The sequence below is a fragment of the Ralstonia sp. PBBBR1 genome (assembly GCF_002256165.1).
Classification (GTDB): Bacteria; Pseudomonadota; Gammaproteobacteria; order Burkholderiales; family Burkholderiaceae; genus Ralstonia; species Ralstonia thomasii.
This window is the reverse complement of sequence record NZ_NKIL01000009.1, coordinates 1-195,650: the sequence shown is the minus strand read 5'-3', so window position 1 is coordinate 195,650 and position 195,650 is coordinate 1. Positions and strand designations below refer to the sequence as shown.

190 protein-coding genes and 5 tRNA genes are annotated in these 195,650 nt (G+C 63.4%); 139 read left to right on the top strand and 56 right to left on the bottom strand.

The window, feature by feature from the left end; genetic code table 11:
- Positions 1 to 568: 568 nt before the first annotated feature.
- From CFE42_RS18155 to recQ, 21 genes are all read left to right on the top strand, one after another.
- Positions 569 to 654, top strand: a tRNA-Tyr gene (locus CFE42_RS18155).
- A gap of 56 nt (positions 655 to 710) precedes the next feature.
- Positions 711 to 784: transfer RNA gene (locus CFE42_RS18150), tRNA-Gly, on the top strand.
- Positions 785 to 803: 19 nt separating this feature from the next.
- Positions 804 to 878: transfer RNA gene (locus tag CFE42_RS18145), tRNA-Thr, on the top strand.
- Positions 879 to 921: 43 nt separating this feature from the next.
- The gene (gene tuf, locus CFE42_RS18140; RefSeq protein ID WP_004634449.1) at positions 922 to 2,112 is read left to right on the top strand and encodes an elongation factor Tu; all 1,191 of its coding nucleotides are present in this window, start codon (positions 922 to 924) and stop codon (positions 2,110 to 2,112) included.
- An 88-nt stretch (positions 2,113 to 2,200) separates the two neighbouring features.
- Positions 2,201 to 2,276, top strand: a tRNA-Trp gene (locus CFE42_RS18135).
- A 59-nt stretch (positions 2,277 to 2,335) separates the two neighbouring features.
- A complete protein-coding gene (gene secE, locus CFE42_RS18130) occupies positions 2,336 to 2,716 on the top strand; it encodes a preprotein translocase subunit SecE (protein ID WP_004634450.1) in 381 nt (126 codons plus the stop codon).
- A gap of 12 nt (positions 2,717 to 2,728) precedes the next feature.
- Positions 2,729 to 3,313 (top strand): transcription termination/antitermination protein NusG, encoded by a 585-nt coding sequence (gene nusG, locus CFE42_RS18125; protein ID WP_004634452.1) that lies wholly within the window; start codon positions 2,729 to 2,731, stop codon positions 3,311 to 3,313.
- A 176-nt stretch (positions 3,314 to 3,489) separates the two neighbouring features.
- The gene (gene rplK / locus CFE42_RS18120) at positions 3,490 to 3,921 is read left to right on the top strand and encodes a 50S ribosomal protein L11 (RefSeq protein ID WP_004634453.1); all 432 of its coding nucleotides are present in this window, start codon (positions 3,490 to 3,492) and stop codon (positions 3,919 to 3,921) included.
- Between the two features lie 2 nt (positions 3,922 to 3,923).
- Positions 3,924 to 4,619 (top strand): 50S ribosomal protein L1, encoded by a 696-nt coding sequence (rplA, locus tag CFE42_RS18115; protein ID WP_004634454.1) that lies wholly within the window; start codon positions 3,924 to 3,926, stop codon positions 4,617 to 4,619.
- Between the two features lie 375 nt (positions 4,620 to 4,994).
- The gene (gene rplJ / locus CFE42_RS18110) at positions 4,995 to 5,501 is read left to right on the top strand and encodes a 50S ribosomal protein L10 (protein ID WP_004634455.1); all 507 of its coding nucleotides are present in this window, start codon (positions 4,995 to 4,997) and stop codon (positions 5,499 to 5,501) included.
- A gap of 63 nt (positions 5,502 to 5,564) precedes the next feature.
- Complete coding sequence (rplL, locus tag CFE42_RS18105) at positions 5,565 to 5,939, top strand: 50S ribosomal protein L7/L12 (RefSeq protein WP_004634456.1); 375 nt, start codon at positions 5,565 to 5,567, stop codon at positions 5,937 to 5,939.
- A 449-nt stretch (positions 5,940 to 6,388) separates the two neighbouring features.
- Positions 6,389 to 10,495 carry a DNA-directed RNA polymerase subunit beta gene (gene rpoB / locus CFE42_RS18100; RefSeq protein WP_004634457.1) on the top strand — a complete coding sequence of 1,369 codons (4,107 nt, stop codon included), beginning with the start codon at positions 6,389 to 6,391 and terminating at the stop codon, positions 10,493 to 10,495.
- 127 nt (positions 10,496 to 10,622) lie between these two features.
- Positions 10,623 to 14,852, top strand: a complete 4,230-nt coding sequence (gene rpoC, locus CFE42_RS18095; RefSeq protein ID WP_004634458.1) for a DNA-directed RNA polymerase subunit beta' — start codon at positions 10,623 to 10,625, stop codon at positions 14,850 to 14,852.
- 258 nt (positions 14,853 to 15,110) lie between these two features.
- The gene (locus CFE42_RS18090) at positions 15,111 to 16,961 is read left to right on the top strand and encodes a DUF2138 domain-containing protein (RefSeq protein WP_004634459.1); all 1,851 of its coding nucleotides are present in this window, start codon (positions 15,111 to 15,113) and stop codon (positions 16,959 to 16,961) included.
- Positions 16,958 to 17,662 carry a DUF1175 family protein gene (locus tag CFE42_RS18085; RefSeq protein WP_004634460.1) on the top strand — a complete coding sequence of 235 codons (705 nt, stop codon included), beginning with the start codon at positions 16,958 to 16,960 and terminating at the stop codon, positions 17,660 to 17,662. Before CFE42_RS18090 ends, CFE42_RS18085 begins: the two co-directional genes overlap by 4 nt.
- Positions 17,663 to 17,670: 8 nt before the next feature.
- Positions 17,671 to 22,455: an alpha-2-macroglobulin gene (locus tag CFE42_RS18080; protein WP_004634461.1), complete on the top strand. Its 4,785-nt coding sequence runs from the start codon at positions 17,671 to 17,673 to the stop codon at positions 22,453 to 22,455.
- Positions 22,456 to 22,462: 7 nt separating this feature from the next.
- Entirely contained in the window at positions 22,463 to 24,184 is a 1,722-nt protein-coding gene (locus CFE42_RS18075) for a DUF2300 domain-containing protein (protein ID WP_004634462.1), read from the top strand.
- Between the two features lie 8 nt (positions 24,185 to 24,192).
- Positions 24,193 to 24,984, top strand: coding sequence for a DUF2135 domain-containing protein (locus CFE42_RS18070; RefSeq protein WP_037044753.1), 792 nt, complete (start codon positions 24,193 to 24,195; stop codon positions 24,982 to 24,984).
- Positions 24,985 to 24,994: 10 nt separating this feature from the next.
- On the top strand, positions 24,995 to 25,837 hold the full coding sequence (locus CFE42_RS18065; protein WP_004634465.1) for a DUF2135 domain-containing protein: 843 nt from the start codon (positions 24,995 to 24,997) through the stop codon (positions 25,835 to 25,837).
- 7 nt (positions 25,838 to 25,844) lie between these two features.
- Positions 25,845 to 26,435, top strand: coding sequence for a class I SAM-dependent methyltransferase (locus tag CFE42_RS18060; RefSeq protein WP_004634466.1), 591 nt, complete (start codon positions 25,845 to 25,847; stop codon positions 26,433 to 26,435).
- Positions 26,436 to 26,547: 112 nt separating this feature from the next.
- Positions 26,548 to 28,461 carry a DNA helicase RecQ gene (recQ, locus tag CFE42_RS18055; RefSeq protein ID WP_004634467.1) on the top strand — a complete coding sequence of 638 codons (1,914 nt, stop codon included), beginning with the start codon at positions 26,548 to 26,550 and terminating at the stop codon, positions 28,459 to 28,461.
- On the opposite strand, the gene CFE42_RS18050 is transcribed toward recQ, so the two are convergent.
- A complete protein-coding gene (locus CFE42_RS18050) occupies positions 28,458 to 29,378 on the bottom strand; it encodes a LysR family transcriptional regulator (RefSeq protein ID WP_004634468.1) in 921 nt (306 codons plus the stop codon). The two genes, recQ and CFE42_RS18050, sit on opposite strands and share 4 nt — an antisense overlap.
- A 99-nt stretch (positions 29,379 to 29,477) precedes the next feature.
- On the opposite strand from CFE42_RS18050, the gene CFE42_RS18045 reads away from it, so the two are divergent.
- The 36 genes from CFE42_RS18045 to dsbD all read left to right on the top strand — a co-directional run bounded on the left by CFE42_RS18045 (position 29,478) and on the right by dsbD (position 52,994).
- Positions 29,478 to 30,737: an MFS transporter gene (locus CFE42_RS18045; RefSeq protein ID WP_004634469.1), complete on the top strand. Its 1,260-nt coding sequence runs from the start codon at positions 29,478 to 29,480 to the stop codon at positions 30,735 to 30,737.
- Positions 30,738 to 31,035: 298 nt separating this feature from the next.
- Complete coding sequence (gene rpsL / locus CFE42_RS18040) at positions 31,036 to 31,413, top strand: 30S ribosomal protein S12 (protein WP_003265519.1); 378 nt, start codon at positions 31,036 to 31,038, stop codon at positions 31,411 to 31,413.
- Positions 31,414 to 31,599: 186 nt separating this feature from the next.
- Entirely contained in the window at positions 31,600 to 32,070 is a 471-nt protein-coding gene (gene rpsG / locus CFE42_RS18035; protein WP_004634470.1) for a 30S ribosomal protein S7, read from the top strand.
- Between the two features lie 114 nt (positions 32,071 to 32,184).
- Positions 32,185 to 34,356, top strand: coding sequence for an elongation factor G (fusA, locus tag CFE42_RS18030; RefSeq protein ID WP_004634471.1), 2,172 nt, complete (start codon positions 32,185 to 32,187; stop codon positions 34,354 to 34,356).
- Between the two features lie 82 nt (positions 34,357 to 34,438).
- Positions 34,439 to 35,647: an elongation factor Tu gene (gene tuf / locus CFE42_RS18025; protein WP_004634472.1), complete on the top strand. Its 1,209-nt coding sequence runs from the start codon at positions 34,439 to 34,441 to the stop codon at positions 35,645 to 35,647.
- Between the two features lie 107 nt (positions 35,648 to 35,754).
- Positions 35,755 to 36,066, top strand: coding sequence for a 30S ribosomal protein S10 (gene rpsJ / locus CFE42_RS18020; RefSeq protein WP_004634473.1), 312 nt, complete (start codon positions 35,755 to 35,757; stop codon positions 36,064 to 36,066).
- Positions 36,067 to 36,350: 284 nt separating this feature from the next.
- Positions 36,351 to 37,004, top strand: a complete 654-nt coding sequence (rplC, locus tag CFE42_RS18015) for a 50S ribosomal protein L3 (protein WP_004634474.1) — start codon at positions 36,351 to 36,353, stop codon at positions 37,002 to 37,004.
- A gap of 11 nt (positions 37,005 to 37,015) precedes the next feature.
- The gene (gene rplD / locus CFE42_RS18010) at positions 37,016 to 37,636 is read left to right on the top strand and encodes a 50S ribosomal protein L4 (RefSeq protein ID WP_004634475.1); all 621 of its coding nucleotides are present in this window, start codon (positions 37,016 to 37,018) and stop codon (positions 37,634 to 37,636) included.
- Positions 37,633 to 37,947 (top strand): 50S ribosomal protein L23, encoded by a 315-nt coding sequence (gene rplW, locus CFE42_RS18005; protein ID WP_004634476.1) that lies wholly within the window; start codon positions 37,633 to 37,635, stop codon positions 37,945 to 37,947. The genes rplD and rplW overlap by 4 nt, the downstream gene beginning before the upstream one ends.
- Positions 37,948 to 37,949: 2 nt before the next feature.
- Entirely contained in the window at positions 37,950 to 38,780 is an 831-nt protein-coding gene (gene rplB, locus CFE42_RS18000; protein WP_004634477.1) for a 50S ribosomal protein L2, read from the top strand.
- A 21-nt stretch (positions 38,781 to 38,801) separates the two neighbouring features.
- Entirely contained in the window at positions 38,802 to 39,077 is a 276-nt protein-coding gene (gene rpsS / locus CFE42_RS17995) for a 30S ribosomal protein S19 (RefSeq protein WP_004634478.1), read from the top strand.
- Positions 39,078 to 39,086: 9 nt separating this feature from the next.
- Positions 39,087 to 39,416 carry a 50S ribosomal protein L22 gene (gene rplV / locus CFE42_RS17990; protein ID WP_004634479.1) on the top strand — a complete coding sequence of 110 codons (330 nt, stop codon included), beginning with the start codon at positions 39,087 to 39,089 and terminating at the stop codon, positions 39,414 to 39,416.
- 9 nt (positions 39,417 to 39,425) lie between these two features.
- Positions 39,426 to 40,214: a 30S ribosomal protein S3 gene (gene rpsC, locus CFE42_RS17985; protein ID WP_004634480.1), complete on the top strand. Its 789-nt coding sequence runs from the start codon at positions 39,426 to 39,428 to the stop codon at positions 40,212 to 40,214.
- 2 nt (positions 40,215 to 40,216) lie between these two features.
- Positions 40,217 to 40,633 (top strand): 50S ribosomal protein L16, encoded by a 417-nt coding sequence (rplP, locus tag CFE42_RS17980; protein ID WP_003264123.1) that lies wholly within the window; start codon positions 40,217 to 40,219, stop codon positions 40,631 to 40,633.
- A gap of 12 nt (positions 40,634 to 40,645) precedes the next feature.
- A complete protein-coding gene (rpmC, locus tag CFE42_RS17975; protein ID WP_004634481.1) occupies positions 40,646 to 40,840 on the top strand; it encodes a 50S ribosomal protein L29 in 195 nt (64 codons plus the stop codon).
- On the top strand, positions 40,837 to 41,106 hold the full coding sequence (gene rpsQ, locus CFE42_RS17970; protein WP_004634482.1) for a 30S ribosomal protein S17: 270 nt from the start codon (positions 40,837 to 40,839) through the stop codon (positions 41,104 to 41,106). The genes rpmC and rpsQ overlap by 4 nt, the downstream gene beginning before the upstream one ends.
- Before the next feature lie 268 nt (positions 41,107 to 41,374).
- Complete coding sequence (gene rplN / locus CFE42_RS17965; RefSeq protein WP_003264129.1) at positions 41,375 to 41,743, top strand: 50S ribosomal protein L14; 369 nt, start codon at positions 41,375 to 41,377, stop codon at positions 41,741 to 41,743.
- Positions 41,744 to 41,754: 11 nt separating this feature from the next.
- On the top strand, positions 41,755 to 42,063 hold the full coding sequence (gene rplX, locus CFE42_RS17960; protein WP_004634483.1) for a 50S ribosomal protein L24: 309 nt from the start codon (positions 41,755 to 41,757) through the stop codon (positions 42,061 to 42,063).
- Between the two features lie 26 nt (positions 42,064 to 42,089).
- Positions 42,090 to 42,632: a 50S ribosomal protein L5 gene (gene rplE, locus CFE42_RS17955; RefSeq protein WP_004634484.1), complete on the top strand. Its 543-nt coding sequence runs from the start codon at positions 42,090 to 42,092 to the stop codon at positions 42,630 to 42,632.
- Between the two features lie 9 nt (positions 42,633 to 42,641).
- Complete coding sequence (gene rpsN, locus CFE42_RS17950) at positions 42,642 to 42,947, top strand: 30S ribosomal protein S14 (protein ID WP_004634486.1); 306 nt, start codon at positions 42,642 to 42,644, stop codon at positions 42,945 to 42,947.
- 27 nt (positions 42,948 to 42,974) lie between these two features.
- Positions 42,975 to 43,370 carry a 30S ribosomal protein S8 gene (rpsH, locus tag CFE42_RS17945; RefSeq protein WP_004634489.1) on the top strand — a complete coding sequence of 132 codons (396 nt, stop codon included), beginning with the start codon at positions 42,975 to 42,977 and terminating at the stop codon, positions 43,368 to 43,370.
- Positions 43,371 to 43,382: 12 nt separating this feature from the next.
- On the top strand, positions 43,383 to 43,916 hold the full coding sequence (gene rplF, locus CFE42_RS17940) for a 50S ribosomal protein L6 (RefSeq protein ID WP_004634491.1): 534 nt from the start codon (positions 43,383 to 43,385) through the stop codon (positions 43,914 to 43,916).
- An 11-nt stretch (positions 43,917 to 43,927) separates the two neighbouring features.
- Positions 43,928 to 44,284 carry a 50S ribosomal protein L18 gene (rplR, locus tag CFE42_RS17935; RefSeq protein ID WP_004634492.1) on the top strand — a complete coding sequence of 119 codons (357 nt, stop codon included), beginning with the start codon at positions 43,928 to 43,930 and terminating at the stop codon, positions 44,282 to 44,284.
- 21 nt (positions 44,285 to 44,305) lie between these two features.
- Entirely contained in the window at positions 44,306 to 44,824 is a 519-nt protein-coding gene (rpsE, locus tag CFE42_RS17930; RefSeq protein WP_004634493.1) for a 30S ribosomal protein S5, read from the top strand.
- A gap of 22 nt (positions 44,825 to 44,846) precedes the next feature.
- Positions 44,847 to 45,029, top strand: coding sequence for a 50S ribosomal protein L30 (gene rpmD, locus CFE42_RS17925; RefSeq protein WP_003264137.1), 183 nt, complete (start codon positions 44,847 to 44,849; stop codon positions 45,027 to 45,029).
- Positions 45,030 to 45,047: 18 nt separating this feature from the next.
- On the top strand, positions 45,048 to 45,479 hold the full coding sequence (rplO, locus tag CFE42_RS17920; RefSeq protein WP_004634495.1) for a 50S ribosomal protein L15: 432 nt from the start codon (positions 45,048 to 45,050) through the stop codon (positions 45,477 to 45,479).
- Between the two features lie 57 nt (positions 45,480 to 45,536).
- The gene (gene secY / locus CFE42_RS17915) at positions 45,537 to 46,859 is read left to right on the top strand and encodes a preprotein translocase subunit SecY (RefSeq protein ID WP_012436582.1); all 1,323 of its coding nucleotides are present in this window, start codon (positions 45,537 to 45,539) and stop codon (positions 46,857 to 46,859) included.
- A 26-nt stretch (positions 46,860 to 46,885) separates the two neighbouring features.
- Positions 46,886 to 47,104: a translation initiation factor IF-1 gene (infA, locus tag CFE42_RS17910; RefSeq protein ID WP_003264140.1), complete on the top strand. Its 219-nt coding sequence runs from the start codon at positions 46,886 to 46,888 to the stop codon at positions 47,102 to 47,104.
- 30 nt (positions 47,105 to 47,134) lie between these two features.
- Complete coding sequence (gene rpmJ / locus CFE42_RS17905) at positions 47,135 to 47,251, top strand: 50S ribosomal protein L36 (RefSeq protein WP_003264141.1); 117 nt, start codon at positions 47,135 to 47,137, stop codon at positions 47,249 to 47,251.
- A gap of 21 nt (positions 47,252 to 47,272) precedes the next feature.
- Positions 47,273 to 47,638, top strand: a complete 366-nt coding sequence (gene rpsM / locus CFE42_RS17900; protein WP_004634501.1) for a 30S ribosomal protein S13 — start codon at positions 47,273 to 47,275, stop codon at positions 47,636 to 47,638.
- 24 nt (positions 47,639 to 47,662) lie between these two features.
- Positions 47,663 to 48,064 carry a 30S ribosomal protein S11 gene (rpsK, locus tag CFE42_RS17895; protein WP_003264143.1) on the top strand — a complete coding sequence of 134 codons (402 nt, stop codon included), beginning with the start codon at positions 47,663 to 47,665 and terminating at the stop codon, positions 48,062 to 48,064.
- 203 nt (positions 48,065 to 48,267) lie between these two features.
- Complete coding sequence (rpsD, locus tag CFE42_RS17890; protein ID WP_004634505.1) at positions 48,268 to 48,891, top strand: 30S ribosomal protein S4; 624 nt, start codon at positions 48,268 to 48,270, stop codon at positions 48,889 to 48,891.
- 239 nt (positions 48,892 to 49,130) lie between these two features.
- On the top strand, positions 49,131 to 50,111 hold the full coding sequence (rpoA, locus tag CFE42_RS17885) for a DNA-directed RNA polymerase subunit alpha (RefSeq protein ID WP_004634508.1): 981 nt from the start codon (positions 49,131 to 49,133) through the stop codon (positions 50,109 to 50,111).
- A gap of 154 nt (positions 50,112 to 50,265) precedes the next feature.
- Positions 50,266 to 50,664 (top strand): 50S ribosomal protein L17, encoded by a 399-nt coding sequence (gene rplQ / locus CFE42_RS17880; RefSeq protein ID WP_004634511.1) that lies wholly within the window; start codon positions 50,266 to 50,268, stop codon positions 50,662 to 50,664.
- Positions 50,665 to 50,819: 155 nt separating this feature from the next.
- The gene (gene cutA / locus CFE42_RS17875) at positions 50,820 to 51,158 is read left to right on the top strand and encodes a divalent-cation tolerance protein CutA (protein WP_004634513.1); all 339 of its coding nucleotides are present in this window, start codon (positions 50,820 to 50,822) and stop codon (positions 51,156 to 51,158) included.
- A gap of 18 nt (positions 51,159 to 51,176) precedes the next feature.
- A complete protein-coding gene (gene dsbD, locus CFE42_RS17870; protein ID WP_004634516.1) occupies positions 51,177 to 52,994 on the top strand; it encodes a protein-disulfide reductase DsbD in 1,818 nt (605 codons plus the stop codon).
- On the opposite strand, the gene hemB is transcribed toward dsbD, so the two are convergent.
- Entirely contained in the window at positions 52,995 to 53,990 is a 996-nt protein-coding gene (gene hemB / locus CFE42_RS17865) for a porphobilinogen synthase (protein WP_004634517.1), read from the bottom strand.
- 150 nt (positions 53,991 to 54,140) lie between these two features.
- On the bottom strand, positions 54,141 to 54,842 hold the full coding sequence (gene yihA, locus CFE42_RS17860) for a ribosome biogenesis GTP-binding protein YihA/YsxC (protein WP_004634519.1): 702 nt from the start codon (positions 54,840 to 54,842) through the stop codon (positions 54,141 to 54,143).
- A gap of 256 nt (positions 54,843 to 55,098) precedes the next feature.
- Here yihA and CFE42_RS17855 point away from each other — a divergent pair, with 256 nt between their 5' ends.
- From CFE42_RS17855 to msrQ, 8 genes are all read left to right on the top strand, one after another.
- Entirely contained in the window at positions 55,099 to 55,758 is a 660-nt protein-coding gene (locus CFE42_RS17855; protein WP_004634521.1) for a c-type cytochrome, read from the top strand.
- A gap of 112 nt (positions 55,759 to 55,870) precedes the next feature.
- On the top strand, positions 55,871 to 58,075 hold the full coding sequence (locus tag CFE42_RS17850; protein ID WP_004634523.1) for a cytochrome c biogenesis protein ResB: 2,205 nt from the start codon (positions 55,871 to 55,873) through the stop codon (positions 58,073 to 58,075).
- Between the two features lie 7 nt (positions 58,076 to 58,082).
- Complete coding sequence (gene ccsB, locus CFE42_RS17845; protein ID WP_004634525.1) at positions 58,083 to 59,270, top strand: c-type cytochrome biogenesis protein CcsB; 1,188 nt, start codon at positions 58,083 to 58,085, stop codon at positions 59,268 to 59,270.
- Positions 59,271 to 59,376: 106 nt separating this feature from the next.
- Positions 59,377 to 59,805: a hypothetical protein gene (locus tag CFE42_RS17840; protein WP_004634529.1), complete on the top strand. Its 429-nt coding sequence runs from the start codon at positions 59,377 to 59,379 to the stop codon at positions 59,803 to 59,805.
- Positions 59,806 to 59,830: 25 nt separating this feature from the next.
- Complete coding sequence (locus tag CFE42_RS17835) at positions 59,831 to 60,403, top strand: RNA polymerase sigma factor (RefSeq protein WP_004634531.1); 573 nt, start codon at positions 59,831 to 59,833, stop codon at positions 60,401 to 60,403.
- An 8-nt stretch (positions 60,404 to 60,411) separates the two neighbouring features.
- The gene (locus CFE42_RS17830; RefSeq protein WP_004634532.1) at positions 60,412 to 61,272 is read left to right on the top strand and encodes an anti-sigma factor; all 861 of its coding nucleotides are present in this window, start codon (positions 60,412 to 60,414) and stop codon (positions 61,270 to 61,272) included.
- A 96-nt stretch (positions 61,273 to 61,368) separates the two neighbouring features.
- A complete protein-coding gene (gene msrP, locus CFE42_RS17825) occupies positions 61,369 to 62,364 on the top strand; it encodes a protein-methionine-sulfoxide reductase catalytic subunit MsrP (RefSeq protein ID WP_004634534.1) in 996 nt (331 codons plus the stop codon).
- Between the two features lie 7 nt (positions 62,365 to 62,371).
- Positions 62,372 to 63,028: a protein-methionine-sulfoxide reductase heme-binding subunit MsrQ gene (msrQ, locus tag CFE42_RS17820; RefSeq protein ID WP_004634538.1), complete on the top strand. Its 657-nt coding sequence runs from the start codon at positions 62,372 to 62,374 to the stop codon at positions 63,026 to 63,028.
- 61 nt (positions 63,029 to 63,089) lie between these two features.
- Here msrQ and lysA read toward each other — a convergent pair whose 3' ends face one another.
- A complete protein-coding gene (gene lysA, locus CFE42_RS17815; protein ID WP_037044765.1) occupies positions 63,090 to 64,349 on the bottom strand; it encodes a diaminopimelate decarboxylase in 1,260 nt (419 codons plus the stop codon).
- A gap of 65 nt (positions 64,350 to 64,414) precedes the next feature.
- Positions 64,415 to 64,648 (bottom strand): lipoprotein, encoded by a 234-nt coding sequence (locus tag CFE42_RS17810; protein ID WP_004634541.1) that lies wholly within the window; start codon positions 64,646 to 64,648, stop codon positions 64,415 to 64,417.
- Positions 64,649 to 64,785: 137 nt separating this feature from the next.
- On the opposite strand from CFE42_RS17810, the gene cyaY reads away from it, so the two are divergent.
- On the top strand, positions 64,786 to 65,130 hold the full coding sequence (gene cyaY / locus CFE42_RS17805) for an iron donor protein CyaY (RefSeq protein WP_004634543.1): 345 nt from the start codon (positions 64,786 to 64,788) through the stop codon (positions 65,128 to 65,130).
- A gap of 69 nt (positions 65,131 to 65,199) precedes the next feature.
- On the opposite strand, the gene CFE42_RS17800 is transcribed toward cyaY, so the two are convergent.
- Positions 65,200 to 67,614, bottom strand: a complete 2,415-nt coding sequence (locus CFE42_RS17800; protein WP_004634545.1) for a penicillin-binding protein 1A — start codon at positions 67,612 to 67,614, stop codon at positions 65,200 to 65,202.
- A gap of 452 nt (positions 67,615 to 68,066) precedes the next feature.
- On the opposite strand from CFE42_RS17800, the gene CFE42_RS17795 reads away from it, so the two are divergent.
- From CFE42_RS17795 to CFE42_RS17760, 8 genes are all read left to right on the top strand, one after another.
- Positions 68,067 to 69,137 (top strand): type IV pilus biogenesis protein PilM, encoded by a 1,071-nt coding sequence (locus tag CFE42_RS17795; RefSeq protein WP_024542181.1) that lies wholly within the window; start codon positions 68,067 to 68,069, stop codon positions 69,135 to 69,137.
- A 10-nt stretch (positions 69,138 to 69,147) separates the two neighbouring features.
- On the top strand, positions 69,148 to 69,780 hold the full coding sequence (locus CFE42_RS17790) for a PilN domain-containing protein (RefSeq protein WP_004634550.1): 633 nt from the start codon (positions 69,148 to 69,150) through the stop codon (positions 69,778 to 69,780).
- A gap of 2 nt (positions 69,781 to 69,782) precedes the next feature.
- Positions 69,783 to 70,442 carry a type 4a pilus biogenesis protein PilO gene (locus CFE42_RS17785; RefSeq protein ID WP_004634552.1) on the top strand — a complete coding sequence of 220 codons (660 nt, stop codon included), beginning with the start codon at positions 69,783 to 69,785 and terminating at the stop codon, positions 70,440 to 70,442.
- The gene (locus tag CFE42_RS17780; protein WP_004634554.1) at positions 70,439 to 70,984 is read left to right on the top strand and encodes a pilus assembly protein PilP; all 546 of its coding nucleotides are present in this window, start codon (positions 70,439 to 70,441) and stop codon (positions 70,982 to 70,984) included. The genes CFE42_RS17785 and CFE42_RS17780 overlap by 4 nt, the downstream gene beginning before the upstream one ends.
- Positions 70,985 to 70,986: 2 nt before the next feature.
- Positions 70,987 to 73,146: a temperature dependent type IV pilus secretin PilQ gene (pilQ, locus tag CFE42_RS17775; protein ID WP_280818566.1), complete on the top strand. Its 2,160-nt coding sequence runs from the start codon at positions 70,987 to 70,989 to the stop codon at positions 73,144 to 73,146.
- 138 nt (positions 73,147 to 73,284) lie between these two features.
- A complete protein-coding gene (locus CFE42_RS17770; protein WP_027693053.1) occupies positions 73,285 to 73,857 on the top strand; it encodes a shikimate kinase in 573 nt (190 codons plus the stop codon).
- Positions 73,854 to 74,960 carry a 3-dehydroquinate synthase gene (gene aroB / locus CFE42_RS17765; protein ID WP_004634560.1) on the top strand — a complete coding sequence of 369 codons (1,107 nt, stop codon included), beginning with the start codon at positions 73,854 to 73,856 and terminating at the stop codon, positions 74,958 to 74,960. The genes CFE42_RS17770 and aroB overlap by 4 nt, the downstream gene beginning before the upstream one ends.
- Before the next feature lie 19 nt (positions 74,961 to 74,979).
- Positions 74,980 to 76,146 carry a deoxyguanosinetriphosphate triphosphohydrolase gene (locus CFE42_RS17760; RefSeq protein ID WP_004634562.1) on the top strand — a complete coding sequence of 389 codons (1,167 nt, stop codon included), beginning with the start codon at positions 74,980 to 74,982 and terminating at the stop codon, positions 76,144 to 76,146.
- A 218-nt stretch (positions 76,147 to 76,364) separates the two neighbouring features.
- On the opposite strand, the gene CFE42_RS17755 is transcribed toward CFE42_RS17760, so the two are convergent.
- Positions 76,365 to 77,039, bottom strand: a complete 675-nt coding sequence (locus CFE42_RS17755; protein ID WP_004634563.1) for an OmpW family protein — start codon at positions 77,037 to 77,039, stop codon at positions 76,365 to 76,367.
- Positions 77,040 to 77,288: 249 nt separating this feature from the next.
- Between CFE42_RS17755 and CFE42_RS17750 the strand changes: the two genes are divergently transcribed.
- The 28 genes from CFE42_RS17750 (at position 77,289) to tatC (ending at position 103,552) form a co-directional block, all read left to right on the top strand.
- A complete protein-coding gene (locus CFE42_RS17750; RefSeq protein ID WP_004634565.1) occupies positions 77,289 to 78,014 on the top strand; it encodes a transposase in 726 nt (241 codons plus the stop codon).
- Between the two features lie 260 nt (positions 78,015 to 78,274).
- Positions 78,275 to 82,996 (top strand): glutamate synthase-related protein, encoded by a 4,722-nt coding sequence (locus tag CFE42_RS17745; RefSeq protein WP_024542180.1) that lies wholly within the window; start codon positions 78,275 to 78,277, stop codon positions 82,994 to 82,996.
- Positions 82,997 to 83,136: 140 nt separating this feature from the next.
- On the top strand, positions 83,137 to 84,600 hold the full coding sequence (locus CFE42_RS17740) for a glutamate synthase subunit beta (RefSeq protein WP_004634569.1): 1,464 nt from the start codon (positions 83,137 to 83,139) through the stop codon (positions 84,598 to 84,600).
- A gap of 191 nt (positions 84,601 to 84,791) precedes the next feature.
- Positions 84,792 to 85,832 carry a tripartite tricarboxylate transporter substrate binding protein gene (locus tag CFE42_RS17735; RefSeq protein WP_004634571.1) on the top strand — a complete coding sequence of 347 codons (1,041 nt, stop codon included), beginning with the start codon at positions 84,792 to 84,794 and terminating at the stop codon, positions 85,830 to 85,832.
- 268 nt (positions 85,833 to 86,100) lie between these two features.
- Positions 86,101 to 86,934, top strand: coding sequence for an ABC transporter ATP-binding protein (locus CFE42_RS17730; RefSeq protein ID WP_004634573.1), 834 nt, complete (start codon positions 86,101 to 86,103; stop codon positions 86,932 to 86,934).
- Positions 86,931 to 87,698 (top strand): lipid asymmetry maintenance ABC transporter permease subunit MlaE, encoded by a 768-nt coding sequence (mlaE, locus tag CFE42_RS17725; protein ID WP_004634575.1) that lies wholly within the window; start codon positions 86,931 to 86,933, stop codon positions 87,696 to 87,698. Before CFE42_RS17730 ends, mlaE begins: the two co-directional genes overlap by 4 nt.
- Before the next feature lie 37 nt (positions 87,699 to 87,735).
- Positions 87,736 to 88,263, top strand: a complete 528-nt coding sequence (gene mlaD, locus CFE42_RS17720; protein WP_004634577.1) for an outer membrane lipid asymmetry maintenance protein MlaD — start codon at positions 87,736 to 87,738, stop codon at positions 88,261 to 88,263.
- Positions 88,260 to 89,063: a VacJ family lipoprotein gene (locus CFE42_RS17715; protein ID WP_004634580.1), complete on the top strand. Its 804-nt coding sequence runs from the start codon at positions 88,260 to 88,262 to the stop codon at positions 89,061 to 89,063. The genes mlaD and CFE42_RS17715 overlap by 4 nt, the downstream gene beginning before the upstream one ends.
- 152 nt (positions 89,064 to 89,215) lie before the next feature.
- On the top strand, positions 89,216 to 89,851 hold the full coding sequence (locus CFE42_RS17710; protein ID WP_004634582.1) for a phospholipid-binding protein MlaC: 636 nt from the start codon (positions 89,216 to 89,218) through the stop codon (positions 89,849 to 89,851).
- A gap of 74 nt (positions 89,852 to 89,925) precedes the next feature.
- The gene (locus CFE42_RS17705) at positions 89,926 to 90,237 is read left to right on the top strand and encodes an STAS domain-containing protein (RefSeq protein WP_004634584.1); all 312 of its coding nucleotides are present in this window, start codon (positions 89,926 to 89,928) and stop codon (positions 90,235 to 90,237) included.
- A gap of 249 nt (positions 90,238 to 90,486) precedes the next feature.
- The gene (locus CFE42_RS17700; protein ID WP_004634585.1) at positions 90,487 to 91,452 is read left to right on the top strand and encodes an ABC transporter ATP-binding protein; all 966 of its coding nucleotides are present in this window, start codon (positions 90,487 to 90,489) and stop codon (positions 91,450 to 91,452) included.
- Positions 91,449 to 92,237, top strand: a complete 789-nt coding sequence (locus CFE42_RS17695; protein WP_004634587.1) for an ABC transporter permease — start codon at positions 91,449 to 91,451, stop codon at positions 92,235 to 92,237. Before CFE42_RS17700 ends, CFE42_RS17695 begins: the two co-directional genes overlap by 4 nt.
- A gap of 59 nt (positions 92,238 to 92,296) precedes the next feature.
- Complete coding sequence (locus CFE42_RS17690) at positions 92,297 to 92,533, top strand: BolA family protein (protein WP_024542178.1); 237 nt, start codon at positions 92,297 to 92,299, stop codon at positions 92,531 to 92,533.
- 98 nt (positions 92,534 to 92,631) lie between these two features.
- On the top strand, positions 92,632 to 93,897 hold the full coding sequence (gene murA, locus CFE42_RS17685) for a UDP-N-acetylglucosamine 1-carboxyvinyltransferase (protein WP_037044759.1): 1,266 nt from the start codon (positions 92,632 to 92,634) through the stop codon (positions 93,895 to 93,897).
- A 19-nt stretch (positions 93,898 to 93,916) separates the two neighbouring features.
- Positions 93,917 to 94,606 carry an ATP phosphoribosyltransferase gene (gene hisG, locus CFE42_RS17680; protein WP_004634593.1) on the top strand — a complete coding sequence of 230 codons (690 nt, stop codon included), beginning with the start codon at positions 93,917 to 93,919 and terminating at the stop codon, positions 94,604 to 94,606.
- Entirely contained in the window at positions 94,603 to 95,931 is a 1,329-nt protein-coding gene (hisD, locus tag CFE42_RS17675; RefSeq protein ID WP_004634596.1) for a histidinol dehydrogenase, read from the top strand. Before hisG ends, hisD begins: the two co-directional genes overlap by 4 nt.
- Positions 95,932 to 95,947: 16 nt before the next feature.
- Positions 95,948 to 97,072, top strand: a complete 1,125-nt coding sequence (gene hisC / locus CFE42_RS17670; protein ID WP_004634599.1) for a histidinol-phosphate transaminase — start codon at positions 95,948 to 95,950, stop codon at positions 97,070 to 97,072.
- Positions 97,069 to 97,659, top strand: a complete 591-nt coding sequence (gene hisB / locus CFE42_RS17665) for an imidazoleglycerol-phosphate dehydratase HisB (RefSeq protein ID WP_004634601.1) — start codon at positions 97,069 to 97,071, stop codon at positions 97,657 to 97,659. Before hisC ends, hisB begins: the two co-directional genes overlap by 4 nt.
- Before the next feature lie 55 nt (positions 97,660 to 97,714).
- Positions 97,715 to 98,338, top strand: a complete 624-nt coding sequence (locus CFE42_RS17660) for a MarC family protein (protein ID WP_004634603.1) — start codon at positions 97,715 to 97,717, stop codon at positions 98,336 to 98,338.
- A gap of 8 nt (positions 98,339 to 98,346) precedes the next feature.
- Positions 98,347 to 99,000 carry an imidazole glycerol phosphate synthase subunit HisH gene (gene hisH / locus CFE42_RS17655; RefSeq protein WP_004634605.1) on the top strand — a complete coding sequence of 218 codons (654 nt, stop codon included), beginning with the start codon at positions 98,347 to 98,349 and terminating at the stop codon, positions 98,998 to 99,000.
- A 73-nt stretch (positions 99,001 to 99,073) separates the two neighbouring features.
- Positions 99,074 to 99,817 (top strand): 1-(5-phosphoribosyl)-5-[(5-phosphoribosylamino)methylideneamino]imidazole-4-carboxamide isomerase, encoded by a 744-nt coding sequence (gene hisA / locus CFE42_RS17650; RefSeq protein WP_004634607.1) that lies wholly within the window; start codon positions 99,074 to 99,076, stop codon positions 99,815 to 99,817.
- 47 nt (positions 99,818 to 99,864) lie between these two features.
- Positions 99,865 to 100,641: an imidazole glycerol phosphate synthase subunit HisF gene (gene hisF, locus CFE42_RS17645; RefSeq protein WP_004634609.1), complete on the top strand. Its 777-nt coding sequence runs from the start codon at positions 99,865 to 99,867 to the stop codon at positions 100,639 to 100,641.
- Complete coding sequence (gene hisI, locus CFE42_RS17640; RefSeq protein WP_004634611.1) at positions 100,638 to 101,060, top strand: phosphoribosyl-AMP cyclohydrolase; 423 nt, start codon at positions 100,638 to 100,640, stop codon at positions 101,058 to 101,060. Before hisF ends, hisI begins: the two co-directional genes overlap by 4 nt.
- Positions 101,053 to 101,427, top strand: a complete 375-nt coding sequence (locus CFE42_RS17635; RefSeq protein ID WP_004634613.1) for a phosphoribosyl-ATP diphosphatase — start codon at positions 101,053 to 101,055, stop codon at positions 101,425 to 101,427. Before hisI ends, CFE42_RS17635 begins: the two co-directional genes overlap by 8 nt.
- Positions 101,428 to 101,458: 31 nt before the next feature.
- Entirely contained in the window at positions 101,459 to 101,833 is a 375-nt protein-coding gene (locus tag CFE42_RS17630; RefSeq protein ID WP_004634615.1) for a membrane protein, read from the top strand.
- Positions 101,834 to 101,895: 62 nt separating this feature from the next.
- On the top strand, positions 101,896 to 102,153 hold the full coding sequence (gene tatA, locus CFE42_RS17625) for a Sec-independent protein translocase subunit TatA (RefSeq protein ID WP_004634617.1): 258 nt from the start codon (positions 101,896 to 101,898) through the stop codon (positions 102,151 to 102,153).
- A 21-nt stretch (positions 102,154 to 102,174) separates the two neighbouring features.
- On the top strand, positions 102,175 to 102,687 hold the full coding sequence (tatB, locus tag CFE42_RS17620; RefSeq protein ID WP_004634619.1) for a Sec-independent protein translocase protein TatB: 513 nt from the start codon (positions 102,175 to 102,177) through the stop codon (positions 102,685 to 102,687).
- Between the two features lie 61 nt (positions 102,688 to 102,748).
- A complete protein-coding gene (gene tatC, locus CFE42_RS17615; protein ID WP_004634621.1) occupies positions 102,749 to 103,552 on the top strand; it encodes a twin-arginine translocase subunit TatC in 804 nt (267 codons plus the stop codon).
- Positions 103,553 to 103,639: 87 nt separating this feature from the next.
- On the opposite strand, the gene CFE42_RS17610 is transcribed toward tatC, so the two are convergent.
- The 5 genes from CFE42_RS17610 to CFE42_RS17590 form a co-directional block, all read right to left on the bottom strand.
- Positions 103,640 to 104,725, bottom strand: a complete 1,086-nt coding sequence (locus CFE42_RS17610) for an ABC transporter ATP-binding protein (RefSeq protein ID WP_004634622.1) — start codon at positions 104,723 to 104,725, stop codon at positions 103,640 to 103,642.
- The gene (locus tag CFE42_RS17605) at positions 104,718 to 106,529 is read right to left on the bottom strand and encodes an iron ABC transporter permease (RefSeq protein ID WP_004634624.1); all 1,812 of its coding nucleotides are present in this window, start codon (positions 106,527 to 106,529) and stop codon (positions 104,718 to 104,720) included. The genes CFE42_RS17610 and CFE42_RS17605 overlap by 8 nt, the downstream gene beginning before the upstream one ends.
- 87 nt (positions 106,530 to 106,616) lie before the next feature.
- The gene (locus CFE42_RS17600) at positions 106,617 to 107,723 is read right to left on the bottom strand and encodes an ABC transporter substrate-binding protein (RefSeq protein ID WP_004634626.1); all 1,107 of its coding nucleotides are present in this window, start codon (positions 107,721 to 107,723) and stop codon (positions 106,617 to 106,619) included.
- A gap of 122 nt (positions 107,724 to 107,845) precedes the next feature.
- On the bottom strand, positions 107,846 to 109,375 hold the full coding sequence (locus CFE42_RS17595) for a sensor histidine kinase (RefSeq protein ID WP_004634629.1): 1,530 nt from the start codon (positions 109,373 to 109,375) through the stop codon (positions 107,846 to 107,848).
- Positions 109,372 to 110,073 (bottom strand): response regulator, encoded by a 702-nt coding sequence (locus CFE42_RS17590; RefSeq protein ID WP_004634631.1) that lies wholly within the window; start codon positions 110,071 to 110,073, stop codon positions 109,372 to 109,374. The genes CFE42_RS17595 and CFE42_RS17590 overlap by 4 nt, the downstream gene beginning before the upstream one ends.
- Before the next feature lie 120 nt (positions 110,074 to 110,193).
- Here CFE42_RS17590 and CFE42_RS17585 point away from each other — a divergent pair, with 120 nt between their 5' ends.
- Both CFE42_RS17585 and CFE42_RS17580 read left to right on the top strand, forming a co-directional pair.
- Positions 110,194 to 111,336 (top strand): ABC transporter substrate-binding protein, encoded by a 1,143-nt coding sequence (locus CFE42_RS17585; RefSeq protein ID WP_004634632.1) that lies wholly within the window; start codon positions 110,194 to 110,196, stop codon positions 111,334 to 111,336.
- A 334-nt stretch (positions 111,337 to 111,670) separates the two neighbouring features.
- Positions 111,671 to 112,804: a porin gene (locus tag CFE42_RS17580; RefSeq protein ID WP_004634634.1), complete on the top strand. Its 1,134-nt coding sequence runs from the start codon at positions 111,671 to 111,673 to the stop codon at positions 112,802 to 112,804.
- Positions 112,805 to 113,234: 430 nt separating this feature from the next.
- On the opposite strand, the gene CFE42_RS17575 is transcribed toward CFE42_RS17580, so the two are convergent.
- Positions 113,235 to 114,449 (bottom strand): Do family serine endopeptidase, encoded by a 1,215-nt coding sequence (locus CFE42_RS17575; RefSeq protein WP_004634635.1) that lies wholly within the window; start codon positions 114,447 to 114,449, stop codon positions 113,235 to 113,237.
- A gap of 19 nt (positions 114,450 to 114,468) precedes the next feature.
- On the opposite strand from CFE42_RS17575, the gene CFE42_RS17570 reads away from it, so the two are divergent.
- On the top strand, positions 114,469 to 115,215 hold the full coding sequence (locus CFE42_RS17570; protein WP_004634638.1) for a Nif3-like dinuclear metal center hexameric protein: 747 nt from the start codon (positions 114,469 to 114,471) through the stop codon (positions 115,213 to 115,215).
- A 12-nt stretch (positions 115,216 to 115,227) separates the two neighbouring features.
- Here the strand turns inward: CFE42_RS17570 and mscL are convergent, their stop codons facing one another.
- Positions 115,228 to 115,656 (bottom strand): large conductance mechanosensitive channel protein MscL, encoded by a 429-nt coding sequence (gene mscL, locus CFE42_RS17565; RefSeq protein WP_004634640.1) that lies wholly within the window; start codon positions 115,654 to 115,656, stop codon positions 115,228 to 115,230.
- Between the two features lie 245 nt (positions 115,657 to 115,901).
- Between mscL and petA the strand changes: the two genes are divergently transcribed.
- The 6 genes from petA (at position 115,902) to CFE42_RS17535 (ending at position 120,129) form a co-directional block, all read left to right on the top strand.
- The gene (gene petA / locus CFE42_RS17560; RefSeq protein WP_004634643.1) at positions 115,902 to 116,510 is read left to right on the top strand and encodes a ubiquinol-cytochrome c reductase iron-sulfur subunit; all 609 of its coding nucleotides are present in this window, start codon (positions 115,902 to 115,904) and stop codon (positions 116,508 to 116,510) included.
- Positions 116,510 to 117,913 carry a cytochrome bc complex cytochrome b subunit gene (locus tag CFE42_RS17555; RefSeq protein WP_024542174.1) on the top strand — a complete coding sequence of 468 codons (1,404 nt, stop codon included), beginning with the start codon at positions 116,510 to 116,512 and terminating at the stop codon, positions 117,911 to 117,913. Before petA ends, CFE42_RS17555 begins: the two co-directional genes overlap by 1 nt.
- A 37-nt stretch (positions 117,914 to 117,950) precedes the next feature.
- A complete protein-coding gene (locus CFE42_RS17550) occupies positions 117,951 to 118,694 on the top strand; it encodes a cytochrome c1 (protein WP_004634646.1) in 744 nt (247 codons plus the stop codon).
- Positions 118,695 to 118,844: 150 nt separating this feature from the next.
- Complete coding sequence (locus tag CFE42_RS17545) at positions 118,845 to 119,456, top strand: glutathione S-transferase N-terminal domain-containing protein (RefSeq protein ID WP_004634649.1); 612 nt, start codon at positions 118,845 to 118,847, stop codon at positions 119,454 to 119,456.
- Between the two features lie 70 nt (positions 119,457 to 119,526).
- A complete protein-coding gene (locus tag CFE42_RS17540; protein WP_004634651.1) occupies positions 119,527 to 120,024 on the top strand; it encodes a ClpXP protease specificity-enhancing factor in 498 nt (165 codons plus the stop codon).
- A gap of 29 nt (positions 120,025 to 120,053) precedes the next feature.
- Positions 120,054 to 120,129: transfer RNA gene (locus tag CFE42_RS17535), tRNA-Thr, on the top strand.
- A 218-nt stretch (positions 120,130 to 120,347) separates the two neighbouring features.
- On the opposite strand, the gene CFE42_RS17530 is transcribed toward CFE42_RS17535, so the two are convergent.
- Complete coding sequence (locus CFE42_RS17530; RefSeq protein ID WP_238563841.1) at positions 120,348 to 120,572, bottom strand: hypothetical protein; 225 nt, start codon at positions 120,570 to 120,572, stop codon at positions 120,348 to 120,350.
- A gap of 578 nt (positions 120,573 to 121,150) precedes the next feature.
- Here CFE42_RS17530 and CFE42_RS17525 point away from each other — a divergent pair.
- The 8 genes from CFE42_RS17525 (at position 121,151) to ettA (ending at position 131,148) form a co-directional block, all read left to right on the top strand.
- Positions 121,151 to 122,599 (top strand): carbohydrate porin, encoded by a 1,449-nt coding sequence (locus CFE42_RS17525; protein WP_004634656.1) that lies wholly within the window; start codon positions 121,151 to 121,153, stop codon positions 122,597 to 122,599.
- A 232-nt stretch (positions 122,600 to 122,831) separates the two neighbouring features.
- Entirely contained in the window at positions 122,832 to 123,038 is a 207-nt protein-coding gene (locus CFE42_RS17520) for a hypothetical protein (protein ID WP_004634658.1), read from the top strand.
- Between the two features lie 28 nt (positions 123,039 to 123,066).
- Positions 123,067 to 124,710, top strand: coding sequence for an Nramp family divalent metal transporter (locus CFE42_RS17515; RefSeq protein WP_004634661.1), 1,644 nt, complete (start codon positions 123,067 to 123,069; stop codon positions 124,708 to 124,710).
- 633 nt (positions 124,711 to 125,343) lie between these two features.
- The gene (gene cyoA / locus CFE42_RS17510) at positions 125,344 to 126,330 is read left to right on the top strand and encodes a ubiquinol oxidase subunit II (RefSeq protein ID WP_080633399.1); all 987 of its coding nucleotides are present in this window, start codon (positions 125,344 to 125,346) and stop codon (positions 126,328 to 126,330) included.
- Positions 126,331 to 126,339: 9 nt separating this feature from the next.
- The gene (gene cyoB, locus CFE42_RS17505) at positions 126,340 to 128,319 is read left to right on the top strand and encodes a cytochrome o ubiquinol oxidase subunit I (RefSeq protein ID WP_004634665.1); all 1,980 of its coding nucleotides are present in this window, start codon (positions 126,340 to 126,342) and stop codon (positions 128,317 to 128,319) included.
- A 3-nt stretch (positions 128,320 to 128,322) separates the two neighbouring features.
- Positions 128,323 to 128,964 carry a cytochrome o ubiquinol oxidase subunit III gene (gene cyoC / locus CFE42_RS17500; protein WP_004634666.1) on the top strand — a complete coding sequence of 214 codons (642 nt, stop codon included), beginning with the start codon at positions 128,323 to 128,325 and terminating at the stop codon, positions 128,962 to 128,964.
- Positions 128,964 to 129,332, top strand: coding sequence for a cytochrome o ubiquinol oxidase subunit IV (locus CFE42_RS17495; protein WP_004634669.1), 369 nt, complete (start codon positions 128,964 to 128,966; stop codon positions 129,330 to 129,332). The genes cyoC and CFE42_RS17495 overlap by 1 nt, the downstream gene beginning before the upstream one ends.
- 148 nt (positions 129,333 to 129,480) lie before the next feature.
- Positions 129,481 to 131,148: an energy-dependent translational throttle protein EttA gene (ettA, locus tag CFE42_RS17490; protein ID WP_004634670.1), complete on the top strand. Its 1,668-nt coding sequence runs from the start codon at positions 129,481 to 129,483 to the stop codon at positions 131,146 to 131,148.
- On the opposite strand, the gene CFE42_RS17485 is transcribed toward ettA, so the two are convergent.
- The 5 genes from CFE42_RS17485 to CFE42_RS17465 all read right to left on the bottom strand — a co-directional run bounded on the left by CFE42_RS17485 (position 131,145) and on the right by CFE42_RS17465 (position 136,666).
- A complete protein-coding gene (locus tag CFE42_RS17485) occupies positions 131,145 to 131,369 on the bottom strand; it encodes a CDGSH iron-sulfur domain-containing protein (protein WP_004634673.1) in 225 nt (74 codons plus the stop codon). The genes ettA and CFE42_RS17485 overlap by 4 nt on opposite strands.
- Before the next feature lie 9 nt (positions 131,370 to 131,378).
- Positions 131,379 to 131,867 (bottom strand): aminoacyl-tRNA deacylase, encoded by a 489-nt coding sequence (locus tag CFE42_RS17480; protein WP_004634675.1) that lies wholly within the window; start codon positions 131,865 to 131,867, stop codon positions 131,379 to 131,381.
- 161 nt (positions 131,868 to 132,028) lie between these two features.
- Positions 132,029 to 132,352: a hypothetical protein gene (locus CFE42_RS17475; RefSeq protein WP_004634677.1), complete on the bottom strand. Its 324-nt coding sequence runs from the start codon at positions 132,350 to 132,352 to the stop codon at positions 132,029 to 132,031.
- A 190-nt stretch (positions 132,353 to 132,542) separates the two neighbouring features.
- Positions 132,543 to 135,131, bottom strand: a complete 2,589-nt coding sequence (gene mdoH, locus CFE42_RS17470) for a glucans biosynthesis glucosyltransferase MdoH (RefSeq protein ID WP_004634680.1) — start codon at positions 135,129 to 135,131, stop codon at positions 132,543 to 132,545.
- A complete protein-coding gene (locus tag CFE42_RS17465; protein WP_004634683.1) occupies positions 135,104 to 136,666 on the bottom strand; it encodes a glucan biosynthesis protein G in 1,563 nt (520 codons plus the stop codon). Before CFE42_RS17465 ends, mdoH begins: the two co-directional genes overlap by 28 nt.
- 334 nt (positions 136,667 to 137,000) lie before the next feature.
- On the opposite strand from CFE42_RS17465, the gene CFE42_RS17460 reads away from it, so the two are divergent.
- Both CFE42_RS17460 and CFE42_RS17455 read left to right on the top strand, forming a co-directional pair.
- Entirely contained in the window at positions 137,001 to 137,744 is a 744-nt protein-coding gene (locus CFE42_RS17460) for a hypothetical protein (protein ID WP_004634684.1), read from the top strand.
- A gap of 121 nt (positions 137,745 to 137,865) precedes the next feature.
- Positions 137,866 to 138,036 carry a hypothetical protein gene (locus CFE42_RS17455; protein ID WP_004634685.1) on the top strand — a complete coding sequence of 57 codons (171 nt, stop codon included), beginning with the start codon at positions 137,866 to 137,868 and terminating at the stop codon, positions 138,034 to 138,036.
- 22 nt (positions 138,037 to 138,058) lie between these two features.
- On the opposite strand, the gene CFE42_RS17450 is transcribed toward CFE42_RS17455, so the two are convergent.
- The 6 genes from CFE42_RS17450 to hemA form a co-directional block, all read right to left on the bottom strand.
- Complete coding sequence (locus tag CFE42_RS17450; protein WP_004634689.1) at positions 138,059 to 138,682, bottom strand: UbiX family flavin prenyltransferase; 624 nt, start codon at positions 138,680 to 138,682, stop codon at positions 138,059 to 138,061.
- Positions 138,683 to 138,701: 19 nt separating this feature from the next.
- A complete protein-coding gene (gene grxD, locus CFE42_RS17445) occupies positions 138,702 to 139,013 on the bottom strand; it encodes a Grx4 family monothiol glutaredoxin (protein ID WP_004634690.1) in 312 nt (103 codons plus the stop codon).
- Positions 139,014 to 139,081: 68 nt separating this feature from the next.
- On the bottom strand, positions 139,082 to 139,984 hold the full coding sequence (prmC, locus tag CFE42_RS17440; RefSeq protein WP_004634693.1) for a peptide chain release factor N(5)-glutamine methyltransferase: 903 nt from the start codon (positions 139,982 to 139,984) through the stop codon (positions 139,082 to 139,084).
- A gap of 97 nt (positions 139,985 to 140,081) precedes the next feature.
- The gene (locus tag CFE42_RS17435) at positions 140,082 to 140,450 is read right to left on the bottom strand and encodes a hypothetical protein (RefSeq protein WP_004634695.1); all 369 of its coding nucleotides are present in this window, start codon (positions 140,448 to 140,450) and stop codon (positions 140,082 to 140,084) included.
- Between the two features lie 181 nt (positions 140,451 to 140,631).
- Positions 140,632 to 141,714: a peptide chain release factor 1 gene (prfA, locus tag CFE42_RS17430; RefSeq protein WP_004634696.1), complete on the bottom strand. Its 1,083-nt coding sequence runs from the start codon at positions 141,712 to 141,714 to the stop codon at positions 140,632 to 140,634.
- 109 nt (positions 141,715 to 141,823) lie between these two features.
- On the bottom strand, positions 141,824 to 143,131 hold the full coding sequence (gene hemA, locus CFE42_RS17425; protein WP_004634699.1) for a glutamyl-tRNA reductase: 1,308 nt from the start codon (positions 143,129 to 143,131) through the stop codon (positions 141,824 to 141,826).
- 220 nt (positions 143,132 to 143,351) lie between these two features.
- On the opposite strand from hemA, the gene CFE42_RS17420 reads away from it, so the two are divergent.
- Positions 143,352 to 143,594, top strand: a complete 243-nt coding sequence (locus CFE42_RS17420) for a GlsB/YeaQ/YmgE family stress response membrane protein (RefSeq protein WP_004634701.1) — start codon at positions 143,352 to 143,354, stop codon at positions 143,592 to 143,594.
- Positions 143,595 to 143,624: 30 nt separating this feature from the next.
- On the opposite strand, the gene CFE42_RS17415 is transcribed toward CFE42_RS17420, so the two are convergent.
- The 5 genes from CFE42_RS17415 to CFE42_RS17395 form a co-directional block, all read right to left on the bottom strand.
- Entirely contained in the window at positions 143,625 to 145,583 is a 1,959-nt protein-coding gene (locus CFE42_RS17415) for a response regulator (protein ID WP_004634704.1), read from the bottom strand.
- Between the two features lie 25 nt (positions 145,584 to 145,608).
- The gene (locus CFE42_RS17410; protein ID WP_024972795.1) at positions 145,609 to 146,076 is read right to left on the bottom strand and encodes a response regulator; all 468 of its coding nucleotides are present in this window, start codon (positions 146,074 to 146,076) and stop codon (positions 145,609 to 145,611) included.
- Positions 146,077 to 146,102: 26 nt separating this feature from the next.
- Positions 146,103 to 148,367, bottom strand: coding sequence for an ATP-binding protein (locus CFE42_RS17405; RefSeq protein WP_238563840.1), 2,265 nt, complete (start codon positions 148,365 to 148,367; stop codon positions 146,103 to 146,105).
- Between the two features lie 625 nt (positions 148,368 to 148,992).
- Complete coding sequence (locus CFE42_RS17400) at positions 148,993 to 150,750, bottom strand: UvrD-helicase domain-containing protein (RefSeq protein ID WP_004637242.1); 1,758 nt, start codon at positions 150,748 to 150,750, stop codon at positions 148,993 to 148,995.
- Positions 150,732 to 152,765, bottom strand: a complete 2,034-nt coding sequence (locus CFE42_RS17395) for an ATP-dependent endonuclease (protein WP_004637239.1) — start codon at positions 152,763 to 152,765, stop codon at positions 150,732 to 150,734. The genes CFE42_RS17400 and CFE42_RS17395 overlap by 19 nt, the downstream gene beginning before the upstream one ends.
- A 287-nt stretch (positions 152,766 to 153,052) precedes the next feature.
- Between CFE42_RS17395 and CFE42_RS17390 the strand changes: the two genes are divergently transcribed.
- Genes CFE42_RS17390 through CFE42_RS17380 form a run of 3 tightly spaced genes read left to right on the top strand, consistent with a single transcriptional unit; the run spans position 153,053 to position 154,252 of the window.
- Positions 153,053 to 153,202, top strand: coding sequence for a hypothetical protein (locus CFE42_RS17390; protein WP_004637232.1), 150 nt, complete (start codon positions 153,053 to 153,055; stop codon positions 153,200 to 153,202).
- Positions 153,203 to 153,222: 20 nt separating this feature from the next.
- Entirely contained in the window at positions 153,223 to 153,729 is a 507-nt protein-coding gene (locus tag CFE42_RS17385) for a superinfection exclusion B family protein (RefSeq protein ID WP_004637231.1), read from the top strand.
- Between the two features lie 10 nt (positions 153,730 to 153,739).
- Positions 153,740 to 154,252, top strand: a complete 513-nt coding sequence (locus CFE42_RS17380) for a hypothetical protein (protein WP_004637229.1) — start codon at positions 153,740 to 153,742, stop codon at positions 154,250 to 154,252.
- A gap of 407 nt (positions 154,253 to 154,659) precedes the next feature.
- On the opposite strand, the gene CFE42_RS17375 is transcribed toward CFE42_RS17380, so the two are convergent.
- Positions 154,660 to 155,157 carry a hemerythrin domain-containing protein gene (locus CFE42_RS17375; protein WP_004637226.1) on the bottom strand — a complete coding sequence of 166 codons (498 nt, stop codon included), beginning with the start codon at positions 155,155 to 155,157 and terminating at the stop codon, positions 154,660 to 154,662.
- A gap of 43 nt (positions 155,158 to 155,200) precedes the next feature.
- Positions 155,201 to 156,163 carry a PDR/VanB family oxidoreductase gene (locus tag CFE42_RS17370; protein WP_004637224.1) on the bottom strand — a complete coding sequence of 321 codons (963 nt, stop codon included), beginning with the start codon at positions 156,161 to 156,163 and terminating at the stop codon, positions 155,201 to 155,203.
- A gap of 265 nt (positions 156,164 to 156,428) precedes the next feature.
- On the opposite strand from CFE42_RS17370, the gene CFE42_RS17365 reads away from it, so the two are divergent.
- The 5 genes from CFE42_RS17365 to nadC all read left to right on the top strand — a co-directional run bounded on the left by CFE42_RS17365 (position 156,429) and on the right by nadC (position 161,626).
- Positions 156,429 to 157,775: an MFS transporter gene (locus CFE42_RS17365; protein ID WP_004637223.1), complete on the top strand. Its 1,347-nt coding sequence runs from the start codon at positions 156,429 to 156,431 to the stop codon at positions 157,773 to 157,775.
- Between the two features lie 45 nt (positions 157,776 to 157,820).
- On the top strand, positions 157,821 to 158,813 hold the full coding sequence (locus CFE42_RS17360) for an ABC transporter substrate-binding protein (RefSeq protein ID WP_004637222.1): 993 nt from the start codon (positions 157,821 to 157,823) through the stop codon (positions 158,811 to 158,813).
- Between the two features lie 105 nt (positions 158,814 to 158,918).
- On the top strand, positions 158,919 to 159,983 hold the full coding sequence (locus tag CFE42_RS17355; RefSeq protein ID WP_009241986.1) for a porin: 1,065 nt from the start codon (positions 158,919 to 158,921) through the stop codon (positions 159,981 to 159,983).
- Positions 159,984 to 160,078: 95 nt separating this feature from the next.
- Positions 160,079 to 160,657, top strand: a complete 579-nt coding sequence (locus CFE42_RS17350) for a MarR family transcriptional regulator (protein ID WP_004637197.1) — start codon at positions 160,079 to 160,081, stop codon at positions 160,655 to 160,657.
- Positions 160,658 to 160,780: 123 nt separating this feature from the next.
- Complete coding sequence (gene nadC / locus CFE42_RS17345; RefSeq protein WP_004637196.1) at positions 160,781 to 161,626, top strand: carboxylating nicotinate-nucleotide diphosphorylase; 846 nt, start codon at positions 160,781 to 160,783, stop codon at positions 161,624 to 161,626.
- 90 nt (positions 161,627 to 161,716) lie between these two features.
- Here the strand turns inward: nadC and CFE42_RS17340 are convergent, their stop codons facing one another.
- The 7 genes from CFE42_RS17340 to ychF all read right to left on the bottom strand — a co-directional run bounded on the left by CFE42_RS17340 (position 161,717) and on the right by ychF (position 171,880).
- A complete protein-coding gene (locus CFE42_RS17340; RefSeq protein ID WP_037031343.1) occupies positions 161,717 to 162,892 on the bottom strand; it encodes a Gfo/Idh/MocA family oxidoreductase in 1,176 nt (391 codons plus the stop codon).
- Between the two features lie 15 nt (positions 162,893 to 162,907).
- Positions 162,908 to 164,239 carry a Rieske 2Fe-2S domain-containing protein gene (locus CFE42_RS17335; protein WP_004637188.1) on the bottom strand — a complete coding sequence of 444 codons (1,332 nt, stop codon included), beginning with the start codon at positions 164,237 to 164,239 and terminating at the stop codon, positions 162,908 to 162,910.
- A gap of 733 nt (positions 164,240 to 164,972) precedes the next feature.
- A complete protein-coding gene (locus CFE42_RS17330; RefSeq protein WP_004637186.1) occupies positions 164,973 to 165,350 on the bottom strand; it encodes a hypothetical protein in 378 nt (125 codons plus the stop codon).
- Positions 165,347 to 167,230: a hypothetical protein gene (locus CFE42_RS17325; protein ID WP_009277672.1), complete on the bottom strand. Its 1,884-nt coding sequence runs from the start codon at positions 167,228 to 167,230 to the stop codon at positions 165,347 to 165,349. The genes CFE42_RS17330 and CFE42_RS17325 overlap by 4 nt, the downstream gene beginning before the upstream one ends.
- 192 nt (positions 167,231 to 167,422) lie before the next feature.
- Complete coding sequence (locus CFE42_RS17320; RefSeq protein ID WP_009277673.1) at positions 167,423 to 169,159, bottom strand: hypothetical protein; 1,737 nt, start codon at positions 169,157 to 169,159, stop codon at positions 167,423 to 167,425.
- A gap of 128 nt (positions 169,160 to 169,287) precedes the next feature.
- Positions 169,288 to 170,709, bottom strand: coding sequence for a hypothetical protein (locus CFE42_RS17315; RefSeq protein ID WP_004637182.1), 1,422 nt, complete (start codon positions 170,707 to 170,709; stop codon positions 169,288 to 169,290).
- 79 nt (positions 170,710 to 170,788) lie between these two features.
- Positions 170,789 to 171,880, bottom strand: a complete 1,092-nt coding sequence (gene ychF, locus CFE42_RS17310; RefSeq protein ID WP_065851754.1) for a redox-regulated ATPase YchF — start codon at positions 171,878 to 171,880, stop codon at positions 170,789 to 170,791.
- A 411-nt stretch (positions 171,881 to 172,291) separates the two neighbouring features.
- Here ychF and CFE42_RS17305 point away from each other — a divergent pair, with 411 nt between their 5' ends.
- Positions 172,292 to 172,669 carry a flagellar protein FliT gene (locus CFE42_RS17305; protein WP_004636652.1) on the top strand — a complete coding sequence of 126 codons (378 nt, stop codon included), beginning with the start codon at positions 172,292 to 172,294 and terminating at the stop codon, positions 172,667 to 172,669.
- A gap of 31 nt (positions 172,670 to 172,700) precedes the next feature.
- Here the strand turns inward: CFE42_RS17305 and CFE42_RS17300 are convergent, their stop codons facing one another.
- The 3 genes from CFE42_RS17300 to CFE42_RS17290 are packed head-to-tail and all read right to left on the bottom strand — an operon-like array spanning position 172,701 to position 173,937.
- Positions 172,701 to 173,174 (bottom strand): lytic transglycosylase domain-containing protein, encoded by a 474-nt coding sequence (locus CFE42_RS17300; protein WP_004636653.1) that lies wholly within the window; start codon positions 173,172 to 173,174, stop codon positions 172,701 to 172,703.
- Between the two features lie 24 nt (positions 173,175 to 173,198).
- On the bottom strand, positions 173,199 to 173,537 hold the full coding sequence (locus CFE42_RS17295; protein WP_004636654.1) for a hypothetical protein: 339 nt from the start codon (positions 173,535 to 173,537) through the stop codon (positions 173,199 to 173,201).
- 10 nt (positions 173,538 to 173,547) lie between these two features.
- Positions 173,548 to 173,937 carry a hypothetical protein gene (locus tag CFE42_RS17290; RefSeq protein ID WP_004636655.1) on the bottom strand — a complete coding sequence of 130 codons (390 nt, stop codon included), beginning with the start codon at positions 173,935 to 173,937 and terminating at the stop codon, positions 173,548 to 173,550.
- Between the two features lie 365 nt (positions 173,938 to 174,302).
- On the opposite strand from CFE42_RS17290, the gene CFE42_RS17285 reads away from it, so the two are divergent.
- The 5 genes from CFE42_RS17285 to CFE42_RS17265 all read left to right on the top strand — a co-directional run bounded on the left by CFE42_RS17285 (position 174,303) and on the right by CFE42_RS17265 (position 181,644).
- Positions 174,303 to 175,598 carry a UbiH/UbiF family hydroxylase gene (locus CFE42_RS17285; RefSeq protein WP_004636656.1) on the top strand — a complete coding sequence of 432 codons (1,296 nt, stop codon included), beginning with the start codon at positions 174,303 to 174,305 and terminating at the stop codon, positions 175,596 to 175,598.
- Positions 175,599 to 175,644: 46 nt separating this feature from the next.
- Positions 175,645 to 176,391, top strand: a complete 747-nt coding sequence (locus CFE42_RS17280; protein ID WP_004636657.1) for a DsbC family protein — start codon at positions 175,645 to 175,647, stop codon at positions 176,389 to 176,391.
- A gap of 78 nt (positions 176,392 to 176,469) precedes the next feature.
- Positions 176,470 to 177,486 carry an MDR family oxidoreductase gene (locus CFE42_RS17275; RefSeq protein WP_004636658.1) on the top strand — a complete coding sequence of 339 codons (1,017 nt, stop codon included), beginning with the start codon at positions 176,470 to 176,472 and terminating at the stop codon, positions 177,484 to 177,486.
- A 67-nt stretch (positions 177,487 to 177,553) separates the two neighbouring features.
- A complete protein-coding gene (locus CFE42_RS17270) occupies positions 177,554 to 179,416 on the top strand; it encodes a M61 family metallopeptidase (protein ID WP_004636659.1) in 1,863 nt (620 codons plus the stop codon).
- Between the two features lie 11 nt (positions 179,417 to 179,427).
- The gene (locus CFE42_RS17265; protein WP_004636660.1) at positions 179,428 to 181,644 is read left to right on the top strand and encodes an FUSC family protein; all 2,217 of its coding nucleotides are present in this window, start codon (positions 179,428 to 179,430) and stop codon (positions 181,642 to 181,644) included.
- Between the two features lie 354 nt (positions 181,645 to 181,998).
- Here CFE42_RS17265 and CFE42_RS17260 read toward each other — a convergent pair whose 3' ends face one another.
- From CFE42_RS17260 to rpe, 9 genes are all read right to left on the bottom strand, one after another.
- Positions 181,999 to 182,790 carry a uracil-DNA glycosylase gene (locus CFE42_RS17260; protein WP_004636661.1) on the bottom strand — a complete coding sequence of 264 codons (792 nt, stop codon included), beginning with the start codon at positions 182,788 to 182,790 and terminating at the stop codon, positions 181,999 to 182,001.
- The gene (locus CFE42_RS17255; protein ID WP_004636662.1) at positions 182,787 to 183,446 is read right to left on the bottom strand and encodes a CYTH domain-containing protein; all 660 of its coding nucleotides are present in this window, start codon (positions 183,444 to 183,446) and stop codon (positions 182,787 to 182,789) included. Before CFE42_RS17255 ends, CFE42_RS17260 begins: the two co-directional genes overlap by 4 nt.
- 12 nt (positions 183,447 to 183,458) lie before the next feature.
- Complete coding sequence (trpC, locus tag CFE42_RS17250; RefSeq protein WP_004636663.1) at positions 183,459 to 184,262, bottom strand: indole-3-glycerol phosphate synthase TrpC; 804 nt, start codon at positions 184,260 to 184,262, stop codon at positions 183,459 to 183,461.
- 1 nt (position 184,263) lies between these two features.
- The gene (gene trpD, locus CFE42_RS17245) at positions 184,264 to 185,301 is read right to left on the bottom strand and encodes an anthranilate phosphoribosyltransferase (RefSeq protein WP_004636664.1); all 1,038 of its coding nucleotides are present in this window, start codon (positions 185,299 to 185,301) and stop codon (positions 184,264 to 184,266) included.
- A 13-nt stretch (positions 185,302 to 185,314) separates the two neighbouring features.
- Positions 185,315 to 185,746 carry a lysozyme inhibitor LprI family protein gene (locus tag CFE42_RS17240; RefSeq protein ID WP_004636665.1) on the bottom strand — a complete coding sequence of 144 codons (432 nt, stop codon included), beginning with the start codon at positions 185,744 to 185,746 and terminating at the stop codon, positions 185,315 to 185,317.
- Positions 185,746 to 186,315, bottom strand: a complete 570-nt coding sequence (locus tag CFE42_RS17235) for an aminodeoxychorismate/anthranilate synthase component II (protein ID WP_004636666.1) — start codon at positions 186,313 to 186,315, stop codon at positions 185,746 to 185,748. Before CFE42_RS17235 ends, CFE42_RS17240 begins: the two co-directional genes overlap by 1 nt.
- A gap of 16 nt (positions 186,316 to 186,331) precedes the next feature.
- Positions 186,332 to 187,864 (bottom strand): anthranilate synthase component I, encoded by a 1,533-nt coding sequence (gene trpE, locus CFE42_RS17230; RefSeq protein WP_004636667.1) that lies wholly within the window; start codon positions 187,862 to 187,864, stop codon positions 186,332 to 186,334.
- A gap of 386 nt (positions 187,865 to 188,250) precedes the next feature.
- Positions 188,251 to 188,994 (bottom strand): phosphoglycolate phosphatase, encoded by a 744-nt coding sequence (locus tag CFE42_RS17225; RefSeq protein ID WP_193747950.1) that lies wholly within the window; start codon positions 188,992 to 188,994, stop codon positions 188,251 to 188,253.
- Positions 188,994 to 189,719, bottom strand: coding sequence for a ribulose-phosphate 3-epimerase (gene rpe / locus CFE42_RS17220; RefSeq protein WP_004636669.1), 726 nt, complete (start codon positions 189,717 to 189,719; stop codon positions 188,994 to 188,996). The genes CFE42_RS17225 and rpe overlap by 1 nt, the downstream gene beginning before the upstream one ends.
- Positions 189,720 to 189,861: 142 nt before the next feature.
- Here rpe and apaG point away from each other — a divergent pair, with 142 nt between their 5' ends.
- Positions 189,862 to 190,236: a Co2+/Mg2+ efflux protein ApaG gene (gene apaG, locus CFE42_RS17215; protein WP_004636670.1), complete on the top strand. Its 375-nt coding sequence runs from the start codon at positions 189,862 to 189,864 to the stop codon at positions 190,234 to 190,236.
- A 7-nt stretch (positions 190,237 to 190,243) separates the two neighbouring features.
- Here the strand turns inward: apaG and CFE42_RS17210 are convergent, their stop codons facing one another.
- On the bottom strand, positions 190,244 to 190,477 hold the full coding sequence (locus tag CFE42_RS17210) for a hypothetical protein (RefSeq protein WP_004636671.1): 234 nt from the start codon (positions 190,475 to 190,477) through the stop codon (positions 190,244 to 190,246).
- Positions 190,478 to 190,551: 74 nt separating this feature from the next.
- Between CFE42_RS17210 and CFE42_RS17205 the strand changes: the two genes are divergently transcribed.
- On the top strand, positions 190,552 to 191,694 hold the full coding sequence (locus CFE42_RS17205; protein ID WP_004636672.1) for a murein transglycosylase A: 1,143 nt from the start codon (positions 190,552 to 190,554) through the stop codon (positions 191,692 to 191,694).
- 14 nt (positions 191,695 to 191,708) lie between these two features.
- On the opposite strand, the gene paaK is transcribed toward CFE42_RS17205, so the two are convergent.
- The 3 genes from paaK to paaG all read right to left on the bottom strand — a co-directional run bounded on the left by paaK (position 191,709) and on the right by paaG (position 194,478).
- Positions 191,709 to 193,013 (bottom strand): phenylacetate--CoA ligase PaaK, encoded by a 1,305-nt coding sequence (gene paaK / locus CFE42_RS17200; RefSeq protein WP_004636673.1) that lies wholly within the window; start codon positions 193,011 to 193,013, stop codon positions 191,709 to 191,711.
- Positions 193,014 to 193,217: 204 nt separating this feature from the next.
- The gene (gene paaI / locus CFE42_RS17195) at positions 193,218 to 193,685 is read right to left on the bottom strand and encodes a hydroxyphenylacetyl-CoA thioesterase PaaI (RefSeq protein WP_037045029.1); all 468 of its coding nucleotides are present in this window, start codon (positions 193,683 to 193,685) and stop codon (positions 193,218 to 193,220) included.
- Between the two features lie 4 nt (positions 193,686 to 193,689).
- Positions 193,690 to 194,478 (bottom strand): 2-(1,2-epoxy-1,2-dihydrophenyl)acetyl-CoA isomerase PaaG, encoded by a 789-nt coding sequence (gene paaG, locus CFE42_RS17190; protein ID WP_004636675.1) that lies wholly within the window; start codon positions 194,476 to 194,478, stop codon positions 193,690 to 193,692.
- An 83-nt stretch (positions 194,479 to 194,561) separates the two neighbouring features.
- On the opposite strand from paaG, the gene CFE42_RS17185 reads away from it, so the two are divergent.
- Entirely contained in the window at positions 194,562 to 195,338 is a 777-nt protein-coding gene (locus tag CFE42_RS17185; RefSeq protein ID WP_004636676.1) for an enoyl-CoA hydratase, read from the top strand.
- Positions 195,339 to 195,650 lie beyond the last annotated feature (312 nt).

Genomic DNA, 195,650 nt, shown 5'->3' with positions numbered 1-195,650 from the left:
AAGTAGGTCATCGCCAGGCTCTCCCCTCAACACCCCAGCTCTTACACAGAGCTGGGGTGTTTGCTTTTATGCACTGCTGCAACACGCAGCGATCCGCCGGCCAGACCCGGCAACCCCCTCCTCTGCTCTCCCGCACAAAACAAAACGCCTCACAACGGAGGCGTCCGCAGGCTCCCATGCAAGACTGATTAGCTTCGTGAGCTAGTCGAGCCCGTCCGCTCGCTGCGGTGAGGCACGGGGAATCGGTGAGCCGGCAGTGCGCGGCTTTTGTGCGGATACGCGAGCATCGCTGCATCGCGCGCACATAGCAGCGAGGCAACGACATCGCAGTGATGTCCCTGATCCTCCATAGCTCTACCAGTCGACTGCGGTTGTGACTCCGAGGAAGATTTCGCCAACCTCTCTGTCGGCGCCCTGACGCGAGCATTGGAGTGGCATAGCGGCGCCGATCCCTCGCCGATCTGAATTGCCCTATAAGGGTAAGAGCATCAATGCTCAAAATCTCGCGATTTCATCAAGCAATGCTTGACAGGGTGGCCTGATGGTCCCATAATCGCAAGTTCTCTTCGGAGAGGTGCCCGAGTGGCTAAAGGGGGCAGACTGTAAATCTGTTGGCTTACGCCTACGTTGGTTCGAATCCAACCCTCTCCACCAGAATTAAGCAGTGAGTTCGGTCGCAAGGCCGGGCGGCAAGGGAAGAAGTAGCCCGGGCGGGTGTAGCTCAATGGTAGAGCAGAAGCCTTCCAAGCTTACGACGAGGGTTCGATTCCCTTCACCCGCTCCATTCACTGTTCGTAAGTTTTGCCCATGTGGCTCAGTGGTAGAGCACTCCCTTGGTAAGGGAGAGGTCGGCAGTTCGATCCTGCCCATGGGCACCACGCATCCACCAACGCAAATCGCTACCGAGACAGGAGTCGCGACATGGCAAAGGAAAAGTTCGAGCGGACTAAGCCGCACGTGAACGTTGGTACGATTGGTCACGTTGACCACGGCAAGACGACGCTGACGGCAGCGATCACGACCGTGCTGGCGACCAAGTTTGGTGGTGCCGCCAAGGCATACGACCAGATTGATGCGGCGCCGGAAGAAAAGGCACGCGGCATCACGATCAACACCGCACACGTTGAGTACGAAACGGCTAACCGTCACTACGCGCACGTTGACTGCCCGGGCCACGCCGACTACGTCAAGAACATGATTACCGGTGCCGCCCAGATGGACGGCGCAATCCTGGTGTGCTCGGCCGCTGACGGCCCGATGCCGCAAACGCGTGAGCACATCCTGCTGGCCCGCCAGGTTGGTGTGCCGTACATCGTCGTGTTCCTGAACAAGTGCGACATGGTGGACGACGCTGAGCTGCTGGAGCTGGTCGAGATGGAGGTGCGCGAACTTCTGTCGAAGTACGACTTCCCGGGCGACGACACCCCGATCATCAAGGGTTCGGCCAAGCTGGCGCTGGAAGGCGACAAGGGCGAGCTGGGCGAAGTGGCCATCATGAACCTGGCCGACGCACTGGACACCTACATCCCGACGCCGGAGCGCGCTGTTGACGGCACGTTCCTGATGCCGGTGGAAGACGTGTTCTCGATCTCGGGTCGCGGCACCGTGGTGACCGGCCGTATCGAGCGCGGCGTAGTCAAGGTCGGCGAAGAGCTGGAAATCGTCGGTATCAAGGCCACGCAGAAGACCACCTGCACGGGCGTGGAAATGTTCCGCAAGCTGCTGGACCAAGGTCAGGCAGGCGACAACGTCGGTATCCTGCTGCGCGGCACGAAGCGCGAAGACGTCGAGCGCGGCCAAGTGCTGTGCAAGCCGGGTTCGATCAAGCCGCACACGCACTTCACGGGCGAGGTCTACATCCTGTCGAAGGACGAGGGCGGTCGTCACACGCCGTTCTTCAACAACTACCGTCCGCAGTTCTACTTCCGTACGACGGACGTGACCGGCTCGATCGAGCTGCCGGCCGACAAGGAAATGGTCATGCCGGGCGACAACGTGTCGATCACCGTCAAGCTGATCGCCCCGATCGCCATGGAAGAAGGCCTGCGCTTCGCCATCCGTGAAGGCGGTCGTACCGTCGGCGCCGGCGTCGTCGCTAAGATCATCGAGTAAGTGCTGTAACTCTTCCGTGCGGCTGCCAACCGGCCGCACGTGAAGTGCCAGAGTGGGGTTGACCGAATGGCAACCCCAAAGCTGTTTTAGGGGTATAGCTCAACTGGCAGAGCGTCGGTCTCCAAAACCGAAGGTTGGGGGTTCGATTCCCTCTGCCCCTGCCAATTCATCAGCCGCGTCGCGCAGGAAAACGCGCCACGCGGCTTAGTCTCGTTTGGGAAACATGGCCAATCCGAACGTCGAAACCGTCAACACCGCCAGCGGCAAATGGTTGCTGGCCTTGGCGTTCCTGCTGCTGGTCGCTGGGGTGATCGGTTTTTACCTGCTGGCGCAACAGCCGAGCTATGTCCGTGCTGCCTCGCTGATCGGCGGGCTGGTGTTGGGCGCGGGCGTTGCGCTGGTGTCCGCACCGGGGCAGAGCTTCATCGAGTTCGCGCGCGAGTCGTACCGCGAAGTTCGCAAAGTGGTGTGGCCGACGCGCAAGGAAGCCGGGCAGATGACCGGTCTGGTGTTTGCGTTCGTCGTGATCATGGCCCTGTTCCTGTGGTCTGCGGACAAGCTCATTGAGTGGGTGATCTTCTCACTCGTGCTGGGCTGGAAATAATCGAGTGAAGCCATGACGGATAACGTAGCGAACGACACGTCCACGGATTCGTCCGCACCGGCCTCGAAGAAGCGCTGGTATGTCGTGCATGCCTATTCGGGCATGGAAAAAAGCGTGCAACGCGCGCTGCAGGAGCGCATCGAGCGCGAAGGCCTGCAACATCTGTTCGGTCAGATTCTGGTGCCGTCGGAAGAGGTGATGGAGAGCAAGAGCGGTCGCAAGACCGTGACTGAGCGCCGCCTGTTCCCCGGCTACGTCTTTGTCGAAATGGAGATGACCGACGAGACCTGGCACTTGGTGAAGAACACTTCCAAGGTCACTGGTTTCATTGGTGGTACGGGCAATCGCCCCTCGCCGATCTCCAAGAGCGAAGTCGACAAAATCATGGCCCAGATCCAGGAAGGGGTCGAGAAACCGCGTCCCAAGACGCTGTTCGAAGTGGGCGAAATGGTGCGTGTGAAGGAAGGCCCGTTTACCGACTTCAATGGCAACGTCGAGGAAGTGAACTACGAGAAATCGCGCCTGCGCGTTTCCGTGACGATCTTCGGACGTGCAACGCCCGTCGAACTCGAGTTCGGTCAGGTCGAGAAGGTTTAAGAAATTTGGTGCGGTGGCGCAAGCCACTGCGCCAATCGCCCGGTCCACTGGATTTGGCGGGCAACGGTGGCGAAGCCGCCCGCGCCAACAGAGGAGCGTCGGCCTTGCGCCGATGCGTTACCACTCAACAGGATTGCCATCGTTGTTTGAACTGGGCAATCCGGATTGGAGTCAAGATGGCCAAGAAAATTATTGGCTTTATCAAGCTGCAAATTCCGGCTGGTAAAGCAAATCCGTCCCCGCCCGTCGGCCCGGCCCTGGGTCAGCGCGGTCTGAACATCATGGAGTTCTGCAAGGCGTTCAACGCGCAGACTCAAGGTATGGAACCGGGCCTGCCGGTGCCGGTGGTGATCACCGCCTTCGCCGACAAGAGCTTCACCTTCGTGATGAAGTCGCCGCCGGCGACCGTGCTCATCAAGAAGGCTGCCGGTATCCAGAAGGGTTCCGCCAAGCCGCATACCGACAAGGTTGGCAAGATCACCCGCGCTCAGGCAGAGGAAATCGCCAAGGCGAAGAACGCTGACCTTACCGCAGCTGATCTGGACGCCGCCGTGCGTACGATCGCCGGTAGCGCCCGTTCGATGGGTATCACGGTGGAGGGCCTGTAATTATGGCAAAGATTTCGAAGCGTGCGGCCGCGAACAAGGCCAAGGTCGAACGTACCAAGTTCTACCCGATCGACGAAGCGCTGAGCCTCGTTAAGGAATGCGCCAGCGCCAAGTTCGATGAGTCCATCGACGTGGCCGTGCAACTGGGCATCGATGCGAAGAAGTCGGACCAGGTGGTTCGTGGTTCGGTGGTGCTGCCTGCCGGTACCGGCAAGTCGGTGCGCGTGGCCGTGTTCGCGCAAGGCGACAAGGCCGAGCAAGCCAAGGCTGCAGGCGCTGAGATCGTCGGCATGGAAGACCTCGCCGAGCAGATCAAGGCCGGCAAGATGGACTTCGACGTCGTGATCGCTTCGCCGGACACGATGCGCGTGGTCGGTACGCTGGGTCAGATCCTGGGCCCGCGTGGCCTGATGCCGAACCCGAAGGTCGGCACCGTGACGCCGGACGTTGCCACGGCTGTGAAGAACGCCAAGGCTGGTCAGGTGCAATTCCGTGTCGATAAGGCCGGTATTATCCACGCCACCATCGGCCGCCGCTCGTTCGAGCCGGCAGCGCTGAAGAGCAACCTGGCTGCACTGCTGGACGCACTGACCAAGGCCAAGCCGGCATCGAGCAAGGGCGTCTACCTGCGCAAGGTCGCCGTCTCGTCGACGATGGGCGTGGGCGTGCGTGTTGACCAGGCAACCCTGGCTGCCTGATCGCTCTCGATCATTCGCACCGGGCGGCCCGATAACCATCCTGGTGTCAGCAGTTTTCTCTTGCGTGGCTTCGGCCGCGCAGACCCTCGAAGCTTGAGGGACAAGACTTTGGGCAGTGGCAGACGTCTGCGCAAGTAGGCAGACGCCACTGGTTATCAAAGACCGTTGGCGGTGTGGGGCTCCTCGGAGCCAACACCTTAATCGCGGCCCACTCCGGAAGCGGAGGGGACTTCAGCCAACGCAGATGGCGCCCCCGAAGGGAATGAGTGACTTTGGTATTGCCGAAGTGATTTGTGCCAATCGGACGCCGTACTTTTGGACTGACCGAGGTGACCGCAGCGACTGCGGAAGCCGACGTCGTTTTGGAGCTTAACCGTGGCACTCAATCTCGAAGATAAGAAGGCCGTCGTGGCCGAGGTAACGGCGCAAGTCGCCAAGGCCTCGACCATCGTCGTCGCCGAATATCGCGGTATCACGGTTGGCGATCTGACCAAGCTGCGCGCGCAAGCGCGCCAGCAAGGCGTCTACCTGCGCGTTCTGAAGAACACGCTGGCACGCCGCGCTGTTGAAGGCACGCCGTTTGCCGAACTCGCCGAGCAACTGACCGGCCCGCTGATCTACGGTATTTCCGAAGACGCAGTGGCCCCGGCCAAGGTGCTGAACGATTTCGCCAAGGGCAATGACAAGCTGGTGCTGCGCGCTGGTTCGTACGATGGCAAGGTTCTCGACGTCGACGCCGTGAAGGCGCTGGCAACGATTCCGAGCCGCGAAGAACTGCTCAGCAAGCTGCTGTTCGTCATGCAGGCGCCGGTGTCGGGCTTTGCCCGCGCCCTGGGTGCCCTGGCTGCCAAGCAAGGCGAAGGCGAGGCTGCAGCGGCCTAATAGGCTGCGGCACCACGTACAGATCGCACGATCGATACCGAATCACATTCTGGAGTTATTCAAATGGCAATCACCAAAGACGACATCCTGGAAGCCGTTGGCGCGATGTCCGTGATGGAACTGAACGACCTGGTCAAGGCGTTCGAAGAGAAGTTTGGCGTGTCGGCTGCTGCCGTGGCCGTGGCCGGTCCGGCTGCTGCTGGTGGCGCTGCTGCCGCTGAAGAGCAAACCGAATTCACCGTGACGCTGAAGAGCGCCGGCGCGAACAAGGTTGGCGTCATCAAGGCCGTGCGTGAAATCACCGGCCTGGGCCTGAAGGAAGCCAAGGACCTGGTCGATGGCGCACCGAAGCCCGTGAAGGAAGGCGTCGACAAGAAGACCGCCGACGAGCTGGTGAAGAAGCTGGTGGAAGCCGGCGCGGAAGCCGAAGCCAAGTAAGTGCAGGTCTCGCGTGCCGTACCTGGTACGCGATGGAGGCTGGCAAAGGGAGATTTCCCGGCGCCAGCCTTTTTGCGCTTGTGGGGCCGATTGTTGAGCGATCCCGCAATCACGCTATAAGTATCGTTGAAGTCTCTTTGCCGGGTTTTCCGGCAGCCGGCCAGGACAAGGCCAGCAGAGGCCAAACATCAGTGGCACACTAGGCAGTTCGCAGTCCGCTGATGTTTGTCTTCTGAACCGACTGCAGAAGGCAAGTTTGGTCGGGTGCTCCCCCGTCCGTAGCATGGGCTCCATGGGCTCATGTGCGGGTGGCGCGCGCAGTACCGTCAGCCAGAGGTTGGTAGCGGCCAACCGCCAAATCCCGTCACCAGTCGCTGAACACCTCAAGTGTCAGGCGTGCCTTATCGCCTTAAGTCCGTCGCGCGCACTTGCGATGATTCGGAGATCCCATGGCGTACAGCTTTACCGAGAAGAAGCGTATTCGCAAGAGTTTCGCGAAACGCGCAACGGTTCATCAGGTTCCCTTCCTGCTTGCCACCCAGATTCAATCGTATGCCCAGTTCTTGCAGGAGAACGCTCCTGTTGCACAACGCAAGAGCGAAGGTCTGCAAGCGGCGTTCAACGCCATTTTCCCCATCGTGTCGCACAATGGTCTGGCACGCATGGAGTTCGTGTCGTACCACCTGTCCAACCCGCCGTTTGACGTCAAGGAATGTCAGCAGCGTGGTCTGACCTTCCACTCGGCGCTGCGCGCAAAAGTGCGCTTGATCATCAACGACCGCGAGAATCCCACCAAGGTCAAGGAGATCAAGGAGCAGGAAGTCTACATGGGCGAAATTCCGCTCATGACCTCCACCGGTTCGTTCGTGATCAACGGGACGGAACGTGTGATCGTGTCCCAGCTGCACCGTTCGCCGGGCGTGTTCTTCGAGCACGACAAGGGCAAGACGCACAGCTCGGGCAAGCTGCTGTTCTCGGCGCGGATCATCCCGTACCGCGGCTCGTGGCTCGATTTCGAATTCGACCCGAAGGACATCCTTTACTTCCGCGTTGACCGCCGCCGCAAGATGCCGGTGACGATCCTGCTGAAGTCCATTGGCCTGACGCCGGAACAGATCCTGGCGCACTTCTTCGTGTTCGATAACTTCACGCTCAAGACGGAAGGCGCACTGATGGAATTCGTGCCCGAGCGTCTGCGCGGTGAAGTCGCTCGCTTCGACATTTCCGACAAGAACGGCAAGGTCGTGGTCGAGAAGGACAAGCGCATCAACGCCAAGCACATCCGCGACCTGGATTCCGCGGGCACCAAGCTGATCAGCGTGCCGGAAGACTACCTGCTGGGCCGCGTGCTGGCGAAGAACATCGTCGACCCGGACACCGGTGAAGTCCTGGCCAACGCCAACGACGAACTGACCGAAGGCGTGCTCGAGAAGCTGCGTGACGCCGGCGTGAAGGAAATCCAGACGCTGTACACGAACGACCTGGATCAAGGTCCGTACATGTCGGCGACGCTGCGCACGGACGACACCGCCGACCAGACCGCCGCGCGTATCGCCATCTACCGCATGATGCGCCCCGGCGAGCCGCCGACCGAAGACGCCGTTGAAGCACTGTTCCAGCGTCTGTTCTATAGCGAAGACTCGTACGACCTGTCGCGTGTTGGCCGCATGAAGGTCAACAGCCGCCTGAACCGCTCGAGCGGTACCGGCCCGATGGTGCTGACCGACGAGGACATCCTCGACACGATCAAGCTGCTGGTGAACCTGCGTAACGGCAAGGGCGAAGTCGACGATATCGACCACCTCGGCAATCGCCGTGTGCGCTGCGTCGGCGAACTGGCAGAAAACCAGTTCCGTGCCGGGCTGTCGCGTGTTGAACGCGCCGTGAAGGAACGTCTGGGCCAGGCTGAGACGGAAAACCTGATGCCGCACGACCTGATCAACTCGAAGCCGATTTCGTCGGCGATTCGCGAGTTCTTCGGTTCGTCGCAGCTGTCGCAATTCATGGACCAGACCAACCCGCTGTCGGAAGTCACGCACAAGCGCCGTATTTCGGCCCTGGGCCCGGGCGGTCTGACGCGCGAGCGTGCGGGCTTTGAAGTCCGTGACGTGCACCCGACCCACTATGGCCGCGTGTGCCCGATCGAAACGCCGGAAGGTCCGAACATTGGTCTGATCAACTCGCTGGCGCTGTACGCACAACTGAACGACTACGGCTTCCTCGAAACGCCGTACCGCAAGGTTGAAAACGGCAAGCTGACCGATCAGGTGGATTACCTGTCGGCCATCGAGGAAGGCAAGTACGTGGTGGCGCAGGCCAACGCGACGCTGGACAAGGACGGTAACCTGATTGACGAACTGGTCTCCGCACGTGAAGGCAGCGAGCGTGAAACCCGTATGGTCACACCGGACCGCGTGCAGTACATCGACGTGGCACCGTCGCAGATCGTGTCGGCTGCAGCTTCGCTGGTGCCGTTCCTCGAGCACGATGATGCAAACCGTGCACTGATGGGCGCAAACATGCAGCGTCAGGCCGTGCCCTGCCTGCGTGCGGACAAGCCGCTGGTGGGTACCGGCGTCGAGCGCACCGTGGCAGTGGACTCGGGTACCGCCGTGCAGGCAACCCGTGGCGGCGTGGTCGACTACGTTGACGCGAACCGTGTGGTGATCCGCGTAAACGATGCCGAAGCCGTCGCCGGTGAAGTCGGCGTGGACATCTACAACCTGATCAAGTACACGCGTTCGAACCAGAACACGAACATCAACCAGCGTCCGATGGTCAAGGTGGGCGACGTTGTTGCCCGCGGCGACGTGATTGCTGACGGCGCCTCGACCGACATGGGCGAGCTGGCGCTCGGCCAGAACATGCTGGTCGCGTTCATGCCCTGGAACGGCTACAACTTCGAGGATTCGATCCTGATCTCGGAGCGCGTCGTGGCTGAAGACCGCTACACCTCGATCCACATCGAGGAGCTGTCGGTCGTTGCTCGCGACACCAAGCTCGGACCGGAAGAAATCACGCGCGACATCTCGAACCTGGCCGAAGCACAACTGGCTCGCCTGGACGAATCGGGCATCACGTACATCGGCGCAGAAGTGGAAGCCGGCGACGTGATGGTCGGCAAGGTCACGCCCAAGGGCGAGACCCAGCTGACGCCGGAAGAGAAGCTGCTGCGTGCGATCTTCGGTGAGAAGGCGTCCGACGTGAAGGACACCTCGCTGCGCGTGCCTTCGGGCATGAGCGGTACCGTGATCGACGTGCAGGTCTTCACGCGTGAAGGCGTGGTGCGTGACAAGCGCGCCCAGTCGATCATCGATGAGGAACTGAAGCGCTACCGCCTGGACCTGAACGACCAGCTGCGTATCGTGGAAGGCGATGCCTTCCAGCGTCTGGAGCGTCTGCTGGTGGGCAAGATTGCAAACGGCGGCCCGAAGAAGCTGGCCAAGGGCACCGCGCTCACGAAGGAATACCTGGCCGATCTGGACAAGTGGCACTGGTTCGACATCCGCCCGGCAGAAGACGAAGTCGCGCTGCAGCTGGAAGCCGTGAAGGTTGCCATCGAGCAGAAGCGCCACGACTTCGACCTCGCGTTCGAAGAGAAGCGCAAGAAGCTCACGCAAGGCGACGAACTGCCGCCGGGCGTGATCAAGATGGTCAAGGTGTACCTGGCCGTGAAGCGTCGCCTGCAGCCTGGCGACAAGATGGCCGGCCGTCACGGTAACAAGGGTGTTGTGTCGAAGATCACCCCGATCGAAGACATGCCGTACATGGCCGACGGCACACCTGCCGACATCGTGCTGAACCCGCTGGGCGTGCCTTCGCGGATGAACGTGGGTCAGATTCTCGAAACCCACCTGGGTTGGGCCGCACGCGGTCTGGGCGAGCGCATCGGCAACATGCTCAAGGCGCAAGCCAAGGCTGCCGAGATCCGCAAGCTGCTGGGTCAGATCTACAACGAGAGCGGCAAGGTTGAAGATCTGGACAGCCTGTCCGACGCGGAAATCCTCGAGCTGGCCGAGAACCTGAAGAAGGGCGTGCCGTTCGCGACGCCGGTGTTCGATGGTGCGCATGAGGACGAAATCCGCCGCATGCTGGACCTCGCCTATCCGGAAGACATTGCGAAGGAGAAGGGCCTGACCGCTTCCAAACAACAGGTCACGCTGTTCGACGGCCGCACCGGTGAAGCCTTCGAGCGTCCGGTCACGCTGGGCGTGATGCACATGCTCAAGCTGCACCACTTGGTCGACGACAAGATGCACGCGCGTTCGACCGGTCCGTACTCGCTGGTGACGCAGCAGCCGCTGGGCGGTAAGGCCCAGTTCGGTGGCCAGCGTTTCGGTGAAATGGAAGTGTGGGCACTCGAAGCGTACGGCGCATCCTACGTGCTGCAGGAAATGCTGACCGTGAAGTCGGATGACGTGAACGGCCGGACCAAGGTGTACGAGAACATCGTCAAGGGCGAGCACTCGATTGATGCCGGCATGCCGGAATCGTTCAACGTGCTGGTGAAGGAAATCCGCTCGCTGGGTATCGACATCGACCTCGAGCGCAACTAAGCGCCGATGCGGTGAGGGCATGGCGGCAACATCGCCATGCCCTGGTAACAGCAGCCATTGACGAAGATTTAGGGCCGGCGCCTTTGGGTCACACCAGGGCGCCAGCCTCAAACTCAAGGAGTTTGGAATGAAAGCATTGCTCGACCTATTCCGTCAGGTACAGCAAGAAGAGCAGTTTGACGCGATCAAGATCGGCCTCGCGTCGCCTGAGAAAATCCGTTCGTGGTCGTTCGGCGAAGTCAAGAAGCCCGAGACCATCAACTACCGTACGTTCAAGCCTGAGCGTGACGGTCTGTTCTGCGCCAAGATCTTCGGCCCGATCAAGGACTACGAGTGCCTGTGCGGCAAGTACAAGCGCCTGAAGCACCGTGGCGTGATCTGCGAGAAGTGCGGCGTTGAAGTGACGCTGGCCAAGGTGCGACGTGAGCGCATGGGCCACATTGAACTGGCTGCGCCGACCGCGCACATCTGGTTCCTGAAGTCGCTGCCGTCGCGTCTGGGCATGGTGCTCGACATGACGCTGCGCGACATCGAGCGCGTGCTGTACTTCGAAGCATTCGTCGTGGTTGAGCCGGGCATGACCGCGCTCAAGAAGAGCCAGATCATGTCGGAAGACGACTACCTGGCCAAGTGCGACGAATACGGCGAAGGCGAATTCGTCGCCATGATGGGCGCCGAAGGCATTCGCGAGCTGCTGCGCGGCATCGACATCGAGAAGCAGATCGAGACGATCCGCGCCGAGCTGCAGGCCACGGGCTCGGAAGCCAAGATCAAGAAGTTCGCCAAGCGCCTGAAGGTGCTCGAGGCATTCCAGCGTTCGGGCATCAAGCCGGACTGGATGATCCTCGAAGTGCTGCCGGTGCTGCCGCCCGAGCTGCGTCCTCTGGTGCCGCTGGACGGCGGCCGTTTCGCCACGTCGGACCTGAATGACCTGTATCGCCGCGTGATCAACCGGAATAACCGCCTGAAGCGTCTGCTCGAGCTGAAGGCGCCGGAGATCATCGTGCGCAACGAAAAGCGCATGCTGCAGGAAGCAGTGGACTCGCTGCTGGACAACGGCCGTCGCGGCAAGGCGATGACCGGTGCCAACAAGCGTCCGCTGAAGTCGCTGGCTGAAATGATCAAGGGTAAGGGCGGCCGTTTCCGTCAGAACCTGCTGGGCAAGCGCGTGGACTACTCGGGCCGTTCGGTTATCGTGGTGGGCCCGACGCTGAAGCTGCATCAGTGCGGCCTGCCCAAGCTGATGGCGCTCGAACTCTTCAAGCCGTTCATCTTCCACAAGCTGGAAACGATGGGCATCGCCACCACGATCAAGGCAGCGAAGAAGGAAGTGGAAAGCCAGACGCCGGTGGTGTGGGACATCCTCGAAGAGGTGATCCGCGAACACCCGGTGATGCTGAACCGCGCACCGACGCTGCACCGTCTGGGTATCCAGGCGTTCGAGCCGGTGCTGATCGAAGGCAAGGCCATCCAGCTGCACCCGCTGGTCTGCGCGGCGTTCAACGCCGACTTCGACGGTGACCAGATGGCTGTTCACGTTCCGCTGTCGCTCGAAGCGCAGATGGAAGCGCGCACGCTGATGCTGGCGTCGAACAACGTGCTGTTCCCGGCCAACGGCGATCCGTCGATCGTGCCGTCGCAAGACGTGGTGCTGGGTCTGTACTACACGACCCGGGACAAGATCAACGGCAAGGGCGAGGGCATGACCTTCGCCGACATCTCGGAAGTGATCCGCGCCTACGAGAACAAGGAAGTCGAACTGGCTTCGCGCGTGAACGTGCGGATCACCGAGTATGAGCTGGTGAACCCGGAAGCCGACGGCGACGCCCGCTTCGCACCGAAGATCACGCTGCAGGCCACGACGGTTGGCCGCGCGATCCTGTCGGAGATCCTGCCCAAGGGTCTGCCGTTCTCGGTGCTGAACAAGCCGCTGAAGAAGAAGGAAATTTCGCGCCTGATCAACACGGCATTCCGCAAGTGTGGTCTGCGCGAAACCGTGATCTTCGCTGACAAGCTGCTGCAGTCGGGCTTCCGCCTGGCAACGCGTGCCGGTATCTCCATCGCCATCGACGACATGCTGGTGCCGCCGGCCAAGGAGAAGATCATCTCCGAGGCAGCCGCCAAGGTGAAGGAATACGACAAGCAGTACATGTCGGGTCTGGTGACGGACCAGGAGCGTTACAACAACGTCGTGGACATCTGGGGCGCCGCTGGTGACCAGGTGGGCAAGGCGATGATGGAGCAGCTCCAGACCGAAGACGTGGTCGACCGCAACGGCAAGGCCGTCAAGCAAGAGTCGTTCAACTCCATCTACATGATGGCCGACTCGGGCGCACGGGGTTCCGCAGCGCAGATCCGTCAGCTCGCCGGTATGCGTGGCCTCATGGCCAAGCCGGACGGCTCGATTATCGAGACGCCGATTACCGCGAACTTCCGCGAAGGCCTGAACGTTCTGCAGTACTTCATCTCGACCCACGGCGCACGTAAGGGTCTGGCTGATACGGCACTGAAGACCGCGAACTCGGGTTACCTGACCCGTCGTCTGGTCGATGTGACGCAGGATCTGGTGGTGGTGGAAGACGATTGCGGCACCTCCAACGGCGTGGCCATGAAGGCCCTGGTCGAAGGCGGTGAAGTGATTGAAGCCCTGCGCGACCGTATCCTGGGCCGCGTGGTCGTCAACGACGTGGTGAACCCGGAAACGCAGGAAACCGCGATCGAGGCCGGCACGCTGCTCGACGAAGACATGGTGGACCTGATCGACGCGCTGGGCGTGGACGAGGTGAAGGTTCGCACGCCGCTGTCTTGCGATACGCGCTACGGCCTGTGCGCCAAGTGCTACGGTCGCGACCTCGGCCGCGGTGTGCTGGTGAACTCGGGCGAAGCAGTGGGTGTGATCGCTGCGCAGTCGATCGGTGAGCCGGGCACGCAGCTGACGATGCGTACGTTCCACATCGGTGGTGCGGCATCGCGTGCGGCAGTGGCATCGAGCGTGGAAGCGAAGGCAACCGGTACCGTGCGTTTCACGGCGACCATGCGTTACGTCACCAACGCGAAGGGCGAGCAGATCGTCATCTCGCGTTCGGGCGAAGCGCTGATCACCGACGACCACGGCCGCGAGCGTGAGCGCCACAAGATCGTGTACGGCGCGACGCTGCTGGTCAAGGATGGCCAGTCCATCAAGGCCGGCACGCAACTCGCCACGTGGGATCCGCTGACGCGTCCGATCATTTCGGAGTACTCGGGCACCATCAAGTTCGAGAACGTCGAAGAAGGCGTGACTGTCGCCAAGCAGATGGACGAAGTGACCGGTCTGTCGACGCTGGTGGTGATCGATGCGAAGCGTCGTACCGCTGCCACGAAGGGCATCCGTCCGCAGGTGAAGCTGCTCGACTCGTCGGGCGCTGAAGTGAAGATCCCGGGCACGGACCACTCCGTGACCATCGGCTTCCAGGTGGGCGCGCTGATCACCGTGAAGGACGGTCAGCAAGTGCACGTTGGTGAAGTGCTCGCACGTATCCCGACCGAATCGCAGAAGACGCGTGACATTACCGGTGGTCTGCCGCGTGTGGCCGAGCTGTTCGAAGCCCGTTCGCCGAAGGACGCCGCCGTGCTGGCGGAAGTCACCGGTACGACTTCGTTCGGTAAGGACACCAAGGGCAAGCAGCGCCTGGTGATTACGGATCTCGACGGCAACGCCCACGAGTTCCTGATCGCCAAGGAAAAGCAGGTGCTGGTGCACGACGGCCAGGTGGTCAACAAGGGCGAAATGATCGTCGAAGGCCCGGCCGACCCGCACGACATCCTGCGTCTGAAGGGCGTGGAAGAGCTGGCGACCTACATCGTCGACGAAGTGCAGGACGTGTACCGTCTGCAAGGCGTGAAGATCAACGACAAGCACATCGAAGTGATTGTTCGTCAGATGCTGCGCCGCGTGCAGATCGTTGACACCGGCGACACCCGCTTCATCCCGGGTGAGCAGGTGGAGCGTTCGGACCTGCTCGACGAGAACGACAAGGTGATCGCGCTGGGCAAGCGTCCGGCGACCTACGAGAACCTGCTGCTGGGTATTACGAAGGCATCTTTGTCGACCGACAGCTTCATCTCGGCGGCGTCGTTCCAGGAAACCACGCGCGTGCTGACCGAAGCCGCCATCATGGGCAAGGTCGACGACCTGCGTGGTCTGAAGGAAAACGTCATCGTTGGCCGTCTGATCCCGGCCGGTACCGGCCTGGCCTACCACCGCGCCCGCAAGGCGAAGGAAGTAGCCGACCGCGACCGCGCTGCAGCGATTGCCGAAGAAGAAGCCGCTTCGATCTTCGAAACGCCTGCCGTTCAGCAAGAAGGCGACGCGTAAGCGAACGCAAGCAACACCATCAAAGCCCGGCCATGTGCCGGGCTTTTTTTGTCCGCTTTTCGCCAAGGCGCCGTGTGCAGACGCCAAACAACACTGGTGCTGTCGGTTCCGTATTTTCTTGAGACGTTAACCCGCCTTAACATGCCAACCGCTATGATTTCCCGGTTATAGACCGGCACTTTTTACAATCTACGCGCCCTCCAGCGGAGCAGATTCCAGCAAGTCGCCGGCCCCTCCAGCCTTGCCGACGATTCCTCCATGAAGCTCACACGCAAGCAGATCGCCGTTGGTGCGGTCGCCCTGGTCGTTGCCGGCACGGCGGTGGTGCAGATGGTCTGGCACCCGTTTGGCCGTACACGCGCGCTGCACGCCCGCCAGGTCCAGCTCGATCTGACCTATCCCGACGCCCTGATCGACAGCCAAAGCCTGTCGCAACTGCCGCGCGACGTGCTGCGCGTGCCGCTGCTGCGCGATGTGTTGACCGAAGATTTCGTCGCCTATTACGAAGGCAACGACGACCGCCTCTCGGTGGCCGGTGCGCTGCGCCGCCTGGCGTACGAGCAGAAGCTCGATCTGGCCGAGACCGTGCTCAAGCACGTGTTTGACGAGCCCGCGCGCGTGATGCTGTGGCGGGGCCCGGACGACAAGCTGCGCTACTGGGTGCTCTCGATGCAGCGCAACGGCCTGGCCAAGGCGCTGGAAGCCGTCGCCACCGTGGCGACGAGCGATGCGCAGCTCAGCAAGGTCGCCGATGGGCTGGGCGATTCGGGCGCGCCGGTCTACGCGCTCAGGCTTTCGGCCACGCGTTCGATCCTGATTGCCAGCAAGGGCGACCGGCTGATCGCGCTGTCCGAGCCGGGCATGCTGCTGGACAAGGACGGCAAGCCGATTGCCAAGCAGGCGAACGCGCTGGCGGCGCTGTTCTCCGACGATGCCGGCAAGCGCAACGTGCAAGCCACGGCGTACGCGCTGCCCGCGCAGGAGCCGACGGGCCATCACGTTGTGGTGAGCGCCAACTATCTGTCATTCGGTTATCAGCAGTATTTCCCTGGCATTGAAGCGCTGCGTTTCGACTTCGGATCGGGTAAGGACGGCGCGGGCAACGGCTGGCAGAGCGCCGCGCTCATCGACCCGGCGCGGCTGTCGGCAAAGTGGGACAACGCCGCGCTTTGGCGCGCGTTGCCATCTGATCCTGCCGCGTGCGCGACACTGCCGGTCGACTGGAAGGCCGCCGGCACGCTGCTGAAGTCCGTGGCCGGCGACGCCAAGGAGATTAGCGAAGCCGCCGCGCACGTCGGCGATGCGTTTGCAGGGCCAGCCGCTGCGTGCTGGTACGGCAAGTCGTCGCTGGTGGCGCCGTTGTTCGTGGCGAAGCTGTCGTCGGCGTCGCAGGCCGAGGCGGTCAAGCCGGCGCTCGGCGCGCTGTTTGGCCAGATCGTTGGGTCATACGAAGCCAAGGCGCAGGCCGACGACAAGTCCGGTCCGTACAAGCGCCTGCCGGTGACGATGAAGCAAGGGCCCGCCAACGCCACGCTGTGGCAGCGCCCGGTGAGCGCGCGCTACGGTACCGCGCAATCGGCGGGCGCACCGTTTGCGGCGCAACTGTCGTCGGATCGCTACTTCCCCGTCACGCTGGCGATTGCGGGCGATGTGGTCGTGTTCTCGCCGGACGCGCGCCTCGTCGAAGACGCCTTGGCGGTGCTCGCCAAGCGCTTCCCGGCGGTGGCGGATAGCCTGCCGAAGGACAAGGCCGATCGCATCGTCCTGACGATGACGCCCGCGTCGCTCGCGCCGCTCGTCCGCCGCGAAGCCGGTGCCGCGCTGCCCGCCGATCAGGAAGCGGTGTTCCTCAACGCCGCGCAGACGCATCTGTTTCCCAAGCTCAAGGCGTTGTCGGGGTACGCGCCGGTGTCGCTGGCGCTGGATGGCGGTGTGCTGTCGTCGCGCGGCTGGGTGCCGGTGACGTGGCTGTCGAGCGGGCGCGGCCTGCCTGCCGGCGGAGATGGCACGCCGGCGGCGGTTGACGCAGCGGTATCGCCAGGGCCGTCGGCGGATGTGCCGGCCACGGCGGTGGCGCCCGCTTCCCAAGACAGCACCAGCTCGCAATGACGCTGCGCGCCCAGGCCGCTGCGTTGAACCGCCGCCGTTGGTTGACGGCGGTGGGAGCCAGCCTGCTCGCTCCGTCTGTGCATGGGCTGTCAGGCTGGGCCGATACGGCGCCCGCGGATGCCGATGCGCTCACGCCGGACCAATCCAGCATGTTCCGTGCGTGGTTCGTGCGCATCGTCAACGAGCAGCTCCGCCAGGGCCCGACGCCGCGCTGGACGCACCGCGACTGTGCCGGGCTGGTGCGCTTTGCCGCCGGCGAGGCGCTGCGCACGCACGACGCCCGCTGGCTGCGCGCCAACGGCATGCGCGATGCGGAATCCACACGGCAACTGCCGCCCGAGCTGAATCTCACGCCCGCCCAGCGCACGCTCACGCAGCGGTGGGCGCGCTTCGACGGCAGCACCGGCGCGTATGTGTCGGCGCTCGGGCTCATCCAGCAGAACAGCCGATTCATTGCGAAGGACGTCAACCAGGCGCTCCCTGGCGATCTGCTCTTCTTCGATCAAGGCGACGACCAGCATCTGATGATCTGGATGGATCGCTACATCGCCTACCACACCGGCACCGTTACCCGCACCGACAACGGCCTGCGCGCGGTCCCGGTCTCTGAACTGATGCAATGGAAAGACTCGCGCTGGCAGCCGCAGAGCGGCAACCCCAACTTCATCGGCGTGTTTCGTCTGGCCTTTTTGACACGGTAGAAAAACTCATGCGCAACCGTTGGCTGTCGTTCAATCTCGTTGCCGCCGTCTGCGTGACGGTGCTGGCGTTGGTCGCTTCGGTGTCGACAGCGCACGCGGCCGATGCGCAGGAAGCGCCGAACCCAACGCTGTTCGACGTGCCGGGCAGCGGCTACGAGCCGTTCAAGGGGCAGCCGTTCTTCCTGCTCTCGGATGCGAGCTACGGGACTGATCAGGAAGCGATGGTCCGCCTTGAAGCGCCGGGCCGCGAGTACAAGGACGAACTGTCCCGCTACGGCGGCGCGGACATCCTCGTCTACCGCGTGCCGCAGCCGCTGGAATTTCTGAAGGCGCAAAAGAACCTGCACCGCATCGACGTCAAGGCCAACTACACGGGTGAAGGCCTGGCCAACACGCTCGCCTATCTGTGGGACAACTGGACGCGCCAAGCCCGCCGCGCCTGGCAGCGTGTGCTGTCGTTCGCCACGCGCAGCAAGGCCGTGGAGACCGCGCCGCAGTTCAGCATGGGCGACCAGATGACCGCGCCCACGCGCTTCTCGAACAACCCGCAGTACGCGCCGCTCAAGGGCTACGAACTGCTGGGCCGCTTCCGCTACCCGATCTGGGACGCCAAGCCCATCGCACCGCCCAAGGACGTGAAGCTCGAGGGCAGCAGCAGCGAATGGATGCCGCAGAACGCCGGCAACGTGATGATCCCGGTTGGCAAGCTGCCCGCCGGTTTGTACATCGTTGAAGCCGTGATTGGCGCGTACCGTGCGCACACGCTGCTGTTTGTGTCGGACACCGTGGCCGTCACCAAGGGCACTTCGCAAGGGATGATGGTGTGGACGGCCGAGCGCAAGAGCGGCAAGCCGGTCAGCGGTGCATCGGTGAACTGGACCGACGGCGTAGGCGTGCTCGCTTCCGGCACCACCGAGGCCGACGGCACGGCCGACCTGCGCCACGTGTCGCCCGAACGCAGCTACGTGATCGGCAGCGACCGCGCGGGCGGCGTGTTCATCTCCGAGAATTTCTATTACGACAGCGAGATCTACAACACCAAGCTGTACGCCTTTACCGATCGCCCGCTGTATCGCCCCGGCGACGAAGTCAGCGTCAAGTTCATCGGCCGCAATTTCAAGAACGCGATCGAATCGACCGTGCCGGCGGCCGGCGACATCAAGCTGCAAGTGCTTGACCCGAATGGTGCGCCGGTGGCCACAACGACCACGCGCCTCGCAGGTGAGACGGGCGCCGATGCGCACTTTACGCTGCCGTCCAACGCACCGGCCGGCGGCTACTCACTGCGCTGCGACTACAACGGCAGCACATACGGCGGCGCCTTCCGCGTGGCCGAATACATCAAGCCGCACTTTGACGTGAACCTGTCGCTGGACAAGGCGAGCTACGGCACGGGTGAAGCGGTCAAGGGCAAGATCAGCCTGCGCTATCCGGACGGCAAGCCGGTCAAGAACGGCAAGGTGTCGGTCAACCTGCGCGCACAACAGGTGACGATGGTGGAGGGCGAACTGCGTTACGCGGGCCTGTTCCCCGTCAAGCTGGAGCAGCAGGAGCTGACCACCGATGGTGACGGCAACGCCAAGCTGGAGTTGCCCGCCGCCAAGGAGCCCAGCCGCTACGTGGTGACCGTGTTTGCCAACGACGGCGCGGCGTACCGCGTGAAGGTCACGCGCGAATTGCTGATCGCGCGCGGCGCCACGCCGTACAAGCTGTCGACCACGTCGAACTTCACCACGCCGGGGCAGAGCGTCTCGTTCACGCTCACGCCGATGCCGGTTGTCGGTGGCGCAAGCGGTGCCAGCGCGCCGCCCGCCAAGTGGGATCTGGTGCGCCTGGAAACGCGCACGCGCACCGAAGGCACGCTCGCGCCGGATGCCAAGGGCAACGCCACGTTCCCGGTCAAGTTCGACCAGCCGGGTTCGTACACGCTGTCGGTGCGCGATGCGGCCGGCAACCTGCTTGCCGCATCGAGCCACTGGGTGGCCGGCGATGGCGTGCAGACTGTGCCGGGCAACATCGAAATGGTGTTCGACCGCGATCGCTACCAGATTGGCGACACGGCCGAAGCGCTGATCACGTTCCCGCTGCCGGTGGACGATGCGCTGCTCACGCTCGAACGTGACAAGGTCGAGCACCACGCGCTGCTCACGCGCGGCGGCGAATGGCTGAGCCTGCAGAAGGTCACGCCGTCGCAGTACCGCGCCCGCATCAAGATCGGTGCGGAGTTCGCGCCGAACATGACGTTCTCGGTGCTATACGTGCGCGATGGCGACATGGTGTTCCAGAACGCCGGCATCGTCGTCACGCAACCGACGCTGGACCTGGGCGTGCATGCCGACAAGGCCGTCTACGCGCCGGGCGAGACCGTCACGCTGGACCTGACCAGCGCTCTGGCGGGCAAGCCCGTGCCGGCCAACCTGACCGTGTCGGTGGTCGACGAAATGATTTACGTGCTGCAGCCCGAAGTGGCGCCCAGCATCGTCGATTTCTTCTACCACCCCCGCCGCAACAGCGTGCGCACCACGTCGAGCCAGAGTTTCATCAGTTACGACCTGGCGCTCGCCTCGCTGCCGGGCAAGCCGGGCGGCACATATGGCCGCCACAACGAGCGCGGCGTGAAGGTGCTGGAGCGGCCCCGCCGCGACGAGCAGGACACCGCCGCTTGGGTCGCCAACCTGCAGACCGGCGCTGACGGCCGCGCCCGCATGACGTTCAAGATGCCGGATTCGCTGGCGCGTTGGCGCATCACGGTGCGCGCGGTGTCCACCACCGGCGCATCGGACGGCATCGTTGGCCAGCGCACGGCGAGCATCCGCTCCGACAAGCCGCTGTACCTGAAATGGACGGGCCCGCAACGCTTCCGCGAAAGCGATCAGCCGCGCCTGGACATGGTCGCCTTCAACCAGACCGACAAGGACATCACCGCCGACTGGATCGTCTCGGGCGCTGGCCTGAACATCAACCAGCGCGTGACGCTCAAGCGCGGCGCCAACTACCTGCGCGCGCCTGTCACGGCGCTGCAGGCGGGTGTCGTGAACGCCGAGCTGAAGCAGGACGACAAGGTTTCGGACCGTCTGCAGACCACGCTCAAGCTGGATGCAACGGGCTGGCTGGCCGACCGTGAAAACGTCGTCCCGCTCACGCAGTTGCAGGGCTCGCGCCTGCCGCTTGGCCTGCCGGCTGATGCGCGCGACGTGCGCCTGCGGGTGGTCGGCAACACCGCCAGCCAGTTTGCTCGCGTGGCCGATGACCTCATCGAATATCCGTACGGTTGCGCCGAGCAGACGGCCAGCCGCCTGATCCCACTGGCACTCGCCCAGCAGAGTCTGGCAGCCACCGGCACGCGCCTGGGCGATGGCGGTCCGGCCGGCACGCAGGGCGTCGACGCGCTGCTGCGCACGCAACGCCAGCGTCTCGCACTGCTGGCAGGCACCAACGGCACCTTCGGCTGGTGGGGCGAGCTGACCACCAGCAGCGCGCTGATCACGTCGTATGCGTATTACGCGGATTGGCTTGCCAGCCGTTCGGTCGGCATCAGCCTGCCGGCAGACAACTGGAAGCAGGTGCTCGAAGCCTACAAGCGCACCAGCCAGAACGAGCCGCTGCTGCACCGCGCGCTGGCGCTGTGGTTTGCCAATGAGATGGGCCTGCCGGTGGCGACGCCGCTCTCAGGCGTGGCTAACGAGCTTGCGCCCAGTGGCGGCAAGGCGGCCAAGGCCACGGCTGATGCCGACCCCGCAGCGGGCGACAGCCTGATCTTCGTGGCGCCGGATTCGCCGCGCGGGCGCCAGGTCGCGACGGTGCTGACGGCACAGCTGATGCGCCAGATTGGTCAGCCGGTGCCGGAAGCGCTGGTCTCTGCCGAGATTGCTGCACGCAGTGCGCTGGCTGCCAACACCTCGCCGCTGGTGCAGAGTCTGTTGCTGATGGGCGGCGGGCGCTCGGCTGCCGACCCGGCCCCGCTGCTGGCCCGCGCCAGCGCGGCCCTGCCGACGATGGATCGCGCTGTCGCGCTGGTCTGGCTGCAGAAGGGTCTGGGTGGCCTGCAAGGCGCCAGCGTTGCCACCATCCAGCCGGCCGTCTCTGCGGGCGGTTGGCAGGCGACGCGCTCTCCGGTTGGTGTGCCGACGTGGCGCTGGACCGGCGCACAAGCCCCCGCCGCGCTGGACCTGACGGCGGCTCCGACCGACGTGACCACACAATCGGCCATCGTGTCGTACCGCAGCCGCGCGGCTGAGGCCTCCAAGCTGCCGATCACGGTGGAGCGCAAGCTGTACCGATTGGAGCCACTCGATTCGGCACCGGCCAAGCCGGACCCCAAAGCGCCCAAGCAGCCGGCGGCCGGCGCCAGCAGCAGCGGCATCGCCTTTACCGCCAAGCCGGTCAAGCCGGGCGACACACTCGACAGCAACGCACTCTACGTCGATGAGGTCGTGCTGACGCCGCGCCAGGGCACGTACCGCTACGGCCTGGTCGAAGTGCCGCTGCCGCCGGGCGCCGAAGTGGAAGCCACCACCTGGGGCATCCAGATCGACGGCCTGAAGGGCGAGCCGAACGAAGGCAACGGCGCGCAGGCGTTCGAGCGCAAGGCCGCATATGAAATGGGCCAGCTCTCGTATAACCAGCCGGTGCCCGCACTGGAGCGCCCGACCGTGCTGCGCCAGCTGGTGCGCTTCTCGCTGCCCGGCCGCTTTGCACTGCCTCCGGTGCGTTACTTCCGCATGTACCAGCCGGAAGCCAAGGCGTTCCAGGGCGACGGCAAGACGGCTAGCTATCCGTTCAAGGTGGAGTGACCTGGCGATGTGTTCCCGCCCGCTCGCGCGCAGTGTGCTGACCGGCGTCCTCTGGGCCGCCGGCGCCTGCGCGCTTGCCGGGCACGCCATCGCTGCGCCGGTGGGCCAGTCACTTCCATCGTTGCGATATGCAGCGTTGCAAGGCGATGACGCCAAGCTATGGCAATTCAGCGTTGACCCCGCCGGCGGCGTGCCGCAAGCCACCGCGTTGCCGCGCGACACCGAAACACCGCTCGGCAGCGTCTGGAAGCTCTTCGTCTACAGCTACCTCGTCTCGCGTCGCATCAGCACGCCCGACTACACGTGCCACGGTAACGACCCCGAAGAGGTCTACTGCTGCACCGCCGGCAACAGCATCGACCGCGAGCGCGCGCTCATCCAGTCGTGCGGACGCTATTTCGAACCGGCGCGTCTCGGGCTGGACCGCGTGGATTGGCGGCGCTTCTGGCAGCAAGCCGGATCGCCCACGTGGCTGCGCGAGCTGCGTGCCATGCAGCCGACGCATCGCGTGCCGGTCGCCGATCTGCTCACCGCGCTGCGCAGCGTTCCGGCCGATGGGCGCGAAACTGCCGCGCAAACGCTCGTCTCTGTGCTGACCGTTGGGCGTGGCGAGGGCACGGTGTCGGACTTCGGCGGTCTGCTGCGCGCCAAGACGTGGACGATGCCCGACCCGCAGCGCCCGGGCGCGTCGATCGGCGGTGCCGCTGGCTGGCTGGCCGACGCCACGCCCGTCTGGCTCGGCGGTGCCGGGTCGAGCAACCAGGTGCTGGCCGCTGCCGCCCCGCGCCTTACGCCGCTGATCGAACAGACGCCCGTGCCCGACGACGATGCCTGTGTCGTGGTGGATTTCTTCGCGCGTTACCCGATTCGGGAGGTGCGCGATGCCAGCGGCAAACCGGTCGCTCCCGGCCGCCTGGAAGGCCGCTACGCCGTGCGCTTCGTCAACGGCAACACGCTGCCGATCGAGAGCAAGGGCGAGTTGACGCTCGCACGCCAGAACAACACGCCCGTCATCACCGGCCGCCTGGGCATGAACGACTACGTGGCGCGCGTGGTCGAGCGCGAAGGCGAACTCGCCGAGCCGCAAGCTGCGCGTGCGTTGGCCGTGGCGGCGCGCAGCTATCTCGTGCAGCACGCCTCGCGCGACAGGGGCTGCTACCGCATCGCCGACAGCTCGCGCACCCAGCGTGTGCTGCCGCGCCCGCCGATGGCCGCCGCACGCAACGCAGCCGAATTTACCGACACGCTGGTATTGGCGGGCCAGTCCGTGCAATACCACGGCACCATCAGCGCGCGCGGCCAGATGAGCTGGACCGCGGCGCGCGCCGCTGCTCAACGCGGCCAGGGGTTCGACGCGATCCTCGCGCAGTGGTGGCCGCAGGCGACGCTCACGTCGTTCCAGAGCCCGGTGGCGGGGGATTGTTCCCCCGTGGCGGGCGCGCAGCAGTGGCTGCAGGCGCGCGCGCCGGGTTGGTCTGCGCGCTTGGGTGCCGAGCCCGGTTACGAGACACCGCCGCTGCCCGCCGTGTGCGTCGTGCACGAAGGTCGTCCCTACGCAGACGCGCGCCGCAACCGGCTCTACGTGCACCGGCTTGCGACCGAGGAAGACCGCATCGCGCTGACGCACGAATATCTGCACCTCGCCTTTGCGCGCCACCCGCGCGGGCAGGACGAACAGTTTGTCGAGGCGATGGCGCGTCGCCTGATCCGAGGGGAGGGTTTGCTGTGAAGAGTGGGATGACGCGCTTGGCGCTGGGGGCTGCTGCGCTGCTGCTGGCCGCTTCGGCGCTGGCTGAGCCGGTGGCCGATCTGGAAGGGCCGATCGGCGGCTGGCGCAACAGCAAGCTGACCAACGAGCTGGAGCAGTACACCGCGGCATATCCGAAGCCGCCCGTGGACCGTGGCGCGCAAAAGTACCGCACGCTCATTGCTGGACGCATCCGCGCGGCCGGCAAGCAACGCCGCCCGCCAGTGCTCGTCGTCAACGGCAATGCCATGCCGCTGTATGGCGATAGCGAAGGCCGCTTCGCGCGCCCCTGGGCGTTCGGCCCGGGCTCGAACAGCGTTGAAATCGTCAGCGCCGACGGCCTGTCACGCCAACGCCTGCAGTTCTACGAGGCCGACACCACCAAGACGTCGGCCAAGCTGCGCGCCGTCCTCACATGGGACGATCCGCGCGCCGAGGTCGACATGCACGTCATTTCGCCGATTGGCGATCACGCGTTCTGGGCGCAGCCGCTGCTCTCCGACGGCGGCGGGCTCGACGTGGATAGCGTCGACGGTGCCGGCCCCGAGATTTTCTCGACCGCCGCGCCGCGCCCGGGCGTGTGGCTGTTCTACGTGAACTACTGGGGCAACTTCAACGCCGGCGGCTACAACTTCGATGAAAAGGCGCACGACCGCGATCTCATCACCGCGCAACTGACGCTGATCTATAACGAGAACACGCCCAACGAGCGGCGCGAGTTCGTCAGCGTCCCGCTGCGCAAGATCGGCGAGCTGGCGCTGATGAAATCGATCCGCTTCTGACGTGACGCACATGACGCCTTCCACTTTCCGTCTCGCCGTTGCCATCGCGCTTGCCACGTCCGTGGCTGCCGGTAGCGTTTTCGCGCAAGCCGATGCCGGCAATGTCGAGATCGCCGCGCCGCTCAACGGCTGGCGCAATTCGGCAGGCGACGATTCCCGCTACACGCAGGACGTGCATTACCCGGCGGTGTCGGTGTCGACGCCGCAAGGGCAGGGCGTCGCCTCGATGATCGCCGGGCGCATCCGCAACCAGCCGAAGGCTGCTGCGGCAATGGACGAAAGCAAGCCGCGCCGCCGCCGTGGCGCCGATGGCGCGTCGGTCGGTACGCTGATCGTCAACGGCGTGGCCATGCCGCAGCGCATCGAGGCCGACGGTACGTTTTCGCGTCCGTATGCGTTTGGCGCAGGCAGCAATAGCGTCGAGGTGCGCAGCGCGCGCGGCGATGCCAAGCGCGTGCAGTTCTACGACAGCTACACCGGCAAGCAGCGTCCGCGTTTGCGCGTGGTCCTGTCTTGGGACACCGACGGCACCGACCTCGACCTGCATGTCATCTCGCCCGACGGGCAGCACGCCTGGTACGGTAACCGCGTGGTCGAAAACGGCGGCGCGCTGGACGTGGATGTCACCACCGGCTATGGTCCCGAGATCTATTCGAACCCGGCGCCGGTGCCCGGCACGTATCTCGTCTACGTGAACTACTACGGCAGCGGTAATGACGGCAGTGCGATCACCACCGCCACCGTCAGCATCATCACCGACGAGAACACGCCGTCCGAGCGCCAGCAGACGTTTGTCGTGCCGATGCGCAAGGCCGGCGATCTGACGCTGTTACGCAGTTTCACGATGAAATAGGATCGCCATGGACTCCCAGACTGTTGCCGCCTACGACACCCTTGCCGAAACCTTCGCGCAGGAGTGGCGCGATCAGCCGGCGCCTGAAGACCTGTACGCGTTGCTGCGCCGTGAGTTCAAGGCAGGCGGCGCCACCGCCGACATCGGCTGCGGCGCGGGCCGCGAGGTGGCGTGGCTCAACACCAACGGTTATCCGGCGGTCGGCTACGACGCGTCTGCTGCGCTGCTGGAAGCGGCACGCGAGCAATATCCGGGGTTGTCGTTCCGGCAGGCGCTTTTGCCTGAATTGGTCGGCATTGCCGAAGGCGCGTTCGACAACGTCCTCTGCGAGACCGTCATCATGCATCTGCCGCCCGAGCAGATTGGCGCGGCGGTGCAGCGGCTGGTGTCGTTGTTGCGCGCGGGCGGCACGCTGTATCTGAGCTGGCGCGTCACGCCCGACGCCGACCAGCGCGATGGGCGCGGCCGGCTCTTCACGTCGTTCGATGCGGCGCCCGTGCGCGAGGCGCTGGCCGGCACTGAGGTGGTTTTCGACGAAGCGGCTGTCAGCCAGTCGTCGGGGCGGACGATCCATCGCATCGTTGCGCGCACGGTCTGATCGCTGCGTTGCCCACAATCCGACTGTCCTGATTGACCACCCCTCGGCGGGGTTTGTCACAATAGCGGTTTCGCCCAGCCCGCGCGTGACACCGCGCGCACCCGCCGTCCCGATGTACGACTCTCCCGCCATAGACCACGCGCTGCAGGCGCTGCCCGAAGACACCGCCGCCGCGACGCATGCGGTGCTGCACGATGTGTTCGGCTACAGCGCCTTCCGCGGCCCGCAGGCGGAAATCGTCGCGCACGTCGCCGACGGCGGCGATTGTCTCGTGCTGATGCCGACCGGCGGTGGCAAATCGCTCTGTTACCAGATACCGGCGCTCGTGCGGCACCGGCGCGGGCAGGGCGCCGGCATTGTGGTTTCGCCGCTGATCGCGTTGATGCAGGACCAGGTGGCCGCGCTGGAAGAAGCCGGCGTGCGCGCCGCGTACCTCAACTCCGCGCTGACGGGCGCCGAGGCCGCCCAGGTCGAGCGAGATTTGGCGGCGGGCCGGCTGGATCTCGTCTACGTGGCGCCCGAGCGGTTGATGACGCCGCGCTTCCTCGAGTTGCTTGAGCGATCGCGCATCGGCCTGTTCGCCATCGACGAAGCGCACTGCGTGTCGCAATGGGGGCACGATTTCCGGCCCGAGTACATCCAGCTTTCCGTGCTGCACGAGCGTTTCCCGCAGGTGCCGCGCATTGCGCTCACCGCCACGGCCGATGCGGTCACGCGGGACGAGATCATCGAACGGCTCGCGCTCACGGGTTCCCGCGTCTTCCTCTCCAGCTTCGACCGCCCGAACATCCGCTACACCATCGTCGAGAAGGACAGCGCGCGGCAGCAGCTGCTGCGCTTCATTCGCGCCGAGCACATGGACGGCGACACCTGCGACGCCGGCATCGTCTACTGCCTGTCGCGCAAGAAGGTGGAAGAGACCGCGCAGTGGCTGGCCGAGCAGGGCATCCGCGCGCTGCCGTATCACGCCGGGATGGATTCCGAAGTGCGCGCCCGCCATCAGGCGATCTTCCGCAAGGAGGAGGGCGTCGTGATGGTGGCGACCATCGCTTTCGGCATGGGGATCGACAAGCCGGACGTCCGCTTCGTTGCCCACCTCGATCTGCCCAAGAGCCTGGAGGGCTACTACCAGGAGACTGGCCGTGCGGGCCGTGACGGCATGCCCGCCAACGCCTGGATGGCTTACGGTCTGGCCGACTTGGTGCAGCAGCGCCGGATGATCGACGAGTCCGATGCGGACGATGTGCATAAGCGCGTCTCAACCGCCAAGCTCGAAGCGCTGCTCGGCCTGTGCGAAGCCGCAACCTGCCGCCGTGTGGCGCTGCTGGCGTACTTCGGTGAAAGCAGCCAGCCCTGCGGCAACTGCGATACGTGCCTCACGCCGCCGCAAACCTGGGATGCCACACGCGAGGCGCAGATGGCGCTGTCGTGCGCATACCGCGTCCAGCAAGCCAGCCGCGTGAGCTTCGGCGCCGGCCAGCTCATCGACATCCTGCGCGGCAACGCCACCGAACGCATCAAGCAGTGGCATCACGAAACGCTGTCCACCTTCGGCATCGGCAGCGATCTGTCCGAAGCCGCTTGGCGCAGCGTTTTCCGCCAGTTGGTCGCGCAGGGTTTGTTTGCGGTAGACCACGGCGGCCATGGTGCGCTGATCCTGACCGACGCGGCGCGCCCCGTGCTCAAGGGCGCGCAATCGGTGATCCTGCGCCGTCAGGCCGAGAAGGTGCGTGGCGCGTCGTCATCGTCGACGAAGAAGGAGCGTCGCGCCGATCCGGCCGCCGAGCTTTCCACCGACGCGCAGGTGCGCTGGCAGGCGTTGCGGGCCTGGCGGACGCAGGCCGCGCGCGAGCACAGCGTGCCGGCGTATGTGATCTTCCACGACGCGACGCTTGCGCGCATTGCCGAGACCGATCCGGATTCGCGCGAGGCGCTCGGCGAGCTGCCGGGTATCGGCATGGCCAAGCTGGACCGCTACGGCCAGGCGCTGCTCGACGTACTGGAGAAGTGCCGCGAGCAAGCCTAGGCGGACAGCGGCAATGGCCCCATCACGGCGGTGCTGCGCAGGTGGTCGCCCAGAAAATCGACAAACGCCCGCACCTTCGGCAGCAGGTGCACACGCTGCGTGAAGACGGCGTGCAGGGGCACCTCCCGCGCTGTGTAGTCCGTCAGCACCGCCTGCAGGCGGCCGGCCGCAATATCGTCGCGCACCAGATACGCCGGCCCCAGCGACACGCCCAGCCCTGAACGCGCCGCCTCTCGCAGGACGAGGCTGTTGTTGGCTAGCATCGAGCCCGTAACGTGCGCGACATGGCGCTGTCCGTCGGCATCGGTAAGCACCCAGTCATAGGGTCCGTCGTAGTTGGCGTAGACCAGGCAGTTGTGGTCGCGCAAATCCTCGGGCGACCGCGGAATGCCGTTCTTGCTGAAATACGATGGCGCTCCGTAGATGGCGTGCGCGCAATTCGCCAGCCGCCGCGCTACCAGCGACGAGTCCTCCAACATGCCAATGCGGATCGCCACGTCGATGCGTCCTGCGACAAGGTCGGCATAGCGGTCGTTCATATCCAGGTCGATCTGCACGGCCGGGTAGCGCGCCTGGAATGCGCCCAGGAGCGGCGCCAGCAATGTCACCGCAAACGAGGCCGGCGCCGACACCCGCAATGTGCCGCGCGCCTCATCGCGCAAGGCGCTCACGGCCTGCTCGGCTGCATCGACGAGCGCCAGGCCCTCGCGGCTTTTCTCGAAGAACGCCGCGCCCGCTTCGGTGAGTGACAGGCGCCGCGTTGTCCGCTGCAGCAGGCGCGTCTGTAACCGCGCCTCCAGCCGCACCAGCGCCTTGCTGATCACACCGCGCGATATGCCCATGGCATCGGCCGCCGCCGACAGGCTGCCGCGCTCCACCACCTGCACGAAGACCACCACGTCGGAGAGTCGATCCATATTTGCGCACTTATGGAAACAATATGGCGCCAGAGGCTACCTTAATCTGCGCGAATCGGCTGGCTAGGATGGGGTCTCCGATTCTTCGTCCCCTTCATCATGACCACCGAAGCCCCTGCCGTCGCCGTTTCCAACCCGTCGCCCGCCGACGCGCTCCCCCGCGGCGCCACGCCGTTGTTTGCAGCCGCCGTCGGGCTCATCGTCATCAACCTGTTCGGCATCCAGCCGCTTGTCGCCGAGATCGCCGCAAGTATCGGCTGGACCACCGCCGCCACCGGGCTGCTGGTGACTGCCACACTCGTCGGCTACGGCATCGGCCTGTTGCTGCTGATGCCGCTGACCGATTTGCAGGACAACCGCGCGCTGGCCTCGCGCACGCTGTGGGGCGCGGTGGCTTCGCTGGCGCTGACCACCGTAGCGCACAGCGGCCGGGTGCTGATGCTGGCCGCCTTCGCCATCGGCCTTACGTCGACGGTCATTCAGATGCTGATTGCGCTGGCAGGGCGCCTGGCCGCAGACCACCGGCGCGGGCGCGTGCTCGGCGACATCATGATCGGCCTGAACCTGGGCATCCTGCTGTCGCGCCCGGCGGCCAGCCTGATCGCGGCGCAATGGGGCTGGCGTGCGTTCTACGGCGCATCTGCGGTGGCGATTGCCGTGCTGGCCGTCCTTCTGCCGCGTGTGATGCCGACCTTCGTGCCGCCGCGTGCGCTGTCGTACGGTGTGCTGCTCAAGTCGTATGGCCATCTTCTGCGCAGCGAACCGGTATTGCGTCGCCGCGCCGCCACGCAAGCTTTGCTGATGGCGGCCTTCACGCTGTTCTGGACCGCTGTCGCACTGCGGCTGGCGGCCGCGCCGTTCCACCTTTCGCAGAACGGCATCGGCATCTTTGCGCTGTGCGGCGCGGCCGGCGTCGTGGCGGCGCCCATCGCCGGACGGCTGGCGGATCGCGGCTTGGTGCGCGTTGGTACGCTGCTCGCGCATGGCAGTGCGGCGGCGGGTCTGCTGTTGGCGCTGGCTTCGGCGCTGCTGCCAGACCTGAGCGTCCCTGTCATGTTGGTGATGCTGGCCGCCGCAGCGTTGTTGCTGGACTTTGGCGCCATCGGCGACCAGGCGCTCGGCCGCTACATGGTCAACACGCTGTCCCCGGAGATTCGCGGGCGCGTAAATGGTTTGTACACCGGAGCGTTCTTCTTTGGTGCAGCCGCAGGCGGTGGCTTGGCCGGCGTGGCATGGGCGGGTGGCGGATGGATCGGCGTATCCGTTCTCGCCCTCGCGTTTGTAGCGGCTGCTGCCCTCGTCTTTGTGTGGCCGGCGAGTGCGCCGCGTGCCATTGGCGCCACACCGCGCCGTTGCTGACCTTCCTCACGCGTCGCCAGACTGGTGGCGCGCTTGACGCTTGCAGGACAGCCCGCTATAGTGCCAGACTCGAGTTTTTGGCTTCTGGTTTCGCGCGTCCGTGCCCGGCAAAGCGCTGTGCAAGACATCTGAACCAGACGGGCTCGCGCTCTTTGGTCTTGATCTGTTCCCGCAGATCCTCCCTCTAGAGCGTTCTGCTCGCCACTTCCATAAAACCCGATTGCGCCGTCCGCCTCACAAATGAGGCGTTCACGTTATGTGAGCCGGCGATTTTTCAAAAACCAAGCTGGATTGAACAATGCCAACCATCAATCAACTGGTTCGCAAGCCCCGCGTCTCGGAAAAGCTGAAGAGCAAGAGCCCGGCACTTGAGAACTGCCCGCAGCGTCGCGGCGTGTGCACCCGCGTGTACACCACGACGCCGAAGAAGCCGAACTCGGCACTGCGTAAGGTCGCCAAGGTGCGCCTGACCAACGGTTTCGAAGTCATTTCGTACATCGGCGGTGAAGGCCACAACCTGCAAGAACACAGCGTCGTGCTGATCCGCGGCGGCCGTGTGAAGGACTTGCCGGGTGTGCGTTACCACATCGTGCGCGGCTCCCTTGACCTGCAAGGCGTCAAGGACCGTAAGCAAGCGCGTTCGAAGTACGGCGCGAAGCGTCCGAAGGCGGCCTAAGTCGTCAGTGAGATCGCGCCGCTTTTGCGGTCACGGTCTTGTCATGAGCAGGCGGTACAACGGTGCGTTTTTTGACCGCACTGGCACCGTCGAGTAAGTGGTCACCCGGCTCAGATTGTTGGAAGACAAGCTAGTTGGTGGCCGGAGAACCGAAGCGGTTCTCAACTGAACAGAGAAGGAAAGAAGATGCCACGTCGTCGTGAAGTCCCCAAGCGGGAAATTCTGCCGGACCCGAAGTTCGGCAATGTGGAAGTCGCCAAGTTCATGAACGTCCTCATGCTGGACGGCAAGAAGTCGGTGGCTGAGCGTATCGTCTACGGTGCGTTCGACCAGATCGAGAAGAAAGCAGGCAAGGCGCCGATCGAGGTGTTCACGCTGGCTATCGGCAACATCAAGCCGGTGGTCGAAGTGAAGAGCCGTCGTGTTGGTGGCGCCAACTATCAGGTGCCGGTCGAAGTCCGGCCGTCGCGTCGTCTGGCATTGGCGATGCGTTGGCTGCGGGAAGCTGCGAAGAAGCGCAGCGAGAAGTCGATGGCCCTGCGTCTGGCTGGTGAGCTGCTCGAAGCCTCGGAAGGCCGCGGCGGCGCCATGAAGAAGCGCGACGAAGTGCACCGCATGGCTGAAGCCAACAAGGCGTTCTCGCACTTCCGCTTCTAAGCGACGCGAGACGTTGTTGGTTGCTGGGCGGGCTGTGTGCGCACATCTCGCCCATTTGTATTAGGGGCGCTTGGCCGTGGGCCAGCGCCCCGTTGACGAATCTGAGGATTAACCGTGGCTCGTAAGACCCCCATTGAGCGCTACCGTAACATCGGTATTTCCGCTCACATCGACGCCGGCAAAACCACCACGACCGAGCGGATCCTGTTCTACACCGGTGTGAACCACAAGATCGGTGAAGTGCATGATGGCGCCGCCACCATGGACTGGATGGAGCAGGAGCAAGAGCGCGGCATCACCATCACGTCTGCTGCGACCACCGCCTTCTGGAAGGGCATGGGCGGCAACTACCCCGAGCACCGCTTCAACATCATCGACACCCCGGGCCACGTGGACTTCACCATCGAGGTGGAGCGTTCCATGCGTGTGCTGGACGGCGCGTGCATGGTGTACTGCGCAGTGGGTGGCGTGCAGCCGCAGTCGGAAACCGTCTGGCGCCAAGCCAACAAGTACAAGGTGCCGCGTCTGGCGTTCGTCAACAAGATGGACCGTACTGGCGCGAATTTCTTCAAGGTCTACGACCAACTGAAGACCCGTCTGAAGGCCAACCCGGTGCCCGTCGTGGTGCCCATCGGCGCTGAAGACGGCTTCCAGGGCGTCGTCGATCTGCTGGAAATGAAGGCGATCATTTGGGACGAAGCCAGCCAGGGCGTGAAGTTCGAATACCACGACATCCCGGCCAATCTGGTTGACGTCGCGAACGAGTGGCGCGAGAAGATGGTCGAGTCGGCAGCTGAAGCCAGCGAAGAGCTGATGGAAAAGTACCTGGGTGGCGAAGAGCTGACCCGTGCTGAGATCGTCAAGGCGCTGCGCGACCGTACCATCGCCTGCGAAATCCAGCCGATGCTGTGCGGCACCGCGTTCAAGAACAAGGGCGTGCAGCGCATGCTCGACGCCGTGATCGACTTCCTGCCGTCGCCGGTCGACATTCCGCCGGTTCAGGGCATCGACGAAAACGACGAAGAGAAGAAGCTCGAGCGCAAGGCAGACGACAACGAGAAGTTCTCGGCGCTGGCGTTCAAGATCATGACCGACCCGTTCGTTGGTCAGCTGATTTTCTTCCGCGTCTACTCGGGCAAGATCAACTCCGGGGACACCGTGTACAACCCGGTGAAGCAGAAGAAGGAGCGTCTGGGCCGTATTCTGCAGATGCACGCCAACCAGCGCGAAGAAATCAAGGAAGTGCTGGCAGGTGACATCGCCGCCGCGGTGGGCCTGAAGGACGCCACTACGGGCGACACGCTGTGCGACCCGAGCGCTCCGATCATTCTCGAGCGCATGGTGTTCCCGGAGCCGGTGATCTCGCAGGCTGTCGAGCCCAAGACCAAGGCTGACCAGGAAAAGATGGGCATCGCCCTGAACCGCCTGGCCGCTGAAGATCCGTCGTTCCGCGTGCGTACCGATGAAGAATCGGGCCAGACCATCATTTCGGGCATGGGCGAGCTCCACCTCGAAATTCTGGTCGACCGCATGAAGCGCGAATTCGGTGTGGAAGCCAACATCGGCGCGCCGCAGGTTGCCTACCGCGAAACCATTCGCAAGAAGGTTGAAGACGTCGAAGGCAAGTTCGTCAAGCAATCGGGCGGCCGCGGTCAGTACGGCCACGCTGTGATCACGCTGGAACCGCTGGAAGAAGCAGAGAAGGCGGCAGCGAAGGCGGCGGCAACGACGGCAGCAGCAGCTGCTGCTGCGGTCAATGGTTTCGTGTTCGTCGACGCCATCAAGGGCGGTGTGATTCCTCGCGAATACATCCCGGCGGTCGAAAAGGGCATCGTCGACACGCTGCCGGCCGGTATTCTGGCGGGCTTCCCGGTGGTGGACGTGAAGGTCACGCTGACGTTTGGTTCGTACCACGACGTGGACTCGAACGAAAACGCGTTCCGCATGGCCGGCTCGATGGCCTTCAAGGAAGCAATGCGCAAGGCCACTCCGGTTCTGCTTGAGCCGATGATGGCTGTGGAAGTGGAAACGCCGGAAGACTACATGGGTACCGTGATTGGCGATCTGTCGTCCCGTCGTGGCATCGTGGAAGGCACGGACGACATGGTCGGTGGCGGCAAGATCGTCAAGGCCCAAGTCCCGTTGTCGGAGATGTTCGGTTATTCGACGTCGCTGCGCTCGGCCACGCAAGGCCGCGCCACGTACACCATGGAATTCAAGCAATACGCTGAGGCACCGAAGAACGTCGCTGACGCAGTAATGAAGAAGTCCAGCGAAGGTAAGTAATCAATGTGTTTTGGGTGATCGCGTGTGCGATCGCCCTCAATCAATATCTAGCAATTAGCCCATTCCGAATTGAGGAGCTGACATGGCAAAGGAAAAGTTCGTACGGACCAAACCGCACGTGAACGTTGGTACGATCGGTCACGTTGACCACGGTAAGACCACGCTGACCGCAGCGATCGCAACCGTGCTGTCCGCCAAGTTTGGTGGCGAAGCGAAGAAGTACGACGAAATCGACGCAGCGCCGGAAGAAAAGGCACGCGGTATCACGATCAACACCGCGCACGTCGAGTACGAAACGGCCAACCGTCACTATGCGCACGTTGACTGCCCGGGCCACGCCGACTACGTCAAGAACATGATTACCGGTGCCGCCCAGATGGACGGCGCCATCCTGGTGTGCTCGGCCGCTGACGGCCCGATGCCGCAAACGCGTGAGCACATCCTGCTGGCCCGTCAGGTCGGCGTGCCGTACATCATCGTCTTCCTGAACAAGTGCGACATGGTGGACGACGCTGAATTGCTGGAACTGGTCGAGATGGAAGTGCGTGAACTTCTGTCGAAGTATGAGTTCCCGGGCGACGACACCCCGATCATCAAGGGTTCGGCCAAGCTGGCGCTGGAAGGCGACAAGGGCGAACTGGGCGAAGTGGCCATCATGAACCTGGCCGACGCACTGGACACCTACATCCCGACGCCGGAACGCGCAGTTGATGGTGCATTCCTGATGCCGGTGGAAGACGTGTTCTCGATCTCGGGTCGCGGCACCGTGGTGACCGGTCGTATCGAGCGCGGCATCATCAAGGTCGGCGAAGAAATCGAAATCGTCGGTATCGCCGTGGACGGCGACAAGCCGAAGATCGACAAGACCACCTGCACGGGCGTGGAAATGTTCCGCAAGCTGCTGGACCAAGGTCAGGCAGGCGACAACGTCGGCATTCTGCTGCGCGGCACGAAGCGCGAAGATGTTCAGCGCGGTCAAGTGCTGGCCAAGCCGGGCTCGATCAAGCCGCACACGGAATTCACGGGCGAGGTCTACATCCTGTCGAAGGACGAAGGCGGCCGTCACACGCCGTTCTTCAACAACTACCGTCCGCAGTTCTACTTCCGTACGACGGACGTGACCGGCTCGATCGCCCTGCCGGAAGGCAAGGAAATGGTCATGCCGGGCGACAACGTGTCGATCACCGTCAAGCTGATCGCCCCGATCGCCATGGAAGAAGGTCTGCGCTTCGCTATCCGTGAAGGCGGTCGTACCGTGGGTGCTGGCGTCGTTGCCAAGATCCTGAAGTAAAAGGCGGATCGATGCGCTGTTCCTCGTAAGGGGTGCGGCGCATCGCCTGTAGCATCGCTCTTTCAATCTACCGGCGGCCTGGCCGCCATGCTCTTTAAGGAAACATCATGCAGAACCAGAAGATCCGTATCCGCCTGAAGGCTTTCGACTATCGCCTGATCGACCAATCGGCCGCTGAAATCGTCGAGACCGCCAAGCGCACCGGCGCGATCGTCAAGGGCCCGGTGCCCCTGCCGACCCGCATCCAGCGTTTCGACGTTCTGCGTTCGCCGCACGTCAACAAGACCAGCCGCGACCAGTTCGAAATCCGCACGCACCAGCGCCTGATGGACATCGTCGATCCGACGGACAAGACCGTCGACGCGCTGATGAAGCTGGACCTGCCGGCTGGCGTGGACGTCGAGATCAAGCTGCAATAAGCAAGACAACGCTGCCGGGTCACTCCGGTAACGGGCAAACGGCGAGCCAAGTGCTCGCCGTTTTGCTTTTAGGCGGCAGATGTTGCGTTGCACACGACGTCCAGGCGCTATCCGGCAATCAGCCTTGCATATTGTTCGTAACCGGGATATATTGTAAGGCTACCCCTTTAGTCAGGGGAGTGGGCTGGCCATTTGGCCTCGCGCTGTCTCTTTAGGCGCAGTCCAGTTCAAGATTCGTAGTATCAATCAGCCCCGGCCAATCGCAGCTGGGAATGGAGCAAACCATGAGCCTTGGCCTTGTAGGTCGCAAGGTTGGCATGACCCGTATTTTCACGGACGACGGCGATTCGATTCCCGTCACCGTGCTCGAGGTCGGCGACAACCGCGTGACGCAAATCAAGACGGACGAGACCGACGGTTATACCGCGGTTCAAGTCACCTTCGGCACCCGACGCGCCAGCCGCGTCACCAAGCCGCTGGCGGGTCATCTCGCCAAAGCCGGCGTGGAAGCGGGCGAAGTCATCAAAGAATTCCGAGTGGATGCCGCTCGTGCCGCTGAATTCCAGCCGGGCGCGAACATCAGCGTCGACCTGTTCGAAGTCGGTCAGAAGATCGACGTCCAGGGTGTGACGATTGGTAAGGGCTACGCCGGTACCATCAAGCGTTACAACTTCTCGTCGGGCCGCGCCTCGCACGGTAACTCGCGCTCGCACAACGTGCCGGGCTCGATCGGTATGGCGCAGGATCCGGGGCGCGTGTTCCCGGGTAAGCGCATGACCGGTCACATGGGTGATGTCACCCGTACCGTTCAGAATCTGGAAATCGCCAAGATCGACGCAGAGCGCAAGCTGCTGCTGGTCAAGGGTGCGATTCCGGGCGCCAAGGGCGGTCAAGTCATCGTCACGCCGGCCGTGAAGGCCCGCGCCAAGAAGGCATAAGGAGCAAACGCATGGAACTGAAGCTGCTCCAGGACAACGGTCAACTCGGCGCTGGCGTTGCTGCCTCGCCGGAAGTGTTTGGCCGTGACTACAACGAAGCCCTCGTTCACCAAGTCGTCGTCGCTTATCAGGCCAACGCTCGCAGCGGTAACCGTAAGCAAAAGGACCGTGAAGAGGTCAAGCACACGACCAAAAAGCCGTGGCGTCAAAAGGGTACGGGCCGCGCCCGTGCAGGTATGAGCTCCTCCCCGCTGTGGCGCGGGGGTGGTCGTATCTTCCCGAACAGCCCGGAAGAAAACTTCTCGCAGAAGGTCAACAAGAAGATGTACCGCGCCGGCATGCGCTCGATTTATTCGCAGCTTGCCCGTGAAGGTCGCATCAACGTCGTTGACAGCCTGTCCGTCGACGCGCCCAAAACCAAGCTGTTGGCCGACAAGTTCCGCGCCATGGGCCTGGATTCGGTGCTCGTGATTACCGATAACCTGGACGAAAACCTCTTCCTGGCATCGCGCAACCTGGCGCACGTGCTCGTGGTTGAGCCGCGTCACGCCGACCCGCTGTCGCTCGTGCACTACAAGAAGGTGCTCGTAACCAAGGCAGCCGTCGCGCAGATCGAGGAGTTGCTGAAATGACGCAAGTTGCCAAGAACGACCATCGCCTGATGCAGGTGCTGCTGGCGCCTGTGGTGTCTGAAAAGGCAACCCTGGTGGCCGAGAAAAACGAGCAGGTCGTGTTCGAAGTGGCTCGCGACGCCAACAAGGGCGAAGTGAAGGCCGCTGTCGAGCTGCTGTTCAAGGTCGAAGTCGAGTCCGTCCAGATCCTGAATCAGAAGGGCAAGCAAAAGCGCTTCGGTCGCTTCATGGGTCGTCGTGACCACGTGAAGAAGGCCTATGTTTCGCTGAAGCCGGGCCAGGAAATCAATTTTGAAGCGGAGGCCAAGTAATCATGGCACTCGTCAAAACCAAGCCGACATCGCCGGGCCGCCGCTCGATGGTGAAGGTCGTTAACCCCGACCTTCACAAGGGCGCGCCGCACGCTCCGCTGCTGGAAAAGCAAATCCAGAAGTCGGGTCGTAACAACAACGGCCACATCACCACCCGTCATAAGGGTGGTGGTCACAAGCATCACTATCGCGTCGTCGACTTCAAGCGTAACGATAAGGACGGTATTCCGGCCAAGATCGAACGTCTGGAATACGATCCGAACCGTAGCGCCAACATCGCGCTCGTGCTGTTCGCTGACGGCGAGCGCCGCTACATCATCGCCCCGAAGGGCGCTGTGGTTGGCCAAGCCATCGCTAACGGCTCGGAAGCGCCGATCAAGGCCGGTAACAACCTGCCGATCCGCAACATCCCGGTCGGTACGACGATCCACTGCGTGGAAATCCTGCCGGGCAAGGGCGCTCAAGTTGCCCGTTCGGCCGGTACGTCCGCCGTGCTGCTGGCTCGCGAAGGCATCTACGCTCAAGTGCGTCTGCGCTCGGGTGAGGTGCGCCGCGTGCACATCGAGTGCCGCGCGACCATTGGTGAAGTCGGCAACGAAGAGCACAGCCTGCGCCAGATCGGCAAGGCCGGTGCAACCCGTTGGCGCGGTATTCGCCCGACCGTTCGCGGTGTGGTGATGAACCCGGTCGACCACCCGCATGGTGGTGGTGAAGGCAAGACTGCAGCAGGCCGTGATCCGGTGTCCCCGTGGGGCACGCCGACCAAGGGCTACCGCACCCGTCGTAACAAGCGCACTGACAGCATGATCGTTCAGCGCCGTCACAAGCGTTAATCGGTAGGTAGGAGCTTAGATATGACTCGTTCCGTAAAAAAGGGTCCTTTCATTGACGCCCACCTGCTGAAGAAGGTTGAGGCGGCAGTGCAGACGAAGGACAAGAAGCCCATCAAGACGTGGTCGCGTCGTTCGACCATTCTGCCGGACTTCATCGGCCTGACGATCGCCGTTCACAACGGCCGTCAGCACGTGCCCGTGTATGTCACGGAAAACATGGTTGGCCACAAGCTCGGCGAATTTGCGCTCACGCGTACGTTCAAGGGCCACGCTGCCGACAAGAAAGCGAAGCGATAAGGGGCAATCATGGAAGTTAAAGCGATTCATCGCGGCGCCCGTATCTCCGCACAGAAGACGCGCCTGGTCGCTGACCAGATTCGCGGCCTGTCGATCGAGCGCGCGCTCAACGTGCTGACGTTCAGCCCGAAGAAGGCGGCTGGCATCGTGAAGAAGGTGGTTGAGTCCGCCATCGCGAACGCCGAGCACAATGAAGGCGCCGACATCGACGAGCTGAAGGTCAAGTCGATCTACATCGACAAGGCCACGTCGCTCAAGCGCTTCACGGCGCGTGCGAAGGGCCGTGGCAACCGCATCGAGAAACAAACCTGTCACATCACTGTGACGCTGGGCAACTAAGGGGTCACGATGGGACAGAAGATTCATCCGACTGGCTTCCGTCTGGCTGTCAGCCGTAACTGGGCATCGCGTTGGTACGCGAGCAACACCCAGTTTGCCGGCATGCTCAAGGAAGACATCGAGGTTCGCGAGTTTCTGAAGAAGAAGCTGAAGAACGCGTCGGTGGGCCGCGTGGTCATCGAGCGTCCGGCCAAGAATGCCCGTATCACCATTTATAGCTCGCGTCCGGGCGTGGTGATCGGCAAGAAGGGCGAGGACATCGAACTGCTGAAGGCTGAACTGCAGCGTCGCATGGGCGTGCCCGTGCACGTGAACATCGAAGAAATCCGCAAGCCGGAAGTCGATGCGCAGCTGATCGCAGATTCGATCACGCAGCAGCTTGAGCGCCGCATCATGTTCCGTCGCGCTATGAAGCGCGCGATGCAGAACGCGATGCGTCTGGGTGCCCAAGGCATCAAGATCATGAGCTCGGGCCGTCTGAACGGCATCGAAATCGCTCGTACCGAGTGGTACCGCGAAGGCCGTGTGCCCCTGCACACGCTGCGCGCCGATATCGACTACGGCTTCTCCGAAGCGGAAACCACCTACGGCATCATCGGTGTCAAGGTGTGGGTGTACAAGGGTGACCACCTCGGTCGCAACGACGCACCCGTCGTGGAAGAGCCGCAAGAAGAGCGTCGCAAGCGTCCGGGTCGCCCGGAAGGTCGTCGCCGTGAGGGCGAAGGTCGCCCGGCCGGTCAGCGCCGCGGTGCTGGTGCGGGTGCCCGTCGTGGCACCGACGCCAAGACTGGAGAATAAACATGCTGCAACCTAAGCGCAGGAAGTACCGCAAGGAGCAGAAGGGCCGTAACACCGGTATCGCGACGCGCGGCAACGCCGTCTCGTTCGGCGAATTCGGTCTGAAGGCGATGGGCCGCGGCCGTCTGACCGCACGTCAGATTGAGTCGGCGCGTCGTGCGATGACCCGTCACATCAAGCGTGGCGGCCGCATTTGGATCCGGATTTTCCCGGACAAGCCGATCTCGAAGAAGCCTGCCGAAGTCCGTATGGGTAACGGTAAGGGCAACCCGGAATACTACGTGGCTGAAATTCAGCCGGGCAAGATGCTGTACGAAATGGACGGCGTTGGCGAAGAACTGGCACGCGAGGCATTCCGCCTGGCCGCTGCCAAGCTGCCGATCGCGACCAGCTTCGTGGTGCGTCAGGTCGGAACGTAAGGAGTACACACCATGAAAGCATCCGAACTGCGCGACAAAGATGTCGCTGGGCTGAACCAGGAGCTCTCCGAGCTGCTGAAGGCCCAATTTGGCCTGCGCATGCAAAAAGCGACGCAACAGCTGCAGAACACCAGCCAGCTGAAGAAGGTGCGTCGTGACATCGCGCGTGTCCGCACCGTGCTGGGCCAGAAGGGGAACCAGAAATGACTGAAGCCGCAACGTCCCTGAAGCGCACGCTCGTCGGTCGCGTTGTCAGCAACAAGATGGACAAGACCGTCACGGTCCTGATCGAAAACCGCGTCAAGCATCCGCTGTATGGCAAGTACGTGGTGCGCTCGAAGAAGTACCATGCGCACGACGAAGCCAACCAGTACAACGAAGGCGACAAGGTCGAGATCACGGAATCGCGTCCGCTCTCCCGCACCAAGTCGTGGGTGGTGTCGCGTCTGCTTGAAGCTGCACGCGTGATCTAAAACAACAGCGGAGCAGTTTGCTGTTGCACGGCCGAGATTATGTGATATAGTCTCGGTCTTTCCCTTTGTGAGGGTGGCTGGCAAATATGCTGGCGGCTCGGGTAAGGGGGAAAAGCGAATGGGCCAGGCGGCAATCGCCGTCGGGCAGCTACCGACTTCAAGTTGATCAACCCAATCGCAGTTGGCGCAATGCCAGCAGCCGGCGGGACCAAGACTGATCGCCTCTGCGCATTGTGCGTTTGGCGAATTAAGTTGGGACGAGAACACCATGATTCAGACAGAAAGCCGGCTCGAAGTGGCCGATAACACGGGTGCGCGTGAAGTCATGTGCATCAAGGTGCTGGGCGGTTCGAAGCGCCGCTACGCCAGCGTCGGCGACATCATCAAGGTCAGCGTCAAGGATGCTGCCCCGCGTGGTCGCGTGAAGAAGGGCGATATCTATAACGCCGTGGTGGTGCGTACCGCCAAGGGCGTGCGCCGTCCCGACGGCTCGCTCATCAAGTTCGACGGCAATGCCGCCGTGCTGCTGAACACCAAGCTTGAGCCGATCGGCACCCGTATCTTCGGGCCGGTCACTCGCGAACTCCGTACCGAGCGCTTCATGAAGATCGTGTCGCTCGCGCCGGAAGTGCTGTAATCGGAGGCCGCATGAACAAGATTCGCAAGGGCGATCGCGTCATCGTCCGTACCGGTAAAGACAAGGGCAAGCAAGGTACCGTGCTGGCCGTGCTCGCCGAGCATGTGACGGTTGAAGGCGTGAACGTTGCCAAAAAGCACGTGCGCCCGAACCCGATGCTGGGTACCACGGGTGGTGTGGTCGACAAGATCATGCCCATCCATATTTCGAACGTTGCGCTCGTGGATGCCAATGGCAAGCCGTCGCGCGTCGGCATCAAGGTTGAAGGCGGCGTGAAGACGCGCGTACTGAAGACCACCGGTGCTGCCGTCGGCGCTTGATTCTGGGCAATAGAGAGGAGTTGAGCATGACTGCACGTCTGCAAGAGTATTATAAAGAGAAGGTTGTGCCCGAGCTGATCAAGCAGTTCGGCTACAAGTCTGTGATGGAAGTGCCGCGCATCACCAAGATCACCCTGAACATGGGTCTTGGCGAAGCCATCAATGACAAGAAAGTCATTGAGCACGCCACGGGCGACCTGATCAAAATCGCTGGCCAGAAGCCCATCGTCACGAAGGCCCGTAAGGCTATCGCCGGCTTCAAGATCCGCCAGGGTTACCCGATCGGCACGATGGTCACGCTGCGTGGCCAACGCATGTACGAATTCCTGGACCGCTTCATCACCGTGTCGCTGCCCCGCGTGCGCGACTTCCGCGGTGTGTCTGGTAAGGCGTTCGACGGTCGTGGCAACTACAACATCGGTGTGAAAGAGCAGATCATTTTCCCCGAAATCGAATACGACAAGATCGACGCACTCCGTGGTCTGAATATCAGCATCACGACGACTGCGAAGAACGACGAGGAAGCGAAGGCGCTCCTCAACGCGTTCAAGTTCCCGTTCCGTAATTAAGGGGTTACCGTGGCTAAATTGTCTCTGATCGAACGCGAGAAGAAGCGTGCCAAGCTCGTGGCCAAGTACGCTGAGAAGCGCGCCGCTCTCGAAGCCATCGTGGCCGACCAAAGCAAGTCGGAAGAAGAGCGCTACGAAGCGCGTCTGAAGCTGCAAGCGCTGCCGCGCAATGCAAATCCGACTCGTCAGCGCAACCGCTGCTCGATCACCGGTCGTCCCCGCGGTACGTTCCGTAAGTTCGGCCTGGCGCGTAACAAGCTCCGCGAGATCGCCTTCAAGGGCGAGATCCCGGGTCTGACGAAAGCCAGCTGGTAATCACGCACAGGCTACAGGAGAAACAGTATGAGCATGAGCGATCCGATCGCCGATATGCTGACGCGTATCCGCAACGCGCAAGCGGTGGAAAAAGCGTCGGTGGTCATGCCGTCGTCGAAGCTGAAGGTGGCAATCGCCAAAGTCCTGAAGGACGAAGGCTACATCGACGAATTCGCCGTGACCGAGCAGGGTGGCAAGTCCACCCTGACGATTGGTCTGAAGTACTACGCTGGCCGCCCGGTCATCGAACGCCTGGAGCGCGTCTCGAAGCCTGGCCTGCGTGTGTACAAGGGCCGTAATGAAATCCCGCAAGTGATGAACGGCTTGGGTGTCGCCATCATCTCGACCCCTCAGGGTCTGATGACGGACCGCCGCGCCCGCGCAACCGGTGTCGGTGGCGAAGTCATTTGCTACGTCGCCTAAGGGAGGGGAACCATGTCTCGCGTAGGTAAGGCCCCCATCGCGCTGCCCAAGGGCGCAGAAGTCAATTTCGCTGGTGGTCTGCTGACCGTCAAGGGCCCGTTGGGCACGCTGACGCAGCCGATCCACTCGCTGGTCAAGGTCAACACCGACAACGGCACGATCACGTTCGCGCCGGCAGATGAGTCGCGTGAAGCCAATGCGTTGCAAGGCACGATGCGCGCCCTGACCGCCAACATGGTCAAGGGTGTGACGACGGGCTTCGAGCGCAAGCTGAACCTGGTCGGCGTGGGTTATCGTGCATCGGTTCAGGGCACCGCCCTGAAGCTGCAGCTCGGTTTCTCGCACGACGTGATCCATGAGATGCCGGAAGGCGTGAAGGCGGAAACGCCGACGCAGACCGAGATCATCATCAAGGGTTCGGACAAGCAAAAAGTTGGTCAGGTCGCCGCTGAAGTGCGTGGTTATCGTCCGCCTGAGCCCTACAAGGGCAAGGGTGTGCGCTACGCCGACGAGCGTGTGATCCTGAAGGAAACCAAGAAGAAGTAAGGGTGCACATCATGAACAAAAATGACTCGCGTCTGCGCCGTGCACGTCAGACCCGCCTGAAAATTGCGGAACTGAGCGTCGCCCGTCTGGCTGTGCACCGTACGAACCTGCACATTTATGCGCAGGTCTTCTCGGAAGACGGCACCAAGGTCCTGGCTTCGGCCTCGACGGCGGAAGCCGAAGTCCGCAAGGAACTGAACGGCAACGGTGGCAACACCGCTGCTGCCACCCTGGTGGGTAAGCGTATCGCTGAGAAGGCGAAGGCTGCCGGCATCGAAGCCGTGGCGTTCGATCGCTCGGGTTTCCGTTATCACGGTCGCGTAAAGGCTCTGGCTGACGCGGCACGCGAAGCTGGCCTGAAGTTCTAAGCCGGCATAGAGGATATCGTCATGGCAAAAATTCAACCTAAGGTCCAAGGGGACGAACGCGACGACGGTCTTCGCGAGAAGATGATCGCGGTCAACCGTGTGACCAAGGTGGTCAAGGGCGGCCGGATTCTCGGTTTCGCTGCTCTGACTGTGGTCGGCGACGGCGACGGCCGTATCGGCATGGGCAAGGGTAAGGCTAAGGAAGTCCCCGTAGCCGTGCAGAAGGCAATGGACGAGGCTCGTCGCAAGATGGTCAAGGTCCCGCTGAAGAACGGTACGCTGCAGCACGAAGTGGTTGGCAAGCATGGCGCCGCAAAGGTGCAGATGATGCCCGCGAAGGACGGTACCGGCGTGATCGCCGGCGGCCCGATGCGCGCTATCTTCGAAGTGATGGGCGTGACGAACATCGTGACCAAGTCGCACGGTTCGACCAATCCTTACAACATGGTGCGCGCAACGCTGGATGGCCTGCGCAAGATGAGCACCCCGGCCGAAGTTGCCGCCAAGCGTGGCAAGTCGGTCGAAGAGATCCTCGGCTAAGCCGAAGGGATAGGTGAACGATATGTCGCAGAAAACCGTGAAAGTCCAACTCGTGCGCAGCCTGATCGGTACGCGCGAAGACCACCGCGCCACGGTGCGCGGCCTGGGCCTGCGCCGCATGAACTCGGTGTCCGAATTGCAGGACACGCCCGCAGTGCGCGGCATGATCAACAAGGTGTCCTACCTGGTCAAGGTCATCGGCTAAGGCAAGACGGAGAAGAACATGCAACTGAATAACCTGAAGCCGGCAGCCGGCTCCAAGCACGCCAAGCGCCGCGTTGGTCGCGGCATTGGCTCGGGCCTGGGCAAGACGGCTGGTCGTGGTCACAAGGGGCAGAAGTCGCGTTCGGGTGGTTTCCACAAGGTCGGCTTTGAAGGCGGCCAGATGCCCCTGCATCGTCGTCTGCCCAAGCGTGGTTTCACCTCGCTGACCAAGGAATTCACCGCTGAAGTGCGTCTGGGCGACCTGGCAGGGCTGCCGATCGAAGAAGTCGATCTGCTGTCCCTCAAGCAAGCTGGGCTCGTTGGCGAGATGGTCAAGAGCGCCAAGGTGATCCTGTCGGGTGAGATCGACAAGAAGGTAACTCTGAAGGGTATCGGCGCGACGGCTGGGGCGAAAGCTGCAATCGAAGCAGCCGGTGGCTCGCTGGCCTAATAGCCTGCTGTTTCACACTGACGGAGCATCCGTTTGGCCACGGCGAAACCTAATGTGATGGCCCAGGCCAAGAACACGGCCAAGTACGGCGATCTTCGCCGTCGGCTGGTGTTCCTGGTGCTGGCATTGCTGGTGTACCGGATCGGCGCGCACATTCCTGTGCCGGGTATCGATCCGGATCAACTGGCGCAGCTTTTCCAACGGCAGTCGGGTGGCATCCTCGGGATGTTTAACCTGTTCTCCGGCGGCGCGCTGTCGCGTTTCACAGTGTTTGCGTTGGGGATCATGCCGTACATCTCGGCGTCGATCATCATGCAGCTGCTGACGATCGTGCTGCCGCAGCTGGAATCGTTGAAGAAGGAAGGCCAGGCCGGCCAGCGCAAGATTACGCAGTACACGCGCTACGGCACGGTCATCCTGGCGACGTTCCAGGCGCTAGGGATTGCAGTAGCCCTGGAAGCGCAGCCCGGTCTGGTGCTGGATCCGGGTCTGATGTTCCGGGCCACCGCGGTGATCACGCTGGTGACGGGCACGATGTTCCTGATGTGGCTGGGTGAGCAGATCACCGAGCGTGGTCTGGGCAACGGGATCTCGATCATCATTTTTGGCGGGATTGCTGCAGGCCTTCCCAACGCGATTGGCGGGCTGTTCGAGCTGGTGCGTACGGGTTCGATGGGAATTTTCTCGGCGATCCTGGTGGTGGCGATTATTGGTGCGGTGACGTTTGTGGTTGTGTTCATCGAACGCGGCCAGCGCAAGATCCTCGTCAATTACGCCAAGCGGCAGGTTGGTAACAAGATTTATGGCGGACAGTCGTCGCATCTGCCGCTGAAGTTGAATATGGCCGGGGTGATTCCGCCGATCTTTGCATCGTCGATCATTCTGTTCCCGGCCACGATCGCGGGCTGGTTTACAGCTGGCAACTCGACGAATCCGGTTGCACGGGTTGTCAAGGACTTGGCAGCAACGCTGTCGCCGGGTCAGCCGGTCTACATCCTGCTGTATGCGGCGGCGATCATCTTCTTCTGTTTCTTCTACACCGCACTGGTTTATAACAGCCGGGAAGTGGCAGATAACCTGAAGAAGAGTGGGGCGTTCATTCCGGGCATCCGTCCGGGCGAGCAAACCACGCGGTATATCGACAAGATTCTGGTGCGTCTGACCCTGGCGGGTGCGATCTACATCACGCTGGTGTGTCTGTTGCCGGAGTTCTTGGTGCTGCGCTGGAATGTGCCGTTCTACTTCGGTGGGACGTCCCTGTTGATCATCGTGGTTGTCACGATGGACTTCATGGCGCAAGTGCAGTCCTACGTGATGTCTCAGCAGTACGAGTCTTTGATGAAGAAGGCGAATTTCAAGGGAAACCTGACACTCCGCTAGGAGTGATCGCACGAACCTGAAAGGACATGGCTAAAGATGACGTGATCCAGATGCAAGGCGAGGTGCTGGAAAACCTCCCCAACGCAACGTTTCGCGTCAAGCTAGAGAACGGCCACGTAGTGTTAGGCCATATTTCCGGCAAGATGCGTATGCATTACATCCGCATCTTGCCCGGGGACAAGGTGACGGTCGAATTGACCCCGTATGATCTGTCCCGCGCGCGCATCGTATTCCGGGCGAAGTGAGCGGACTGGAATTGAAGGAAGAGGAAAATCATGAAAGTGCTGGCTTCTGTTAAGCGCATTTGCCGCAACTGCAAAATCATCAAGCGCAAGGGCGTGGTGCGTGTGATCTGCTCGTCGGACCCGCGTCATAAGCAGCGCCAAGGCTAATTTCGCAAAGAGGATTGACGAATGGCACGTATCGCAGGGGTCAACATCCCCAACCACAAACATACCGTGATTGGCCTGACGGCGATCTACGGTATTGGCCGCTCGCGCGCTCAGAAGATTTGCGAGGCTACTGGCATCCCGACCGACAAGAAGGTCAAGGACCTGACGGATCCGGACCAGGACGCGCTGCGTAAGGAAATCGAGAAGTTCCTCGTCGAAGGCGATCTGCGCCGTGAAACGACGATGAACATCAAGCGCCTGATGGATTTGGGCTGCTACCGTGGCGTGCGCCATCGCAAGGGCTTGCCGATGCGTGGTCAGCGTACCCGCACCAATGCCCGTACCCGTAAGGGTCCGCGTAAGGCCGGCGTCGCGCTCAAGAAGTAATCCGTCGGGTAAAGGATAGGAACTATGGCAAAAGCAGCGAATACCGCCGCCCAGCGCGCGCGCAAGAAGGTTCGCAAGAACGTCGCCGACGGCATCGCGCACGTTCACGCGTCGTTCAACAACACAATCATCACGATCACCGACCGTCAGGGCAATGCTCTGTCGTGGGCGACGTCGGGTGGCCAAGGCTTCAAGGGCTCGCGTAAGTCGACGCCGTTCGCGGCCCAGGTGGCCGCTGAGAGCGCTGGCCGCGTGGCGCAGGACCAAGGCATCAAGAACCTGGAAGTGCGCATCAAGGGCCCGGGCCCGGGTCGTGAATCGGCCGTACGCGCACTGAACAACCTGGGTATCAAGATCCAGTTGATCGAAGACGTGACGCCGGTGCCGCACAACGGCTGCCGTCCGCCGAAGCGTCGTCGTATCTAAGTGATTCGGCCGCCCTCGCCAGTTGCTGGCGGGGGCGGTCTGCGGGTGCTATACTTGCTCGCTTGCCTGTCTTCCGGGTTTTCCGGAAGGCGGGTTTCGTCTTTTCATAAGCCCACTGTTCGCTGCGGTCCTGTTGTTAGGGCTGAGCAGGCGGACCATCCGAGGCCGTGTGCCACGGATGACTGATAACGAAGGAACGCAACGTGGCACGCTATACCGGCCCCAAGGCGAAACTGTCTCGCCGCGAAGGTACTGACCTTTTCCTCAAGAGCGCACGCCGCTCGCTCGCCGACAAATGCAAGCTGGACAGCAAGCCTGGTCAGCACGGCCGCACTTCCGGCGCCCGAACGTCCGACTACGGCAACCAGCTGCGTGAAAAGCAGAAGGTCAAGCGCATCTACGGTGTGCTGGAGCGTCAATTCCGCCGCTACTTCGCTGAAGCCGATCGCCGTAAGGGCAACACGGGTGAAACCTTGCTGCAACTGCTGGAATCGCGCCTGGACAACGTCGTCTATCGTATGGGCTTCGGCTCGACCCGCGCGGAAGCGCGTCAGCTGGTGTCGCACAAGGCGATCCTGGTGAATGGTCAAGCGCTGAACGTGCCGTCGGCTCAGGTCAAGTCGGGCGACGTCATTGCCATCCGCGAAAAGTCGAAGAAGCAAGTGCGTATTGCCGAGTCGCTGACGCTGGCGGAGCAGTCCGGCTTCCCGATCTGGGTTGCCGTGGATGCCAAGAAGATGGAAGGCACCTTCAAGCAAGCCCCGGATCGCGCAGATATCGCCGGCGACATCAACGAAAGCCTGATCGTCGAACTGTATTCGCGTTAATGACGACGCCCGTACCGCAGGTGCGGGCTCGTGTGCCTTTTTGGGGACGCTCATCGTCGACGACATTGTGTTCGTGCGCCAGCAGCACTTCGGTGTCGATCCAATCCGAATTGTTACGTGCCGCAAATCGATTGCGGCACGTGCGTCTTCCGTCGCAACGTTCGCGATGGAACCTTTCCAGTCCAATCCGTCAGCCTTATCGGTGTAACGAGCCGAGGGTATTGAAATAGGACAACCTAATGCAAACAGCACTCCTGAAGCCCAAAATTATTGCGGTTGAGCCGCTTGGCGATCATCACGCGAAGGTCGTCATGGAACCGTTCGAGCGCGGCTACGGCCACACGCTCGGTAACGCGCTGCGCCGCGTGCTGCTGTCGTCGATGGTCGGCTATGCCCCGACCGAAGTCACGATCGCGGGGGTCGTCCACGAATATTCCACCATCGATGGTGTGCAGGAAGACGTTGTCAACCTGCTGCTGAACCTGAAGGGTGTGGTGTTCAAGCTGCACAACCGTGATGAAGTGACGGTGTCGCTGCGCAAGGAAGGCGAAGGTGTGGTCACCGCCGCTGATATCGAGCTTCCGCACGATGTCGAGATCATCAATCCGGGCCACGTGATCGCCAACCTGTCGGCTGGTGGCAAGCTGGATCTGCAGTTGAAGGTCGAGCAAGGCCGCGGCTATGTGCCGGGCAATGTGCGCAAGTTCGGCGATGAGTCGAGCAAGGTCATCGGCCGCATCGTGCTGGACGCCTCGTTCGCACCGGTGCGCCGTGTGTCGTACGCGGTTGAGTCTGCGCGTGTGGAGCAGCGTACCGATCTCGACAAGCTGGTGATGAACATCGAGACCAACGGCGTGATCTCGCCGGAAGAAGCGATCCGCCAGTCGGCTCGCATCCTGGTTGATCAGCTGTCGGTGTTCGCTGCCCTGGAGGGTACCGAAAGCGCCGCTGAGGCCGCCGCCGCCCGCGCGCCGCAGATCGATCCGATCCTGCTGCGCCCGGTCGACGACTTGGAACTGACGGTGCGTTCGGCCAACTGCCTGAAGGCCGAAAACATCTATTACATCGGCGACCTCATCCAGCGCACCGAGAACGAACTGCTCAAGACCCCGAACCTGGGGCGCAAGTCGCTCAACGAGATCAAGGAAGTCCTCGCATCGCGTGGCCTGACGCTCGGCATGAAGCTCGAGAACTGGCCGCCGGCAGGTCTCGAGAAGTAAGTTGCAATTGTCGGCCGGTGCGCGAGCATCGGCCGGTTTTCCCGCCATCGCCGTTTGGGTGGCTTATTGGTAAGACTACCGGCCCGCGCCACGCAGCGTTATACGAGCGGCGGCGATAGAAGAGCTGGTCAAACACTCTTAAGAAGGAATCATCATGCGTCACCGTCATGGTTTGCGGAAACTGAACCGCACTTCGTCGCACCGTCTCGCGATGCTGCGCAACATGTCCAACTCGCTGCTGCAGCACGAGCTGATCAAGACCACCGTGCCGAAGGCCAAGGAACTGCGCAAGGTTGTCGAGCCTCTGATCACGCTGGCCAAGAAGGACACCGTCGCCAACCGCCGTCTGGCATTCGCCCGTCTGCGCGACCGCGACATGGTTACCAAGCTGTTCAACGAACTGGGTCCGCGTTTCGCGACCCGTCCGGGCGGCTACACCCGCATCCTGAAGTTCGGCTTCCGCCAGGGCGACAATGCGCCGATGGCGCTGGTGGAGCTGCTCGACCGTCCGGAAGTTGCCGAGGCTGTGGAAGTCGACGGCGCTGCCGAGTAAGGTCAGCTCAGGTTTGCCGGTGCGACATGGCGTCGCGCTGGCCAAGCCCCAGAATGCGTGCAGCCGCGCGCATTACAATGAAGCCAGGATCGTATCCTGGCTTTTTTGTTGCTTGCTTCGGTGGTCTGCCATCGGCGTGCGCTTCTGGAGTATCTATGTCTGCAGGAACCGAAGTGCTGCTGGTGCTGACCAATCTACCCGACGCCGATAGCGCGGATCGCGTGACGACGGCCGTGCTGGAATCTCGCGCAGCGGCGTGCGTCAATCGCTTGCCGGCTTGCGCGTCGACGTATTGGTGGAACGGCGCGATCGAGCACGCCACCGAGATCCCGCTGCTGATCAAGACCACGGGTGCAGCCTACCCTGCGTTGGAAGTCGCGCTACGGAAGGCGCACCCGTACGAGGTTCCCGAGATCATCGCTGTGCCGGTGGCTGCGGGCTTGCCGGCGTATCTTGCGTGGGTGGCCGACGAAACGCGCATGTCTTCCAATTGATGTTTGTTTGGCGTTGATATGACCTTCTCTTCGTTCGTGTCCGTGCGGCGTGTGATGCAGTTGGCGATGCTGCTGGTCGCGGTGGCGACGCTGTGCATGCCTGCACATGCTGCTGACGATTTCCTGCCGCCCGAGCAGGCGTTCCGCTTCTCCGCCACGCAGGTCGACGGCCAGACCGTCGAAGTCAAGTTCGCGATTGCTGATGGCTACTACATGTACCGTGAGCGCTTCGCGGTGGCGGCGGATCCGGCAGCTGTCGAACTCGCACTCCTCGACATGCCGGCAGGCAAGGTCAAATTCGACGAGACGTTCAACAAGGATGTCGAAACCTATCGCCATGAAATCGCATTCCATGTGAAGGCGCGGAACGCGACGGCGCCATTCACGCTGATCGTCACGTCGCAGGGGTGCGCGGATCAAGGCCTGTGTTATCCGCCGATGAAGAGCCGGTTCCATGTGGAACCCGCAGCGGCTTCCCCGGCGGCGCCTTCCGCCGGCGGTGGCGACGCACTCGGCCGCATCGCCAGCACGCTGGGTAGCGGCAACCTTGGCGCGATTGCGGCGTTGTTCTTTGGGCTCGGTCTGTTGCTTACCTTCACGCCGTGTGTGCTCCCGATGCTGCCAATCCTGTCGGCGATCGTGGTCGGCGAGCACGCGACGCGTTCGCGCGCAGCGATCGTGTCGGTGGCCTACGTGCTCGGGATGGCCTTCGTCTATACCGCCGTAGGGGTGGCAGCCGGCTTAGCCGGGCAGGGCCTGCAAGCCGCGCTGCAGAACGCCTGGGTGCTGGGCGCGTTTGCCGTGTTGATGGTAGCGCTGTCGCTGTCGATGTTCGGGCTGTATGAACTGCAGTTGCCGGCAGCTTGGCGCGATCACCTGACAAAAGCCTCCAGCAAGCATGGCGGCGGCGAGATTGTTGGCGCGGTCGTGATGGGCGCACTTTCGGCGTTGATAGTGTCGCCGTGTGTGACGCCGGCGTTGGCGGGCGCGCTGGCCTATATCGCGCAGACCGGCAACGCCGCGATCGGCGGTATGGCGTTGTTTGCGATGTCGATCGGCATGGGGGTACCGCTCGTGCTCGTGGGTGTAGGCGCGGGCAACCTGCTGCCGCGCGCGGGCCATTGGTTGATCGTCACCAAGGCGGTGTTCGGTTTCATCCTGCTGGCTGTGGCGCTGTGGATCGTGCAGCCGGTGTTGCCGGCGTGGGCAGTGATGATTGCGTGGGGTGGCTTGCTGATCGGTGCGGCCGTGTTTCTGCGGACATTCGATTCGTTGCCCGACGGCGCCGGCAACGTGCAGCGCTTGGGCAAGGTCGCGGGTGTGGTGCTCGCGCTGGCTGGCGCAGCGCAACTGGTCGGAGTCGCCGCCGGCGGTCGCGATCCGCTACAGCCGCTGTCCGGACTGATTCGCGCATCGGCGGGCGCATCCCCGCAAGCTGAGGCACACGGGGTGACATTCAAGCGGGTGAAGAGCATCGCTGAACTCGATGCCGAAGTGCGCAACGCGAGCGCGTCGGGCCGTGCGGTGATGCTCGATTTCTACGCCGACTGGTGTGTGAGCTGCAAGGAAATGGAGCGCCTGACCTTTACCGATACGCGGGTGCGCAAGGCGCTTGCCGATGTGGTGCTGCTGCAGGCTGACGTGACTGCCAACAATGCGGATGACCAAGTACTGCTCAAGCGCTTCGGCTTGTTCGGCCCGCCCGGCACGATCTTCTTCGATGCGCAGGGTCGCGAACTGAAAGCTCGTGTGGTCGGCTATGAGCGCGCCGACACGTTTCTGGAAAGCCTGCGTCGCACGATCGGCACGACGCAGGCAGCCAAGCCGACGGCCTGACTACGCGCGCAGCAGGCGGGCGGCGTCCAATGCGAAGTACGTCAGGATGCCGTTCGCGCCGGCGCGCTTGAACGCCAGCAGCGACTCCAGCACGACCTTGTCGTGATCCAGCCAGCCGTTCTGCGCGGCGGCTTTCAGCATCGCGTATTCACCACTGACCTGATAGACGTAGGTCGGGAAGCGGAACTCATCCTTCACGCGTCGCACGATGTCGAGATACGGCATGCCGGGCTTGACCATCACCATGTCGGCGCCTTCGGCGATGTCGAGTGCCACTTCGCGCAGAGCCTCGTCCGAGTTGGCCGGGTCCATCTGGTAAGTCATCTTGTTGCTCTTGCCCAGGTTGGCGGCCGAGCCCACTGCATCACGGAACGGGCCGTAGAACGCCGAAGCGTACTTGGCCGCGTAAGCCATGATGCGGGTGTAGGTGTGGTCGTCGTTCTCCAGCGCCAAGCGGATCGCGCCGATGCGGCCATCCATCATGTCCGACGGCGCGACGATGTCCACGCCAGCCTCGGCCTGCACCAGTGCCTGGCGCATCAGGATGTCGACCGTCTCTTCGTTGAGCACGTAGCCGTTGGCGTCGAGCACGCCGTCCTGGCCATGACTCGTGTACGGATCGAGCGCCACATCGGTCAGGATGCCGAGTTCAGGGAAGCGCGCCTTGAGGGCCTTCACCGCACGCGGGATCAGGCCATCCGCATTGGTGGCCTCGATACCATCCGGCGTTTTGAGCGACGGCTCGATCACGGGGAAGAGCGCCAGCACCGGTACGCCCAGCTGCACGCACTGCTCGGCCACGCTCAGCAGCACGTCGACCGACACCCGCTCCACACCTGGCATCGACGGCACGGCCTGTCGCACGTTGGTGCCTTCGAGGATGAAGACCGGGTAGATCAGGTCGTCGGCGGTGAGGCGCGACTCGCGCATCATGCGGCGGGAGAAATCGTCGCGGCGCATGCGGCGCGGACGATGATCGGGGAAGCTTGCGATCATTTCAGCAGACCCTAAGAACACACTGTGAAGTTTGGAAACCTTTGACACGATTATCCATCTTATGCACGGACAATGCGCCAGCGACGCTGATGCGGCGTCCCCCGCGGCTCCTCCCTGACGCGGGTTCCCATCGATGGCTCGATGGGGTCGTTACCCCCGTTGCGCGTTTGGCGACGGGGTTTTTTTTGCCGGCTCGGCTCGCGGCTCCGCTTCCAGCGCCTCGGGCAGGCACAGCCAACCTGCGACAATTCGCTGCGCCTCTTCGATGCCGCGACGTTTCAGGCTGGAGAACAACTGCACCGTCAGCGATACATCGCCGTCGATCTGCGCGCGGTAGTCGGCCAGCACCTTGCGTGCCGCCATGAGCGCGCGCGAGGCGTCGTTGTTGGTCAGCTTGTCCGCCTTCGTGAGCAGCACGTGGATCGGCTTGCCCGTCGGCAGGAACCACTCGACCATCTGACAATCGAGGTCGGTGAATGGACGACGCGCATCCATCATGATGACCAGGCCGGCGAGTTGCTGGCGCGCCTTGACGTAGTCGCCCAGCAGATGGACCCAGTGCGACTTGGTCTCGCCAGGCGCTTCGGCATAGCCGTAACCGGGCAGGTCGACCAAGAAGCCGAGCGGGTCTTCCGCCTTGGCGGGCATCACCGAGAAATAGTTGATGTGCTGCGTCCGGCCGGGCGTCTTACTGGAGAAAGCCAGCCGCTTCTGATTGCACAGAATGTTGATCGCAGTGGACTTGCCTGCGTTGGAGCGGCCCGCAAACGCGACTTCCGGCACGGCGGTCGCCGGTAAATCACGCAGATGATTGACGGTGATGAAGAAACGGGCTTGATGCAGGAGCGACATGCGCGGCAGTACCTGTAAACTGCAGTTCAGAACTGCGTGGTTGCTGCGCCGCGAGGTCGCATTGCAGAGGTGTTATTGTACAATACGCCGGTTTACGGACGTCCCCACCAGATCCGTCGCAGGACCGCCCCGAGGCCCGGGCCAGTCCGTTTTCATGCGCTGGTCTGGCACGAGGAGAAGGGGATGCCCGGCGCCGCAGGGTCCCGCATTGGGCGGCGCACGCAGCATTCGAAAACAATCTAAACAAGGTGTGCGAATGAACCGCATCGCGAACGTTTTTGCTGTCGCAGCGCTGTCCCTGGCATCGGTCTTCTCCATGGCCCATGCCGAAGAGCAAAAAGTCGCCAAGGCCGACGCCGCGCGCGGCGAAACGATCTTCAACAACGGTATGCCGGCCAATGGCGTGCCCGCGTGTACCAGTTGTCACGGCGCAGGCGGCAACAGCGCCATGAACGTCAACCCGAAGCTGGCCGGCCAGCACGCCGAATACGTCGAAAAGCAGCTGAAGGATTTCAAGGCAAAGACTGATCGCAACAACCCGGTCATGTCGCTGTACGCCAGTGCGCTGTCGGATCAGGACATGAAGGACATCGGCGCCTACCTGGGCAAGCAGCCGGCTTGGAAGCCGGGTTCGGCCAAGAGCAAGGAAACGATCGAACTGGGCCAGAAGCTGTATCGTGGCGGGGACGCCAAGCGCGGTATCGCAGCGTGCGCGGGCTGTCACGGCCCGACGGGTGCTGGCATCCCGGCGCAGTATCCGCGTATCGCGGGTCAGTTCTCTGAATACACTGAAGCTCAACTGGTTGCCTTCCAGAGCGGCACCCGCAAGAACAGCGTACAGATGCACGACCTGGCCGGTCGCATGACGGCCCAGCAGATCAAGGCGGTGGCCGACTACATTGCCGGCCTGCGCTAATCTGCCGCACCCGACTGTCATGTGACGGTCGCACAATCAACAAGAAGAACAGGGTGGCAATGCGCCTGGCATCGCCACCCTGTTTTCGTTTTTGAACAGGTTTTTTCCCCGCATGTCTTCGGTCTCCACTTCCGGCGTCCAGATCCGCTCCCGTCGTCGCGCGTTGCGCGAAACGGTCGAGTTGCTGTCGTCGATGCGCTTTGCGATCAGCCTGCTGACGGTGATCGCCATTGCCAGCGTGATCGGCACGGTGCTCAAGCAGAACGATCCGTATCCGAACTACGTCAACCAATTCGGGCCGTTCTGGGCCGACGTATTCCGATCGCTGACGCTGCCGACCGTCTATAGCGCGTGGTGGTTTCTGCTGATCCTGGCGTTCCTGGTGGTGTCGACCTCGCTGTGCATCGTGCGCAATGCGCCCAAGATGCTGGCCGACATGCGCGCCTGGCGCGAGAACGTGCGCGAAGGCAGTCTGCGCGCGTTCCATCACCGGGACGAATTTGATTCCCGCGCCGATACCGCCACCGTGACGGCACGCCTGGCCGCGCTTGCGCAGAACCGAGGTTTTCGCATCAAGGCGTTCGCGCGCGAGGGTGGAGCGACGCTCATCGCGGCAAAGGCGGGAGCGGGCAACAAGATCGGCTACATCCTGGCGCACACGGCCATCGTCGTGATCTGCATCGGCGGCTTGCTGGATGGCGACATGATGATCCGCGCGCAGATGTGGTTTGGTGGCAAGTCGCCCATCAAGGGCAACGCGGTCATCAGCGACATCGGCCCGGAGCATCGGCTGTCGACATCGAACCCGGGGTTCCGCGGCAACGCCTTCGTGCCGGAAGGTTCGACGGTCAGCACGGCGATCCTGAACATTGCCGATGGCGCGCTGATCCAGGACCTGCCGTTCATGATCACGCTCAAGAAGTTCACCGTCGAGCATTACTCGACCGGCATGCCCAAGCTGTTCGCCAGCGACATCGTCGTGACTGACCGCCGCACCGGCAAGCAGACCGCTGCGCGCGTGGAGGTGAACAAGCCGTTCGTGTATGACGGCGTGGCGATCTACCAGTCGAGCTTTGAAGATGGCGGCTCGAAGCTCAAGCTGACCGGCTACCCGATGCACGATGACAACGCCAAGACGTTCGACATGTCGGGCGTCGTGGGCGAAAGCTCGAAGCTCATCGGCAAGGGCGGCGACTACACGGTCGAGTTCTCCGACTTCCGCCTGATGAATGTCGAAACGGTGACGGACGCCTCGGGCAAGCAGGACGCACGCGGTGTCGGCAAGAAGGGCGGTGCGGAAAATGGTCTGCGCGCGGAGCTTGGCAACGTCACCAAGATGACGCGCGACCGCGATCTGCGCAACGTCGGCCCCTCCGTGCAGTACAAGCTGCGCGACGCCAACGGCCAGGCACACGAGTTCAGCAACTACATGCTGCCCGTCACGCTGGACGGGCAATCGGTGTTCCTGGCCGGCATGCGCTCGCAGCCGGACGAGCCGTTTCGCTATCTGCGCATTCCCGCCGATGCGCAAGGCACCGTCGCCGACTGGATGCGCCTGCGCGCCGCGCTGCAGAATCCAGCGATGCGCGGCGAGGCAGCGCGCCGGTTTGCGCTGCTCTCCATGCCCGGCGAGCAGCGCGCGGAACTGCGCAACCAGTTGATGGAAAGCGCTCGTCGCGCGCTCGACCTCTTTGCCGGCGCTGCCGATGTCAAGGACGGTACCGCCGGTGCACAGGGCGGCTTTGCCGCAGTCGCCACGTTCTTGCAGAAATCGGTGCCTGAGGGTGAGCGTGAGAAGGCGGCCGATGTGCTGATGAAAATCATCAACAGCTCCATGTGGGAACTGTGGCAACTGGCCCGCGCACAGGATGGCCTGCCTGCACCCACGGTGGATGCGGCCAGCAGCCAGTGGTTGCAGAGCGCCATCAACGCGCTGTCGGACAACGTCTTCTACGGCGCACCCGTATATCTGCAGCTGACCGACTTCCAGCAGGTGCAGGCCAGCGTGTTCCAGCTCACACGTGCGCCGGGCAAAAACATCGTGTATCTTGGGTCGCTGCTGCTGGTGCTGGGCGTGTTTTCGATGTTCTACGTGCGAGAGCGCCGCTGGTGGCTGTGGATCCGACCGCAATCCGGTCCCGCCAACGAAAGCGCCTCCGGCGCACATGTGCTGACCGCCATGTCGACCATGCGCCGCACGCTCGACTTCGACCGCGAGTTCGAGCGCCTCAAGCACGATATCCGCGCCGCGGCAGGTGCCCAAGCCGCCCCCGATGCCGCCAGTGCAGCGAGCGTCGACCCCAAACCAACGAAGTGAGCAGGTGATGGAAGCGACCAATCCCCAAACGACCGTGGCGAGCGCTGATCTGGGTGCGCTGAAGCGTCCGTCGTATTTCCGCCGCCTGGGCTGGTTTGACTGGCTGTTTGCTGCAATGCTGGCCGCCGGCGCCGGTTACGCCTTCTCGCGCTACGGCGCCTACATGGACGGCTACGAGCGCGGCATTCTCGTTGCCGCCGTGCCCGCCTTCGCATGGCTTGGCTGGACTTGGAAGCCGGTGCGCGTACTGATGATCGGCATCGCCGTGTTGTCGCTGTTCGGTATCTCACAGTACGCCGGTGCCAACGGCCCGGATCTCGCCCGCGCTGAGCATGCCTTCTTCCTCAAGTATTTCCTTGCCAGCCAGTCGGCCATCCTCTGGATGAGCGCGCTGATCTTCCTGTCCACGCTGTTTTTCTGGACCGGGCTGGCGCTGCGCTGGGAAGCGGGCGGGGCCATCGGCAGCAAGCTGTGCTGGGCAGCGGTGGTGCTGGGCCTGACCGGCATGTTGGTGCGATGGTACGAGTCGTACCTGGTCGGCGCAGACATTGGTCACATCCCCATCTCGAATCTGTACGAGGTGTTCATCCTCTTTACGTTGATCACCTCGCTCTTCTATCTGTACTACGAGCAGCGTTACAAGACGCGCGCGCTGGGCCCCTTCGTGATGCTGGTGGTGTCGGCGGCGGTGGGCTTTCTGCTGTGGTACACGGTGTCGCGCGGCGCGCAGGAGATCCAGCCGCTGGTGCCGGCATTGCAGAGCTGGTGGATGAAGATCCACGTACCGGCCAATTTCATCGGCTACGGCACGTTCGCCCTGTCGGCCATGGTCGGTGCGGCTTATCTGCTGAAGGAGCGGGGCGTGCTGGCCGATCGCCTCCCGTCGCTCGAAGTGCTGGACGACGTGATGTACAAGGCCATCACCGTCGGCTTTGCATTCTTCACCATCGCCACGATTCTCGGGGCGCTGTGGGCGGCTGACGCATGGGGCGGCTACTGGAGCTGGGATCCGAAGGAAACCTGGGCGCTGATCGTTTGGCTGAACTACGCCGCGTGGCTGCACATGCGCCTGATGAAGGGGCTGCGTGGCCGCATGGCGGCCTGGTGGGCCCTGATTGGCCTCTTGGTGACGACGTTCGCCTTCCTTGGCGTGAACATGTTCCTCTCGGGCCTGCACAGTTACGGCGAGCTGTAAGCCGTCAGTCACAAAAAACTCAGCGGACTGGAATAAAGACGCGCCTAGCGTGTTTACTGCTCAGTGAGGGCGCGATCGGCGCGCCTCTCCATCCAAGGAGAACAAGATGAGCCAGTCCGCAGCTTCCCAGAAATGGTTCAATCCGCGCACCGCGCTGGCCAGCGCCGCGCTGCTCGCCGCATTCGGTGTGGCCGGCTGCAGCGGCATGGGCATGGGAGCCTCGTCCACGCCGTCGGCCGTCAAGGTGACCAACGGCACGCTGACGGATCAACACGGCATGGCGCTCTACATGTTTGACCGTGACGCCACGGCCGGCAAGAGCGCCTGCAACGGCAAGTGCGCCGAGAACTGGCCGCCGCTGGCCGCCAATGACGCCGACAAGCCGTCTGGCGACTACACGATCATCACGCGCGACGATGGCAAGAAGCAGTGGGCCTATCGTGGCAAGCCGCTCTACCTCTGGACCAAGGACAAGATGCCGGGCGACCAGACTGGCGACGGCTTCATGAACGTTTGGCACGTCGCCAAGCCGTAAGCACGCCGCCCTCGCTCGCGCCCCTATGTCCGATCTGGCCAGCCGGCTGATTGCGCTCACGCCACGCCTGCGCCGGCACGCGCGCGGGCTCGTGCGTGACGCCAGCCGCGCCGACGACCTCGTCCAGGACACGCTGGAACGTGCCTGGCGTTATCGCTGGCGCTTCCAGTTGCGACCCAGGCTGGGCCCGCTCGGCCAGATCGGCGCGAAAAGCGAGGGCGACGGATTGTTTGCCTGGCTGCTCACCATCATGCATCGGCTCCACCTCAACGCCGTGCGCAGGCCCGACCGAATCGAGCTGAGCGATGCGCCCCCCGAGATTCCCGTCGATGACGACCCCGGTTTGCGCCGCGATCTGCTGCGCGCGCTGGCGACGCTGCCAGAAGATCAGCGCGCGGTATTGCTACTCGTCGGCCTGGAGCAGTTCGCCTACAAGGAAGCCGCCGATGTGCTGGGCGTGCCGATCGGCACGGTGATGTCGCGGCTGTCGCGGGCGCGTGAGCGGATGCGCGCGGCGCTCGACGGGGCGCCAGCCGCATCGGCTGCATTTGCGGCATCCGGCGATGGCGGCAGCGCAACGCTGCACCGCGTGAAGTGAGGCTCGCCATGTCCTCCAATTCCATTCATATCGACGAACTCCATGCGTATGCCGACGGCCGCTTGCCCGCGGCGCGCCGTGCTGCCGTGGAGGCCTATCTTGCCGCGCACCCCGGCGCCGCGGCTGAAGTTGCGGCTTGGCGCGAGACGGATGCGCAATTGCACCGCGCGCTCGATCCGCTGCTGAACGAACCGGTGCCGCAGCGTCGCATTCCAGCAGCGATCCTTGCGGTAGCACGTCGCCCCACGGCCAGCGGCTTTGGCGCCATGCGCGGATGGAGCGTGGTGGCGCTGAGTGTGGCGTGCCTAGCCGTAGGGTCCGGGGCCGGCTGGCTGAGTCGAGGTGCCGTTGAGCGCACCATGCCCATGCAACGGTTCGCCAACGATGCACTCGTATCGCACGTCGTCTTTTCTCCGGAGTCGAAACACATCGTGGAAGTGCCGGCCGACGAGGAGGCGCATCTGGTCACATGGTTGTCGCGTCGGCTCGACGCACAGCTGCACGTGCCTGATCTGACATCGCTGGGCTACCGGCTCATCGGCGGGCGCCAGACGGTGGTGGCAGATGCGCCGACGGCCATGCTGATGTACGAGGGCCCCGGGGGCACGCGTATCTCCGTACAGTTGCGGCGCATGCCAAACAACCGCGATACCGGCTTCCGGCTGGAGACGCTCGCGCCCGACAACCGTGTGCTGCAAGCGATTCATCCGGCGGTCGATCATCCGCCGCCGATGGCGTTCTACTGGGCGGATCACGGCCTCGGGTTTGCGGTCGCCGGCCCGCTGGGGCGGACGCAGTTGCTGGAAGTGGCGCAAGCCGTCTATCGGCAGTACAGCGAATTCACCGGGCCAGCGCCCCGCAAGGAATAGCGCCACATCATTTTTTGCCGCGCGCTGTCAGGTCGACAGCGCGAGCACGACCAACGCACATGGGACAGCGTTCCCGCACAACGAGGACCACGAATCATGCTGATCAAGACCGACCGCTGGCTGCATGGCGATGACATTCCTGCCAGCGAGATCACACCGCAGCACATCTTCGAGCAGCGCCGCCGCATCTTGGCCGCTGCCGCCATGGGCGCCGCCGGCGCAACGCTGGCACCATGGGCGGCGCGCGAGGCCTTCGCTGCCAACCCGCCGCTGGCCAAATTGGCAGGCAAGCCCAATCCGGCGTACACAACCGTGGAGAAGGCTACCCCGTACGACCAAGTCACCACGTACAACAACTTCTACGAATTCGGCACCGACAAGGCCGACCCGGCGCGCTATGCCGGCACGCTGCGCCCGCACCCGTGGCAAGTCAGCGTGGAAGGTTTGGTGAAAACGCCCAAAACCTACGACCTGGACGACCTGATGAAGCTCGCGCCGATGGAAGAGCGCGTCTATCGCCTGCGTTGTGTCGAGGGCTGGTCGATGGTGATTCCGTGGGTGGGCTTCCCGTTGGCCGAGTTGATCAAGCGGGTGGAGCCCCAGGGCGGCGCCAAGTACATCCAGTTCATCTCGCTGGCCGACAAGCGCCAGATGCCCGGCATCAGCAGCCCCGTGCTGGAGTGGCCGTACAGCGAAGGCCTGCGTCTGGACGAGGCGATGCACCCGTTGGCGCTGCTCACCTTCGGCCTCTACGGCCAGGTGCTGCCAAACCAGAACGGTGCGCCCGTGCGGGTGATCGTGCCGTGGAAGTACGGCTTCAAGAGCGCAAAGTCCATCGTCAAGATCCGCTTTGTCGAGAAGCAGCCGCCGACGAGCTGGAACATAGCCGCGGCCAATGAATACGGCTTCTATTCCAACGTGAACCCGACCGTGGACCATCCGCGCTGGAGCCAGGCCACCGAACGCCGCATCGGCGAGGACAAAGGCGGTTTCGGCGGCCTGTTCGCGCCCAAGCGCAAGACGCTGATGTTCAACGGTTACGACCAGGTGGCCCCGCTGTATGCCGGCATGGACCTGCGCAAAAATTTCTGAGGCCGACATGACACTGCTGCCGCCGATGTTGCCGCCCAAGCCATTGCGTGTGGTGAAGGCGATCGTATGGATCGTGGCGCTGGTGCCCTTCCTGCGCATCGTCTTCCTGGGCGCGACAGACCAGTTCGGGGCCAATCCTCTGGAGTTCGTCACGCGCTCGACCGGTACGTGGACGCTGGTGCTGCTCTGCTGCACGCTAGCCATCACGCCGCTGCGCCGCATCACGGGCATGAACTGGTTGATCCGGCTTCGCCGCATGCTCGGGCTGTACACGTTCTTCTACGGCGCGATCCACTTCCTGATCTGGTTACTGGTGGACCGCGGGCTCGATCCGGCGTCGATGCTCAAGGACATCGTCAAGCGGCCCTTCATCACCGTTGGCTTTGCGGCGTTCGTGCTGATGATTCCGCTGGCCGCCACGTCGACCAACGCGATGGTGCGCCGCCTGGGTGGCAAGCGCTGGCAGTGGCTGCACCGGCTTGTCTACGTGACGGGCGTGCTGGGCATCCTGCATTACTGGTGGCACAAGGCCGGCAAGCATGACTTTGCCGAGGTGTCGATCTACGCCGCAGTGATGGCGGTGCTGCTGGGCCTGCGGGTGTGGTGGGCATGGCGCTCGCAGCGCAGTGCGATGACCGGGGCCGTGATGCCAGCCCGCGATTGATGCCGATCGCGCCCAAAAAAAGCCGACGTTGGCGCGTCGGCTTTTTCTTTGCGGTACGGACTTACGCCGGGAACAGATGCTCGCCGCGGATCAGGTCTTCGAAGCACTCGCGCTCGCGTGCCAAGTGGACTTTGTCGCCATCGACGATGACCTCGGCGGCGCGATTGCGCGTGTTGTAGTTCGAACTCATCGTGAAACCGTACGCGCCGGCCGACAGGATCGCCAGCACATCGCCTGGCTGCACGGCCAGCGAACGGTCGCGGCCCAGCCAGTCGCCGGATTCGCACACCGGGCCCACCACGTCGTAGACGACCGGCGCGCTTTGCCCCTCGCGCACCGGCACGATGTGGTGATACGCCTCGTACATCGCCGGGCGGGCCAGGTCATTCATGGCCGCATCGACGATGCAGAAGTTCTTGCTGGCGCCAGGCTTGAGGTACTCGACGCGCGTGAGCAGCAGGCCGGCGTTGCCCACCAGCGACCGGCCCGGCTCGAACAGCACGGTGCGATCGCCAAAACCGCGCTGCTCGACGCGGTCCAGCAGCGTGCGCGCGAAGGCGGTGATGTCCGGCGGCGTCTCGTCCGTGTACGTGATACCCAGACCACCGCCCACATCGATGTGCGACAGGTGAATGCCCTCGGCGTCCAGCTGCGTCACTACATCGAGCACCTTGTCCAGCGCATCCAGATACGGCGACACCTCGGTGATCTGCGAGCCGATATGGCAGTCGATGCCGACCACGCGCAGGTTCGGCATCGCGGCGGCCGCGCGGTAGGTCGGCAGCACTTCGTCAAACGCCACGCCAAACTTGTTGCCCTTCAGACCCGTCGAGATGTAGGGGTGCGTCTTAGCATCGACGTCCGGGTTGATGCGCAGCGACACGGGCGCGACCTTGCCCATCGAGGCCGCCACATCGTTCAGGCGGTGCAGTTCGGGAATCGACTCCACGTTGAAGCACGCCACGCCGACTTGCAGTGCGAAGCGCATTTCGTCCGCGCTTTTGCCAACGCCCGAGAACACCACCTTCGAGGCCGGCGCACCGGCGCGCAGCACGCGCTTGAGTTCGCCGGCGGACACGATGTCAAAGCCCGCGCCAAGCTGTGCGAACACCTGCAGCACGGCCAGGTTCGAGTTGGCTTTCATGGCGTACTGCACATGCGCGTTGCGGCCCTCGCAGGCGGCGGCATAGGCGCGATAGTTGGCCGTGAGCGCGGCGCGCGAGTACACGTAGGTGGGCGTGCCGAACTGCGCAGCAATCGCGTCGAGCGCGACGCCTTCGATCATCAGCGCGCCTTCCTGGCGGATCAGGGACTCGGACATGAGTGGGAACATTCTGGGCGTCGCACCGGATAAGGACGGCGCCGGTTGAGCGAAAAAGGACGGGATCAGCGGTTCGCGGGTACCGCGCTGGCCGCATCTGCGGCTGCGGGTTTGGCGCCCGGAACCGGGGGCTGCGGCACGGCGTTCGGGCCGGCGATGCCGGGGTCGGTGGTTTGCGGCGCGGTTGGCGCCGGCGGCACCTTGGGCATGTACAGCGGCCCGCGAATCCCGCAGCCGGATAGGCCTGCGACCGTCAGGGTCAGGCCGACAGTGGCTACAATGGCGGCGGTTCGTATCATCGGATGATGGTGCAGAAAGGATGCCCCAGGGTGTGACCCTTGCGGCGATCGGAGTCATATGGGACGAGGCGCCTGCTGGTCAGGACGGCCCGGAAACGGCCGCCACGCAACGTCCGCGCAAGATTTTGGAGTGTAGCATGCCCCCCCTGAGCGAATCGGAGTTCCTGGCGCTGGCCGAGGCGGAACTCAGCCGCATCGAAAGCATCGTTGAAACGGCGGCCGACGAGGCCGATGCCGACATCGAGGTCAACCGCACCGGTAACGTGCTGACCCTCGAATTCGACGATGGCTCCAAGATCATCATCAACAGCCAGGCGCCGATGCAGGAACTGTGGGTGGCAGCGCGTGCCGGCGGTTTCCATTTCCGCCGGGGCGACGACGGCCGCTGGGTCGACACGCGCAGCAAGGAAGAGTTGTATGTGGCGCTCTCGCGCTATGTCAGCCAGCAAAGCGATGTCGATGTGACATTGGCGGCCGACTGAGCCCAACGTTCTCGCCGGATACCAAAAGAAAAGCCGCCCCGAAGGGCGGCTTTTTCGTTGGCGCGACGTTCAGTTGCCGCGGAACATGTCGAGAATCTTCTGCTTCTCCTGCTCCTGCGTCGGCGCCAGGTTGATGCCCGGCTGTTGCGATTGATCGCCGGCCGGTGCGGAGCCTCCCGGCATCGCATCGCCCAGGCCAACCGAGGCCACGCCCTGGCCGTTGGCGTATTCCTCGTAAGCCCAGTCGCCGGCCATCTGCACGACGCCTTCGGGCGGCTGGCGCTCGGTCTGGGGTTCGCCCTTGAGCGCGTAGCTCATGTAGTTGATCCAGATCGGCAGGGCCAGGCCGCCACCGGTTTCGCGATCCCCCAGGCTGCGCGGGTTGTCGTAGCCCATCCAGGCCACGCCGACCAGCTTGGGCGTGTAGCCGCAAAACCAGGCGTCGAACGAGTCGTTGGTGGTGCCGGTCTTGCCTGCCATGTCGTTGCGGCCCAGCTTGACCTTGGCCTGGTAGCCCGTGCCGTTCGACACCACGCTGCGCAGCAGTGAATCCATGATGAAATCGTTGCGCGGATCGATCACGCGCACGGCGTCCTTGCCGGCGGTCATCGGATGGCTTTGCTGCACGACCGTGCCGCGCGCATCCACCACGCGATCGATGATGTACGGGTTCACGCGGTAGCCGCCGTTGGCGAACACCGAGTAGCCGCTCGCCATCTGCAGCATCGTCACCGAGCCTGCGCCCAGCGCCATCGGCAGATAGGCCGGGTGCCGATCGGCGTCGAAGCCGAAGCGGGTGATGTACTGCTGCGCGTACTGCGTACCAATCGCGCGCAGGATCCGCACCGACACCAGGTTCTTCGACTTTTGCAGCGCGCGGCGCATCGTCATCGGGCCGTCGTAGCCGCCGCCGTAGTTCTTAGGCTCCCACACCTGGCCGCCCGTGTCGCCGGTTGGGATCGAGAGCGGTGCGTCATTGATGACGGTAGACGGCGAGAAACCCTTGTCCACCGCCGCCGAGTAGATGAACGGCTTGAAGCTCGAACCCGGCTGGCGCCACGCCTGCGTGACGTGGTTGAACTTGCTGCGATTGAAATCAAAGCCGCCAACCATGGAGTAGATCGCGCCCGTCTGCGGGTCCAGCGAGATGAAGCCCGACGCCACTTCCGGTAACTGCGTGATGGACCACTTCTGCGTCTTCGTGTCCTCGATCACGCGGATCACCGCACCCGGGCGCAGCTTGATCTTGGGCTGTGCATTGTTCGACAGGGCCGCCTGTGCAAAGCGCAGGCCGTCGCCGGCCAGGTCGATCGTCTCACCGGTCAGCATCGTCGCGCGCACCAGCTTGGGTGACACGCTCACCACCACGGCCGATTGCAGATCGTCGCTGTTCGGGTGCTCGAGCAAGGCGTCGTCGATGGCCTGTTCGCGCTCTTCCGCATCGGAGGGCAGGTCGATGAACGCTTCAGGGCCGCGATAACCGTGACGGCGCTCGTAATCGAGAATGCCGCGACGCACGGATTGATAGGCGACGTCCTGGTCGGCCTTGCGCAGCGTCGTGTAGACGTTCAGGCCGCGCGTATAGGTTTCCTCGCGGTATTGCGCATACATGAGTTGGCGCACCATTTCGGCGACGTATTCGGCGTGCACGTCGAACTCATGACCTTCGCCGCGTACCGGCAATTGCTCGTTGACGGCCTGGGTGTACTGTTCCGGGGTGATGTAGTGCAGGTCGCGCATGCGCTGCAGGATGTACTCCTGACGCACCTTGGCGCGCTTCGGGTTCACCACGGGGTTGTACGCCGATGGCGCCTTGGGCAGGCCCGCCAGCATGGCTGCTTCGGCCAGGGTGATGTCCTTGATGTTCTTGCCGAAGTAGATCTGCTCGGCGCTGGCAAAGCCGTATGCACGCTGGCCCAGGTAGATCTGGTTCATGTACAGCTCAAGGATCTGATCCTTTGTGAGGCTCGCCTCGATCTTGTACGAAAGCAGTATCTCGTAGATCTTGCGCGTGTATGTCTTCTCGCTCGACAGGAAGAAGTTGCGTGCCACCTGCATCGTGATGGTCGACGCGCCTTGCGACAGGCCGCCGTGCAGATTTGCCAGCCCCGCGCGCAGCACGCCAATGAAGTCGACACCGCCGTGCTCGTAGAAGCGGTCATCCTCGATGGCCAGCACCGCGCGCTTCATCACGTCGGGCATCTGCGTAATCGGCACGAAGCTGCGGCGCTCTTCACCGAATTCGCCGATGAGGACGTTGTCGGCGGTGTACACGCGCAGCGGAATCTTCGGGCGGTAATCGGTGATGGCGTCGAGCGACGGCAGGTTGGGCGCGGCGACGAGCAGGGCATAGCCTAGCAGCAGCGCCCCGACGACCCCCATCGCAACGAACAGGCCGAGCATCCAGAGAAGCAGTCGCGCCCACAGCGGGCGGCGGGCTTTGGGCGGCTTGGGCGAAGCTGGGGTGGTTTGGGCAGTAGCCATTACGGGTGGGCACCGGGGGTGTCAGTCAGCGTGGCGGCGATTATATCGTTGGGGCTTCCGCAGTCCGGCCGCATCGGACGTAACAGCACGTAACGAGTGTCACGTCTGCTAACCAGACTGCACTTGTGCGCTGCGTCATGCTCGGTTGGCGCGCTGATTGTGCATCCGGAGTCCCGCGATTCAAGGCGGCTACGAATCCGCCGTTAGAAGTAGGCGGAGCGGAAATCAAGTCAGACGAAAGGGGTATCCCCCGACCGTGGGGTTTTGACAACGCTTTCGGAAGGGCATGGCGCGAAATGCGTCGCGGTCTGCTGGAGCGTTTGCCTGTTCTAAAGGATTTTGTGAGAATCCAGCAGCAAATCTAAGCAGGCTATGGCGCACGTTGGATTTGCGACGGGCGCCAGGGTTCAAAAAACTATAAACGGTGGGGTGTCTCTGTGCGACGGGGTTTGTTGTCCGGCCTGCTGCGCCGCAATATCGTCGGGATAGATATCGGGTCTTCCAGCGTCAAGGTGGTGGAGTTGTCCGCCAACGGCAAGCAGGGGGATTTCCGTCTCGAAAAGTGTGCCAGCGAGCTGATTGAACGCAGTGCCGTCGCTGACGGCAATCTGGTGAATATCGATGCGGTGGGCAATGCGCTCAAGCGCGCCATCGCCAAGGCTGGCATTCGCGGTAAGGAAGCCGTGCTTGCCATTCCTGCAAGCCTGACGGAATCGCAAACCGTCAGCCTGCCCGACAACCTGACCGAAGACGAGCTCTTCGTGCAGGTCGAGAGCGAAGCCAACCGGCTGTTTCCGCCCTCGCAGAACGTCAATTTCGACTATGTCGTGATCGGCCCGTCCGAAACCGAAGGCGGGATCGGCGTGCGCGTGACGGCAACGGTTTCCGAGCGCGTGACCGAGCGCGTGACCGCCGCCGAGATGGCCGGTCTGAAAGCGATCGTCATGGACGTGGAAGAGAACGCCATCCAGCGGGCCATGACGCACATGCTGGCGGTCAAGCCGGACGCCAGCGAAATTGAAACGCGCGACATGCCCGTCGTGGCGATGTTCCACTTGGGTGGTGCGCGCTCGCACGCACTGTTCTACCAAGGCTGGAAGGAGCTGTACGAGCAGCCGATGTCCGGCTCGGGCGACCAGCTCACGCAAAGCATCTCGCGCCTGTTTTCCCTCGACCTGCTCAAGGCCGAGGTAAAGAAGCGCAAGAACACGCTGCCCGACGAATACCGCAGCCAGCTGCTCAAGCCTTCGCTCGAGACGCTGGCCATGGAGGTCGGCCAGGCGATTCAGAATTTCCTGTCGACGTCGAGCGTCGGCCGCGTGGACGAGATCGTGCTCTCGGGCGGTCACGCATCGTTGCTGGGCGTGCAGACCGCCATCCAGCAGCAGACGCAGATCAATACGACGCTGGCGAATCCGTTCGCCAACATGGGCGCGGCCAAGAACGTCAACGCGCGCTATCTGCAGCGCGATCTGCCGGCTTACATCGTCAGCGCGGGCCTTGCCCTGCGCGGGCTGCAATAAGGAGCTGACGATGGCCAATGAAAGCGCGAATGCCGTGAATGCGCTCCCGAACGTCAACCTGCTGCCGTATCACGCAGAGCGACGCGCCGGCAAGCGCAAGAAAGTCTTCATGAGCCTGGGCGGCGCGGCCGTTGCGGGCGCGGTGGTGGTGTTCCTGGGCGGCATGGTGATCGATCACCAGACCGAAGAGGCGCAACGCATCAACGACATCCTCACGCAGAAGAACGCGGAGATGGACAAGCAGATCACCGAGGTCAACACCCTCAAGAAGGACATCGACGACCTGCTGCAGCGTCAGCAAGCGGTGGAAAGCCTGCAGAACCAGCGCAACCGCCCGGTGCAGTTGCTCGAAGAACTGGTGCGCCAGGTGCCGGACGGCATCTATCTCACCTCGCTCAAACAGGATGGCGACCGTTACACCGTCTCGGGGGTGGCGCAGTCCAACGAGCGCGTGTCGGACCTGCTGCGCAACCTGGGTGCGGTGCCCTGGCTCGATCATGCCGAGCTGGGTGAATCGGTGGCCACCACCATGACGAACAACCTGAAGGAACAGCGCCGCCTGTTCAACTTCACGATCCGCTTCCAATGGAAGGCCGAGCCGGCAGCGCCGGCCAAGCCGGGTGCGGCCACGGCGGGGAAATAACCATGGCGCTCTCGACCGAAATTTCGCTGGAAGACCTGGTCAGCCAGTTCCGTGGCCTGAACCTGAATGAGCCGGAAACGTGGCCGATCGCGCCGCGCATCCTGTTCATGACTCTCTCCGCCGTGCTGGTGATCGGCCTGGGTTGGCAGTTCTACTGGAGCGGCAAGTTTGACGAGCGCGACGCCAAGCGCACCGAGCAGGGCAACCTCAAGTCGGCATACCAGAGCAAGCTTGCGCAGGTCGTGAACCTCGAAGCGCTGCGCAAGCAGAAGGCTGAGGTGGAGCAGCGTGTCGCCAAGCTTGAACTGCAACTGCCCAACAAGACCGAGATGGATGCGCTGCTGGCCGACGTCAACCATGCCGGTATTGCGCGTGGCCTGACCTTCGACCTGTTCCGTCCGTCCGGCGCGGTGATCAAGCCTTACTACGCCGAGATCCCGGTGGCGGTGAAGGTGAATGGCCGCTATCACGACATGGCGCTGTTCGCTGCCGACGTGGCGGCGCTCTCACGCATCGTCACGCTGCAGAACATTTCGCTGACGGGCACCAAGGATGGCGGCATGGTGATGGAAACGCGTGCTGAAGCCTATCGGGCGCTCGACGCCGAGGAGCAGGCCGCGCAGCGCAAGGCGAACGCCGCCGCCAAGGGAGGCGCCAAATGAGGGGCCGCACCATGAGCCGTCGCCGCATGTCGCATGTTCTGCGTCTGTCGCCGCTGTGCCTGGCCGTCGTGCTGACGGCCTGCGGCGCGAGCGAAGACGATGAATTGCAGCAATGGATGCAGCAAGCGCGCCAGAGCGTCAGTACGACCGTGCCGCCGCTGCCCGAGCCCAAGCCTTATGCGCCGCGCGAGTACACGACCACCAAGCAGACTGATCCGTTCAGTGTGCAGAAGGTGGCAGAACTTTCGCGCGCGCAGAACGAATCGCCGGAACCGAATCGCCGTCGCGAGCCGCTGGAAGACTATCCGCTGGAAGCCTTCAAGCTGGTCGGGACGATGAAGCGCAATGGCGAGACGGAAGCCGTCGTGTCTGTCGGGGACAAGACGCAGCATGTGCATGTGGGGCAGTACATCGGACAAAACTATGGTCGCATCGTCCGCATCGGAGACCAGGAACTCACCCTGCGTGAGCTGGTGCGCGAAGGCACGACCGAATGGAAAGAAAAAATGACGACCCTGAAAGTTCAGGAGAGCGCGCAATGACGATGCGTCTTGTGAAGGGCGGCCTGTCGCAGGCAACCCGAGTGGCCCGGGGGGGCGCGGTGGCATGGCTTTCGCTGTGCCTGTTCATGGTGGCCGGTCAGGCGGTCGCTCAGCAGGCAGCGCCTGCGGCGGCCGTCTCCGGCAACACGATTGAAAAGGTAGAGCAGGCCACGGCCGGTGAATCCACCGTGGTGACGGTCACGCTCAAGAGCGCGCCGACCCAGAAGCCGGTGGAGTTCAGCACGCAGCAGCCTGCGCGTATCGCCATCGACTTCTTCGGGGCGACCTTCGCGCAAGGCCGCGCCAATTACCAGTACGGCGGCAAGCTGCTGCGTTCGGCGAACGTCGTGCAGATCGGCGACCGTACCCGCGTCGTGCTCGATCTATCGCGCCAGACGCAGTACAAGTCGGAGGTGCGTGGCAACCAGTACGTACTGACGCTGGAAGCTGCGCCAGTGGCGGCGGCTGTCGCGGCGCCGACATTCTCGGCCCCGGCCCCCGTCGCGGGCGCCGAGCGCCCTGCGGTGCGCAATGTTGATTTCCGCCGCGGCGAGGATCTCGCCGGCCGCGTGGTGGTCGACCTGTCGACTGCCAACTCGGCGATCAACATCGCCCAGCAAGGCCAGAACCTCGTCGTGGACTTCGTCGGTGCGACGCTGCCACAGTCGCTGCGCCGTCGCTATGACGTGAGCGATTTCGGCACGCCGGTGCAGGCCATGCGTGCCACCGACAACGGCACAGGCGCACGCCTGATCATCGAGCCGCGCGGTAACTGGCAATACAGCTCGTACCAGACCGACACGCAGTTCGTGGTGGAGGTGCGTCCGACCAAGGAAGACCCGAACAAGCTGATTTCCGGCCCCGGCTACCGCGGTGAGCGCCTGTCGCTGAACTTCCAGAACATCGATGTGCGTTCTTTGCTGCAAGTCTTCGCCGACTTCACGAACCTCAACATCGTGACCAGCGATAGCGTGACGGGCACCCTTTCGCTGCGCCTGAAAGATGTGCCCTGGGATCAGGCACTGCAGATCGTGCTCGATTCGAAGGGGCTGGCATCGCGTCGCAACGGCAACGTCCTGTGGGTTGCCCCGCGCGGTGAGCTGGCCACGAAGGAAAAGGCCGAGCTTGAGTCGCAGCAGCAAGTGACCGAGCTGGAGCCACTGCGCAGCCAGGTGTTCCGCCTGAACTACCAAAGCGCTGGGGATGTGCGCAACATGCTGCTGGGTGCCGGCGCCGCGGGTGGGGCAGGCGGTGTCGCTGGCGGTGCCGCGACTTCCCGGATCCTGTCCAAGCGCGGCTCGCTCACGGCGGATACGCGTACGAATCAACTGTTCGTCTCCGACATCCCGAGCAAGCTTGAAGAGGTGCAGGCCTTCCTCTTGAAGATCGACATCCCGGTTCGCCAGGTGATGATCGAAGCGCGCATCGTCGAGGCGGACGACACGTTCAGCCGCAACTTGGGTGCGAAGCTGGGCTTCGCGTCGAAGACGAATGGCGCTGGTTACGGCAATACCTACACCAACGTGGTGTCGCCGATTACGCAGGGCGCCACGTGGGACAACAGCCCGGCGATCAGCTTCCCCGCCAACGGCATCAATGGTGTGAACGCGGCCAGCGTGGCCGTGAGCCTGTTCAACGCCGGTGCCGGCCGCTTCCTGGCGCTCGAGTTGTCTGCGCTGGAAGCTGATGGCCGCGGCAAGATCGTCTCCAGCCCGCGCGTGGTCACTGCCGACAACATCAAGGCGCTGATCGAGCAAGGTACTGAGATTCCGTACCAGCAGGCGACGTCTTCCGGTGCGACTTCGGTGTCGTTCAAGAAGGCCAACCTGAAGCTGGAAGTGACGCCGAAGATCACGCCGGACGGCAACATCTTCCTGGATGTCGACGTCAACAAGGACAGCGTGGGTATCCAGACCACCAACGGCTTCGCCATCGACACCAAGCACGTGCAGACGCAGGTGCTGGTCGAGAACGGCGGCACGGTCGTGATCGGCGGTATCTACACGCAGAACGAGCGGACCGACATCAACAAGGTGCCGCTGCTAGGCGACATTCCTGTGCTCGGCAATCTGTTCAAGAGCACGAGCAAGATCAACAACCGCACCGAGCTGCTGGTCTTCCTGACGCCGCGTGTGCTGTCCGATCAACTGTCGCTGAAGTAATCGGCGGCGGTATCGCGATTGGAAAGCCCGGCCTCCTAAATGGAGCGCCGGGCTTTTTTGTGTCCTGCCGCCCGGTTTGTGCAGGATGGTGACCAAATGCCACTACAATCAAGCTCAAATTCCTGATTTCACGCGATTTTGTCTGTTTCGAACGTATTTTTCGTCGGCTTGATGGGCGCGGGCAAGACCACGGTCGGCCGGGCGGTGGCGCGTCGGCTCGATCTGCCGTTCTTTGACTCCGACCATGAGATCGAAGCCCGCTGCGGCGTGCGCGTGCCAATCATCTTCGAGCACGAGGGCGAAGTGGGCTTCCGCGACCGCGAAACCCACATGATCGACGAACTCACCTCGCGCGATGGCGTGGTCGTCGCCACCGGCGGCGGAGCCGTGCTGCGGGCGGAGAACCGCGCGTTCCTGCGTGAACGCGGCACTGTGATCTACCTGCGCGCCAATCCGCATGACCTGTATCTGCGCACGCGTCACGACAAGAACCGGCCGCTGCTGCAGACCGAAAACCCGCGTGCCAAGCTGGAAGAACTGCATGCGGTTCGTGACCCCCTATATCGTGACGTGGCGCACTTCGTCATCGAAACCGGAAAGCCCACCGTCGCCCAGCTTGTTAATATGGTGCTGATGCAACTCGAGGTGGCTGGCATTGTCGTACCGCCCGCAGGCGCCTCCACCTCCTCGCAAGTCTCTCCTCAGTCATGATTACCGTTGATGTTGACCTTGGCGATCGCGCCTATCCGATCCACATTGGCTCGGGGCTGCTGTCCAAGGCCGAGTTGTTCGCCCCCCACATTCGCGGCGCGCGTGCCGTGATCGTCACCAACGAGACTGTTGCGCCGCTGTATGCAGCCAAGGTCGAAGAAGCGATTCGTTCGCTCGGCAAGGCGGTCGACACGGTCGTGCTGCCCGATGGCGAATCGTTCAAGAAGTGGGACACGCTCAACCGCATCTTTGATGCGCTATTGACGGCAGGTGCGGACCGCAAGACCACGCTGATCGCCCTGGGCGGCGGCGTAATCGGCGACATGACCGGCTTTGCCGCTGCCTGCTATATGCGCGGCGTGCCGTTCATCCAGGTGCCGACGACGTTGCTGTCGCAGGTCGATTCTTCGGTGGGCGGCAAGACGGGCATCAACCACCCGCTGGGCAAGAACATGATCGGCGCGTTCCACCAGCCGCAAGCGGTCCTGGCCGATATCGACACGCTGCGCACCTTGCCCGCGCGTGAACTGGCTGCGGGCATGGCCGAGGTCATCAAGCACGGCGCAATTGCCGATGCCGATTACTTCGCCTGGATCGAACAGAACATCAGGGGTCTCAACGATTGCGATACCGACCTGATGACCGAAGCCGTGCGCGGCTCGGTGCGCATCAAGGCGGCTGTCGTGGCGCAGGACGAGCGGGAAACCGGTCTGCGTGCCACCCTCAATTTCGGTCACACCTTTGGCCACGCCATCGAGGCCGGCCTGGGCTACGGCGAATGGCTGCACGGCGAGGCCGTCGGCTGCGGCATGGTGATGGCGGCGGACCTCTCGCATCGCCTTGGTTTTATCGACATCGACACGCGCAACCGCATTACTGCGCTCACGCGTGCGGCTGACCTGCCGACGGTGGCGCCGGCCCTGGGCGTGGATCGGTTCATCGAGCTGATGCGCGTCGACAAGAAAGCTGAGGCTGGCGAGATCAAATTCGTGCTGCTGCGCAAGCTGGGCCAGGCGTTCGTGACCACGGTGCCCGATGCCGACCTGCGCGCCACCTTGCTGCACGCCGTGCTGCGACCACCGACCGAAGCACCCGTCGCCTGATGCGAGACGAGAGGGCCCGATGAACGACCGATTTGATTTGCCGTCCGCGCCGTTCGATCTCGAAGGCCCTCTCGCTCCCTACGCCGCGCATTCGGCGCAGACGCGCGGCCGCGTACACGCCGAGCCGCCATCCACATCGCGCACCGAGTTCCAGCGTGACCGCGATCGCATCATCCACAGCACCGCTTTCCGCCGGCTCGAATACAAGACGCAGGTCTTCGTGAATCACGAGGGCGACCTGTTCCGGACCCGGCTCACGCACAGCCTCGAGGTCGCGCAGATTGCCCGTTCGATTGCGCGCAGCCTGCGCCTGAACGAAGACTTGGTCGAAGCGGTTTCGCTGGCGCACGATCTGGGCCACACGCCGTTCGGTCATGCGGGGCAGGACGCACTCAACGATTGCATGAAGCCATACGGAGGCTTCGAACACAATCTCCAGAGCCTGCTGGTGGTCGATCGGCTGGAAGAGCGCTACGGCGGTTTCGATGGACTGAACCTGACGTTCGAAACGCGCGAGGGTATTCTCAAACATTGCTCGCGCAACAACGCGGCCACGCTCGGTGACTTGGGCCGCCGTTTTCTCGAAGGGCAACAGCCGTCGCTGGAAGCGCAGCTTGCCAATCTCGCCGATGAGGTCGCGTACAACAACCACGATATCGACGATGGCCTGCGTTCCGGCCTGATCACGTTGGAGCAACTCGAAGACGTGTCGCTGTGGGCCATCCATCGGCGCGAAGCCGAGGCGGCGTTCCCGGCCGTCAGTGGCCGGCGGCTCATCAACGAAACCATTCGTCGCATCATCAACGCGCTGATCGTCGATCTGATCGGCACCACGCGTGCCGGCATTGCTGAATTTGCGCCGCAATGTATCGACGATGTGCGTGCCGCGCCAGCGCTCGTCGCGTTCTCTGAGCCGATGCATGAAGAGGCGCGCGTGCTCAAGCGCTTCCTGTTCGATAACCTGTATCGGCACTATCTTGTGATGCGCATGTCCGCCAAAGCGCGCCGCATCATCGACGATCTGTTCCGCGTGTTCATGGACGACCCGCGCTTGCTGCCACCGCAGTACCAGGCGAAATCCAACCCCGACGAGCAGCCGCGCTGGATTGCGCATTACATCGCCGGCATGACGGATCGTTACGCCATCAAGGAGCATCGCCGCATCTTTGCGGTGGATGCGGTTTGAGCGACGGCGGCGCTGTTCGGGCCGCTACTCGCTCGCCTGGCTCCCAAACCATCTGGCAGCTGATCTAAACCAAGCGCCCAAAAAAATGCCCGGCCGCCCCAACGCATGCCGGGCCGAACGCGCCAACCACCGCCGACGAGCGCCCCCGCCGTCGACGGCCCCTGCGGCACGTCGGTAAAAGTCGATCAGGACAGTGTCAGTTCGCTGATCGTCCTCCCTTAAAAGCGATAGCCCAGGCCGACGCCCAGCAGCCACGGGTCAACCTTGACCTTGCTGATGGTCTGGCCGCCCATCTTCACGTCGGCGCTGATCCAGGTCTTCTTCAGGTCGACGTTGAAGTAGAGGCGTTCGGTCAGGCGATAGTCGAAGCCGACCTGCAGCGCGGGGCCGAAGCTGTTCTTGCTGAGGTCCAGCGAACCAACGCCGGGCACCTGGAGATCGACATTCGAGATACGCGTGTAGTTGATGCCTGCGCCCACGTACGGCTTGAAGCGCGACTCGGGCGTGAAGTGATACTGCATCGTCAGGATGGGCGGCAAGTGGCGGAAACTGCCGATCTTGGTCGGGCCGCCCAGCGCGCTTCGCATGACCGTGACGTCCTGTTGTTGCGGGTAAGTCAGGATCAGCTCGGCGGCCAGATGCGGCGTAAAGAAATACGAGATGTCCAGTTCGGGCAGGACCTTGTTGTTGATCTGAATGGCGTCAGCCGGAATGGCCAGTGCAGGCACCGGGTCGGATTTGTTGGCGGCTGTTAGGTTGACGGCGCGCAGACGCACCATCCAATTACCGGAGGCCGGCGGCAAATCCGTGCTCTGCGCAAAGGCGGCCTGGCTGAAACCGGCGGCAAGCATTCCGGCGGCTACAGCTACAACGGCTATGCGGTGAAAAGCCATCAATCGCTCCCTCTCGTGTCGTCTCGTGATGTGATGGGAGCCAGTCTCGCGGGGAAGTCGCTTGGCCGATTTGCTTGGGATCAAGTTCCCCCGTCGTCCATCACGCGTAGGGCCACCGATTTGACGGCACGCAAACTCTGCCGTCGCACCGCCACGGCAATGGGCATGCAAGCGTTTGCCTGTCAAAAATTGGGGACAGGTTCTCGGGCTTCAGGCTACGATGGCGCTTTTTGCCGCCCCGCCTTTTCCATGGCCCGCCTGCCCCGCCTCAGTCCCACCGATGTCTCTGTGCATGTGTTGCAGCGCGGCAACAATCGCCAGACCGTCTTTCGCGGCGACGACGACTACGCGTTCTACCTCGACACGTTGCGCATGGCTGCCCGTGAGCATGACTTCGCCATCCATGGTTTCTCGCTGATGCCGAATCACGTCCATCTGGTCGGAACGCCCAAGGTGGCGGAGAGCCTTTCGCGCACGCTGCAGGCCGTCGGGCGGCGCTATACGCGGTACTTCAACGCAGCGGCTGATCGCAGCGGAACGCTGTGGGAAGGGCGTTTCCGCTCGACCGTACTGGACCCGGCTGAATGGGTGCTGCCGATCCTGTTGTATGTGGAATCCAACGCCGTACGCGCTGGCCTCGTCAGCACGCCAGAAGACGACCGTTGGAGCACATATCGTCATCATGTGGGCATCCAATCCATCCCGTGGGTGAGTGATCACTATTGCTATTGGCGTCTTGGTAACACGCCTTTCGAGCGCCAGTCGCGCTACCGAACGTTGTGGCACGAAGGTTTGGGCTCCGATCAGCTCGCGCAGATTCGCCAGCATGTGCACAGCGGCTGGCCGCTCGGCAACGAGGCGTTTCTCGCGACACTTGCGCGCACCGGAGGCCGTCGCGTTGCGCCATTGCCCAAGGGGCGCCCCCCTCGCCAACCCGCTGAAGTGGGAACGGAGGACAGCGCGCGCTCCGAATAGCGGGATGGCGGCGCCGTGATGTGCGAGGCATCGATTCGGACGACTTTGATCTGTCCCTATTAATAAGCCCGCACTGAGACTGTGCATTTATTAATTTACTCCGACCCCATTTAAAAACTTTTGCCTGTTACGGGCCACTCTTTTATATTCGTTTCACCCCGCATTCATGGTGCGGCGCGCCATTGCCTGTCTGCCACCGCATCCGCACCATCGCGAGGGCCTTCTACGGCGCGCTGTACCCACAACATCGGAAGATCGCCGTGGAACAACATTCCTTCCCCATCACGCCGTCGGCGCCGTCGGCCCAGGGTCTGTACGACCCGACCAATGAACACGACGCTTGCGGCGTCGGCTTCGTCGCCCATATCAAGGGCAAGAAGAGCCACGAGATCGTCCAGCAAGGCTTGCGCATCCTGCACAACCTCGACCATCGCGGCGCCGTCGGCGCTGACCCGCTGATGGGTGATGGCGCGGGCATCCTGCTGCAGATTCCCGACCAGTTCTTCCGCGAAGAAATGGCCAAGCAGGGCATCAACCTGCCGCCGGCGGGCGAATACGGCGTCGGCATGATCTTCCTGCCGAAAGAACACGCGTCGCGCCTGGCCTGCGAACAGGAGTTGGAACGCACCGTGCGCCTGGAAGGCCAGGTCGTGCTGGGCTGGCGCGATGTGTCGGTCGACAAGACCATGCCGATGTCGCCCACGGTGCAGAAGACTGAGCCGGTGATCCGCCAGATCTTCATCGGGCGCGGCCGTGACATCATGACCACCGATGCGCTGGAGCGGAAGCTGTATGTGATTCGCAAGACCGCAAGCCACGCCATCCAGGCGCTCAAGCTCAAGCATGGCAAGGAATACTTTGTGCCGTCGATGTCGGCGCGCACGATCGTCTACAAGGGCCTGCTGCTGTGCGAACAGGTCGGCCGCTACTACCAGGATTTGGCAGACCCGCGTACGGTGTCGGCGCTGGCGCTGGTGCACCAGCGTTTCTCGACCAACACGTTCCCCGCATGGGAGCTGGCGCACCCGTACCGCATGGTTGCGCACAACGGCGAAATCAACACCGTCAAGGGCAACGTCAACTGGATCAACGCGCGTACGGGCGGCATCTCGTCGCCGGTGCTGGGCGATGACCTGCCCAAGCTGTGGCCGCTGATCTATCCGGGTCAATCGGATACCGCATCGTTCGACAACTGCCTCGAACTGCTGACGATGGCCGGCTACCCGCTGGCCCAGGCAATGATGATGATGATTCCGGAAGCGTGGGAACAGCACACGCTGATGGACGACAACCGCCGCGCGTTCTACGAATACCACGCCGCAATGATGGAGCCGTGGGACGGCCCCGCAGCCATCTGCTTTACGGATGGTCGCCAGATCGGCGCGACGCTCGACCGTAACGGCCTGCGCCCGGCGCGTTATTACGTCACCGACGACGACATGGTCGTGATGGCATCCGAGGCCGGCGTGCTGCCGATCCCCGAGTCGCGCATCGTCAAGAAGTGGCGTCTGCAGCCGGGCAAGATGTTCCTGATCGACATGGAGCAGGGCCGCATCATCGACGACAAGGAACTCAAGGACAACCTGGCCAACGCCAAGCCGTACAAGAGCTGGATCGATGCCGTGCGCATCAAGCTCGACGAGCTGGACGCGAAGCCCGAAGACGTGGCCGCCGAAACCAAGCCGGCCGCCAAGCTGCTGGATCGCCAGCAGGCCTTCGCCTACACGCAGGAAGACGTCAAGTTCCTGATGGCGCCGATGGCCGCCAACGGCGAAGAAGCCGCCGGATCTATGGGCAACGACAGCCCGCTGGCCGTGCTGTCCTCGAAGAACAAGACGCTCTACAACTACTTCAAGCAACTGTTCGCGCAGGTCACGAACCCGCCGATCGACCCGATCCGCGAAAACGTGGTGATGTCGCTCGTCTCGTTCATCGGGCCGAAGCCGAACCTGCTTGAGCTGAACAACATCAACCCGCCGATGCGCCTTGAAGTGAGCCAGCCCGTGCTGGACTTCAAGGACATGGCGAAGATCCGCAACATCGAGCACTACACCGGCGGCAAGTTCATGGCTTACGAGCTGGACATCTGCTATCCGGTGGCGTGGGGCAAGGAAGGCATCGAAGCGCGCCTGGCTTCGCTGTGCGCCGAGGCTGTCGATGCGGTCAAGTCGGGCTACAACATCCTGATCGTTTCGGACCGCGCGGTCGACGAGAAGCAGGCCGCGATTCCGGCGCTGCTGGCCACGTCCGCCATCCACCATCACCTGGTGGACAAGGGCTTGCGCACGAGCACGGGTCTGGTCGTCGAAACGGGCTCGGCCCGCGAAGTGCACCACTTCGCGCTGCTGGCCGGCTATGGCGCAGAAGCCGTGCACCCGTATCTGGCGATGGAGACGCTGGCCGAATTGGCGCCGGGCCTGGGCCTGACCGCCGAGAAGGCCATCTACAACTTCACCAAGGCGATCGGCAAGGGCCTGCACAAGGTGATGTCCAAGATGGGCATCTCGACGTACATGTCGTACACCGGCGCGCAGATCTTCGAAGCGATCGGCCTGTCGCGCGAACTGGTCGACAAGTACTTCCAGGGCACCGCATCCAACGTGGGCGGCATCGGCATCTTCGAGGTGGCTGAAGAGGCGCTGCGCCTGCACCGCGATGCCTTTGGCGATGCACCGGTGCTGGCCAACATGCTCGACGCGGGCGGCGAATACGCCTACCGCGTCCGCGGCGAAGAGCACATGTGGACGCCGGATTCGATCGCCAAGCTGCAGCACGCGACGCGCGCGAATTCGTACCAGACGTACAAGGAATACGCGAACCTGATCAACGACCAGAGCAAGCGCCACATGACGCTGCGCGGCCTGTTCGAGTTCAAGGTGGATCCGGCACGCGCGATTCCGCTGGAGGAAGTCGAACCGGCCAAGGAGATCGTCAAGCGCTTTGCTACCGGCGCCATGTCGCTGGGTTCGATCAGCACGGAAGCGCACACCACGCTGGCCGTGGCGATGAACCGCATCGGCGGCAAGTCGAACACGGGCGAAGGCGGTGAAGACGAGCGCCGTTACCGCAACGAACTGCGCGGCATTCCCATCAAGCAGGGCACCAAGCTGTCGGATGTGATCGGCCGCGAAGTGGTCGAGCGCGATCTGGAACTGCAAGAGGGCGATTCCCTGCGCTCGAAAATCAAGCAGGTAGCCTCGGGCCGCTTTGGCGTGACGGCCGAGTACCTGGCTTCAGCTGATCAGATCCAGATCAAGATGGCGCAGGGCGCCAAGCCCGGCGAGGGCGGTCAACTGCCCGGCCACAAGGTGACGGATTACATCGGCAAGCTACGTTATGCAGTGCCGGGCGTGGGCCTGATCTCGCCGCCGCCGCACCACGACATCTATTCGATTGAAGATCTGGCACAGCTCATCCATGACCTGAAGAATGTGAACCCGCGTTCGGACGTGTCGGTCAAGCTGGTGTCGGAAGTGGGCGTCGGCACGGTGGCGGCTGGTGTCGCCAAGGCCAAGGCAGACCACGTGGTGATCGCAGGCCATGACGGCGGTACGGGCGCTTCGCCATGGTCGTCGATCAAGCATGCCGGCACGCCGTGGGAGCTGGGCCTGGCCGAGACGCAGCAGACGCTGATGCTCAACGGCCTGCGCAACCGTATCCGCGTGCAGGCTGACGGCCAGATGAAGACCGGCCGTGACGTCGTGATCGGCGCGCTGCTGGGCGCCGACGAATTCGGCTTTGCGACCGCACCGCTGGTGGTCGAAGGCTGCATCATGATGCGCAAGTGCCATCTGAACACCTGCCCGGTGGGTGTGGCGACGCAGGATCCGGTGCTGCGCAAGAAGTTCTCGGGCAAGCCCGAGCACGTGGTGAACTACTTCTTCTTCGTGGCCGAGGAAGTGCGCGAAATCATGGCGCAACTGGGCATCCGCACGTTCAACGAACTGATCGGCCGCGCAGATCTGCTCGACACGAAGTCCGGCATCGAACACTGGAAGGCCCGCGGCCTGGACTTCGCGCGCATCTTCTACCAGCCGGCCAAGAAGGAAGGCGAGCCGTGCTACCAGGTCGATGTGCAAGACCACGGTCTGGATCGTGCACTGGATCACCAGCTCATCGAGAAGTCCAAGGCTGCGCTGGAGAAAGGCGAGCGTGTTTCGTTCATCCAGCCGGTGCGCAACGTCAACCGCACGGTCGGCGCGATGCTCTCGGGCGAAGTCGCCAAGCGTTATGGCCACGAAGGTCTGCCTGATGATTCGATCCACGTGCAGATGCAGGGCACGGCCGGCCAGTCGTTCGGCGCGTTCCTGGCGCATGGCATCACGCTGGACCTGGTGGGCGACGGCAACGACTACGTGGGCAAGGGCCTGTCGGGCGGCCGCGTGATCGTACGCCCGCCGCACGAATTCCGTGGCGAGCCGACCAACAACATCATCGTCGGCAACACCGTGCTGTACGGCGCGCTGGCTGGTGAGGCGTTCTTCAACGGCGTGGCCGGCGAGCGCTTCGCGGTGCGCAACTCCGGCGCCACCACGGTGGTGGAAGGCACGGGCGACCACGGCTGTGAATACATGACCGGCGGCACGGTTGTCGTGCTCGGTGCCACCGGCCGCAACTTCGCGGCAGGCATGTCGGGTGGCGTCGCCTACGTCTATGACGAAGACGGCCTGTTCGACAAGCGCTGCAACACGGCGCAGGTCGCCCTGGAATCCGTGCTGTCGGCGGCTGACCAGGAGAAGGCACATACCCCGTCGACCTGGCACAAGGTGAACGGCGAGCGCGTGCTCGACGAGCAACTGCTCAAGGCGCTGGTGGAAAAGCACTTCCGCTACACCGGCTCCGAGCGTGCCAAGGAACTGCTGGCCGACTGGAACAACGCCCGTCGCCGCTTCGTCAAGGTCTTCCCGACCGAGTACAAGCGGGCGCTGGCCGAGATGTACGAACGCGAACAGGAAGCCGGCCGCGAACAGATCGCTGCCTGATTCCAATCGACTTGGCGAATGGCTGATCCGCTGATCGGCCGTTCGCCACCACCGAATACAACGCAACCTCACAAGACAGGCCCGACTGCCTGGCTGGCATGACTGTGCCGCCAGAGCAGCACCGGGCCAGGAAGGACACCATGGGCAAGGCGACCGGTTTTCTCGAATTTCCCCGCCAGAACGAGGCATACGAAGCGCCCGAAGCGCGTGTGAAGCATTACAAGGAATTCGTGTTCGCACTGGCGGACAACGAAGCCAAGATCCAGGGCGCACGCTGCATGGACTGCGGCATTCCGTTCTGCAACAACGGCTGCCCCGTCAACAACATCATCCCGGACTTCAACGACCTGGTGTATCGCCAGGACTGGAAGACCGCGATTGAAGTGCTGCACTCGACCAACAACTTCCCCGAGTTCACGGGCCGCATCTGCCCGGCACCGTGCGAGGCGGCTTGCACGCTGGGCATTAATGAACTGCCGGTCGGTATCAAGTCGATCGAGCACGCGATCATCGACAAGGCCTGGAAAGAAGGCTGGGTCGCGCCGCAAGTGCCCAAGCACAAGACCGGCAAGACCGTGGCCGTGGTCGGTTCGGGCCCGGCTGGTATGGCCGCTGCGCAGCAGCTGGCACGCGCTGGCCACGACGTGACGCTGTTCGAAAAGAACGACCGCATCGGCGGCCTGCTGCGCTACGGCATTCCCGACTTCAAGCTGGAAAAGGCGCAGATCGACCGCCGCATGCAGCAGATGGAAGCCGAGGGCGTGACGTTCCGCACCGGCGTGATGGTGGGCGACAAGACGGTTCCGGCCGGCATCACCAACGACGCACGCGAGACCATCGCCGCGGAAGACATCCTCAAGCAATTCGACGCCGTCGTGCTGACGGGCGGATCGGAAGTGCCGCGCGATCTGCCAGTGCCGGGCCGTGACCTGGACGGCGTGCATTACGCGCTCGAATTTCTGATCCCGCAGAACAAGGAAGTGGCCGGCGACGCGCCCAACCCGATCCGCGCCGACGGCAAGCACGTCATCGTGATCGGCGGCGGCGACACGGGTTCGGACTGCGTGGGCACGTCCAACCGCCATGGCGCCGCATCGGTCACGCAGTTCGAACTGCTGCCGCGTCCGCCCGAAGAAGAGAACAAGCCGCTGGTGTGGCCGTACTGGCCGATCAAGCTGCGCACGTCGTCGTCGCATGATGAAGGCTGCGAGCGCGACTGGTCGGTCGCAACCAAGGCGCTCATCGGCGAGAACGGCCGCGTGACGGGCCTCACCGCCGTGCGCCTGGAGTGGAAGGACGGCAAGATGGTCGAGGTGGCAGGCAGCGAATTCACGCTCAAGGCCGATCTCGTGCTGCTGGCGATGGGCTTTACCAACCCGGTCGGCGGCTTGCTGGATGCCTTTGGCGTGACAAAGGACGCGCGCAACAACGCGCGTGCCGCCACCGAAGGCGACAACGCCTACGCCACCAACGTGCCGAAGGTTTTCGCTGCCGGCGATGTGCGCCGCGGCCAGTCGCTCGTCGTGTGGGCGATCCGGGAAGGCCGCCAGGCTGCCCGCTCGGTTGATGCGTTTCTCATGGGTCATTCGGAACTGCCGCGCTGACCACGCGGTTGACCGTTTGACTCAGGCCCGCCTGCCTCGGCGGGCCTTTTTGTTTGTGCCGCGTTTGCTGTGGCGCGTTTGCTGTGGCGCGAGCGTCATGCCTCATGGTTTACGTCGACATGGTTTACATGAGTGCAGTGCGGACAGGCGGATTTCTAGAATGAGATCTCCCCGTGATCCCCAACTGCCTCATGCGACCTCGCGCCCGCAATGTGCGTGCAGATGTGCCCCACGCGCCCGATGTGCTGGATCGGCAGCGGCGGCGAGCGCTTGCGTGGCTTGGCGTGCTGCCGGCGATGCTGGCGTCGCCCGCGCGTGCTTTGCTGCAAGGGTATCCGTCGCAACCGCTGCGTCTGGTCGTGCCGGCGGCGGAAGGCAGCGCATTCGATGCACTGGCGCGCGCACTCGCGACGCAACTGCAGCAGCAGGTCGGCCGCGAGGTGGGCGTCGAAGATCGCCCGGCAGCCAATGGCATGGCCGCCGGCGAGGCCGTCGCCCGCGCGCCCTCCGATGGCCACACGTTGCTGCTCCAGCAGACCACGTTCGTCGCCCAGCCCGCGCTCGAGCCGGCGTCATATGACCCGCTGCGCGATTTCCAGCCGGTCGCGATGGTGGCCACGCTGCCCCTGTTTCTCGCGGTCGATGCGCGCTTGCCGATCCATTCCGTGACCGATCTGCTCGCGCAGGCGCGCGGTGAGTCCGTCACGGTCAATTGCGGCTCGGATATCGTCGGCACGTGGTCGCACCTTGTCGCCGAGCAGTTTGTGCGCGACTACGCTTTCCATGCGCCGCATGTGGTCGTCCGCGGTGAAGCAGGGCTCGTGCAACAGATCCTGGCTGGGCGCATGACGGCGTGTTTCGCCTGCTATCCGAGTGTGGCGGCCGCCGCGGCCAACGGCCAGCTACGGTTGCTCGGGGTGACGGGCGGGGCTCGCTCGCGTTTCGCGCCCGCTGTGCCGACCCTGCGCGAAGGCGGTCTCGCCGGATTCGATCGCAGCGCCTGGATCGGCACCTTCATGCCGGCGCGCACACCCCGGCCTTTCTCGATGCGCGCGGCGGCCGAATTGCGGCGCGCCGTCGCTTCAGGTGATGTCCACGCTACGCTGCGTGCCGGCGGCTTTGAACCCGAATGGGATGCCCCCGACACGTTCGCCCAGACCGTGCGCAGTGACGCGACGCACTGGCAGGGGGTGATTCGCCAAGCCGATCTACGGCTGGATAGCGGCGAATAGGCTGCTCCCGCTGTCGCCGCAGGTGCCAACGCCAGCTTCACAGGTGCACCACTTTCAGCAGCCCGCAAGACCCGGAAACCCCCAGCGCGGCGAACAAGCCACACAAACTGTCGGTAAGCATGGCGTGACTGACGGGCTACGCGGGTTTCCACCTATAATGGCGGGCCGCGCGAAGCTGCGTCTGTTGGCGAGCCAGCGGTAGTCAAGACAACGAGATGCGGCAGCATGAAGCCGCCAACCTGCCGAGCCCTCTGCACCGATCTCCACCGTGTCCACCCAGCCTTCCAACGCCGTTGTCGAACTCGATCAGGTCGATTTCGCCTATCAGCCAGGCGCGCGGCGCATCCTGTCCGGCCTGTGCATGCGCGTGCCCAAGGGCAGCGTGGTGGCCGTCATGGGCGGCTCGGGCTGCGGCAAGACGACGATTCTCCGGTTGATTGGCGGCCAAGTGGCCGCTGCCGCCGGCACTGTACGCGTGCACGGCCAGGATATCGGCGCCATGGACAAGCGCGCGCTGTATGCTGCGCGCCGCCAGATGGGCATGCTGTTCCAGTTCGGGGCGCTGTTTACCGATCTGTCCGTGTTCGACAATGTGGCATTTCCACTGCGCGAACATACCGAACTACCCGAACTGCTCATCCGCGATCTGGTGCTGATGAAGCTGAACGCCGTCGGCCTGCGCGGTGCGCGCGACCTGATGCCTTCGGAAATTTCCGGCGGCATGGCCCGGCGCGTGGCGCTGGCGCGGGCGATTGCGCTGGATCCGTCGCTCATCCTCTATGACGAGCCGTTCGCCGGGCTGGACCCGATCTCGCTGGGCCTGACGGCGTCGCTCATCCGCAAGCTGAACGACGCGCTCGGCGCGACCAGCATCATCGTCTCGCACGACGTGCAGGAGACGTTCCACATTGCCGATTACGTCTACTTCATTGCCAACGGTGGCATTGCTGCCGCAGGCACGCCGGCTGAGCTGACCGCATCGACCGATCCGTTCGTCCGTCAGTTCGTGCACGGAGAGGCGGACGGTCCCGTGCCGTTCCACTATCCCGGGGCACCTTTGGCAGATGACTTCGGTCTGGGCAAGAGCGGAGGCGCACGATGATTTCCACCATCGGCCGCTTTGTTCTGGTGCTGATCAGCCGCTTCGGCTATGCCGCCCGCACGTTGATTTCGCTCATTGGCGCTTCGGGCGACGTGCTCCGTCGCCCGCGCCTGGTGATCGAGCAACTGCGCTTCATCGGCAATGATTCGTTCATCATCATTGCTGTGTCGGGTCTGTTTGTTGGCTTCGTGCTTGGTTTGCAGGGCTACAACACGCTTAACCGCTACGGCTCCGAGCAGGCGCTGGGTTTGCTGGTGGCGCTGTCGCTGGTGCGCGAGCTGGGGCCGGTGGTGACGGCCCTGCTGTTTGCCGGTCGCGCCGGTACGTCGCTCACGGCCGAGATTGGCCTGATGAAAGCCGGCGAGCAGCTGATCGCCATGGAAATGATGGCGGTCGATCCGCTGGCCCGCGTGCTGGCGCCGCGTTTCTGGGCGGGCTTCATCGCCATGCCGCTGCTGGCCGCGATTTTCAGTGCGGTGGGGATTCTGGGCGGATACTTCGTCGGGGTCGGACTGATTGGCGTGGACCCCGGAGCGTTCTGGTCGCAGATGCAGGCCGGCGTGGATGTCATGGACGACGTGCTCAACGGCGTCATCAAGAGTGTCGTGTTTGGTGTGGCGGTCACCTTCATTGCGCTGTATCAGGGTTATGAGGCGAAGGCCACGCCGGAAGGCGTCTCGCGCGCGACTACCCGGACGGTGGTGATCGCGTCGCTCACCGTGCTGGCGCTGGATTTCGTGCTGACGGCACTGATGTTCAGCTGAGCGGCCGGTTGTCGTTAGCGTTCAACGAGAAAAGATCATGCGTAAAAGCGTCCTCGATTTCTGGGTCGGCCTGTTCGTTCTGGTGGGCATCATTGCGCTGCTGTTCCTGGCGCTCAAAGCGGGCAATATGAGTTCGTTCTCGTTTGCCAAGACTTACCAGGTGAAGGCGGCCTTCGACAATATCGGCGGGTTGAAGGTGCGGGCGCCGGTCAAGAGTTCGGGTGTGGTGGTCGGCCGTGTGTCGCAGATCCTGTTCGATGACAAGAGCTACCAAGCCATCGCGGTGCTCGACATGGATCAGCGCTATCAGTTTCCAAAAGACAGTTCGGCCAAGGTCCTGACCTCGGGTCTGCTCGGTGAGCAATACATTGGCATTGAACCGGGTGGCGACTCGGTCATGCTTGCCAGCGGCAGCAAGATCACCATGACGCAGTCGGCGGTGGTGCTGGAAAACCTGATCAGCCAGTTCCTCTATAGCAAGGCCGCGGATGCCGGTGCCGGCAGCGCGAATGGCAGTGCCGGCGGAGCCAAGCCGGCCGAGGGCAGCGGGAGCAATAAGCCATGAAAATAACAACATCCATCCGTATGCTGCGCGGCATTGCGCTGGCTCTGGCTGCAGGCACCACCCTGCTGGCCGGCTGTGCGACGGGACCGAATGCTAATCCGGCTGACCCGATCGAACCGTTCAACCGCGAAGTCTTCCGCATCAACGAAGACCTCGACAAGGGCGTGCTGAAGCCAGTTGCGCAAACGTATGTCGATGTGGTGCCGTCGCCAGCGCGCACGGCGGTGTCGAATTTCTTCTCGAATGCGGGCGATGTCTATTCGGCCGTCAACAACCTGCTGCAATTGAAGGGCACCGCCGCGCTGGAAGACACCATGCGCGTGGCGATCAATACCGTGCTGGGTCTGGGTGGCCTGATCGACATTGCGTCGGACGCCGGCCTGCCCAAGCACAAGGAAGACTTCGGCCAGACGCTGGGCGTATGGGGTGTGCCGTCGGGTCCGTACGTCGTGTGGCCGCTGCTCGGCCCGAGCACTGCACGTGACACCGTGGGGTTCCTGGTCGACTGGCAGATGGACCCGCTCACGTACTGGCACGACAGCGCGGTCACCTACTCGCTGGCCGCGTTGCGCGTGGTTGACGTGCGCGCGAACCTGCTTGGAGCCAGCAATGTGTTCGAACAGGCTGCGGTCGACAAGTACACCTTCCTGCGCGATGCCTATCTGCAGCGCCGCCGCTACCTGATCTATGACGGCAACCTGCCGGATGACCAGGACAACACGAAGTCGCCGGATACCGGTGACGCGACGGTCTCGCCGTACCATCGCTTCACCCCCAACTGGCCGGTGTTCCGCCGCTGATCAGTACACGTAACAAGGTCGCCTCAAAGGTGACAAGGCGTAAAAGTGGCCGGCCCGCACGAACTTGGCTGCGGGCGGTCTGTTCTAATCGCCAACAAGATTGCCGCGAATGCGCTGCAAGCGACCCAAAAATCACACTATAAGGACGCGATATGTTGAAGAAGTTTCTCCGCTCCCTGCTCGCCGGTCTCACGCTGACGGCTGCCGTGGCAGCTGCGCCGGTCCACGCCCAGGACGCCGACGCACAAGCCACGGTCAAGACGGCTGTGGACGACGTGCTCAGCACCATCAAGAGCGATCCGGAACTGCGTGGCGGCAACATGACCAAGGTGTACCAGCTGGTCGACCAGAAGATCGTGCCGCGCGCCGATTTCAAGCGCACCACGCAGATCGCCATGGGCCGTTTCTGGAACCAGGCGTCGCCGGAGCAGCAGCAACAGATCCAGGAAGGCTTCAAAACGCTGCTCATCCGCACTTACGCCGGCGCGCTGTCGAATGTGAAGAACCAGACCGTTTCGTACAAGCCGTTCCGTGCGGCTGCCGATGACACCGACGTGGTGGTGCGTTCGACCGTGAACAACAACGGCGAACCGGTGGCCCTGGACTACCGTTTGGAAAAGACGGCCGGTGGCTGGAAGGTGTACGACATCAACATCAGCGGCCTCTGGCTGTCGGAGACGTACAAGAACCAGTTTGCCGAGGTCATCAGCAAGCGCGGCGGCGTCGCCGGCCTGGTGAGCTTCCTGAACGAGCGCAACATGCAGCTCGAGAAGGGCCCGGCGAAGTAAGCAGCCTTCCGGTAGAATCAATACGGCGGTCAGTTCTGGCCGCTGTTTCTTTTTCTGACGCATCCATTTCCACCATGTTGACCTTGTCCGGCCCGCTGACTCACCGCGAAGCGCCGCGCGTTCTGCGCGAGGGCGAGGCTCAACTCGGCCAAGCGCGCGAAGCTGGCCTTGCCGCGCTGCACGTCGATTGCGCGGGCTTGTCGCAGGTCGATTCGTCTGCGCTGGCGGTGCTGCTGTCCTGGCAGCGCACGGCCCAGGATGCCGGTGTCGCGCTCGACATCGGAGGCGCTCCGCAAGCGCTGTCCAATCTCGCCACGCTGTATGGCGTGGAGTCCCTGCTGGCCGTCGCGCCCGCCCCTGCTGCGCACCATCACGCTCGACATTGAGGCGGCGTCCGGTGCGGGCGCGGGGTGATTGCTCCGAACCCGTCATCGCGATGCCGCGCTCCGGCCCAGGGTCGTGCGCGCCCCTGGCATTCGCGGTTCGGCGTCGTCAGCTGTGGCGCCGTGAGTTGGTGCAGTTCCCCTATAATTCTGGGTTTGTCGCTCTGCTGCCGCCGTGTGCGGCGTCCGCGGCCGTCATGGTGTTGTCGATCGACGGTCACGAGATGCGCAGGGTAGTTCACTTTGTCGGCCATGAAAGCCATCGAAATCGCTGACGTCCGCAAGCGCTACAAGTCGTTGCAAGCGCTCAAGGGCGTAAGCCTGTCTGTCGAGCAGGGCGAGTTTTTCGGCCTGCTGGGCCCCAACGGCGCGGGCAAGACCACGCTGATCTCCATCCTCGCGGGCCTGAATCGCGCCGATTCTGGCAGCGTGCGCGTGCTCGGCCACGACGTCGTCTCCGATTACCGCACTGCACGCCGCAAGCTCGGCGTGGTGCCGCAGGAACTGGTGTTCGATCCGTTCTTCACGGTGCGCGAAACGCTGCGTCTGCAGTCGGGCTACTTCGGCCTGACGAAAAACGATGACTGGATCGACGAGGTCATGGCCAATCTGGACTTGACCAACAAGGCCGACGCCAACATGCGCGCGCTGTCGGGCGGCATGAAGCGCCGCGTGCTGGTGGCGCAGGCGCTGGTGCATCGCCCGCCCGTGATCGTGCTGGACGAGCCGACTGCCGGTGTGGACGTCGAGTTGCGCCAGACGCTGTGGAAATTCATCTCGCGCCTGAATCGCGAGGGCCACACCGTCGTGCTGACCACGCACTATCTGGAAGAGGCGGAATCCCTGTGCGACCGCATTGCCATGCTGAAGTTTGGCGAGGTGGTTGCGCTCGATCGCACGGCGAATCTGCTGTCGCAATTTGCGGGGCTGCAATTGGTGCTGAGCTTTGCGAAGGGCGCGCTGCCGGCATCGCTGGAAAGCCTGCGCCTGCCGGGCAACCACGGCGAGCGCGGCGTCCGTCTGCGCCTGTCGGGCTACGGTGAGGTCGAACAGATTCTCTCCATGTGCCGCCTTGCCGGATGCGAGATCGACGATATGGAAGTCGCCAAGGCCGATCTGGAAGACGTGTTCGTGCAGATCATGCGCCGCGAAGGCGGATTGCCCCTCGGGCCTCAGGCGCCTGCCATTCCTGATTCTGCGCTGGAGCCCGCCGCATGAACGCCATCCCCGAGAGCATGCCGGGCCGTTGGGTCGGTTTCCGTACGCTGCTGTACAAGGAAGTGCTGCGCTTCTGGAAGGTGAGCTTCCAGACCGTGGCCGCGCCGGTGCTGACCGCGCTGCTGTATCTGCTGATTTTCGGCCACGTGCTGGAGGACCGCGTCAAGGTGTTCGACCAGTTGAGCTACACCGCCTTTCTGGTGCCTGGTCTGGTAATGATGAGCGTGCTGCAGAACGCCTTCGCAAACAGCTCGTCGTCGCTCATCCAGTCGAAGATCACCGGCAACCTGGTGTTCATCATGCTGCCGCCGCTGTCGCATTGGGAGATGTTCGGTGCCTACGTGTGTGCGTCCGTCATTCGCGGTCTCGCTGTGGGTACGGGCGTGCTTGTCGTGACGACCTTGTTTGCGCACCTGCACTTCGCGCAGCCGCTCTGGATCATCGTGTTTGCCGTGCTGGGCGCGAGCGTGCTCGGCACGCTGGGGTTGATTGCTGGCATCTGGGCTGAAAAATTCGACCAGCTTGCGGCGTTCCAGAACTTTCTGATCGTGCCGGCCACCTTCCTGGCGGGCGTGTTCTATTCGATTCATTCACTGCCGCCGTTCTGGCAGGCGGTGTCCCACGCCAACCCGTTCTTCTACATGATCGACGGCTTCCGCTACGGCTTCTTCGGCGTGTCCGATGTGCCGGTGGCGACGAGCCTCGGCGTGATGCTGATCGCGCTGGTCGTAGTGGGGGGAGTGGCCCTGCAGATGCTGCGCACGGGCTACAAGCTGCGCCATTGATGCGTCGATAACAAAACGAACGACGCTCACCCTAACGTTTTGCAGGAGAAGGGATGGCTATGTTGCCCACACCCGAACAAGTCAAGCAGTACATCGAAACCGGCCTGCCGTGCGAGCACCTCGAAGTCGAGGGCGACGGCCAGCACTTTTTTGCCACCATCGTCAGCGCACAGTTTGAAGGCAAGCGGTTGATCCAGCGTCACCAGCTCGTCTATGCCGCGCTGGGTGAGCGGATGCGCGCCGAAATTCACGCGCTGTCCATGAAGACGCTCACCCCGGCGGAGTGGCAGTCCTGATGGCCGAGCTTGATCCCACACCGGTTACCGTTTCAACCGATTCCGACCTTGCGCTCGCCGAGCGCCCCTCCCAAAGTGATCGACGAGACGTCTCGCTCATGGACAAACTGCTGATCGAAGGCAATGGCCCGCTCTCGGGCGAAATCCGCGTGTCTGGCGCCAAGAACGCCGCGCTGCCCATCATGTGTGCCGCGCTGCTGACGGCCGAGCCGCTGGCGCTGAGCAACGTGCCGAACCTGCAGGACGTGCGCACGATGCTCAAGCTGCTGCGCCAGATGGGCGTGGAAGGCGTGCTCGACGGTCACAACCTCACGCTCGACGCTGCGGCGATCCACACGCCCGAAGCTTCGTACGACCTGGTGAAGACCATGCGTGCGTCGATCCTGGTGCTGGGCCCGCTGCTGGCGCGCTTCGGCCATGCGCGTGTGTCGCTGCCGGGCGGTTGCGGCATCGGCGCGCGTCCGGTGGATCAGCACATCAAGGGGCTGCAATTGATGGGCGCCGAGATCGTCATCGAGCACGGCTACATTGAAGCCAAGCTTGCCGATGGCGCAAAGCGTCTGCGCGGCGCGCGCATCGTCACCGACATGGTGACGGTCACGGGTACGGAAAACCTGCTGATGGCAGCCGCGCTTGCCGACGGCGAAACCGTGCTGGAAAACGCCGCGCGCGAGCCCGAGGTGACCGACCTCGCCAATCTGCTCGTGAAGATGGGTGCGCGCATCGAGGGCATCGGCACCGACCGCCTCGTCATCCAGGGCGTTCAAGCGCTGCACGGCGCTGCGCACACGGTGATTGCCGATCGGATCGAAGCCGGTACGTTCCTGTGCGCCGTGGCGGCGGCCGGTGGCGACGTGACGCTGCGCGCCGTGCCGCCCGGCATTCTCGATGCCGTGCTCGACAAGCTGCGCGAAGCCGGCGTGACGCTCACCACGGGCGATGACTGGATCCGCGTGCAGATGACGGGCCGCCCCAAGGCCGTGAGCTTCCGCACGTCGGAATACCCGGCGTTCCCGACCGACATGCAGGCGCAGTTCATGATGCTCAACGCCATCGCCGAGGGCTCTGCCACGGTGACGGAGACCATCTTCGAAAACCGCTTCATGCACGTGCAGGAACTGAACCGCCTGGGCGCCAATATCGTGATCGATGGCAAGACCGCCGTGGTGACGGGCGTCGAGCAGTTGTCGGGCGCGACCGTCATGGCGACCGACCTGCGTGCCTCGGCCAGCCTTGTCATCGCCGGGCTGATCGCGCAGGGCGAGACGCTGGTCGACCGCATTTATCACCTCGACCGCGGCTACGACCGCATCGAGGACAAGCTGTCCGCTGTCGGCGCCAAGATCCGCCGCATTCAAGCGTAAGGTAAGGAACCCGCTGGCCATGAACGCATTCCAGTCCGCCTCCAACCAGCTCACGCTGGCGCTGTCCAAAGGGCGCATCTTTGAAGAGACGCTGCCGTTGCTGAAGGCCGCCGGCATCGAGGTGACCGAAGATCCGGAAACCTCGCGCAAGCTGATCCTGCCGACGTCGGACCCGGCGCTGCGCGTGATCATCGTGCGCGCCTCCGACGTGCCGACCTACGTGCAATACGGGGCGGCGGACTTCGGCGTGGCCGGCCGAGATGTGCTGATGGAGCACGGCATGGCGGGCCTGTATGCGCCCATCGATCTGAACATCGCCCGCTGCCGCATGTCGGTGGCGGTGCCCAAGGGCTTCGATTACGCCAACGCGGTGCGCCAGGGTGCGCGCCTGTCGGTGGCGACGAAGTATCTGAATACCGCGCGCGAACACTTTGCCAAGAAGGGCGTGCACGTCGACCTGATCAAGCTGTATGGCTCGATGGAGCTGGGTCCGCTGGTGGGCCTGGCTGACGCCATCGTCGACCTGGTCAGCACAGGCGGCACGCTGCGTGCGAACAACCTTGTCGAGGTGGAAGAGATCGTGCAGATCTCGTCCCGACTCGTCGTCAACCAGGCTGCGCTGAAACTCAAGCGTGACAGGCTGGCGCCTATCCTCGACGCTTTCGAGCGCGCCTCCGCCCAGGACGAGCGTGCTGGGGAACCCGCATGAGCCTGACCATTCGTAAGCTGGATTCGGCCGAAGCCGGATTCGCGGCGCAACTGCGCCAGGTGCTCGCTTTCGAGGCGAGCGAAGACGAAGCCATTGACCGGGCGGCCGCGCAGATCCTGGCCGACGTGAAGGCGCGCGGCGACGCCGCTGTGCTGGAAGCCACGCAGCGCTTTGACCGCATTGAAGCCGATAGCGTGGCCGCGCTGGAACTGTCGCCGGCCACGCTGCAAGCTGCGCTGGACGGCCTGGAGCCCAAGCGCCGCGCGGCACTCGAAGCTGCTGCCGCCCGCGTGCGTGCGTATCACGAGAAGCAGAAGATCGAGTGCGGCACGCACAGCTGGGAATACGCCGAAGCTGACGGCACGGTGCTCGGCCAGAAAGTCACGCCGCTCGATCGCGTGGGCATCTACGTGCCGGGCGGCAAGGCTGCGTACCCGTCGTCGGTGCTGATGAACGCCATCCCGGCACGTGTGGCCGGCGTCAAGGAAATCATCATGGTCGTGCCCACGCCCGGTGGCGTGCGCAACGAGCTGGTGCTGGCTGCGGCCTGCATCGCCGGGGTGGACCGCGTGTTCACCATCGGCGGCGCACAGGCCGTGGGTGCGCTGGCTTATGGCACGGAGACCGTCCCCGCCGTCGACAAGATCGTCGGCCCCGGCAATGCCTATGTGGCGGCGGCCAAGCGCCGCGTGTTCGGTACGGTGGGCATCGACATGATTGCCGGCCCGTCGGAAATCCTCGTCATCTGCGATGGCACGACCGATCCCGACTGGGTGGCGATGGACCTGTTCTCGCAGGCCGAGCACGACGAGCTGGCTCAGTCGATTCTGCTGTGCCCGAACGCCGAGTTCATCGCGCAGGTGGAAGCCAGCATCAACCGTCAGCTTGAAGACATGCCCCGCCGAAGCGTGATTGCCGAGTCGCTGTCGGGCCGGGGTGCCCTCATCAAGGTGCGCGACATGGAAGAGGCGTGCGACATCGCCAACGACATCGCGCCGGAGCATCTGGAGATTTCGGCGGAGAACCCGCGCCAGTGGGCCGAGCGCATCCGCCACGCCGGTGCGATCTTCCTCGGCAAGTACACCAGCGAGTCGCTGGGCGATTACTGCGCGGGCCCGAACCATGTGCTGCCCACCTCGCGCACGGCGCGTTTCTCGTCGCCGCTGGGCGTGTACGACTTCATCAAGCGCTCGAGCCTGATTGAGGTGAGCGAAGCCGGCGCGCAGATGCTGGGCGAGATTGCTGCCGAACTGGCCTACGGCGAAGGCTTGCAGGCGCATGCCCGCAGCGCCGAATATCGCCTGCAACGCCCAACCTCCGAATAACGCCTGCAGCACGACGATGAACGCCACAGCTCCGGCCCAAGCCTCTCTCGATGACCTGCTCGCCCGCATCGTGCGCGACGACGTTCGCGCCATGGGCGCGTACCACGTGCCCGACGCGACCGGCATGGTCAAGCTGGACGCGATGGAAAACCCATATCTGCTGCCGGCGATGCTGCGCGACGCGCTGGGCAAGCGCCTGGCCGAAGTCGCGCTCAACCGCTACCCGGTGCCGACGGCCGACGCGTTAAAGGCGCAGCTCAAGCAGGTGATGCATGTGCCGGCCGGTGCCGAGGTGCTGCTGGGCAATGGTTCGGACGAGATCATCAGCCTGATCGCCATTGCGGCGGCCAAGCCGGGCGCGACCGTGCTGGCGCCGGTGCCGGGTTTCGTGATGTACGCGATGTCGGCGCAGCTGCTGGGCTTGAACTTTGTCGGCGTACCGCTCAAGGCGGACCTGACGCTTGACCGTGAAGCGATGCTGGCGGCCATGGCCGAACACCAGCCCGCCGTCATCTACCTGGCGTATCCGAACAACCCGACGGGCAATCTGTTCGACGCGGCGGACATGGACGCGATCATCCGTGCCGCACGTGGCCCGGTGTGCCAAAGCCTGGTGGTGGTCGACGAGGCCTACCAGCCATTCGCGCAACATAGCTGGATGCCGCGCCTGCGCGATTTCGATCATCTTCTGGTGATGCGCACCGTCTCCAAGCTGGGCCTGGCCGGCATCCGCCTCGGCTACGTGGCCGGCCACCCGAAGTGGATCGCCGAGCTGGACAAGGTGCGCCCGCCGTATAACGTGAATGTGCTGACCGAGGCGACCGCCCAGTTCATGCTCGAACACGTGGACGTGCTGGATGCCCAGGCAGCGACCCTGCGTGCCGAGCGCACCAAGCTGATCGATGTGCTGTCGGCTCAGCCGGGCGTGACGGTGTTCCCAAGCGCGGCGAATTTCATCCTGCTGCGCGTGCCGAATGCCGCCACCTTGTTCGAGCGCCTGCTCAATCGGCGGATTCTGATTAAAAACGTCAGTAAAATGCACCCGTTGCTGGCCAACTGTCTGCGCGTGACGGTCAGCAATCCCGAAGAAAACGCGCAATTTATCGATGCCTTTGTCGCATCGATGCAGGAAGCCCCATGAGCCGCCGTGCCGAGGTCACTCGTAACACCTCTGAAACGCAGATCCGCGTCGCCCTTGATTTGGACGGCACGGGCAAGCAGACGCTGAACACCGGCGTCCCCTTCCTGGACCACATGCTCGACCAGATCGCCCGACATGGCATGGTCGACCTGGACGTCTCGGCCACTGGCGACACCCATATCGACGATCACCACACCGTGGAAGATGTCGGCATCACGCTGGGCCAGGCCGTCGCCAAGGCCATTGGCGACAAGAAGGGCATCGTGCGCTACGGCCACAGCTACGTACCGCTGGACGAGGCCCTGTCGCGCGTGGTCATCGACTTCTCGGGCCGTCCGGGCCTGGAGTTCCACGTGCCGTTCACGCGCGCACGCGTGGGCAACTTTGACGTTGACCTGTCCATCGAATTCTTCCGCGGGTTCGTCAACCATGCCGGCGTGACGCTGCATATCGACAACCTGCGCGGCGTCAACGCGCACCACCAGATCGAAACCGTGTTCAAGGCCTTTGGCCGCGCGCTGCGCATGGCGGTAGAGATCGATCCGCGCGCTGCCGGCACGATTCCGTCGACCAAGGGCGCCCTGTAAATCACTGCGTCGGCCTGGCCGCGCCTACCCGACTCAGAAACCGGCCGCCGATCCGATGGATCTGACAAAAAGCTTCTTCTCGCTGCTCGCGCTGATCAACCCGATCGGGGCGATCCCGTTCTTCATCAGCCTGACCGAGAGCCAGACGGATGAGGAGAAGCGCCGCACCATCAAGGTTGCGTCGATTTCGGTGGCAATTGTGATTGGCCTGTCGGCGTTGCTGGGCGAGCAGATCATCAGCTTTTTCGGGTTCTCAGTTGGCTCGTTGCAGGTCGGCGGCGGGATCATCATGATCATGATCGCGCTGAACATGCTCAATGCGCAGACCAGCCGCACCAAGGCCACGCCCGAAGAAGAGGACGAAGCCGGTGCCAAGGCCAGCATTGCGGTCGTGCCGCTGGCGATTCCGCTGCTCACGGGCCCGGGCTCGATCAGCACGGTCATCGTCTATGCGGGCAAGACGAAGCACTGGTGGGACTTGTTTCTCCTCGCTGGCGTCGGTGTGGCGATCGCAGTCGTGGTCTGGATCGTGCTACGCGCGGCCGAGCCGATCGCCCGTGTGATCGGTCGCACCGGCATCAACGTCGGGACGCGGCTGATGGGCCTGATCCTGGCGGCGCTGGCCGTGGAATTCATCGTTGATGGGCTGAAAACCCTGTTGCCCGTACTTCGGGCCTAAGTTAAGTCATGACTAAGATCGCAATCGTCGATTACGGCATGGGCAATCTGCGCTCGGTGGCGCAAGCCCTGATGGCCGTTGCTCCGGAGGCCGATGTGCGCATCAGTGCGCAAGCGGATGAAATTCGTTCGGCCGACCGTGTGGTGCTGCCAGGGCAGGGCGCCATGCCCGACTGCATGGCCGCGTTCGACCAGTCCGGCCTGCGCGATGCTGTGCTGGAGGCATCGCGCAGCAAGCCGATGCTCGGCGTATGTGTGGGCGAGCAGATGCTGCTCGAGCGCAGCACCGAGGCGCGCCCCGGGCAGCCGTACACGGAAGGGTTGGGCCTCATCAAGGGCGATGTGGTCCGCTTTGAGCTGGACGGCCAGTTGCAGCCGGACGGTTCACGGTACAAAGTGCCTCAGATGGGCTGGAACCGCGTGCACCAGAGTCGTGCCCACGCCCTTTGGGAAGGTGTGCCGGACCAGAGCTACTTCTATTTCGTGCACAGTTACTACGCGCGGCCCGCCAATGCCGACGAATCGGTCGGAGAGACCGAATACGGCGTGCGGTTTACCTCCGCCATCGCCCGGGATAATATTTTTGCAACACAGTTTCACCCGGAAAAAAGTGCGCAAGCCGGGCTGCAGATCTACCGGAACTTCGTGCACTGGAACCCGTGAAATCGGGCTCACAGTCGCGACCGAATCCCTTTTGCCCGTTTAACCTCACCCCCTCAACTTTGTCGTTACGACTATGCTGCTCATCCCGGCCATCGACCTGAAGGACGGTCAGTGTGTGCGCCTCAAACAAGGCGATATGGATCAAGCCACCGTATTCTCGGAAGACCCCGCGGCCATGGCGCGGCATTGGGTCGAGCAGGGTGCGCGCCGCTTGCATCTTGTCGATCTGAATGGCGCTTTCGCGGGCAAGCCGCGTAACGAGGCGGCCGTCAAGGCCATCCTCGCCGAGGTGGGCGACGAGATCCCCGTGCAACTCGGCGGCGGCATCCGCGATCTGGGCACCATCGAGCGCTGGCTCGACGACGGCTTGTCGTACGTGATCATCGGCACGGCGGCGGTCAAGGACCCGGGCTTTCTGCGGGACGCATGCACGGCATTCGGCGGCCATATCATCGTCGGGCTCGATGCCAAGGACGGCAAGGTCGCGACCGACGGCTGGAGCAAGCTCTCCGGCCACGAAGTCGTGGACCTCGCCAAGAAGTACGAAGACTACGGCGTCGAAGGCATCATCTACACCGACATCGGCCGCGACGGCATGCTGCAGGGCATCAACATCGATGCCACCGTCAAGTTGGCACAGTCGGTGAAAATTCCGGTCATTGCCAGCGGCGGCTTGTCGAACCTCAAGGACATCGACCACCTGTGCGCGGTCGAAGAGCATGGCGTGGAAGGCGTGATCTGCGGTCGCGCCATCTATTCGGGCGACCTGAACTTCAAGGAAGCACAAGCCCTCGCGGACAAACTCGGCGCGGCCTGATCGTTGATCCAGCCGTGCACAACGGGCGCTCCGGCGCCCGACTCATCATGCTAGCCAAACGAATCATCCCCTGCCTGGACGTGACCAACGGCCGGGTGGTCAAGGGCGTCAACTTCGTCGAATTGCGCGACGCCGGCGACCCCGTCGAAATCGCACGCCGCTACGACGAGCAGGGCGCCGACGAAATCACCTTCCTCGACATCACCGCCACGTCGGACGGCCGCGACCTGATGCTGGGCATCATTGAAGCGGTGGCGTCGCAGGTGTTCATTCCGCTGACGGTGGGCGGCGGTGTGCGTGCGCTGGAAGATGTGCGACGGCTGCTCAATGCCGGTGCGGACAAGATCAGCATGAACTCCTCGGCGGTGGCGAATCCGCAGCTCGTGTCGGACGCCAGTGCCCGCCATGGCGCGCAGTGCATCGTCGTGGCTATCGACGCCAAGAAGGTGTCGGCCGAAGGCGAAGCGCCGCGCTGGGAAGTCTTCACGCACGGCGGCCGAAAAGGCACGGGCCTGGACGCCGTGGCATGGGCGCGCGAAATGGCGCAGCGCGGCGCCGGCGAAATCCTGCTCACCAGCATGGACCGCGACGGCACGAAAGCCGGCTTCGATCTGGAACTCACGCGCGCCGTGTCGGACGCAGTGCCGGTGCCGGTCATCGCCTCGGGCGGCGTGGGCAACCTGCAGCATCTGGCTGACGGCATTCAGCGAGGTCACGCCGATGCGGTGCTGGCCGCCAGCATCTTCCACTACGGCGAATACACCGTTGGCCAGGCCAAGCAATTCATGGCAGAGCAAGGCATTCCAGTACGGATCGGATCATGAGCAAGAAGTGGCTGAACAAGGTCCACTGGGACGACAACGGCCTGGTGCCGGTGATCGTGCAGGAGCAGGGCAGCAATGACGTCCTGATGTTCGCGTTCATGAACCGCGAGGCGCTGCAGAAGACGGTTGAAAGCGGCGAGGCCGTGTTCTGGTCGCGCTCGCGCAAGCGCCTGTGGCACAAGGGCGAGGAGTCCGGCCACATCCAGAAGGTGCACGAGATCCGCCTCGACTGCGATGAAGACGTGATCTTGCTCCGCGTCACACAAATCGGCGGCATCGCCTGCCATACTGGCCGCCACGCGTGCTTTTTCCAGAAGTTCGAAGGCAATGTGGAAGACGGCGATTGGCACACCGTCGAGCCGGTGCTCAAGAACCCCGACGACATTTACGCCGGCAAGCCCGGCCACAATCATGAGTGACACCCTGCGCCGCCTGGGCGAGGTGCTCGAATCCCGCAAGCTCGCCAACGGCGGTGACCCGGAAAAGAGCTACATCGCGCGCCTGTTCAACAAGGGCGACGATGCCATCCTCAAAAAGATCGGCGAAGAGGCCACCGAGACCGTCATGGCCGCCAAGGATGCCCGGGCCGCGGGCATGACCGACGAGGCGCGCAGCAAAGTCGTCTACGAAGTAGCCGACCTGTGGTTCCACACCATGGTGCTGCTGTCGCACTTCGACCTCACGCCGGATGACGTCGTGGGCGAACTGGCGCGCCGCGAGGGGCTTTCCGGTCTGGAAGAGAAGGCGCTGCGCAAGTTGCAGGCACGCGACGCAGCGGGGGACTGACTACGGTGACGGATCGTCGCAGGGAGGCAGTGTGGACAAATACGCAGCGGCAGTGGTGATGACGGACGACGCGGAGCGCCTAGCCGGGCTGCGTCGCCTCACGCATATTTTGTATGCGCTCTACGCCATTTTTTGGCTGACCGGCGGTATCACTGCATTGATTGCCATCATCGTTGGGTATGTTAAGCGCGACGATGTGCGCGGCACGCTGTATGAGTCGCACTTTCGTTGGCAAATCCGTTCGTTCTGGTGGTGCGTATTGTGGGGTGTGATCGGTGTGTTGCTCATTCCCGTAGCGTTCATCGGCTTTGCCGTCCTGTGGGCTCTGGGCATCTGGATGCTGTATCGTATTGTGAAAGGTTGGCTGTATCTGAATGACAGCAAGCCGATGTACGCAAATCCGTAAAATCAACCAATGGCGGCGCCACCGTTGCGACGCCACCAGCCGTATTTACGTGGGAGTAGGACATGGGTTCCTTTAGCATTTGGCACTGGCTGATCGTGCTGGTCATCATCATGATGGTCTTCGGCACGAAGAAGCTGCGCAACATCGGTTCGGATCTGGGCAGCGCCGTGAAGGGCTTCAAGGACGGCATGCGCGAAGGGCAGGAAGACAAGCCCGCCGGTTCGCAACAGCCTCAACAGACCGCCGGTCAGCCGCCGCGCGAGTTGCACGATGCGACGACGATCGACGTCGAAGCGCGCGACAAGTCCAAGCAAGGCTGAACACAGACGTCCCGCTGACCGATGATCGATCTCGGCATTTCCAAGCTGGCGCTGATTGGCATGGTGGCGCTCGTCGTCATCGGGCCCGAGCGTCTGCCCAAGGTGGCGCGTACCGCTGGCGCCTTGCTTGGCCGCGCACAGCGCTACATCGCCGATGTGAAGGCCGAGGTCAGCCGCGAAATCGAGCTCGAGGAACTGCGCAAGATGCGCACCGACTTCGAGCAGGCCGCGCGCAATGTCGAGCAGACCATCCACCAGGAGGTCAGCAAGCACACGACCGAGATCAACGAACGCCTGAACGAGGCGCTTGGTGATCCCGCGCACACGGCGACCTCCGCCCCCGACTGGCGCCCGGCACCGGGCAAGTCGCGCAATGGCCGCAACAGCTGGCGAAACAAGCAGCTTTCGATGCCCAAGTGGTACCGCCAGAAGCAGGGCGTGCGCATGTGGGCGCAATCGGGTGCGGCACGCGTCAAGCGTCATCGTCCGCCCATCGTTGCCGCACAGTCGCGTGCGCGCTCCTTCTTCGAATGATCTTCCGGGCGCGAGCCGTGTCTGCGGTGTCGCGTCCTGACGTCCCCCTTTCCAACCCGACATGAGTGCCGCTCCACTCGATCCGCAAGAGTCGCCCGAGGACGGCGCGCAGGAAACCTTCATTTCGCACCTGGTCGAGCTGCGCGAGCGCATCGTCAAGGCGGGTGCCGGCGTGCTGCTGATCTTTCTGGGCCTGGTCTACTGGGCGCCGGATATTTTCAACCTGTTCTCGCGGCCGCTGATCCAGGCGTTGCCCAAGAACGGTCACATGATCGTGACGGACGTCACCGGCTCGTTCTTCGTGCCGATGAAGGTGACGCTGCTGGCCGCCTTTCTGATCGCACTGCCGTGGGTGCTGTACCAGATCTGGCGCTTTGTAGCGCCGGGGCTGTACACGCACGAGAAGCGGATGATCATGCCGCTGGTGGTGAGCACCTATGTGCTGTTCCTGTGCGGTGTGGCATTTGCGTATTTCCTGGTCTTCCCGACGGTGTTCAAGGTGATGGCGCACTACAACGCGCCCCTGGGGGCCGAGATGTCGACCGACATCGACAAGTATCTGAGCTTTGCGATGACCACCTTCCTGGCTTTCGGCATCACCTTCGAGGTACCTGTGGTGGTGATGGTGCTGGTGCGCTTTGGCATCGTGAGCCTGGAGAAGCTCCGACAGGCGCGGCCATACGTGGTGGTGGGCGCCTTCGTGATTGCCGCGGTCGTGACGCCGCCGGACGTGATGTCGCAGTTGCTGCTGGCGGTGCCGCTGTGGTTGCTGTACGAGCTGGGGTTGATCTTGGCGGCAATCTTCATCCGTAACACCACGGCACCGGAGAACGATCCGGAGCACCTGCCGGTGGTGAAGGACTGACGGGCCGATCCAGTATCAGCCAAAGAAGAAAAGGCAGCCGAGGCTGCCTTTCTTGTTGCCGATGAATCCGCTGTTGCGTTTGTTGCTTCAAGCGGCGTACAGCCAGAACTGTTCGCGCGGGAAGGTCAGCGCGTACCTGCCGTCGCTCGGGGCGCTGGCGGAGTAGGCACGCAGGCCTGTGCCGGTCGCGCCGCTGTCGTCGGTGGCGCGGAACAGGCATTCCCAACGGTCACCCAGATACATGCGCGTTGCGAGCGGCAGGTGGATGGTGTTGTCGGCGTTGTCGACGCCCACGCGCACCTGTTCCAGGCGGATCACGCCGTGCGCCGATGCACCCGGCTTCAGATCACCGCGCGCCACACCCCACAGAGACCAGCCGCCCGTCTCGTCTACCAGGCGCGCCATGCCGTCACGCACTTCGGCGATCTTGCCATTGATGCGGTTGTTGCTGCCCATGAATTCGGCGGTGAAGAGAGTCTCGGGCGCGCCGTACATCTGCTCGGGCGTGCCCTGCTGTTCGATCACGCCGTTGTTCAGCAGCAGGATGCGATCGGACATGGCCATCGCTTCGCTCTGGTCGTGCGTGACCATCAGTGCAGAGAGGCCCAGGCGCACAATCAGCTCGCGCAGGAAGGCGCGGGCTTCTTCGCGCAGCTTGGCGTCGAGGTTCGAGAGTGGCTCGTCGAGCAGGATCACAGGCGGGTTGTAGACCAGCGCGCGGGCGATCGCCACACGCTGCTGCTGGCCGCCGGAGAGCTGGCTCGGGAAACGCTCGCCCAGGTGGCCGAGGCCCAGCTGCTGCAGCACGGCCTGCACGCGTTCCTTGATCTGCGCGGAGGGCGTCTTGCGCAGCTTGAGCGGGTAGGCGACGTTCTCCGCCACGGTCTTGTGCGGCCACAGCGCGTACGACTGGAACACCAGGCCCAGGTTGCGCCCTTCGGCCGGCACGTCGAGCTTCTTGGCGCCGTCGAACATGACCCGATCGCCGATCTGGACGGTGCCTTGACTGGCCTGTTCGAGGCCGGCGACAGCACGCAGCAGCGTGGTCTTGCCCGAACCGGACGGGCCCAGCAGCGAGACGACCTCGCCCTTCTGCAGCTGCATCGAGACACCCTTGAGAACCGGGTTGTTGCCGTATTGCAGGTGCAGGTCGTTGACAGTGAGTTCAATCATGGAGCTTCACTCCGAAACGCAGTGCGATGCCGAGGCCGACGGCCACCAGCACGATATTGACGAAGGACAGCGCGGCAACGATATCGATGGCGCCGCCCGCCCACAGGGAAACCAGCATCGAGCCAATCGTCTCGGTGCCCGGCGACAGCAGATACACACCGGTCGAGTACTCGCGCTCGAAAATCAGGAAGATCAGCAGCCACGCCCCGAGCAGGCCGTAGCGCGTGAGCGGTACGGTCACGTCGCGCGTGGTGCGGGCGCGGGTGGCGCCGACCGAGCGTGCCGCCTCTTCCAGTTCCGGACCGACTTGTAGCAGCGCGGCCGAGATCAGCCGCAGGCCATAAGCCAGCCACACGACCGTGTAGGCGATCCACACGCTGAAGATCGTGCTGCGCAGGTCGCGCAGGCTCGGCACGACGTTCTCGATGATCCAGTTGGCGAACGGCAGGCCGCTGTCGGTCAGGCCGGTCTCGATCCAGTTGGGTACGAACAGGAACACCCACAGGAACGCCAGGCCAGCCAGGAGACCCGGAATGGCGCGGGGCACCAGCACGCTGTAGTCGAGGAAACGCGTCCAGCCATCCGGCTTGCGGTGCATGGCCAGGCCGATGCAGGTGTAGCAAGCCACGGCGATGGCGCCACCGATCACGCCGATCAGTACCGTGTTGACCATCGCGCGCAGGAATTGCGGCTGCTCGAAGATCTGCTGGAACGCGGTGGTCGAGAACGCTTCCACCAGCGACATCCCTTCACCCCAGTTCGATACGAAGGCGCGCAGCGCGATGCCCGAGAGCGGCACCACCACCGTTACGAAGAACCACAGCACCACGACAGCCCAGGCCGGCCAGCGCCACGAGCCCAGCGGCAGCGGGCGGCTGCGCGTGACCTTACCCTTGACGGTGACGAAGCGGTTGGCCGAGCGCAGCATGTAGCGTTGCAGCAGCACCAGCGGGAACGTCACCATCACCAGGCAGACCGCCACGGCTGCCATCAGGTGATAGGCCGGCGTGCCGAGCTTGTTGGTCAGCTTGTACAGGTACGTGGCGAGCACCAGGTGGCCTTCCGGATCGCCCAACACGAGCACCAGGCCGAAGACCTCGAAGCCCAGGAAGATCACCAGCACGGCTGCGTACAGCAGCGCGGGGCGCACCATCGGCAGGCTCACGTTGAGCGCCACCGACAGCGGCGATGCCCCCGCGATACGCGCGGCTTCTTCCACATCCGAACCGAGGCTGCGCAGCGCTGACGAGACATACAGATACACGTGAGGCACATGCGTCAGGCCCGCAATGATGATGATGCTGGTGAACGAATACACGTTCCACGGCGCACCGCCAAGCAGGCTCTTGAACCACACGGTGTAGAAGCCCACCGGGCCGGCGGACACCACGTAACCGAACGCCAGCACCATCGGCGAGACGAACACCGGAATCATCAGCAGCGGTTCGAGAATGCGGCGGCCCGGCAGGTCCGAACGCACCATCAGGAACGCCAGGATGCCGCCCAGCGGTACCGAGATTACCGCCAGCCCGAAAGCGAGCGCGGCGGATTTCTCGAAGGCGTGCCAGAAGTCCGAATCCGTAAAGATGAAGCGATACGCATCCAGCCCCGCCAGCGCGTCGGGCATGAAGAACGGCGCAGACAGAAAGCTCTGGTAGAAGATCAGCGCCAGCGGCGTGAAAATCGCCAGCGCGGTAAGCAGAATGACCACGCCGCGCGGCAAAGCCTGTCCCACACGCGTCCAGGGCGAGCGCTTGAGGGTGGCTTGGCGAGCGGCGGCACGGTCTTGCGCTAGAGAACGCATGGTGCCTCCAGGAGGAACCGGCGCCAGATACGGATGGCGCCGGCAGGTCGGTCAGATGAGAGGTGTGCCGTTGATTAGCGGATCAGATCAACGGCCGGCGGCGGTACGCCATTGCTTGATGAAATCCAGGCGCTTCTTGGGTTCCAGGAACGCCAGGATCGATTCGTCGACTGGAATCGGCTTGATGCTGTTGCCGAGAATCTTCTTCAGGCCGGCGGCGGTGGCTTCGCCCGTCACGTCGTCCCGCAGCGAGTGCAGATCCGACTTGTTGGCGAGGATTTCCTGGCCGCGCTTGGACAGGATGTAGTCCAGCCACAGCTTGGCCGCGTTCGGGTTCTTCGCCTTCTTGGCGATCATCGCCACGCGCGACACCACCAGCGTGTAGTCCTTCGGATAGACGATGCCGATCGACGGATCCTTCTTGGCGCGTGCAATCGCGTAAGAACCGAGGATGTTGTACGCCACCAGGTTTTCGCCCGAGGCCACGCGCTCCATCATCGTGCCGGTAGAGGACTGCAGCACCAGGTTCGGGCCCACTGCCTTGACGAAGTCGAAGTACTGCGGCGAATCCAGATTGTCCTGCGCAGCCATCATGAAGCCCACGGCCGACTTCTCGATGTCGTACGTCGTGACCTTGTTCTTGAAGCGCTCGGGTTGGCTGGCGACCAACTTGGCGAAATCGGCGTGCGTTTGCGGCACTTCCGAATCCTTGATCAGGCGCTTGTTGTACAGGAACACGGCGGGCTCGTACGTCGTGCCGTAGGCCAGGCCCTTGTAGACAGCCCACTTCGGCACGTTCGGCACTTCCGGCGAGTCGTACTTCATCGCGTAGGTCTGCGCCAGCTTGAGCTGCGAGTCCATCGACGAGTTCCACATCATGTCAGCCGAGGCGCCGCCGGCAGCCTGCTCACTGATGAAGCGGTTGTACAACTCGCTGCTGTTCATGTCGTTGTACTCGACCTTCACGCCGGGGTAGAGCGACTCGAAATCCTTGATCAGCGGGTCGGCGGCCTTGGTGTCGGTCGTCGCATAGACCACCACCTTGCCTTCCTTCTTGGCGGCGGCAATGGTGTCGGCATAGCTGGCGGGGTAGCCGGCCGGAACTTGCGCGAAGGCGGCGGCGCTGAGGGTCAGTGCGGCAGCTGCGATTGAGGCGAGAGCGGCGTGCGCAGGCGTAAAGCGTCCACGAAGCATGGGTTTGTCTCCTGTTTGCTTGTGATGGTGTGGGGCCGGCTACTTATGGCGTGTTGCTTGTAGCTCGGACGGATGGCCCCAGGTGCGGCGGATTATAGAAATCGCGCGCTTTCGTCACGCTTTCATTGCGGCTGCTGCGTCGCAGCATGCTCGGTCGAGGCTGCCGCAGCCGCCAGCGGCACGCTGATCCGCGCCGACAAACCGACGCCGCCGTACTCGTTCGGCTCCCCGTCGGCCAGCTCGATTTGCCCGCCGCTACGCGCTGCATAGGCTCGCGCGATGGCCAGACCAAGGCCGGAGCCTTCGGCGGCGTAGCGGGCGTCTTTGGGCGCGACCTTGGGTTTACCCGAGCGACTTCCGCCCTCGTGCGCTCGGCGGAAGCGCTGGAACGCGTGTGCGCGCTCGTCGGCGTTCATGCCCGGCCCGGTGTCGTCCACGCAGACCAGTGCGGCATCGCCGTCAGCCGTGGCGCGTACGGTGATGCGTCCGCCGGCCGGCGTGTAGCGGATGGCGTTGTGCACGAGGTTGGAGAGCGCCTCGCGCAGGAAGGCTGGATAGCCGATGACGGGCAGCGCCATGACGAGGCCGCCGTCATCCCAGCCGAGGTCCTGCTGTTTTTCACGCGCCAACGGCAGCGCATCGACCACCACGTCGCGTGCCAAAACACCCAGGTCGAAGGTTTCGGCCGGCGCATCCTGCCCCGCATGCCGGGCGCGGGCGAGGGCGAGCAGCTGTGTGGTCAGCCGGTTCGTCGACTGCAGGCGCGCGATGATGGCGGACAGGCTTTCGCGTACGCGCACCGGGTCGGTTTCGCGCAGTGCGTATTCCGCTTGCGTGAGCAGCACGGCCAGCGGCGTGCGCAACTGGTGCGACGCATCGGCGAGGAACTGGCTTTGCGCCTCCGCAAGTTCGGCATAGCGATGAATGTGGTGGTTGATCGCGTCGACCAGCGGGCGGACTTCTGCAGGCACGTCGGTGGCGTCGAGCGGACGCAGGTCATCCGACGCGCGCACGCCGATGCTGCGTGCCAGGCGACTGAGCGGCCGCAGCGCGACGGTTACGCCGAGCCACAGCAGCGCGGCGCTGACCGCCACCAGCGCTGCATCGCGCAGCAGCGTGCCGCGCCACACCGCCTGCTGCAGCGCGCGCCGCGTCTCGATGGTTTCTGCCACCTGAATGACGATGCGCGCCGGCAGCCCCGGTTGATAGAGCGGCTTGGCCACGGCGGCCACGCGTACGGGCTCGTCGTGGTATGTCGCGTCGTAGAAGAGTGGGGTGTCGTTTTCCAGCCGGGTGACGGGCAGCGGCAGATCGTCGTAGCCGGTCAGCGCCGCTTCAGGCGCCTTGCCCGGCAAGGGCTCGAAAGCGACGCGGTAATAGACGTTGCTCTGCGCCGTCGATTCGAACATGGACAGCGCCACATACGGCACGTTGACCTGCACCTGGCCGCGCTCGATCGTCACGCCGTTTTCGATGGCGCGCACCGAGCCGAGCAACGCGCGATCGTACGCGCGATCGGTCGCGCCACGCAGCGCCTGGTACGCCGAGACGATGTCGATGGCCAGCACACCCACCAGCCCCGGCAGCAGCAACCAAAGCAACGTAAGTTTCAGGCTGCGCGGCAGCCGGAGCCAGGCGGGCCGCTGCATCATGCGCTGCTGTCGCCGGCGGCGGGCCCTTCACCATCGCCGGCCTCGAGCAGGTAACCCAGCCCCCGTACGGTGACGATCTGCACGCCCGTGCCCGCCAGCTTCTTGCGCAGGCGGTGCACGACCACCTCGACTGCGTCGGGGCTGGAATCGCTGTCCAGGTTGAAGACCTTGTCGAACAGATGCACCTTGCTGATCGGCTGGCCGGTCTTGTGCAGCAGTGCCGACAGTGCGGCGTGCTCCCGCGGCGTGAGCGATAGCGGCTCGCCCGACAGCAGGAATGCCTTGCGTCCGGTATCGAATTCCAGCGGCCCGCAACGCAGGCGCGGGAACGCCCGGCCGCGGCTGCGGCGGATAAGCGCCATCAACCGCGCTTCCAGCTCGGACAGCGCGAACGGCTTGGTGAGGAAATCGTCCGCGCCGGCATTGAGCCCGCGCACGCGCTCATCCAGTGCGCCCTGCGCCGTGAGGATCAACACCGGCGTGCGGTCGTCGCGCGCGCGCATGTCGGCCAGCACGGCAAAGCCATCCTTGCGCGGCAAGCGCAGGTCCAGCACCACCGCGTCAAATTCTCCGGAGCCCAGGAAGGCTTCCGCGATGACGCCGTCAGCGGCGCGCTCGATCACGAAGCCGCTTTGCGCCAGCGCGCGCGCCAGCCATGCGGCCAATTCTTCCTCATCCTCCACCAGCAAAATCCGCATCGGGTGTCTCTCAATATCGTTCTGGCCACTTTTTCATGATAATGCGTGGCGCCTTGATCTCGGCCACATCGCCGATCACTCCGTCCACCTGACGCGTCGCACAGATGCGCTCCAACCGGCATGTCGTCCATCCCCAATTCCCGTCGCCGCTGGCTTTGTCAGACCGCCGCATTGCTGGCTGCAAGCGGCGCCGTCGCGCGTGGAGCGCACGGGCAATGGCTGGCCCGCCAGGCCCCGGAGTTGCCGTCGTACTACCCGCGCGACTACGGTGCGATGATCGACGCCGCGCGCCACGAAGGCCGTGTCACTGTGTATTCCACGACGGATTTCTCCGCCGCGTACCCGCTGATCCGCGCCTTCGAAACGCGCTACCCCGGCATCACCGTCGACTACCGCGAGCAGAACAGTGACGATATCTACCGCCGCTTCCTCGCAGAATTCGCCGCCAAGTCGCCGGGCGCCGACGTGGTCTGGAGTTCGGCCATGCCCGAGCAGTTCAAGCTCGTGAACGACGGCCACGCACTTCCTTACGCATCGCCCGAGCGGCCTTACCTGCCATCGTGGGCGATCTGGAAGAACGAGGCGTACGGCACGAGCTACGAGCCGGTCGTCTTCGTCTACAACACGCGCCAGTTACCGGCGGAGTTGATTCCTTCCACCCATGCCGACTTCGCCCGCATTCTGAATAGCCATCGTGACTTGCTGCGCGGTCGCGTCGCCTCCTACGACATCGAACACTCCGGCTCCGCGTTCCTCTTCGCCGCCGAAGACGCCCGCACCACGCCAGTGTTCTGGGATGTTGCCAAGGCATTGGGCGGCGTCAACGTCAACCTGTACATCACCACGGCCGCGATGCTGGAGCGCGTCGCTTCCGGCGAAAGCCTGCTCGCCTACAACGTGATCGGCTCGTACGCCGCACGCTACGCCGATCGCAACCCGGCGCTCGCCATCAAGATGCCGACCGACTACACGCTGGTCGCTACGCGCGTCGCCTTCATTGCGCGGCGCGCTGCCCGCCCGAACGCCGCGCGCCTCTGGCTCGACTTCATGCTCTCGCGCGACGGCCAGAGCGTGATGGCGGACCGTGCGTTCCTGTTTTCGCTGCGCCAGGACGTTGAGACCGGGCTCACCGCCAAGCGCCTGCTCGCCGAACTGGGAAACACGCATCGGCCCATTCCCGTTGGCCCGGGTTTACTCGCCCATCAAGATCAGCTCCGCCGTGCCGATTTCCTAAAGCGATGGCACGCCGCACTCGGCCGATAAAAAAGAGGACAAGGAAGCACTTATTGCCGTAACGTGGTGCGAAGGCGACAATTCAGAACTGTCACCGACTGCCAAATTTGTTGCGCAGTAAGAGGGTGACAATCGCCCGCCAACCCCTGTGCCACCGCGCAACAAGCGGGTCGCGCCCCCCTCTCAATGGGGCTGGGCGCGTGTTGCCCATGAGCAACAACTTGGCCGCAAATCGCGGCCCAGAGCCAGAAAGGGTTTCCGGAATCAGTCAACGCTGGCACATAATGCGGTCAGACGTGAGGTATCTGCGTCGTCCATAAGGACAGTCAAGATTTCCCAATCAGTTGACAAGGAAAGTGTCGATATGAAGATGAAACTGTTTGCAGCTGCTGTTGCAGCTTTGGCCGCCGGTGGCGCCTATGCACAATCCTCCGTGACCCTGTACGGCGTGGTCGACGCTGGTCTGACCTACGCAAACAAAGTGCCGAACGGCAACGGCGGCGGTAGCTCGCGCGTTGGCCTGGATTCGGGCGGCCTGTCGGGTTCGCGTTGGGGCCTGCGTGGTGTTGAAGACCTGGGCGGTGGTCTGAAGGGTATCTTCAACCTGGAAAGCGGCTTTAACCTCGACGACGGCAAGTCGGGCCAAAACAGCCGTCTGTTCGGCCGTAACGCTTACGTCGGTCTGCAAGGTCAGTGGGGTCAACTGACCCTGGGTCGCCAGCAAAACCTGCTGTACGACTTCTCGCTGATCTATGACCCGATGGCAATCGCTTCGCGTTACTCGCTGGCTGGTCAAGACGCTTTCTTCGCTCAGCGTGCAGACAACGCTGTTAAGTACATCGGCACGTTCGGTGGCCTGAGCGTCTCGGCTCTGTACTCGTTCAACCGTGATGGTAACGAGCAACCTGGCCTGAGCAAGCTGGGCCGTGAGTGGAGCCTGGGGGCTAACTACGCTGGTGGCCCGTTCGCAGTTGGTGCAGTGTATGACCAGTCGAACCAAACGACTGCTCTGACCGGTGCTGCAGTTGACAACAAGGAACAACGCGCCACGATCGCTGGTACGTACGCGTTCGGCCCGGCTAAGCTGTACGCTGGCTACCGTTGGTACAAGGCTAACTTCGCAACTGTTGCTGGCAATGGCAACCTGCGTTCGAACCTGTACTGGGCTGGCCTGGGTTACCAAGCTACTCCGGCTCTGTCGCTGACGGGTACGGCTTACTACCAACAGTTCAAGAACAGCAACGCGGGTAACCCGTGGCTGTTCGTGGTCGGCACCGACTACGCCCTGTCGAAGCGCACCGACGCTTACTTCAACCTGGCTTATGCTAAGAACAGCAGCGGCTCGGGCCTGGGCGTGCTCAACCTGAACACGACCGATTCGTACGCTGGTACGACGCTGGGTAGCACCAACTTCGGCAACCAGAACGTGTACTCGAGCCCGGCTGCTGGCAACGCCAACCAGTTCGGCGCTACCGTTGGTATCCGCCACAAGTTCTAATTTGACGCGCTCGTAAGGGCGCATCGAATGAAACGGTTAAACGCCGATCCCGAAAGGGGTCGGCGTTTTTCTTTGTGCGAACGATTCGCAGCGTGCATGCATGGCTGAAACGTCGCTAGGGGTGGTCTTAGCTGGTGTGCAAGCTTCGGTTGATGGTGGGAGTGCAGGCGAGGCGTGAGCAGGGCGTCGCGCTTGCTGTTTTGCGATGGCATACGCCAGGGCCGCCCTGGACCGCCCAGCAGAGCGGGACGAAGGCAACTCGTATCGACGTTGCGCAGCCGTTGGTACGTCGGATCGCTCGTTGAGCGGGGGGGGGGGCTACGTCAAGGTGTCTCTCTCCTCGTCAACGTGCCGGCTTGATTCTCAAGCGTGCGCGCATAAAAAACGGCGGCACATCTGGCCGCCGTTTGTATATTCCGAAGCCTGCTGCTTACTGCTGTTCTTCGTCGTCCTGCGAGGGCATCGGTACGTTGCGGCGCGTTGGCGGCGGACGTTTGCCGACAACGATGGTCAGCTCTACCGCCTTGCCCTTGCGCGACACCGTCACCTTGGCTTCCGCACCGGGTTTCAGCTGCGCGATGCTGTTCAGCAGCGCCGTCGTATCCAGGATCGGTTGACCATTCACGCTGGTGAGAATGTCCCCCGGGCGCAGGCCCGCCCTGTCCGCCGGGCCACCTTGGACCACGGCGGCAATCAGCGCGCCATCCTTGCGCGACAGGCCAAACGACTCGGCAATTTCCGGCGTCACATCCTGCGGTTCAACACCGATCCAGCCGCGGACCACGCTACCGGTCGAGATAATCGACTCCATCACCTGCTTGGCCAGCGATACCGGAATCGCGAAGCCGATGCCCAGCGAGCCGCCCGAGCGCGAGTAGATCGCGGTGTTGATCCCGAGGAGGTTGCCGTCGGCATCAACCAGGGCGCCGCCCGAGTTGCCTGGGTTGATCGCGGCGTCGGTCTGGATGAAATTCTCGAAGGTGTTGATGCCCAAGTGGCTGCGTCCCAGTGCGGAGACAATGCCCATCGTCACCGTCTGGCCCACGCCGAACGGGTTGCCGATGGCGAGCACCACGTCGCCGACGCGCACATTCTCCAGCCGGCCCAGCGTAATGGCGGGCAAATTCGGTAGGTTGATCTTGAGGACGGCCAAGTCGGTTTCGGGATCCGAACCGACCACCTTCGCGTTGGCCTTGCGGCCGTCGGTCAGGGCGACTTCGATCTCGTCGGCCCCGTCTACTACGTGGTGGTTCGTTAGAATGTAGCCTTCCGAGCTGACGATCACGCCCGAGCCGAGACTGGCCGTGGGTTCTTGGCGTTGCTCAGGAGCGCGGTCTCCGAAGAAGAAGCGAAACCACGGATCTGCGCTGGCTTGTGGGCTGCTGCCACGCTTCGGCGCGTTCTTGCTGCTGAAGATGTTGACCACCGCCGGCATCGCCACCTTGGCCGCTTCCGCGTAGGAGTTGCTGGAGGTGCCGCCGTGGCCGATCGGCGCGACTTCCTTCAGCGCGACGATGGGCGAGCCGGATTGCACTGCGACCTTGCCGCGCTGCAGCCAATCAGGCTTGAGCGTGGCGATCACAAACCAGACGGCCAGGACGACCGTGACGGCTTGCGCAAAAAACAGCCAAAAGCGGCGCAACATAGAGCGAAGTTGAGTCCAAATGGATCGAAAAGAACTTGAATTGTACTTGAACGACCTGTTGCAGGCGGCCCGTTTTCGGGACTATTGCCCCAATGGTCTCCAGGTACAGGGGCGCGACACCATTGCGCATATCGTGACGGGGGTGACCGCTAGCTTGGCGCTGATCGAAGCCGCCATCGAAGCGCGTGCCGACGCCATCCTCGTGCATCACGGTTACTTCTGGAAGGGAGAGGATGGCCGTGTCGTAGGCCAGAAGCATGCGCGCTTGAAGCAACTTCTGGCGCACGATCTCAACCTGTTCGCGTATCACTTGCCGCTCGATGCGCATCCTGGGCTCGGCAACAACGCGCAGCTGGGTGCGTTGCTGGGCATCTCGCCTCAGGGCAGGTTCGGCGACGACGAACTTGGCTGGATTGGTACGCTTGCCGAAGCAACCACGCTGGGCGATTTCGCGCAGACGGTGTCGGCAAAGCTGAACCGGGAGCCGCTTGTGATCGGCGAGGGGGATCGCCCGGTGCGCAAAATCGGCTGGTGCACAGGCGGTGCCCAAGGCTGGTTTGACGCCGCCGTGGCCGCCGGTGTAGACGTGTATCTGAGCGGTGAAGCGTCGGAGCAGACCACGCATCTTGCGCGTGAATCGGGTGTTGCCTATATCGGTGCGGGTCACCACGCCACCGAGCGCGGTGGCGTTCGGGCGCTCGGCACTCATCTGGCCGAGCGCTTCGGTGTGCGTCACACCTTCATCGATATCCCGAATCCGGTGTGAGTCGACGTCCGATTACGGCTTGTTCTTCAGGCTGTCGCGAATCTCGCGCAGCAGTTGGATGTCTTCTGGTGTTTCGGCGGGGGCAGCCGGCGGGTTGGCGTCGATCATGCGCGTAATGGCGCGCACCATCAGAAATACGATAAACGCCAGAATCAGAAAATTGACCGCCACGGTGATGAAGTTGCCGTAGGCGAAGACCGGCACGCCTGCCTTCTTCAAATCAGCCAGGGTATGCGGCACACCGGCGGGCGCCTCTGCCAGCTGGATGAACAGGTTCGAGAAATCCAGCTTGCCAACGATGCGGCCAATCAGCGGCATGATCAGATCATTGACGAGCGAATCGACGATTTTGCCGAACGCCGCACCGATGATCACGCCTACCGCGAGGTCGATCACGTTGCCGCGCATCGCGAATTTCTTGAAGTCTTGCATCAGTGCCATCGGTTTTCTCCGGATTGTTTGATTCGAGACAAACGGTCAAGCTAGCGAACGGTTGACCTGAATTGTTGAAAGCGAGGTTGCAAGAGACATGCCGAAGCCTTGCCTGGACTGGGCTGGAGGGCAATCGGTGCGACCACTATATCCGCAACGGACGCCCCCCGCGACCGCTACCGTTGGCTAGGTACGCTCGGGTATAATTTTTGGTTGACGCGAATCTATCTTGATTTCTCACCCTGGGGTCTTGCATGAGTGACCAGCAAAACGTGGACAAGGGTCGCCGCAATCTATTGATTGCGACGTCCGTGGCTGGTGGTGTGGGAGGGGTTGCAGTTGCGGCCCCTTTCGTTTGCACATTCGCACCATCTGAAAAAGCCCGCGCAGCGGGCGCGCCCGTAGAGGCGGACGTGAGCGACCTGGCCCCGGGCCAGATGAAGGTGGTGGAATGGCGCGGCAAGCCGGTCTGGCTGCTCAAACGCACGCCGGACATGCTGGAATCGCTCAAGAAGACCGATAACGAAGTCGCAGACCCCAAGTCCGACGTGCCCTTCACCATGAAGACGCCGGACTACTGCAAGAACGAAACCCGCTCCCGTGCCGAGCATAAAGACCTGCTGGTCGTGGTCGGCATCTGTTCCCATCTTGGTTGCTCCCCGTCTGGTCCGTTTCCCGCGGGCGCCAACGTGCAACTCGCCGCAGACCCCGGCTTCGTCTGCCCGTGCCACGGCTCCACGTTCGACCTGGCTGGCCGCGTGTTCAAGAACAAGCCCGCGCCGCAGAACCTCGACGTTCCGCCGTACATGTTCCTGTCCGACACGAAGCTGGTGATCGGTAAAGACGAGAAAGGAGAGGCTTGATCATGGCCGAGAAGAAGGTGGAGACAACCGGGCTGCTGGGCTGGATCGATGCGCGCTTCCCGGCATCCGAGCTGTGGAAGGCGCATCTGTCGGAGTACTACGCGCCGAAGAATTTCAACTTCTGGTATTTCTTCGGATCGCTGGCGCTGCTGGTGCTGGTGATCCAGATCGTCACGGGCATCTTCCTGGTGATGAACTACAAGCCGGACGGCACGCTCAACGCCGCCGGCATTCCCGTCGCCTATGCGAGCGTGGAGTTCATCATGCGCGAGGTGCCGTGGGGCTGGTTGGTGCGCTATATGCACTCAACCGGCGCTTCGGCGTTCTTTATCGTCGTGTATCTGCACATGTTCCGCGGCATGCTGTACGGCTCGTACCGTAAGCCGCGCGAGCTGGTCTGGATCTTCGGCTGCCTGATCTTCCTGTGCCTGATGGCAGAAGCCTTCATGGGCTATCTGCTGCCGTGGGGTCAGATGTCGTACTGGGGCGCGCAGGTCATCGTGAACCTGTTCTCCGCCATCCCGCTGATCGGTCCGGACTTGTCGCTGTGGATCCGCGGTGATTACGTGGTGTCGGACGCGACGCTGAACCGCTTCTTCTCGTTCCACGTCATCGCGGTGCCGCTGGTGCTGCTGGGCCTGGTGGTGGCGCACATCATCGCGCTGCACGAAGTGGGCTCGAACAACCCGGACGGTGTCGAGATCAAGGCCAAGAAGGACGAGCGCGGCATCCCGCTCGACGGCATTCCGTTCCATCCGTACTACTCGGTGCATGACATCGTGGGCGTGGCGGTGTTCCTGTTCATCTTCAGCGCGATTGTGTTCTTCGCGCCGGAAATGGGCGGCTACTTCCTGGAAGCCAACAACTTCATCCCGGCAGACTCGCTGAAGACGCCGCCGCACATCGCGCCGGTCTGGTACTTCACGCCGTTCTACTCGATGCTGCGCGCGACCACGTCGGACTTCCTGCCGTGGTTGTGGGGCTTCATCGCGATCATGCTGGGTCTGCTGTTCGCACGCACGAAGAGCATGAATGTCAAAGTGGTGGCCGTGGCTGTGGCCGTGATCCTGGCACTGGGCTTCAAGTTCATCGACGCGAAGTTCTGGGGCGTGGTCGTGATGGGCGGTTCGGTGGTGATCTTCTTCTTCCTGCCGTGGCTGGACCACTCGCCGGTCAAGTCGATCCGCTATCGCCCGGGCTTCCACAAGACGCTGCTGATCCTTTTCGTGATCGCCTTTGCGGTCCTGGGCTACCTGGGCATTCAGCCGCCGAGCCCGGTCGGTTCGATCATCTCGCAGATCGGCACCATTCTGTACTTCGCGTTCTTCCTCGCGATGCCGATCTGGAGCCAGATCGGGACGTTCAAGCCAGTGCCCGAGCGCGTCACGTTCACGCCGCACTGATAGAGCCCGCGCACAAGGACCCATGAAGGACACAAGAATGAAAAAGCTGCTTGCGATTTTCGCCTTGGCCGGTCTCGTGTTTGCCGCGCCCGTGATGGCCAATGAGGGCGGCGTGCCGCTCGATCCGGCGCCCAACCAGTCCAGCGACACGTCTGCGCTGCAGCGCGGCGCCAAGCTGTTCGTCAACTACTGCCTGAACTGCCACGGCGCGAGCGCCATGCGCTACAACCGCCTGCGCGACATCGGTTTGAGCGAGGAGCAGATCAAGCAGAACCTGCTGTTCTCGTCGGACAAGGTCGGCGACACGATGCACATCGCCATGGACCGCGAGGACGCAAAGAAGTGGTTTGGCGCCGTACCGCCGGACCTTTCGGTGATCGCCCGCGCGCGCGGCAGCGACTGGCTCTACACCTACCTGCGCACGTTCTACCGTGACGACACGCGTCCGACCGGCTGGAACAACCTGGTCTTCGACAAGGTCGGCATGCCGCATGTGCTGTGGGAGCTGCAAGGCCAGCAAGTGGCGAAGTACGCCGAAGTGAAGTCCGAGCACGGCGAGGCCGAGAAGAAGCTCGTCGGCCTTGAGGTGTCGGTCCCCGGCAAGATGAACAAGGTCGAATATGACCAGGCGGTGGCCGACCTGGTCAGCTATTTGGACTGGATGGCTGAGCCCGCCGGCAACTTGCGCAAACGTCTCGGCGTCTGGGTACTGTTGTTCATTGGCGTGTTCTTCGTGCTGGCCTGGCGCCTGAATGCGGCCTATTGGAAGGACATCAAGTAAAATCCGTGTTTTCCGGGCAAGGGCTAGGCCGGTGGAGAACTGGCTCTAGCCCTTTGCCTTTTCGCTTTTTGTGCCGTGGCGATGTCATTTGTCGTCACGGTTGTACCGTCATCGGGCCGCCCCCGGCCCATGCGCCAAGGAACTACAACCATGATGGTCTTGTACTCGGGCACCACTTGCCCGTTCTCGCAGCGTTGCCGCCTCGTCCTGTTCGAAAAGGGCATGGATTTCGAGATTCGCGACGTCGATCTCTTCAACAAGCCGGAAGATATCGCGGTGATGAACCCGTACGGCCAGGTGCCCATCCTGGTTGAACGCGACCTGATTCTGTACGAGTCGAACATCATCAATGAGTACATCGACGAGCGCTTCCCGCACCCGCAGCTGATGCCGGCCGATCCGGTGCAGCGCGCCCGCGCCCGCCTGTTCCTGTTCAACTTCGAGAAGGAACTGTTCACGCACGTCTCCGTGCTCGAGAACGAAAAGGGCAAGGCCGCCGAGAAGAATCACGAGAAGGCACGTGCGGCCATCCGCGATCGCCTTACGCAGCTGGCTCCGATCTTCCTGAAGAACAAGTACATGCTGGGCGAAGAGTTCTCGATGCTCGACGTGGCGATTGCGCCGCTGCTGTGGCGCCTGGACCACTACGGCATTGAAGTCTCGAAGAACGCCGCCCCGCTGATGAAATACGCTGAGCGTATCTTTAGCCGTCCGGCGTATATTGAAGCGCTGACGCCGTCGGAAAAGGTCATGCGCCGCTGATTGCCGCCGGGTCGCGCCGCGCTCGGGTCGAGCCTGCGCGCGGCCGCGCCCAACGGTCACTGATTTCATCATGTCGGAAACTTCCACCAAGCCCTATCTGATCCGTGCAATCTACGAATGGTGCACGGACAACGGCTTCACGCCGTACATCGCTGTCTTCGTCGACAACAGTACCAACGTGCCACGCGAGTTCGTCAAGAACGACGAGATCGTGCTGAACGTGAGCTTTGACGCGACCAGCCAGCTCGACATGGGCAACGAGTGGATCACGTTCCACGCACGCTTCTCGGGCGTGTCTCGCAAGATCGAGGTGCCGATCGAAAACGTGCTTGCCGTGTATGCGCGCGAGAACGGGCAGGGTATGGCATTCCCGGTGGAACGCAGCACGCCGACGGTGCAGGCCGCGACCGAACGCGAGAACAATCCGCCGCCCAAGCTGGCCGCAGTGGACTCCGAATCCATGCCTGCGCCGGTCCCTGCCGAAGCCGAAACTGGCCCGGAAGACGACCCGACACCGCCGAATGTGCCGCGCATCGGTGGCAAGCCTGCGCTAAAGGTCGTCAAGTAACGCGTGTTAGGTTAGAATCGCGCTTCTTTGCCGGCTTAGCTCATCTGGTAGAGCAGTTGATTTGTAATCATCAGGTGGCGGGTTCGAGTCCTGCAGCCGGCACCAGCATCACGAGAACGGCCTCCCTTGCGGAGGCCGTTTTCTTTTGGCGAGCGCGTTCAGGCTGCTACGCGTGCGTTTCCTCTCCAAGATGCACGCCCAGCGGCGCTTGGTATCCATGCTCGCGCACGCATGCGTTCCTTCACGGTCACCGTTTCGCGATCGGCGTGGATTCTGCCGAGTGCTACCGAGTCCCGATCGCCCGCGATTCAGCCTCGCAACGCTCAACCGCGCCGCACCCAGACGACCTTGCCGCCCCGGATGCCCAGGTTGCGGCGTTCTTCGCGGTAGTCCATGGTGCCGGGCAGGGCCTTGCCATCGCGCTCGCTGACGCGCCAGAGGCAACCGTTGAGCAGGGCTGTGGCGTCCTGTTCGGATTTGCCGATCAGGGCGTCGTCGGGAGCGGCGGTCGCCTTGCACGTGGTGGCGGGTGGGGTGTGTTCGGTCATCTTGGATTCGCCCGCCTTCCCGGCTTGTTCTAATCCGGCCGTCGAGCAGCCGGCCATACCGGCGATTGCCGCAATCGTGGTGATTAGCGTTGCCAAGCGCGTCATACAAGGTCCGTCTGATGTCGTTGTGGAGAGCGCGCCCAAGTGACGCGCTCAAGCGTGACGGCAGTGTACCGATACCGGCTTGCGAGGCGCCTTGCGTCCGGAGTGTTGCCGCTGCGCAATGGCTTCGCGCGCGCCCCAAGAAAACGCTTGCCGCAGTCAACGAGACTTTGTTACTCTGCGCCCCGTCATAGTTACGGAGACCATCTCCATGGACAGTTGTTCTAGTCGATCTTCGATCGCACCTTGAACGGCTAGACAGTCTCGGCGCACCGTCTTCGCGCCTTCCCGCTGCCTAGCCGTATTGCACGGCGGGCGGTGGCTCTTGCGTGGGTTCTCTGCGCAAGCCTCTTCCTGAACTCGATTGTTGTTCGCCGGTACGGCCATGTAGCCGCGCATTTGCGTGCGCGTCGCATTGGGAGGTCCGTGTCCGGTCGTTGCCTACGTTCGTCACAGAAGCGAACGAGGGGGGCCTCATGCTGTTTGCTTCCATCGTCAAATCCGTCCGGAAGGCAGTACGCGCACTTATCTCGCTGGTGCGCGCCGCTGCTGCGGGCTGCCGTCCGCCCATTTTTGCTGCCATGGTGCTGCTATGGGTTTCTGCCCAGGCTGCCGATGCTGCAGAGGCGCTTGCATCGGTGCCGGCTGCCGCGACGCCGCTCATTGCCGGAGGCGAGCTCGGCGATCGCTTCGGTTTTCACGGTCAATCCACCTGGGTCTGGCAGGCCAAACCTGCGTTCAAGTCGCCGTATAGCGGTAACAACAGCCTGACGGCGGACCGGGCGACCAGTTACTCCTTCAGCACCACGCTCGATCTCGGCATGCGGTTGTGGAGGGGCGCCGAGTTCCACTTCAACCCAGAAGTCGTGATGGGCAAGGCATTCTCCGATCTGCACGGGCTGGGCGGCCCAACCAACGGGGAACTGGCCAAGGTCACGGGCACCGACCCGACGCTCTATCGCGCTCGCGTGTTCCTGCGCCAGACCTGGGGTCTGGGTGGCGACACCGAAAAGGTCGATGCCGACTTCAACCAGTTCGCCGACGTGGTGGACAAGCGTCGCGTGGTACTCACCGTGGGCAATTTGCCCGTGCTCGACGTGTTCGATGCGGTGGAGTACGCGCACGATCCGCGCACGCAGTTCCTAAACTGGTCGTTCATGACGCATCCGTCGTTCGACTATGCTGCGGATGCGCGCGGCTACAGCTGGGGGATTGCGCTGGAGTACACCGATAGCGAGCTCGGCTGGGCCGTGCGCGCGGGCCGCTTCCTGCAGCCGGTGGAGTCCAACGGCTTGCCGCTCGACACGCGTTTTCTCAAGCACTACGGCGACATGCTCGAACTGGAGAAGAGCTTCACGCTGTTCGGCCAGGAGGGCAAAGTGCGCCTACTCGGATGGCGAAACTTCGCACGCATGGGCCGCTTTGACGATGCCATTGCGCTCGGTCAAGCCACTGCGGGCCAGCCCGATTTGAGTCTGGTTCGGCGTGAGCACGCCAAGGTCGGCCTGGGTTTGTCCTTCGAGCAAAAGGTGGGTGAAAACTTGGGCCTCTTTACCCGATTGAACTGGTCGGATGATAAGACCGAGACCTATGCTTTTACGGAAGCGGGGCGCAACGTGTCGTTTGGCGGCTTGCTCAAGGGCGCGTCGTGGGGGCGTCCGGACGATGTGCTGGGGGCGGCCTTTTCGCTCAACATGCTGGGCCCGGACCATCGCGCCTATTTGGCCGCAGGCGGCAACGGCGCGTTCCTGGGCGATAGCGCCTTGAACTACGGCCACGAACGCATACTCGAAGTGTTTTACAGCTTTCAACCAGTCAAGGGCATCATGCTCAGCCCCGATTTTCAGTTAATCCAGAACCCCGGCTACAACCGGGACCGCGGGCCTGCCAAGTTCTTCGGCCTGCGCGTCCACGCCGAGTTCTAACCGTAGGAGGACCCATATGGACAGTCCGAGTCGACCTTACCCGACATTTACATCGGTATCCCACTAGGCGAGTCCGCCGCACGGTTTTCCCCTGCTGCTGACTTGCCGCCCAGGCAAGGCAGCGGTATCTGCATCGCTCCTTGATCGTTTCGACCATGCCGCCGCGTGTGTGTACAACGCGTGCGGAGATTGCTGCGTGCCGCGCGTATGCGCACGCGGCGAGGAGTGTGTCATGCGCAAATTCAATATTCCCGCCCGTCGTTTCTCGACGATCGCACTGCCGTTCAGCTCGGTGTTCGTGCAGCCGCGCGTTGCTGCACCTGCGCGCCCCGACGCCGTGCCCGTGACCTCCAACCGCCGGGCAGGCGATGGCGGTCAGCCGCTTTCCAACCACGGTTACGCGGCGGCGGCTGTGCGCCTGTCGCGCACGTACTGGTAATCCAACAACACAAAAAAAGGAGGTCGACATGACCCAATTCGCTTCGGGCATCGACGCACCGCCACGTCATGCCGCACTCGACGACGCTCATGTGGACGACATCCGCGGCGCGCTCGGCACCATCGCGCATCACGATACGGGCGCTCGTAACAGCTGGCGCGCGCGTCTGCGGACGCTACTCGCCATCCTCGGGCCCGGCCTGATCGTGATGGTCGGCGACAACGACGCCGGCGCGTTCGGCACGTACACGCAAGCCGGGCAGAACTACGGCACCACGCTGCTGTGGACGCTGTTGTTGCTCATCCCCGTGCTGTACGTGAACCAGGAGATGGTGCTGCGCCTGGGCGCCGTCACGCGCGTTGGCCATGCGCGGTTGATCTTTGCCCGCTTCGGCAGGTTCTGGGGCAGCTTCTCTGTCATCGATCTGTTTCTGGTGAACGCGCTGACGCTCGTGACAGAGTTCATCGGTATCAGCCTGGCGCTGGAGTACCTCGGCATCCCTAGACACTGGGGCGTGTGTGCGGCGGCGGCGCTGGTGATGCTGGCTGCCTCCACCGGCGACTTCCGCCGCTTCGAGCGCTTTGCGCTGGCGCTGGTGGCCGGCAGTCTCACGCTCATTCCCGTGTTCGTGATGGTCCATCCGCCAATTGGGCAGGTGGCACGCGACTTCTTTGTGCCCGCGCTACCGGCCGGCGCACCGCTAGCGGAGGTCATGCTGCTGATCATCGCCATCGTCGGGACGACCGTGGCGCCGTGGCAATTGTTCTTCCAACAGAGCTACGTGATCGACAAGCGCATCACCGCCCGTTTCATCCGCTATGAACGCGCGGATCTGTGGCTGGGCATCGTCCTCGTGATTGCCGGCGCGGTGGCGATGATCGCCTTCAGCGCCCAGGCCTTTCACGGTTCGCCAGAGTTCGGAAACTACACCGATGCGCTCGGCACGGCGCACGGTCTGGAGCGCCACTCGGGCCGCTGGGCCGGTGTGCTGTTCGCGATTGCGCTGCTGGATGCCAGCATCATCGGCGCCTGTGCGGTGTCGTTGTCGACCGCGTATGCGATCGGCGACGTGTTTGCCGTGCGGCACTCGCTGCATCGCAAGCCGACGGAAGCCAAGGGCTTCTACGCGATCTACTTCGGGCTGACCTTGCTGGCCGCAGGATTGGTGCTGACGCCCGGCGTGCCGCTCGGTTTGTTGACCAATGCAGTGCAATCGCTGGCCGGCGTGCTGCTGCCAAGCGCGACAGTGTTCCTGCTGCTTTTGTGCAACGACAAGGCCGTGCTGGGCCCGTGGACGAACGGCCGCGCGATGAATCTCTTCACCGGCGGTGTGGTGGCGGTGCTGGTGATGCTCTCCGTCATCCTGACGGCGGCTGTGTTGTTTCCGGGGATCGGAGAATTCGAGATCGGCGCCATCCTGATCGGCGGTTCGCTCATCGCCGTGGTCATGTCGCTGGTGCTATGGCGCATCGAGCGACGCGGGCACCGGCCGCACCATCCACAGCGTGTGAGCGTGCTGGATCGCAATCACTGGACGATGCCGCCGCTCGAGCAGCTCACGCCTGCCCGTTGGACGCCGCTCAAGCGCACGTGGATGTTTGTGCTGCGCGGCTACCTCGTGGTGGCTGCGGGGCTGGTGCTGGTACGGATTGCCGGGTTGCTCGCCCAATGAGGCTGTAGGGAAAAGCGCAGGGAGGCCGCTTCGGCGGCCTCTCCAAGATGAGAATTGTTCTTATTATCAGCTCAACCTTCGGGCGCACATTTGGTGACGACGTCGGCTGCGCGCCACTGTGGCTGATTGTCGCAGTGCAACAACAGGCACTTTCGATTGGCTTACCCGCAAAGCCACGTAAACCCTAGCCTTGCGGCTAGGAAATCACTTGTCAATCGACGTCGTTTTCTAGTTGCCTGAGCGGATAGCGCGATCCAAAGCGCCGTCTGGCGGTAAGATCGCGCCCGCATTCCACTTCCAACCGCGCTCCCCCAACGGGCGCATGACGCAGTGCCTGCTCCGACCTTTCACGCCCCCGATCTGTCGTCCGCCGCTTTGTGCGACGCGGCGAAGTTCGACCTCGCCTATGCCCGGCATGAGCGAAGCCCACCTCGCCAACTGAGGGCGTTGGGTTCAGCTTCTCCCTGACCGGCGCCTGATGTGATCGAAGATCCGCTGCCGCACCTCAGCTGTATTCGGGGCGCCGGTAGTTCGGTCTTCTCTCATTTCCCGCGTTTTTCCCCTTGTGGCCGCTGTCTGGGCTGCTGGGCTCCCGTGATGTTGGTGCGCATCGCCGGCGCAATTGTGCAAGACATGAAGAACACACTCGTTCCACATATGAAGCGGCTCCTCGCCGCAAGCCTCCCGCTCCTGCTTGCGGGCTGCAACCTGACGGTCCTGGACCCGAAGGGGATGATTGCGGCTGAAGAAAAGACGCTGATCCTGGTGGCGACCGGCCTGATGCTGCTGGTCGTCATTCCCGTGATCGTGCTGACGCTGGTGTTTGCGTGGAAGTACCGCGCGTCCAACACCAAGGCTCGCTACGAGCCCGACTGGTCGCACTCCAACGCCATCGAGGCCGTGGTGTGGCTGATCCCGTGCCTGATCATCATCGTGTTGGGCGTGATCACCTACAAGTCCACGCACGCGCTCGATCCGTACAAGCCGATCGAATCGGATGTGAAGCCCATCACGGTCGAGGCTGTCTCGCTCGACTGGAAGTGGCTGTTCATCTATCCGGAACTGAAGATCGCGACGGTCAACCAGCTCGCATTCCCGGCCAACACCCCGATCAACTTCAAGATCACGTCCGACACGGTGATGAACGCGTTCTTCATCCCGCAGCTCGGCAGCCAGGTGTACGCCATGGCGGGCATGCAGACCAAGCTGCACCTGATCGCCAACGAGACCGGCGTGTTTGACGGCATGTCGTCGAACTACAGCGGCTCGGGCTTCACCGGCATGAAGTTCAAGGCCACGGCCATGACGAACGAAGAGTTCGACGCCTGGGTCAAGCAGGTACGCGCTTCGTCGCAGAACCTGACCAAGGAAGGCTACGCCGAGCTGACCAAGCCGAGCGAAAAGGTGCCGCCGGCGGCGTATGCATCGGTCGACCCGTCGCTGTATCACAGCATCCTGCACAAATACATGGACAAGATGGGCGAAGGGGAGAAAGTCCTGACGCTCGACGAGGCGCTCGAAGGCGCCAACTGCACGACGGCCACGGCTGAGGCGGCAACGCGTCCGCTGCCGGTGCAGTCCGCCCTGCCTGCGCCCAAGAGCGCGGCCAAGAATTCCTAGGAGTTGACGATGTTTGGCAAGTTGAGTCTGGAGGCCATTCCGCTGCACGAGCCCATCGTGGTCGTGACGGTGTCGGCCATTCTGCTGGGTGGCGCGGGCCTGTTCGGCCTGATCACCTATCTCAAGAAGTGGACCTACCTCTGGAATGAGTGGATCACCTCGGTCGATCACAAGAAGATCGGCGTGATGTACTGCATTCTGGCCATCGTGATGCTGCTGCGCGGCTTTGCCGACGCCATCATGATGCGCTCGCAACTGGCGGTTGCCTCGGGCGGCGGTGCCGGCTATCTGCCGCCTGAGCACTACGACCAGATCTTCACCGCGCACGGCGTGATCATGATTTTCTTCATGGCCATGCCGCTCATGACGGGCCTGATCAATCTGATCGTGCCGCTGCAGATTGGCGCGCGCGACGTGGCATTCCCGTTCCTGAACACGCTGTCGTTCTGGCTGGCGGCTGCAGGTGTGGTGCTGATCAACGTGTCGCTGGGCGTGGGCGAATTCGCTCGCACCGGCTGGCTGGCGTACCCGCCGCTGTCGGAGCTGGCCTACAGCCCGGGCGTGGGGGTCGATTACTACATCTGGGCCTTGCAGATATCGGGCCTCGGGACATTGCTGACCGGCGTGAACTTCGTTGCGACCATCTTCAAGATGCGCGCGCCGGGCATGACGCTGATGCGCATGCCGATCTTCACCTGGACCGCCCTGTGCGCCAACATCCTCATCGTGGCTGCCTTCCCGGTGCTGACCGTGGCGCTGGCGCTGCTGGGTGCTGATCGCTACCTCGACATGCACTTCTTCACGAACGATGGCGGTGGTAACGCCATGCTGTACGTGAACCTGATCTGGATCTGGGGCCACCCCGAGGTGTACATCCTGATCCTGCCGGCGTTCGGCATGTTCTCGGAAATCGTCTCGACGTTCTCGCGCAAGAAGCTGTTCGGCTACACGTCGATGGTGTGGGCGACGGCCGGTATCACCGTGCTGTCGTTCCTGGTGTGGCTGCACCACTTCTTCACCATGGGCTCGGGTGCGAACGTCAACGCGTTCTTCGGTATCGCGACGATGATCATCTCGATCCCGACGGGCGTGAAGATCTTCAACTGGCTGTTCACGATGTACCGCGGCCGCGTCGAGCTGAACTCGATGATGCTGTGGACGATCGGCTTCATGATCACCTTCGTGATCGGCGGGATGACCGGCGTGCTGCTGGCTGTGCCGGGCGCCGACTTCCTGCTGCACAACAGCCTGTTCCTGATCGCTCACTTCCACAACACCATCATCGGTGGCGTGGTGTTCGGTTACCTGGCTGGTATCACCTACTGGTTCCCGAAGGCCTTCGGCTTCAAGCTGGACGAGAAGTGGGGCAAGCGCGCCTTCTGGTGCTGGTTCGTGGGCTTCTACACCGCCTTCATGCCGCTGTACGTGCTCGGCTTCATGGGCATGACGCGTCGTCTGAACCATACCGACAACCCGGCATGGCAGCCGTGGCTGATCGTCGCCGTGATCGGCGCCGCGATCATCGCCTGCGGCATCGCTTCGCAGCTCATCCAGATCTTCGTGAGCGTCCGCAACCGTCATGCGCTGGCCGACCTGACGGGCGATCCGTGGGGCGGTCGCACGCTGGAGTGGGCGACGTCGTCGCCGCCGGCGCACTACAACTTCGCCCGTGTGCCGGTCATCCGTGACATCGACGCCTTTGCCGACATGAAGGCGCGCGGCGAGGTGCTGACGCAGGCCGCACCGAGCTACGAGAAGATCCACATGCCGAAGAACACCGGCGCCGGCTTCTTCATCGGCATGTTCTCGATCGTGATGGGCTTCGCGCTGATCTGGCACATCTGGTGGATGGCCGTGCTGGGTCTGGTCGGCATGATCGGCAGCTTCATCCTCCGCAGCAACAACGACGACATCGATTACTACGTGCCCGCTCACGAGGTTCACGAGACCGAGTCGGCCTACTTCCAACGTATCGGTTCGCAGGCTTAAACCATGGCTTCCAATGTTCTAGACGGTCACGCCGCGCACGGTCACGCGCACGGCCACGACCACGCGCATGACCATGCGCACCACCACGATGCTGCAGACACCAAGGTCTTCGGCTTCTGGGTGTACCTGATGAGCGACTTGATCATCTTCGCGTCGCTGTTTGCCACGTTCTGCGTCCTGCGCGGTGCGACGGCCGGCGGCCCGACTGGCAAGGAACTCTTCGATCTGTCGTACGTGGCGATCGAAACCGGCATCCTGCTGGTGTCGTCCATCACCTACGGCATGGTGATGATCAGCCTGCAGAACGGCCGCAAGGATCAAGTGATGCTGTGGCTGGGCATCACGCTGCTGCTGGGCGCCGCGTTCGTCGGCATGGAAATCAACGAGTTCCACCATCTGATCGCAGAAGGCGCCGGCCCGAGCCGCAGCGCATTCCTGTCGTCGTTCTTCCTGCTGGTCGGCACGCACGGCCTGCACGTGGCGAGCGGCATGCTGTGGATCATCGTCCTGATGTGGCAGATCGGTGCCAAAGGCCTGACTCCGACCCAATCGACTCGACTGTCGTGCCTGAGCCTGTTCTGGCACTTCTTGGACGTGGTGTGGATCGGTGTGTTTACCGTCGTCTATCTGCTGGGAGCGATGTAATGGAACAGACCAACGCAACATCCGCCATCGCCCACGGCGAGGATCACGGTCATGCAGCCGGCGGCGCCGGCCATGCCACCGTCAAGGGCTACCTGATCGGCTTCGTGCTGGCGGTGATCCTGACGGCCATCCCGTTCAAGATGGTGATGGACGGCGGCTACTCGCACCAGACGGTGCTGGTAACGGTGATGGCTCTGGCGGTCGTGCAGATCGTCGTACACCTGATCTATTTCCTGCACCTGGATGGCTCGTCTGCCCAGCGCTGGAACGTGATGGCCTTCCTGTTCACGCTGCTGATCCTGGCGATCGTCGTTGTCGGCTCGCTGTGGGTCATGCATAACATGAACGCCAACATGATGACGATGTAACGAGCCAGCCTGCCGCTGCATCGGAAGGGCGCCCCTGGTGGGCGCCTTTTCTTTTGCTCGAGCGGCCTTGAGCCCTGGGCTTGCCGTGCCCCGGCTTTGTTAAACTCGCCGGATTCCCCATTTCTGCGTTTCCCCCCGCAATTCCGCCATGTCACAGTACGTTTTCACCATGAACCGCGTGGGCAAGATCGTTCCGCCCAAGCGCCAGATTCTCAAGGACATCTCGCTGTCGTTCTTCCCCGGCGCCAAGATCGGGGTGCTGGGCTTGAACGGCTCCGGCAAGTCGACCGTGCTCAAGATCATGGCCGGCCTCGACAAGGACATCGAAGGCGAAGCCACGCCGATGCCCAACCTCAACATCGGCTACTTACCGCAGGAGCCGCAGCTCGATCCCGCCAAGACGGTGCGCGAAGAAGTCGAGAGCGGCCTGGGCGAAGTGATGGATGCGCAAAAGCAGCTCGAAGCCATCTACGCGGCATACGCCGAGGAAGGTGCCGACTTCGACAAGCTCGCCGAAGAACAGGCGCGCCTGGAAGCCATCATTGCCGCCGGTGCCGGTGACAACGTGGAACTGCAGCTCGAAATTGCCGCCGACGCACTGCGCTTGCCGCCGTGGGACGCGAAGATCGAGCATCTTTCGGGCGGTGAAAAGCGTCGTGTCGCGCTGTGCAAGCTGCTGCTGTCGCGCCCCGACATGCTGCTGCTCGACGAGCCGACCAACCATCTGGATGCGGAATCCGTGGACTGGCTCGAGCAGTTCCTCACGCGCTTCCCCGGCACCGTTGTGGCTGTGACCCACGACCGCTACTTCCTCGACAACGCCGCCGAGTGGATTCTCGAACTCGACCGCGGCCACGGCATCCCCTGGAAGGGCAATTACAGCTCCTGGCTCGATCAGAAAGAGACGCGCCTGAAGCAGGAAGAGTCGAGCGAATCGGCGCGCCAGAAAGCGCTAAAGAAAGAGCTCGAATGGGTGCGCCAGAATCCGAAGGGCCGTCAGGCCAAGTCGAAGGCGCGTCTGGCCCGCTTTGACGAGTTGAACAGCCAGGAATACCAGAAGCGCAACGAGACGCAGGAAATCTTCATCCCGGCCGGCGAGCGTCTGGGCAATGAAGTCATCGAGTTCCAGAACGTCAGCAAGAGCTATGGCGATCGCCTGCTGATCGACAACCTCAGCTTTACGGTTCCGCCGGGCGCCATCGTCGGCATCATTGGCCCGAACGGCGCCGGTAAGTCGACGCTCTTCCGCATGATCACGGGCAAGGAGCAGCCGGATTCGGGCACCATCAAGATCGGCCCGACGGTCAAGCTGGCTTACGTTGACCAGAGCCGCGATGCGCTTTCCGCAGACAAGACCGTCTTCGAAGAGATTTCGAACGGTTCCGACATCCTCACGGTTGGCCGGTATGAGACGCCATCGCGTGCCTACATCGGCCGCTTCAACTTCAAGGGTGGCGATCAGCAAAAGCACGTCGGCACGTTGTCTGGCGGCGAGCGCGGGCGCCTGCACTTGGCCAAGACGCTCATCTCGGGCGGCAATGTGCTGCTGCTCGATGAGCCGTCAAACGACCTGGACGTGGAAACGCTGCGTGCGCTGGAAGACGCGCTGCTCGAGTTCGCGGGCTGCGTGATGGTGATTTCGCACGATCGCTGGTTCCTCGATCGCATCGCCACGCACATCATCGCGTTCGAAGGCGATTCGCACGTCGAGTTCTTCCCGGGCAACTATCAGGAATACGAAGCCGACAAGAAGAAGCGTCTGGGCGAAGAAGGTGCGAAGCCCAAGCGTATCCGCTACAAGCCCGTTACGCGTTAAGCAGGCGCATCGGGCACAGGCGCGTCGAGGTTGCTGTCAAACTCGACGCGCTTGTGCGACCCGTCACAGAACGGCTTGTTCAAGGAGTGCCCGCAGCGGCACAGCCATGCCTGGCCTTCTTCTACGGCCAACTCGCGCCCGCCCTGGGTGGCGACCCGGAAGGTTCCCTTGATATGGTACGGCCCGTTGTTGCGGACCGTGATGACAACGTCGTCTGCCATGGCGGGTCCTCAGAAGAGCATGCCCTGCATGCGATACGCGAAGTGGCCGGGCTTGGCGTCGCGCATTAAAGCCATGAACTGATCCATGTCCATATGCACGACATTTTCGTGGTCGCCGGCTTCGAAGTAGACGTCGCCGTGGGCCATCAGACTGCTGTCGATGTAGGTGGGCATGCCGTAAGCCATGCCAACGGGTGGTACGGCGCCAGCATCGCAGTCCCGAAAGACTTCGCGCAACTCGGATTCATCGGCCAGTGTCAGGTCCAGGCGGCCAGTTTCCTTTTGCAATTCCGACAGATGCAGGTGATACGTCGATGGCAACACGGCCGCGACATAGCCGAGCTTGTCTTCGAGCAGCAGCGTCTTGGCCAGACGGTCGCCCGGGACATGTGCAGACTGCGCGGTCTCCGTGCTGGTATGGGTATGCGGATGGCGAATCACCTCGTACAGGCAGCCCTTGCTGCGCAGGCAGCCGTCGAGGGTGCTGGAGATCGACATGGCGTCCTCCCGTGTGCTGTGCGGCCGGCGGCGGGATTGCAGGGGCCACTACGTCAGCATAGGTCGGTTTGCAGATTGCGCGGGCATTCGAGCGTACAAAAGCAACGGGCCGCTCGTGTGAGCGGCCCGTTGCCGATGTAGCTGTCTGTTGCCGCTAGGCGTTAGCGGTCCCAGCCGCGGTGCCAGCCGTGATCGTGGTGCCCTTCGTGTTCGTGCCATTCGCGTTCGCGCCACTCGTGGCGGCGCCATTCGCGCTCACGCCAGTCGTCGCGGTCACGATAGTAGCCGCCATAGTTCACCGGGGCCGGGGCATAGACCGGGGCAGGGCGATATACCACGGGCGGGGGTGCATAGACAGGTGCCGGGGCCACATACACCGGCGCAGGCACGCCGATCGCCACGCCGACATCCACATGCGCCAGCGCCGCCGTCGAGGCGCACAGCGCGGCGCCACCCAGAACGAATGCGAGCAGTGTGCGTTTCATGATGCTTCTCCTTACGGTTGCGAGGCCGGGGGCTACTGTGCCGTCGACTTCGTGTATCAAGTTCGTGATGCCATTCTATGAACCGTTGGGCGCTTCAGGTGATACGCAAATCCTACGGATGTAACGGGAAGTAAAACGCCCCACCGGCAAGACGCTGGTGGGGCGCGGCACTTCAAGTGGGGTGGCGCGTTCAGCCCTGTGCAGCTTCCCAGGCCGCACGCTGTGCAGGTGACGACCACACCGCCAGGTGCAGTGCCGACAAGGAGAATGGATCGGACAGCAACACCAGCTTCTGCTTGCCCGTGAGCTTGTCCGGGCCAACCTCCAACGCATGGCGCACATGCGCCTCACGCACGGCAACCAAGCGCCGGTCGTGCGGAAAGCGCGCCGTGCCGATCGCGCACATCAGCGCGTTGGTGACGGGGTCGACCACGGCTTGGCGGAAATCCGGCATCGGCGGCGCATTGCGCAGGTGCTTGCGCGTGGCGCGCAACTCACGCGGCGGGCGCACTTCCTCGGGAATCATGAACAGGCGCAGGCGCCGCATGCGGCGGCCCAGGCTCACGCGGCTGGAGAACACGGACAGCGGAATCGACACGATCAGCGCGCCGACCACGGGCGACAGCCACCAAAGGAAGCTCGGGTTCAGCCAATACACGATGGCGGCCCAAACGATGCCGATGACGGTGTGCAGGCCGTGGCGGCGTACGGCGTCGCTCCAATGCGTCTGTGCATCTTCGCGCGGCGGCGACTTCCAGTGCACCTTCCAGCCGAGGAACGCGGCGGTCACAAAGCGCGTGTGGAACAGCATGCGCACCGGCGCGGCCAGCACCGAGAACACCGCCTCGATTGCCATCGACAACGCCAAGTGGATCGCCCCGCCAAAGCGTTTCGGCCCCTGCGCCCACAGGACGAGCACGCTCAGGATCTTCGGCAGGAACAGGACGGTGGCGGTGGCGGAAAACAGCGCGGCGGCTTTTTCCGGATGCCACTCCGGCCAGATCGGGAAGAGCTGGCGGGGCTGCGTGAAGTATTCCGGCGCGATCAGCGTGTGCTTGGCCAGCAGGGCTGTCGACAGGATCAGAAACAGGAACCACAGCGGCGCCGACAGATACGCCATCACGCCGGTGATGAACACCGCGCGGTGCACACGGTGAAAGCCCGGCGCGCCGAACAGGCGGAAGTTCATGAGGTTGCCGTGGCACCAGCGGCGGTCGCGGCCCAGTTCGTCGAGCAGGTTGGGCGGCATTTCTTCGTAGCTGCCGTCGAGGTCGTAGGCGATCCACACGGCCCAGCCGGCGCGCCGCATCAGCGCGGCTTCGACAAAATCGTGCGACATGATCTCGCCGGAAAGCGAGCCCTTGCCCGGAATCGGCGCCAGCGCGCAGTGCTTGATGAACGGGTCCAGCCGGATGATGGCGTTGTGGCCCCAGTAGTGCGACTCGCCGAGTTGCCAGTAGTGCAGGCCAGCGGTGAACAGCGGCCCGTACACGCGCGTGGCGAATTGCTGGATACGCGCATACAGCGTGTCGCGGCCGGCGGCGCGCGGCGCGGTCTGGATGATGCCCGCGCTTGGCGCGCCTTCCATCAACTGCACGAGGCGCGTCAGGCAATCGCCGCTCATCACGCTGTCGGCGTCGAGCACGATCATGTAGCGGTATTTGCCGCCCCAGCGCCGGCAGAAATCGTCGATGTTGCCGCTCTTGCGCTTCACGCGGTGGCGGCGCCAGCGGTAGAAGATGCGGCCGAAACCATCGAGCGCGCGGCAGATGTGCAGCCATGCGTCGGCTTCTGCCGTGCGGATGTCCGGGTCGCCGGAGTCCGACAGCACGAAGAAGTCGAAGTGCTCCAGGTGTCCCGTGCGCTGCAACGACTCGTACGTCGCGCGCAGCCCCGCGAACACGCGCTGCACATCTTCATTGCAGATCGGCATGACGATGGCCGTGCGCGCATCGTCCGGAATCGTGGCGTCGGGCGTGGCGCGGCGCGAGATGACGAAGCGGTCGCCGTGGAAGGCCAGCAGCAGGAAGCCGGTGATGGCCGTCCAGAAGCCAGCTGACACCCAGCAGAACAGCACCGCAAACAGCACGATGATGATGGCTTCGAGCCAGTCTGCGCCGTGGTATGGCAGCACTGTGCTCATCGCCCAGGTGGCAGCGATGGTCTGCGCGATCATCAGCGCGAGAAGCGTCAGGCGCCGGCGCGCCCCAACGAAGCGCCAGATGCCTTTCGGGTCGGGCGAGTCGGGCGCTTCATACGGCACCGGCTTCTGGCCGCCGTGCATCCAGCGGTCGATGGCCTTGCGCGCGCGCCAGATGGGCCCGAGCACCCACGGCCACGGCACCATCGACCGGCGCGCGGGTGCGGGGCCCGTATCCAGATGGATGCGGCCCTGGCTATCGTGCTCAAGCGGCGGTACCGGTTCAGCAGTGGGCTCCGTCGATGCAGCATTGGCGCGCGTGGCGCCATAGGCGGCATCCAGGCGCGAGCCTACGGAGGCGTAGGCCGGCGCGTCGGCGTCAAGCGAGGTTGTCTGCGCCGGGTCGAGCCTGGCCAGTGCGCGATGCAGCTTGGCAAGCGCCGCTGCATCGTCGTCGCCAGCGGTGATGCCCGCGTCGTGCAGCAGCGCAGCACGCGCATCGGCCGCCAGCGGCAGCGCTTCAAGGTAATGGTCTGCCACAGACTGCGCTGTGGCAGGGCTGGTGGAGGGGGCGGCGCCGGCAGCACCGACAGTCTGGGCTGTCGTCACGTTCAGCCCGGAGGTAACAGGTAGCTCCACGTCTCGGAGAGTCCGGTGCCGCCGCTGCGCAGGTAGCCGCGCAATTCGACGGGTTTGTCGTCGTCGACCCGCTTGAGGCGCACGGTCACGCGCCAGCCGCCGGTCGCGGTGTTGGGCTGGCCGAAGATCGATTCGATCTTGCCGTTGGCATCTGCCGAGAACACCGGCTCAACCGGTGCATTCGGCGCCAGCTTGGCCAGTGCGGGGCCTTCAAAGTCGACCACGAAGGCGATCGTATCGTCAGGCTTGCGCTCGTCGGGGCGCTTGGTGGTCCAGCCGTGCGAGCGGCGCGTCTGCGTAACCCATGCCAGCGCCGGCTTCTTGTCGGCATCCTTCTGCCACAGCAGGCGGTATTCGAGGTTGAACGGCTGATGCGGCTTGGGCGGGTTCTCGGGCACCCAGTAGGCGACCACGTTGTCGTTCGTCTCGTCGGGCGTCGGGATCTGCACAAGTTCCACGCGGCCCGCGCCCCATTTGCCGACGGGCTCGACCCACGCGCTCGGGCGCAGTTCATAGCGGTCGCCGATTTCCTGGTAGCTGGAGAACGCGCGGTCACGCTGCATCAGGCCGAAGCCGCCCGGATTGGTCGTCCCGAACGAGCTGACCAGCAGGCGCTTGGGGTTCGTCAGCGGACGCCAGATCCATTCACCCGTGCCGGAAAGCACCGACAAGCCGTCGGAGTCGTGCACCTCGGGGCGGAAATCCAGCGCAGGCGCCGGCTGATTCTCGCCAAAGAAGAACATGCTGGTGAGCGGTGCGATGGCCAGCTTGCTCACGTTTTCGCGCATGTACACCTGTGCCTTGACGTCGACCGCCGTATCGCTGCCCGGCTTGATGACAAAGCGGTAGGCACCCGTGGCGCGGCGCGAGTTGAGCAGCGCGTAGATTGTCAGTTCCTTGGCGTTGGCCGCGGGACGTTCGATCCAGAAATCGGTGAAGCGGGGGAATTCCTCGCCCGAATTGAGCGCGGTGTCGATGGCCAGACCGCGCGCGGACAGGCCGTAGACCTGCCCCTTGCCGATGCCGCGGAAGTACGACGCGCCCAGGAACACGATGACCTCATCCTTGTACTTGGGCGTGTTCATCGGATAGTGCACGCGGAAACCGGCAAAGCCGAGCTTCTGCACCTGTTTCGGATCGAGCTTGACCGGGCCGTAGTCGAACAGGCGCGGGTCGAAGCGGATTTCGCGCACGCCGGCGGGCGACACCTCGTTGATCTTCACAGGCTGGTCGTAGTACGAACCCTCGTGGAAGAAGCCGAGTTCGAACGGCAGCTTGTCACGGCGCCAATAGGCCTGGTCGGACTTGAAGCGGATTTCGCGGTACTGGTCGTAGCGCAGTTCGCGCAGTTCGCGCGGCAGGGTGTCGGCGGGCGCCTGGTAAGGCTTGGCGGCCAGTTGCTTGGCGCGTGCGGCCACATCGTTGAAGCCGAAGGCCAGCGCAGCATGCGCCGAAGCCAGCGCCAGCAGGCCGACGGCCAGCCGCGCATAGCGGGCTACCGAACGGGTGCGTACAGCGCGGGCGGCTGACGGCATGCGGGAGGAAACAGCGGAGGGAATGTTCAAAATGAGATCGCGTCTAGGCGGCGGGCCGAGGAACGTGACGCTTCGGTCCTGCCGGTCATTCGTCTGTGCCGCCGAGATTTTACCCGCCGGACCTTTGCGAGATCAAAAGCGGCAACATTTTGATAATGTTTCCGGCCGCATCGGGCCGATAACCACGTCAAATGGCGTGTAATCGAGCGGTCTTCGGCGGGTCAGCCGTTCGGTTGACGGGAACGCATGACGCTGGCGGCCAGTCAGAACCGCTTTCCCGTGTGCCTGGATTCCCGCATGGCACACTCTCGGCTCTTTCCTTCCTGGAGTTCGCATGACCTGCTGGACGCGACGCGCCACTGCAACTGCCGCGCTTGCCATCTCGACCTCGTTACTCGCGCCCGTGGCGTTTGCTGCACCTGCATCCAAGGCTGCTCCCGCTTCCAAGGCTGCCGCACCCAAGGCGGTGCGCGACCCCGGCGATGTGGCGGTGCTGCTCGACGCCTTCCCGCTCGGCAAGCCGTTGCGCAAGCTGCCCTCGTGCGAGGACGTACGCGCCAATGGCGGCAAGGACGTCGCCGAATACTGCTCCGACGCGCTGGAATCGCACGGCCGCACGCGTTCGCTGGGCGTGCCCCAGGCATCGCGCCCCGAGTTGATGGATGGACCGCAGGCCGTGCTGCTGATCGACCAGGACGGCAACATCGCCGGGATGTTCGTGCCCACGCGTGGCGTGGATACCGAGCAGCGCGTCTTCCAGGCCCTGTCCGACCGCTACGGCAAGCCCGCGCAGGAGGGCAAGGCGCCGCTCAAGCTGAAGTCTGGCAAGACGGTCGATTCGCTTCGCGCACGTTGGGCGGGTCAGCAGACGATCATCACGATGTATGCGATTCCTGAAGAGCCACAGAACGGCACGGTGGAATTCCTTTGGGCGCCGCGCGCCGGGGCGGTCATGGACCAGATGCGTGCGGAAGTCGACCCGAATGCACCCAAACCGCCTGCGGCGTCCGGTGTGGCCGCGTCCGCGCCCGCCGCGACGGCCAAGCCTTCTGCAGGTAAGCCGATGCCTAAGCAGTGAACTTACGAACACCCGTTCGTAGTTTTCGGTTACACCGCTTACACCCGCATGACGCCGGCGTCGCTCGCGCCGGCTTATAACGTCGACATGGCTCCACTAGCGGGGCCGAAGGACGCTAATCATGAAAATCGTGGCTCTGGCCTTGTTGGCCGCGACGCTTGGGGGATGTGCTGTGTATCCGGCGCCGGTGGCTGTGGCGCCTGCGCCGGTTTATGCCGCACCGGCTTATCCCGCCTATTACGGCGGCTATTGGGGTGGACCTTCGGTGTACTTCAATTACCACCACCGCTGATCGGCAGTCGGCTGATCAGCGTCTAGTCCGTTGAACGCAAGCCCCGCCAGCCCGGCGCCAACGTCTGCGGCAAGCCGATCAGATCCAGCACGCGCCCGACCGTGTGGTCGACTAGGTCGTCGATCGTCTTGGGGCGCTGGTAAAAGCCCGGCACGGGCGGAAACACGATTCCGCCCATCTCTGTGACGGCCGTCATGTTGCGCAGGTGCGCCAGATTCAACGGCGTTTCGCGCACCATCAGGATGAGGCGGCGGCGCTCCTTGAGCGTGACGTCGGCAGCGCGCGCAATGAGGTTGTCTGACAGGCCATGCGCGACGGCCGCCAGCGTCTTCATCGAGCAGGGCGCGACCACCATTGCTTCCGCCGCAAACGAGCCGCTGGCAATGGTCGCGCCGATATCGCGCACGTTATGCACGACGTGCGCCAGCGCTTCCACCTCTTCGCGTGCCATGTGCAGCTCATGCTGCACGTTCATCAGCCCTGCGGGCGACATCAGCAGGTGCGATTCCACCCCCGCTGTTTCACGTAGGCCCTCCAGAACCTGCAGCAGCCGCACCCCGTAAATTGCCCCTGACGCCCCCGTGATCGCCACGATGATGCGGCGCACGGGTGGCGTCTGAGCCGTGGCGTTCGGGGTCGGAGTCACGCTGAAATGAGACCGTAGCTCAAGCAGCCAGCAGCGGCTGCAGCTCGCCGCTCTGGTACATCTCCATCATGATGTCCGAGCCGCCGATGAACTCGCCGTTGACATAGAGCTGCGGAATGGTCGGCCAGTTGGCGTAGTCCTTGATGCCCTGGCGGATTTCGTCGTCTTCCAGCACGTTGACGGTGTGCGGACGGTCCACGCCGCAGGCCTTCAGGATCTGGATGGCGCGGCCCGAAAAGCCGCACATCGGGAATTGCGCCGTGCCCTTCATGAAGAGGACGACGGGGTGGCCTTTGACGATCTGGTCGATCTTTTCGTGCGTGGTGCTCATGGGGAGACTCGATTGGGTGAGGGGCGGCAGCCGGGTTCCCGAGCTGACATCCACATTGGAAAACCCGTCTATTTTAGCGAGGAACGCGCACCGGCGTTTTGATCCGGCCATTGCCCGCCGCTGCACCGGTCGTGGCCGGCCAGGTCCTGCGCGGTGAAGACGTTGGCGAATCCCGCGCCGCCCAGCAGCGCACGCACAGGTTCGCCTTGGTCGTAGCCGTGTTCGACCAGCAGCCATCCCCCGGAGACGAGCCGCGCCGGCGCCCCGGCGACGATGCTGCGCAGGTGGCGCAGGCCGTCATCGTGGTCGGTGAGGGCGCTGTCGGGCTCGAAGCGCAGGTCGCCTTGGTCGAGGTGCGCGTCGGTGGCGGCGATGTAGGGCGGGTTGCTGGCGATCAGGTCGAAGGCGGGTGGCGCATCGGTTCCGGCCAGCGCGCCGTACCAGTCGCCCAGCGCAGTCTGGACGTTGGTGGCACCGAGCGCCTTGGCGTTGTCGATCGCCACGGCCAGCGCATCGGCGGAGGCGTCGGTGGCCCACACGCGCGCGTCGCGCCGCGCCAGCGCAATCGTGATGGCGATGATGCCGCTGCCCGTGCCCATGTCGAGCACGGCCGGCGCATCGCACTCCTCGAGGTGGTCCAGCGCCTGTTCGACCAGCAATTCGGTATCAGGGCGCGGGATCAGCACGGCGGGCGTCACCTTGAAGGTGCGGCCGAAGAATTCACGTTCGCCGAGCAGATACGCCATCGGCTCGCCGGCCAAGCGGCGCGCCGCGAGTTCGCTGACACGCGCGCGCGCGGCCACGTCGATGGCGCAAGTGTCTTGCGTGATGAGTTGCACGCGCGACAGGCCCGTCACGTGCGAGACCAGCATGCGTGCTTCCAGTGCGGGCAGGCCGGCACGGGCCAGCGCTGTCAGCGCATCGGCCACACGAGCCAGGGTTTCGGGCGAAATGACGGGAACAGACGACACGGCAACAGACTGGCAGCGGAGATCGGGCGCACAAAATAACACGGGCCCGGCCGATGTGGCGCGGGCCCGCGAGCGGGGCTGTGCGGTTGAGCGGCGCTTACTGCTTGGTCGCGTCCTTGACCTTGTTGGCCGCTTCCTTGGTGGCGTCAGCGGTTTTGTCTGCTGCAACCTTGGCCGCGTCGGCCGTCTTGTCGGCCGCGGTCTTGGCGGCCTCCTTGGCCTGCGCCAGCGCGCCCGAGGCGGAGACTTGCGCGTCCGAAGCCGCTTGCGACAGTTCCACCTTGGCGGCGTCCGCGGCCTTGGTCACGGCGGTGCCGGCGTTGTCGAGCGCCTGTTTGGCGGCGTCCTTCGATTGCTCCATCGCGCTCTTGGCCGCCTGGTCGGTGGCCTCGTCTTTCTTGCCGCAGGCGGCCAGGCCGAGTGCGAGGGTGGTGGCGACGGTAATAGCCAGCAGTTGGGTACGCATTGCGATTCTCCTAATCGTGATGTTGCCGCGCTTGTTGGTGAGTGCGTGCCGGATGCGACCGGCGATGCACTCGGCGTGATCGAGATCGATTATAGGAACGCGGGACCGTCTCGCCATCGCGCAAAGCTGTATCAAACGCAAGCGGATGTTACGGAGAGCGCGCTTTTTAACGATTGGGCGATCAGGCGTCTTCGCCCAGCGCCGCGAGCTGTTCCGCCTGGTGCTCAGCAGCCAACGCGCCCACGAGTTCATCGATGTCGCCGTCCATGATCGCGTCGATTTTGTACAGCGTCAGGTTGATGCGGTGATCGGTCACGCGGCCTTGCGGGAAGTTGTACGTGCGGATGCGGTCGGACCGGTCGCCCGAGCCGATCAGGCTCTTGCGCGCGCTGGCTTCCTTGGCTTGCGCCTCGCGCTCCTGGCGATCCTTCAGGCGCGCGGCAAGGACTTGCATGGCGCGGTCCTTGTTACGGTGCTGGCTGCGGTCGTCCTGGCATTCCACCACCAGGCCTGTCGGCAGGTGGGTGATGCGCACGGCGGAATCCGTCTTGTTGATGTGCTGGCCGCCTGCGCCGGACGCGCGGAACGTATCGATGCGCAGATCGGCCGGGTTGATCTGGATGTCGGCCAGCGCATCGGCCTCGGGCATGATCGCCACCGTACAGGCCGACGTGTGGATACGTCCCTGTGCCTCGGTGGCCGGCACGCGCTGCACGCGGTGGCCGCCCGATTCGAACTTCAGGCGTGAGTACGCTCCTTCGCCTACCAGTCGCGCGATCACTTCCTTGTAGCCGCCCAGGTCCGACGGCGATTCGCTCACGATCTCCACCTGCCAGCGCTGCCGTTCGGCGTAGCGCGTGTACATCCGCAGCAGGTCGCCGGCAAAGAGTGCCGATTCATCGCCGCCCGTGCCGGCGCGGATTTCCACGAAGATGTTGCGATGGTCGTTCGGGTCTTTTGGCAGCAGCAGACGTTGCAGTTCGCCTTCGAGGGATTCCATCCGCTCGCGCGCGGCACGCAGTTCGTCTTCCGCAAACGCCTTCATGTCCGGATCGGCCGCCAGCTCCTGCGCGGTGGCGATGTCTTCCTCCGCCTGCTTCCATGCGGCAAATTGCGCGACCACGGGCTCCAGCTCGGCGTGTTCGCGCGTGAGCTTGCGATATTGGTCGAGGTTGGCGGTGGCGTCTTCACGCGCAAGCAGCGCGTTGATTTCGACGATGCGCTCGGCCAGTTGGTCGAGCTTGGACAGCATGCTGGGCTTCATTCGGGCAGTCGCGGAGGGAAACGCTGGAAGCGGAGGCGGCGCATGATACCGCGCCAGATGTTGCGCGCCGGGCGTGAAACCATGCGGCGCACGTGCGATGCGCTGGCCGCTAGCGCTCGGAGTGGCTGGACTGGCGGAATAGCGCCGGCAGCAGGTCGATGAGCTGTTCGCGGCCTTCGCCCTGCGCATGGTTCAGGGCATGCGTCGGGCCGTGGAGGAATTTCTTGGTGAGCGCCTGCGACAGTGCTTCGAGCACCAGCGCCGGATCGTCGCCGCGGGCGAGCATGCGCTGGGCGCGTTCCAGTTCACCTTGGCGCAGCGTTTCAGCCTGGGCGTGCAGATCGCGAATGATCGGCACCACGCTGCGCGCATCGAGCCAGTGCATGAAGTTCAGCACGCGCGTTTCGATGATGGCCTCGGCCTGCGCCACGGCGGCCTGTCGCAGCGCGTTGCCTTCGCGCACGATGGCGCCCAGGTCGTCCACGGTGTAGAGGAACACGTCGGACAGACGTGCGACTTCGGGTTCGATGTCGCGCGGCACCGCCAGGTCGACCATGAACATCGGGCGGTGGCGGCGCTGCTTGATGGCGCGCTCAACGGCGCCCAGGCCGATGATGGGCAGCGTGCTGGCGGTGCACGAGACAACGATGTCGAATTCGGCAAGCTTGGTCGGCAGTTCGGCCAGACGCACGGCGCGGGCGTTCAAGCCCTGGTTCGACAGCGATTCGGCCAGCTTCTCGCCGCGTTCCAGCGTGCGGTTGGCGATCACCACTTCGCGCGGCGTCTGCGCGGCGAAGTGGGTGGCGCACAGCTCGATCATCTCGCCGGCGCCGATGAACAGGACGCGCTGATCAGCGATCGACTCAAAGATGCGCTGCGCCAGGCGAACGGCGGCGGCGGCCATCGACACGGAATGCGCGCCGATCTCGGTCGTGCCGCGCACTTCCTTGGCCACCGCAAAGGTGCGCTGGAACAGCTGATTCAGGTACGTGCCCAGGGCGCCCGCCTCGGTGGCGGTGCGCACGGCGTCTTTCATCTGGCCGAGGATCTGCGTCTCACCCAGCACCATGGAATCGAGCCCGCTGGCCACGCGGAACGCATGGCGTACGGCCAGCGACTGGCCGAGCGAATACACATGGGGCGCAAGTTCGCCGGCGTCGATGTTGTGGTGCTGCGCCAGCCAGCGAATGGCATGTTCGTGCGCGGTCTGTTCAGGCAGGTTGCCGTCGGTGGCGCAGTAGATTTCGGTGCGATTGCAGGTGGAGAGAATGGCGGCTTCTGCCGTGCTTCTGAGGTGGGGCAGATGCTGGCGCAGCGTGCCCAGCGCGGGCTTGAGCTGCTCGAGCGGAAACGCCACCTTCTCGCGCAGGGAAAGCGGCGCAGTGTGGTGGTTGATTCCGAGCGTCAGCAACTGCATGTGGGGCGGCCGGTTAAAGAAACGGCACGAATTTTGAGCACTCTGGATTATAACGCCCGGCCCCCGGATCAGCAGGACACAGGTCAAATCTGGTGACGTGTATGGATGAATGTCGGTTATTCGTCACGCGCCGCGCGGGGCACCGCCGTGGCCTTCCGCTGCGTCCTGCGCTAAGGTACGCGTCCAGTTGAATCGCTCAAGAGCAATACGGAGAACAGGCATGGGGTGGATCGGGCCGCTGTGGATCGGGTTGGCGGTGGGCGTGGCGGCGCGTTGGCTGCATCCCGCAGGCAAACGCCTGGGATGGGCGGCTGCGCTGGCGACGGGCGGAATTGGAGCGTTGGTCGGTTACTACAGCGGCCAGTTCGCCCACCTGTATGCCGATGGGCAGATCATGGCGTGGACGGCCGCCGTGGTAGGCGCCATGCTGCTATCTGCAGCATGGGGCCTGTTGCGCCGCTAGGGTGACTGTCCTGCGGCATTCTGGCGCGGCTTATCCCGCGCCCACGCCGGTGGTGCGCGCGTCGCGCGCGGCCAGATAGCCGGCCATCAGCGTTTCCAGCCGCTTGAAGTCCACCGGTTTGGTCAGGTGATCCGTAAAGCCCGCGTCACGACAGCGGGCGATGTCTTCTTCCATGCCGTAACCCGTAATCGCGATCGACGGGGCGGCTTGCCGCTCGGCAAAAACGCGCACCACGTCCAGGCCGCTGCCGTCCGGCAGGCCGATATCGCTGATCAGCAGATCGAACGTGCCGGATTCAGCGGCTTGCATGGCCGTGCGCGCGCCATTGGCCACGGCGACGCTGTGGCCGAGGATCTCCAGCATCTGCGACATGGCTTCGGCTGTATCGGCGTTGTCTTCCACCAGCAGCACGTGCAGGCCGCGCGTCGGTTGGGCGCGTGGCAAGGGCGGCGACGGCGGCGTCTCGGGCTGCACCATCTCGGTGGCCAGCGGCAGCGTGAGCGTGAACGTGGCGCCCTCGTGGCGGCCGGCGCTCTCAGCGATCAATGAACCCTCATGCTTCTGCACCAGCGCATAGGCAATCGCCAGGCCCAGGCCAAGCCCGCCAAAGCGCTGTGTGATCGATGCATCGGCCTGCTCGAACGCCGAGAAGATACGCGGCAGCGCGTCGGGTTCGATGCCGATGCCGTTGTCCTTCACGGCCACGGCCACGGTGGAGGGCGAGGGGTTCCAGACGCGCACCCCGATGGCGCCGCCTTCGGGCGTGAACTTGACGGCGTTGCGCACCAGGTTCCAGATCACCTGCTGGATGCGCGCGCCGTCGGCATACAGCCGACTGCGGCCCGCCTCGAAGCGCGTCTTGAGCGACAGCCGCTTGGCCTGCATGTCGTTGCGCGACATCTCCAGCGTGCTCTCCAGCAGCGGATACAGGTCGACCAGCGCAAAGCTCACGGCCAGCTTGCCGCGCGCAATGCCGGTGATGTCGAGCAGGTCGTCGATCAGGCGTGCTTCCAGTTCGGCGTTGCGGCGCACGACTTCGAGCTGCGCGACCACATACGCAGGCAGATCCTGGCGCAGTTCCAGCAGATGCACGGCGGTCAGAATTGGCGTGAGCGGCGTGCGCAGCTCATGCGAGAGCACGGCCAGGAAGTGGTCCTTGGCGTGGTTGGCGGTCTCGGCTTCTTCCTTGGCACGGCGCAGGGCGTCGGCCGCGATGCGCTCTTCCGTGGAGTCGCGGATGATCTTGGAGAAGCCGACCAGTTGCCCCGTCTCGTTGTGGATGGCGGTGACCACGCTGGATGCGTAGAACGGCGTGCCGTCCTTGCGCAGCATCCAGCGGTCGTCGGTGAGGCTGCCTTCGCGGCGCACGCGTTCGAGCTTGCGCTGGAATTCACCTGCCTCGCGCGCGGCCTGCGGATACAGAATCTCCGCCGATTTGCCGAGGATGTCTTCGCGCGCATAACCAAGAATGCTGCGCGACGCCGCATTCCAGGTGCGCACGATGCCCTGCGGGTCGAGCGAGAGCACGGCGTGCTCCTTGAGCGCGTTGATCAGCAGGCGGAAGTGCGTTTCCGCTTCGCGCAGGGCAGCTTCTGCGGCGATGCGCTGGCGGCGTTCGGCTGCTTCGGCCAGCGCCCGCAGCAGCACCACGGGCAGGCGCTGCAGGCGCTGCTTGATGACGTAATCGGTGGCGCCGCGTTTGAGCATGTCCACCGCATGCTCTTCGCCCAGCGCACCCGACACGAAGATGAACGGCGTTTGCGGTGCCATGCGGCGCGCAATGTCGAGCGCCTCCGCCCCCGTGAACTGCGGCAGCATGTAGTCGGCCAGGATGGCGTCGAAGGTTCGCGCGCTCAGTTGGGCGATGAAGTCGGTCTCGTTGTCGACCAGCGTGGTGTCAGCCTGCAGGTTGGCGGTTTCCAGCCGTGCGCGCGTAAGTTCTGCGTCGAGCGGATTGTCTTCGACCAGCAGCAGTTGAAGATTGGGCATGGGGGCGAATGCTCCGGATGGGCCGCTAGCTTGCCGGCAGCAACGTGCGGCGTGCCCGGGTGGAGCCGGGCGGCGGTTCATTGAGCACCGCCCAGAATACGCCCAGGTCGGCAATCGCATCGACAAACGCCCGGAACTCCACCGGTTTGACCACGTAGGCGTTGACGCCCAGTTCGTAGCTGCGCAGCAGATCGGTTTCTTCGCGCGACGACGTGAGCATGACCACGGGCAGGCTCTTGAGCGCGGGCGTGGCACGGATCTCGGCCAGCACTTCCAGCCCGTCGACCTTGGGCAGCTTCAAGTCGAGCAGCACCACGGCAGGGTTGCCCGGCACGCGTTGCGCGTACAGGTTGCGCGCGTGCAGGTAGTCCAGCGCTTCAGCGCCGTCGCGGGTGACGACCACATCGTTGGCAAGCTGGCTGCGCTCCAGCGCCAGCAGGGTCAGCTCGAGGTCGTTCGGATTGTCTTCAACGAGCAGGATGGGTTTGAGCATGGTGGCAATGAGCGTGGAAAGAACCATCAGGCATCGCGAGTCACGGGTGTGCGGAGGCCCGCTGCGGATGCCGCCTGCGGGTCCGGCGTGCGCGGCAGCGCGAAGTAGAACGTCGCGCCGCGATCAAGCTCGCCCTCGGCCCAGGTGCGGCCGCCGTGGCGATCGATGATGCGCCGCACATTGGCCAGGCCGATGCCGGTGCCCTCGAACTCGTCCATGCGATGCAGCCGCTGGAACACGCCGAACAGCTTGGCCACGTATTCCATCGAGAAGCCCACGCCGTTGTCGGCAATGCGCACGATGGTTTCGGCGTCGGTCTGTTCGGCGTCGATATGGATGCGCGCCGGGTCACGGCCGCGCGTGTATTTGACTGCGTTGGAGAGCAGGTTGCGCATCGCCAGTTGCAGGAATGCCGGGTCGGCGCGCACCACCGGCAAGGTGGCGATGTCCCATTCAATATGGCGACGTCCCTGGTCTGGCGTCAGATCGCGCACGACGCCGCGCACGAGCTGTGCGAGATCGACGTCGGTCAGATGAAGCGCGCCGCGGCCCATCTGCGAAAAGGTCAGCAGATCGTCGACCAGCTTGCCTGCAAAGCGCGACGACTCCGAGATCGTCTGCAGAAAGTGCCGCCCGCGTGCCGAGACGTGCTGGCCCTCCATCTCGTCCAGTAGTTCGGCATAGCCGGCGATGTGGCGCAGCGGCGCGCGCAAGTCGTGCGATACGGAATACGAAAACGCTTCCAGTTCGTGGTTGGCGCGGCGCAGTTCGCTGGCCAACTCCGCGGCTTCTTCCGCGCGGCGCAGCACGATGTTCAGGACGGCGTAGCGGAACTCCGCGGCGGTTTCCACTTCGCTTGTGCGCCACGGGCGCGAAGTGTGCGCGATGCGCTCCTGCCAGTGGCGGGTGCGGCCCAGCACGTGCTGGCTGTCGTGGGCGATGGCCGCGTCCGGTGCGTCGCCCGCCCAGCGCACGGTGTGCGGGGTTTCGGGGCGGAACCACAGCACGTAGTGGCGATGCAGTTGCGAAACCTGCACGGCCAGCACGCCACTGGCCTGGGGCAGCAGCGCTGCGCTGTCCGGGTAGGTGGCGGCCACACGGTCGGTGTGGAAGACCTCCCCGGGGTGCGCATTGGCCAGCCATTCGGTCAGGCGCAGGATGCTGGCTTCGTCAGGCGCGGCACCGATGCGCACGCACTCGCCCTGGCGAACGATGGCGGCGCCGCTGGCCGAGGCAAAGCGCAGCAGATCGGCGGGATGTTCGAGCAGGCCTTCGTGGAAATGGTCACGGTCGGCCATCGCGGCCAGCAGGCGCACAAGGATGCGTCGCAGTTCCAGCCGGTGGGCGATCTCGGCGCGATCTTCCTTCGCTTCGATCTGCAGCGACAGAATCTGCGCCAGGTGTTCGCATGCCGTGCGCACTTCAAACGACAACGAACAGGGCGTCGCATGGTGGCAGGCGATCAAGCCCCACAGGTTCCCGCGCACCGTAAGCGCCAGCGTGAGCGACGCCTTCGCGCCCATGCGGCGCATGGTTTCGCGCTGCGCATCGGAAGCCGCGCGCAAGGCCGCGTAGGTCAGATCGGTCGTCCGCCCGGTGGACGGATGCAGCGGGGGCACCAGCCCCACCGGCGTGTCGTCGACGTCTGCCACCAGGCGCAAGGGGTTGTGGCTATACAGATTGCGCAGTTCGGGCGTTATGCCGGCGCCAGACAGGTGCGTACCGACCAGCGTGTCATAGGCCTCGTTGCGCGCTTCAGCGAGCGCTTGCAAGGAGCCATCGCGCTCAATGCGGTAGATCGTGACGCGGCCAAAGTGGGTGAGGTGGTGGACTTCGCGCGCGGCGAGGTCCGTCAGCGCATCGATCGTGCCTACGGCTTGCAGGCTGGCGACAAAGGTGCGCACCAGCGGATACATCGACGCAAACGCGCCGTCGGCCGCATGCATGGCGGGTTCCACCTCCAGGATGAGTGTGCCCTTGTGCCGATGCACCACCGCGTCGAGTGCGTGCCCGTGCGGCGTCAGGAGTGTGCCGATATACAAGGGGTGTCCGTCGATGCTGTGCGTGCCCAGGGCGCGCTCCAGCACCTCGCGCCCCGCCGTGCCGATGACATGGTCAACAGGCGCCTGCAGCGCGGTGGCCAGTGGCGTACCCAGCGCGGCCTCCAGGTTTTCACTCACCTGATGGATGCGCAGATTGGGTTCGGACAGGCACAGCAACACCCCGCGCGACTGGATGGCAGCGTTGCTGCCGATACCGGTCGAGGCGTCGATGTCGTCAATTGCAGACAAGGGCGGAGGCGATTGCGAACTCATGGCGTTGGGCGAGTGCGCCGTCCGAACGGTCCTGGCTGAATGCCAGTCGGGGCGGCGGGCTGCCCCGGGCGGAAGCGGCCTGCCGGGGTTCAGCGTATCTGCCGTGTTTCACGCAACCGGCGTGCCAGCGACGTGAAAATGGCGCAGCGATGGGCCTTGCCGAGCATCGAAGCCGTCTTGTTCACTTGCCCGCGTGTAAAAAAGTGATGCTGGGCCGCCTCAACGTTACAAGGGCGGGGACGGCATTCGTCTGGCGGGCCACCGCTGCGTGCTCGCGCCTCGCCCATGAAAAAAGCCCCGCAATCACTGCGGGGCTTTCTCGTTGGACGTGCGCGGGGTCAGACGTTGAACAACATTAGCAAGTCTACGGGTATATGGACACATCGAATGGCTGAGCAATCAACAACTTAGGTGATTCCTTGTGTCGCTCGTGTGGCCAGTAGATATGGACACTACAAAGCCTGAAGTGTACATCGAGCAGAGGCTTCTCAGAGCCCTTGCGTGGGCCAACCGCGCAGCCGCGGTAGAGCAGGTACATGGGCGGACCTTCGTCGGCGTCAGTGGTGGCCCTCCCTGCCGGTCACGGATCTGCGCCGTGCTGCTATACCTCATAGCAGCGGTCCAGTCCGAACAGCGTGCGCATTCGCTCGTCCTTCGCCGCGGAAGCACCGGTGAGATCGATCACCGCCAGCCTCTGCCGGGCCCTAGAGCAGCAGACGTAGAAGACATTGCGAGACCGCTTTGCGCGCTCTGGTTTCGCCGTCTCATCCGCACCGGACAGGTACTTGTCGAACGAATAGAAGGTCCACGCGGCGCCGGAGTCGTCCAGCACGACCAGCACGGTATCGAACTCGTCTCCCTTCACGCCATGCTTGGTAGCAAACGGCGTGCTGGTCATGAAGAACCGGGCGAAGGCGGCGACCTGCTGGTAGGGAAGCGCGAAGAAGGCCCCGTACAGCGTCGCCTCCAGTTGCTCGCGCTCTTTCGCGGCATCATCCATCTCCGCAGTGAGGATGGGCTGCGTGTTTACAAGCCGGAGGGCCAAGTCATCGGTCAGTGGGAATAGCTGGCGGTCGCGGATCGTCTCAAGCACTTCACGGACTGTGCCGGCAGCTCGCTTTGCCGTCAGGGCATTAAGCGCATCGCGCACGCCAGACTTTGCTGTGCGACTGGCTAGTCGGTGCCCCGCGCCATGGAGCCGGCCCAGCGTCTCGCCGATCTGCCCCTTCTCCCAGGCCAGGGCCAGCGGTTCAACCTTCTCCAAGAAGAACGCAATCCGCCGATCAGAGCCGTCGGTGAGGGCATCCTTGGCAAAGGACCCACGATCCGTGAAGGCCTGAAGCAAGTCAGCAAAACCAGCCTTGCGGGCAATCAGCCGATGGGTGAGGTAAAGCTCGCGTGTTCCTTGGCTTGCCAGGTCCCAGTTCAAGGTGTCGGTCAGCAGGTCGCGTGCGCGTTGAAGACCCGCTTCATCGGCACCAGCCGCAACGCGGATGTACGCTACGTCGCCTTGCGCGTTGTTGCTCCCAGGTATCTGCGTGATGTCGGTCCGGATGTTGTTCAACACATCCATGACGCGCAGCGAGCAACGACGGTTCTCGCGCTTGACGATGACCTCAAGTGGCGCTGCCAGCTCAGCTGGAAGTTCGCCGATCCCCTTGTGTTCTCCATGGTGATAGATGTTCTGCATCTTGTCACCGAAAAATCCGAGCACGAGCTTGTTGCCAGCCAGCGGTAGCATCCGGCAAAGCAGGATGTCGATCACTGCTTCGCTGGTGTCCTGGTACTCGTCGATGAAGATGTAGGGGTAGCGGCTCGCCACGATGCGCGCCAGCTTGTCGTATCTGGTGTAGGCGATGCGCGCGATCGAAAGCAGGTCGTCGTGATAGATCCGACCCTCGAGGAACTTGGAGCCCCGGTCCGAGTACTTCACCTCAAGCCGGGCGGCGACCCTTGCTGCTAGTTCCGCTTGATCAACCCGACGCGAGCTCCCCGTGGGGAGTGCAGCATTGAAATCGAGCAGAGCCTGCCGAAGGGCTTGCTGGTGGGGCTGCAACGTGCTCCATAGGAAGTCATGGATAGTCGAGACACGCACCAAAGAGTTGCCCTGGATGCGGTCAATCACCTGGTCCTTGGCCACATTGGTATAGGTGATGCAGGCGATCTGCTGCCCGTCACGCCTGAGCCGGTCGGCGACCGTCGGTGCACAGAGCTTCTTCAGACCCTCGACGAGAGAGTAAGTCTTGCCCGCGCCGGCACCAGCGTCGAGAACGAAACTGCGACCCTCGGCGAGGCATTCGGCGATGCGCTCGTCCGCTGTCTTTTCGGGCGCGGCCGCGGCTACTGCTTCGCCAACCATTCGAGCCCCTCGCGGATGTACATCGGTGTGGCCCAGCCTTCGTTGGCCAGCAGATCAAGCGCAAAGTCGACCTTCGGCAGACTTACGTTGTAGGCGTCCGCGGTCAGGGCTGCGGCGTCAGCATGAGTGAATGTTTCTCCGGTGGCCAACATCTTGGCTTTGTTGGCGGTCAGCCATGCCGCGTTCGCGTAGACAAAGGCTTCCTCGAAGCTGCGAGCGCACGGTTGGCCGACTGCTTCCGGGACTTGATAGGCAACCCGGACACGTCCAGAGGTCTTTTGTGCTTCGCCAGCCGCCATCAGCACAGGCAAATCAGAACTTCCTGGAAGCCACTGAGACAGGGTTGCATTACTGCTGACATGCCCGTTTGCGACGGGCGCCTTCTTCTTGGTTGTGCCATCGATCGAATCCAAATCGGTGATGACCAGAGCCGGCAACTGCAAGAACTCGATCAGCTTGCGGAAGAGATGTGCGTACGCGCCGCCCACTTCTACCGTGCAGACATAAGTCGAGGTTAGCTTGTCGCGCAGTGCGATATCCAGGGCGGCGATTAGGCGAGGCAGAAGCATGCGCTCGACTTGCCCTTCGATGAACACGAGCTTGTCCGCGAAGAACATGTCGCATCGAGTGGTCGTCAAGTACTTCCGCAGGAACTCCATCGCGGCCTTTTCGGGGTCGGTCGTTGCAGAGCACTCGAAGGACAGCAGGTCCTTGATCTCGACCGTTCCCTTGTTTCGCCGGAAGTAGCGAATCGGCGCGAAGCCGCAGTTGGCCGCCATGTGCGATGAGTGCGTCGTCAGCAGCAGTTGCACGCCGGTCTCACCCGCAGCGGGTGTGAGGAACTCGCTGACCTTCTGGACGAAGACCGCCTGCATCTGAGGATGCATGTGCACCTCGGGCTCCTCAACGACGACCAAGTGGACACGGGGACGATGCTCGAGGTCAGACTCCACGTCCTCACGGAAGGACTTGAGGCACAGAACAATGTAGATGAGGTTCTTGAACCCGAGTCCGTTGTATCGCTCGGGAAGCTCGAAGGCCTGATCAAGCGCTGCCGCGGGTCCCTCGGCTGGTGGCGTCGTTGCGCTGGCCGCCGAGTAGTAGACGCGCGTCGTGTCCTTGAAAAGGCCATCGGCGCTGAGCTCAGCGCGCACAGTTAGCTTGGGGGATTCCGGATGGCCGAACTTCGCCAACCCCTTCATCAGGCCGTCGAAAGCCTTGACGTACTGAGGGCCAAGGATGGTGGACTGGTCCCGCAGCGTCTTCTCGAGTGCCTTGAAATCGTTGGGAGCATCGACTTTGTAGCGGCGCTCGTAGTGCGTGTGGAGCAATGTCGAGAGGCGCGTGGCCTTGCTGCCTTCTTCACGGTCGTCGATGTGGCGCTGAGCGCTGACGACGTCGATGCGGATCAGCCGCTGCAAGATGCCTCGGTCGGGCAGGCGCTCGGCTTCGCTGCCGTCAGGGCTCAACTTGAATTGGTCGAGCTTGTAGTGGTCATGCAGGGTGGCCGCAAGATAATCGAAAAGCGACTGATCGTCGTCCCGGTCCTTCAGGTAGGCCTGCGCCAGTTGCTCGGGATTCGCAGGCGCGAAGCGGATTTCGACCATCACCGAGGCGGACGCATCCTCCAGATCCATCAGCAACTCCCCTGCAATCGCCAAATCTGGGCCCGTGTCGTCGTAGTCGAACTTGAGGCGCAACGACAAGACCGGCAAGTCGGGGAGGGGCGGTGGCGCGGCTACTGCAGCTTCGCCCCCCGCGGGTGCGGCCGCCGCAGGCGGCGCTAGGACGTGCTGCTCAAACTTCTTTAGGGCATCGCGACACCCCAGAGAAAAATCATTGATCGACAGCTGCTTGATCGGCCTTTGCAGGAAGGTCAGCATGGCCTCGATGGCCGAAGTCTTGCCGCTATTGTTGGGGCCGACGAGGATCGTGGTGATGCCTGTCGTGTCCAGCCGCATACGGGCGTACTGCAGCAGCCGGAAGTTCATGATGGCAATTTCGGACAGCTTCACGTCCGGTCTCCCTTTCCCTGCCCAGGCGCCTTTGTCTTGATGCTATTGCCTGGGGGCCCGCGTGGCGGTCCTGCGAAATTGTACGTTCGATCTGCCGCTTGGCAATGCTGTAAGCCTGAATAGGTCCGCAACAGGTTCGCCGCCATCGGCGGCAAAGGACTAGTGCGCAGGGTTGCATTTGTCTGATTTTCTGAGGACGCGGCGTGGACATTGGACTAGCGTCCCATTTTTGACCGGCAGCTCACGTACCATCTCGTAACTAAAACGAAAATGGGGAGAACGCCTCAATGGAACTGCTGATGACCGTTCTGATAGCAAGTCTGTGCGGCTATGCGGGTGCGCACTTTGCCGGGCGGGGCGGTAAACGTGCTGTCATCATTAGCACTGACACAAAAGCAAGTGCATACAGAGAGCTTCTGGATGCGCTGCTAAGGTAATTGACCAGGAAAACGCTGACATGGGCATGATTGGGGACATTGCTGAGGGCATTAAGGCAGTTGGGCAGATTGCCGTAAAGCCACTACTTGCCATCGCACTCGCTAGCGGGGCACTTTTATACGCTCCGGCACACGCTATTGCTGCAACAGGTCTCGCGGACTTTCTCGCGAAGTATCGAATGTGGATTGGATTCGCGTTACTGGCTTCCTGTGCCTATCTGCTCGCGCACGGGCTCGCATGGGTTTTCAATGTAATCGGCTCGTTGCTAGACGATGCGCGGATGCGTAAGGTCAGACGAAAGTGGCTGACAACGCTTACACCGGACGAGAAGGCAGTTCTGATTCCCTACATCCGCGACCAGGCCGCGTCGGTCACTTACAGCCTAAACGACGGCGCCGTGCGAGGGTTGGAGGGAAAGAGGGTACTGTATAGAGCATCATCCGTTTCATATGGACTTGGGTTTCCGTTCAACATGCAACCATGGGCTCGTGAAATTCTCTCGGCGGAGCCTGAGCTTCTGCTGTAGGAAAAATTCGATGAAACGCACAGTTCTGTTCGCGGCAACCGTTCTCGTTGCCACTGTTGCGCAGGCAGCAGACAACGGACTCCCCGCTGACTTCGACCCCGCCAGGCTTATCACCTATGGACGGGCAACTGGCCAACTCCCGAGCGTCCCGACAGCGAAGCCAGGCGATCCGAAACTGGAAGACCTAATTGTCATGCCCGGTTCGCAGGAGAAGGAAGACTCGACGCTGGTTCTCGCACACGGCCTCTCAGCCGGGGCCGCGCCCACGCACGCTACGGTTTTGGATAGCTGCCGGGAGTGGGTCGCACAGTCGAACACCGACCAAGGCCGCTTGGTTGAAATGGGATACGCCACGGGCTTTATGAATGCTGTTGAGGTGTACGGGCCGAAGATCAGGACTGTCACCATCGGAGAGATCGCGGATTCTTTCACGCGCGTTTGTCGTGAACACCCGGAAGTGCCGCCGCAACTCGCAGCGCTTGGCGTCATCATCGAGTTTCAGGCCGACAAGCCGACGAGGTAAGCACAAGCCGCTGCTGTCCAGCTGAACAACCCACATTCGGAAAGCCAATGAAGATGTCGGTGACCTCGACCTAGCCCTTTTGCAACGTGCGTCAGGAAGCCGTGAAGGTGGATTTGTTGGACCTGATCACTAGTGCTGGTCAGGCCGCAACGTACCTACTTTTGAAGGGTATCCGCATTTCGTGGTTGATTTCGCCTTGTGCGGTGCAATGTATCGTGCGACATGGGCGAATGAGGGTCGCCGAACGGCCAGAAGCAGCCAACCATACGCATTTGCCGAACGGCCGAAGTAGCATTACGTTCGGCCGCTGGCACCACTTAAATGTATCGCCGGCCGACGAAGGACTAAACAGCTCCACGTCCGCGCAGTGCGCTGCCCTCGAAGTGGGGGTGAGCCCGTGAGCCAATTCAGGCGAGCGTGCGGCGCAACACGATGGGCTTTCCGCCCATGGTCTGTTTTGTCATCCAGGCTGCCAGCGCGGAATCCAGGTAGTCGGCATGAATCGGGAACCAGTCAAAGAGAGCCATCCCCAAGCTTCGAACCACGTCGGCGCCGGCCTCTCCTAGCGCCACGGCTTGCTTGACGTCACCGACCGATTTGAGCACAGCCGCATGCTCGGCGAGGTGGCAGTCCCGCGGAGGGAAGTTGGTGGAGCGCATCCATTCATCTTCCTGCTCAAAATGGCTGATCGCGTGCTGCTCGAATCGTTCGATTGCATCGGCGGCGCTCGCATCCGAGCAGGTCACCAGTTTCAGTGCAAGCGTGTGAAACTCCTCGTGCACGTCGTCCATGGGCGTGAACCCGAGGAGACGCATATCGGACCAGGCGAGACTGTTGTCGCTGGCCGGCGTCGGCGCACTGGTATCCCGTGTGGTTGGGGCGCGGGAGGGAGTCTGGTCGCTCATGGTCAAGTCCTCGTGTTGGGTTCGTGCGTTGCGGCGGGATGTATCAGAGGTCCAGAACCAGTTCGCCCGATTTTGCACGCGATACGCAGACCATGATCTGCGTGGCTTTCTCGTCGTCCCGCAGCACCATGTCTCGATGATCCGCCTCGCCCGAGCACAGCGCGGTCCGGCAGGATCCGCAGGTGCCGCTTTCGCATGAGCTTGCAACGTGCACATTTTCTGCGCGCAGCACATCAAGGATCGATCGATCAGCCGGGATGTCCAGCGGCGTACCGGTGCGCTTGAGCCGAACGATGAACGGCGTGTTCACTTGCGCGTTCGCGTTATTGGCGCCAAAGCTCTCAAAGTGAACCGTGCCAGGCGGCCAGTGCCCCGTCATGTCGCGCACCGTGTCCATTAGCATCTGCGGCCCGCAGCAGTAGATGTGTGCGGCCTTGGGGCGCTCGAACAGGGTCCAGAAGTCGAATGATTTGGTGGGGTCGCCGAGATCGTGGTGAATTTTCACCCTCGAGCGCCATTGGTCGCTGCTGAGTTCGTCCAGGAACGCTGTACCTTCCGGGTCGCGAGCCAGGTAGTACAGCTTGAAATCCCGCAATCCTTCCGCCTTCAGTTGGCGCGCCATCGAGAGCATCGGCGTGATGCCAATGCCACCCGCGACAAGAATGAACGATTTCGCGCGCTCGTCGAGCGGAAATTCGTTTCGCGGCAGGGATACGTCAATCAGATCACCGGTGGACGTGCCGTCGATCAGGCTCATGGAGCCGCCGCGACCATTGCTGTCGCGCTTGACCGCGATGACGTAGCGATGACTTTCCTGCGAATCGTTGCAGAGGGAATAGCTGCGGCGCATGCCATTGGGCACCACGACGGTCAGATTCGATCCGGCTTCGAATGGCGGAAGAGGCGCGCCCTGCGGATCGGTCAGTTCAAAGCGCCAGATGTCGCGCGCAATCTTTTCCTTCTCCGCGATCGTCAGCCGCAGAAAACCGGTGTCCTGGGTAGTCATGCCTGTCTCCGTCTACTTGTCTACTTGTTTCGTTTTCATTTCAGCGGGTGGTTCGTATCATATTACTAGAGATCTAATTTGGCAAGCGACGTAATCGCCGGTTGAATTTCCGGGTTCGGTATAAACCCTCACTTGTCAGAGGCACCAAGGCCTCGTAGTCTCATAACTAGACGTCTAATTAAATAGTCGGCAACGAGAAGCAGACACCGTCCAGCGCGGGGGTCTGACTGATCGAGTCGACAAAACGCCCCCAAGAGACAACGAAATGAATGACTCCACGTTGAGCTACGCGGATGCGCCCCCGCATCTGAGCGACGATTCCGTAGCCGTAGAGGCGACCTATCGAAAGATCACACTCAGGCTGATGAGTTTCCTGTTCCTCTGCTGGGTGCTGAACTATCTCGATCGCGTCAATATCAGCTTCGCGCAACTGCAGTTGAAGCAGGACCTGGGACTCAGCGATGCCGCATACGGGCTCGGCGTGAGCCTGTTCTTCATCGGCTACATCCTGCTCGAAGTGCCGAGCACGTTGCTACTCAGGCGCATCGGCGCACGCAAGACCGTAACGCGGATCATGCTGTTGTGGGGCACCATTTCCACAGCAATGGCCTTCATGAATGCCCCCTGGCAGTTCTATCTCGCCCGGACGCTGCTTGGCGCGGCGGAGGCGGGCTTCTGGCCGGGGATCATTCTCTATCTCTCGTTCTGGTATCCCGCGCAGCGTCGCGCTCGTATCACGTCGCGATTCCTGCTGGCGATTGCCGTCGCCGGCATCATCGGCGGCCCGCTTTCTGGCCTGATTCTCCAGAATTTCACGGATGTCTGGGGCTTCCGCAACTGGCAGTGGCTGTTGTTCATTGAGGGCCTGCCGGCTGTGCTTGCAGGTGTTTTTGCCTGGTTCTATTTGGTCGATAAACCGCAGGATGCGAAGTGGCTGACTGCCGCACAGAAGCGCATTATCGTGGCCGCCCTGGAGGAAGAACACCGCCAGAAACCAGACAGCGCGCCGAGCCGCCTGATGGTTGCGCTGCGCGACCCACGCGTCTATGTGATCGCAGCAGGCTGGGCCACGGTACCCATCTGCGGCACGATCCTGAACTATTGGACGCCAACCATCATCAAGCAGACGGGCATCTCCAACATGCTGGAGATCGGCTTCCTGTCGGCGTTGCCTTACATCGTCGGCGCCGTTGCCATGCTGCTGATTGCACGCAGCTCCGATATGCGGCTTGAGCGTCGCTGGCACTTCTTTCTGTCCACGACGGCGGGTGCCGCGGGCGCAACGCTGTTGACGATGCTGACCCACAACCCGGCCGCTGCGATCGTGTGCCTGAGCCTCGTTTCGGTGAGCTACTTCGCCGCCGCGGCCATCATCTGGACCATTCCGCCGAACTACCTCAAGGGCGAGGCGGCCGCGGGCGGGATCGGCGTCATCAGCAGTCTCGGCCAGGTCGGTGCCTTCTTCGCCCCGATCGTGCTCGGCTGGGTAAAGACCGTGACGGGCAGTTTCTCGGCCGGCATCCTGCTGGTTGCCGTGCTCGTCTTCGCTGGCGGTATTGCGGTCCTCTTCGGCGTGCCACGTCAGCAACAGGCGCCGAAATCCGGTGTGTGAGAACGCACGCAACGGATTGATTTCGATTGTTTGAAAGGAACATCAATGAGCAAGCTTAAACTCTCCATCGCCGTGGGCAACTATGACCGGATGCGTCCGCTGATCGACGGCGGCGTCCAGATTGACGGCGTGGATCCCGTGTTCATGCTGCAGGACCCGGAAGAAATTTTCTTCCGTGCTTTCCGCCACGCAGACTACGACATTTGCGAGCTCTCGCTCAGTAGCTATTCGGTCAAGACGGCCGCAGGTACCTCGCCGTACATCGCCGTGCCGGTGTTCCCGTCGCGCGCGTTCCGCCACAGCTCGATTTACGTGCGTGCCGATCGTGGCATCAACCGGCCGGAAGACCTGAAAGGCAAGCGCATCGGCGTGCCGGAATACCAGCTCACGGCCAACGTGTGGGTCCGCATGTTCCTCGAAGAGGAGTATGGCGTGAAAGCGTCGGACATTCGCTGGGTGCGCGGCGGTTACGAAGATCCGACGCGCGTGGAGAAGATCTCGCTGAAGCTGCCGGAGGGCGTCATACTTGAAAACGCACCGGAAGGGAAGACGATCTCGAACCTGCTGGCCGAGGGGGAGATCGACGGTGTGATCGGGCCGCGTGCACCGTCGTGTTTCGACCGTGGGCATCCGCAGGTCAAGTACCTCTTCGACGACCCGCAAAAGAGCGCGGCGGAATGGTACGAGCGCCGCAAGCTGTTCCCGATCATGCACACGCTCGGCATCCGGAAGACGCTGGCCGAGCAGCATCCGTGGCTGCCCGGCGCCATGGCGAAGGCGTTCGAGCATTCGAAGGAAGTGGCGCTCGCGCGTTTGAGCGATACGTCGGCCACCAAGGTCACGCTTCCGTTCATCGAAGACCAGCTGCGCAATGCGCGCCGCCTGATGGGCCACGATTTCTGGTCATATGGATTCGCTAACAACGAGCACGTGATCGACCGTTTCCTGGCGCAGCATCACGCTGAAGGGCTGTCGAGCCGGCGTCTTCAGCCGGCTGAGTTGTTTCATCCAGCCAGCCTGGAAAGCTTCAAGATCTGATTCCCGCAGCGGGCATTGATGCCCGTCGCGCATCTGCCTCCCGCCAGATGCGCGGGGAACACCAGGAAGCGGGACAGCCCCTCTTAGAACTACGAAATCAAAATAATGACGAGACAAATCATCGCGCGTGCCGGTGGCGCGCTTCTGGCGCTCGCCGGTACGGCAGCCCATGCACAAAGTTCGGTCACCCTTTACGGCATCGTTGATACGGGTGTGGAGTACGTCAACCGGGTGGCGCAAGGTGCCAGCAAGGGCTCGGTGGTACGCGAGCAGTCTGGCAATCTCGCCGGATCGCGCTGGGGGCTGAAGGGATCGGAGGATCTTGGCGGCGGCTACAAGGCAATGATGACGCTGGAGGGCGGATTCAACTCGGATACAGGCACGCTCGGACAGAGCGGGCGGCTCTTCGGCCGCAAGGCCTTCGTTGGTCTCGCCACGCCAAGCGGCACGCTGACGCTGGGGCGTCACCAGAACCTGCTCTATGAGTTGATGTTCAAGTATGACCCGCTGACGTTCAACCCAAGCTACTCCGCACAGAGCATGGACAGCCAGTTCGTGAATCGCGCGGACAATTCGGTGCGCTATGGCTTGAATCTGGGCGGTGTGACGTTTGCAGCGTTGTACAGTGCGGGCTTCGACGCGGCCATTCAGAATGGCGGCGAGGTGCCGGGTGCTTCGAAGGTGGGGCGCGAAATGAGCGCTGCGATCCTGTACGACCAGGGTCCGTTTAGCGTCGGCGTGACCTATGATCAATTGCAGGGCACGTCGATCGCCACGCAAAGCAATACCCAGCAGCGCACGCTGCTGGGCCTGTCGTACCAGATCGGACCGGTCAAGGCACTGGCAGGTCTGCGCTGGTTGAATACGCGCAACACGGATGCGCCGCCGAGTTCCTGGCTGTACTGGGGTGGCATGACCTGGCAGGTGAACGCGCCGCTGTCGATTTCGGCCAGCGTCTACCACACGCACTTCCGCGAATCTAACGGCGGGCCGACGATGGGGGCATTGCTGGTCGACTACGCATTATCCAAGCGCACAGACGTGTATGCGGAGGGCGCGTACGTTGCCAACCGGTCAACGACCAATGTTGGCATTCGCGGTACCGGCGTGGACGTTGTGGCGGGCATGAACCAGGCGGGTGTGACGGTCGGTATTCGCCATCTCTTCTGAATTTTCAGGGCCTCGGTGCGCGGCCGCCAGGCGGCACGCGCACTGTTGAACGCTATGATGTGAACCATTTTGGTTACGGTCACGGCGAGGAAAGCATGGTAGCAACACGTTCTTCTGGCAAGGCAAAGGCTTCCAAAGAGGATCCCATCCTGCGGCATTGGCACGAGGCCGTCCCGGATGATCGTCTTGCCCACTTGGTCAAGGACGCAGCCCGCGCGATGGTGCGTGGGCTGCAGATGCGCCTGGCGCAGCACGAGGTCTCATTTGGCCACTGGGCGTTCTTGCGCATCCTGTGGGTCACCGACGGGCTGACGCAGAAAGAACTCAGCGACGAGGCCGGCACGACCACGCCAACCACTTTCAGCGCGGTGTCCGCGATGGAAAAGCTTGGATACGTCGAGCGTCACTATGCCCCGGGCAATCGCAAGAACACGCACGTGTATCTCACGGCTCGCGGCCGTAGCCTGAAGAACAAGCTCGTTCCACTGGCTGAAGAGGTCAACGAGATCAGCGTCAGGGGCCTGAAGGCAACGGAGATCAACATTGCGCGCAAGGTGCTCCTGACGATCATCGAAAACATGGCGCGCGACGAAGCCGAGACGGATGATCCGGCGCTGCGGATTCCGTCCACGCGGGAAATGGGTAGCCTGATCGCCTCGCGCGGCGAGGAGTAAGAACGTCTCAGATCCGTGCGGCCAGGTTTTCCTTCTCCACATATTCAGTCGATTGGCGGCGGCGCCTCCGTGCGGCAGCTGCCGATCTCAGGCAGTTTCTCCGCTCAATATCGGATCTTTCAAATGGATGTAGCAACCCGCGCGGCAATGACGCGCAATGTCTGCGACGCGCTCGCGGAAGATGTTGGCAATATCGACTGGACTTCCCAGCTCGTTGACCCTGCGGCCTCGGCCGAGGCGGTTCTCACGGTGCGCGAAGCTGCGCTGTTGTGCGGCAGGCCATGGTTTGAGGAAACCCTGCGGCGGTACGAGCCGGGCATCACGATCAGGTGGTTCGTTGGCGAAGGCGAATGGATGCGCGAAGGGCAGGCGGTGTGCCAGATCGCCGGGCCGGCGCGCAGCATTCTGACTGCGGAGCGCACGGCGCTCAATTTCATTCAACTGCTGTCGGGTGTGGCCACGGCGACGCACGCCCTGGTGGAGATCGTAAAGGGCACCAGGGCGCGGATTCTCGATACCCGAAAGACCCTGCCCGGACTGCGTCTGGCGCAGAAGTATGCGGTGCGCATCGGTGGTGGCGAGAACCATCGCCGGGGGCTGTATGACGGCATCCTGATCAAGGAGAACCACGTCGCAGCGGGTGGTGGCATTGCGCCGACGGTGCGCGCTGCTCAGGTAATTGGTGCGGGCGTGCCGGTGCAGGTCGAGGTCGAGACGCTGGATGAACTGGCACAAGCGCTCTCCGCAGACGCCGGCGCAATCCTTCTCGATAATTTCTCGCTGGAACAGATGCGGGAGGCGGTGCGCATCAACAACGGGCGCGCCAGCCTGGAGGTGTCAGGCGGCGTGACGAAGGAAACGCTGCGTGCCATTGCGGAAACGGGCGTGGACCGCATTTCCGTTGGCGGACTCACAAAGCACGTCAGGGCAGTGGATTTCTCGCTGCGGGTTGAGGCGCTAGGCGCGTAGTGTTGGCTCGGGAAGTCATCGTCGGCTGCCCGCCGCGCCACACAAAAAGAAGTCCTCGCTGTGCGAGGGCTTCTTATTTTCTCACGAGGATCAGAGCGACACGTCTTTGCCGGTTTCGCTCGACTCCAGGATGGCGATGCAAATCTCCAGCGTGCCCTTTGCCCACTCGCCGTTATGAAGAGGCGCCTGCCCAGCGATGATGGCTTCGTAGAGTTCGTCAATCACTTCGCCGCGCGGCACGGTGGGGAGGGAAAGCGGCAGCGTCTCCCGTTGGTGATCACCGTACACGATGATGGAATCGGGCAGGGGGCGCAGGTCGGCGTGTTCGCACGCCACGATCACCGGGCCGAAATGCTGATGGTGGCGTGCCGCCTCCACTGCCGCGGTCGAGGGCGGCTTGTATGCGGCGCCGCCATACGTACCGGCCGCCTTGAGCTGTGCTTCATCATTGGATGAGGCGATGGTCGCCAGCCGCCTCCGGGCGGCGCCGTAGGCGTCGGGACTTGCCTGGTCACCCATCTCGCCGATCCAGCTCATCCACTCGTCGCTGTTGAAGTGGCCATACCCGCTGTACGACAGCGAAGCATAGGCGCCATTCTCGAACCAGATCAGTGCCGAATACGCGCCTTCGGTGGGGCGCTTCGAATCCCACCGGCCGACGCTTGCGCGCAGGCGCGTCGCGCGCGAGCCCGCGAGCATCCGCACGATGTCGACCTGGTGCGCCGCCTGGCTGAATACGGCACCGCCACCTTCGGCCGTCATGAGTTCTTCCGAGCGGCGCGGCCGGTATAGATAATCCGTGTAGTTGAACGCCTGGATCATCTTCACCGCACCGAAATCGCCCGAACGGATCAGGTCGCGCGTACGGAGATACGGCGTATCGAAGCTGTGGCAGTGTCCGACGATTAGATGCACGTTTGCCGCCCAGCACGCGGCGATCATGCGATCGCAGTCGGCCGCTTTGAGCGCCATCGGCTTCTCGACCAGTACGTGTTTGCCGTTGGCTGCGGCAATCTCAGTGTGCTGCGCGTGAAACTGATGGGGGCTGGCCACGTAGATGACTTCCACATCGGGGTCGCCGGCCAGGTCCCGCACGTCTGCGTAGGTCCGTGCGCCGAAATCGGCGGCGAACTGCTGCCGTGCTTCCTCGCGCGGGTCGCATGCGGCGACGAGTTGAACCCTCGGGTCCTGCAGGAAGGTGGGCAGCATCAGCGAAAAGGCGCGCCCCAGTCCTGCCACCCCGATGCGCAAACGGCGCTGTTCCATGGCCGGCTTCATCGCTTATTGCCTGACCTGATAGTCGGTCGCGAGCGCAGCGGGCTCGTCTTCCGGCAGGGCATGCTTCGCGCTGACATAACGGGCGGCGTACGCACGCCAGTCGGTCTCCTTCGGCACCACTGCCTGATACGAACAGACCGTCTGCGGGATCGCCTTCGCGCCGGTACCGATGGCTTCGGCGTCCTGCTCGAATTCCGCGAGGGCATCGAGCATGCGGCGACGGAACTCGACAATGGCGAGATCGCTCGCGCCCAGACGCTCGTCCGAACGATTGGCGATCGGACCCATCGTGACCCACATGGCGATGTCCTGGTTCGGGAAGCCCGTGATGCCGGTGAAATTGCCAGCCTTCATGGCCTGCCGGTCTTGCCAGAAGCGGTTCTCGTGATTGCGCAGCGGACGGTAGCGCTCGTCCAGATCCGGGCCGATCTGTTGATGGAGGAACTTGCGCCAGGTTTCGGTTTCCGGGGTCGTCGCGGGATCGCCCCACGCGATGAAGTAGAACGCCGTATTCGTGTCGTCCATCGGCACGTTGATGTTGGCGACGTTATACAGGTTGTTGGGCGGAATCAGCACGATGCCGGGTGCAACGAACACCGTCGAGCGCACGTAGTCGTGCGTGTTGGCGTTGAAGATTGGGCGGCGCAGCGCAGCATAGCGGAACCCATATTCGGTGCGCTCGACCTGCAGGCGCGGTGCCTTGTCGGTGGACGGACGCAGCCAGTTTTTCGACGTTGCCTCGCCCCCGCCGACGCGGGCCGGCACGAAATCGGACGAGTGCAGGCTCGAGCTATGTGCGGAGTCAATCGCGCCCTCAAGGATCTGGGCCCAATTGCACGGCAGCAGCGCCTTCGCGATGCTGACTCGGGTGTCCTCGGTCGGAGCCCAGGCGGGGGCGACGAATTCGGGAATGGTGTCCTGCGGACCCATGTACGCCCAGATCATGCCGCCCCATTCCTTCGAGGGATACGCCTTGTGCTTGACCTTCTCGGTCATGCCGCTGGCGGCCGGCTCGGACACCATTTCCAGCACATTGCCCAGCACGTCGAACTTCCAGCCGTGGTACAGGCAGCGCAGGCCACCGTCTTCGTTACGACCGTACACAAGCGATGCTCGGCGGTGCGGGCAATACTCGCCCATCACACCGACGCGCCCCTCGTTGTCGCGGAACACGACCAGGTCTTCACCAAAAACGCGAGCCTTGACCGGCGCGCCGTCCGGTTCGCTGACTTCTTCAATCAGGCAAACAGGGGTCCAGTGCTGGCGCATCAGCTTCCCCATCGGGGCATCGCCTTCTACTCGGCACAACAGTTCATTCTCTTCATGGGTCAGCATATCTGTCTCCAGGCGGTGGGTCGCCTTCCTCAACTGGCGTTGGCCAATTATATTAGATATCTAGTTACGCTAACAAGAAAATTTGATTGAGATCAACCCGAATAGGGGTCGCGTGGGCGAGTGCAGCGTTCGGCATGAGATGAGCCCAGTTGGGGTGGGCAGCGTCTGGTGGAGCGGTGGTGGAAGCTGCGGCTGCTGGCGGGTGGCGTGATGCGGAAAACAACGCTGCGAATGATGGGATCTAATTCGTCACATATGAGTTGTGAGCAAAACGAAGCTTGGCCGTCGTGAGCGCTGGCGAAGTTGTAGAAGTCCCAGCCTCGCAGTTGGTTGCAGCGATGAAGGAGTTTAAGCGTCCGTATTCCACGGCTTCCCGTCAGGATTTCCGCCTGCTAAGTCTTCTTGCCCAGCGGCCGTTGCAACTCGGCATTGGGCTGTCTTGTAGGCCCGTCGCATTTGGAGGAACCACTGTATCTCGCTGAGCTTCGGGCCATTCTTGGGCGGCCTGTTCTAGCGCATATCCCTGGAGTGGTTTGGCGCGACTAGACTAATTTCGATGGCCGATCAACTGGGGATTACAGTCATTCGATCCACAGAAGGCATACGGCAGAGAAGGGTCGAACTGGGACGGTCGATCCCATCGTGAAATCGCACTTCCGACTGCAAGATTTTTGCACTGCAGCATACAATCAGGACATCAACCAGCAAATGCGGATACCCCTTTTGAATAGGCTCATTGCACCGGGACGAGTCTGCCGAGCTTTAGGAGTCGGTTCTCTTCCGCCAATTGCTTGGCCTTGGCGCGCAGGTCGTAGAGCTCGTGCAGCAGAGCCACCTCTCTGTCGAGGGACTGGTCCAGTCGCCTCGTCAGATCTTCGATGTCCTTGCGCATACCAGGCATAGGATCTGAGGCGACTTTGGCTTCAGCCTGCTGTTTGGCGGCCGCATTGATCGCCGCGATAAGTTCGGCGTAGGCAGGCCTGGACTTCTTGATGCTGCCCCGGCCGCTGCCGGCCTCTAGGGCCACAGCATCATTGCTGATCGGCTCGCCACGTGCCTTCAGACGCTCGAGTGCGGTGAAGTATTTGTCGACTTGGACCTTGGCGCTCATACAGCTTCCGAGAGGCGTTTGCGAGCTTTAAGAAGCACTTGCAGGTGATCGGCTTCCAGGCGGTGCTCAACGCCGCCCGCTTCTGTGCTGGCCAGCGTGGCGACAACCGTCTCCTGCGTCTTGATCAACAGACCCAGACGTTTTTCAAACACCACCGCGTTGGTGCAGTCTTTCTCCAGGCAGTCCCAAGGAATGGGCTCCAGCGGTGTGCGATTGCAGTCCTCCACGGCGATGCAACCGCCCAGAACGGTTTCGCGATAGGCCAGCTTGCCATCACGAAACAGTTTCAGTGTCTCTTCCTTGGATCGGCTGGATACAGTTTGCTGCATTCGGACCGCGCCCCGTCCACCCACTTCGCCGATGAGGTCTTCGTCCGAGAACAGCAAGGCTAAGCTGTAAGCGAGGAAGCTCGATTCCGACTTGGCGGCGTTCCAATCATGGCTAAAGTGCTCCTTGTCGAAGACGAGGTTGACTGCCCGGCAGAACCCATCGCTGTAGTACGCGCGCATCTCATCGGTGATGTGCTGCAGCTGTCCTTTGAGCGCCGGCAGGCTCACCATGCCCGAGCGATGGGCATAAACCGACAGGCTGCGCCGGTATTGGTGAAAGGCCAGCGGCCACGGTTTGCCGACCTCCATGCCCTCACGCAGCCAGTTCCGCTGCAACTCCATTGCGTTGAGTTCGTCGATGTCGGCTTGCGTAATGAGGGGGCAAATCTCAGGGAACAACTGGCCGTGCAGACGTCTGTAAATGCTCGAAAGACTCTGCTTCTTGTAAGGATTGGCCGTCGAACAGAACAGTAAGGCGGCGTCATCGTTTGCTGGATCACCATCTTTCAGTACCTCCAAGATGACCGAGGCGATTCTTTGAGCGAGCAAGATTGCCCGATGGCCCTCGCGGCTTGTGATCCAACTGGCGCGCTTCTTTCTGCCACCGTTGAGCTTGTGACTGTATCCGTTGACCACGTGGTGCACCGTGTCACGGTGTTTCGCCTCCTCCAGAACTCCTTTGAGCGGCAGGATCTGCGCTTCCGCTACTCGCATGCCGGTGAAGGCGATTACGATGCACATCAGCCTAAGTTGGACTACGGCGATCTCGCCGGCGACGAATCCGCGCATGCTTCCCGTCTTCCATCCCCTGTTCCGCATAGCCTCCAGCATCCCTTGGAGTTGCATTTCGCGTTGCATATATCGCTGCTTGTCGGTCAGGCAGCTTGAGGCACTGAGCGTGCACGTGCGCTCTTGCCGGTAAGCATCCAGTAGAGTATCTAGGTCAGACTCGATCTCATCCAGACGGTCCAGCAGGCTAGATAAGATCGCGCAGTAGATGCGGGATGGGATGATGGGCGTTTGGCGGTCTTTCGCCTCTCCTGGGGCAGATTCCTTGATGACCTCAACCAGTTGCTTCAAGCGGATTTCGAGCCCAATCTTGAGGAAGTCACGGTGGCGCCACAGTGTCCGAAGCAAGGCTCGCACGGTGTTGGCGTAGCTGCTGTTCAATTCCGCCGATTCCTCGCTGAGCACCTGAGGGTTGCAGAACAACTCGAACAGCGAAATTCCCCGGCTGACGGCACCTTGAGTGAGTCTGTTCATCGTACGGCCCGCCTGCAGTATCGTTCTCAGGGCTCTTTGCCGCCCAGCATCCATGTGCAACCACAGCAGCGCCTTTTGCTGCTCGCTAATCAGCGCAGTAAGGTTCGGTCTGCCGATTTCTGGTGAACCCGATAGGGGCTGTGCATCTAAGAAGGTGTGTGAGTACGAGGTTTGTCCACCGTCTGTACTCATGGACCGCAGATCCCAGCTTCTGTCTCCGTAGCGGCTGAGAGGCTGCCCGTTTGGATCCAGCGTCACGACCATCTGAGGATCGAAGTAGGGCTCCACGTGGGGAGCTTGTGGTATTCCGCCCGAAACTCCAGGAACACCGTCCGGCGCCCAATCGCGATCGCGGTCGGCCTCCCTTCCCCGCAAAGAGTTAGACGAGGTAGTTGCCGATGTCGTCAGATCGCTTCTTTGCATGGACTCGTCCCGCAGGCAGGTTTCGGTGAGGTTGAGGGTGAGCGCAGTGTCTAGCGATCAGGCCAGGGCGGAAGACTGCGCTAGCAGGCCCAGCAAGTGAAGTTGTTGGAGCTTGCTCGCCCAGTATCGGCTGAGCTTGCCTTCCTTCAGGACGGCTGCCCGAGCACGCTCATGAGCCTCGGGATTGATGCGCCTGATCTCGTCGAGTAGGGCACCGATGCGCTCGCTTACGACGGTATAGACTAGTTCAGCCACGCCTGAATCACCGAGTCTTGGTGCCAAGCGTTCCAGTACCGATCGGCAAGACATCAACTTGAGGCAATCCTCTTCGTCGGCGTGGACGTGGAACTTGTTGCAGAAGAAGCATCCTTCGGTCTTCTTGCAATCGGGCTCTACCAGCGGGTTCTCACCCAGCGCCTCGGGATGGCCGTGGTCTTCGCAGCCTCCGGCGGGGATCGCGGTGAACGGGGTGACTGGCTTGGACGACGTGGCGTCAGCCTCCGAGCGGGTCAGGACCACTGAGGTCAGTGAGGCCAGGAACGGAGCCATTTCAGACCTCGCCTCGACATCCGTGATCTTGCTGTATCTGCGGATGGCCGTGCTTACCGAGTGCCCCATCATGTCGGCCGCCACCTTGGGATTGTGTTCCTTGGCAACCTTGCCGGCTTTATGGGCACGCAACTGCTGCATCGTCACTTGCGGTAACTTGATGCCGACGGCGCTGAACCTGCTACGCAATGCAGAGGTGAAGTTCGGCGGCAGCGAGATGATCCCTAAAGGCCGCGCTTGAGGCGACGAGGGGTAGATGCACTGAATGAACATCGGCCCGATTTCAGGGCTCCCGAGTCTCAGACGTAGAGCTTCCCGGAGCCGCAGGTAAGACCGCATGCGGGTCACGGTGGTGGAGGTCAGATGAACCGGCGCCTCCTTTCCTCCGGCCCGGAACTTGATGACCTTGTGGCGCAGGTTGAGCTTTTCGGGGTTATCCAGTTGCTCTCGTAAGTCCTCGGGCTCTTCGTAAGACTGAATTGGGGCGAGGTTGGCGCCGGAGTCGCCGACGCACAATGCAGCGTACGCCATGCAACCAAGTTCCATGGCACGCTCGATGTGGATGCCTTCTGCGATGGGAACCGCGAGTTCTCGCCCCTCCGACTGCCAACGGAGATCGCCGAGAGACGAGTTGCCGTTGTAGTCCTGTGTGTCGAGAACGATCCGAGCCACCGAATCGAATACCCCTTGCACGCAAGCCATGAAGGCAGCCACGTCTTCGGTTTTAGGAGTTCTAACACCGTCACCGTGGATGTACTTGATGGCCTCGATCTCGTTGCCGTATTCCCGGTCGTGGATCACCGCCATCATCTTGATGGCGTCGACATCCATCATCGACGCCGCAGATACGCTGATGCGATTTTCTGTCTGGTTTGCCTGCATGCGCTGCCGCAGGTAGCTGTGGTGCTTTTTCAGAGCCTCCAGAGCGAGATCCGGGTCGCTCAGGATGGATTCAAACCGCCTATGGTGAATCGGGCGATCAGTCCAGTTCAAGAATCGGGACATGCCGTTGGCCAACTCGTCACTCACCGACCTCGGTCTGGCGTTGTCGAAGCAGAAGCGCTTGGACAGGCGTTCAATGGCTTTAGGCATGTCTTTGACGCGCTGCGTAGACAGGCTCGCTGGGTTGAACCGATATCTTTTGCCGTATACCTCACGCTCAAGGTAGCACCAGAGATAAGCATGGGTCTGGACTCCATTTGCCGTCTGCAGAATCGTGCTCTGGGGCACATAGAGATCGGGCATGGCCCCTTCTAATGGGAATGCCAAGCGAGGCAGACCACTAGGGTAGCCGCCGCCCGTGCTAATCCAGTCAGGTTCATGCATGGTGGTATCCCGCCCGTCCGTTCTTGTCGCTATAGACCTTCGCACCGTTAGGCTGAGCGAATGAGGTCGAGTAGATTGTGGTTCCAGTCAGCCTCGGCCTTTTCGAGGAGTTCAGTGTGCTGGCGGTAGTCGATGTACAGATCCGTCGTGGTTGGCCTTTTGTGCCACATGAGTTTACGGAGTTGGTCTCGAGTCCAGATGTAACGCTGGCGCGTGTCTTGGTTCCTCATGACCGCGTCGACCCAGTTGACTCCAAAGGTGGCCCGCAGGTCATGGAACTGATAGTGGAAGGCCGGGATCGTCTTGCGGATCTCAGGGATCACGTAGTCCGTGATGAAGGACCGGAGGTTCTGTCCAGTCGGAGACGAGCGCTTCAGCGGCGGTTCGGCGGAATCCCAAAGGGCGTTGCGATCAGCCTTGGATTCGTAATGGGGGCCACCTTGACTGGACAGGAACAGATAGTTCATTGGGTCCTGCTTGAGGTTGGACTTCTCACGTCTAGACCCGGCACGGTCAGAGACAGCGTAGATATGTAGCCATTCGTAGAGGTCCTTCTGCACCGACAGGTGCACATCCGGCACATCGCCTTTGGTGTCGATACCTGTCCCTGGTCCGCATTGCAGCTTGAACGGCCACTGGTTGATTTGGCTCGGCGGCGTCGCGAAATCGCCCCAACGCAGTGTCAGGACGGTCTGGATCCGCGCGCCGGTCAGGAGCGCGGTGTAGTGCATCAGCTCGTAGTCGCGATTGCCGAGCAGCTTCAGCGCTTTGACCAGTGTCTTCTGCTCATGCCGGGAGAGTGGCAGCAGCTTTCCGCCGTCATCGATCCGGCGATCCCATGCGTAGTCCCGCTTCGGAACCCTGATGGATACGTCGGTCGCCGTCACCTCCTTGATCTGCTTGAAACCCTTGCTGTCGCGGTATTCAAGGCCGACTGTCCGATCAACCCATGGGGCGTTCTGAGGGCGGAAGCCCAGTCGTTCACTCTCCATTAGAAACCGGTAGAAGCCCACCACCGTCTGCATGCGGCTACTGGCCGTGCTGTGTTTGATTGCGCCGCTGTTAATCAGACCTTGGAGGTGGGTCTTGTAGTGGTAGGTTGGGCGCAGGTATTTGTCGACCGCGGAGAAGTCGTCCCACTGGAGCCCAAATTCATCGAGGAACTGCTTGTAGGCCCGCAGCCCTTGCGCAACGGGATTGAGCGAGGACACCTTGTGGGGTCTGGCCCGCGCACGATCTAACAACCACAGGCAGGCAGGGGCCCACGGTGATCCGTCGGCATTGAGCACCAGAGGGAAGTGCGGGAACGTCTCCCATTTCACTGTCTTGGAGGCACGCAACTCGCGCCAATACTTGACCCGTTCCCCTTTTACCTGATGGTCTACGGGGATGCGTCCAGGTGCCGGTTCATCAGCAACCTGGGTATTCCGGAAGATAGGGAGCGTGTAGACAGATGGCGTTTGAGACATGAGAGGCGCCGCACGGAAGCACAGGGAGTGTGTCCATGCAGGCGCCTTCTGTCAAACGTGTATCCGGGGAGTAAACCTGTTAATGGAACAGGAAGTGCAGCACGTCGCCGTCCTTGACGATGTATTCCTTGCCTTCGGCGCGCATCTTGCCGGCTTCCTTGGCACCCTGTTCGCCCTTGTACTGGATGAAATCGTCGTACGAAATGGTCTGGGCGCGGATGAAGCCGCGTTCGAAGTCGGTGTGGATGGCCGCTGCGGCGCGGGGCGCCGTGTCGCCGATGTGGATCGTCCAGGCGCGCACTTCCTTCACACCGGCGGTGAAGTAGGTTTGCAGGCCCAGCAGCTTGAAGGCCGCGCGGATCACGCGGTTCAGGCCGGGTTCGTCCATGCCGATGTCGGCAAGGAATTCGGCCTTGTCGGCGTCATCCAGATCCGCGATTTCGGCTTCGATGGCGGCGCACACAGCCACCACCGGCGAATTCGTCTGCGCGGCGTAGTTGCGCACGGCATCCAGATGCGGGTTGTTCTCGAAGCCGTCTTCGCGCACGTTGGCAACGTACATGGTCGGCTTCGCGGTGATCAGGCACAGCGGCTTGATGGTTGCCCATTCGTCGTCGGTCAGGTTCAGGCCGCGCACGGGCTTGGCTTCGTCCAGCACCTTCTGCGCTTTTTCCAGCACGGCGACCAGCTTGGCGGCTTCCTTGTCGTTGCCCGACTTGGCGGCCTTGGTGTAGCGCTGCAGCGCCTTTTCCACCGTAGCCAGGTCAGCGAGGGCCAGTTCGGTGTTGATGACCTCGATGTCGGCGATCGGGTCGACCTTGCCGGCGACGTGGATCACGTTTTCATCTTCGAAACAGCGCACCACGTGCGTGATGGCATCCGTCTCGCGAATGTTGGCCAGGAACTGGTTGCCCAGCCCCTCACCCTTGGAGGCGCCCGCCACCAGGCCTGCAATGTCGACGAACTCGACCACTGCCGGCAGCACCCGCTCGGGCTTGACGATGTCGGCCAGCGCCTGCAAACGGGCGTCCGGCACTTCCACCACGCCGACGTTGGGCTCGATCGTGCAGAACGGGTAGTTCTCGGCGGCGATGCCGGCTTTGGTCAGGGCATTGAACAGGGTCGACTTACCGACGTTCGGCAGACCGACGATGCCGCATTGGAGGCTCATGGTGAAAAAGGCTCTAAATCAAGGGGTTGCGTGACGCGGGAGGAGGCGGCAGCACAGTGGAATCCGGGCTGTGCGCGTCGTTCACGGAAAGGCGTGATTGTAACCGCTCTAGGTGGGGCCCCGCCCCGGAATGAAAGCGCATTTGGTCGTGCAAGGCGCTAGGCGGCTCGCGGTGTGAAGGCGTTACGGCCCCGTTACGCGTTACGTTCCAGAAACGTAACAACTTCGCCCCGAGTGGCCGTTTTTCGAGTCTGCGATGCCCGCCGCCGGACGCTCTCCGTATCCTCCGAACCCAAGCCAGCAAAGGCTTTGGCGGCATTTCCGGGCGGGTGGGAAACGGCTCGGCACCGGCCAGGCATGCCTATTGCACTAGCTTGCTGCAAACAACAACGTTTGACTCTGGAGCACAGCATGTCCTGGACTGTCGCCACCGCCGCCCGCCCGATCCATACGGTTTCCGACAGCGCCGGCCTGTTTGCCTGCTACGAGGCCATCGCCAGCCTGTCCGAAGACATGGTGGATGCTGCAGAACGCGGCGACTGGGACGAAGTGAGCTTGCTGGAGCGCGAATGCGCGGCGCACATGGAGCGCTTGGGCCACGGTCTGCGTCCGGCCTTGTCGCACGAAGAAATACAGCGCAAGCGCGACCTGATGATGCGCATTCTGGCCAACGACGCCCGTGTGCGTGCGCTGGTCTGCCCGCGTCAGGATGAGCTGATGCGCCTGGTCAGCGGCGAGCGCCGTGCCATCGGCGCACGTCAGGCATACGCCGCCGTCTCGTACTACTGAGCGGCAGCCTGGTTCCAGGGCCGGACCCGATTCAGCGGTCGGCCCGCAATTCCCCCCACGACATCAGCACCCGCTGGATGCTGCGCGCATAGGCGTCGCGGTGGGCAGGCGTTTCCGAGTGATACGCGCCGATGGCCCGCCATGTATTTCCATGGCGGACCATCTTCTGCTTGAGCAGCCAGGCCGCTACGAACACGTTGACGCAGGCGTCGGTCAGTGTACGGCGCGGCACGCCGTAGCGCGCCAGCGTGCTGAAGTGGATTGAATTGATCTGCGCCTGGCCGATGTCGACCGAGCCATCTGCGTTGCGGTGGATGGCGCCCGCATCACCCTTCGATTCAAACCACACGATGGCGCGCAGCACCGTCGGGTTGACGCCCTGATAGGTACCGGCCTGCTCAAAGCAATCGCCCGAGGCGGCGTGCGCAGCAACGCTGGAGGCGGCCAGCACAAGCGCCGCGCCAAGGCGGCTGCAGTTCAAGCGAAGAGGGCGGGCGAGGGGCATGACGGCTCCGGCGGAGATCGTGGATTACTTCTGCAGGGCCACTTCAAGCTGTCGCTCGATCCCAGCCAGATACGTGTGCGATGCCTCCGACACCACCATGCGCGGCACCGGCTCGGTCGCCTTGCGCCACTGCGTCGTCACAACCTTGCGCTTGCTGCCACGCGTGTGGGCGGCAGGCGCGGGCTCGATCTCGGCGCCGCCGCCCGGCGGCAGCATCGCCAGCGAGGGCAGGGGCGGATAGACCCGGTCGGGCGCCGCGGCCGTCGCCGGCATCAGTGCATCGGGCGGCGCGGCAAAAGCCGAGGCGGCCGGTACCGTCAGCAGGCCGACGGTGAGCGGGAAGAGCAGATGGGTCATACGCATGAAGGTCCTCTTAATCCTGCGTGCGGATCGTCACGCTATAGGGCTGGCTGGCGCTGACGGTCAGGTTTTCCAGGCGGACATAGCCGGCGCGCTGCGTGGGCACGCCGTTCCATAGCGCCTGGTTCAGATAGCGGAAATCCTGTGCCAGCGCGGCCACCTGGATCGTCGCCGACCGTTTTTGTGCAGCGGCGAGCGCGCCAGCCTTGGTCAGCACAGCGGTCAGTTGCGGATCATGCGCGCCCAGCGCATCGGGCGGGATGGCGAAGGTCATGACTTCGCCGGTGGGCGCGGTGCGGGCCACCGGGGCGGGCGTCTGGGCAGGCATTTGCGCACAGCCGGCCACTGCCAGCAGCGCGGCCAGCATCAGAGATGCGGCGGAGCGTTCGGAGAAAGTCCACATGGCGATGGGAAATGCGTGGATCGGACCCGCACTGTATCGGCGGCTCACGCCCTTCAAAACGTCGAATTACCCGCCTTTTATCGTCCATCCTGGCGGATGACTTGAGTGCATGGCTCGAGGTGTAAATGACGTCACTTTTGGGGTCTGCGGGCAGGCGACGTGCTTGGCACACATGCGGCGTACCTGACACATACGCGTACCAAATATGCTCCGGACGCAGCAACGATCTGAAGTGATTTTTTTGCCTCTTTTGGAGACGGTAGGCGTAAACACCGAGCCGATCTGCGGCGGTGCCCCATATCCGTCGCGACACATTTGCGCGGTCACAAGGGCGCAGCACCCCCCGCCGCTATAATCGGCGCACCATGAATACACCCGCGTTTTCCTCTTCCAAGGCGGCTCACAAGGAGGCTGCGCCTTACCACGTGGCCGTGGTGGGCGGTGGCATCGTCGGGCGCGCCTGCGCGCTCCGGCTGGCGCAGATCGGCTTGCGCATCGCGCATATCGCAACGCCCGCCCCAGTGTCCGCAGCCGCCGGGCCGGACGCCTGGGATGCACGCGTCTACGCGTTCTCGTCCAGCTCGCAGGCGCTGCTGGAGCAGTTGCGCATCTGGCCGGCCCTCGACATGACGCGCGTGCAGCCTGTGCACGACATGCGCATCTTCGGCGACGCCGCCGCCGCACGCGGCGAACACGCCCATCCCGACCTGCACTTTTCCGCCTACGCAGCCGGCACGCCGCAACTGGCGTGGATTGCCGAATCCTCGCTGGTCGAGCGTGCGCTGGAAACGGCGCTGCGCTTCGCCCACACGGTGCAGACCTTCCCGCACGCCGCCACCGGCTTCGAAATGCAAGCCGATGCCGTGCGCCTGACGCTGGCCGACGGGCAGACGATCCGCGCGGAATGCGTGATCGGCGCCGATGGCAAGCATTCGTGGGTGCGCCAGCAGGCCGGCATCCAGGCCGAAGCGAAGCCGTACCGGCAGCTCGGCGTGGTTGCCAACTTCCAGGCCGAGCGCTGGCATCAGGACACCGCGTGGCAATGGTTCCTCGGTGCATCCGCCGAGCAGGCCGCCGAAGCGGATCTCGCCGCGCCGGTACGCGGCGAGATCCTCGCGATGCTGCCGCTGCCCGATCGACGCGTGTCGATGGTGTGGTCGGCCAGTGAAGATCACGCCCGCGAACTGCTTGCGCTGTCGCCCGAGGCGTTGTGCCGCACGGTCGAGGCCGCGGCGGGTGGCGCCATCGCCGCCCGCTTCGGGCGCTTGTCGAACATCACGCCTGCGCAGGGCTTCCCGCTCGTGCTGCAACACGCCAGCCGGGCGGTCGCGCCACGTGTGGCGCTGGTGGGCGATGCAGCGCATGTGATTCATCCGCTGGCCGGGCAGGGCATGAACCTCGGGCTTAGGGATGTGTCGGAAATTGGCCGTGTGATGGCGGAACGTGAAACCATGCGCGATCATGGCGATCTGAGGTTGCTGCGCCGCTACGAGCGTGCCCGCCGCGAAGACCTCCTTTCGCTCACGGCCGCCACCGATGGTCTGCACAAACTGTTCGCCCTGCCGGGCGCGCTGCCTCGCACGGTACGCAACGCGGGGATGCGCATGGTGGGCATGACGCCATTTATCAAACGCTTGTTGATCAGGCACGCACTCGGCTGAGGCACTCTCAGCGGATTTGTGGTTTTTCGGGGTTCCAGGAGTCGTTATGTCGTTTCGTATTCGGGTGGCGGCCATCGCCTCTGCGGTGGCAGTGGCAGCCATTGGCGCGGGCTATGTATTGAGCGCCGGTGCCGCCGAGTCCGCATTGGACAAGGTGAAGGCCACGGTGCAGAAGGCCCTGGGCCCGAACGTGGAGATCAAGAGCGTCACCAAGTCGCCGCTGGCCGGCCTGTACGAGATCAACCTCGGCAGCCAGGTCGTCTACAGCGATGCCACCGGCCGCTACGTGCTCAACGGCGATCTGCTGGACACGCAGACCGCCACGAACCTCACGCAGGAGCGCCTGGCCGAGCTGAACCGCGTCAAGTGGTCCGACCTGCCGCTGGACCGCGCCGTGAAGTGGGTCAAGGGCAACGGTGCACGCAAGATCGCCGTGTTCTCCGATCCGAACTGCCCGTACTGCCACAAGCTGGAGCAGATGCTCACGCAGGTCGACAACGTCACCGTCTACACCTTCCTGTTCCCGATCCTGTCGGAAGACTCGAACACCAAGGCCAAGCAGATCTGGTGTTCGGCCGACCGCGCCAAGGCCTGGCGCGACTGGATGACCGCCAAGACCGCCCCGGGCGGCGCCGGCACCTGCGATACACCGCTGGAAGCCAACCTGAAGCTTGGCCAGCAACTGAACGTGACCGGCACGCCGGCCATCATCTTCCCGGACGGCTCGCGGGCCCCGGGCCTGATCGATGCAGCCACGCTGGAGCGTAAGTTCGCCGCGCTCAAGAAGTCATAATTCGCGCGAAGGAAGCGCCGGTCGATCCGGCGCTTTTTCTTTGGGCGCTTGCATTCAACTCACCTTTGGAGACTTGGTATGTCGTTTCGCGCGCTGATGCTGGAAAAGCAGGATGGCGGGCCGCTGGCCCACATCGTCGACCTCGATGACGCGGCGTTGTCCGCACCCGAAGCGCTGGCCAACGAGGTGACCGCCGGCGATGTGCTGATCCGCGTGGACTGGTCGACCATCAATTACAAGGACGGCCTGGCCATCACCGGCAAAGGCCCGGTCGTGCGCAAATGGCCGATGGTGGCCGGCATCGACGGCGCGGGTGTCGTGCTCGATTCCTCGCATCCGGACTGGAGGACGGGCGATGCGGTCGTGCTCAACGGCTGGGGCGTCGGCGAGACGCATTGGGGGTGCCTCGCCCAGCAGGCGCGGCTTTCGGGCAATTGGCTGGTGGCATTGCCGGCGGGGCTCGACGCGCGGCAGGCCATGGCGATCGGCACGGCTGGCTACACGGCGATGCTGTCGGTGCTGGCGTTGGAGCGTGCCGGCGTGAAACCGGGCGACGGCGAGGTCCTGGTGACGGGCGCATCGGGCGGCGTGGGCTCGATCGCCATCGCGCTGCTCGGCAAGCTGGGCTACCGCGTGGTGGCGTCCACCGGCAAGACGAGCGAGGCCGATTTCCTGCAGGCGCTGGGCGCGACGGAGGTGATCGACCGCGCCGAGCTTTCCGCCCCCGGCAAGCCGTTGCAGAAGGAACGCTGGGCGGCGGTGGTCGATTCGGTGGGCTCGCACACGCTGGCGAACGCGTGCGCACAGGTGCGCTATGGCGGTGTGGTCACGGCGTGCGGGCTTGCGCAGGGGATGGATTTTCCGGCCACGGTCGCACCGTTCATCCTGCGTGGCGTGACCCTGTGCGGGATCGACAGCGTGATGGCGCCACGCGCGCTGCGCCAGACCGCGTGGCAGCGTCTGGCCGCCGATCTGCTGCCCGATCGCCTGGCCGCCATCACGCGCGAGGTGACGCTTTCCGAGGCCATCGACGCAGCCCACGACATCATGGCCGGCAAGATGCGCGGGCGCGTCGTGGTCGACGTCAACCGATAGGCTGGCAGGCCGGTTTGCGGACGATTTGGCTTCGGCGGCGTGGGACGGCAACGCTACAATGTCCGCCATGAAGCCGATCCGCTACACCATTGCCCCCGCCGCGCCCGAGGCGCACGTTTTCACCGTCACCGTCACGGTTGACGCGCCCGACAGCCAAGGCCAGCGCTTTTCGCTGCCGGCGTGGATTCCGGGCAGCTACATGATCCGCGAGTTCGCGCGCAACATCGTGCGGATCGAGGCATCGTCGGCGGACAGGCCGGTGCGCCTGTCCAAGGTCGACAAGCACACGTGGTGGGCCGCCCCGTGCACCGGGCCGCTGACGGTTTCATACGACGTCTATGCGTGGGACTTGTCGGTGCGCGCCGCGCACCTGGACGCCACGCGCGGCTTCTTCAATGGCACGTCGGTATTCCTGCGTGTGGAAGGCGCGGATGACCAGCGTTGCCTGGTCGACATCCAGCCGCCGGCCGGAGAGGCCTACCGGGGCTGGCGCGTGGCGACCGCGCTGCGCGAGGCCACTGGACGCGTCCAGGGCAAGGCTGGCGCCAAGCGCCACGGCTTCGGCTGGTACGAAGCAGCGGACTACGACGAACTGATCGACCACCCGGTTGAGATGGGCACGTTCGAGCTGGTGTCGTTCGAGGCCTGCGGCGCGCAGCACGACGCCGTCTTTACCGGCCGCGTACCGAATCTCGATCTGGAACGCATCGCCCGCGATTTCAAGCGCATCTGCGAAGCGCAGATCCGCCTGTTCGAGCCGCACACCGCCACGGCGCCGTTCCTCGACAGCAACCGCCGCTACGTCTTCATGACGATGGTCACCACCGACGGCTACGGCGGCCTCGAGCATCGCGCCAGCACCGCGCTGATGTGCGCGCGCGGCGATTTGCCCGTAGCCGGCCGCGATGAGACCACCGAGGGCTATCGCACCTTCCTTGGCCTCGTTAGCCACGAGTATTTCCACACCTGGAACGTCAAGCGCATCAAGCCGGCCACCTTCGTGCCGTACGCGCTCGACCGCGAGGTCCACACACCGTTGCTGTGGCTGTTTGAAGGGTTCACCAGCTATTACGACGACCTGATGCTGGTGCGCTCGGGCCTGATCTCCGAAGCGCAATATCTGGAGATGCTTGGCAAGACATGGAACGGCGTGCTGCGCGGCAGCGGCCGCCTCAAGCAGAGCGTGGCAGAAAGCTCGTTCGACGCCTGGACGAAGTACTACCGCCAGGACGAGAACGCCCCCAACGCCATCGTCAGCTATTACACCAAGGGCTCGCTGGTGGCGCTGGCGCTGGACCTCACGATCCGCACGCAGACCCACGGCGAACGTTCGCTCGATGACGTGATGCGCGCTCTGTGGGTGACGTACGGCCGCGATTTCTACGCCGCCGGCCACGCGCAGCGCGGCGTGACCGAAGCGGGGCTCATCACCCTGATGGAAGAAACCACCGGTGTGCGCCTGCGCACGCTGGTGCGCCAGTTGAGCGAAGGCCGCGACGACCCACCGCTGCCTGCGCTCTTCAAGGCGATGGGCGTGAGCGCCACGCGCAAGGCCGCCGATACGGCGCTCGCGCTGGGCGTCAAGACCGCCGCCGAGAACGGCTTCGTCAAGCTGCAGCAGGTCTTCGACGGCAGCCCGGCGCAGCGCGCCGGATTGTCTGCCGGCGATCTGATCGTCGCGGTGGACGGCCTGCGTGTTCCGGCCGGCCAGCTCGACAAGACGCTCACGCGCTATCGCGCCGGCGATACCGTGCCGGTGCACGTGTTCCGCCGCGACGAACTGATGACGCTGAAGGTAACGCTCGCCGCCGATGCGACGCCGCAGTTCACGCTGGCGCTGGCAACAGAGCCCTCGCCGCTGCGCTCGGCCTGGCTGGGCAAACGGGCAGCGGCGCGCAGCATGCGCGCGTCACGCGGCAAGTCAGCCTGACACGTAGCCCGATGGACTACGTACACGATCCACGCACCTTCCTCTACAGCCATTACGTCTCGCGCGGCATCCGTACTGCCACCGGCGTGATCGGTCTGACACTGCTCGCGCTGCTGGTGATGGACCTGCAGGGCGCAATGGTGGTGTCGATCGGTGCGCTGTGCACGAGCCTCATGGATTTGCCCAGCCCGCTGCGGCACAAGTTCAACGAGATGATGGCGTGCGTGCTGCTGACGACCGCCGTCACCTTTCTCGTGGCGGTGGTGACGCCGTACGCGATCCTGCCGGTGGTGATCGTGGTGGTGAGCTTCCTCGCGGGGCTCATGGTGGCGTACGGCAACAAGACGATGCCGCTGCAGTTCGCGGCGCTGTTCGTCATGACGCTCACGTTCACCGAGGAATTCGCCTTCCGCGAAGCGGTGGAGCACACGCTGCAGTTCTTCCTCGGCGCGATCGGCTACATGGCCTTTGCGATGGCGGTGGCGTGGGGCCAGCGCCGCCGCATCAAAGAGCAGGTGCTGGCCGAATGCCTGTACGAACTGGCCGTGTACGTGGAGTGCAAAGCCGGCTTCTACGACGCCTCCAAGGATTTCGACGAGCAGTTCAACGCGCTCGTGCGCCAGCAGATTGCCGTGGCGGACAAGCAACAGGTGGCGCGCGATTTCGTCTTTCGCGACAACCGCACCACGAGCGACGGCCGCCTCGTGCAGATTCACATGCGGATGCTCGATATCTACGAGTATCTGCTGTCGTCCAACACCGACTACCCGCTGCTGCGCCAGTGGCTGGCCGACGCCGAGGTGATGCGCCTGCTGCGCGACGTGATCGAACGCTTGCGTATGGACATCGAAGGCGTCGCCTATGCCGTCGGCCGCGACCGGCCGTCACCCACGCCGGTGTCGTACGACCAGGAGGTGGCCGCCATTGAAGGCGCGCTGCACGAGTTGCAGCACAACCATCACGGCGTGCCGATCGAGGCGATTGCCGCGCTCGAAGAATCGGTGGCCACGGTGCGGGGCGCAATCCGCCTCATGGCGCAGTTGCACGCCGCCACCGCCACGCCGGTCGAGCTGTCGCAGGTGCTGCTGCGTCCCGACATGACGCCGTTTCTCACGCGCCAGAAGTACGAGCTGCGGCTGGTGCTGGAAGAGTTGACGTGGCGTTCGCCGGTGCTGCGCTTTGCGCTGCGCATTTCCATGGCCGTGGCGGCCGGGCTGTGGATCGCCGACCATCTCCCATATAGCTCGCACGGCTACTGGGTCTTGCTGACCATCGTCGTGATTCTCAAGCCGACGTTCAGCATGACGCGCCAGCGCAACTTCGACCGGGTGCTGGGTACGCTCATCGGTTGCGTCATTGCCGCCGTGATCCTGCGGTACACGCATTCGACGTGGATCCTGATGGGCGTGCTGTACCTGTCCACCGCCGCCAGCGCCGCGTTCGTTACCGTGCGCTACCGCTACACGGCGATTGCGGCGTGCGTGCAGGTGCTCATCCAGATCAACCTGCTGCTGCCCGGCAGCAAGGGCGCCATCGGTGAACGGCTGGTCGATACGCTGATCGGCGCGGCCATCGCCACGGCCTTCAGCTACGTCCTGCCAAGCTGGGAATACCGTAACCTTCCCAAGCTGGTGGACGACGTGCTGCGCACCAACCGCCGCTTTATCGAAGCCGCGCGCGACTTGCTGCTCGGCTCGCTCAAGGATGACTTCGTCTACCGCGTGCAGCGCAAGCAGTTCATGGAGTCGCTCACGGGGCTCATCGCCGCCTTCGCGCGCATGCTCGACGAGCCCAAGAGCCGGCACCGTGCCGTCGACAACCTGAACCGCTTCATCGTGCAGAACTACCTCGTGGCGGCGCACGTCGCCGCGGTGCGCATCCTCGTGCGGCAACGGGCGCAGGAGCTGGACGAAGCCGATACGCGGGCGCTGGTCGAGCAAACGGCTGAGGCCGCACTCGAAAGCCTGGCGCGCGCCCAGGAGCGCTTTGACCAGGCCGTGCAAGAGGGCGGCTGGGGCGTGCGCCCTCGCGACACACAGGAGCTGGGCGCAGCCGACTTCGCCGATCAGTCGGCACGCTCGCGCATGGTCGATGCGGCCGCCGAATCCGAATCGCTGTCGGCGATGCACCTGCTAGAGCGGCGTCTGCAGGCGCTGCGGGCTGACACGTCCAAAATCGCATTGCGTTGTGGTGCGCTCGGACGCGCGCTGCGTATTTCGAAGGACTAGGCGCGGCCGGCGGCTGAAAGGCTCCGCGCCGGCGGCGGGATCTTCCACCGCGACTGCGCTGAGCCCCCGACCCTGGACGACGGGGCTCAGAGAGCCGACGTCCAGCTTCAGACCGTCGACTTCCAGTATCCGAGCGTCAAAGGTCAGCCTCAGAGGGCCGAAGTCGAGTCTCGGAGGGCCGACGATGGATCTTGAAGACTCAAACTCGAGCCGAAAAAGGTCGAATTTGACCCTCGGAGAGTCGAAGTCGAGTCTCGGAGATTCAACGTTGAGTTCCGGAGCGCCGAACGCGGCATCCAGACGGTCGCAGCCGACACTTCACGGCTCGTCGATGGGCCGCCTGGCCCGCGCCGTTCAAGCGGCCTGCGGCTTCAGCCAGTCGATGGTCGGTTGGCGCTGCGCCGCCAGCCAATCATTCGCCGTCTTGAAATGTCCGCATCCCAAGAACCCGCGATGCGCCGACAGCGGCGACGGGTGCGGCGCCTCCAGCACCAGATGCCCGTCCGACAGCAGCGCGCGCTTGGCCTGCGCGTGGCTGCCCCACAGCATGAACACGCGCTTGTGGCCGACGCGTGCGAGTTGCTCCAGCAGGCAATCGGTGATGCGCTCCCAGCCGCGCTTGGCGTGGCTCGCAGCCTGGCCTTGTTCGACGGTGAGCACCGTGTTTAGCAGCAGCACGCCTTGCTGTGCCCAGCCCTCCAGATTGCCGGAGGTGCCTGGCAGCTTGCAGCCGAATTCCGCTTCGATTTCCTTGTAGATGTTGCGCAGGCTTGGCGGCACGCGCACACCCGCCGGCACTGAAAACGCCAGCCCATGGGCCTGCGGAATCTCGCGGCCATCCACGGTGCCTGTGCCGTGATACGGGTCCTGGCCGAGGATGACGACGCGTACATCGTCCACCGAAGTCAGGTGCAGCGCGCGGAAGACATCCGTCGGGAAGATCGGCTTGCCCGCTGCGCGCTCGCCATCGACAAAGGCACATAGTTCAGGCCAATTGGTCTGCGCGATGCAGGGCGTGAGGACCGCCTTCCAGTCGGCGGGGAGGGCGTCGAACTGCTGGGCCAGCGGGATGAAACTCACGTCGGCCGCGTCCACCGCGGGTTCATCGAAGAGGGCGGCTTGCGCCGGATTGGCGCGTCGCGTCATGTCTGGCCCCCGACGGCTTTCTCGCGCAACTGGTAGCCGCGTTGCGCCTTGCTGATGTCGAGCGGCGTGAGGCCCGGCACGGCGGCACGCAGCGTTTGCGTCCAGGCGTGCAGGCGCTCTGCAATCGCGTCTTCGCCGAGCGTGCTGTCGTCTGCCGGTTTCCACTCCAGTTCCAGTTCGTCGATCGGCTCGCGCGCCTGCGTGCCGGGGATGAGGATGGCGCCGGCGTCCAGTGCAATCTCGATCTCGCCGCCCTCGGCACCCACGTGCCACAGGCGGCGCGTGAAGTCGGTGCGGAACAGCGGGGCGAGCGCAGCGGCGTGTGGCCGAACATAGTCGGCGGCTTCGGCGGCGTTGTTGGCGACGAAGGCATCGACGGACAGTGCATCGTTCTGCAGCGGCACCTCCCATTCGTGGCGGGCGCTCAAACCGGACGTACTCACTGCTGCGGTCTTCAGCGTCTGCAGCCATTGACTGCCCTGACGGCGCACGCGCAGCGCGGCGCGGTTGCGCGCCAGCGCCAGGTCGCGCGTGTCGTAGTAGACGTTCGCCAATTCCACCGAGCCGGCCGCCTGCGCATTGGCGTCCAGCCAGCCGACCAGTGCGTCGTGCGCGCCGGCCGATACGGCCAGCTTCAGTTCAATCTCGCGGGCCATTGTGTCTGGCGCTCAGGCAAACAGGCGGGCCAGTTCGGCGCCCGGGTCGTCTGCACGCATGAAGGCTTCGCCGACGAGGAACGCGTTGACGGCGGCGGCGCGCATCTTGCGCACGTCGTCCGGCGTGAGGATGCCGGATTCCGTGACGACGATGCGATCGTCCGGCATGTGCTTGAGCAGGCCGAGCGTGGTGTCGAGCGTGGTTTCGAACGTGCGCAGGTTGCGGTTGTTCACGCCCACCAGCGGTGTTTGCAGGCGCAGCGCGCGGTCCAGCTCATGGCCGTCGTGCACTTCCACGAGCACGTCCATGCCGAGTTCCAGCGCGCACGCTTCGAGTTCTTCCATCAGGCCCTGGTCCAGCGCGGCGACGATCAGCAGGATGCAGTCCGCACCCCACGAGCGCGCTTCGTACACCTGATACAGATCGACCATGAAATCCTTGCGCAGCACCGGCAGCGTGCAGGCGGCGCGCGCCTCGCGCAGGTAATCGGCGTGGCCCTGGAAGAACTGTTCGTCGGTCAGGACGGACAGGCACGCGGCGCCGTGCTCGGCATAGCTGCGGGCGATGTCGGCTGGCTTGAAGTTCGGGCGCAGCACACCTTTGGACGGCGACGCCTTTTTCACTTCGGCGATGACCGCTGCGTTGCCGGCGGCGATCTTGTCGCGCATTGCCCTGGCAAAGCCGCGGGCCCTGAGCGTGCTGTCGCTGCGGTTGGCTTCGGCTTCGGCGCGCACGCTGGGCAGGTCTCGGTGCTTGCGCGCGGCGGCCACTTCTTCGGCCTTCACGGCCAGGATTTTCTGGAGGATGTCGGACATATCAGGCTTTGAACTGGTTGGTGACGCGCACGAGTTCGTCGAGCTTGGCGCGCGCGGCGCCCGAGGCGATGGCTTCGCGGGCCAGCTTCATGCCGTCGCCGATCGAGCCGGCGATGTTGGCTGCATACAGCGCCGCGCCCGCGTTGAGCGAGACGATCTCGCGCGGCGTGCCCGGCTTGTTTTCCAGCGCTTCGATCAGCATGGCTTTGGACTCGTCGGCGTCGGCCACCTTCAGGCTGCGGTTGGAGACCATCTGCAGCCCGAAGTCTTCCGGATGGATTTCGTATTCGGTCACCACGCCGTCCTTCAGTTCGCCGACCAGCGTGGCAGCACCCAGCGAGACCTCGTCCATGCCGTCCTTGCCGTAGACGACCACGGCGTGCTTGGCGCCCAGCCGCTGCATCACACGCACCTGGATGCCGACCAGGTCCGGATGGAACACGCCCATGAGGATATTCGGCGCGCCGGCCGGGTTGGTCAGCGGCCCCAGGATGTTGAAGATCGTGCGCACGCCCAGCTCCTTGCGGATCGGGGCGACGTTCTTCATGGCCGGGTGGTGGTTGGGCGCGAACATGAAGCCGATGCCGACCGTCTCGATCGATTCGGCCACCTGCTCGGGCGTGAGCATGATGTTCACGCCCAGCGCTTCGAGCACATCGGCACTGCCCGACTTGGAGCTGACGCCGCGTCCGCCATGTTTGGCGATGCGCGCGCCTGCGGCGGCCGCCACGAACATCGAAGCGGTGGAGATGTTGAAGGTGTTGGCGCCGTCGCCGCCCGTGCCGACGATGTCAACAAAGTGATCGGACACCTCAGCCGGCACATCGACCTTGGTGGCGAATTCGCGCATGACGGTGGCAGCGGCCGCGATCTCGCCGATGGTCTCTTTCTTGACGCGCAGCCCCATGGTGAGGGCGGCCGCCATGACGGGCGACATCTCGCCGCGCATGATGAGCCGCATCAGGTGCAGCATTTCGTCGTGGAAGATCTCGCGGTGCTCGATGCAGCGCGTCAGCGCTTCTTGCGGAGTGATGGACATGGTCGTTCCGTATTCAGTTGGGCGCTGCCGGAGCCGCAACCGGGGTGGCCGGCTGTGCGGCGTCGCGCAAGGCGCCGATGCGCTCACGCGAGAGATCGGCCTCGCACGCGGCTTCTGCCAGGTCGGCATCGGGCGCATTGCGGGCCAGGCGGCGTTGCAGGTCACATTCGGCCTGCCGGTAGAGTTGGTGTGCGCGCACGGTGCGGTCGAAAGCCATGGCGGCGCCACGGTCCGTGCCCTTGTTGGCAGCCATGCGGGCGCGTAGCGCGGTGCGGCGTGTCGATTCTGCCGAGGCCAGTTCCGTTTGCGCCGCCTTGCGTGCGGTCTGCACGCATTGGGCGACGTTGCCGGCCTCAGGCTGGGCGGCCCGGCAGGCTTCCAGCGTACCGGCCATCGCCGGCAGGCTTGCGATCATCGCCAGCGCCACCGCGCACGCGCGGCGCATCAGACGCGTTCCTTCAGGAAGTTGGCGAGCAGCGCGTGGCCGTGTTCCGACAGGATCGATTCCGGGTGGAACTGCACGCCTTCCACCGGCAGCGTCTTATGGCGCACGCCCATGATTTCGCCGTCTTCGGTCCAGGCTGTCACTTCCAGGCAGTCCGGCAGCGTTTCGCGCTCGATCGCGAGTGAGTGATAGCGCGTCACCTTGAAATGCCGCGGCAGGTTGGCGAATACGCCCACGCCGGTGTTTTCGATGGTGCTGACCTTGCCGTGCATCACCTTCTGCGCGCGGATCACGCGCCCGCCAAACGCATCGGCAATGGCCTGGTGCCCGAGGCACACGCCAAGGATGGGCACGCGCCCCGCAAAGTGCTTGAGCGCCGGAACGAGGATGCCGGCTTCCGTCGGCGTGCACGGGCCGGGCGACAGGCAGATGCGCTCCGGGTTCAGCTTTTCGATCTCTTCGATCGTGATCTCGTCGTTGCGATAGGTGCGCACGTCCTGGCCGAGTTCGCCAAAGTACTGGACGATGTTGTAGGTAAAGGAGTCGTAGTTGTCGAGCATCAGCAGCATGGTGGTCTCCTTAACCTCAGAAATCGGCGTCGAGGCCGTCTTGCACTTGCTCGGCGGCACGCAGCACGGCGCGCGCCTTGTGTTCGGTCTCTCTCCATTCGGCATCCGGGTCGGAATCGGCCACCACCCCGGCGGCGGCCTGCACATAGAGGTTGCCGTCCTTGACGATGCCGGTGCGGATGGCGATCGCCAGATCCATCTCGCCCGAGAACGAGAGATAGCCCACCGCGCCGCCGTAGATGCCGCGCTTGACGGGCTCCAGCTCGTCGATGATCTCCATTGCGCGCACTTTAGGTGCACCCGACAGCGTGCCGGCCGGGAAGGTCGCGCGCAGTACGTCCATGTTCGTCATGCCGGGCTTGAGGCGGCCTTCGACCGAGCTGACGATGTGCTGCACGTGGGAATACTTCTCGATGACCATCTGGTCCGTCACCTTGACCGAGCCGATCTCGGCAATGCGGCCGATGTCGTTGCGCGCCAGGTCAATCAGCATGACGTGCTCGGCGATTTCCTTCGGGTCGTTGAGCAGCTCGGTGGCGAGTTCCGCATCGCGCTCGGGCGTGTTGCCACGCGGGCGCGTGCCGGCCAGCGGGCGGATCGTGACGATGCGGGCGGATTCGTCCGCGCCGTTGCCATTGTTTTCGGCAGTCGGCACACGACGCTCTTCCTGGCGCACCAGGATTTCCGGCGATGCCCCGACGATCTGCATGTCGCCGAAGTTGTAGAAGTACATGTACGGCGACGGGTTCAGCGAGCGCAGCGCGCGGTACAGCGACAGCGGCGCATCGCGGAACGGCTTGACCAGCCGCTGGCCGATCTGCACCTGCATCATGTCGCCGGCGGCGATGTATTCCTTGGCCTTGAGCACGGCGGTGATGTAGTCCGTCTTGTCGAACTCCCGAATGGTGTCGGTACGTACCGACGCTGACGTCACCGGCACATCCACCGGCTGGTGCAGCTTCGTACGCAACGCGCGCAGGCGCTGCTTGGCGCGTGAATAGGCTTCGGGCTTGGACGGGTCGGCGTAGACGATCAGGTAGAGCTTGCCGGACAGGTTGTCGATCACGGCCAACTCTTCGCACAGCATGAGTTGGATGTCGGGCAGTTGCAGATCGTCGGGCGGGGCGGTGTCAGCCAGTCGCGGCTCGATGAAGCGCACGGCGTCGTAGCCGAAGTAGCCGGCCAGGCCGCCGCAAAACCGCGGCAGGCCCGGGCGCAGCGCCACTTTCTGACGGCGCTCGAACGCGGCAATAAAGTCCAGCGGGTTGCCTTCGTTCGTCTCCACCACCTTGCCGTCGGTGACGACTTCCGTGCGATTGCCCTTCGCGCGCAGCAAGGTGTGCGCATGCAGGCCGATGAAGGAGTAACGCCCGAAGCGCTCGCCGCCCACTACCGATTCCAGCAGGAACGTGTGCGTGCCGCGGTCGTGCGATTGCGCCAGCTTCAGATACAGCGACAGCGGCGTCTCCAGGTCGGCCAATGCCTCGGCAATCAGCGGAATACGGTTGTAGCCCTGGTCGGCCAGCGATTTGAATTCGAGTTCGGTCATGAGCGGTCAGGTCGATTCAGCAGGCGGGGCGGTTGCGCGCCCACCGACATGCGTTCGGTCCACGGCAAACGCAAGAGCGTCGATGGTGCCGTCGGAACGTTAGCAGAACATCAGGGATGGGAACGCGCGAACGTCGTAAAAGCGACCGTGCGATCCCGCAAGGGTCGTCCGCAGCCGATAGCGGGTCAGCGGAAGACCGGCGGGCGGTCAGCGTTTGGGGCAGGAGATGCGGGGGTGGTTTGGGCGGCGCGTTCGTGGCGCGCCAGAGTGCCGAAACCGAGGAAGAACGATCAGCAGCCGTGCAAACGCTTACGCCCGGACGAGGGCGTGCCAGGGCCGCCAGGGCCAGGCCCCCCGGTCACCACCAGCGTCGACGCGTTTGCGATTCAGGAACATGGATCGTCAGTTGAAGCGGCAGAGACGGCGTTGTGTGGCTCCGCATAGGGCCGGATCAACTCGGCTGCCGCAAAAAGTGTGTCGACTATAGCATCGGCCCCGGCGCCCTGTATAGGCTGGCCGTGGTTATAGCCATACGGTACCGCCAGCACGCGCATGCCGGCGGCACGGGCCGCGCGGGCGTCGTTTTCCGAGTCGCCAATGGCCACGATTTCAACCGGGTCCACGCCAAACGCCTCCGCCACCCGCAGCATGGGGTACGGATCGGGCTTGCGATACTGGAAGGCGTCGCCCGGGTAGACGAGGTCGAAATACGTGTTCAGGCCGAGCTGCGCCAGGAGCGGCTGCGTGAAATCGCGTGGCTTATTCGTCACGCACGCGAGAGCGATGCCCATGTCGCGCAGTGCAGCCAGCCCTTCGCGCACGCCGTCATAGACGTTCACGTGCTGTCCGTTGATGGCGATGTAGGCGCGCTGGTACAACTCCAGCCCCTCCGCAAAGCGGCTGTTGGCCTGGGCGGGCGGCAAGCGTACATCAAGCGCGCGCCGCACGAGGTTTTCCGAGCCTTTGCCGACGTAACTGACCACTTCCTCGGCTGGCATGTCCGGCGCGGCGCCAAGCGCCCCCAGCATCGCATTGATGGCGGCGTGGAAGTCGCCCGCCGTGTCGACCATCGTCCCGTCTAGGTCGATGATGACAGCGCGGACGGGGCCGGCGGGTAGCACGCCCGTCATCATGCCAGGGGGGCCAGCGCTTGGCGCAGCGCGCCCACGGTGCCGCGGTAGCCGCCATCCGCGTCCGGCTTGCCGAACACGGCTGAACCCGCGACGAAGGTGTCTGCGCCGGCCTTGGCAATCTCGGCAATGTTGTCTGCCTTCACGCCGCCGTCGATCTCAAGGAGGATCTTGCGGCCGGTCTTGTCCTGGTATGCGTCGAGCTTCTGGCGCACGGCACGCAGCTTGTTCAGCGCTTCCGGAATGAACGATTGGCCGCCGAAGCCGGGGTTGACCGACATGATCAGCACCATGTCCAGGCGGTCCATTACATGGTCCAGGTAGTGCAGCGGGGTGGCCGGATTGAACACCAGGCCGGCCTTGCAGCCGTTGTCGCGGATCAGCGCCAGCGAGCGGTCGATGTGCTCGGACGCTTCCGGGTGGAAGGTGATCAGGTCGGCGCCGGCCTTTGCGAAGTCCGGGATGATGCGATCGACCGGGCTGACCATCAGATGCACGTCGATCGGCACCGGCTTGCCGTCCTTTTGTGCGTGCGGGCGGATCGCCTCGCAAACCAGCGGCCCGACGGTCAGGTTCGGCACGTAGTGGTTGTCCATCACATCGAAGTGGATCCAGTCCGCGCCCGATTCGAGCACGCGGCGCACTTCTTCGCCCAGTCGGGCAAAGTCGGCGGAGAGGATGGACGGGGCGATGCGGAAACCGGACGGATCGATGGCTGCAGACATGATGGGAGACGGATAAGGCGCGTGAACTCGCACGCGAAAGCGCAAGGAAGGGCGCTATTTTAGCCGGATCGGACGTCCGCTCGCGCCTTGCCGGTGCCACGGCCATGCCGCACAATGGGCGCCATTCTTATTGTGGATTGTCATGCCAAGCTACGAACTCACCGTCCAGGTCCGGACGCGCTATCTGCCGGAGCAATCCGAGCCGGAGCAGGGCAGCTACGCCTTCGCCTACACCATCACCATCCGCAATACCGGCGACGTGCCGAGCCAGCTCATCTCGCGCCACTGGGTGATTACCGACGCCGACGAGCAGGTCCAGGAAGTGAACGGCCTCGGCGTGGTCGGCCATCAGCCGCTGCTGCCGCCGGGTGAATCCTTTGAGTACACGAGCTGGGCGACCATCAAGACGCCCGTGGGCACGATGCGCGGCGAATACTTCTGCGTGGCCGAAGACGGTCACCGTTTCGAGGCGCCCATCCCCGAATTTGCGCTGGTGATGCCGCGCATGCTGCACTGATCGGGAATCAGGGCGCGTCGGAATTGGCGGCTTGAGAATCTTTGGGCGCCGTTTCGGTCGATTGTGAAGGCTTGGTGGCGTCGCTGTGGCGCGACGGATGCTCGGGCGGGGCACGCAGCGGGCGTGGATGCTTCTTGGCGCCCGACATTGTCCAGATCACGATGAAGATCAGCAGGAACAGCGCCACGCCGGCCTCCAGGCCGAACAGCATCATCGGATGGTTTTCAAAGAATTGGCTCATGGTCGATGGCGGGAAGCTCGGGTGCGAGGCATTGTAGCCAAGCCCGCGGCCGCACCGGACAGGATGAAACACGCATGACAGCAGCAACCTTGGACGCATTGACACAAGCCCGCACCGGCACCCGTCGCCGCTGGGGCGGACTGGCCGCTGTTCTGGTCGTGGCCTTGCTTGCCGCTTGTACGAGCGGGCCCCCGCCCCGCGTCGAAACGCCGCAAGCGCCAACAGGCTCGCTCGGCGGGCATCTGGCCCCCGCCACCTGGGCTGATGTGTCCGGCTGGACCGCCGATGACCTCGCCTCCGCCTGGCCCGCGCTGCAATCGAACTGCCAGGCGATGAAGCGCCGCACCGATTGGTCGCGCGTGTGCTCCGCTGGCCTGATGGTCGATGCCGGTGATCCGATTGCCATGCGCGTGTTCTTTGAAGACAACTTCACGCCGTATCGGGTCGTGAAGGACGACGGCACCGACAGCGGCCTCATCACCGGTTACTACGAACCGCTGCTGCGTGGCTCGCGCACCCGCCACGGCGCCTATCAGACGCCGCTGTACCGCATGCCTGCCGCGTGGCGCGGCAAGACGCTGCCGGCGCGCGCGCAGTTGATCCGCAGTCCGGCGCTTCAGGGGCAAGAAGTTGTCTGGGTGGACGACCCGGTCGAAGCGGCGTTCCTGCAGATCCAGGGCTCGGGACAGGTTCAGCTGGAAGAGGGGGGCATCATGCGCCTGGGCGTGGGCGGCACGAACAACCAGCCGTTCCGTTCGTTTGCGCGCTGGCTGCTCGACATGGGCGAAATCACGCCGGTGCAGGCCACCATGCAAGGGATCAAGGCCTGGGCCCGCGCCAATCCGAGCCGCGTGGAAGAGATGCTCAACATCAACCCGCGCTACGTGTTCTTTGCCGAAACGCCGGGCAACACGGGCGGCCCGATCGGCAAGCTGGGCGTGCCGCTCACGGACGAACGCTCGATCGCCGTCGACCCGACCTACATTCCGCTGGGCTCGCCGGTGTTCCTGTCGACGACCAAGCCGCTATCGACCGATCCGATCCAGAAGCTCGTGTTTGCGCAGGACGTGGGTTCGGCCATTCGCGGGGCGGTGCGCGCCGACTATTACTTCGGCCATGGCGATGCCGCTGGCGACCTCGCGGGCCGCATGAAGCAGGCCGGTCGGCTGTGGGTGCTGGTGCCGAAGGGGGGTAGCATCGGCGTTGCTGCCCGGTAACACGCTGCAAGACGCTAGGTGCGCCGCAAGTCCACCACGCGGCGCGCCTTGCCGACCGATCGCTCGATTCCGCCGCTGGCCAGTGTCTCGATCGCGGCGGTCACGCCGATCAACGACTTGATGTCGCGCGCCAGTTGGCTGCTCGCCGATTTTGCCGCGTCAGCCGGCGCGCCTAGCGCCGCCTCGATCCGCACCGTCAGTGTATCCAGCGGTCCTTCCTTGCCGAGCACGCATTGATAGTGCGGTGATAGCGCCGCGTGCTTCAGGATCAATTCCTCGATCTGCGATGGGAACACGTTCACACCGCGCACGATCATCATGTCGTCGCAGCGGCCGGTGATTTTCTCCATGCGGCGCAAGCCCGGACGCGCCGTGCCGGGCAATAGGCGCGTCAGATCGCGCGTGCGATAGCGCACCACCGGCATCGCTTCCTTGGTCAGCGACGTGAACACCAGTTCGCCGAATTCGCCGTCGGGCAGCACCTCGCCGGTGTCTGGATCGATGATCTCCGGATAGAAGTGGTCTTCCCAGATGGTCGGGCCGTCCTTGGTTTCGGCGCATTCGCTGGCCACGCCAGGCCCCATCACCTCCGACAGGCCGTAGATATCGACCGCCGAAAGCCCCATGCGCGCTTCGATGGCGCTGCGCATTTCGGGTGTCCATGGCTCGGCGCCGAAGATGCCGATCTGCAGGCTCGACGCAGCCGGGTCCATGCCCTGGCGTTCGAACTCGTCGGCAATCGCCAGCATGTAGCTGGGCGTGACCATGATGATCTGCGGCTGAAAATCGTGGATGAGTTGCACTTGCCGCTCGGTTTGCCCACCGCCAAACGGGATGGCCGTCAGCCCCGCGCGCTCCACGCCGTAATGCGCGCCCAGGCCGCCGGTGAAAAGCCCGTAGCCGTAGCTCACGTGGACCTTGTCGCCGCGCCGTGCCCCCGCCGCCCGGATCGAGCGCGCCACCAAGCCGGCCCATGTATCGATATCCGCCAGCGTGTAGCCGACCACCGTGGGTTTGCCGGTCGTACCCGACGATGCGTGGATGCGCGCGATCCGATCCTGCGGCACCGCAAACATGCCGAACGGATAGTTGTCGCGCAGATCGGTCTTGGTTGTGAACGGAAACTTCGCCAGATCGGCAAGCGACTGCAAATCTGACGGATGCACACCCGCCGCGTCGAACTTCGCCCGATAGGCGGGCACGTTCTCATACGCGTGCGCGAGGCTGCGCTTCAGGCGTTCAAGCTGCAGTGCCTGGATGGCGTCGCGGCTGGCGGTCTCGATCGGATCGAGCGGCAGGTCGGTCGAGCGGGGGCGCATGCGGGTCTCCTCGGGACGCCGTCGTGCGAACCTGCTCACGATCCTACTGCGCGTCCCGATCTTGGCCCTGCGATGCTCACCGTACCCATGTACGGTTGCGCTTCTCGGGCCAACCTCGGGCCGCTCGATACGGATCGTGAACAGGTTCTGAGGCGTCCTCTAATGGTGATGCGGTTTTGTGAACGGCTTTATATAGAGGTCGAACTAGGGTTCTGGGCTGCCAGGGACCGGAATGACCTGGCCGCGAATCTGCGCAGATTTGCCGCGAAACATGGCGACCACCTCGCCGGCCTGGTTTGTCACGCGTACGTCGTAGATGCCGTGTCGGCCGGACAAGACCTGCTCGGTTGCCTCTGCTGTGAGGGTGTCGCCGCCGTGCGCCGGGCGCAGGAAGTCGACGCCGCATCCAGCCGCCACCGTGTTGTGGTTATGGCTGTTGCAGGCAAACGCGAAAGCCGAATCGGCCAGCGTGAAGATCAATCCGCCATGACAGGTGCGATGCCCGTTGAGGAATTCAGGTCGCACCGTCATGGACAGCCGGGCAAAGCCGGGCGCGACCGCCTCCACGCGCATGCCGAGCCAGCGCGTGCAGGCATCGGCGTCGAACATGCTTTTGCAGGCCGCTTCAGCCAGCGCCTGCGCATCGTGGAGGGTCGTTTCCGTCACACTGATGTCCTTATTCGCCTGTGAAATGCGCCACGCGCTTGTTCAGAAAGGCATCGACACCTTCTGCATAGTCGCGGGAATTGCCGAGTTCGCGCTGCAGGTCGCGCTCGAGATCCAGTTGGGCGTCCAACGACTGTGTGGGCGCCGCATGCATGGCGCGCTTGATGGCGGCCAGCGCCCGGGTGGGTTGCTTGGCCAGATGGTCGGCCATGCAATTCACTTCGGTCATCAGGATCTTGGCATCGTGATAAACGCCCCAGATCAAGCCCCAGGCGAGCGCAGTCTTGGCGTCGAGCTTCTCGCCAAGCATCGCCAGCCCCATCGCCCGCGCCACACCGATGCGCTGCGGCAGGAACCACGTCCCGCCCGAATCCGGCAGCAGCCCGATCTTTACAAACGCCTGGAGGAAGCATGCATTCTCGGCGGCCATCACGATGTCGCACGCCAGCGCCAGGTTTGCGCCGGCGCCGGCGGCCACGCCATTCACGGCGGCAATCACGGGCAGGGGCATGGCACGCAGACGGCGCACCAGCGGGTTGAATTGCTCGTCGATGAGCTGGCCCAGGTCGGTCATCTGCCCGGGCGTGAAATTGAGTTCGGAGAGATCCTGCCCCGCGCAGAAGCCGCGTCCCGCTCCGGTCAGGATCAAAGCGCGGGCGCGCTGGCGCTCCACCTTGTCCAGCGCTTCGCGCAGTTCCCGGTGCATGCCGGCCGTGAAGCTGTTGAGCTGATCGGGCCGGTTCAGCGTGATGGTTGCCACGTGTTCGTGCCAGTCAAGCAGAATGGTCGGGCTGGTCATCTTGTCTCCTCCTCGGTCATCGGTTCATTGATTAACCGACCGGTTGGTCGGCTAATATTACATCCATTCCAACTGGAGCTTCCATGTCCTACGAAAACATTCTGGTCGAAACGCGCGGTCGCGTCGGTCTCATTACGCTCAATCGTCCGAAGGCACTCAACGCCCTCAACGATGCGCTCATGGACGAACTCGGTGGCGCGTTGCTCGCCTTCGATGCCGACGCCAACATTGGCGCCATCGTCATTACCGGCAGTGAAAAGGCGTTCGCCGCCGGCGCGGATATCGGCGCCATGGCCGATTATGACTTCGCTACCGTCTACAAGAACGAATACATCACGCGCAACTGGGAAACCATTCGCCGCATCCGCAAGCCGGTGATCGCCGCGGTGGCCGGCTACGCGCTCGGTGGCGGCTGTGAACTGGCCATGATGTGCGACATCATCCTCGCCGCCGATACCGCCAAGTTCGGCCAGCCGGAAATCAAGCTCGGCACCATGCCCGGTGCCGGCGGTACGCAACGCCTGCCGCGTGCCGTCTCCAAGGCCAAGGCCATGGACCTCTGCTTGACTGCCCGCATGATGGGCGCGGAGGAAGCCGAGCGCGCCGGCCTAGTCTCGCGCGTCATCCCCGCCGACAAGCTGCTCGACGAAGCCATCCAGGCCGCAGAAACCATTGGCGGCTTCTCGCTGCCCACGGTCATGATGATCAAAGAGTCGATCAACGCGGCCTACGAGACTTCGCTCAGCGAGGGCGTGCATCTGGAGCGCCGCCTGTTCCACGCCACATTCGCTACAGAAGACCAGAAAGAAGGCATGCGCGCCTTCGTCGAAAAGCGTGCAGCGGCGTTCAAGCACCAATAAGGACGGCGTAGCAGGGTGACTTCGGGAATACCCGAGTAACGGTATCGGGTATCCCAGGCCTGCTTTTGCGAGTCCTTTTGGGGCCGCAATCCCATATGCAGACGGGGCTGGCGGCTATTCTTCACGAACACGTCATCAGCCCGTCATGACAAAGGTGTTGCCAAGCTCCGGGAACCCGCCTATAGTTCGCCCCTCGCTGCAAAACACAGCGCCGAAACGCAAGTGGCGGTGGTGGTGTTAAGTGGTGGAGAAGCAGGTGTAGAGCGGGTTTGCGGTCGATTGGGTGGTTGACGGTTGGCTGGAGATTCGGTG

Excerpts from the sequence above, each read along its gene's own strand:
- tuf (WP_004634449.1), top strand. The coding sequence starts at position 922 with ATGGCAAAGGAAAAGTTCGAGCGGACTAAGCCGCACGTGAACGTTGGT.
- secE (WP_004634450.1), top strand. The coding sequence starts at position 2,336 with ATGGCCAATCCGAACGTCGAAACCGTCAACACCGCCAGCGGCAAATGG.
- nusG (WP_004634452.1), top strand. The coding sequence starts at position 2,729 with ATGACGGATAACGTAGCGAACGACACGTCCACGGATTCGTCCGCACCG.
- rplK (WP_004634453.1), top strand. The coding sequence starts at position 3,490 with ATGGCCAAGAAAATTATTGGCTTTATCAAGCTGCAAATTCCGGCTGGT.
- rplA (WP_004634454.1), top strand. The coding sequence starts at position 3,924 with ATGGCAAAGATTTCGAAGCGTGCGGCCGCGAACAAGGCCAAGGTCGAA.
- rplL (WP_004634456.1), top strand. The coding sequence starts at position 5,565 with ATGGCAATCACCAAAGACGACATCCTGGAAGCCGTTGGCGCGATGTCC.
- rpoB (WP_004634457.1), top strand. The coding sequence starts at position 6,389 with ATGGCGTACAGCTTTACCGAGAAGAAGCGTATTCGCAAGAGTTTCGCG.
- rpoC (WP_004634458.1), top strand. The coding sequence starts at position 10,623 with ATGAAAGCATTGCTCGACCTATTCCGTCAGGTACAGCAAGAAGAGCAG.
- CFE42_RS18090 (WP_004634459.1), top strand. The coding sequence starts at position 15,111 with ATGAAGCTCACACGCAAGCAGATCGCCGTTGGTGCGGTCGCCCTGGTC.
- CFE42_RS18085 (WP_004634460.1), top strand. The coding sequence starts at position 16,958 with ATGACGCTGCGCGCCCAGGCCGCTGCGTTGAACCGCCGCCGTTGGTTG.
- CFE42_RS18080 (WP_004634461.1), top strand. The coding sequence starts at position 17,671 with ATGCGCAACCGTTGGCTGTCGTTCAATCTCGTTGCCGCCGTCTGCGTG.
- CFE42_RS18075 (WP_004634462.1), top strand. The coding sequence starts at position 22,463 with ATGTGTTCCCGCCCGCTCGCGCGCAGTGTGCTGACCGGCGTCCTCTGG.
- CFE42_RS18070 (WP_037044753.1), top strand. The coding sequence starts at position 24,193 with ATGACGCGCTTGGCGCTGGGGGCTGCTGCGCTGCTGCTGGCCGCTTCG.
- CFE42_RS18065 (WP_004634465.1), top strand. The coding sequence starts at position 24,995 with ATGACGCCTTCCACTTTCCGTCTCGCCGTTGCCATCGCGCTTGCCACG.
- CFE42_RS18060 (WP_004634466.1), top strand. The coding sequence starts at position 25,845 with ATGGACTCCCAGACTGTTGCCGCCTACGACACCCTTGCCGAAACCTTC.
- recQ (WP_004634467.1), top strand. The coding sequence starts at position 26,548 with ATGTACGACTCTCCCGCCATAGACCACGCGCTGCAGGCGCTGCCCGAA.
- CFE42_RS18050 (WP_004634468.1), bottom strand. The coding sequence starts at position 29,378 with ATGGATCGACTCTCCGACGTGGTGGTCTTCGTGCAGGTGGTGGAGCGC.
- CFE42_RS18045 (WP_004634469.1), top strand. The coding sequence starts at position 29,478 with ATGACCACCGAAGCCCCTGCCGTCGCCGTTTCCAACCCGTCGCCCGCC.
- rpsL (WP_003265519.1), top strand. The coding sequence starts at position 31,036 with ATGCCAACCATCAATCAACTGGTTCGCAAGCCCCGCGTCTCGGAAAAG.
- rpsG (WP_004634470.1), top strand. The coding sequence starts at position 31,600 with ATGCCACGTCGTCGTGAAGTCCCCAAGCGGGAAATTCTGCCGGACCCG.
- tuf (WP_004634472.1), top strand. The coding sequence starts at position 34,439 with ATGGCAAAGGAAAAGTTCGTACGGACCAAACCGCACGTGAACGTTGGT.
- rpsJ (WP_004634473.1), top strand. The coding sequence starts at position 35,755 with ATGCAGAACCAGAAGATCCGTATCCGCCTGAAGGCTTTCGACTATCGC.
- rplC (WP_004634474.1), top strand. The coding sequence starts at position 36,351 with ATGAGCCTTGGCCTTGTAGGTCGCAAGGTTGGCATGACCCGTATTTTC.
- rplD (WP_004634475.1), top strand. The coding sequence starts at position 37,016 with ATGGAACTGAAGCTGCTCCAGGACAACGGTCAACTCGGCGCTGGCGTT.
- rplW (WP_004634476.1), top strand. The coding sequence starts at position 37,633 with ATGACGCAAGTTGCCAAGAACGACCATCGCCTGATGCAGGTGCTGCTG.
- rplB (WP_004634477.1), top strand. The coding sequence starts at position 37,950 with ATGGCACTCGTCAAAACCAAGCCGACATCGCCGGGCCGCCGCTCGATG.
- rpsS (WP_004634478.1), top strand. The coding sequence starts at position 38,802 with ATGACTCGTTCCGTAAAAAAGGGTCCTTTCATTGACGCCCACCTGCTG.
- rplV (WP_004634479.1), top strand. The coding sequence starts at position 39,087 with ATGGAAGTTAAAGCGATTCATCGCGGCGCCCGTATCTCCGCACAGAAG.
- rpsC (WP_004634480.1), top strand. The coding sequence starts at position 39,426 with ATGGGACAGAAGATTCATCCGACTGGCTTCCGTCTGGCTGTCAGCCGT.
- rplP (WP_003264123.1), top strand. The coding sequence starts at position 40,217 with ATGCTGCAACCTAAGCGCAGGAAGTACCGCAAGGAGCAGAAGGGCCGT.
- rpmC (WP_004634481.1), top strand. The coding sequence starts at position 40,646 with ATGAAAGCATCCGAACTGCGCGACAAAGATGTCGCTGGGCTGAACCAG.
- rpsQ (WP_004634482.1), top strand. The coding sequence starts at position 40,837 with ATGACTGAAGCCGCAACGTCCCTGAAGCGCACGCTCGTCGGTCGCGTT.
- rplN (WP_003264129.1), top strand. The coding sequence starts at position 41,375 with ATGATTCAGACAGAAAGCCGGCTCGAAGTGGCCGATAACACGGGTGCG.
- rplX (WP_004634483.1), top strand. The coding sequence starts at position 41,755 with ATGAACAAGATTCGCAAGGGCGATCGCGTCATCGTCCGTACCGGTAAA.
- rplE (WP_004634484.1), top strand. The coding sequence starts at position 42,090 with ATGACTGCACGTCTGCAAGAGTATTATAAAGAGAAGGTTGTGCCCGAG.
- rpsH (WP_004634489.1), top strand. The coding sequence starts at position 42,975 with ATGAGCATGAGCGATCCGATCGCCGATATGCTGACGCGTATCCGCAAC.
- rplF (WP_004634491.1), top strand. The coding sequence starts at position 43,383 with ATGTCTCGCGTAGGTAAGGCCCCCATCGCGCTGCCCAAGGGCGCAGAA.
- rplR (WP_004634492.1), top strand. The coding sequence starts at position 43,928 with ATGAACAAAAATGACTCGCGTCTGCGCCGTGCACGTCAGACCCGCCTG.
- rpsE (WP_004634493.1), top strand. The coding sequence starts at position 44,306 with ATGGCAAAAATTCAACCTAAGGTCCAAGGGGACGAACGCGACGACGGT.
- rpmD (WP_003264137.1), top strand. The coding sequence starts at position 44,847 with ATGTCGCAGAAAACCGTGAAAGTCCAACTCGTGCGCAGCCTGATCGGT.
- rplO (WP_004634495.1), top strand. The coding sequence starts at position 45,048 with ATGCAACTGAATAACCTGAAGCCGGCAGCCGGCTCCAAGCACGCCAAG.
- secY (WP_012436582.1), top strand. The coding sequence starts at position 45,537 with ATGGCCCAGGCCAAGAACACGGCCAAGTACGGCGATCTTCGCCGTCGG.
- infA (WP_003264140.1), top strand. The coding sequence starts at position 46,886 with ATGGCTAAAGATGACGTGATCCAGATGCAAGGCGAGGTGCTGGAAAAC.
- rpmJ (WP_003264141.1), top strand. The coding sequence starts at position 47,135 with ATGAAAGTGCTGGCTTCTGTTAAGCGCATTTGCCGCAACTGCAAAATC.
- rpsM (WP_004634501.1), top strand. The coding sequence starts at position 47,273 with ATGGCACGTATCGCAGGGGTCAACATCCCCAACCACAAACATACCGTG.
- rpsK (WP_003264143.1), top strand. The coding sequence starts at position 47,663 with ATGGCAAAAGCAGCGAATACCGCCGCCCAGCGCGCGCGCAAGAAGGTT.
- rpoA (WP_004634508.1), top strand. The coding sequence starts at position 49,131 with ATGCAAACAGCACTCCTGAAGCCCAAAATTATTGCGGTTGAGCCGCTT.
- rplQ (WP_004634511.1), top strand. The coding sequence starts at position 50,266 with ATGCGTCACCGTCATGGTTTGCGGAAACTGAACCGCACTTCGTCGCAC.
- cutA (WP_004634513.1), top strand. The coding sequence starts at position 50,820 with ATGTCTGCAGGAACCGAAGTGCTGCTGGTGCTGACCAATCTACCCGAC.
- dsbD (WP_004634516.1), top strand. The coding sequence starts at position 51,177 with ATGACCTTCTCTTCGTTCGTGTCCGTGCGGCGTGTGATGCAGTTGGCG.
- hemB (WP_004634517.1), bottom strand. The coding sequence starts at position 53,990 with ATGATCGCAAGCTTCCCCGATCATCGTCCGCGCCGCATGCGCCGCGAC.
- yihA (WP_004634519.1), bottom strand. The coding sequence starts at position 54,842 with ATGTCGCTCCTGCATCAAGCCCGTTTCTTCATCACCGTCAATCATCTG.
- CFE42_RS17855 (WP_004634521.1), top strand. The coding sequence starts at position 55,099 with ATGAACCGCATCGCGAACGTTTTTGCTGTCGCAGCGCTGTCCCTGGCA.
- CFE42_RS17850 (WP_004634523.1), top strand. The coding sequence starts at position 55,871 with ATGTCTTCGGTCTCCACTTCCGGCGTCCAGATCCGCTCCCGTCGTCGC.
- ccsB (WP_004634525.1), top strand. The coding sequence starts at position 58,083 with ATGGAAGCGACCAATCCCCAAACGACCGTGGCGAGCGCTGATCTGGGT.
- CFE42_RS17840 (WP_004634529.1), top strand. The coding sequence starts at position 59,377 with ATGAGCCAGTCCGCAGCTTCCCAGAAATGGTTCAATCCGCGCACCGCG.
- CFE42_RS17835 (WP_004634531.1), top strand. The coding sequence starts at position 59,831 with ATGTCCGATCTGGCCAGCCGGCTGATTGCGCTCACGCCACGCCTGCGC.
- CFE42_RS17830 (WP_004634532.1), top strand. The coding sequence starts at position 60,412 with ATGTCCTCCAATTCCATTCATATCGACGAACTCCATGCGTATGCCGAC.
- msrP (WP_004634534.1), top strand. The coding sequence starts at position 61,369 with ATGCTGATCAAGACCGACCGCTGGCTGCATGGCGATGACATTCCTGCC.
- msrQ (WP_004634538.1), top strand. The coding sequence starts at position 62,372 with ATGACACTGCTGCCGCCGATGTTGCCGCCCAAGCCATTGCGTGTGGTG.
- lysA (WP_037044765.1), bottom strand. The coding sequence starts at position 64,349 with ATGTCCGAGTCCCTGATCCGCCAGGAAGGCGCGCTGATGATCGAAGGC.
- CFE42_RS17810 (WP_004634541.1), bottom strand. The coding sequence starts at position 64,648 with ATGATACGAACCGCCGCCATTGTAGCCACTGTCGGCCTGACCCTGACG.
- cyaY (WP_004634543.1), top strand. The coding sequence starts at position 64,786 with ATGCCCCCCCTGAGCGAATCGGAGTTCCTGGCGCTGGCCGAGGCGGAA.
- CFE42_RS17800 (WP_004634545.1), bottom strand. The coding sequence starts at position 67,614 with ATGGCTACTGCCCAAACCACCCCAGCTTCGCCCAAGCCGCCCAAAGCC.
- CFE42_RS17790 (WP_004634550.1), top strand. The coding sequence starts at position 69,148 with ATGGCCAATGAAAGCGCGAATGCCGTGAATGCGCTCCCGAACGTCAAC.
- CFE42_RS17785 (WP_004634552.1), top strand. The coding sequence starts at position 69,783 with ATGGCGCTCTCGACCGAAATTTCGCTGGAAGACCTGGTCAGCCAGTTC.
- CFE42_RS17780 (WP_004634554.1), top strand. The coding sequence starts at position 70,439 with ATGAGGGGCCGCACCATGAGCCGTCGCCGCATGTCGCATGTTCTGCGT.
- pilQ (WP_280818566.1), top strand. The coding sequence starts at position 70,987 with ATGCGTCTTGTGAAGGGCGGCCTGTCGCAGGCAACCCGAGTGGCCCGG.
- aroB (WP_004634560.1), top strand. The coding sequence starts at position 73,854 with ATGATTACCGTTGATGTTGACCTTGGCGATCGCGCCTATCCGATCCAC.
- CFE42_RS17760 (WP_004634562.1), top strand. The coding sequence starts at position 74,980 with ATGAACGACCGATTTGATTTGCCGTCCGCGCCGTTCGATCTCGAAGGC.
- CFE42_RS17755 (WP_004634563.1), bottom strand. The coding sequence starts at position 77,039 with ATGGCTTTTCACCGCATAGCCGTTGTAGCTGTAGCCGCCGGAATGCTT.
- CFE42_RS17750 (WP_004634565.1), top strand. The coding sequence starts at position 77,289 with ATGGCCCGCCTGCCCCGCCTCAGTCCCACCGATGTCTCTGTGCATGTG.
- CFE42_RS17740 (WP_004634569.1), top strand. The coding sequence starts at position 83,137 with ATGGGCAAGGCGACCGGTTTTCTCGAATTTCCCCGCCAGAACGAGGCA.
- CFE42_RS17735 (WP_004634571.1), top strand. The coding sequence starts at position 84,792 with ATGCGACCTCGCGCCCGCAATGTGCGTGCAGATGTGCCCCACGCGCCC.
- mlaE (WP_004634575.1), top strand. The coding sequence starts at position 86,931 with ATGATTTCCACCATCGGCCGCTTTGTTCTGGTGCTGATCAGCCGCTTC.
- mlaD (WP_004634577.1), top strand. The coding sequence starts at position 87,736 with ATGCGTAAAAGCGTCCTCGATTTCTGGGTCGGCCTGTTCGTTCTGGTG.
- CFE42_RS17715 (WP_004634580.1), top strand. The coding sequence starts at position 88,260 with ATGAAAATAACAACATCCATCCGTATGCTGCGCGGCATTGCGCTGGCT.
- CFE42_RS17710 (WP_004634582.1), top strand. The coding sequence starts at position 89,216 with ATGTTGAAGAAGTTTCTCCGCTCCCTGCTCGCCGGTCTCACGCTGACG.
- CFE42_RS17705 (WP_004634584.1), top strand. The coding sequence starts at position 89,926 with ATGTTGACCTTGTCCGGCCCGCTGACTCACCGCGAAGCGCCGCGCGTT.
- CFE42_RS17700 (WP_004634585.1), top strand. The coding sequence starts at position 90,487 with ATGAAAGCCATCGAAATCGCTGACGTCCGCAAGCGCTACAAGTCGTTG.
- CFE42_RS17695 (WP_004634587.1), top strand. The coding sequence starts at position 91,449 with ATGAACGCCATCCCCGAGAGCATGCCGGGCCGTTGGGTCGGTTTCCGT.
- CFE42_RS17690 (WP_024542178.1), top strand. The coding sequence starts at position 92,297 with ATGTTGCCCACACCCGAACAAGTCAAGCAGTACATCGAAACCGGCCTG.
- murA (WP_037044759.1), top strand. The coding sequence starts at position 92,632 with ATGGACAAACTGCTGATCGAAGGCAATGGCCCGCTCTCGGGCGAAATC.
- hisG (WP_004634593.1), top strand. The coding sequence starts at position 93,917 with ATGAACGCATTCCAGTCCGCCTCCAACCAGCTCACGCTGGCGCTGTCC.
- hisD (WP_004634596.1), top strand. The coding sequence starts at position 94,603 with ATGAGCCTGACCATTCGTAAGCTGGATTCGGCCGAAGCCGGATTCGCG.
- hisC (WP_004634599.1), top strand. The coding sequence starts at position 95,948 with ATGAACGCCACAGCTCCGGCCCAAGCCTCTCTCGATGACCTGCTCGCC.
- hisB (WP_004634601.1), top strand. The coding sequence starts at position 97,069 with ATGAGCCGCCGTGCCGAGGTCACTCGTAACACCTCTGAAACGCAGATC.
- CFE42_RS17660 (WP_004634603.1), top strand. The coding sequence starts at position 97,715 with ATGGATCTGACAAAAAGCTTCTTCTCGCTGCTCGCGCTGATCAACCCG.
- hisH (WP_004634605.1), top strand. The coding sequence starts at position 98,347 with ATGACTAAGATCGCAATCGTCGATTACGGCATGGGCAATCTGCGCTCG.
- hisA (WP_004634607.1), top strand. The coding sequence starts at position 99,074 with ATGCTGCTCATCCCGGCCATCGACCTGAAGGACGGTCAGTGTGTGCGC.
- hisF (WP_004634609.1), top strand. The coding sequence starts at position 99,865 with ATGCTAGCCAAACGAATCATCCCCTGCCTGGACGTGACCAACGGCCGG.
- hisI (WP_004634611.1), top strand. The coding sequence starts at position 100,638 with ATGAGCAAGAAGTGGCTGAACAAGGTCCACTGGGACGACAACGGCCTG.
- CFE42_RS17635 (WP_004634613.1), top strand. The coding sequence starts at position 101,053 with ATGAGTGACACCCTGCGCCGCCTGGGCGAGGTGCTCGAATCCCGCAAG.
- tatA (WP_004634617.1), top strand. The coding sequence starts at position 101,896 with ATGGGTTCCTTTAGCATTTGGCACTGGCTGATCGTGCTGGTCATCATC.
- tatB (WP_004634619.1), top strand. The coding sequence starts at position 102,175 with ATGATCGATCTCGGCATTTCCAAGCTGGCGCTGATTGGCATGGTGGCG.
- tatC (WP_004634621.1), top strand. The coding sequence starts at position 102,749 with ATGAGTGCCGCTCCACTCGATCCGCAAGAGTCGCCCGAGGACGGCGCG.
- CFE42_RS17610 (WP_004634622.1), bottom strand. The coding sequence starts at position 104,725 with ATGATTGAACTCACTGTCAACGACCTGCACCTGCAATACGGCAACAAC.
- CFE42_RS17605 (WP_004634624.1), bottom strand. The coding sequence starts at position 106,529 with ATGCGTTCTCTAGCGCAAGACCGTGCCGCCGCTCGCCAAGCCACCCTC.
- CFE42_RS17600 (WP_004634626.1), bottom strand. The coding sequence starts at position 107,723 with ATGCTTCGTGGACGCTTTACGCCTGCGCACGCCGCTCTCGCCTCAATC.
- CFE42_RS17595 (WP_004634629.1), bottom strand. The coding sequence starts at position 109,375 with ATGATGCAGCGGCCCGCCTGGCTCCGGCTGCCGCGCAGCCTGAAACTT.
- CFE42_RS17590 (WP_004634631.1), bottom strand. The coding sequence starts at position 110,073 with ATGCGGATTTTGCTGGTGGAGGATGAGGAAGAATTGGCCGCATGGCTG.
- CFE42_RS17585 (WP_004634632.1), top strand. The coding sequence starts at position 110,194 with ATGTCGTCCATCCCCAATTCCCGTCGCCGCTGGCTTTGTCAGACCGCC.
- CFE42_RS17580 (WP_004634634.1), top strand. The coding sequence starts at position 111,671 with ATGAAGATGAAACTGTTTGCAGCTGCTGTTGCAGCTTTGGCCGCCGGT.
- CFE42_RS17575 (WP_004634635.1), bottom strand. The coding sequence starts at position 114,449 with ATGTTGCGCCGCTTTTGGCTGTTTTTTGCGCAAGCCGTCACGGTCGTC.
- CFE42_RS17570 (WP_004634638.1), top strand. The coding sequence starts at position 114,469 with ATGGATCGAAAAGAACTTGAATTGTACTTGAACGACCTGTTGCAGGCG.
- mscL (WP_004634640.1), bottom strand. The coding sequence starts at position 115,656 with ATGGCACTGATGCAAGACTTCAAGAAATTCGCGATGCGCGGCAACGTG.
- petA (WP_004634643.1), top strand. The coding sequence starts at position 115,902 with ATGAGTGACCAGCAAAACGTGGACAAGGGTCGCCGCAATCTATTGATT.
- CFE42_RS17550 (WP_004634646.1), top strand. The coding sequence starts at position 117,951 with ATGAAAAAGCTGCTTGCGATTTTCGCCTTGGCCGGTCTCGTGTTTGCC.
- CFE42_RS17545 (WP_004634649.1), top strand. The coding sequence starts at position 118,845 with ATGATGGTCTTGTACTCGGGCACCACTTGCCCGTTCTCGCAGCGTTGC.
- CFE42_RS17540 (WP_004634651.1), top strand. The coding sequence starts at position 119,527 with ATGTCGGAAACTTCCACCAAGCCCTATCTGATCCGTGCAATCTACGAA.
- CFE42_RS17530 (WP_238563841.1), bottom strand. The coding sequence starts at position 120,572 with ATGACCGAACACACCCCACCCGCCACCACGTGCAAGGCGACCGCCGCT.
- CFE42_RS17525 (WP_004634656.1), top strand. The coding sequence starts at position 121,151 with ATGCTGTTTGCTTCCATCGTCAAATCCGTCCGGAAGGCAGTACGCGCA.
- CFE42_RS17520 (WP_004634658.1), top strand. The coding sequence starts at position 122,832 with ATGCGCAAATTCAATATTCCCGCCCGTCGTTTCTCGACGATCGCACTG.
- CFE42_RS17515 (WP_004634661.1), top strand. The coding sequence starts at position 123,067 with ATGACCCAATTCGCTTCGGGCATCGACGCACCGCCACGTCATGCCGCA.
- cyoA (WP_080633399.1), top strand. The coding sequence starts at position 125,344 with ATGAAGAACACACTCGTTCCACATATGAAGCGGCTCCTCGCCGCAAGC.
- cyoB (WP_004634665.1), top strand. The coding sequence starts at position 126,340 with ATGTTTGGCAAGTTGAGTCTGGAGGCCATTCCGCTGCACGAGCCCATC.
- cyoC (WP_004634666.1), top strand. The coding sequence starts at position 128,323 with ATGGCTTCCAATGTTCTAGACGGTCACGCCGCGCACGGTCACGCGCAC.
- CFE42_RS17495 (WP_004634669.1), top strand. The coding sequence starts at position 128,964 with ATGGAACAGACCAACGCAACATCCGCCATCGCCCACGGCGAGGATCAC.
- ettA (WP_004634670.1), top strand. The coding sequence starts at position 129,481 with ATGTCACAGTACGTTTTCACCATGAACCGCGTGGGCAAGATCGTTCCG.
- CFE42_RS17485 (WP_004634673.1), bottom strand. The coding sequence starts at position 131,369 with ATGGCAGACGACGTTGTCATCACGGTCCGCAACAACGGGCCGTACCAT.
- CFE42_RS17480 (WP_004634675.1), bottom strand. The coding sequence starts at position 131,867 with ATGTCGATCTCCAGCACCCTCGACGGCTGCCTGCGCAGCAAGGGCTGC.
- CFE42_RS17475 (WP_004634677.1), bottom strand. The coding sequence starts at position 132,352 with ATGAAACGCACACTGCTCGCATTCGTTCTGGGTGGCGCCGCGCTGTGC.
- CFE42_RS17465 (WP_004634683.1), bottom strand. The coding sequence starts at position 136,666 with ATGCCGTCAGCCGCCCGCGCTGTACGCACCCGTTCGGTAGCCCGCTAT.
- CFE42_RS17460 (WP_004634684.1), top strand. The coding sequence starts at position 137,001 with ATGACCTGCTGGACGCGACGCGCCACTGCAACTGCCGCGCTTGCCATC.
- CFE42_RS17455 (WP_004634685.1), top strand. The coding sequence starts at position 137,866 with ATGAAAATCGTGGCTCTGGCCTTGTTGGCCGCGACGCTTGGGGGATGT.
- grxD (WP_004634690.1), bottom strand. The coding sequence starts at position 139,013 with ATGAGCACCACGCACGAAAAGATCGACCAGATCGTCAAAGGCCACCCC.
- CFE42_RS17435 (WP_004634695.1), bottom strand. The coding sequence starts at position 140,450 with ATGCGTACCCAACTGCTGGCTATTACCGTCGCCACCACCCTCGCACTC.
- prfA (WP_004634696.1), bottom strand. The coding sequence starts at position 141,714 with ATGAAGCCCAGCATGCTGTCCAAGCTCGACCAACTGGCCGAGCGCATC.
- hemA (WP_004634699.1), bottom strand. The coding sequence starts at position 143,131 with ATGCAGTTGCTGACGCTCGGAATCAACCACCACACTGCGCCGCTTTCC.
- CFE42_RS17420 (WP_004634701.1), top strand. The coding sequence starts at position 143,352 with ATGGGGTGGATCGGGCCGCTGTGGATCGGGTTGGCGGTGGGCGTGGCG.
- CFE42_RS17415 (WP_004634704.1), bottom strand. The coding sequence starts at position 145,583 with ATGCCCAATCTTCAACTGCTGCTGGTCGAAGACAATCCGCTCGACGCA.
- CFE42_RS17410 (WP_024972795.1), bottom strand. The coding sequence starts at position 146,076 with ATGCTCAAACCCATCCTGCTCGTTGAAGACAATCCGAACGACCTCGAG.
- CFE42_RS17400 (WP_004637242.1), bottom strand. The coding sequence starts at position 150,750 with ATGGTTGGCGAAGCAGTAGCCGCGGCCGCGCCCGAAAAGACAGCGGAC.
- CFE42_RS17390 (WP_004637232.1), top strand. The coding sequence starts at position 153,053 with ATGGAACTGCTGATGACCGTTCTGATAGCAAGTCTGTGCGGCTATGCG.
- CFE42_RS17385 (WP_004637231.1), top strand. The coding sequence starts at position 153,223 with ATGGGCATGATTGGGGACATTGCTGAGGGCATTAAGGCAGTTGGGCAG.
- CFE42_RS17380 (WP_004637229.1), top strand. The coding sequence starts at position 153,740 with ATGAAACGCACAGTTCTGTTCGCGGCAACCGTTCTCGTTGCCACTGTT.
- CFE42_RS17375 (WP_004637226.1), bottom strand. The coding sequence starts at position 155,157 with ATGAGCGACCAGACTCCCTCCCGCGCCCCAACCACACGGGATACCAGT.
- CFE42_RS17370 (WP_004637224.1), bottom strand. The coding sequence starts at position 156,163 with ATGACTACCCAGGACACCGGTTTTCTGCGGCTGACGATCGCGGAGAAG.
- CFE42_RS17365 (WP_004637223.1), top strand. The coding sequence starts at position 156,429 with ATGAATGACTCCACGTTGAGCTACGCGGATGCGCCCCCGCATCTGAGC.
- CFE42_RS17360 (WP_004637222.1), top strand. The coding sequence starts at position 157,821 with ATGAGCAAGCTTAAACTCTCCATCGCCGTGGGCAACTATGACCGGATG.
- CFE42_RS17355 (WP_009241986.1), top strand. The coding sequence starts at position 158,919 with ATGACGAGACAAATCATCGCGCGTGCCGGTGGCGCGCTTCTGGCGCTC.
- CFE42_RS17350 (WP_004637197.1), top strand. The coding sequence starts at position 160,079 with ATGGTAGCAACACGTTCTTCTGGCAAGGCAAAGGCTTCCAAAGAGGAT.
- nadC (WP_004637196.1), top strand. The coding sequence starts at position 160,781 with ATGGATGTAGCAACCCGCGCGGCAATGACGCGCAATGTCTGCGACGCG.
- CFE42_RS17340 (WP_037031343.1), bottom strand. The coding sequence starts at position 162,892 with ATGGAACAGCGCCGTTTGCGCATCGGGGTGGCAGGACTGGGGCGCGCC.
- CFE42_RS17335 (WP_004637188.1), bottom strand. The coding sequence starts at position 164,239 with ATGCTGACCCATGAAGAGAATGAACTGTTGTGCCGAGTAGAAGGCGAT.
- CFE42_RS17330 (WP_004637186.1), bottom strand. The coding sequence starts at position 165,350 with ATGAGCGCCAAGGTCCAAGTCGACAAATACTTCACCGCACTCGAGCGT.
- CFE42_RS17320 (WP_009277673.1), bottom strand. The coding sequence starts at position 169,159 with ATGCCCGATCTCTATGTGCCCCAGAGCACGATTCTGCAGACGGCAAAT.
- CFE42_RS17315 (WP_004637182.1), bottom strand. The coding sequence starts at position 170,709 with ATGTCTCAAACGCCATCTGTCTACACGCTCCCTATCTTCCGGAATACC.
- ychF (WP_065851754.1), bottom strand. The coding sequence starts at position 171,880 with ATGAGCCTCCAATGCGGCATCGTCGGTCTGCCGAACGTCGGTAAGTCG.
- CFE42_RS17305 (WP_004636652.1), top strand. The coding sequence starts at position 172,292 with ATGTCCTGGACTGTCGCCACCGCCGCCCGCCCGATCCATACGGTTTCC.
- CFE42_RS17300 (WP_004636653.1), bottom strand. The coding sequence starts at position 173,174 with ATGCCCCTCGCCCGCCCTCTTCGCTTGAACTGCAGCCGCCTTGGCGCG.
- CFE42_RS17295 (WP_004636654.1), bottom strand. The coding sequence starts at position 173,537 with ATGCGTATGACCCATCTGCTCTTCCCGCTCACCGTCGGCCTGCTGACG.
- CFE42_RS17290 (WP_004636655.1), bottom strand. The coding sequence starts at position 173,937 with ATGTGGACTTTCTCCGAACGCTCCGCCGCATCTCTGATGCTGGCCGCG.
- CFE42_RS17285 (WP_004636656.1), top strand. The coding sequence starts at position 174,303 with ATGAATACACCCGCGTTTTCCTCTTCCAAGGCGGCTCACAAGGAGGCT.
- CFE42_RS17280 (WP_004636657.1), top strand. The coding sequence starts at position 175,645 with ATGTCGTTTCGTATTCGGGTGGCGGCCATCGCCTCTGCGGTGGCAGTG.
- CFE42_RS17275 (WP_004636658.1), top strand. The coding sequence starts at position 176,470 with ATGTCGTTTCGCGCGCTGATGCTGGAAAAGCAGGATGGCGGGCCGCTG.
- CFE42_RS17270 (WP_004636659.1), top strand. The coding sequence starts at position 177,554 with ATGAAGCCGATCCGCTACACCATTGCCCCCGCCGCGCCCGAGGCGCAC.
- CFE42_RS17265 (WP_004636660.1), top strand. The coding sequence starts at position 179,428 with ATGGACTACGTACACGATCCACGCACCTTCCTCTACAGCCATTACGTC.
- CFE42_RS17260 (WP_004636661.1), bottom strand. The coding sequence starts at position 182,790 with ATGACGCGACGCGCCAATCCGGCGCAAGCCGCCCTCTTCGATGAACCC.
- CFE42_RS17255 (WP_004636662.1), bottom strand. The coding sequence starts at position 183,446 with ATGGCCCGCGAGATTGAACTGAAGCTGGCCGTATCGGCCGGCGCGCAC.
- trpC (WP_004636663.1), bottom strand. The coding sequence starts at position 184,262 with ATGTCCGACATCCTCCAGAAAATCCTGGCCGTGAAGGCCGAAGAAGTG.
- trpD (WP_004636664.1), bottom strand. The coding sequence starts at position 185,301 with ATGTCCATCACTCCGCAAGAAGCGCTGACGCGCTGCATCGAGCACCGC.
- CFE42_RS17240 (WP_004636665.1), bottom strand. The coding sequence starts at position 185,746 with ATGCGCCGCGCGTGCGCGGTGGCGCTGGCGATGATCGCAAGCCTGCCG.
- CFE42_RS17235 (WP_004636666.1), bottom strand. The coding sequence starts at position 186,315 with ATGCTGCTGATGCTCGACAACTACGACTCCTTTACCTACAACATCGTC.
- trpE (WP_004636667.1), bottom strand. The coding sequence starts at position 187,864 with ATGACCGAACTCGAATTCAAATCGCTGGCCGACCAGGGCTACAACCGT.
- CFE42_RS17225 (WP_193747950.1), bottom strand. The coding sequence starts at position 188,994 with ATGACGGGCGTGCTACCCGCCGGCCCCGTCCGCGCTGTCATCATCGAC.
- rpe (WP_004636669.1), bottom strand. The coding sequence starts at position 189,719 with ATGTCTGCAGCCATCGATCCGTCCGGTTTCCGCATCGCCCCGTCCATC.
- apaG (WP_004636670.1), top strand. The coding sequence starts at position 189,862 with ATGCCAAGCTACGAACTCACCGTCCAGGTCCGGACGCGCTATCTGCCG.
- CFE42_RS17210 (WP_004636671.1), bottom strand. The coding sequence starts at position 190,477 with ATGAGCCAATTCTTTGAAAACCATCCGATGATGCTGTTCGGCCTGGAG.
- CFE42_RS17205 (WP_004636672.1), top strand. The coding sequence starts at position 190,552 with ATGACAGCAGCAACCTTGGACGCATTGACACAAGCCCGCACCGGCACC.
- paaK (WP_004636673.1), bottom strand. The coding sequence starts at position 193,013 with ATGCGCCCCCGCTCGACCGACCTGCCGCTCGATCCGATCGAGACCGCC.
- paaG (WP_004636675.1), bottom strand. The coding sequence starts at position 194,478 with ATGACCAGCCCGACCATTCTGCTTGACTGGCACGAACACGTGGCAACC.
- CFE42_RS17185 (WP_004636676.1), top strand. The coding sequence starts at position 194,562 with ATGTCCTACGAAAACATTCTGGTCGAAACGCGCGGTCGCGTCGGTCTC.